Raw genomic sequence first — 230,686 nt, forward strand, 5'->3', positions numbered from 1 at the left:
ACCATGAGAAGTTGGTAGGTTTTGTTAGCTTACAAAGTGGTGGATGAGCTTAAACTTATAAGAAACTGTGAAGTCCTAATAAGGCATAAGGTGATAATAATTTATTAAGTCATAAAAAGCTGTAAAATTATAAGAAGTTATGAAGTGATAAGAAATTATAAAGTAACAAGGACTTACGAGTTTATAAAAAATTATTAGCTCATAAAAATTACAAGCTTACAATTTTTACTAATTGACATAAAAAAATTTTGATGCTATTATAATAAAAAATAACTCAATAAGAGGAAGAGTATCCTTTTTGACTGATTAAAGAGAGCTTCGTTTGGTGAGAGAAGTAGAAGAAGATTAGGAGAACATGGTCCTTCTTGAGGGTCTGTCGATATTTAGATAGGCACGGGAGCGCCCGTTATAGCGATAGAGTATGATAGTACTTGAAGAGTCTTTCAGCGCGAGTTGGGAGAGAATTAAGGTGGTAACACGAAATAGCTTTCGTCCTTTATGGATGGAAGCTTTTTTATTGTCTTCCTTCCTCAAGTACAAATAAAAAAAGAGGAGAATAGAAATGCCGTTAATAATACCAAGAGATTTAATCGTTGAAGAAGTTTTACAAAGAGAGAATATTTTTACAATGAGGGATTCCTCTGCCATTAAGCAGGACATAAGGCCCCTTAGCATAGCCATTGTAAACTTGATGCCCAAGAAGGAAGAAACTGAGCTACAACTCTTGAGGATGCTTTCAAACACAGCCCTTCAAATTAATATTGACCTTGTGAGGATGGAGTCCTACGACCCAAATAACTCCGACACTAAGAGGTTGAAGTCCTTTTACAAGACTTACGATGACATAAAAAACAACAAGTATGACGCCATGATAATTACTGGGGCGCCAATTGAGACCCTAGCCTATGAAAAAATAAAATACTGGGACGAGCTAAAGACAATTTTTGAATTCGCCAAGAAGAATGTCTACTCCACAATGTTTATCTGCTGGTCTGCCCAAGCTGCCCTCTACCACTACTACAAGATTGAGCACAAGCTTAGCAATGAAAAAATCTTTGGAGTATTTGAGTTTGACAAGCTAAAAGAAAATAAAATTGTAAAGGGCTTTGATGATAGCTTCTTGGTTCCAACATCAAGGCACACTTATGTTGACATCGAAGACTTTGAAGACTTTTCTGACTTGGAAGTCCTTGCGGCAAGACCTGACACTGGAGTATCCCTTGTGACAACTAAGGACAATAGGTTCGTCTTTAATTTTGGACACTGGGAATATGACAAGGACACCCTCCACAATGAGTACATCAGGGACCTTTCTCAAGGCAAAAAGATCAGCCCACCAATAAATTATTATGAAGACAACGACCCTAAGAAGGACATAAAAATTAGGTGGAGGTCTGCGGGCAACCTCTTCTTCTCCAACTGGCTCAACTATTGTGTCTACCAAGAAACTCCCTTTGCCATTGACAGCATAGAGGGCAAGTCAGTTTCAAAATTTGGGGGCAGCTCCCTAAAGGATGCAGGACAATTTGCCAAGGTGAAGAAAATTATCTTCTCCAAGGAGGACAGGGACGTAATTGTGGTTTCTGCTCCGGGAAGAAGATTTAAAAAGGATACAAAGATCACTGATGAATTGATTTCTCTTTCTGACAAAAACTTGAGGATTGAAGAAGTTAGGGAAATTATCAAGTCCCTTGAAGAAGAGTTGGAAGTACAGAACTTAACTCGTGACAAGCAAGTTGAAAAAATTAAAAACAGGTTTTTGTCCATAGCAGAAGACTTGGAACTTGAAGAATTTTGGGATGATGAATTGAAATTTGTCTTTGACGAGATAAAAGATTCTAGGGACAAGGACTTTATTGTGTCCAGGGGAGAATACTTAAATGCCAAGCTCCTTGCCAAATATTTGAACTACGACTTTATCGATGCCAAGGACCTAATAATCTTTGACGAGAGGGGACAAGTTGACATAGAAAAGTCCAAGAGGGCAATCCAAAGTCACATTGGAGAAAATAAAAAGGCAGTTGTCCCAGGCTTCTATGGCAGCGACAAAGAGGGCAAGATTGTAACATTTACAAGGGGAGGCAGCGACTACACAGGAAGCCTCATTGCCTATGCTCTTGACTCCAAGGTCTACGAAAACTGGACTGATGTAAATGGAATCATGACATCTGACCCCAACAGAGACCCAGATGCTAAGACTATTGACAAGCTTTCCTACACAGAACTCAAGGAAATAATCGGCGAGGGAGCCCAAGTCTATCAAGAAGATGCCATAAGCCCCGTTGCCAAGAAAAATATAACTATAAAAATATTAAACACCAACAACCCAGAAAATCACGGGACAATTATAAAGGATTAAGCTTAGACCCTCTCGTAGGGTCTTTTTGCTTGCAAATAAAAAAGGCCTGCCTCTGCAAGCCTCCTAATAAATTTAATTATAGAGATTCAACGATTTTTTCTGTTAGGTCAATAACTCTTTCTGTGTAACCCCATTCGTTGTCGTACCAAGAAATAAGTTTAACCATTTTGCCGTTAACAGTTGTAAGAAGTGAATCGAAAATAGATGAGTGAGTGTCGCCAATAATATCAGAAGAAACAAGTTCGTCTTCAGAGTAGGCAAGGATTCCCTTTAATTCATTTTCAGATGCTTTCTTAATAGCTGCATTGATTTCTTCAACTGTAGCTTCTTTTTCAAGTTCAAAAGTAACGTCAACTAGGGATCCAGTTGGAACAGGAACTCTTAGGGCAAAGCCAGTTAAGATTCCATCAACTTCTGGAATAACTTTTCCAACAGCCTTAGCTGCACCAGTTGAAGTTGGGATTATATTTTCTGCGCCCATTCTTGCACGTCTCATGTCCTTCTTGTGAACACCATCGTGGATGTTTTGGTCGTTAGTGTAAGCGTGAACAGTGGACATAAGTCCCCTCTTGATTCCAAAGTTTTCTAAGATAACCTTAGTCACTGGAGCAAGACAGTTTGTTGTACAAGATGCGTTAGAGATAATGTCGTCCTTTTCTGGGTCGTACTTGTCGTCGTTAACTCCCATTACAACTGTAAGCATCTTGCCCTTGCCTGGAGAAGTTAAGACAACTTTTTTTGCACCACTTTCAAGGTGGCCTCTTGCTTGTTCTTCGTCCTTAAAGGCACCAGATGAATCGATTACAACATCAACACCAAGTTCTTTCCAGTTCATCTTGTCTGGAGTTTTTGATTCAACGAAAGTAACTTTCTTTCCATTGATGATCATTCCGTCGTCAGTGAATTCAATTTCACCAGGGAATTTTCTATAGATTGTATCGTATTTAAATAGGTGAGTTCTTTCTTTTAAAGTTTTTTCTAAATTTCTTACAGCTACGTGAGTAACTTCAAAATTAACATCGTCTCTTAGGGCCCAGATTCTTAGTGCGTCTCTACCAATTCTACCAAAGCCCATTATGCCAACATTTTTTTTCATAAAAACCTCCATTGTTCATTGCATTCTTATCTTCATTATAACATAAGTAGATAAAAGTGAAATTCAAAAATTATTGTGATAGAATTAGGAAAAAGGGAGTGGGATTATGAAGATTGGAATAAGTAGAGAAAATGCCCTAAAGCTTTTAAAGGAATACAACAAGGAAGAATTTCACATAAGACATGCCTTGACTCTTGAAAGTGTTATGGGCTACTTTGCAGAAGAATACGACAAGGACAATGTAGACTTTTGGAAGATGGCAGGACTTCTTCACGATGTTGATTACGAAAGATACCCTGAAGACCATCTAAAGAATACGCCAGCGATTTTAAGTGGGGCAGGTGGAAGTGAGGAACTCATCCACGCAATAATGTCTCATGGGTCTGGAATATGTTCTGATGTTGAACCAGAACTCTTTATGGAGAAGGTCCTCTTCGCTGCAGATGAGCTTACAGGACTAATTTATGCAGCATCACTTATGAGGCCATCAAAGAGCACCAAGGACATGAACCTAAAGAGCGTAAAGAAAAAGTTTAAGGACAAGAAGTTCGCAGAAGGCTGCTCTCGAGATGTAATAAAAAGAGGGGCAGAAAAGCTTGGATGGGAACTTGATGACCTAATAGAAAAAACTCTACTTGCAATGCAAGATAGGGAGGACTTAATCGAAGAAGGCTTAAAAAAGGAAGTAACTTGTTAAAAAATGCCAAATTATCGTATAAATTCGTTGATTAGCAAGCCTTGCTGTGTTAGAATTTATATGTTATAGAAATTTAAGGGAGGTATAAGTTTGCAAACTTTATTATCTATTATAATTATTATTGCGAGCATAATTGTAATAACTGTAGTTGCACAAATGGAATCAGAACAAGCTGGTCTAGGAACTCTTCAAGGCGAAGAAACTAGCATGTGGGGATCTCATAAGGGTTCTAGTAAAAAAGATATCCAAAACAAAGTTGTTATTGGTTCAAGCATCGTTTTTGTACTTGCACTTATTGTATTAGCTGCAATTTAATTAAAATTTAAGGAGGATTAGAATGAATATGTTATATCTAGCTCCTATCGTCGGCGTTTTGGCACTACTATTTGCTGCATACAAGGCAAGTTTCGTGTCAAGACAAGATGCCGGAAATGAAAGAATGAAGGAAATTTCTTCTTACATTTCAGAAGGAGCTATGGCATTTTTAACAAGAGAATACAAGGCTCTTGTTGTATTTGTCGTTGTACTTGCAATTATCTTGGCAGTAGGACTTAAATCAATTCCAACTGCTATTTGTTTCGTAGTAGGAGCTATCTTTTCAGTAGCTGCTGGTTATGTTGGTATGAAGGTTGCTACAAAAGCAAACGTTAGAACAACAAACGCAGCATGGAAGGGTGGCCTAGGTAAAGCCCTTGACGTTGCCTTTTCAGGTGGAGTTGTAATGGGAATGTGCGTTGTTGGATTAGGAATTATTGGTATTTCTTGCGCATACTTCTTAACAGGTGGACAAACTGAAATCATTACAGGATTTTCACTTGGAGCATCATCTATTGCACTTTTTGCAAGAGTTGGTGGTGGTATCTACACTAAGGCTGCAGACGTTGGAGCTGACCTTGTAGGTAAAGTTGAAGCTGGTATCCCAGAAGACGACCCAAGAAACCCTGCAGTTATCGCTGATAACGTAGGAGATAACGTTGGGGACGTTGCTGGTATGGGAGCTGACTTATTTGAATCATACGTTGGAGCACTTCTTTCAGTTATTACTCTTGGAGTAGTAGCTTATGGAGAAGAAGGCGTTACATTTGGTATGCTTGTTGCAACAGTTGGTATTCTTGCATCAATTGTAGCTGCTTTCTTTGTAAAGGGAGACAAGAACCCACAAAAAGCTCTTAACGCAGGTGAATATGTAGCAGCTGCTGTTACAATGATCGCTTCAGCACTTTTATCAAACTACATCTTTGGAAGTTTTTCACCATTTGCACCAGTAATCATTGGTATTGCAGTTGGTCTAATAATTTCTAAATTCACAGAATATTACACAGCTGATGATTATGCACCAGTTAAGAGAATTGGAGCAGAATCAGAAACTGGTTCTTCAACAAATATTATTGCTGGACTTTCTGTTGGTATGATGTCAACAGTTGGACCAATCATCATTATCGCTGTTGGTATTATTGCATCTTACCTTGGAGCTGGCGGAAGCGCAGATCCAATCGTAGGACTTTACGGAATTTCTCTTGCAGCTGTTGGTATGCTTTCAACAACTGGTATGACAATTGCTGTAGACGCTTATGGACCAATCGCAGACAACGCTGGTGGTATTGCAGAAATGTGTGAACTACCAGAAGAAGTTCGTGATATTACAGACTCACTTGACTCTGTTGGTAATACAACAGCAGCTATAGGAAAGGGATTTGCAATTGGATCAGCAGCACTTACTGCCCTTGCACTTTTCGTTTCTTACATTAACGCTACTGGTCTTAGTGGAATTGATATTTCAAAACCAGAAGTTATAGCTGCAACATTCGTTGGTGGTATGCTTCCATTTGCCTTCTCTGCACTTACTATGTCAGCAGTAGGTAACGCAGCATCAGAAATGATTGACGAAGTAAGAAGACAATTTAGAGAAATCCCTGGAATCATGGAAGGTAAAGCAAGACCTGAATATGCAACTTGTGTTGACATCTCAACAGGTGCTGCTCTTAAGCAAATGATCGTACCAGGACTAATCGCTGTAATTGTTCCAGTACTAGTAGGTCTACTACTTGGTACAGAAGCCCTAGGCGGACTTCAAGCCGGAGCTCTTGTAACAGGCGTACTAATGGCAATCTTCATGTCAAACGCTGGTGGAGCTTGGGACAACGCTAAGAAATACATTGAAGGTGGAGCACACGGTGGTAAGGGTTCAGAAGCTCACAAGGCAGCTGTAACTGGAGACACAGTTGGTGACCCATTCAAAGATACATCAGGACCTTCTCTTAATATTCTAATTAAACTTATAACTGTTGTATCCCTTGTATTCGCACCACTATTTGTTGCACACGGTGGACTATTCCTATAAAAAAATAAATCTGTTAGAGAGAAATCTCTAGCAGATTTTTTATTGCAAACTATATTAACTTTTATGGACTCTGTCAGAATTTATCGGCAGAGTCTTTTATAATTTAAAGAAAACTAAATTAAATATAAAAGGCAGCATAAAGACCAGCAATAAAATTAGAAAATGCATGTATAATCCAACTAGGAATAATTGATCCATCTGATGATTTTTCATTTACATAGCCCATAGATAAGGCTATAAGGCTTGTTAATAAAATAATTAAAATAGATTTTAAATTACCAACAAGAGGAAAGAACATCACTCCATGCAATATACCAAATAGTAGTCCTTGTATAAAATTTGCCTTAGCAAATCCCAACTTATTGGCAAGTCTTTTTAAGATAAAGCCTCTGAATAAGATTTCTTCAGGAAAAGAAGTATTAAAGACTGCATAGATAAAAATTGCAGGAAGGGCAGCAAACCTAAGTCCTTGGAATTCTGTAGTTGCATTTTCTATATTTTTTAAGCTATTAAGAAGAATTAAGCTTATCAATAAATAAAAAGTTGTCACTATAATAATTGCAAGTGCTGTCTTCTTAGCTCCTTTTATTTTTTTCAGTCCTATCCAATCTGTAAACCTTTCTTGTTTTCTTGCTGAAAAGTACCAGAAAAGAAAGGGAAGGAGAGAAAATAATATGATTTCTAGTAAACTGTTGATGATTTTATTTATTGCTAAGGTCATTTTGTACTCCCAATTAAAATAATATTTGTAACCACTTAGGCATAAAATTTTAAGAATTTAACTCATGCTTAAAGTATAAAAACTTTAAAGGCTAATTAATATTTTTTATTGTAGCACAAGAAAATATTATTTTTTCTAGCTTCTTTTAAAATTTTTGTAAAATTTTTATAAAAGCTTCTTACAAAAAAACCACCAGCCTGTAAATTTAGCCAGTGGTTGTGATTTAAAATTTATTAGCAATCTGTTGGGTCTAGTAGGTTGTTTAATGTCTTTACGTGAATGCCAGTTGCATTCTTTGGAAGGTAGCCTGACTTCTTGTCCCTATAAGCTGTTGCTGCTATGTCTAGGTGAACCCAAGGTGTATTTTCTTTTACGAATTCGCCAACGAAAAGTCCTGCAGTAACAGACCCTGCTTGTCTACCAGATGTGTTCTTGATGTCGGCAACTTCTGACTTGTTTAATTTCTTGAAGTCTTCATCATAAGGGAAGGCCCACATTTTTTCTCCAGCTAGCTTACCAGCTTCAAGGACTTCATTGTAAAAGTCTTCGTTATTTGTAACTGCACCTGTGTAAACTTCTCCAAGGGCAATTGTAACTGCGCCAGTAAGTGTTGCAAGGTCAATAATTTTTTCTGCTCCAAGATTATTTGTTGCATAGTGAACTGCATCGGCAAGGGTGATTCTTCCTTCGGCATCTGTGTTTGCAACTTCGATAGTGAGTCCCTTCATGGAGTCGATTACGTCGCCAGACTTGTAAGCCTGACCTGAAATCATATTTTCACAAGCTGCTACTACGCCAACTATATTTGTCTTTGCCTTGTTCTTTGCAAGGGCATAGATTGTGCCAATAACTGTACCTGCTCCACCCATGTCGCAGTGCATGTAGTTCATGCCTGATGGAGACTTGATGTTGTAGCCACCTGAGTCGTAAGTTAGTCCCTTACCAACAAGGGCAACTTTTTCTGTGTCGGCGTTTTTGTATTCCATAACAATAAGTCTTGGACGATTTGTAGCACCTGCTGCAACTCTTAAAAAGGCCTTCATGCCAATTTTTTCGATTTCGTCTTCTTCATAAACTGTAACCTTAACGCCAGCTTCTTCTAATTTTTCCTTAGCAATCTTAGCAAGAGTCTCTGGATAAATTACATTGGCTCTTTCATTTACAAGGTCTCTTGCAAGGAAGACCCCGTCCATAATATTTTCTATCTTATCAAGACCCTCTCTTAATTTTGCCTCAGGTCCCCTAAAGGCAGTATAGTTTACTGTAAGTTCAAAGTCAGCCTTCTTTTCCTTTACATCAGTTTTCTTTGTGAATTCATATTCACCTTGGCGAAGTCCTTCATAAGCTGCCATAATAGTTTTCTTGTTGCAGATAGAAAGCTCTGGCATTTTTATTTCAACTTCGTGCTCTTGGTTATCTCTTAAAATATTTCCAAGCTCAAAGAAAAGATTTCTCACATCTTCAAGGTCAAGTTCATCATCGCCAAGTCCCATGAAGATTTCGGATTCTTCTTCAAAGCTAGGAAGGTATAAACTTTCCTTAAACTTATAAGCGAACTTTTTCTTTTCAAGATACTCCTTGATTTCACAAGGTAGCTCTTGATCTTTTTTTACGAAGTGGACCTTTAGTCCTCCTTCTTTATACAAATTAAACTTTATCATAATTCACCTCTTATCTTAATTATACATGAGATTTAAAAAAGGTCTAATTTAAAATTTTTATGGTAAGAAATATTGCATTACTATTTTTCTTAGATAAATTGTGATAATATTAAATTATAGAATTTTAACATCAATTTGGGCTTAAACTTCTGAATTGGTGTTTTTTGGGTGGTGTAAAAATGAAAAGAGAATTTAAAGCATCAATAATGTTATTTGCAACAGCAATAATCTGGGGACTTGCCTTTGTAGCACAAGCAGCAGGTATGGAACACTTAGGGCCCCTTTCTTTTACTGCCTCAAGATGTTTTGTAGCAGTTGTATTTTTATACCTAACCTATAAATTTTTTATGATGAAGTCAGCGTCATACAGAGAAGAAAAGTTTGACATGAAGAGGACCCTTGTGGGAGGAAGTATTTGTGGCCTGGTTTTTACAATAGCCATTAACCTCCAACAAGTTTCTCTTATTTATACAACAGCTGCCAAGGCAAGTTTTTTGACAGCCCTCTACATAGTTTTTATTCCAGTAATAGGACTGTTTTTTGGAAGAAGACCAAGTGTAAAAATTATGCTTTGTATCTTCCTAGCCATGGTGGGGACCTACCTCTTGTCTATCAAGGGTGGACTTAAGATAAATAGGGGAGACTTAATTGTAATTTTATCTGCCCTTGTCTTTGCCATTCACATTTTATTACTGACAAAGTACTCAACTAATACTAATGCAGTTTTAGTTTCCCTAGTTCAGTTTGCAGTTTGTGGAGTCATATCTTTAGTGGGAGCCCTTGTCCTTGAAGACATAAGTATGGAGGCAATTTTAAAATCTCAAGCTACAATTCTCTATGTAGGGATTTTGTCCTCAGGGGTTGGATTCACTATTCAACTAATGGCATTAAAGGACCTAGAACCAGTTGTTGCATCAATGATTTGCTCCCTTGAATCAGTTTTTGGAGCCCTCTTTGGTTGGCTTATCCTATCACAAGAGATGACGGAAAGAGAAATCTTTGGAGCTATAATAATTTTCCTGGCAACTATATTTGCCCAAGTCCCAATAGAAACTTATCTTGAGAAAAGACTAGAGAGAAAATTAAATAGGGGATAAAATTTCACAAGAATTTTAAATAGAATAAAAAAATTTTCACAAAGCTAGAGTATAATTAAAGAGAGGTGAAGATATGTCACTATTTAAAAAAATTTTCCAGAAAGCTGGAGAAAAACTAATAACAATTGATGGAGAATATGGATCTGGGGCAAATGAAATTGCCAAGAAAGTTGCAGATAAATTAAATTACGAATTTTATGACGAAAAACTTATAGAGCTTACCAGCCTTGAGAAAAAGGTAAAGCCTGAAGAAATAAAAAAAGATGACTCCTTCTTGCAGGGAACAATCTATGACCTATATAGACAAAACTATTCATACTCCCAAGAAGACATAGCAGTTGACGACGCAGCCTTCCTCTTAGACTCAAGGACAATTAGGGAGCTTGCAAAAAAGAAAAAAGTTGTGATCTTTGGCAAGTGCAGTGACTTTGTCTTGGAAGACTTTCCAAAGCTGTCAATATTTATCTACGCATCAAAGGACTTCAAAGAAGAAAGAATTCTAAACACTTACAAGGTTAAAAAGGACAAGCTTGAGATAAAAATGACTCGTGAGAACAACAGACGTGCCAACCACTATTCCAGGAACACTGGAAGAACTTGGGGCGAGTCAGCCAACTACGACATCTTGATAAACTCATCTTCCTTTGACTTTGAAAGTATTGCAGACCAAATAATAAACTTGGCACAAAATAAAAAATAAGAAATAAGAAACAAAAAGGACATTCAAACTCATGTGGTGAATGCCCTTTTTTTCATTTTAAATTTTCGTCTCTTATGATTTTTATGTCGTACTTGCTTAAAATTGTGTCTGCCCCAAGAATTTCTTGGATTGCTTTCTTTGATTCTTCATCGGCTTCCTTTAAGAGGCCTTTTTTTATTGCCCTCTTTTCCACTTCTGTCTTTTGATCCTTGGAGAAGTCGTTGTAGTCCTCGATGTCAATCCTGTTAAAAATAGATTCCCTCTCGTCATAAACCTTTAATGAGTCCTCATAAATTTCGTGGCTCAAAATTTCTGCTGGTGGAATTTTTATCTCAATAGATTTGTCGCCAACATCAACCTTAATCTTATCAAGATCTATGCCAGCATTGATAAGTCCCTCGTAGGAAACAATAAACTCCTTAGAAGTGAAGGGGACCTTGTAACCGTAAAAGGTATTTTGATTTTCAAAGTGGCCCATGTTTGTGTAGTGGTACTTTAAAGTAGTCAGCTCCTTGGCAGAAACCAACTTGTTGTAAATTAAGCTAGAAGTAATCTCTGGCTCCATCTCGCTTTTCATTTGCCTCTTGCCATAGAAGAAGGCAGCAAAGAGGGCGAGACCAATAAGTAAAATTATAAACAAGCTTTTTTTTAATTTTTTCATTCAAGACCTCCAATCTTAGTTTATAAATAATTCATACCACAGGAGGAAATTCTTAAACCTTAGAAATTAGCTAAAAAGCTTGATAAGATTAATTATTTTATTGTCACAAATATAAATTCTTTGATATAATTAATCAAAAAGATAATGGAGGAAGATTTTATGGACGATGGCGCCTTGTGGGCTAAGCTCATATTAATAGCAATACTTACAAGCATTAACGCATTTTTTGCGTCAGCTGAAATGGCAATGGTTTCAGTAAACAACAACAAGATAAAAGAAATGGCAGAAGATGGAGACAAGAGAGCAAAGACTCTTTTAGATATCTCAGAAGATCAAACGAGATTTTTATCCACAATCCAAGTTGCAATAACCTTGGCAGGATTTTTCTCATCTGGATCTGCAGCTACTTCTATCTCAAAAGTATTTGGAGAATTTTTAAGAGGATACGGGATACCTTATGGTGGGACAGTAGCCTTTATTTTGGTGACTCTTGCCCTATCCTATATAACACTTGTTTTTGGAGAGCTAGTGCCAAAGAGAATTGCCCTACAAAATTCAGAAAAAGTTGCCCTCAAATCATCAGGTGCAATTGCCTTTGCCTCAAAAATATTTTATCCCTTTGTAAAATTACTATCAGTTTCAACAGTAATAGTATTAAAGATTATGGGAAAATATTCAGAGGACGTAGAAGAAAAAATTTCAGAAGAAGAATTAAAATCCTATATAAAAGTTTCAACCCAACAAGGAGTAATCAACTCAGCTGGGGAAGAAATGATAGTTAACATAATGGACTTTGACGACAAGTTGGCATATGAAATCATGACACCAAGGACATCCATTTACATGTTAGACTACGACGAGTTCACAACAGAAACAATAACAGAAGTCTTGAAGATGGGTTACTCAAGGATGCCGGTCTATCGTGAGAACACAGACAACATCCTGGGAACAGTTTACATCAAGGACCTCTTTGTTGAATACGCAAAAAATGATTACGAGTCCATAAACTTGGACAACTGTATCAAGTCCCCTTACTATGTACCAGAAACCAAAAAAATTGACATGCTTCTAAAAGAACTTCAAGCATCCAAAAACTACGTAGCAATCCTAATAGACGAGTATGGAGGCTTCTCGGGCATGGTAACAGTAGAAGACATAGTAGAAGAAATAGTTGGAGAAATCGAAGACGAGTACGACAAGGAAGACCACAGCGTAGAAAAAATTGGCGAAAACGAATATATTGTAGACGGATCCATGGACATAGAAGACATAAACGATGCCCTTGGCCTATCCCTATATTCAGAAAACCACGAAACAATCTCTGGCTTGATAATAGAAAAGCTTGGCTTTATACCAGATGAAAAACAAAAGAAAAAACTTAGCGTCAAGGCAGGCGGCTGCATCTTGACAGAGCTAGCAGTAGCAGAAAAAAGAATAATAAAAGCCAGCATCAAAGTAATACCAGAGGAACAAGAAGAAGCAAAAAGAGAATACAAAGAATTCAATTCATAAAAAATAAAAAAAATGCCCCTAGGTCCAGAAGAACTAGGGGTATTTTAATATTAAAGAGTGAAAAGAGGAAGTAGATTATTTACTTCCTCTCTTTTTATCTTTATGCCCACTCATAAAACAATGTCGTCTCAAAACAAGTTTTGACTCATAAAAATCATATAGGCTTAGGAGATGAATAAAAAACTTTATTTAATGTTTAGAACCTCATCCTTGAACTCTTGTATTGTATATTTTCTAGAGTCTACGCACTTATGAGCGCAGGCAAGGTAGATTAGACCAAAGCGTTTAAGCTCTGTGTTGACAAGTATAAGGGGATAATCATTGTTCCAAGTGACACACTTAAAACCCTTAGATGTTAAGTAGCCATAAAATGAGTTCCTAGCCTTCCTATCCCTATCATAAACTCCATAGGGAATAGAAATGGGTTCTTCCCAATAAGCACCCTTACAATTTTCTCGATAATGTTCATAATAAACTTCCATTAACATATAAACTCCTCCTTTAAATTTAGAGAAGAAAAAAGCACCCATCGAAAGATGGATGCAAGATTAATATGTATCCATCATACAAGCATTAGCACCTTGCCTCATGGTAGGTTGCTGAAGGGTCGATGAGCTTGTCTCTCGCCTTCTCTTTATGGTAAGTTCATTTTATCATTTTTACAAATGATATACAAATGGAATTAATTTTAAATTGACTTAAAAAAGGGCAAAAAAATTGCCGAGACAATCTCGGCGAGTAAAAAGGAATTTAATTAAAAAAGTGTATTAAATAATCTGTTATCAGTTTAACATAGTAACACGAATAAGACAATAAAAATTTTAAAAATATTTTGTGAAATTAAAAAAATTTTATTTGATAAGCTTGTTAAGTTTTTCTTTCTTAATGAATATTCATGACTTTATAAGTATTTACGACTTCGTAAGCTTATATGACTCGATTTAAGTTTATGACTTAACAGATTTTTATGAGTTTATAGATTTTTATGACTTCGCATTATTCTATGGCTTCCTAGTTTATTACAACTTATTTGATATCTATAACTTTGTAGTTTCTCATGACTTTGCAATTTTTTACGAGTCCACAAGTTTTTACGACTTTGTAAATCCCCATAACTTCCTAGATTTTCGTAACTTTATAAAGGATAAAAAATTTTTAAAAATAAATTAGCAGACTACTTGCAAGAGTGCTAATGATGTTGTATAATTTAGATAGTCAAAGATAGTCAAACTAAATTTGACTATGATTTTTATTTTAATTTCACGGAAACGGAAATTAAATAAAAGTCTTAATTTTAAATCCATTTAATTAATTTCTATTATGTTGCAATATTTTTTATTGGGATATAATTAGAGAGAGATTAAATGTTTATATATATGGGGAGGTTACATTTTGAAATACAAAGATTATTATGAAATCCTTGGAGTTTCTAAAGATGCAGATGAAAAGGAGATAAAGAAGGCTTATAGGAAGCTTGCGAAGAAATATCATCCCGACGTCAATCAAGGCGACGAGGCAGCTGCAGAAAAATTTAAGGAAGTCTCTGAGGCCTACGAGGTCTTATCGGATCCCGACAAGAGAAAAAAATATGATACTTTTGGATCTAATTATGATTTTTCATCTGGTTATGATTTCGACCCTTCTCAATATGGTTACACTTATACCACAGGAGGAAGCGGTGCAGATTTCTCAGACTTCTTTGAAACAATTTTTGGTTCTTCTAAGTCTGGTGGCAATTTCTCCGGTGGCTTTAACATAAATGATATCTTCGGAGATTTCTCTTCTAAGGGAAGGGGAAGGTCTCAAAAGAAGGCTAGAAATAAGTTTGAATCTGAACTTTCTATTTCTATCAAAGAAGCCTTTGAAGGTGTGACAAAGAATGTTTCCCTAACTTACAAGCAAAAGGAATATGATGTTGCTGTCAAAGTCCCTGCTGGAATCACTAGGGGCAAGAAGGTCAAGGTCAGGGGAGAAAAGTTTGGTCTTCCCGGAGATATCTTGTTCAAGATCAACATCAAGGACGAAAAAAATCTTGTCCTAGATGGGCTTGATGTGACAAGGACTGTTAACATCTATCCATGGGAAGCTGCTCTTGGCTCTTCTAAGACTGTGGAAACTCTTAGTGGCAAGTTGAAGTTAAAGATTCCTCAAGGCTTTGTTGGTGGCAACAAGATGAGGATTTCTTCTAAGGGCTTTAAGGACCTTAGGGGAAACCTAGGAGACCTCTACGTGGTCTTTAATATTGTAAATCCTAAAGATTTAACTGAAGAACAAGAAAAATTATATAAGGAATTAGAAAAAATAAGTAAATAACAATTTTAATTGATTAAATATATTGAACAAATGAGGTGTTTATATGAATTTTGACAAATTTACTCAAAAATCCCTTGAAGCCGTTCAAGGTGCATATAATATTGCTAAGGAATACGGCAATCCAGAGGTAAAAGAAATTCACATCAACTACGCCCTCTTAAATGACAAGGAAGGCCTTATTCCTAGGGTCTTGACATATATGGACAAAAACCCTGATATGTTGAAAGGTGACGTCTTAAAGGTTATTGAAAGACTTCCAAAACAATCAGGTGCAGAAGTTTATGCCGACTCTTCTTATAGGGAACTTTTCCAAAAGGCAGAGGACTTTAAAAAGAAGATGGGTGATGATTACCTTTCTGTTGAACACATCTACCTTGCTCTATTGAATATGAAGGGAACTGATTCTTCTTCTGTCTTTAATAAGAACAAGATCGATGCTGATGGATTTTTAAATGCCCTTAAAAAAATTAGGGGCAACCAACACGTAACTACTGATAATCCAGAGGGAACTTACGACGCTCTTAAAAAGTACGGCCAAGATTTAACTGAACTTGCTCGTGAAGGTAAGCTTGACCCAGTTATTGGTCGTGACGAAGAAGTTCGTAATGTTATCAGGATTCTTTCTCGTAGGACTAAGAACAACCCAGTTTTAATTGGTCCTCCTGGAGTTGGTAAGACTGCCATTGCTGGTGGACTTGCCCAAAGAATTGTCTCTGAAGATGTGCCAGAAGGCTTAAAAAACAAAACTGTTTTTTCACTTGATATGGGTGCCCTAATTGCTGGTGCAAAATATCGTGGTGAATTTGAAGAAAGATTAAAGGCTGTTTTAAATGAAGTCTTAAAATCTAATGGAGATATAATTTTATTTATCGACGAAATCCACAACATTGTGGGAGCAGGCAAGACTGATGGTGCAATGGATGCATCCAACCTTTTAAAGCCAATGCTTGCTCGTGGTGAACTTCACGCTATTGGGGCAACAACTCTTGACGAGTACAGGAAGTACATCGAAAAGGATCCTGCCCTTGAAAGAAGATTCCAAAAGGTTATGGTAAAGGAACCAAGTGTTGAAGATACTATTGCAATCCTTCGTGGACTAAAAGATAAATATGAAATCTACCACGGAATTAGGATCTCTGACTCAGCAGTTATAGCTGCGGCAACTTTATCTGATAGGTATATCACTGACAGGTTCTTGCCAGATAAGGCAATCGACTTAATGGACGAAGCTTGTGCAATGCTTAGGACAGAAATCGACTCAATGCCAACAGAGATTGATGAAGTTAGAAGAAAAATCTTGCAACTTGAAATTGAAAACCAAGCCCTTAAAAAGGAAACTGATGAAGCAAGTGCTGAAAGACTTAAAAAACTTCAAGGAGAACTTTCTGAAGAAAAGGCAGAGTTTGACAGGTTAAAATCTAAGTGGGAAGCAGAAAAGAAGGAACTTGACTCCACAAAGGACATCAAGAAGAAAATCGAAGATACTAACCACGCCATTGAAGAAGCTGAAAGAAACTACGACCTTGAAAGACTTTCTGAATTAAAATACGGAACTCTTCCAAAGTTAAAAGATGAACTTGCAGCTAGAGAAAAAGCATCTACAAAAGATGAATCATCTATGGTGAAGGAAGAAGTCACAGAAGATGAAATCGCCTATGTAGTTAGCAGGTGGACAGGAATCCCTGTTGAAAAATTAAATAAGACTGAAAGAGATAAGTTGTTAGGTCTTGAAGACATCCTCCACAAGAGGGTAATAGGTCAAGACAAGGCTATTGAACTTGTGTCAGATGCAGTTTTAAGAGCAAGAGCTGGACTTAAAGATAAAAACAAACCAATAGGTTCTTTTATCTTCTTAGGACCAACTGGAGTTGGTAAAACTGAAACAGCCAAGGCACTCACTGAAACACTTTTCGATGACGAGAGAAACCTAATAAGGATTGACATGTCCGAGTACATGGAAAAACACTCTGTGTCAAGACTTGTTGGATCCCCTCCAGGATATGTAGGTTACGATGAAGGCGGACAACTTACTGAAGCAGTAAGAAGAAAACCATACTCAGTAATACTATTTGATGAAATCGAAAAGGCCCACCCAGATGTATTTAACATCTTGTTACAAGTTCTTGATGACGGTAGACTTACTGACAACCAAGGAAGGACTGTGGACTTTAAAAACACAGTTATTATAATGACATCAAACATTGGATCTCACTTCTTAATTGACGGCATTGATGAAGATGGCAAGATTAAAGAAGATGCGAGAGAAAATGTAATGGCTGACTTGAGGGCATCCTTTAGGCCAGAGTTCTTAAACAGGGTTGATGAAATTGTCCTATTCAAACCACTTCAAAAGAGTGAAATTTATGGCATCATCAAACAAAGTATTGCCGAAGTTGAAAAGAGACTTGCAGACAGAGACATCCACATCGAAGTTACAGATGGAGCTTTGGACTTTATCTTGAATGCATCCTTTAGTCCACAATATGGTGCAAGACCTGTTAAGAGATACATCTCTCACAAGCTTGAAACTATTATTTCTAAGATGATAATTAGGGGAGACGTAATGGACGGCGACACAATTGTAGTTGAAGTAGAAGCAGACGACTTGTCTGTCAAAGTAAAATAAATTTATGGACTTGCTTAGGCAGGTCCTTAATTTTTAAAATTTTTGTGATGAGCTAGGGAGTATTTTTTCAAGTTGATTAATGATTACAAATTTTTATTTTGAAGCGATGAGTTGAAACTTTTTGTTTTTTATTACTTTTGTTGATGGAAAAATTTATTTCTCTTTAATGACAAATTATTAAGAAAAAATTAAATACTTTAAAAACCTCTAAATTATCACTTTTTTATCACAAAATAGATTTAAACTCAGTAACATAGTATGAAATAAGAAGTATAAATATATTTTATATTTTGATTTAGGAGGAAATTTTATGAAACCATATAGCAAAAAATATTTAACACTTGCTCTAGCAGGAGTGCTAGCGGCATCAATCCCAGCAACTGCCTTCGCAAAAGGACCAGCTGATCCAAATGCAGGAAAAGATGCAAAAGTAACAGATACAAATCCAGAAAATAAAACAGGAAAAGGAGCTGCAGATCAAGGTTCAGGAAGTGATTCTGATAAGGTAAAAGAAGCTCAAAAGGAAACTGAAAAGGCAAAGAAAGAAGCTGAAAAAGCAAAAGAAGATGCTCAAAAGGCTAAAGAAGAAGCTGATAGATTAAGAAAAGAAAAAGAAGAAAAAGAAAAGGCTGAAGAAAGAAGACAAAGAGAAAGACTTTCTCTTTCAAATCTTAAATACGATGGAACTTATTTAACAGGATACACTTCATCAAAGGCTGATATTTATATTAAGCTTGCAAACTCAAGATATGGATACGGATCTTACTATAGCTATGAAAGAATAGGAAGAGCAGATGACAGAGGAGACTTCAAGATTAGTGTAAATCTTAAAGAAGGAGAAACTTACTCAGTAAAGGCAGTAGATGGTAGATATGAATCAGCAGAAAGAGAAATCAAAAATGACAACTACAAAAATATCAAGGGAACAAGAATTGACGCTAGTGAATTAAGTATTTTTGGAAGGGTTCTAACAGGAAAAGTTAAGGGTCATGCTTTTGACTTCATCACAGTTTACCTTGAAGGAGAAAAACTTGGCACAGTTAGAGCAGACAAGGATGGAAAATTCACACTTACTCTTAACAAGAGCATTGAAACAAGAGATCTTGACAACTTAAGATTCTACACAGATGCAAAAACTGTTGAAAACAAAAAATTCAAAGTTACAGAAGCTCTTGAAGGACAAAAAATTGTAAAGGGTACTGCAAACACTGATGATGAAATCACAGTTTACGATGCAAATGGAAAGAAAATCTCTAACACTTATGTAAACAACGCTGGCGTATTTACAGCTTTCTTAGACAGAGCCCTAATCAATGGCGAAACAATTAAAATTGAAGCAAGAGATAAGGACAAAAACATCACTAAGATTGAATACAAGGTAACAAAGAATGCAGTAGAAGAAGTTAAGGCAATTGCTTACATCAAGGGATATCCAGATGGAACATTTAAGCCACAAGCAAATGTAACAAGAGCAGAAGCAGCTCAAATGTTTGCTACACTTCTAAATGGTGGAACAAACTTTGGTACAAGCCAAGCTACAAAATTCTCCGATGCAAGCGATGATTGGTACTCAAAGGCAATCAATTATGTTGTTGGCAAGGGACTAATCTCTGGTTACCCTAATGGAACATTTAAACCAAATGAAAGCATTACAAGAGCAGAATTTGCACAAATGATTTCTGGCTACGTTAAAAATGAAAAAGCTAGCACATCAGACTTCAAAGATGTTAAAGACCACTGGGCAAAGGATGCAATTGACAAACTTTATGGCAACAAAAATGTTAATGGTTATCCAGATGGAAGCTTCAAACCAAATGCTAAGATTACAAGAGCAGAAGCTGTTACAATCCTAAACTCTGTATTTAACAGAAATACAAACAAGAGCTCACTTAACAATGTGAACACTTCATCACTTAACAAGTTCTCTGACGTTAATGAAGGATTCTGGGCTTACTACAACATTCTTGACGCAGCAAACACTCACAATAGAGAAAGACTAAACTCAACTTCTGAAGTTGACATGTGGAAATAAATAAAATTTTGAGGGCTCCCTGAGGGGAGCCTTTTTTTATTGCCTGTCGATTATTTTTTAGTTTATGAAAGTTTGTGAGCTTGTAAGACTTAATGACTTTATAAAATTTTGTGAACCCATAAGACTTAATGACTTTATAAGAAATTATTAACTCATAAGAAATTATTAACTCATAAGACTTGCTGACTTTATAAAAATTTTTGAGGTCGCAATACTTGCTGACTTTTTCATAAATTATTAAGTCTTAAAAGTTTATGACTTCATAAAATCCTATGGACTTAGAGAAAAATTTAAAAATTTTACAAATTATTTTTTAAAAATCTTAAGCCAGTTTAAGCTCGTACTTGATGGGGACAGGGGACTTTTTAAAATCATAAAAGACTTAAAGTTTTAAAATAATCTTTTAAGAAAATGAAAATTGTCCTTGACTTTTAAAAATCTCCCTTATATAATTGATGAAACAATTAAATAAAGTGTATTGAAAAATACGATAGAGGCGCGGGATTTATCAGTAATCTCTCAGAGCAAGACCATGCAGTGAAGGGAGATGAAAGGGAATTTCGCCGAAGTATATTATTGGTAACAGATAATATGCTGGGCATGCAAACAATATTTGCATGACTGTCACGATTTAGTGGGGAGCTATCTAAGGTTAAATACTTTGTCTTTACATATTTAGACATTTTAACAGTTTGGATTTCCCAAACTGTTTTTTTATTACTTTTTGATAGTTACCGAAGAATTTTACGGAGGTATATCATGAATTTAAGAAGAAACGCAAGAAGATTACTACTAGTAGGAGCAATAGCAGGTACAATGCTTTTAACAGCTTGTAACCCAAAGGGTGATGGGGGATCAGCTGCAGCACCGGCTGACTCAGACACACTAAGGGTTGGTATGGAATGTGACTACGCTCCATTTAACTGGACACAAACTGGTGAAGAACACGGCTACAAGATTGCAGCAGGTGGCTACGCTGGTGGATATGACGTTGAAATCGCAAAGAAAATTGCTGAATCAATGAACAAAAAACTTGAAATTGTAAAAACTGAATGGAATGGTCTTACTCCAGCTATTACATCTGGAAAAATTGATCTTATCATAGCAGGTATGAGCCCAACTGCAGAAAGAAAGGAAACTCTTGACTTCTCAGAAACTTACTACACATCAGACCTTGTAATTGTTGTTAAAAAAGATTCCCCTTATGTTAATGCAAAGAGCATAAATGATTTTAAGGGAGCAAATATCACTGGTCAACTTAACACTTTCCACTACGATGTCATTGATCAAATAGAAGGCGTAAATAAATCAACTGCTCTTGAAACTTTCCCAGCAATGATCGTTGCTCTTAGAAGTGGAAAGATTGACGGATATGTTTCTGAAAGACCAGGAGCCCTATCAGCAGTAGCAGCAAATGACGACTTAACATTTGTTGAATTCTCTGAAGGTAATGGATTCAAAACTTCTGTTGAAGATACATCAATTGCAGTAGGAGTTAAAAAAGGTAACACAGAACTTCTTGACCAAGTAAACGCTGCTCTTTCAAAAATCCCTGAAGATGAAAGACAAAAAATAATGGAAGAAGCTGTGGCTAACCAACCACTAGGTGAATAAGATATAGGAGATAAATATGCCAAGTAGTTTTTTTGGATGGATTGGATTTTTATTAAAAGAATATGGCCCCCTCTTTGTTGAGGGGACTATTAATACAATTATAATTGCCGTTGTGGGTACTTTAATTGGTTTTTTAATAGGTCTTTTAATCGCAATAGTAAGAACAACAAAAGTAAATAAAAAGTCATCTGCCTTTAAGAGGGTGGGCCTAAAGATTTTAAATGTAATTATTAGCATTTATATCCAAGTTATTAGGGGAACTCCAATGATGGTACAAGCCATGATGTTTTATTATGGATCCCTTCAATATTTTAATTTAAACATGGCGGCTATGCCTTCAGCCCTAATTATAGTTTCTGTTAACACAGGAGCTTATATGGCAGAGATAATAAGAGGTGGAATTATTTCTGTAGACAGGGGACAAACTGAAGGAGCCCTATCTATAGGAATGACTCATTGGCAAACAATGACAGAAGTTGTCCTTCCTCAAGCTGTGAGAAATATTATCCCATCAGTTGGCAATGAATTTATTGTAAACATCAAGGACTCTTCAGTTCTTAACGTAATTTCTGTTTCAGAATTATTTTTCATTTCAAAGTCAGCTGCAGGAACTTATTTAAGATATTTCGAAGTTTTCTTTATAACAGCTTTGATTTATCTATTCTTAACAATAAGCGTGAGTCAAGCAATGAAGCTTGTTGAAAAGAAATTAGACGGAGATGGAACTTACAAGATTTACGGATCTCAATCAACAGCAGAAGTTATAGAAGTAAAGGAAGAGGTGTGAGATGGCCAATATTTTTGAAATAGAGAACTTGGAAAAAAGTTTTGGAGAAAATGAAGTTTTAAAGGGAATAAATTTTACAGTCCAAAAGGGCGAAGTTGTTTCAATAATTGGTTCATCTGGATCAGGTAAGTCAACCCTACTTAGGTGTATCAACCTCTTAGAAGAGCCAGACTCTGGTGAAATAAGATACCATGGAGAGAACATGTTAGAAGAAAAATCTTCTATTAATAATTACAGGACTAAGGTGGGAATGGTTTTTCAATCCTTTAACCTCTTTAACAACATGACTGTTCTTGAAAACTGCGTCATAGGACAAGTTAAGGTCCTAAAGAGGTCTCGTGATGAGGCAGTTAAGATTGCAGACAAGTTCCTTGAAAAAGTTGGCATGTATCCCTTTAGGGACGCAAGGCCAACATCCCTATCTGGTGGACAAAAGCAAAGGGTGGCAATAGCAAGATCACTTGCTATGAGCCCAGAAGTTCTGCTTTTTGACGAGCCAACATCGGCTCTTGACCCAGAGATGGTTAAGGAAGTCCTAAATGTTATGAGGGACTTGGCAGAAGAAGGACTTACAATGCTTGTTGTAACTCACGAGATGGGCTTTGCAAGAGATGTATCCAACAGGGTCCTCTTTATGGACAAGGGAGTCATAGCAGAAGGCGAAGACTCAAAAGAATTTTTCACAAATCCAAAGACACAAAGGGCAAAGGAATTTTTGTCCATGGTTTTATAAAAAGAAGGCTCGAGAGGGCCTTTATTTTTTTGACTTTTTTGGTCTTGTCGCTTGCGTTAAAAGTGTAGCTTTAAGATTTTTTAAATTTTATAAGCACTTATCTCACAGAAAAAATTTACAAAAAAATAGCAGCCAATTAATGACTGCTAGCTTACATATTATTAATTTTAAAAATCTTACCAAATGTGAAGTAGGTGTTGCATCAACAAGCTGACAAAAATAATTCCTATCCAGCAAAGGGCTCCTTCAATAATTGCCTTGCCACCTTGAGAAATTAATTTTTTAATATCAGTGTTAAGACCAATTGCTGACATTGCCATGATGATAAAGAACTTTGACAAGAACTTCATTGTTGACAAGAAGGAGTCAGGAAGTGGAAGGAAAGTTGTAACAATTGATGCAAGAAGGAAGAACAAAATAAAAGTTGGGAAAGTTTTTAAAACACTAACCTTCTCAGTGTTTTCCTTTGACTTAATTATTCCAAGCACAAGAGTGATTGGGATAATTGCAAGAGTTCTTGTTAGCTTAACAATTGTTGCGTAGTTAAGAGCTGTGTCGTCGTTAAACATTGTAGACCAAGTTCCACTTGCAGCAACAACAGAAGATGTGTCGTTAATAGCAGTCCCTGCCCACATGCCAAAGCCTGTGTGAGTCATGCCAAGCTTAACCCCAAGAGTTGGGAAGATAAGAGCGGCGATGATGTTAAACAAAAATATAACAGAAATTGAAGTTGCAACGTCCTCATCCTTTGCATTAATAACAGGTGCAGTTGCAGCAATAGCAGAACCACCGCAAATTGATGATCCAACGCCAACAAGAGTTGCAATGTTGGTATCAATCTTAAGAATTTTTGCAACAACAAAAGAAATAATTAAGGCAGTAGAAATTGTTGAGAGAATAATTAAAAGTGATGACTGACCAACAACAATTATTTCACTAAGGTTTAATCCAAAACCCAAAAGAATTACAGCGTATTGCAAAACTTTTTTAGATGTAAATTTAATTCCAGCCTCAAAGGACTCCGGTCTTTTAAAATTATTCAAAATGATTCCAAGTAGGATACCAAAGACTGGTCCACCAACAACTGGAAAGTTCTTGCCCAAGAAGTAGGCAAAAACAGCAATAAGGCCAGAGAAAATTAGGCCCTTAAATATGTTTTTATTCATAATAACCCCCTGATAAAAATTTATGTTTAAAAATATCTTATGAAACAAGTATCTATTATACATCAAGATAAAAAATTTGGCAGAAAAAAATTATTTTTTATAGCTAAGTGGAAGTTGATAAATTAGACCATGAAATTGATTTTATGATCTTATTCAGTTATAATTATTCTAATAATATGTAGAAATTTATCGGAATATTGACAGATTATGCCAAGGCCTTATCCCAGTGGATTGGGTTTTTTTATGGAGGTTTTATGAGTAATAAAAAATTTTATGTTACAACGCCAATTTACTATCCAAGTGATAATCTTCACATTGGTCACACTTATTGTACTGTGGCAGTTGATTGCGTTAAGAGATTTAAGACAATGCAAGGCTATGATGTTTTCTTCACTACTGGTACTGATGAACACGGCCAAAAGATAGAAGATAAGGCTAAGGAATTTGGCATGGAGCCAAAGGCTTATGTTGATGGAATTGTTAAGAACATAAAGAAGCTTTGGGAAATCATGGATATTGATTACGATTACTTTGTTAGATCAACTGATGAAGACCACGAAAAGGACGTTCAAGAAATCTTCCAAAAACTTTACGACAAAGGCGACATCTACAAGGGTGAATATAAGGGTTACTACTGTAAGCCTTGTGAGTCTTTCTGGACTGAAGCCCAACTAGGCGAAGGTCACACTTGTCCTGACTGTGGCAGATCAACTGAACTTACTAATGAAGAGTCCTACTTCTTTAGACTTTCTAAATACAAGGACAGACTTTTAAAATATTATGAAGACCACCCTGAGTTTATTGAGCCAGCCTTTAGAAAAAATGAAATGGTTAAAAACTTCTTTGAAGGAGAAAGCGGACTTGAAGATCTTTCTGTTTCAAGATCAACTTTTGACTGGGGAGTTAAGGTTCCCTTTGATCCTAAGCACGTTGTCTACGTTTGGATTGATGCCCTAACTTGCTACTTGACTGCAATTGGATATGGAACCGATAAAGAAAAATTTAATGACTACTGGCCAGCAGGTGTCCACTTCGTTGGAAAGGAAATCATAAGATTCCACGTTATTATTTGGCCGGCAATCTTAATGGCTCTTGACCTACCTCTACCTGACAAGGTATTTGGTCACGGCTGGATTTTATTTGACAACGACAAGATGAGTAAGTCTAAGGGAAATGTTATTTACCCTGAACCAATTATCAAGCTTTACGGAGTTGATGCTCTTAAGTACTTCCTACTTCGTGAATTCTCCTTTGGTTCTGATGGATCCTTTAACATAGAAAAATTCATGCAAAGACTTAACTCTGACTTAGCAAACGACCTTGGCAACCTACTTTCAAGAACTGTTTCTATGATTGGCAAGTACAACGACGGAGTCATCAAAGACATGGGCGTTAGAGAAGACCTTGATGATGACTTAGAAAATCTTGCAGTGTCTGTTGTAGATAAGGTTGAAAAAGCAATGGAACACTATGAATTTTCTGTTGCCCTAGAAGCAATTTGGAAGCTAATTAGAAGGACTAACAAGTATGTTGACGAAACTGAACCTTGGAAGCTTGCAAAGGACGAAGACAAGAAGGACAGACTAAACACTGTTTTATATAACTTGGCAGAAAGTTTGAGAATTGTTTCTGTTTTAATTTATCCATTTATTAAGGAAACTTCTCTAAAGATTAGGGAACAACTTGGTCTTGATGAAAAAGTTTCTTGGGAAGACTCAAGAGTCTTTGGCCTACTTCCTGATGATACTAAGGTTAGAAAGGGAGAAGTCATCTTCCCAAGACTTGACATTGAAGCTGAAATCGAAAGATTTAATGAAGAAAACACAGCTCTATTAGAGTCAAGAATTATGAAGGAAAAGAAGGAAGAAAAAGAAGATATAAAAGAAGAAGTTACTATAGATGATTTTGACAAACTTGATATAAGGGTAGCTGAAGTTCTTGATGTAGAAGACCATCCAAAGGCTGATAAACTTTTTGTATTAAAATTAAAAGTTGGCGACATGGAAAGACAAGTTGTTTCTGGCATCAAAGACCACTACAAGAAAGAAGATTTAATTGGCAAGAAGGTCCTAATGATTGTAAACTTAAAGCCAATTAAGTTAAGAGGAATTGAATCCAAGGGAATGATTCTTGCAGCAGAAGACGATGAAAAGAACCTAAGCCTTGCATCAACTTTAGCCGACCTTAAATCAGGAGCAAAAATTAGTTAGGAGAAAAGATGATAGATTCACATGTCCACCTAGATGATCCTGCCTTCGATGAAGACAGAGACAGCCTAATAAAGAGCCTAGGTGATAATGGAATAGAACTTGTAATAAATAACTCTTCTGACCTCCCATCATCTGAGAGGTCAGTGGAGCTTGCAAATAAATACGAAAATATTTATGCAGCCATTGGAGTCCACCCTCATGAGGCAAAGACCTACAATGACAAGGTGGAAGAGAGATTAATTGAACTTTCTAAAAATGAAAAAGTCATGGCAATTGGAGAAATTGGACTAGACTATTACTACGACAACTCACCAAGAGAGGTCCAAAAGGAAGTCTTTAAAAGGCAAATCGAACTTGCAGCAAGACTTGGAAAAAATATTGTCATCCACTCTCGTGATGCAGTGAAGGATACCTTTGACATCTTAAAAGAGGCCCACGAAAAATATGAATTCACAGCCTTGATCCACTGTTTCTCTCAATCAGTAGAGATGATGGAAGAGTATGTGAAGATGGGGGACTACCTTGCACTTGGCGGTGCAGTTACCTTTAAAAATGCCAAGACTCCAAAGGAAGTTGCAAAGAAGGTTCCCCTTGATAGGCTCCTACTTGAGACAGACTGTCCTTACATGACGCCTGTCCCTTACAGAGGAAAGAGAAATGAGCCCAAGCTTGTTAGGTTTGTCTGCCAATACATTGCAGACCTAAGGCAAATTGATCCAGAAGAAGTGGAAAAGATAACGGCAGAAAATACAAAGAGGTTTTTTGGAATATGAAGATGACAATTAAAGAAGTAATTGTCGCAGAGGGTCGTGATGATGAAATTGCCATTAAAAAGGCAGTTGATGCAGAAATTATAACCACTCACGGCTTTGCTTTCGGAAGGAAATTAATAAATCTCTTAAAGGAAATGGACAAGAAGAAGGGAATAATAATTTTTACAGACTCTGACTACGTTGGATCACAAATAAGAAAGAGAATTGCAGATGAAATTCCCACTGCCAAGCATGCCTACCTTTCTCAAAGGGTTTCCACAAAACATGGGGACATTGGAGTAGAGAATGCTTCGCCAGAAGAAATCCTAAAGGCACTAAAGGCTGCTAGGGCAACAAAGACAGAAAAGTCCACAGAATTTACCATGGCTGACCTAATAAAAAATGACCTAGTAAACTCTGATGATGCAAGCAGAAGACGTGAGATGCTTTCTGAAATCCTAAAGATAGGATATGGAAATGGAAAAAAGACCCTAAGCAAATTAAATTCCTTTGGAATAACAAGGGAAGAATTTGAAGAGGCTATGAAGGAAGTGAACTCCCATAGATAGATTATATAAACCCAGCAAACTTTCAGAAATACTTTCCAAGTATGGCTTTAGATTTACAAAGTCTCTGGGACAAAACTTTTTAATAGATGGAAATATTGTTAGAAAAATTGCTGATGCAGCAGAAATAAGTGAAGATGACAACATACTAGAGATTGGTCCAGGTGTTGGTACCATGACAGAGGAGTTGGCACTAAGGGCAAAGAAGGTAGTAGCTGTCGAGATAGATGAAAAGCTAAGAGAACTTCACAAGGAAACTTTGGACATAGAAAATGTAAAAGTTATCTACGGTGACTTCCTTGAACTTGACCTTGAAAAAATCGCTGAAGAAGAGTTTGGTGACGAGGGCTTTAAGGTTGTTGCAAACCTACCCTACTATGTAACTACGCCAATTATAGAAAAGTTACTTTTATCTAAGGTAAATTTAATTTCTATAACAGTAATGGTACAAAAGGAAGTTGCAAAGAGACTAGCTGCTCAACCGGGCAACAAGGACTATGGATCTCTTTCAGTCTTTATAAATTATTACACAGACTGCAAGTACAAGTTCCAAGTTCCTAGCTCAGTATTTATGCCTAAGCCTAATGTTGATTCAGCAGTTGTAAATTTAAAAATGAAGGAAAGAGAAGACCTTGACACAGACTTCTTATTTAAAATAGTGAGGGCAGCCTTTACAACAAGGAGAAAGACCTTGTTAAATTCTTTTTCCAACTCAGGACTTTCCTATAGCAAGGACGATATCAAAAGAGCTCTTGAACTTAGTGGAATTGATGGAGGAAGAAGGGCAGAGACCCTCAGCCTTGAAGAGTTCATCATTTTAAGTGTAAACTTTAAAAGTGTGGGGTAAGGAAATTATGAAAACAAACTTAATCGACGATATACCTGAAAAAGTTCAGGAGGATATATCCAACTTTAATAGGAAAGAAAACTTAATAAACAACTTATCCCAAATATTTAAGACCCTATCGGACCCAACAAGGATAAAAATAATTTACGCCTTGATGAATGGTCCCCTATGCGTGTCTGATATTTCAGAATTACTGGGCATGAGTCAGTCCTCAATATCTCATCAACTTGCCCTACTTAGGACTCAAAACCTAATTAAGGTAAAAAGACGTGGTAGAAGAGCCTACTATTCACTTGATGATGAACACGTACTTTGTATTTTTAAAGACGGACTTGAACACGCTGAGCATAAGTTATAGATTTAAATAAAAATTTGTATATTTATGCATATTTAATAGAAGAAATTTTTATTCACATAGAAGAAAGCTCAAAAGGTTTGATTTTATAAAGGACCTTGGAGTATAATGAAAAAGTAACGAGGAGGAATGAATATGAGTAAAGTAACAGTATATACAAGTAACACTTGCCCTTATTGCACAATGGCAAAAGACTATCTTAAAGACAGGGAAGTTGCCTTTGAAGAAAAGAACGTGCAAACTGACAAAGAAGCAAGACAAGAATTAATGGCAATGGGTTACACAGGAGTTCCTGTAATTTGTGTTGACGACGAACAAATCGTCGGCTTCGACAAAGCGAGACTAGATGAATTGCTAAAATAAGATTTAAAAATAAGATAGAGATAGGTGTTTAATAACATCTATCTTTTTTTATGACGAGTGAATGATTGGTGAGTGAAGATGAATTTAATATGGGTATTCTTAGTTGGAGTGGGCCTTTCCATGGATGCCTTCGCAGCAGCCATCTGCAAGGGACTTGCAATTAAGAAAAATTTTTATGAGAAATCCTTTGTGATTGCTCTTTTTTTATTGGTCTTATAAGGACTTATTACTTTTAATTTTTTAAGGACTAGTGATTATCTATAAGCCTTCAAATTTTTACAAAGTCATATTTACTTATAAGTTTGTAGATTTTCATAAAGTTATATTTCCTGATGACTTTGTAGTTTTCAATGAAGTCATACTTAATTATAACTTTGTAGCTTTTTATGAAGTCGTATTTACTTATGACTTTGTAAATTTTTACGATGCAATAAAGTCCTAGGAGTTTGTAAATTTTTATAAGTTCACTGAAACTCAAAAAAAATTGTGAAAAAGTTTTTATAAAAAGTTCGTTTTAATTAATTGAATTTTTAAGACGGAGGCAGAGGTATGGGATTGATTTTATTAAAAAAATGAAATCTTTTCTTTTAAATGTATAGGAGGAAAAAAATAAAAAAATATTACAAAAAGATAGGATTACTTAAAATTTTTATAAAAAGGAAAGGATAAAATATTTGATTTTTCATTTAGTCAAAGATTTTGCCTATAAAATAAATTTTTAAGAAAAAATAATTCATAATTAAAACTTTTTTTAACAAATGTAATTAATAATTAAAAATATTTAAAATTTGTTTATCTCATGTTTTTTTCTAAAAAGGCTTTCCTTTATTTTAGTCCCTTTTTCATGTATAATTAACTTGCAAAAGATTTTGATTAATCGATGATACATAGGTTTTTTAATTGAATTAATTATAGGTCTTTGTTATAATATTCCTAAAAGCTGGAATGGATTCCGTAATATGAAACCACTTGGGGAGGTGTGATAATGTTAGGAGATGTTAGTCTTACCCTTGGGCAAGCCTTTGGCGTAGCGTTGACAGGTTTATCTGTTGTTTTCTTGGCCCTTATTTCTCTACTAATAGCAATTGTTGTTATTACTAAAATAGTTGGAGGTATTCAAGGTAAGGAAGACTCAGCGAAAGCAAATCAAGGAGCTCAAAAAGCTTCACCAAAAGCAGCAAAACCAGTTGATAATTCAATGGACCCTGCACTTTTAGCAGCTATAGTTGGAGCTATCAGCATGGAAGAAAGATCGAGAGTTGAAAGTTTTAGAATCGTATCTATAAACGAAAAGAAATAAATTATTTTAAATTATTCTATTATTTATGAAAAGGAGAAATTAATGAAATATCAAGTTAAAGTAGATGGAAAAGTTTTTGAAGTAGAAGTTGAAAAAGTTGGTGGAGGATATGCGTCACTTACACCAGGATCACTAACAGCAGCACCTGCAGCACCAGTAGCGCCAGCTCCTCAAGCAGCAGCACCTGCACCAGCACCAGCAGCACCTGCAGCACCAGCTCCTGCAGCAGCACCAGCAGCAGGCGGAGCAGGAGATGTAGTTGCACCAATGCCAGGAACTGTTCTTAAAGTTAATGTTAACAATGGAGACACAGTAGCATCAGGAGATGTAATCCTTATTCTTGAAGCTATGAAGATGGAAAACGAAATCGTAGCTCCTTGTGCAGGTACAGTAACACTTAATGTTAAAGCTGGAGAAACAGTAGATACTGACGCAGTACTAGCAAGTGTACAATAATAGGGAGGTCGGCATATGTTATTAGAAACATTACAGGGGATTCTTGGTGAATCGGGATTTGCAGCATTACAGTGGCAAAATGTGGTAATGTTTATCGTATCCTTCATTCTTATTTATCTAGCGATTAAAAAAGAATTTGAACCACTATTACTTCTACCAATTGCCTTTGGTATGCTCTTAAGAAACTTACCAATGACAGGCTTAATGGAAGTAGCAGATCCATGGCAAAGCTCTGGTGTTCTAGCAATTATGTATAATGGTGTTAAGTCTAACTTATTCCCATGTCTAATCTTCATGGGTGTAGGAGCAATGACTGACTTTGGACCACTTATTGCAAATCCTATTTCACTTATATTAGGATCAGCAGCGCAATTTGGTATTTATGTTGCCTTTATAGTAGCTGTTAAGCTTGGATTTACTGGACCAGAAGCAGCATCAATTGCTATTATCGGTGGAGCAGATGGACCAACAGCTATCTTTACAACATCACAACTAGCACCACACCTACTAGCACCAATTGCAGTAGCAGCTTATTCATACATGGCGCTTATCCCTATGATTCAACCGCCAATCATGAAGGCACTTACTACTGAAAAAGAAAGAAAAACAGTTATGACATCACTAAGAAAAGTAACTAAACTAGAAAAAATAATTTTCCCAGTTGTAGTAGTACTTTTCACATCACTACTTCTTCCAGACGTAGCACCACTTCTTGGTATGCTAATGCTTGGTAACTTATTTAAGGAATCAGGAGTAGTTGCAAGACTTTCCGACACTGTACAAAATGCTCTTATGAACATTGTTACTATCATGCTTGGTGTAACAGTTGGGGCAACAGCAGACGGAACGACTTTCCTACAACCAGCAACAATTAAGATTATTGCTCTAGGACTTATGGCATTTTGCTTTGCAACAGCAGGCGGTGTTGTATTTGGAAAAATTTTATATATTGTAACTGGTGGAAAAATCAATCCACTAATTGGATCAGCTGGTGTATCAGCAGTACCAATGGCAGCGCGTGTTTCACAAGTTGAAGGTAGAAAATACAATCCTACTAACTTCTTACTAATGCACGCAATGGGACCTAACGTTGCGGGAGTTATTGGCTCAGCCGTAGCAGCAGGTGTATTCTTAATTCTATTTAGTCATTAATTCATTCAGCTCCATAGTGAGCTGAATATTTATGCAATCAAGTTATATATGGAACAATAAGGAGGTTTTAACTTGAGTAAAGTAATGAATCTTAAAGACGCCATAGCAAAATATGTTGAAAATGGCGATGTAATATCTCTTGGGGGATTTACAACAAACAGAAAGCCTTACGCAGCAGTAAACGAAATCTTACGTCAAGGACAAAAAGATTTTATCGTTGAAGCAGGACCTGCAGGGGGAGACTGGGACACACTAATTGGAGCTGGCAGAGTAAAAGCATACATAAATTGCTACACTGCTAACTCAGGATATACAAACGTATCAAGAAGATTTAGAGCAGCAGTTGAAAAGGGAGAACTTCTAATGGAAGACTACTCTCAAGATGTTGAAATGCAAAGAATTCACGCAGCTGCACTTGGCCTTCCATACCTACCAGTTAGACTTATGATGGGTTCAAGTTTAGTTGACGAATGGGGAATTTCTAAAGAAGAAAGACAAAAAATCGACAAACTTCCAGATGACAAATTCATCTATGTTGAAAACCCATTCAAAAAAGGCGAAAAATTAGTTGCAGTACCAGTTCCGGAAATTGATACTGCAATCATTCACGTACAAATGGCTTCTCCAGATGGAACTACAAGAATTCTTGGAAACACATTCCACGATGTTGACATTGCTATTGCAGCAAGAAAAGTTATCGTAACTTGCGAAGAACTTGTAAGTGACGAATACATTAAGAATTTCGACGCTGACGAAAACAAGATTCCAGGATTCTGTGTTGACGCTGTAGTTCACGCACCATTTGGAGCTCACCCTTCACAATGTTACAAATACTACGACTACGATGCTGATTTCTACAAGATGTACAATGTTAAATCAAAGACAGAAGAAGATTTCAATGCATTCTTAGACGAATGGGTGTACGGAGTTGAAGATCACGATGCATACCTTAACAAACTAGGCGCTACTAGATTAATTGGACTTAAGGATGTTCCAGGATTTGGATACGCAACAGACGTACTAAAGAAGGGAGAAGAAAAATAATGGCTAGATACGATAACTATACTAATAAGGAAATGCAAGCAGTTACAATTGCAAGACAAATTAAAGATGGTCAAATCGCAATTGTAGGTACAGGACTACCACTAATTGGTGCTTCTCTTGCAAAGGCAGTTTACGCTCCTCACTGCTATCTAATTGTAGAATCAGGACTAATGGACTGTGACCCAATTGAAGTTCCAAGATCAGTTGGTGACAACAGATTTATGGCACACTGTGGTGTTCACTGGACAAACGCAACATACGTTGGATTCCAAGCTAACGAATGGAGACACGACAAGAAGAGAATGATCGCATTTATCGGTGGAGCTCAAATTGACCCATACGGAAATGTTAACTCTACAGTAATTGGTGACTACCACCACCCTAAGACAAGATTCACAGGATCTGGTGGAGCTAATGGTATTGCAACTTATGTAAATACAATTATCATGATGCAACACGAAAAGAGAAGATTTATAGAAAAAGTTGACTATATCACTTCTCCAGGTTGGATCGATGGCCCTGGTGGAAGAACTAGAGTAGGTATTCCTGAAAATGTTGGACCACAAATGGTTGTAACTGACAAGGGTATCTTAAAGTTCGATGAAGATACTAAGAGAATGTATCTTGCTGGATACTATCCATCTTCATCTCCAGAAGATGTAATCGAAAACACTGGATTTGACATTGACGTATCTCGTGCAGTTGAACTTGAAGCACCAGACGAAAATGTAATCAGACTTATTAGAGAAGAAATAGACCCAGGCGAAGCTTTCATAAAGAAGCCTGTTGAAGAATAATATAGGAGGACAAATGGCTCAATATTCACTTGCTTCATATTTCCAAAATATGAAGACAATTGGTAATCCTTTAAAAGCAGTAGATGAAGAAAACTTCAAACAACTTAGAGAAATTGAAGAAGAAATCCAAGAATTTGCTCAAAAGGCTCTTGCTGCTGGTAAACCAGATGAAAAAGTAAACGAACGTGGCGAAATGACAGCACTTCAAAGAATTGCTGAACTTATCGATGAAGGCACATGGTGCCCACTAAACACAATTTACAATCCTGGTGAGAATGATCACGGAACTACAGGTATCGTAAAGGGTCTTGCTAAAGTTGACGACAGATGGGTTTACATTGTTGCCAGCGATAACAAGAAACTTGCAGGTGCTTGGATTGCAGGACAAGCTGATGACCTTCTTAGAGCATCAGATACTGCTGAAAGACTTAGAATTCCACTAGTTTATATCCTAAACTGTTCTGGTGTTAAGCTTGACGAACAAGAAAAAGTTTATCCAAACAGACGTGGTGGCGGTACTCCATTCTACAGAAACTCTAGACTTAACCAATGTGGAGTTCCTGTAATTGTTGGTATCTATGGTACTAACCCAGCAGGTGGTGGATACCACTCAATTTCACCTACAATTATTATTGCTCACAAAGATGCAAACATGGCTGTTGGTGGAGCTGGAATCCTTGGCGGTATGAATCCAAAGGGATACATCGACGAAGAAGGAGCTAACCAAATTGCAGATCAAACTGCAAATGCTAAGAAAACAACTCCTCCAGGATCAGTTGGCGTTCACTTCGCTCAAACTGGTTTCATGAGAGAATGTTACGTTGAAGAAGAAGGTGTTCTTGAAGGAATTAGAAAGTATCTTTCAATGCTTCCAAAATTCCAAAGAGAATTCTTCAGAGTAGACGATCCGAAGAATCCTCTATACGATCCTAACGACATGTACTCAATAATTCCACAAAATGGTAAAAAAGCATATGACGTTTATGACGTAATTTCAAGACTATTTGATGGTTCTGAATTTATGGAATACAAAAAGGGATACGGAAGAGAAATGGTAACTGGACTTGCAAAAGTTAACGGACTTTTAGTTGGTGTTGTAGCTAACGTTCAAGGTCTATTAATGGGCTACCCAGAATACTACAATGATCCAAAACACATCTCTATCGGTGGAAAACTTTATAGACAAGGTCTAATAAAGATGAATGAATTCGTAACACTTTGTGCTAGAGACAGACTTCCTATCATCTGGCTACAAGATACTACTGGTATTGATGTAGGTGATGATGCAGAAAAGGCTGAATTACTAGGACTTGGTCAATCACTTATTTATTCAATTCAAAACTCTGACCTTCCACAAATGGAAATTACAATGAGAAAGGGTACTGCAGCAGCTCACTATGTACTTGGTGGACCTCAAGGAAATGACACTAACGCATTCTCACTTGGTTCTGCAGCAACTGAAATCAACGTAATGAATGGAGAAACAGCAGCAACAGCAATGTACTCTAGAAGACTTGCTAAGGATAAAAAAGCTGGAAAAGATCTTCAACCTACAATTGACAAGATGAACGATTTGATTCAAGACTATGCTGAAAAATCAAAACCATTCTCTTGTGCTAAGTATGGTCTAGTAGACGAAATAGTAAACATGAATCTATGGAGAAACTATATCATTGCTTTCACTGAAAGTGCTTACCAAGATCCAAAATCTATTTGTCCAGTTCACCAAATGCTTACTCCAAGAATCATTAGAGACTACGATAGACTAAATAACATTAAATAATAAAAAAATATGACAATTTATTGGATAATCTCAAAAGGATTATCCAATATTTTTGCATATGACCACATACCTTACTATAAGTAAATAATAATATTTTAAACTTATAAATAGTAAAGTCTCAAGTCCATGAAAGCCTGATATTTTCAACTTCTTAGCTACTGGGTTTTTTGACAAAGATACATAAGTATAGTAGAATTAAGAAGAGTAAGATATTAATGTTAAATAAAGAGGAGATTGTATGGCAGAAGCTATTTATACAATGGGCGTCGATATCGGTTCGACAGCCTCAAAGAGTATTATTTTAAAAGATGGCAAGGAGATTATTTCAAGCTCTTGTATAGATGTAGGAGCTGGAACTAGTGGTCCATCAAGAACTATAAAAGAAACTCTAGAAAATGCAAACCTGACAAGAGAAGATATTTCCTATATTTTAGCTACTGGATACGGAAGAACTTCACTAGAAGAAGCTGACTTCCAAATGTCTGAACTTTCTTGTCACGCTAAGGGCGCATACTTCTTATTCCCAAATGTTCGCACAATCATTGATATTGGTGGACAAGATGCCAAGGCTCTAAAAATTGGAGACAATGGTATGCTTGAAAACTTCGTTATGAATGACAAGTGTGCAGCTGGAACTGGAAGATTCCTAGATGTTATCGCAAAGGTTCTTGAAGTAGATGTTTCTAAACTAGAAGAGTTAGACAAACTGTCAACTAAAGACGTTAGTATTTCTTCTACTTGTACAGTTTTCGCCGAATCAGAAGTTATTTCGCAACTGGCAAGTGGAACGAAGATTGAAGATATAGTTAAGGGGATTCACAAATCAATCGCCGCAAGAGTTGGTTCTCTTGCAAAGAGGGTTGGTTTAAATGATGACATAATATTCACAGGTGGTGTTGCTCTAAACAAGGGTATGGTAAGAGCCCTTGAAGAAAACACAGGTCACAAGATCTACACTTCACCTTTATGTCAACTAAATGGTGCTCTTGGTGCAGCGCTATTTGGATATCAAAAATGTAAATTAGAAAAGTTAAAAGAAAAAAAGGCTAATGCATAATTTATTTTAGGAGGTAAACTATGGCTGAAAAAATTCAAAAAATACCTGGTAAAAAACCAAGACCAATCGAAGGAAACATTCCTGCAGCTCAAGCGCTAAGAAATGTAGTAGATAGAGTTTACGGAGCAGCATGGGATGCTAAAAAAAGAGGAGAACTAGTTGGATGGTCATCATCTAAATTCCCTATTGAGCTTGCAAAGGCATTTGGACTACACGCTGTATATCCAGAAAACCACGCAGCTACAACTGCAGCTAAAAAAGACGGTTTAAGACTTTGTCAAACAGCTGAAGATATGGGATACGACAACGACATTTGTGGTTACGCAAGAATTTCACTTGCTTACGCAGCTGGAGAACCAACTGACTCTAGAAAGATGCCACAACCAGACTTCGTACTTTGCTGTAACAACATCTGTAACATGATGACAAAATGGTATGAAAACATTGCAAGAATGCATGACATTCCAATGATTATGATTGACATTCCATTCCAAAACACAGTTGATGTACCTGAAGAAAAAGTTGATTACTTAATGGGCCAATTTGAATATGCTATTCACCAACTTGAAAAACTTACTGGTAAGAAGTTTGATGAAAAGAAATTCGAAGAAGCTTGTAAAATTGCAAACAGAACTGCTGCTGCATGGTTAAAGGCTTGTTCATACATGGCTTACGAACCATCTCCACTTTCTGGATTTGACCTATTTAACCACATGGCAGACATTGTTGCTGCAAGATGTGAAATTGATGCAGCTGAAGGCTTTGAACTTCTAGCAGCTGAATACGAACAATCAGTTAAGGAAGGAACTTCTACTTGGGAATACCCAGAAGAACACAGAATCCTATTTGAAGGTATTCCTTGCTGGCCAGGACTTAGACACTTATTTGAACCACTAAAACAAAATGGAGTTAACGTAACTGCAGTAGTATATGCACCTGCTTTCGGTTTCCAATACACAACTGTTAGAGAAATGGCTGCAGCTTACTGTAAGGCACCTTGTTCAGTATGTATCGAAGATGGTGTTGAATGGAGAGAAACAATGGCTAAAGAAAACGGAGTTTCTGGAGCACTTGTTAACTACAACAGATCATGTAAACCATGGTCAGGAGCAATGCCTGAAATCGAAAGAAGATGGAGAGAAGACCTTGACATTCCAGTAGTTCACTTTGACGGTGACCAAGCTGACGAAAGAAACTTCTCTGAAGAACAATACAAGACAAGAGTTCAAGGTTTAGTTGAAATTATGAACGAAAGAAAGGCAGATAGAATCGCTAAGGGCGAAGACATCTACACTAACTTCGAAAACACTAAAGAAACTGACTGGTCTAAGACTACAATTTAATAGGGGTGCAAAATGACTGATATTAAAGAATTATTAAAAGAATTTAAACATATAGCAGAAAACGGAAGAGAACAAATCGACAAGTACCTTGCAGAAGGTAAAAAAGTAGTTGGTGTTTTCCCTTACTACGCACCTGAAGAAATCATCTATGCAGGTGGACTTGTACCTTATGGAGTTTGGGGAGGACAAGGCCCAATTGATAAGGCTAAAGAATATTTCCCAACATTCTACTACTCACTAGCACTTAGATGTCTAGAAATGGGTCTTGACGGATCACTTGACGGACTTAGCGCATCAATGATAACAACACTTGATGATACACTAAGACCATTCTCTCAAAACTACAAAGTTTCTGTTGGTAGAAAGATTCCTATGGTATTCTTAAACCATGCACAACACAGAAAAGAAGAATTTGGTAAAAAATACAACGCTACAATCTTCAAACAAGCTGCTGAAAGACTTGAAGAAATTTGTGACGTTAAGATTACTGACGAAAACCTTAAGAAGGCTTGCGAAGTTTACAACGAAAACAGAGCTCTTAAGAGAGAATTTGTTAAACTATGTGGAGACTATTCACAAACAATTAAGGCATCAGACAGAAGTAACGTTCTTAAGGCATCACACCACATGCTAAAAGACGAACACAACAAGATGTTAAAAGAACTTATTGAAGCACTTAAGGCTATGCCAAAAGAAGAATGCAAGGGACCAAGAGTAGTAACTTCTGGTGTTATCACTGATAACCCTGCACTTCTTCAAGTACTTGATGACTTCAACATCTGTGTAGTTGCAGACGACGTTGCAAGTGAATCAAGAGGATTCAAGGTTGATGTTGATACTTCAATCGAAGATCCATACATGGCACTTGCTGACCAATTCGCAAGAATGGACGAAGATCCAATTCTTTACGACCCAGACATTTGGAAGAGACCAAAATATGTTGTTGATCTAGCAGTTGATAATGATGCTGATGGTTGTCTAGTATTCATGATGACATTCAACGACACAGAAGAAATGGAATATCCATCATTAAAACAAGCTTACGAAAAAGCTGGTATTCCACTAATCAAACTTGGTTATGACCAACAAATGACTGACTTTGGTCAAGCTAAGACACAACTTGAAACATTTGAAGAAATGGTTCAACTTAATAGAATGTAATAAAATAATATAAATTTTAAGGCGCCTGATGATGGGCGTCTTTTTTTGATTTCTTGTGTGAAAATATTTTTGAGTATGGAGACTTTAGGAGTTAATAATTATTGAAAATAATAAATTACTAATTCCAAAGCCACAAAAAGTTAATGATTAGTAAAGTCATAATTAGCTAGGTATTTGTAAAATATAAGAAGTCAAAAATTCGTAAAACTTTATGAAAAAATTTTTATAGGGAATAAATGAGTTGCAAAATTTTAAAAAGCTGTGGCAAGTATCAAAATAAAACTTTAAAGACAGTGGGACAAGTATTAAGGAAGAATGTTTAATGAGATAGGGAAAAATAATAAGATAAAGCTTTAAAGACACCGGTCGAAACATATTGATAAAAACTTTATAGTCCTTCATTGTAAAAGGCGGCCTATATGATAAAATTAAATTAAAATAATTTGAGGAGTTAGTATGAAGGAGTTCACCAGAGATTATAAGATAGATTTAATAAAATTCTTTGCTATAATAGCAACTATTGCCATCCACGTCCTTGCACCTGGATCAGCCTACGACATGGGGACTATGACCTGGAAATATTTTTTATTTGCGGGATCCTTCTTTAGGTTTTGCGTTCCAGCCTTCTGCATGGCAAGTGGTTATCTTCTCTACACAAGAGGCGAGATATCTTATGAGAAAGTTGTAAGACAGGTTATAAAATTTTTCATTTACTTTATTTTAGCAGAAATCTTTTACAGAACTTTGTCCTGCCTTTCTACAATTTTCCACTACCACAAGCATCTTGAACTTGGTGCCATGGTATCCGACATCTTAGATGGGAACTTTAAAAACCACCTCTACTATATTTTTATAATAATTTTTATCTATATTTTTGCTCCCCTTGGGAATTTTCTTGTGAAGAAGGAAGAGGGCCAATTAAAATATATCTTGGGAATTTGGATTATAATTTCGCTTACAATAAATTTTACAATAACAGTCTTTAACATAAGGATTATTAAAATCCTAAAGTTTTATGAACTTAGCGGGGCCTACAACTATGTGATGTTTGCCCTTTTGGGAGGATATTTTAAAAAGTATAAGTCCAAAATTCTTGACAGGAAAGCAGGTTTTTATATTTTTATTTTTCTCGCATCTTATATCCTCTTGGTCTTAAGTGTAATTAAAATGAGTGGACAAGGCTTAAATCTTTACGCCTGGGAAGGCAACAACATCTTGATCTTTGGTCTGGCCTATTCGCTTTTTGCCCTATGCATGAAGGCGAAAATCGAAAGTCAAAAGCTAAAGACTTTTCTAAGGATAGTTTCTGAAAATATTTTTGTGATTTTTATAATCCACTTGGTATTTCTGGACTTTTTGGGCAGCCGTGGGCTAACTTATGTAAACTTTGCTGGCTTAAGCAAGGTCCTAGTTAGCATCCTAGAAGTTATGGGGATTTTTATTATTTCTCTTTTAACTTCTATAATCTTGAGGTCAATAAAAAAGAAATTAAACTTGAGAATTTTATAAAAACTAAGGATAAAGAAAGTAGGTAATTATGGAAATATTAATTTTAAGGGAAGAAGATATTTTAAAGGCAGTTGCCATCAAAGATATAATTGAGGCAGACAAGGAAGCCCTAAAAAATTACAGCGACGGAGGGTCGGACATACCTCTAAGGACTGTAATTGATGTAGACAAAGACTCATCAAGCACTGCGATTTTTATGCCGGGCTACATCAAGGACAAGAATGCCCTTGGCATGAAGATAATCGACATCTATCCAGATAATATTGAGAAGGGACTTGTTACATCTCCATCAACAATGATCTTAATTGATAAGGACAATGGATTTGTAAAGGCAATCATCGATGGAACAATCCTTACAAGACTAAGGACGGGAGCAGTGTCAGGTGCAGCAACAGAGGTCTTAGCCAATAAGGATGCAAGATCCTTTCTCTTAATAGGTACTGGTGGCCAAGCTGGGACTCAGCTTGAGGCAGTCCTTGCAGTAAGAGATATAGAAGAGGCCTACGTTTTTGATGTTAACTACGAGAGAGCAGAGGCCTTCGCCAAAGAAATGAAAGAAAAATTAAAAAAATATGGGGCAAAGATACTTGCAATTAAAGAGCTTGATGAAGTCTTAGGAGATGTGGACATAATAACTACTGTTACCACTTCTAAGAAGCCTGTATTTGATGGCAATATGGTCAAGAAGGGTGTTCATGTAAATAGCGTCGGGTCTTACATTCCTGACATGCAGGAAACTCCTCCAGAGCTTTTGGTAAGGGCTGACAAGATTTTCACTGATACAAAGGAAGGTGTAATTGAAGAAGCAGGAGATGTTATCATCCCCATGAAGGAAGGGAAAATTTCTAAAGAGAAAGTTGCTCACGAACTTGGTGACCTCCTACTTGGAAGAGAAGTGGGAAGAGAGTCAAAGGAAGAGATAACTTGGTTCAAGACTGTGGGCTTCGCAGGTCTAGACCTTGTGGCAGGCGAAAAGATTTACCAACTTGCTAAGGATAAGGGAATAGGTACTAAAATTGAAATGTAAAATAAATTAGAAAACTGTCAGAAGTCTGACAGTTTTTTTGTTGTTTAATTTACAATTGTAAAAATGCAATAAAAAACTGTTGCCCAAAGCAACAGTTTATAATTAATATTAAGCTTCTTTAACAACAGTGTTTTCTTCGAAAGCTCTGTTGTCAAGTTTTTCCATACCAGCTGGAACTTGAACTTCATGAATGTTATTCTTTCTGAATGCATACATGTCGATTTCCTTAATGTTCTTAGGTAAGTTTACTTCTGTAAGGTTGTTCTTGTAGAAAGCACTTACACCAATGAATTCTACTGTATCAGGAAAATCAATTTCACCGATTTGGTTTAGTGAGAAAGCATTGTCACCGATAAATTCAACTTCTTCTGGTAACTTAACGTCAGTTAATTTGTTTCTGTAGAAAGCGTAAGCGTCAATCTTTTTAACTGAATCAGGAATTTCTACTTCAGTAAGGTTGTTAACACCAAAAGCTTCGTATTGGATTTCTTCTACAGTTTCAGGAATTACAACAGAGTTAAGTTTTCTTCTAAAGAAGCATTGTTCTCCAATTACTCTGATCTTAGTTCCGTCAGGTCCTTCAGTAGGCACTACCATATCAAATAATTCTTCATTTTTGATTTTGTCTTTGCCCTTTCTTGTCATTCCCTTTAAAACATCGCCGTCAAAAATAAAATCATCAAACTCCCAAGGTTTTTCCATATTATGTACGTCCTCCCCCTAATTAAAAATTTTTCTTATATATATTATAACATAAGGACCAAAAATTATAAAGGAAGCTTGTTAATTAGGCGAAGGATGAACACTTTTTATGATAAGAAAAATCTTTTTTACTAATAGTTTATTTAAAAAGATTTTTCTTACTATATATAAAAATTTATTGGCAAAAAATTATTTATCAAAAAGTCCTATAAAAAGGATTTCATAAATTTTTAAAATTTGTATTAATTAAGGGAAGTGACTAAGTTATGAAAATTTGTAGAGCTTATGGAAGTAGAAGAATAAATAATTTTAAATAGAAGAAATTAAAATTTAATGTAAAAGATAAATTATTTATTGATAAACAATAAATAATTATTGAAAAACATAAACTTAAATATTATAATAAAGAAAAAGAAAGGAGCTTATCATGAAATCTTTTAGAGTTAAATTTATTGGGGGACTTTTGATTCTTGCAATTTTTACCTTAACTTGTGGACTCTATGGAGTTTATAAATTTGCTAAGCTAGTGTCAGGAATCTACCCCATGTTTATGAATATGCAGTATCCCATGATGGTCTTGTGTCAAGCCATGGTCTTGGGACTTATACTTGCCCTAGTATTTGGACTCTTGGCATTAAAAAATTATGGGAAGGACAAAGTTTTTGAGAGGAAGACACTTTTTAACCTTCAAGTAGTGGCCCTTTCCTTTATAGGAATTTTTCTTTTATCTATCCTCGCAATAATTTACACCAACTTCAACCTCCAGGGTTCCATAACAAATCTTATTTTTATTGGGACAGGTCTTGTGTCCATGCTTGTGGGACAAATTTTTCTTCTCTTGTGCGATATGGTTAAAGAAGGCATAGACTTGAAAGAAGAAAATGATCTTACGATTTGAGGTGGACTATGGGAAAAATAATTGTTGATTTAGACGTTGAACTTGCAAAGAATAAGATGACTTTGACAGAATTGTCTGAGGAAGTTGGCATTAGTCTTTCAAACCTTTCTATCTTAAAGACAAATAAGGCTAGGGCCATAAGGTTTTCTACCCTTTCAGAAATTTGTAGGGTCTTAGACTGTCAAGTTGGAGATATTTTACGTTACGAGGGTGATGAAGATGACCGATAAAAAATTTAAAAATATTTTAATTACAATGTTCATAATTTTTCTTGCCGCTATACCACTTTTATATTTTTTGTCTGATCCAAGAGATCAGTCAGTGAAGAAAGTGGAAAATGAATTTGGCATAAGCCTTCCAAAGTCAGTGAAAAGGGAAAGAGAACTATATAAGGAGCCAAGCTTTCATGGAGACGGCGAAGCTGCAATTTTATTTTCTTTTGACAAGAAGGACCTTGGAAAAATAAAAGAAGAACTAGAGGATTATGAGATTACAGATGAAAATAGAAAATCCCAAATAGAAACTTGTTACTTACAAGTTAAAAAGAGAGGATTTGATCCTTCTCTTGATTTGAATAATAAAATTTATTTCAAAGCAACTTCCGAATATGTCTTTGAAGGAATGTATGGAAATTTTGTTGCCCTAATACTTGATGAAGACAAGGGAGAAATTTTATTTTTAGAATGGGACACTTAAAGTAAAACTGATAAAGAAAATCAATTGGATTTTTTAAAAAAGGGACTCGAAAAGAGTCTTTTTTTAATGAAAAGAATCGGAGAGCTTTCTCTAAGTAAAAAATTAAAAATATATACTTATAGGTTTTTAAACCAACTTTGAGGGGTATTTCTTATACGAAAGCTTTATATGACACATTAAAGTAAAGTAAGGAGTGTAATATGACTAAACCAAACATTAATTTAGATAAAAAGTATGGCCTATTTATTGGCGGAGAATTTGTTGAAAGTGAAAATGGAGAAACTTTAGATGTATTTTGTCCAGCTGATGGAGAAAAACTTGCATCAATTGCCCAAGCATCTGAAGCTGATGTAGACAAGGCTGTTAAGGCAGCTTGGGAAGGCTTCCACCAATTCAAAAAGACAAATAGATATGAAAGAGCAAAAATCTTAAACAAGATTGCTGATATTATTGATGAAAATGCTGACCATCTTGCCATGGTTGAAACTCTTGACAATGGTAAGCCAATTAGGGAAACAAGAAATGTTGATATTCCACTAGCATCTGAACACTTTAGATACTTTGCAGGAGCAATCCTAGCTGAAGAAGGAACTGCTAATGCTATTGACGAAAACACATTATCCATAGTTCTTCGTGAACCACTTGGAGTTGTTGGTCAAATTATCCCATGGAACTTCCCATTTTTAATGGCAGCATGGAAATTATCTCCAGCCTTAGCAGCAGGGGACGTAGTTGTAATTAAACCATCTTCAACAACTTCACTTTCCCTATTAGAACTTATGAAGTTGATAAAAGATGTAGTGCCAAAGGGAGTTATTAACGTTGTAACAGGATCTGGATCTAAGTCTGGTGAATACCTACAACACCATGAAGGACTTTCAAAACTTGCCTTCACTGGATCAACTGAAGTTGGCTACAAGATTGCAGGAGCTGCAGCAGAAAAATTAATTCCAGCTACCCTAGAGCTTGGTGGAAAGTCTGCTAACATCTTCTTTGATGACTGCGACATGGATCTTGCAATAGACGGTCTTGCTATGGGTATCCTATTTAACCAAGGTCAAGTATGCTGTGCAGGTTCAAGAGTTTTCGTTCACGAAAATATCTATGATGAATTTGTTGAAAAGGCAATTGAAAAATTCAAGAAGATCAAGGTTGGTCTACCTTGGGAAGAAGACACTCAAGTTGGAGCTCAAGTAAACAGATCACAAACTGAAAAAGTTCTTGGTTATGTAGAAGTTGCAAGAAAAGAAGGAGCAACAATTGCTGTTGGTGGCGAAAAGGCTACAAAGAATGGCACAGAAAATGGTTACTTCACAATGCCAACTCTTATCACAAATGCTGACAACAATATGCAAGTTGCAAGAGAAGAAATCTTTGGACCAGTTGCAGTTGTAATTAAGTTCAAAGATGAAGATGAAGTTATTAAGATGGCAAATGACTCAGACTATGGTCTAGCAGGAGCTGTTTGGACAAGAGACATCAACAAGGCAATTAGAGTTGCAAGGGCAATTGAAACTGGTAGAGTTTGGGTTAACACTTACAACCAACTTCCAGCAGGTGCACCTTTTGGTGGCTACAAAAAATCTGGTATTGGTAGAGAAAACCACAAGATGATGCTTGATGCTTACTCACAAGTTAAGAACATCTTCATTGATACTTCTGAAAAATCTTCAGGACTTTACTGAGAATAAATTTTATAAATAAATAGAATAATCAAAAAGAGGGCTTATAGTTTTCACTATAGCCCTTTTTTGTTGCTTAAAATTTTAAATTAAAATAATTTTAAAATTAAAAGATTTATAATTTTTCTTACATGCCTGCGCTCATCTTAATGGCAATGTCTAAGAACTTCGTAATAATTAGTGCATTTGAAATATTTGAAATAAATCCACCAATTACTGGAACAACGAAGAAGGCAAGCTTAGAGAACCTATACTTGTCACAAACTGTCTTCATAGTTGTCATTGAAACTGGAACAGCACCTGTTGAGAATCCAAGGTGACCTACTGCCATAACAGCTGAGTCATAGTTCTTGCCAAGTAGTCTAAATGTTAAGAAGTAAGTGAATACTAGAACAAGAACAACTTGTGCAAGAAGAAGAACGATTAGTTGAGGTCCTAGGTCTGCAAGTTGCCATAACTTCATACTTACAATTGACATTGAAACGAAAAGTGCAAGAGAAAAATCTCCAACAGTGTCAATTGCTTCAAGAAGTGAATCTTCAACTCTTCCTGTCTTATCAAGGAAGACTCTCACAAGAATACCACCAAGCATACAGCAAACGTGAATTGGAATGTTAGCACCAATTTTTTGTAGGCCCAAGAAAATTAATTGGCCAATACCACAAGCAAGAACCATCATGTTTACAGAAGAAATCATAGTCTTCTTGTTCATCAAAACAGTTTTAGCTGTATCAACAAGAGTGTTTTGTTGATTATCTAGTTCTGGATCTTCAAATCCAAATTTCTTAACGATAAAGTTACCGTAAGGTCCGCCAATAAGTGAACCTGCAATAAGTCCAAAAGTAGCAGATGCAATGGCAACTTCCATGGCAGCAGTTTGACCAGCTTCAACAGCTATTGGTGCAAAACTTGCAGCGTTACCGTGGCCACCTGTCATTGGGATTGAGCCAGTCATCATTGAGATAAGTGGGTTAACTCCCATTAGGCCACCAACTCCAAGTGCAACTGCATTTTGACAAGCTGCAAGTAGGGCAGCTAAAGCTGCAAAGATAACTACAAGCTTTCCACCTTGTTTTAAAAGTGAAAGGCTGGCTGCAGCTCCACTAGCCGCGAAGAATAGACAATAAAATAAAGTGTTAACTGTCTTAAAATCAAAGTTAGGTTCCATTATGCCTGCGTAGTATAAAATCATAGTAATAATAGATACAATAGTGCCACCAACTACGGCTGAAGGCAGACAGTACTTAACTAAAACTGGAAATTTCTTTCTCATGAAATCTCCCAGGTAAATGGCTAATACGCCAAGTAGTAGAGTTTCGAACATGCCGAACTCGATTACCATTCTTTCCATATTTTTTCCTCCTAAAAAATTTATTAATATATCAATATATTAACCATTTGATTATAAGGGATAAAGCTTATCAAGTCAAAGACTCTATCAAATTAATACACGAAAAATTTAAAAATTAAATAAAATTTTTATAAAGCTTTCAAAACTTTCTCATAATAGCATACAAAAGTACAAAAAGCGCTATAAATGTGATAAAATTATAATTATTAATAAGAAGAAAAAGCAAAATTTATAAACAGGAGTGATATTATGACAATTGTAAAACCATCAACCCTTCCAGGTTTTATGGAACTACTACCAAAGGATCAAATTCTCTTTAACGAGATGAAAGACATTATAAGAAAAAATTTTGAAAAGCACGGCTTTTTGCCCATAGATACTCCAGTTATAGAAAAATCTGAAGTCCTACTAGCAAAGGGCGGTGGAGAAACTGAAAAACAAATTTACAGGTTCTCAAAGGGAGACACTGACATGAGTCTTAGGTTTGACTTGACAGTTCCCCTAGCAAGATACACTGTAGAGCACATGAACGACTTATCCTTCCCATTTAAAAGATATCAAATAGGAAAAGTTTACAGGGGAGAGAAGGCTCAAAAGGGACGTTTTAGAGAGTTCTACCAATGTGATATTGACACAATTGGCATGGGAGAACTATCCCTTGTCAATGACGCAGAGTTCCCAGTTGTAATCTTCCACACTTTTAAGGACTTAGGCTTTACAGATTTCACAATCCACCTTAATAATAGAAAGATCTTAAAGGGCTTCTTCTCATCACTTGGCATCGAAGACTCCATGAATGTACTTAGGACAGTAGACAAGCTAGATAAGATTGGTGAAGAAAGTGTCCTTGAAGAACTAGGAGAAAATGGAATAGGAAGAGATTCTGGAGAAAAAATCCTAGAATTTATAAAAATCAAGGGAACGGTAGATGAAATTCTTGAACAACTAAGAGAATTAAAAATAGAAGATGAAATCTTCCAAGAAGGACTTGATGAACTTACACAAGTTGTTGGATACATGAGGGACTTTGGCATAGACGAGGACTGCTTTGACATTGACCTAAAGATTGCAAGAGGTCTTGACTACTACACAGGCACAGTTTATGAAACTACTCTTGATAACTATCCAAAGATTGGATCAGTTTGCTCAGGTGGAAGATACGAAGACCTTGCAAGCTATTACACAGACAAGGCATTGCCAGGAGTTGGGATTTCCATTGGACTTTCAAGACTTTTCTACCAATTAAATGAAGCAAAAATAATTTCTAGTGAAGAAAAATCTTTAGTTGACCTTTTAATTATTCCAATGGATGATTGCATCCACGACGGAATTAAACTCCTAAGTGAACTTAGAGAAAAGGGAGTAAGGGTTTCTGTTTACACAGAATTTGCAAAATTAAAGAAGAAATTCAAGTACGCAGACCAAACAAAGGTGGACTATGTAATAGTTCTTGGCGAAGAAGAAATAAAAACTAGAAAGTATAGTTTGAAGGATATGAAGACAGGAGATCAGGAAGAAGTTACATTTGATGAGTTAGTTGAAAGATTTAAGAAGTAAGTGCGAGTCACAAGTCTGATGCTCATTTTAGAGTCGCATCAGACTTGTTCCCTGCATAAGGTTCTTCATCAGCTCAGCCATCGATAGGATCGGCTTCACTGTGAAGACCACTCCAATCGTGACTCGTCACGATTGTCGTTACAATTAAAATTTGTTAGATGTCGACCTATAAACTGATAATTTCACAGTTTATAGGTCTTTTTTGTTGCACTTTTTTTTATTTAAGCTTAAAATAGGATAGAAACATGAAGAAATGAGATGAGAATTTTTGAAAAGACAAGATATAAGAAATATAGCTATTATTGCCCACGTTGACCACGGTAAGACTACCCTAGTTGATGCCCTATTAAGACAATCAGGTATCTTTAGGGAAAACCAACAAGTTAAGGACAGGGTAATGGATTCAAATGACATTGAAAAGGAAAGAGGTATCACTATCCTTTCCAAGAACACTGCTGTTAACCACAATGGAGTTAAGATTAATATCATTGACACTCCAGGACACGCTGACTTCGGTGGCGAAGTTGAACGTGTTTTAAAAATGGTAAATGGTGTTGTCCTACTAGTAGATGCCTTTGAAGGTCCAATGCCACAAACTAAGTTTGTGTTAAAGAAGTCCTTTGAACTTAACCTTCCAGTTATTGTCTGCATCAACAAGGTAGATAGACCTGAAGCAAGACCACTTGAAGTAGTTGACGAAGTTCTAGACTTATTTATTGAATTGGGTGCTGACGAATCTGTACTTGAATGTCCATTTGTATTTGCATCAGCTAAGCAAGGTATTGCAGCTCTTGATGTAGAGGACAAGATGGAAAACATGGACCCACTTTTTGAAACTATTATTAATTATATTCCAGGTCCAGAACAAAGAGATGATGAACCTTTTAAACTTCTAATTTCCACAATTGACTACAATGAATACATTGGAAGAATTGGTATTGGAAAAATCGAACAAGGTATTATTAACGAAAACGACAAACTTGTGAGAGTTAATAAACTTGACCCAGACTTTAAAGAAAATATTAAGATTGCACAAATCTATGAGTTTGAAGGTCTAGACAGGGTTGAGGTTGATTCATCACGTTCAGGTTCCATTGTTGCAGTAACAGGTATCGAAGACATCAACATTGGCGATACTATTACTTCAACAGAAGACACAGAAGCTCTTGAATTTGTAAAAATTTCTGAGCCAACAATTTCCATGAACTTCTCTGTAAATGATTCGCCTTTTGCAGGAAGGGTTGGAAAGTTCTTGACTTCAAGACAAATCAAGGCAAGACTTCACAGAGAACTACAAACTGACGTAGGACTAAGAGTTGAAGATACTGACTCCACTGATTCCTTTAAGGTTTCTGGTAGGGGAGAACTTCACCTTTCAGTTTTAATTGAAAACATGAGACGTGAAGGTTATGAGTTCCAAGTTTCCAAACCACAAGTTCTTTATAAATATGATGAAAATGGCAAAAAGTTAGAGCCAACAGAAAGAGTTACTATTGATGTTGACAATGTCTACGCCGGATCTGTTATAGAAAAACTTGGCAGGAGAAAGGGAGAGCTTGTTAACATTGTTGAACCTAATGGGGGCTACCAAAGGCTTGAATTTATTATTCCATCAAGGGGACTTATTGGTTATAGGACAGAATTTATGACTGACACTAAGGGTTCTGGAATCCTAAATTCTATTTTTGAATCCTATGTGCCTTTCAAGGGAGAAATCCCAAGAAGGGTAAATGCATCTATTGTTTCCTTTGACACAGGAACAGCTTCAGCTTATGGACTTAACAACGCCCAAGAACGTGGTACCCTATTTGTTGAGCCAGGTGAAGATGTTTATGAAGGTCAAGTTGTTGGTGAATCACCAAAGGGAATTGAAATTGAAGTTTCTGTTACTAAGTCAAAGAAACAAACTAACGTCAGAGCATCAGGTTCTGATGAAGCCCTTAGACTTTCTCCAGTTAGGAAGATGAGTCTTGAAGAAGCTTTAGAGTTTATTGAAGATGACGAGCTAATAGAAATTACACCTAATGAATTTAGACTTAGAAAGAAAATTCTAAACTCACAAACAAGATATAAATCAAAGAAAAATAAATAATTTTAGGAAAGGAGTAAAAGATGTTTAGTGCATATTTTGGGATGCTTAAAAACTTTGCCCAAGTTTATTCAGTACTATTTATTGTAAACTTACTAGTATCCACCTTTATAATTTTATTTGACAACAAGAAGCCAATATCCACATTATTGTGGGTAATGGCTATTAACTTCTTGCCCCTTCTTGGTTTTGTACTCTACCTTTTTATAGGACAGGACATTTCAAAATCCAAAATATTTAGTGGCAAACATAAAAAGGACGAGATCCTAAGCAAGGAATCAAAAGCTCAATTAAGAGAGATAAAGAACAAGGAATTTAGGTTTTCAAAAAAGAGAACTGCCAAACACATTGATATGGTTGAGATGTTCAACAAGGCAGAAAACGAAATGCTCTACACCGACAACAAGGTAAAGATTTTTAACGATGGAGTTGAAAAATTCGCTGCCCTCTTTGAAGACTTGAGAAAGGCTAAACATACAATTTACGTTCAATATTATATTTTTAAATCAGATGGACTTTCCACTGAATTTATGGATATACTAAAGTCAAAGGCCAAGGAAGGCCTTGACGTTTACTTATTAGTTGATGGCATGGGTGTTAGGAAGATGAAGTTAAGGGACAGGAAGTCTCTTGAAAAAGCTGGAGTTAAGTTTGCCATCTTCTTCCCAGGTTTTATTGACAAGATCAACACCCACATCAACTACAGAAACCACAGGAAGATTGCTGTAATCGACAAGAGAATTGCTTATGTGGGCGGCTTCAACGTTGGCGACGAATATGTATCCAAGGGTCCCATGGGCTATTGGAGAGACACCCACCTAAGGATAGAAGGTCCAGCAGTCAATGGACTTGCTTGGAGATTTTTCTTAGACTTCAAATTTGCATCAGAAGACCACACCAAGGGATTTACGACAGAAATTTTTCCAGAGATAGAAGATGGAGTGGACATAAATATTGTCACAAGTGGACCAGACACCAAGGCAGACTCCATAAGAAATGGCTACGAAAAATTAATAACTTCTGCAAGGAAGGAACTCTACATCCAAACTCCTTACTTTGTTCCTGATGAAGGACTCTTAAAGGCCATAAAGGTTGCAGCCCTAAGTGGAGTTGATGTCAACATAATGTTCCCAGCCAAGCGTGACCACCTCTTTGTTCACTGGGCATCCCTTTCCTTCTTGGGAGAACTTTTAAAGTGGGGAGCTCACGTCTACCAATATGAAGCTGGCTTCCTTCACACAAAGATTATGATATCAGATGACTACCTTTCAAGTGTTGGGACAGCAAACTTTGACATAAGATCCTTTGAACTAAATTTCGAAGTCAACGCCTTCTTATACGATGAAGAATTAAATAAAAAATTAAAGGAAGACTTTAAGAGGGATCTTGAAGAGTGCACAGAGATAACAAAGGAAATTTATGCCAAGAGGTCAAAGTTCACTAAGCTTCGTGAATCCTTTTCAAGACTTTTATCTCCCCTCTTATAGGATATAATGGATATAGAAATAAATAAAAAGAAGATAAGGTCCCTTAGACTTAGGGTCGAAGATGGGATAATAAAAGTTTCTGCTCCAAGGTCTATGACCGACAGAGCCATAAAAGAATTTATTAAAAACAATGAGGAAGCCATTGAGAGACTAAAGAGGGAAGATGAGAGAAGGGGACGCTATAAGAACCACTTGTTCGGTCAAAAGGTAAACTTCACTTCAGAGGAAGAACTTGAAAAAATTTATAGGAGAGAGCTACAGAAGGTCTTGGATGAAATTTTTCCAAGATACGAAGCCTTGACAGGACTCTCAGCCAAGTCCTATGAGATAAGGAAGATGAAGGTGAGATGGGGAACCTGCTATCCACAGAGGGGAGATATAAAAATAAATCTCTATCTGGCAGCAAGACCCTTAGAACAAATTGAGGCAGTTGTCCTTCACGAGTTAGTTCACTTAAAATTCTTTCACCACGACAAGAATTTTATAAATGAGTGCATGAAGTACATGGAAAACTATGAAGAAATTGAAAGAGAATTAAAGACCTAGGTGATAAAATGAAAAAAGCTTTAAAAATTTTGGGAATAATAGCAGGAATTCTTATCCTAATGAAACTTTTTAACATTTCCATCTTTATTGGAAATCAAAGAATTGATAAACACTTTATTGTCAGTGGAATTAGAAACTTTAACCTAGGAGATCTCTTTGACAAGGTCTCAAGATTTTTTGACGAATTAGCTGGTGGAATAAGAAGAGCAGTTAACAGTTTATAATCTTATAAAGATTTATGACTTTATAAGAAACTATGACCTTGTAAGGTATCAGGACTTTATAAAAAGATACAAGTTTATAAGAATCTATGACTTTATAAAAATCTACAACTTTATAAGAATTTAAATAGTAATAATAAAGCACGACCTTCGTGCTTTTATTTTTTGCGAAAAATTAAATTTATTATTGTGTTATAATTAATAAGTAAAATTTCGAATTAAGGTGATTAAATGAATTTAACTTTTCTTATACTAGGCTGTGTGGTGCCTGGACTTATGACAGGGGTTGGTGCAATCCCTATATTTTTTGCACAGGATGTGAGTCAGAAGGGACTGGACATTCTCCTTGCAGCTGCAGCAGGAGTTATGCTTGCAGCAACTTGCTTCTCCCTTGTTATACCAAGCCTTGAGATAGCTAATGGAACCATGGGCGTTGTCTCAACGGGACTTGGAATTTTTTTCGGGGCTCTCCTTCTTGATTTAATCGACAAGTTTGCGCCCCACGAGCACTTAATAGACAATAGACACGAGGGAGCAAATGTAAAGAACTTATCCAAGATGTGGCTCTTTGTAATTGCCATTGCCATCCACAACTTTCCAGAAGGACTTGCAACTGGTGTAAGTTTTGGTGGAGAAAATGTGGCAAATGGTCTTTCAGTTGCCCTTGGCATCTCCCTACAAAATATGCCAGAGGGACTTGCTGTTGCCCTTGCCCTTGTTCGTGAAGGCTACACTCGCAAGAAGGCCTTTGCCATAGCAAGCTTGACAGGACTTGTTGAACCTATTGGAGCCTTCCTTGGAGTTGGACTTGTTTCCATCTTCTCTGCAACTCTCGGCTTCATCCTTGCCCTTGCAGGAGGAGCCATGCTCTTCGTAATTAGCGACGAGATCATACCAGAAACCCACAATAACGGCTATGAGAGGGAGGCAACTTATGGGGTAGTTTTTGGATTTATCCTAATGATGTTTTTAGATACTCTTATATAGAAATAAAAAACCAGAGCTAGGAAGTAAGCTTCAAAATCCTAAAGGATAATGAAACTTTCTTCACATGCTCTGGTTTATTTTTTATAATTTTTAATTAGAAGACAAGGACTTGATAGCCCTGGCTTACATATTTTTCCATGCCAGCGTGGCCCTTCATGTCATCTAAAAATTTTAGTCCAAGCTTTTCGTTATCTTCATAGACACCGAGAACCTTGGAGCAAGCCTTGCATACGCCCACAATAACTCCTGAGTCCAAGAGTTTCTTATAAAGAGGATTTTTTTCATCTTCTAGAACTTTTGGAAGCTTAACAGACTTGCCTTCAAGAATTATTTTTACTTCCTTGCCAGCTTCTAGGAGGGAGTCTGCATTTAACATGACATGGTTAAAGCACATCTTCTCGCCTTCCATTACATAAAAAAGTATTTTTTCCAGAATATTCTCCTTATAATTTTTCTATTGAATCGTAGATGAGTTCTGCCTCATTGTTGTAAAAAATTTCTATTGAAGCATCTTGCCAGTCGTTTGCATCCTCAAAACCTGTGACTATTCCAGAAAATCTCATGTAGGCATAGCCAAAGGACTCATTTATTATTTCAAAATCAAGCCTTAAAAGTTCATTAATGGAAATTCTTTTGTAAGTTCCATCCTTATAGAGATTTATTTCCACTCCATTGTAAAAGTCATCATTAAGTTCTTCTAGTTCACCCTCTTTATAAAAGTCAGGGTCAAAGGAATGAATTAAATTTCCGGTAAATTCTCCAAGTTCTTCTTTGGTAAAGCTTATTTCATTTTTATAAAGTAGTAGCTTTGGATTTGTCATCATATAGTCAACTTGACCCTCAGGTGTATTTTCAAAATAAAGACCTTGGTCAAAAAATAAAAGAATCTTGTCGGAAAGATTTTCTATATTCACGAGTCTAAAGTCATGAAAGGAAAAAACTTGATTTAATAAATTTAATTTCATAAGACCTCACTTGTGGTAGGGGTGGTTGTTAATTATCCTAAAAGCCCTGTAGATTTGTTCCATTAAAATCACTCGCATAAGCTTGTGGGGGAAGGTCATCTTGGAGAAGCTGAGCTTGTAGTCAGCCCTAGATAAAACTTCTTGAGATAGTCCAAGACTTCCACCAATTACAAAAGTTATGTTGGAGTGGCCGTCGATCATAAGGTCATTGATTTTATCCGCAAAGGCCACTGAGTCTAGGCTCTTTCCACCAATCTCAAGGGCAATTACATAGGCACCATCCTTTATCTTGGAGAGGATTTTTTCGCCTTCCACATTTTTTACCTTCTCCATGTCCTTGTCTGACAAATTTTCGGGACAGGGTTCGTCCATAATTTCAAAAATGCTTAAATCTGCGTAAGACTTAAGCATTTTTTTGTACTCATTTATGGCATCCTTAAAATAATTTTCCTTGATCTTGCCAAGTACAATTAAATTAATGTTGATCATTTTAATTTTTTAACTTCTTCAAGAGCCTTGTCAAAGTTAACGTCGTGAGTTACTTCAGGAACATATTCAACGTAAGCAACTTTTCCGTCTCTATCAACAATTACAACTCCACGAGCAAGTAGTTGGAATTCTTCAATCATGAAGCCGAATTTTTTACCAAATTCCTTGTATTTATAGTCAGAAACAATGTCTGCGTTTTCGATTCCCTTAACTGAACAGAATCTTTCTTGTGCGAAAGGAAGGTCAACTGTTACAGTTACGATTTTTACATCGTCAGATAACTTTGTAGCTTCTTCGTTAAAAGTAGTTGCTTGAAGAGCACAAACTGGTGTGTCAATAGATGGTGCAACTGAATAAACTACGATTTTGCCCTTAAGGTCATCTGAGTTAAAGTCAGATAGGTCCCTCTTAACTGCCTTAAATGATGGCGCAAGGTCTCCAACTTTGATTTCTTTTCCTTCAAGATTTACTTTATTTCCGCCAAATGTTATATCCATTTCAATTCCTCCTAAAATTATTTTTGTTTTAATTTACACTATAATTATATCCAATTATCCCGATTATTAACAAGTGATTGCAATAAAATACCAATTTGCCTAAATATAAGTGAGAAAAATTTTGCGAATTAAAGTAATAAATTAGACTAACTATATGAAGTCAACAGTAAAATGAGTAAAAATCAAAAGACAATTAAATAAAAATAAGCATAACAAACAAGCCTAAATTAATTAGGAAAGAAAATAATAAAGTTTTAATTATGAGGAATAAATTTAGAATTAATTTAAAGTCGCGACCAATTGATAATTATTATCACGAAATCCAGTGTTTAAGCCATTTGTAAAGGGTTATATATATAATATATTGGAAGTATATCCAAAAAAAAGAAAGAGGTAAGTAAAATGAAAAAATTAAAAGGAACAAAAACAGCAAGTAACTTAATAACAGCCTTTGCAGGAGAATCTCAAGCAGTTCAAAGATACACTCTATCTCAAAAAATTGCTGACAAAGAAGGCTACAAGCACATAGCAAAAGTTTTTGAAGAAACAGCTTTAAACGAAAGAGCTCACGCAAACGCACTTTATAAGTACTTAAAAGACGAATTTGAAAATGAAGCTATTGAACTAAACCCTGACTATACAGCCTTTCCAGTAGTTTATAAGGACACAAAACTTGCCCTTAAAGGAGCTATTGATGGTGAAAATGGCGAAGCTGAATCTATGTATCCAGAATTTGCAAAAGTTGCAAAAGAAGAAGGCTTTGACGATATAGCAAAATCATTTACAGAAATAGGCGAAGTAGAAGAACACCACAGAGACAGATACAAAACCCTTCTAGACACTCTAGAAGCAGGAGAAATGTTTAAAAAAGATGAAGTAACAATTTGGAAATGCCTAAACTGCGGATATATCTTTGAAGGCGAAGAAGCTCCAAAAGCATGTCCAGCATGTAAACACCCACAAGGCTTCTTTATGGCAATAGGCCTAGTAAAATAAAACATTAGAAATAAAATATAAAAGTATAGAAACCTGACCTAGCATATAGGCCAGGTTTTTTTTACTAAATTGTAAACTTAAAAATCTTTAACTATACTATAGCTTACTAAAGAAAATGGAGGTTAATATGAAGAGACATCTTTAGCAACAAACTTACCAGATTGATGAGTAGCAGGATCTTAACCTGCAAAAGCTTGAAGCTGACCAGGAGTATCAAATTTATTGATGTCACCAATTTCAGCTCACAAGAAAATTGTTTAAGTTAAAACTATAGTGTCCAGTAGCTTCAAATCACACTTTTAAATTTTCAGAAGGATATGGTATAGTAGATAGTAGAAGATTAAACCAATCTAAATCCTTAGAAAAAGTGAAGTTATCCTTAAAAACTTCAACATCAGAATTAAAGACAAAACAATCATGCTTATCCTTAGCAAGGTCGATACCAACAAAAACATAAAAATCACATCCTTAATAAAAATTGGCTGTGGTATTCTCAAAAATTATGTATCCTATCCTTCTGTGAAATAAAAGGTCTAGTCTTATCTAACTCATAAACAAATAAACATAGAACTGTGGTTGGAACCTAAATAAAATAGTCAAAGCTATAGAGGACGAACCAACCCACAAGCCTATGCTTATCATATAGTAAAAAGAAAAAAGAACACTAATTACTATGTGTTTATTATACAAGGAGGTAGACATGAAAAAAATTTTAAAATTTTTATTTTTAATTTTTATGGCAGGAATAATTTTTACGGCCTGCACAGGAAAGGACCAAGATCTTCCAGATAAGAAAATTAGTAACATCAAGTGGACTCTAGAAAGTATGATAAATACAAATGACGGAGAAAAGTTAAGTAACGACGTGGCTATAAAATTTGACGATAAAAATTTTGTCATGACTGATAGGAATAATGCCATAGACTTTACTGGAACTTATGAATTAAAAAAGGTTGAAAGAGGTTACCAAGTTATAATGAAATTTGATGACTTTGAAGAAACTTCCATTGCTGGCTATGGTATGAAAACTGAGAAGGGCAAGGACCCTGTTCCAAACTTAGTTTTTGAAGAAAGGGGAAGGACCTATTCCTTTATTGGGGAAGAGAAAAAATAAGCAAACAAAAACTGTTGAGGAAAAATAATTTCTATGATAGCCTTTAAGTATGCAAAATTTTATTTAGTTACAAAATATTTTTTCTATTAATTGAAAAAGTTTATATTTTTGTGAGGTAGATATATGAAATATATATTAAAAACATGTTTATATGTGTTCTTAAACTTCATATTAGTACTTATAATAGGACAGAATTTTAGCGGAGGCAATTCTGATTTAATTATTTCTATGTACATTTTTATTGTAATTGTTTTTGTCATTCTTAATGAAAAGTTAAATACTATGTTGGAAAAACTTGATAATTTAGAAAAATCAAAAAATGATAAAAATGATGAAAGAATTGAAAAATAAATTTTAACAAAAAAAGTGATGTGTAGAATAGATTTACCTATCTTGCACATCACTTTTTTTAAAATCAAACTTATTTTTCCTTAAAAACTTTTAGCATAAGTTTAGTTGATAGGTAGAAGAGTATTAGGACAGCAAAAACACCAGCTAGTCCCCAAACTGCTACTTCTACACCTTGCATAAATACATTCATGTCCATCCTATCACCCCTACATAAACATTGGCACAAGAGCCAAAATCATTGAACCAGCAACCACTGAGCCAAGTTGTCCTGCAACGTTAGCAGACATGGCTTGCATAAGAATAAAGTTCGTTGGGTCTTCCTTAGCTGCCATAGTTTGTACAACTCTACCAGACATAGGGAAGGCTGAGATACCTGCTGCGCCAATCATTGGATTGACTTTGTTCTTTAAGAATAAGTTTAAGAACTTTGCAAATAGAACGCCACCTGCTGTGTCAAAGATAAAGGCAACAAGTCCCATGGCAAGAATCATAAGAGTGTTGACATTTAAAAAGGCATCGGCAGACATGGTTCCACCAATTGTTATCCCAAGCAAAATTGTAACTAGGTTTGAAAGTTCGTTTTGTGCAGAGATAGAAAGTCTTTCAAGAACGCCACAAACTCTTATTAAGTTACCAAACATCAAGGCTCCAATAAGGGACACAGACATAGGTGCTATTATTCCAGCAATAACTGTGATTACAATTGGGAATAATATTTCAACCTTTCTTGGAACGTGAACAGTAGTGTACTTCATTCTTATTTTTCTTTCCTTAGAAGTTGTTAAGAGTTTGATAACGGGTGGCTGAATAATTGGCACAAGAGACATATAAGAATAGGCAGCTACAGATATTGGTCCAAGATAATTTGGAGCAAAGACCTTTGCAACATAAATTGAAGTTGGGCCGTCGGCTGCACCAATTATACCAATTGACGCTGCTTCAGGAAGTGAGAACTTGCCAGTTGAAATAGCAAAGAGCATTGTGGCAAAAATTCCAAATTGAGCCGCTGCTCCAAAGAAGAGCATGAAAGGCGATGCAATAAGTGGTTTAAAGTCGATCATTGCACCAACTCCAATAAAGATTAAAACTGGGAAAAGCTCTGTGGCAATCCCTGCCTTATAGAGTATTGTCAAGAAGCCCCCATCTCCAACAGCTGATGATAGTGGAATATTAGAAATAATTGCACCAAAACCAATAGGCAGAAGAAGAGAAGGTTCGTATTCCTTATCAATGGCAAGATAAATTAAAACTCCGCCAATGATAAACATAATTAAGTGTTTAACTTCGAGATTTAAAATCCCTTCTAAAAGTATATCCATTTTACCTCCTAATTGTTTTTAACATGAAAAGTAATATAACACAAAGACTAAAAATATTCAATTTATGCAAAATAAAAAAGCCCACAAGTGTGAGCTTTCTTTTGCTACTTATAAAATTTTTGAAGCTTGTTAGTGAGATGCAAGCAGTTGAGTTTAAACAAAAGTTAAAACTACTTACTTGCTCCAATGCCTGCAAGAGCTCCATCATTTACAGCAGTGGCAACTTGTCTAACTGCCTTGACTCTTAAGTCACCTGCAAAAAATAAATTATCAATTTTGCTTACGACATCAGAATCAACAAAGCCAAGTTCATTCTTTGGTACATCTAAGTCAATAAAACGTGTATTTGGATGTTGACCAATCATAGCAAAAATTTCAAGTCCATCCTTGGAAGTAATCTCGCATCCATTGGAAAGCTTGGCAGATTCAATAAGACCATCCTTACAAGTTACAGCTTCCAAAGAGGAAGAAGTGTGGACTACAATATTATTAGATTCTTCGATTTGCTTTTTGAACTCGTGAATACATAAGAGCTTATCTTGGTTTTGCACGATGTGAACTTCCTTTGCGAACTTGGAAAGATAAATAGCTTCCTTAGCTGCACCATCAGAACCACCGTTGACTATTACAAGCTTGCCCTTAACCATTTCTTCAGAGCCCTTAGCCCAGTGAGAAATCTTATAATTTTCAATTTTTAAATCCAATTCCTTTGGACTAGAGCCAGAAGCTACAATAACTTTCTTAGCTTCGTAAGTGTCTTTATTTGTCTTGACGATAAAGACATCGCCATCTTTTTTCAAGTTAAGGACCTCTTCGTATTTTAAATCAAGCTTATAGGCCTTGATTTGATCCTCTAATCTCTTTCTAAAACTTTCTCCGTCTTCATCAACTATAACAGAAGTGTAGTGGCTAACTTTAGAAACATTTCCAATTAAACCACCAATCTTATCTTTTTCAAATATTGTCAAGTCGAGGCCCCTGGATTGTGCATAAAGAGCAGCAGAAACACCAGCAGGTCCAGCTCCAATTATAATTAAATCTTTAATATTAAAACCTCCCTTGTGTCAATATTACAATGGTGTTATAGCACTTAATAAATTCATTGTCAATAAGAGGGGGGAAGAAAAAGTGAAAGATAAATTTCACAAGATAGATCGATAGCTAATTTACTTCTATGAGTTATAAATTGCAACAATAAGTTAGACACTTTTGAATGATAAATCAAAAAGAAAGAAGTAAAAAATGATGGCGTTGCGCCTCATTATTATGTAGAAAATAGTCACGAAGCCATTATACCTAAAGAAATCTTCATGTGAGTTGGAGAAGAAATGTACAGACGAGCTAATATGGTAAGTGGCAAAGGGAAAAGAAGAATTTATTCGAGTAAATACGCCCTTTCAAGTATTGTCTATTGCTCTAAATGTGGAGATATTTACAGGAGAATAGCATGGAATAACAGAGGGAAAAAATATACAGTTTGGCGATGTTGTACAAGAGTAACCCATGGGCCAGATGCCTGCCGTGCTAGGACTATTAAAGAAGAAGACATACAAGAAGCAGTTGTGGAAGCCATCAATCAGCTTATTTCTGAAAGTAGTGAATTAAAAGAAATAATAAAAGAGAATATAGAAAAAGCCATCACAGGTGATGAAAGTAGTAGAATAGAGGAAATAGACAAAGAAATGATGAAGGTTCAAGAAGAGCTTTTAAAAGTAGCTAATGCCAAGAAAGACTACACAGACCTTGCAGATAAGGTGGAAGAGTTAAGGAATGAAAAAGAAAAGATACTCCTAACTATGGCGGAAGAAAAAAATGAACAAAGCAGGGTAAAGGAATTAGAAGAGTTTTTAGACAATCAAGAATTAGAAATAGAAAGCTATGATGAAGAATTGGTAAGGAAACTAGTGGATAAGATAGTGGTTTATGATGAAATGCTTAAAGTAATATTCAAGTCTGGAATTGAGATTCTTATTGACAAGTAGCGGATCCGTGAAGGATCTATTTTTACTTATATTGGTAATAGAGTTATAATAAAAATAGGTGTATTTGAGTACTTATGACGTATTAAATGAAATAAATCGAGTATTTTAGGAGATTTTATATGAGCAGGTTATTACTATTAGAAGATGATCATAGTCTTATTTATGGTTTGTCATTTTCTTTTAAGAAGCAAGGGTTTAATGCTGATATAGCTAGAACAATAAGTGAAGCTTTAGATTTATGGGCGAAAAATGAATATGAATTATTAATTTTAGATGTATCTCTTCCTGATGGCTCAGGATTTGAATTTTGTAGAAAAGTAAGAGAAAATTCCGATGTACCTATTATTTTTCTAACAGCTTCTGATGAAGAAACAAGTGTAATTATGGGTTTGGATATTGGTGGAGATGACTATATAACTAAGCCATTTAAATTGAGTATTTTAATTTCAAGAATAAATGCACTTCTTAGGAGAACAGAAAAATATAATAACCAAAATATCGAATCAAATGGTATAAAAATTCATTTATCAGAAAGTGTTGCTTATAAAAATGGTCACACTTTAGATCTAACGAGTGGTGAATATAAACTGCTTTGTTTATTCGTGAAAAATCCTGATATTGTCCTATCTAAAGATCGAATTTTAGAGAAATTATGGGATATTAATGATAATTATATAGACAATAATTCCGTAACTGTATATATTCGCAGACTTAGAGTGAAAATTGAAGACAATCCTAGCCATCCCAAAATGATACAAACTATTAGAGGTCTGGGATATAAGTGGAACGTTTCTTGTTGAGGTAAACAATGATGTCAGTATTTTCAGATGAAAACAATAAAAGATATTTCAAATATATATTTATTGTTAGTTTTTTATATGCTTTATTGGTGCAAATATTTATTTGGAGACAATTTAAAACTATTTCTGTTCCTTTAATTTTTATAAGTCTTATTTTTACTATGTTTACACTAGGTATATTTTATCTTTATTTAAAACGCCAAGAAGAAATTATAGAAAATGCAGAAGCACAAATCAATATGTATCTTGAAGGCAATCATAATGTTCAGATTGATTCTGACAAAGAAGGGACAATTTACAGGTTATTTAACTCCATAAATCAGATGGCTTCAATATTAAATGCCCGAGCTAAGAATGAAACGAAAGAGAAGAAATTTCTAAGAGATACTATATCTGATATATCTCATCAACTAAAGACACCATTAGCAGCTTTAAACATATATAATGAACTTATTTTTAATGAGGTTGATAAAGATTATCCAATTAAAGATTTATGTGAAGCGTCAGACCATGAGCTTAATCGAATGAATACATTAATACAAAACCTTTTGAAGTTAGCTAAGTTTGATGCAGGTGTGATTGTTCTTGAAAAATTGAATGAAAATGTGTATGCAATGATTAAAGATGTAGAACTCTACTTTACATACCGTGCAAAAAGTGAAAAAAAACATCTACAAGTTTCTGGAGATGAAAAAATAAATCTTATTTGTGATAGAGATTGGCTATTGGAAGCAATAAATAATATTGTCAAAAACGCTTTTGACCATACTAAAAGCGGTGATGTAATTAAAATTGAATGGGAGCAATTCTCGTCGATTTTACAGATAAAAATTACTGATAATGGCTTTGGTATACATGAGGATGATCTTTATCATATTTTCAAGCGTTTCTATAGAAGTAGACATTTAACGGATTCGCAGGGGATAGGCTTAGGACTACCCTTAGCAAAGTCTATCATCGAAGGACATGGAGGCACAATTGAAGTTTCTAGTGAATTAGGTTATGGGACTACTTTTATATTAACTTTTAGAAATCCTACAAAATTGTAGGATTTTAGTAATTTAATTGTAGGAATGGAGTGTTATTCTTTAATAAATAGAATAAGATCGAGGTGTTTTATGAGTTTATTAGAAGTTAAATCTGTTTCTAAAATATATGGAAAAGGCAACAATGCAGTGCATGCTTTAAAAGATATTAAATTTTCTGTAGATAAAGGAGAATATATAGCTATAGTAGGAGAGTCAGGTTCTGGGAAAAGTACCCTACTGAATATAATAGGTGCGCTAGATACTCCTACTGAAGGTAAGGTTATTATTAATAATAAAGATTTGTTTTCAATGAAAGATAGCGAGCTTACAGTATTTCGTCGCAGAAATATAGGTTTTGTTTTTCAGGGATTTAATTTGATTCCAGAGTTAACTGTGGAACAAAACATAATCTTTCCAGTTTTATTGGATTACAAGAAACCAGATAGAAAGTATCTTGAAGAACTATTAAATATATTAGGACTACAAGAGAGAAGAAATCACTTGCCAAGTGAACTTTCTGGTGGTCAGCAACAGAGGGTTGCTATAGGTAGAGCAATTATAACAAGACCTTCTCTAATTCTAGCGGATGAACCAACGGGAAACCTAGATTCTAAAAATAGTTCAGAGGTTATTAGTTTACTAAAAGAATCTTCAAAGAAATATGAACAAACTATAATTATGATTACACATAGCCGTTCGATAGCTCAAGCAGCAGATAGAGTTTTAAGAGTTTCAGATGGAATACTAGTTGATCAGGGAAGTGCTACAAATGAAAAGTTATCTTAGTTTAATTCCAATATCAGCTAAAATTCGTAAAAAACAGAATCATTTAACTATAATGTGCATAGCTATTTCAGTATTTTTGGTAACAGCAATTTTTAGTATGGCTGAAATTGGCTTACGAATGGAAATTGATAGATTGAAGTTAAAGCATACTGGTTTTAGTTTCAACGATGTATTAAAAAGTAACTTGGGGCAAACTTTAATTCCTGTAGCTATGTTATTATTTATTTTGATACTTGTAGCTGGTGCTTTAATGATTTCTGGAAGTATTAATAATAGTGTTGCTCAAAGAACTAAGTTTTTTGGGATGATGCGCTCTCTTGGGATGAGCAAAGGTCAGATTAAAAAGTTTGTAAGGTTAGAGTCACTAAATTGGTGTAAAATAGCTATTCCTATTGGTACGTTAATAGGTGTTGTTTCAACTTGGATTCTTTGTGGTGGACTAAGATATATAGTTGGGGAAGAATTTTCTAACATACCTATTTTTACAATAAGTGTAACTGGTATTCTAGCAGGTGTTCTGGTAGGACTTGCAAGTGTTTTAATTGCCGCACAAAAACCTGCGAAAGAAGCCTCTAAGATTTCTCCAATTGCGGCTCTTTCTGGAAATACAGAATCTAATATAGGAAATAAACAATTAGTAAATAATAGATTCTTTCATATTGAAAAATCACTAGGAATAAATCATGCTATAGAAAATAAAAAGAATTTATTTCTAATGTCAGCTTCCTTTGCATTAAGTATTATCTTGTTTCTAACATTTATAGTCTTCGGACAATTTGTAAATTATATAATGCCACAATCTTCTGCCAGGGCGGATATAGAAATTACAAGTAAGGATATTTCAAATAATATTGATCCAAATTTGTTGAATAAATTAAAAGAAGTAGATGGAGTAAAAAATGTATATGGTAGAAGAAGCGCTTTTGATGTAAATGCAATTTTAGAATCTGAATCTAACCGTAGAGAAAAAATAGATATTATCTCATATGATGATTTTGATTTGAAAAGTCTAAAAAAAGATAAAGCCCTAAAGAGAAAAAGTGATTTATCGAAGGTATTTGGCAATAGCCATTATGTTTTAGCTACTTGGGATAGAGATAGCAATAATAAAATTGGAGATAAAATAAAAATTAAAGGAGAAGATTTTGAAATAGCTGGATTATTGAAATACGATCCGTTTACTAGCGATGGTGAAACTGGAGGTAAAACTACAATAATAACTTCAAATGAAACATTCAAACAGATAACAAATGAAAATGGATATAACTTAGTCATGTTACAGACTGATGAGAATTTTTCGGATGAAAATATAAATGAAGTTCAAAAGATTATGGGGAACAAGAATACAATAAATGATCGTAGAGATCAAAAGACAACAGGAACCTACATGGCATTTATGTTTTTTGTATATGGTTTCATAGCAATTATCGGTCTTGTAAGTCTATTAAATAGTATCAATAGTATATCCATTAGCGTATCGTCAAAAATAAAACAATATGGAATGATGCGTGCAGTTGGTATGGATAAGCTTCAAATTAAGAGAATGATTAAAGTAGAATCAGCAACCTATGGTTTCTTTGGTTGTTTTATAGGGATATTAGTTGGTGTTTTACTGAATAAAATTATCTTCACAAAACTGATAGAAAATCACTTTTCCTATGCTGTTTGGCAGTTTCCAATTTTGCCGGTAATAATTTCGATAGGTTTTATATTGACTTCAGTAATCCTTTCAACATATAAACCTATTAAAAGAATTAATAAGATGTCCATAACTGACAATATAAATGAATTGTAAATTATTCTTTCTTATAGCTATATTTGCAGTTCATCTTGTAGTATTATAACTAGTTCAATTAGAGGATTTAAACAGCTCTTTTATGGGCTGTTTTTTCTTAACTCTAAAATGATATAATGAATTACAAGATGTTTATTGATTAACATATTCCCACAAACGAGGCTTTTGAAAAACTTGGAAATTTATCCACACTGACCACTCAAGCCACGCAGAATGTATTGCTTTAATTTCTAAAAAATAAATTAGAATATTATTAATGAATAAGATGAAGGTGTTTTATGACTTTATTAAAAATAATACTTATCCTAGTAGGACTAGCTTTTATTATTTTTGGTTATTTAATTTTTTTTAAAGAAAAATACAATTTGATTAATGGCTTTGAAGGGGATTTTAAATCTGGAAGAAAAATAGAGTCTTATGCCAAGAGGGTGGGGTTAATAGAGCTCATTATTGGAATTATTTTTGTTTTAATTGGGATTGTCGTGACTGTCATAAAATAATTACTACAAGTTTGCTCTTCTATGGACCTATGAATAGAAAAGTTTACTTGTTATACTTAGTGATAAGTAAAACTATGAAGAATGCATTATTCTTATAAACTGGATTTAATATTTTATCTTCATAGCAATTATATATTTAATAAGTTTCGCAAAGTTAATAAGTAGAAGGGATAAAAATTATATTTTCAATAAAAATTATAAATCCTATTTAAAAGATTTTGCATTATATAAGGGGGGAGAGAATGGATATATTTTTGGTGACAGTTAGAATTTTGTTAGCGGCCTTTTTGGGAGCTATTATTGGCATAGAAAGGGAAACTAAAAAGAGAGCGGCTGGTTTTAGAACCCATATAATTGTTAGTGTTGGCGCCTGCTTAATTATGCTTATAGGAATAGATGGATTTGGTAAAATATCTAATAATGTAGGACAAGATACTGCACGTCTTGCAGCTCAAGTTGTAAGTGGGATTGGTTTCTTAGGTGCAGGCACTATACTCCAAACCAAGAACAGGGTGTCAGGTCTTACCACAGCTGCAACCTTATGGTTATCTGCAGCTATTGGACTTGCAGTGGGAATTGGATTTTATGAAGGAGCAGTAATAGCAACTGTAATTTGTCTAGTGACCTTGGTATCCTTAAGGGGAGTCAGTGATTTTATAAATGATAGGACAACAAAGACTTACATAATGTTGTTTGATACCTATAATTTTAATGAGGACAGTTTTTTTGATTTTGCTTCAAGAGAAGGAGTGGAAGTCATGAAATTGGATATTATTGATGATGATATAGATAACAAATTAATGATTAAATCTACCTTATCCTTTCATAGGAATTATAGCATTGGTAAATTTTTTGAAAAACTAGAATCAGACTATCACTTGAAGTCGGTTAAGATGAGTAAGCAAAGAAGTTAAGATAAAATATATAGCAGTTGATTGAAGATATAAAATAATCAACAAATAGGAAGTAATCCTCAGCACCTACTTATGTGGGTGCTATTTTATTTTTAAAATTCATATTGAAAAGATTCAAGTTTTATTCTTACATGAAAATAAAACTTTAAAATTTCTTTAAGATCATTAAGCCCATTAAAATAAAAATTAAAAGCGTAAACTAAGTAGATTCTCGTAGTTTTCTAATAGATTTTGATTTTTTCAAGTTGTATAATTAAGGCGAAAATAAGTAGCATTTAAAGTTACAAAGGAGTTTTTTATGAACTTACATACCTGCATCTTAATTGGTCTTTTGGGATCTATCACAATGTTTATGGGGGATATGTTCCTCTACTACGACCGCAAAGATTACGATAACAAGAACAAGATAAATAGCATAATTGAAATAATGAAAAAGCTAAGCACAAAGAGATTATATCTGGGTGGAATTTTAGGACCTCTAGGATCATTTTTATATTTGCTTGGATCCTATCACATGGTCTTAGCCAGCCAAGAAAAATTTTTAAAGCTTGCTTGGATTTTATTTTTAATAAATTCTCTTGGAATAATTTTTGGAGGAGCCTATCATCTTCAATTTGCCTACTTAGGTCTCTTGTCAAGACACGAGGGCAAGGAAGCCTTTGATGAGTTTTTAAAATTTTTAAAATTCCAAGCCAAGTTAGTTTTTGGATTTATGGGCCTTGGCAACTTAGGTCTTGCAATAATGATTCTTTTTGGCTTGACAATCTTTCCAAGCTGGCAAGTCTTACTTAGTCCCCTAGTTCTTGTTACTCTAACTCCACTTCTTGGGAAATTGCCAAGAGGTCTACACATGATTATCTGCGGCGGCTGGTTCAATTTAATTTATTTTATTTACTACTTATCTTTATTTATAAACCATACTAATATGAATTTATAAGATTATAAAGTAAAGGGTTAGAATCATTATTTTAGTTGATAAAGGGGAATTTTATAAAATTTATTATTTAAAGGAGGAATGTTTATGAAACAATCAAATTTTATTGATAACAAGAAAACAAAGCCTGACTATAGAAACTGGGTTCCTGTAAGTTTACTTAGGAATTTCATCGGAGGGACTATAATTACTTTTATTCTCTTTATAATTTTCGCAGGGACAGACCTTGTTTTCAGTGGAAGTCTTAGGATTATCTGCGGAATTATTTTAGGAATTGGAGTCTTAATACTTCTATTTTCTTCAATTATGCTTTCCTTTATGTATCGAAGCTTTGACTATAGGGGTAAGAGGAAACTCGCCAAAACTATTATAGAAGGTGTGGCTCAATATGTTGAGATACCAGATGGTGGAGTTGGACTAGATGTAGGATGTGGCAGCGGTGCACTTACCATAGCTTGTGCAAAAAGAAATCCAAAAGCGACCATGGTGGGCTGCGATATTTGGAGCGGTTCATACAAAGTGGAGTTTTCTAAAAAGATTTGTGAAGACAATGCAAAGGCTGAAGGTGTTTCTAATGTGAGATTTGAAGAGGGCAATGCAGTGAAACTTCCCTTTGAAGATGAAAGCTTCGATGTGGTGACAAGCAACTACGTTTATCACAATATAATGGGACATAATAAGCAGAAACTACTATTGGAAACTTTGCGTGTTCTTAAAAAAGGTGGCGTTTTTGCCATACATGATTTGATTAAGAAATCAAATTACGGAGATATAGAAAAATTTATCGAAGAACTTAAAAAAGAAGGATACAAAGATATAAAACTAATAGATACAACAAGGGGAATATTTATTGACCCCAAGGAAGCTAAGTGGTTAGGCCTTTCTGGTTCAAAAATTTTTATTGGAAGGAAGTAGAAATATAAAAGTAATTATTATTAGGCTAGAAGACTTTTATAAGCTTAAAGCTTATGTGGAATAAGAAGCTTAAGGATAGCGGCAATTAACCATGGACTTGTTAAAACAAGAAGTCATATAAGGATAAGGCCTTTAAGATTTTAAATCTTAATGGCCTTGTTTTTGTACGCTTTAGCATGAATAAACCACCAGCTATGCTGGTGGTAGAAAAATAAAGCTTTAGCTTCAAGCAAAAAACCTCCCGTGATAAACTATTAATGTTACTGGCAGTAGCATAAATAGAAAAGGGAGGTATCCTAAAATGGATAAAAATAGTTTATCACATACATCCTGGAATTGTAAGTATCACGTAGTATTTGCTCCAAAATATAGAAGACAAGTAATTTATGGAAGGTTAAAACAAGATATAGGAAAAATATTAAGGGATTTATGTGACAGAAAAGGAATAAATATAATAGAAGCAGAATGCTGTCCAGACCATATTCATATGTTGTTGGAAATTCCACCGAAATACAGCATATCTCAAACAATGGGATATTTAAAAGGGAAAAGTAGTCTAATAATATTTGATAGGCATGCAAATTTAAAATACAAATATGGGAATAGACACTTTTGGTGTAGAGGATATTACGTAGATACAGCAGGAAAGAATGCGAAAAAGATACAAGAATATATAAAAAATCAATTAAAAGAAGATTACATGGCAGATCAAATAAGTATAAAGGAATTTGTAGACCCGTTTACGGGTGAGCAAGTGAACAAAAGCAAAAAATAAGGTGCTTTAGCACCAGCTGTGAAAATTGGTGCACGAGAAAGAAAGTTCAAAGCATGGAATGCTGCCGGTAACAGCCCCTTATAGGGGCAAAACAAACCACCGGCTTAGCCGGTGGTTATGATTTACAAAAACTATTTTTACAGAATTTTGATAAAGAGAAGGAAAAATCTCTAAAAAATTTTAAATTTATTGACATCTATCGAGACTCGATATATAATTCAATTATCGATAGTCGATACTAAAGGAGGTAAGATTATGTTAAAGGCAAGATACTTAACTTATACAAATTTTGGACTTTTTGAAAAATGGTATGAAGATATGGCAAAAGAGGGCTGGCAAATTGAAAAAATAATTTTTCCCTTTATCCACAAGTTTAAAAAAGCTGAACCAGAAGATGTCAGATATAAAGTTTCTCTTGCTCCTAATGAAGGATCTTTTTCTGCCTTCTCCAAGGATGAACTAAGGGACTTTGATGAGATGGCAGGAGATTTTGGTTGGCATCTTGTAGACAGGACCTTCAACATAAACATCTACAAGCTTGATGAAGGAAGCCGAGACTCCCTTTATAATGATGGAAAAGAAGAAATTGAAATCTTAAAGAAGGGCGTGAGGGACGAAATAATTTCTCTCAGCATATCCTTTATACTTTTTGTCTTTATAGCCTTCTTTACAACTTCTCAATTTTTGTCCAGTGACATATTTTACTCCAACGACACAATATTTATGGGTCCGGCTGTTATTTTATTCCTTCTTTTGGATGCCTTGGCTCTGGGAGATTATATATTTTTTAAAAAGAGAAATAGAGAAGCTAAAGATGTAAAGGAAATAAAGTTTTCAAGACTTACTTTTTCTAAGGCCTTTGTTTTATTATTTTTTATTCCACTTACTTTAATAATACTTGCATTTATATCAGGATTTTTGCTTCCTAGCGGAGATTCAAATTCTTTTGTAATGCTAATAAGTTTGCTGCCAACTCTTATTATGGTTTCTTTTATTTATTTCTATCGCAAAAAAATTAAAGCCATGAACATAAAAAGAAAGGAGAAAAAATTTATTTTAATCTCAATGGTAGTTTTAATTTCTTTAATTACCAATGTATTCATATTTACCTTAATCGACAAATTATCTAGGGCTAATGAGATTGAAAAAGAAGTGGTGGGAGATTTTGTTAAGACTAAGGAAAGGAAAAGTTTCTTAACAGAAAGCTGCGATTATTATTCATCAGAAAAAAACAATCTTGGCATAAGAAAGACTGTGGTAAAGTCACAGGACTTGGCAGAAAATTTATTTGAAAGAATTCTAAAATATTTTATGAGGGATCCTTATTGGGCTGATTATGTTAAGGATATCTCTGAAGCCTATCCCTATGATAAGACATATATCTTATTAGATGGAGAAAAATATTTGATTTTAAATAAAGATGTAGTCTTAGAAGTGAGTGGTAATCTAGAGGATGACAAAGTTCAAGAAGAGATTTCAAGGATCTTGGAGGTGTAAGCATGGCAAGAGATCAATTCCAAACCCTAACAGAGCCCATGTACTACATCCTCTTGGCTCTGGACCAAGTTAGAAACGGGGCAGAGATAACAGCCTGGGTAAGTGAAATCACAGGGGGGAGAATAAACTTAGGTCCAGGAACCCTCTATGCCCTCTTGGCACAATTTTTAGAAAATGATTTTATCACAAGAGTTGAAGTGGACAAGAAGGGAAAATATTACAAGATAACCGATGAGGGACGAGAACTTCTTGAAGAAGAAGTGAAGAGACTTAGGCTTTTAATAGATAACTACGAAAATTATTTTCATGTGTGATGCTTATAAATAGTTCGGGGAAGCCTACTAATTGATTGATGGAAATTATTTTGGATATGAGAGAAAAAGACTAGCCTTATTAAAAAAATATATGAAATAAATTAAGGCAGAATAAAAATTAAACTAAGGGAAAAAGCAAAGGCCCTCCTTATCTAGGAGGGAGTTTTAGGTGGATTCCACTTACAAGGGGGTGTAAAAATGTTTAATGGACAAGGCAGGAGAAAATATTTAATTTATTTTATAGTTATGTTTCTTCTTATGATTATTTTTTTAAGCTACGCCTTAAAACATCCAGAGGCAAGTATTAGGATGCCAGTTGCTGTTCTACACATTTTTTATATTATTTATGTAATAGCCATGCTTGCTTGTCTTGTAAAATTTTTTAAAAGTAAACAATAAATTGAATGGTATAACAAAGACAGGCTTAAAACAAAATTAAGGGGAATGTAATCTATAATTTATAGGTTACATTCCCCTTAATATAATATTGAATTTGTTCCGTGTTTACGGGTTCACTTTACTTTTACATGTTCCCATACTTTAGAACTTCCAAATACTCCAATTTTTACAACTTCATCTGTTGTAGTAGTTTCTGTGCTATTTTCTTTGTCTTCTACATTTGTAGTAGTTTCTTCTTGTTTATTAACTTCTGCCTCATTAGAGTTTCCATATCCAGTAAGGATTGTAACTAAGGCTAATAGTATAATACCTTTTAATTTTTTCAGTATTTTTCTCCAATGCCCCATGCTGGGAAGATTACAGGTGTTTCTTTTTTTTCAAGTTTGATTACTTCATCAGATTGGTATAACTCTACTATTCTTTTGTAAATTGGGTTATTTTCTTCACCTTCTCTAGCTACTATTACGTTAATGTATGGGTTATCTGGTTTAATATCCTTCGCGCTATTTAAGTCAAATGCTAATGAATCTTCAATTGGTCTTAGTCCTGCATCTGATGCTTGTCCTGAGTATAATGCTACTAGTTCTACTTCATCTAGAGCTGATTTAATATTAGCTGAGTTAAACTCTAGAATCTTAAAGTTTCTTGGATTTTCTATATCTTTTAGAGTAGGTGTGTATCCTGCATCTTCTGGAACTTTAATAAGTCCGATTTTATCTAAAAGGTTTAATGTTCTACCAGCGTTTGTAGCATCTTCAGGAATAACTATTGTATCTCCATCTTTTAGCTCTTCTATAGATTTTATTTTTTTAGAATATACTGCAATTGGTCCAATAAATGTGTTTCCGATAGGGGTTATTTTGTAACCAAGTTGTTCTTTTTCTCCATTTAGGTAAGCTACGTGTTGGAAAGAGTTTAGATCAATTTCTCCAAGATCTAAAGCAGCGTTTGGTAGAGTATAGGAATCAAACTGCACTAGTTCTATATCGATACCTTCTTTAGCAGCTTCTTTTTTAACATAATCCCATTCTTTACTTTCGCCAACAATACCAACTTTTACTTTTTTATCTTTTGTTTCTTTATTTTCTTTAGTTTCTGCAACTTTATTTGTTGCTCGTTCTTTATTTTCTGCATTTTGTTTTTGGTTATTATTTCCACATGCTGTAAATAATAAAAGCGATAATCCTATAATTAATATTGAATATAATTTTTTCATTTGTTTTTCTCCTTTAAATTAATGTGTAGTTTTCTTTATTACTCTATTTCCGGTAAACTGAATTATTGTTACAAATATTAAAATCAGTATTACTGAAACGTAAGTTATATCGGTAAAATGTCTATTGTGACCATATCTTATTACAAAAGCTCCTAGACCACCTCCGCCAACAGCTCCCCCCATTGCAGTAAGGCCTAAAAGACTTATAGCGGTAATTGTTGTGGCTCTGGCTATATCTGGGATACTTTCTCTTAGATATACTCTAAAAATAATTTCTAAAGGTGAAAGTCCCATTGATTGTGCGGCTTCTACAACACCTTTATCAACTGATGATAATGCTAAATCTACTTGTCTTGTAAAAAATGGGACACATCCCATTACAAGAGGGAAGATTGCACCTTTTACTCCAATGAATGTTCCCATTATAATTCTTGTAAGTGGTATCAATAAAGTTATTAAAATTACAAATGGGATAGATCTAAAAACATTTACTATTGTAGCTAATATGTTATTAATAAATTTATTTTCTAAGATATTTCCTTCCCTTGTTACTACTAAGATCGTACCTAATATAATTCCAAATATAAAAGATAATATTCCTGATGCAAATAGCATTATTAGTGTTTCTTTAATACTAACTACAAATTCATCTAAATAATAAAATAAATTTGGTGTGTACTGTTCCATTAACTGTTCCATTAGTTCACCTCCCTTTCTTTAATTATTTTAGTTGATATACCGTTACTGTTAAGATATTTAATAGCTTCAAGCTGATTTTTTTCTTCTCCCTTAAATAAAACTATAAGAGATCCTACAATTGTGTTTGTAATAACGTCTATATCACCAAAAAGTATACTTACATCTAAATCAAAATTTCTAGATATATATGAAACTGTGGCATCCTTAGTGTCTGAACCAGAGAAATCTATTCTAATAATTCTGTCGTTTTCAGTAGTCTCGACTAATTGAGATTTTTCTAAAATCAACTCATCAACTTTTGATAGGTTAGAGGTAGTAGCTATAAAATCTTTTGAGATTTCTGCTTTAGGTTTTCTAAACACTTCTAAAACATTATCACTTTCTACGACTTTACCACCTTCCATTATTGCTACTCTGTCACATATTGTTTTTATAACGTCCATTTCGTGAGTTATTATAACTATTGTGATTGCTAGAGTTTTATTTAAATTTTTTAAAAGCTCTAGTATTGATTTAGTAGTTTTTGGGTCTAATGCTGAGGTAGCCTCGTCACATAGTAGAATTTTTGGTTTTGATGCTAGTGCTCTAGCTATTGCTACTCTCTGTTTTTGACCACCTGAAAGTTCTGATGGATATTTATAAATCTCTCTTTCTATTCCTACAATCTCAGCTAGCTCTTTTACTCTGGTTTCAATTTCAGATTTTGATAATGATGTGTTTTTTAAAGAAAAAGCTATATTATCAAATACTGAAATCGAGTGAAGTAGGTTAAAGTGCTGAAATATCATACCAATATTTTTTCTCTCTTCTCTTAGCTCTTTTTCACTTAGAGTTGTTAGATCAATCCCATCAATTATGACATTTCCTGAATCAGGTTTTTCTAGTAGATTTATACATCTTACTAGAGTAGACTTACCAGCTCCTGAATACCCTATAAACCCGAATATTTCTGAATCATTTATTGTAAGCCTTACGTCATCGACAGCTTTAATAAAATAATCTCCACTTTTAAAAGTTTTAGTTACATTCTTAAGTTCAATCAAATTTTACGTCCTTTCATATTTATTTCTTCCCTAAAATAAAAAAAAGCTTCCGTCCCAAAAAGGACGAAAGCTATGCTTACGTGATACCACCTTAATTTATCTTTTTATTACTAAAAAGACCTCAATAGGATACTCTTAATATAGATCATATCCCTTCTTCTGTAACGGGAAGTCCCGTATAGTTCTAATATCGAACTATCTCATCAGAGACCATGTTCATCAACTCTTCTTTTAGTTTCTCTCACCATCTGAAACCTCTCTGTAAAAAGTCCTTTTGACTACTCTTCTCTTCGTATAATTTAGAATATGTTTTAAATAATACTAAGTTAAAATATGCTTGTCAACAATTTTTTTTAAAATTATTGTATAATTTTTTAGGGAAAGGAGAAGCTTCCTAACAGAAAGCTGCGATTATTATCCATCAGAAAAAAACAAACTTAGCATAAAAAAGGATGTTGTTAAGTCACAGGACCTTGCAGGCAATTTATGAGAAAGAAAAATAATAAAAAGAAAAGAAAAAAGCTTTTTTTTTGTTGATTATTTTATTCTTGTGCTTTCCCATAAGCTATCACTATAAGGATGGCGGGACTCTTTCTTATAAGGCAATACTTTATTCCTACACCATCTACCACAGGCTGGAAGCAGATGAGTCTTACTATACAGGACGAGAATTCTTAATATTTCCCTTTAATTTTTTAAGATGAAGAAAGACATAATGGGAAGCAAGTTTTGTAAAAATTTAAAATAAATCTTATAAAATAGTGGAGCAAGGTCTCCGCTGTTTTTTAATTTGAATTAGAATAGAACAATTTATATAATCTAGTTAGCAAATCTTACATGAAAATTTTTTTAGGATAGGAATCCTAATATAAAGAGGAAGGGAGGATTGACATGGGACAGATTATTGAGTTTCCAGATGATAAGAAGTGGAGAGAGAGGATAAAAGAACTTAAGAAGGACTTGGAAAGTCTTGTTTTTGAAAGGGACAATCTGGTGTTTGTAGTTTGTGAAAATATTAAAACTGAATATTTGCTAATTTTTGGAAGCATTGAGTACAGGATTTACAAGACTTATTGTACTTATCTTCGTTTGAAGAGAAAAAAAGACACGATTCAGGCAAAAAAGAATCGTCAAGATAAGATAAAGATTGAGGAAATTGAGGATAAGCTTGATGAAGAGTTTGCCGACTACAAGAAAAAGTTGGATGAAAAGATCGGCGAAATTAATGAAGCACTAAGCCGTGCAAAGTCTGAAGTCCTAAGTGAAGAAGAGACAAAGGTCCTTAAAAAACTTTATAAAAATATTGTCAAAAGGCTACATCCAGACCTCAATCCTTCAGTAACTGATGTAGAAAAGGAATTGTTTTACAATGCTACAGAATCCTATAAGAATGGTGACCTCCCAAGTTTACAAATTATTTATGACATAGTTTGCAGTGGCGATGACATAAAAGACGAGGACTTAGATGGTAGGTCCTTAGCTGATGAGGTGAAAAGACTAGAAGGCCTAGTAGGGCAAATTCAAGAGGACATTAATTTCATCAAGTCCACACCACCCTATACTTGGAGTACTTACCTGGAAGATGAGGAGATAAAAAGTGAGAGGTTGAGTTCTTTAGAGGAGGATTTAAAAAGCTTTGAGGAAGCAGTTCTAACTCAAGAAGAGGCAATCAAGGATTTAATGAGGGATGAAACATGAATTATATAGCAAAAAAAGATAATAATGATTTAATTGAATACCTACTTAATTCTGGAACAGGCATTGATCTACCAAAACCCTTTGAGCGTGATATTTATCTCTTCGATACCTATGTTGCTGGAACAAGTCATGTTAAAGGTATTAAAGAGATTGGAGATAAGTTAAAGGAAGAGGAAAAGCTAGTTTTTTATAGGGAGCCTGAGAATGAACATGACCCCCAAGCCATTCGCATAGAGACTTTGGACAAGGAAAAAATTGGTTATGTACCTCGACAAGATAATCTCATTTTTCCACGACTAATGGATGCTGGCAAGGTACTATTTGCCAAATTAATAGAAAGAGAGATGCGAGGAGATTGGCTCAGGCTAAAAATAAGAATTTATCTTCATGAAAGTTAGGAGAAAGTATGTACAATGATAACAAGTGGATTTGGAAAAATATATATGTAAGAGATAGTCGTGATATGAGCTTTGATGCTTTCCCAGGGGAGCATTGTTTTATTATAGGTCATCATGTAAAGTCAAAATCTGTGATAAAAGAAGCAACTGATAATCTTGTAAATGCAGGCTTTTCTTATTTTAATATTTTTGGGCAACAGGCAAATTTATGGGCAGAAGCTATTCTTATTAAAGCTAAAGAAAAAAGACAAAGTATTCATTTAGAACAAAGTAAAGTTGACATGATTAGAATGACTTATAATCTTGCAATGCTGGCAACTTTGAAGGAAGAGTCTATCAACCTTATAATTTCAGATGATGAATATTTCACAAGCTATCTTTTAGAAGATTTGTATGATATTTTTTCTGGCAAGTCTGAATTTACGCCACTTAATTGGCAAAAATTTAGGGCTGGATATGAATTCAATTATTGTGGCAAAGACGCTATAATTAGTATTTCTAAAGATATACTAATTGGATTTTTAGGCGAAGAAAAAATTTTTGAAAATATAAACGAAGCATTTAGGGAAAAGCTATTTGAAGGCAAAAACTTTTATGAGATTTGGAATGATATTCTCCAATTTTAACAATAAAGAAAAATAATAAAAAGTAAATTAATATAAAAAATCAACTTATAATTTGTTACAATGGTATTATAATAAAGCAAATAAAGGAGGATATTATGAGATTTGAAAGTAAAGTTCTTGTTATTACAGGAGCATCATCTGGTGTAGGTAGGTCTGCAAGTCTTATGGCAGCAAGTGAAGGGGCAAAAGTTTATTCTTTTGCAAGAAGAAAGGAAAAGTTGGAAGCTCTAGCTGAAGAAGCAAAGTCTTTGGGCTACAAGGGAGAAATAATTCCTGTTCCAGGTGACGTGTCTAAGCAAGAAGATGTGGATAGACTTTTTGAAAAGGTTAAGAATGAAAATGAAAAACTAGATGTCCTCATTGCCAACGCTGGTATAATGGATAAGTTTGAACCTGTAACTCACTGCCAAGAGGAAACTTTTGACAGAATTTTTGAAGTTAATGTAAAGGGATCTTTTAGACTCTTTAAGGCTGCTATCCCTCTAATGAAAGATGGAGGTTCAATTGTTGCAACAACATCAATAGCAGGAGTAAGAGGTGGCAAGGCAGGAGTTGCTTACACAATGTCCAAGAGTGCCATCCATGGTCTAGTGAGAAACACTGCTGCCATGTATGCCAATGACAAAATTCGCTGCAACGCTGTAGCACCTGGTGGCATCGCAACAGAAATATTAGAAAACTTAAATGATGTCGACGAAAAGGGAATTGAAGTTGTGATGAGGGGACCAAAGCTTGACAAGATGGTGGCAAGCGCAGAAGAAATTGCTGCTAACCTTCTCTTCCTTGCATCAGACCAAGCATCTAACATCAACGGACAAATTTTGATTTCAGACGGCGGACTTACTAACATGTAATTTTATTTTAAATTTTAAGGGTTCATGCAAGATTTTTGCATGGATCTTTTTTTATTTAAAGACAAGCTTAGGAGGCTTTTAATTATCTAACTACAGATAGGAAAAGGGGCAAGTATAAATTAAGAGTCAAAGAACTAAGCTACTTTGATAAGCCTAATATTTTGCTAGCAAGCTAGAGGCTCCAAGCATATGTACTAGATTGAAAATATTTTTTATTTAACATATAATTCCCTTAGAAATTAGCAATGATTTAAAGCAAGTCTATCTAGTTAAGAGGAGACATAAAAAATTTTAGCAAGGGTTAGGTAAATGGATTTTATAGAAGTAAACAAAGAAAATAAAAAGACAATACTACTTATACATCCTCTGGGATTCACTGCAGAGGCCATGAAAAATTTAATAGCTGATAAGTTGCCAAGTGATTATAGATATATAATTCCAGAACTCGCAGGTCATGGCAAGTCAAAGGAAGTATTTAAGTCGACTGAGATTGAAGCGAAAAAAATTGAAAACCACCTATTAGAAAAGAGCATAAGAGAAATAGACTTAGCCTTTGGGGCATCCTTGGGCGGAGTGGTTCTGTTGAACTTATTAAATTCAAAAAAAATAAAATTTAATAAGTGTATATTTGAAGCTTGTTCCCTATCAGAAGGATCCAAAATAAAGGAAATTTTGGCTAGAAAGTTTGTAATGGATAAGCAAAAGAAGGCTCTTAAGGATAGGAAGTTCGCCCTAGATGAAATTGAAAAATTTTATGGCAAGCAGTGGAGCAATATTATTGCAGACACTCTTATTGGCATGGATAAAAAAAGCGTGACCAACCTTGTCAAGACTTTTGTTTATGTAAAAGTCCCTAAGCTATCCAAGGCAGACCAAGAAAAATGTATTTTTTGTTACGGGTCAGAAGAATTTAATTTAAAGGATTCAAGGAAAATCCTTGAGAAAAAACTTCCCAATGTAAAAGTAAAAATTTGGAAGGGCTTTAATCACTGCGAAATCCTAGCAAGGAATAACTCATACTATTGCAGATTTTTAGAGGGCGAGTTAGGCTAAAAAAACAAAAGGAAATACGTAGAAAATTATATAGTAGAAGAAATTGCTGCAAATCTTCTCTTTCTTGCATCAGACTGAGCATATAACATCAAGGGACAAATTTTGCTTTCAGACAGCTGACTTACTAATATGTAAATTAATAGTCTGATAGATTTAATTCTTAAACAAAAATAAAATTTTAAAAATTCGCAAGTCTTACATGAAAGAGATTTGTGAATTTTTTTTGTTTTCTAGTAAGTTATTATTTAATGAACAAAGGAAAATTGGGTGGCAAGATAGGGGATGCTTCTTTGCCACAGAATAGAGAGGAAGAGATTAATAATAAGGAAATTGCAAAGAGAGTTGACGACCTATTTTTCCGTTTGAAAGTTTTACTTGATGGCTTGATTAATTTTTTTACAAAATAAAAAAGGCAAGACACTAAAATTTTAATTAATATCTTGTCTTATTTTTAAAAATTATTATTTATTATTGATTGAATGAGTTGTTGGTAAATCCATTCATTGTATTTTCAGCGGATTGAGTTTTGATTTTCATTTTATCTAAAATGATTTTTGCCTTTTCTTCGTAGACATTCCTATGCGCCATATCGTATTGAACATCCCTTGCGTCAAAAGTTTGAACTATCATGTTTCCGTTTTTAGTTATTTTACTATTTTCTTCGAGTAACTCTTTAGCTTGTGAAATACTTCTAATGAAGCCACCATATTGTTTATAGTTATCTATATCATAAAAAGAAATTCCAGAATCGAAGAATTCAAGTTGAAATTTATTAAGATCTTTTTCAGGTATTTTTATAGATAGTTTTGGGTTTCCAAAGCTATAGACAAATTCGCCGTCAATAATATCAGCTTTTACAGAAGAAAATTCAGGTATTTTGTTTCCACAAGGAGCAACTATAATCCTATCCATTAAATCATAAGATTTCATCATTTCGTCATATAGCTTTCCAGATGATTGAATAAAATCCTCAACTAAAATTTTTCCAATGAAATACTTTGAACCAGAAAAAAGAGTTGTCAAAGTATAATCATCTTCATTTATTTCGCTTCTCAAGATATATGTTCCAAGGTATCCTAAATCTGTATATCCAAGTTTTTTTCCAGCTTTATTTACTTCTTTTGAGTAAACAGCTATTCCCTTTTCAAATTGGCTAGGCCTAAATTCAATTTTATCTTCAGAATTTTTGGGAAGGAATAATTTGAAGCCAAACTCTGGGTATTCTTTTACCTCGTAATTAGACTTTTCAACTTTAGGAAATACGGCTGGCTTTTTGCCAATGTAAACAGACCTAGAATCATTGTCCCAGCCAACTTCCTTGCCAAAGTTTTCGGAAATAAATCTAAGAGGGACAAAAGTCCTGTCATTATTTATAAAAGTTTTAACATCCATTTGACTTGCTATGCCATCTTTTTCGTACTCGCTTGAGTCAACTTTTAAGTTAAGCTCATGAGAATCATTGGAGATTTTAATTCCCTTGCTTTCTTTAAAATAATCTACTTTGTAGCCAAGATTTTCAGAAATAAATCTAAGAGGAACAAAAGTCCTAGAGTCTTTTATTATTACATCAGCCTTTTGAATTTGTCCGTCGATAAATAAATTGGGACTAGATGTAGCAAAGACACTGCTTGGAAGTAGACTAAGAGCCAACATGCCGACAAATAATTTTTTGTTCATAACAATCCTCCTTTTTATTAGATTATAGCATAAAAGAAGGAAAGTATTCTTTTGGAAAATTTGAAACGCAACAAATAAATTATGAAAAGAGAAAAGTAATCATAAGTGTGATAAAATATTCTTATAAATGAGATTATGAGGGGGATATTATGTCAGATAATAAAAAAATTGCCATTCAAGAAACTTACGGCGAAAGATTTCAATACTGTTGGGGTTGTGGACCTAAAAACCACGAGGGTATGCACCTAAGATCTTATCCATCTGAAGATGGAAGTGAGTGCATCGCTAAGGTTACTCCTGATTCCGTTTACACTGGGGGAGTTCCTGCCAATTTATTTGGTGGAATGATTGCCATGATCTTCGACTGCCACGGCACTGCTTCTGCTGCTTGGTTTAAGCACAGAGACCTTGGCCTTGAACTTAATGAGAACACAGTTATTGGAAGATTTATAACTGCAAGACTTGAAGTGGACTTCAAAAAGCCAACTCCAATGGATAAGGAAGTTACAGTTACTGCCACTGCTGAAGAAATTGGCGAGAGAAAGGTAATTGTAAACATGGTTATGGAAGCTAATGGCGAAGTTCGTGCTAAGGCAAGGATGGTTGCTGTTGGTGTAAAAGATAATATGTAAATTATTAGGAGACAAGTTCTCCTAATTTTTTTGCAAATTTTTTTGAATTACTTATAATGTAAGAAAAGATTATTAGGAGGCAGGCTATGACCTTAAAAAATAAAAAATTTTTATATATTTTTCTTTACTTACTTTCCTTTGGTCAAGTGCTTGGGGTCTTAATTTTCGTGAATAAAATTGAATTTATTCCAATTATTAACAACGTCCTACTTGGTCTTAGCTTTTTAGTTTTCTTTGGCCTACAAATTTTTTCCATTTATAAGATTTTAAATTTCAAGTTTAACAAGTACTTAAAGGTCCTTGTGGGTATAATCTTAATAGGACTTTGTATCATCTCAATGGCTTATATACTTATGGCATTTGCCTTTGCTGGAAAAGAAAACCGACAAGTTGCCTATAATGATGAAAATTTTTACATCTTAAATGTTGGCTGGTTTGACCCAGTTTATGAAGTCTACAGAAAAAAGATTATCACCATGGATAAGCTAAGTGAAGATGAAATTAAAAATACCTTTGCTGATTTAAATAAGATTGAGGACGATGATGCAAGGGATATTTTAAAAATTTTGATTTATGGAAGGGAAGGCCTTGATGGTGAGAGACCAGAGGAAGAAAATAAAAATCAAGATTTAAAGGAAGTAAAAGATAATAAGGAAGAAGTTTTAAAAAACTTTGAAGCCTCTGACGCCATAAAGATAGAAAATTCTGACTACGGCCTACTTGAAGTTGATAGGGCAGGGGCAAGGTCACGCTGGTTTCTCGTAAAAATTTCTGGCGACAAGATGAAATTTTTATCTGAACTTGAAGAAACAAGTCCAAAAGCTTCTGGAAGGATGGATAAGGATGGCGTCATCCATTTGGAATTCAATGACATAAATAATAATAAGACCACTTACATTTCAAAAGATGGTGGAAGGACCTTTGAAAAAATAAAGAGTCAGTGATGGAAATCACTGATTTTTTAATGGAAAATTTATCCTAAGAAGAGCAACACAAGAGGAATTCATCTAAAATAAAAGTTAGTAGAGGAAGTTATACTAAATAATTCCCAATAAAGAAATATAGACGAGGCAAGAGTTAGGTCACTGTGAGGCAGATGTAGTAGAGTCAGGCAGACTAGATCATAAAGGGGAAAGCGGATATTGTTTCGGAACTTTACAGCATGCCTTCAAATAATCAATTACAAGAGAGCATAAGCTCTCTTTTTTATTTTACCTACATATATAAATTATAGTTGACAATTTTACTAGGTATTTCTATAATCTTAGTTAGGAACGCCTAATTAATGTGAGTTTATCAATTTTAAATTTAAAGGAGAAATTTATGAAAAAAATATTTTTAGCACTGGCACTTATGCTTTGTCTGACGGCTTGTACGCCAAAGGCTAATGATGCTAATGCTAATTCAAAAAGTAATATTCAAAGACAGACACAAGATACAGGAAAGAAAAAAGTTACTGTTACTACTTCTTTTTTATACGACATGACAAAGACTCTTGCTGGAGATTTTGTTGATGTTGATTTAATCATTCCAGCAGGGGAAGACCCGCACCTTTATATTCCAAAGACTAATGATGCTAAGAAAATTGAAAAAGCTGACCTGGTTTTATTCCACGGTCTTCACTTTGAAGGAAAGATGGTAGATATTCTAGAAAAATCTGGTGTAAATCTTTCTAAAAACTTCCCAAAAGAAAAGCTTGGAGAAATGGACCAAGATGGAGAAATTATTGTTGACCCTCACTTCTGGTTCGATATTTCCCTCTACAAGATGGCTACAGAAAATGCTGCCAAGGCTCTTTCTGACTTAGTACCTGACCACAAGGCTGAAATTGAAGAAAATTTAAAAAATTACTTAGCAAAGCTTGATGAACTTGATGAATACAACAAGAAAAAGCTTGATGAAATTCCAGATGCAAATAGGTATCTAATAACTCCTCATGACGCTTTTAATTATTTCTCAAGAGCTTATAATATTAAAGTTGTTGCTCCTCAAGGTGTTTCAACTGACTCTGAAGTTGCGAATAAAGATATTGAAAAAACTGCTAACTTTATAGTTGAGAAAAAAGTTCCTGCAATTTTTGCTGAATCAACTACTGACCCTGCAAGAATGGAAAAGTTAAAGGAACTATGTGCTGCTAAGGGCTTTGATGTAAAAGTTATTAGTGGAGAAGGCCACGAACTTTTCTCCGACTCCCTAGCACCAGAAGGACAAGCTGGAGATAATTTTATTGATATGTATAAGCACAACATTGATTTAATAGTGGATAATTTAAAATAGGTGATTAAATTGAAAAATGATGTGATTATAAAGGTTGAAGACTTGACTATAGCCTATGACGATAAGCCAGTAATCTGGGATAATGATGTGGATTTTATAAATAATTCCATCACTGCAATTATTGGTCCCAATGGAGCAGGTAAATCAACTCTTCTAAAGGGAATCTTGGGACTTAAAAATATTTTATCTGGCAAGGTTGAAATTATGGGCAAATCTTTAAAAGAAGTTCAAAAAGAAATTGCCTATATCCCCCAATCGTCTTCAGTCAACTGGGACTTTCCTACAACTGTTTTTGACGTTGTCTTAATGGGAAGGTATATTCACTGTGGCTGGATTAAAAGGCCTAGCAAGAAGGACAAGGAAATTGCCAGAGCAGCTATAGAAAAAATTGGCCTTTCGGAATTTGAAAATAGGCAAATTTCTCAATTGTCAGGAGGGCAAAAGCAAAGAGTTTTTATAGCCCGCGCTATTGCATCTGATGCCAGCATATTTTTCATGGATGAACCTCTTGCTGGTGTTGACAAAAAAACCGAAGGCATAATAATGGGTTTTTTAAAGGAATCACAGAGAAATAAAAAAACTTCTATTGTGGTCCACCACGATTTAAATACAGTGGATAAATATTTTGACCATTTGGTTATTTTAAATAAAAAGATTCTTGCCCAAGGCAAGGTCTCAGAAGTCTTTACCAAGGAAAATATTGAAAGGGCCTTTGGAGGCGAGATAAATGTTTAAAATTGACGTTTTAACTTCCTATAGCTTTTTAGTTGTAGCTATTGGGACCCTACTTCTGGCAATTTCTTCTGCTGCCTTAGGGACTATTACAGTTTTAAAGGGGCAGTCCCTAATAGGAGATGCCATAGGGCACTCAGCCTTTCCAGGTCTTGTCCTTGCTTTTATGGTTTTTTCTTCGAGAAATCCTGTTATCCTTTTATTTGGAGCAATTTTCTCAGGATCCATTGCCTTTATCTTAATTCAAGTCATAAATAAGAATTCAAAGATTGGTCTTGATACAATTTTGGCTATTGTCCTATCCTCTTTCTTTGGCCTTGGTATGGCACTTAAGTCCCATATCCAAGGAAATCCAAACTACAGGGGTGCATCTCAATCAGGCCTATCTAACTATATATTTGGTCAAGCTGCCTACATGATGGAGACTGACGTAAAAATTATTCTTGTAATTTCTATTGCAGTTTTACTACTCATAACTTTGTTTTATAAGGAGATCAAGGTCTTTATCTTTGATGAAGTCTATGCCAAGACCATTGGCATAAACGAAAAATTTATCTATGCAGTTATTATGATTTCTGCCATGAGTTTAATTGGGACAGGACTTAAAATAGTTGGAGCAATTTTAATTTCATCACTCTTAATAGTCCCTGCCATTGCAGCCTTACAGTGGTCTAACGACTTCTTTAGGGTAATGGCTATTGCAAGTTCTCTTGGAGGATTTTCTGCAGTCCTTGGAACCTATATATCAACAGTTTATGACGGCATGAGTACAGGGGCGACTATTATTGTAATAATGACAAGTCTTGCCTTTTTATCTCTTCTATTTGGACCTAGGGGTCTTATAGCAAAGTACAGAAGAAGGATGACCTACAAATGAATATAATGATTTTTATTATTTTATTTATGACAGCCTTAAGCTGCGCTGGAATTGGGTCTTTCCTAATGCTTAGATCTCTTTCCATGCTAACAGATGCCATAAGTCACTCTGTCCTTTTAGGTATAGTTCTTGCATATTTTATAACGAAGGACATTGAATCGCCTATACTAATACTTGGAGCCGCAGTCTTTGGGCTTATCACTGTATACGCAATAGAAAGCTTATCCAACACTGGACTTGTAAAAAACGACGATGCAGTTGGAATAGTCTTTCCACTTTTCTTTGCCCTTGCAGTAATTTTAATTACAAAATTTGCAAGAAATGTCCACCTAGATACTGACGTTGTCCTAATGGGTGAAGTAATACTTGCACCACTTAATACAATAACTATTCTGGGCTTTGAACTTCCAAAGGCCCTAGTCCTATCAAGTGGAATGTTTATTGTAAATACTTTATTTATAGTGGTCTTTTTTAAGGAGTTAAAAGTTACAAGCTTTGATCCAGACTTTGCAAGTATAAGTGGTTTTTCATCGAAGTTATTATTTTATGCCCTTATGAGTCTTGCATCATTAAGTGCTGTAATTTCCTTTGACAGTGTAGGCGCCATACTTGTAATATCCTTCTTTATTACACCTAGTGCAACTGCCTATATTATAAGTAAAGACTTAAAAAAGATGCTTTTCTTATCAGCAATATTTGCCTTTATAAACTGTATGTTGGGCTTCTTAGTGGCGACTTATTTAAACCTTTCTATGTCAGGAACAACTGCCGCTATGGCAGGTCTAGTGTTTTTACTAGTCTTAATCTTTAACAAGAATGGAATGATTGGACAAATTTATGTAAGACATCAAAATAGGATGCTTATAAAGGCCTATTCTATTTTAATCCACATAGGTTCTCACCAAGGAAGAGAAGAAGAGAAAGCAGAACTTGGTGCAGACTCTATAGCCAAGCACTTAAATTGGGACAAGGCAACAACTGATAAAAATATTTTCTATTTAACTAAGAAAAAACTCATAAATTTAAATTCTGACAAAATGATTTATGAGCTGACTTCTTTGGGGTATAATAAATATACATCACTTTTAGAGGAGTTTAATATCAAATGAGCCCAAGCAAGGAAGATTATATAAAAAATATTTTTAAAGATATAGAAGAAAGAGGCTACTCTCTAAATAAAGATCTTAGTTTTTATTTAAAAGTCTCCAAGCCTTCTGTCACAGAAATGATAAAAAAATTATCAGAAGAAGGCCTAGTCTATGTGGAAAATCAAAAAATTTATCTCACAAGGGATGGGGAAAAAATCGCCAAAAAATTAATTTCCATCCACAGGTTATGGGAGCAGTTCTTAGAAAAAGTCCTAGACTTTGACGAAGATGAAATCCACGACCAGGCTGACCTCTTAGAGCATGCAACAGGAGATAAGCTAATGGAAAGCTTAAATAAACATTTGGACTATCCAAAAATATGTCCCCATGGGCAAAAAGTGTATATAAATCTAGAAGATTAAAAAGGTGCTTAGATTTTTCTAGGCACCTTTAATTATTTTTGTTTTACCATAAGGGGCAGGGCCTAGAAGAAAACTTTTTGGTTTCTTAGCATAGGTCTTGCATTTGATTTGACAATTGGTCTTTGGAAAAATTATTGAAGTTGCGAACAAATTTTGGTACTATAAATGTAACCAAACACACCAGGTGATTTAATGGAAATAGAAAATGTAGTAATAGAAAATAAAATTGCCCAGTACAGAAAAGAGCTAGGACTCTCTCAACACAAGCTAGCCAAGGCGGTGGGACTCAAGAGGAGGTCAATCATGGCCTACGAGAACAACACCATTAGTCCAACTCTTGAAACAGCCTACAAGATCTGCAAGGTCTTGGGCAAGGACATCAAGGAAGTTTTTATATTTAAGTGAGGTTTTTATGGGATTATTATTTAATGACAAGAAGGAATTTAGTGAAAAAGTTGAAAAAATATTTGGAGATAGGGACAACTACCTAGCAGCCTTTAAGGCCAATGACCTAAAGACAGGACTGGCTAAGCTTATGATAATAGGTGGGCTCTTCTACACTATGGATTCGTCAAGGACCTTTATCCTCTACTTTAGCCCCAAGGGTCTTTATGAAAGTGAGATTTCAAATTCAACAAAGAGGGACTTCTTATTAATGCCCTGGAATGAAATCGAAGACTTTGAAGTTGATGAGAAAAACAATAAGGCCATTATAAGTCTAAGGCACTTGGGCAAGAAGGTAATGTATGAAGTTGACTTCAAGGGCAAAATTTTTGAGGGCAATGAAGAGAGATTTATGGAATTAAAATCAAAGGATTGGAATAGGATTTAAAAATATGGAGACAGAAAGACTTATTATTAGAAGATGGACACTTGATGATGCGGAGTCCTTGTTTGACTATGCCAAGGACCCTGAGGTTGGACCAGTTGCAGGTTGGCCTGCCCACAAGACTATTGAAGATAGCCTTAGGACAATAAAAAATGTTTTTAATGGAAAAGAAGCCTATGCACTTGCCCTCAAAGAAGATAACAATGCAATAGGAGCAATTGAATTGAAGTTAAGGGGTAATACAAAGCTCACAGATAGGGATGATGAGTGCGAGCTTGGTTATTGGCTGGGCAAAAAATTTTGGGGAAGAGGACTTATGCCTGAAGCTGCAAGAGAAATCTTGAGACATGCTTTTTGCGACTTGGGCATGACCAAGGTTTGGTGTGGCTACTACACAGGAAATGAAAAATCTAAGAGAGTCCAAGAAAAGTGTGGCTTTATTCCTCAAAAAGTAATAAGAGACGAATACCTTCCTCTCATGGATGAGAAGCGAGATGTAAATGTCAACTTGCTTACGAGAGAAGAATTTTTAAAGAAAGAAGGATAAGATGGGAATTATTTTTGGACTTATTGCCATATTTTTTGCAACAAAAAATGTCTTGGCTTGGTCAAGGGGCATGGACTCCTCTAAGGATTGCTTCCTCAGCATGGCCTTTACCTGCCTTGCTATTTTTGGATTTTACAATATGGGGGCAAATTTCTTGGAAAAAGGAGATATTGCTGGTGCCCTTGATGTCATCCCAACAATAAGAGAGACCTTATTTGTTTGTACTCTTGCTTCCATAATAATCAACGGCATTACAGTTTTTGTTAAGAAGAAATAAATTTATAATGAAGAAAAGTTTTGGGAGTAAATAAGATGAAAGAAAAAAGATTTTCAAGGGCCATGACCTTTATAATTTTATTTGGAATTGTCAGCCTCTTTTCAGATATGACTCACGAGGGAGCATCAAGCATCAGGGGAGCCTACCTTGCCCTACTTGGTGCCTCGGCAGGAACTATTGGATTTATCTCTGGTCTGGGAGAACTCATTGGTTACTCCATGAGATATGTTTTTGGAAAAATAACTGACAGGACGAAGAAGTATTGGCCCATGGTAATCTTTGGTTACATACTAGACATCTTGGCAGTGCCGGCCCTTGCACTTGTTGGCAAAAAGGGTTGGATTGCAGCTGCTCTCTTACTTGTCATTCAAAGGATGGGCAAGGCAATAAAAAAACCTGCAAAGGATACAATTATGTCCTTTGCTGCCAGTCAAGAAGGAGTCGGTAAGTCTTTTGGGATCCAAGAGATGCTAGACCAAATTGGGGCCTTCTTGGGACCAGTCTTTTTATATCTAGTCATGCTATTTAAAACAGATGGCACAACTTTTGAAATTTATAGGACTGCCTTTGCCTTCTTGGCAATCCCAGGTTTTATTACGATCCTCCTTTTATTTATAACTAAGAGGGAGTTTCCAAACCCAGAGGCCTTTGAACCTGAAGCAAAGAAAGAAGAAGCCTTTGTCATGAAGAAGTCCTTTATTTACTATATTGTTGGAATTTCATTCTTTGCCTTTGGCTTTATGGACTACGCCTTGGTCATAATGCACATATCCAAAAACTTTACAGGCCTTGGAGGATCTTATGAAACTTTTAGGCTAATAAGTGAAGAGACTCTACCACTTTTATACGCAGGAGCCATGTTAGTGGATGCTGTGGCTGCCCTTATTTTTGGTCATATCTATGACAAAAAAGGAGTAAGGGCCCTTGTTATATCTACAATAATTTCTGCCCCCTTCTCCTTCTTTATCTTTGGATTTAAAAGTGAACTTGCAATTTTATTTGGCCTAGTCCTTTGGGGCATAGGGATGGGGGCCCAAGAGTCAATCTTAAAGGCTGCTGTCACTTCCATGGTTCCAAAGAAGAACAGGGCCACAGGCTATGGGATCTTTGAATGCTCCTTTGGAATTTTTTGGTTCTTGGGGTCCTGGCTCCTTGGTCTAATCTATTCAGCCTCACTTCCACTTATGATTGGCCTTTCAATCCTTGCCCAATTAATGGCAATACCCTTTTACCTAAGGGCCTCAAGGGCAAATTAAAAATTGAGAATTATAAAAACAATTAAAGAAGAAAATAATTTTTGACGGCTTAGCCGTCTTTTTTCTTTTAGCAATTTCTTTACAAAATCTTTACTTTGTCTTTAAAAATTGGGAATTATATTGTAAGATGAAATTGAAAAAAGATTTGGGAGGACTTATGTCAATTAATTATTTTATTGAACTATTAGGAGGACTTGCTCTTTTCCTCTATGGAATGGAAATGATGAGCTCGGGTCTCGAATTAGTCGCAGGTGATAAGCTCCGAGTTGTCATTGAAAAGATGACTTCGAACTTTTTTAAATCCATACTTGTTGGTGCTCTTGTCACTGCAGTAATTCAATCATCTTCTGCGACTACAGTAATGGTTGTGGGTTTTGTAAACGCAGGCCTCATGACTATCTATCAGTCTGTCGGAATTATTATGGGGGCCAATATTGGTACAACAATCACTGGTCAATTAGTAGCCCTAAATATTTCAACCCTAGCACCTATAATTGCCTTTGTAGGTTTCTTATTGAACACCTTCTCCAAGAGTAAGAAGAAAAAATATATAGGCCAATCAATTATCGGTCTTGGATTCTTATTCATGGGTATGCAATTTATGAGTGACTCCATGGCACCACTAAGGGACTATCCTGGATTTACAACTTTGATGACGAAGTTTGACAATCCAATCTTGGGAGTCTTGGCAGGTACAGGTATAACAGCCTTACTCCAATCATCATCAGCATCCCTTGGTATCTTGCAAGCCGTTGCCAACCAAGGTGTAATATCCCTTCACTCTGCCATGTATATAATCCTAGGATTTAACATTGGTACTTGTGTGACTTCTGTTTTATCTTCAGTTGGATCTTCTAAGAATGCAAGAAGGACTGCCCTAGTCCACGTTCTATTTAACATTATTGGTACAATAATTTTCGTATGCGCATCTTTTGTCATTCCAATAGACAAGATAGTAATAAGATTCTCAAGGAACTTGCCGGCAGCAGAAATTGCCAACCTTCACACATTATTTAACATTGTAACAACAATTTTATTAATTCCTTTCTCCAAGAAACTTGCAGACCTATCCTTTAAGATTATTCCTGGTATTGACAAGGAACAAGAAGAGATGTCTTTAAAGTACATCAACTTAAATGTTGTAAAGGATGCACCAGCAACCTTTACTGACGTCAAGGCAGAGGTGAGAAGGCTACTTGATGTAGTTACTATGAACTACGAACACTCAGTGGAACTTTTAAAAGAATTTGACGAAGAAAAATACGAAGAAGTTTTTAGGAGAGAGAAAGTTATCAACTACCTCAACAAACAAATTTCAGCCTTTATAATTGATTCCTTGGGGCTATCTATGAACGAGCAGACTTCTGCTAACTTCGCAAACTACCTTAGAATATCAAGGGACATGGAAAGAATTGGGGACCACTCCAAGAACATTGCCGAAGTTGCCAAGTTAAAAAATGACGAAGGTCTTTTGTTCACAGATGTAACCTTTGACGAATTGAGAGAAATAAACGCAATTATTGACAAGATGTTCCACTCCTATGACGGAGACATGGAAAAAGACGAGAGAGTTCTCTTCATGCGTCAATCTAACGAGCTTGTTCAAAAAGAGGCATCAGCCTTTAGAAACAACCACATGATTAGGATGAGGGAAAAAATTTGTAATCCTGAATCAGGACTTCTTTATGAAAAGACTCTTGCAGCAATGGAAAGAATTTCATCTTATATATCCAACGCTGGCAAGCTTTCAATGTGATAATTTAATTGTAAATAAGAAATATTAATCTGCCTTAGGGCAGATTTTTTTGTGGAATTAATTAGCTTATGGGGAGTCATTAGGTCATAAAAACTTGTGAAGTCATGGACTCTTATGGGTTTGTAAAAAATTATAAAGTCGTGAATACTTATTAACTTGCAGAAGTTTATAAAGTCATAAAGGGCTACAAGAACATAAAAAACCATCAAAAACCTAGTAAAAGAAAATTTGTTTACAAACGGAAGTTTCAATGTTAGAATGACCTTGTAGAAAGATATAAGCTTTTATTTTAGATAAGTCTTATTTTAATTTATAAAGAGAGGAGAGAAGGACTTAGTATGATTTACTTATACGACGGGACAATTGAGGGACTCTTCACAGTGATCTTTAATGCCTACAAGGTCTTAGAAGAAGTGGACTCAATTTCAAAAAGAGTAAGCCAGGTTAATTCCAAAGAAGAAAGGATCAAGTGCCCCACAGAAGAGGACAAGGCCCTTAGGGTTAGGAAGTCTATAATAAAAAACTTCTCCTATTCCTTTTACGACTCAATCTTAAAGGTCTTCGCTGTGCCCAGTGAGAAGAAGGAGCTTGCCATAGCCAGAACTCTGAAGAAGCTCTACCTCCATGGCTTTTATTATCTTGAAAGTGATGATAAGGATGTAAAAGACTTTAAGAATTTATTAGATAGGGTCTCAGGAGAAATTAACTCCTACAAGAACCTCCCTTTTGAAGAAAAGAAGGGCCTCCTCTTTGCCAAGTTCCAACCGCAAAATGACATCCTATATTTTGTTTATAGACACTTCAAGAGTAAGCTTGCCAACAAAAGTTTTGTCATTGCAGATTTTAGGAGGAATAAGGCAGTGATCTATAATGGAGAAGAGGGCAAGTTTTTTGAATTTGAAATGTCAGAGGACATGAAGTCTACTGATGCCTTCTTTGACCTTTGGCTTTCCTTTTATGATGAAGTTGCTCCTGACAAACGAAAAAGAGATATAGACAGGATGGGAGATATGCAAAGAAGTTATTGGAGTCACATGGCTAATATGCCTGGACCAAGGAGAAGCCAAGGCAAATAAAAATTTCTTTCAAGGGTATAAATAGGCTGGGAGGAAAAAATGGAAAAAAATAGAATTGCAAACTTAGATACTTATGTAGAAAGGACTTATCCTGGGGCAAGATTTATTGAGTCCAGTGACTTGGACCTGCCAGACTTCTTGCAAAGGGATTTTCAGGACAGCCACAACAACTGCACCATAGCAAGCCTCACTAGGATTATAAATTATTACTTCAAGGACAAGAATAAATTTGAAATTTACGATGAAGTCTTTGGTATTGCCAAGAAAAATGGTTACTTCAAAAGCATTGGCACCCTTCCTCTTTTGATCTCCCACATTGCCAACTCCTACTTCAAGAAAAATAAAATTGGCATAAGGGCAAGGGGAATTTATCTCGGCAACTTTTACTCCCACGTAAGGGGAGAGATTGATAATTACAAGCCTATACTTATGAACTTGGGGTCAGGCTATTATAAGAACCACTCCTTGGTTGTTTCAGGCTACTCAATTTACAAGTTTAGGGGAATGAAGTTAAAGTTCTTGCATGTTTACGATGGATGGAACAAGGACAAGTCCTACATTGACTACAACGACTTAAGGGGATTTATGAAGTTGCCAGTTTTTTCTTACAATGTCTTTAGCGTTGACATATTAGAAGACTTGTAATAAAGTTTAAGACCAGACAGGTGATTAAATGGAAAGAAGCTATTTGAAATTTTTGGTGTCGGAACTTATCTTTGTAAGGGAGGACACACTTATAAACTTGATCCCCAAAACTGAAGACAAGTACAGGGAAATCTTTGGTGAACTAGAAAATTATGTAGATACCCTAAATTTAAATATTAGAAAGCTTAGAAGAAACATAAAACTCTTGGATAAACTTTCTCCAGACCTTGCCAAGAAGAAGGTAGATGAAGAATTCGAGAGAGACTTTGAAGAGCTTAGAGAAGAGGAGAACTTTGTAGGCAAGACTAGACTCCTAGATGATGACAAGCTGAGGGAAGTTGAAGACCTCTTTAGGCAGGTAATCTTTTATTACAGCCCCAAGCTCTATGACTTTTCTCTTGAAGACTTTGACCAGGCGAGAAATGACTTTAAAAATGCTGACAAGGAAGGGCTTGAAGAATTTTTAAAGAAGGACAAGCCAAGGGAACTTGAGATGACAAACGAAGATCTTGAGAAGATGAGGGAGGATCTTGAGATAGAAATTTCTATTTTGTTTGAAAGATTTCCCCTCAACCAGTTGGACATGCTTGAGGACAAGGAAGCCATTGACTTCAACTTAAATAGACTTAAAAATGTCTACGAAGAATATCAAGAAATTTATGGAAGTCTTGGCGAAGAATTAAATATTAAAATCGCAAAAAAAGAAACTACCTCTTAAAAAATTTTTATGAGGTAGTTTTTTTATACTTCTTGTTTATTATTTTTGTAGCCACTAGACTTGATAGACCTCCCAGGACAAGGCCTGCTAGGACATCTGTGGGATAGTGGACTGATAAATACATACGTGAAAATCCTATTAAGGCAGCCAAGATGAGGGCAAGTATGCCTTCTTTTTTATTGTAATAATAAAGAGCAAAGGCTGAGGCAAAGGATGATCCTGTGTGACCTGACGGGAAGGAATAACCCATAGGGGGCTTAATCAAAAGATTAAAAGACTCAATCATAAAGGGTCTTGGTCTTCCGATGAGGGGTTTCAAAATCAAAAGTCCCACAATAGAAAAAATAATTAAACTAAGGAATAGACCAAGGGCCTTCTTTTTTGAGGTCCTATTATTTTGTAATAAGAAAAAAAGACCAAGGCCAATCCAAAAGATTCCCCCATTGCCAAGACTTGTTATAAAAACCATAAGCTTGTCTAGGATGGGGGAGTGGATTGATTCTAAAAATTTTAAGAATTGTAATTCCATCTTAATTTTTTTCTTTGAACTTATTCTTGATAAATTGAACAAAGTCCTTTAGGTTTTTCTTTAGGTAAGTTTCCTTGTGGTAAACCAAGTTGTAGTCTCTAGAAATGTCTAAATCCTTAACCCTGTGCATGATGATATCGTCATCGTTAAAGGAAGACTTGGCACCAAAAGATATTGCGTCAGAAGACTTAACAATATTTAGGACCATGTCCTTGTTCTTGCAGATATACTTAATATCAATTGGGATGTTAGTATCTCTCAAGTAAGAATGAAGATTTTTCATTGATTGCTCACCAAGATAACCTAAAACAAACTTCTTGCCCTTTAGGTCGTCATGATCTAGGACAGGCTTGTCTTTTAAATCAGAATGATTAGATGAAATAACATAAATTTCATCCTTGTAGAAAGGAACAGAAACAATTTTATCAAGGTCTGCTTCTCCGTCTATAATTGCTATGTTAATTATACCGGCATCTAATTTTTTAAGTAATTCTTCACGTAAGTCAACATAAACTCTAATCTTTACATCTTCGTGTAATTTTTCATATTCATTAATAATTTCTAATAGAAATTGTGAGCTAAAGTATGAACTAACTCCAAGGTTGATACTGTGTCCAGCTGATGAACCTTGTAGGTAAATAACAGTATTTTGAAATTGTTCCAAAATATTTTTGGCATAATCAAATAATCTTAAGCCAACGTCTGTTATGTATAATTTTTTTGAAATCCTATCGAATAGTTGGACATTGTATTCATTTTCAATTTGTGAAATTGCATGAGAAACGGTTGGCTGAGAAATTTTTAAATTTTCGGCAGCCTTGGACATATTTTTTGTCTTACATACTTCGATAAATATTTCCAAATCTCTAATTGTCATAAAAACCTCCTTTAAACATATTCTATTATCATATTTAATAAAAATCAAGAAATTATAGAGGAAAGCTTATAATTTTATTTTCGTATTTATTTTAAAAAGCTTCAACTTATGAATATTATCCCATTAAAGTGTAATAAATAAAAAAATAGACTAAGTCTAATTGACTTAGTCTATCAAGATTTATTTATATTGTAAGTTCTCAAGTCTTCAAGCCATGACTTGTCCTTGGCAAGATTTTCTTGGAAGACTCCTTCCTTCTTCATGTAGTCGATAAAGAAGTCATTAAATTTTTCAGCACCAGAGACGTTAAGGTGATGGGGGTCGTAGAAGTTATCTTTAGAGAGTCCAATCTCGTGATAAAATTCGTTAAAGTCAATAAACTTTGCCCCACGCTCTTCTAGGTATTTCTTAAAAACTTTTATGTTGTCTGCATAGTAAGAGTAAGAATAAATTGGTGTCTTCACAAAGTAGACTTGGGCTCCATTTTTTTGACAAGTTTCTATTATTTCGTCAATGGCCTTTAAGTTTTCTTTTAAATAGGCTTTCTCGTCAAAGGATGCTACAGACTTTAAAAAGTCTTCTTTATCCTTGATTATATCTTTTTTAAAGTCTTGGCTTTGGTCCTTTAAGAGGACATAGCCCTTGAGGTAGTCCTTATAAGTTTTCTTGTCAAAGTGGTAGTCCTCATCCTTTAGATCATCCCACCTTGAATGGTAGGCGACGAGGGGGAAGAGGGCAGTGGCCTTAAAGCCTCTTGGGACTTTAGTTCCTACCATCTTGAGCTTGTTGATTGACATGGGAAGGTAGTCGGAATAAGAATTTACAACTCCCAAGTCTTCTGTAATTTTGAAAATCCCTCCGTAGATGTCGACGAAGATGACTTCGGGATTCTTTCTCTTAAGGGCCTCCTTTACATAAGTTGCTGTAATCTTTAGGGGCTGCTTTTGAGAACTCAAGACATAGGACTTTATGCCAGTTTTTTCGTAAATATAAAGTGGCTCAAAGGAACAGTAGGCATGACTTGTGCCAAAGAACATTGCCTTGTAGTCTTCACTTTCGTTGAAGAATCCACCAATTTTATTTCCCATGTCCCAAGGTTTCGAAAGGGACTTTCTTATAAATAAATTATTAAGTTGTAGGCAGGCAAAAATTAAGATGCCAAGAAAAATTATGGATTTTAAAATTCTTAAAAATTTTTTCATTAAACCACCTAAAACTGAAAATAAATAAAGGCTGACTCAGAAAACTCTGGGCCATAAATGCCAAAAATTATTATGGCAAGGAGGAAGACAAGGTAAACTATCCACCTTATTGGCAAGAAGAGTTTGAATATCTTTTCTGAAAGGTCTATCTTATTGTATTTTATGATGTCAAAGATAAGTAAGATAAAAATTCCAATGCCAAGGGGATAGAGGTTTGCGATACCGAATTTTGAATTTGCAATTTCTTCTAAGAGATTGTTACTTGATGGGTTCTTAAGAATTCCCAAGATGTAAGCATTGCCTTGGTGGATGTTCTCTGCCCTAAAGTAGATAAAGGCAAAAACAACAATTACTAGGGTCAAGACCCTCCTAAAGAAGTCCAATAAAAAATTTGATTTCTTACTTTTGTTTATCCCTAGCAGGCTTTCCAGGATGTTAAAGACTCCGTGGATAAGTCCCCAGAGGACAAAGGAAAGTTCTGCCCCATGCCAAAGTCCAGAAACTAAAAAGACAATGAGAAGGTTGATGCACTTTCTCAACTCGCCATGTCTGTTGCCACCAAGTGGGATATATAGGTAGTCCTTAAACCAAGTGGAAAGAGAAATGTGCCAGCGTCGCCAAAATTCTGTGATGGATTTTGAAAGAAGGGGTTCCTTAAAGTTATCCATTAGGTAGATGCCGAGAATTTTTGCAGACCCCTTTGCCATAATTGAATAGGAATAAAAGTCGCAATAAATTTGTAGGGTAAACAAGAAGCCACCAATTAATAAGAATTCTTTAGAATAAGTTTGGTAATTACTAAAGGCATCGTTGACAAAAATTGCAGCCCTGTCGGCAAGGATTAACTTCAAAAACATTCCATAAAAAAATAGCTGCAAGCCTCTCACAAGATTTTCATAAGAAAACTTCTTGGGGTTTTTTATTTGTGGAAGAAGATTCCTACTTCTCTCAATGGGACCTGCTACAAGTTGAGGGAAGAAACAAACGAAGAGGGCGTAATCAATAAGTGACCTTTCAGCTTCAAGGTCCTTCCTGTAGACGTCAATGGTATAACCAAGAGCCTGGAAGGTATAAAAGGAAATCCCAACGGGAAGGAGAAGGTCAAGGGCTATGTTAAAGTTGCCACCAGAGATCTTACTTGCCAAGTCCATAAAAAAGTTAAAATACTTGAAGATAAATAGGATGCCTAAATTTATAAAAAAGCACAAAAAGACAGCAAGCTTCATCCTAGCCTTGGAGTCACGATTGTTTTCAATAAAGATCCCCGTCATGTAGGTGATGAGAATTGAAAGAATCATGAGGAAGGTGTACTTCACATTCCAAAAGCTATAAAATGTAAGGCTTGCTAAGAGCAAAAATATATTTTTAAATTTTCCCCTGAGCAAGTTGTAAAAAATTACAACTATAGGGAGAAAGATTAGGTATTCAAAAGAATTAAAAAGCATAAAATCCTCCAATTACTACATAATATAGTAAAAATTGGAGGATTTCAATAAATTATTATCCAGCTAGTAGGCTCATCTTGTACTCCTTAGGAGTCTTGCCTGTGTACTTTTTAAAAGTCATTGTGAAATGAGGTTGTGAAGAAAATCCACACTCATAAGAAATGTATTCAAGAGTCTTCTTGTCTTCTAAGAGAAGCTTCTTTGCCTTGTTTGTCTTTAAAGTGTTTAGGTACTGGCAGAAAGTAAAACCAGTTTCTTCTTTAAAAAGTGAACAAAGATAATTTTTTGAAAGATGAAGTTTGTTTGCAAGGTCTTCAAGTCCAAGCCCCTTGCTAAACTCTTCGTTGATAATTTTTAAAGCCTTGTCGATGATTTCGTTCTTAGAAAAACTTAGGGCATCAAGAAGAGAGTTTGAATAAGCTTCGATTAAGTCGTGTCCAATGATTTTAACATCTGCCTCTGTAAGCGAACCTTCAAGTCTGTTTGAAAACTCTGTATGTAGGTAAGTAAGGTCCTTATTGTATGTAATTAAAAAGTATGTATAGAGAAAGGTGTTCAAGTTTTCTACTTGTCTTTTAATCTCATCAAGAGAAGAAGTTTTACCACAACATGAAATTTTTTCAAAGATTTCTGTAGCGCAACCAAGTAACTCGGGTCTTGTCATTTGTGCAAGATCAAGATAATTTGTCATAATATCCTCCTATGTAAATTCGTAAATTTTATTTATTTAATTTTTTTTAATTTCTTAACCTGAGTTAATTATAAGCCAAATGATACTTAATATCAATAGCTAAATACAATTATTTTTAAAAATTGTTAATTAAGAGTTAAGAACTTGGTCATCAAGCTATCAAAAATTTAAATTTTAAGGGCCACCAAATACATTAAGGAATTAAAAAATTGATTTACTTAGAAGAAATAAAGCCTATAAGGTTTTAATTTTTAGTAAATAGCATATAATAGGATAGAGGAGGAATTACTGTGACAATTTCAAAAAATAAAATGATAGAACTAGAAAAGAGAACCATAGATGAATACAAAATTGATTCTCTTATTTTAATGGAAAACGCGGGAATGGGAATTTATCGCGAAATTAATCAGTATAATTCCTACACAATAATTTGCGGTAAGGGAAACAACGGAGGCGATGGACTTGTCATCGCAAGGCACTTGATTTTAAATGGCAAGCTCGTTGAAGTCTTTGTTCTTGGAGACAAGATGACAAAAGAATTTGCTAAGAACCTTGAGATCTTAGAAAAACTTACTGAAATAAATTATATTGAAGATGAAAATGATTTTGATGACCTAGTTGAATCCATGGAAGTCAATGAAGTTACTCTTGACGCAATCTTTGGCATTGGACTAAATAGGCCCCTCAATGATTTTTATAAGAAACTAATTAATCTTATTAATGCCCACGGCAACTATATTATTGCAGTTGACATCCCATCAGGTATGGATGCAGATACAGGTGACGAGTATGGAGCTTGCCTTGGTGCTAACATTACTTATGCTATATCTGATATAAAAGATGGTCAGCTACTAAACAGCAAGGTTGGAGAACTTAAGAAAATTTATATAGGGATTGTGAGGTATCTGGATGAGTAGAAAAAGAAGACCAAATAGAAATATAAACTTAACAGAGGGATCAATTGTCCAAGGGATAATTATGTTTGCCATCCCTCTACTTCTCACAAACTTTTTGCAACAGCTTTACAACACAGCGGACCTTATGATAGTGGGAAGATTCGCTGGCAAGAACCCCATGGCAGCAGTTGGTGCAACAGGACCAGTTTCCAACTTATTAATTGGACTCTTCTTGGGACTAACAACTGGTGCCTCTGTAATAATTTCACTTTATTACGGGTCCAATGACAGAGAAGCCTTAAAGAGGTCTGTAGGTTGTTCCTACTTCCTTGGACTTATCTCAGGACTTTTAATAACAGCCTTTGGATATTTTACAACGCCCTTCTTCTTGAGGATAATGGACACGCCTCCAGAAATTTTGCAAGATGCAACAACTTACATGAGAGTTTTCTTCTTGGGTACAGTTCCCATACTTATTTACAACATGGGAGCCTCAATCTTGAGGGCAACTGGTGACTCCAAGAGACCTTTTAACTTCTTATGTGTTTCTGCTCTAGTAAATATTATCTTGGACTTAATCTTAGTTGGATACTTACAAATGTCAGTTCTAGGTGCAGGGTTAGCAACTCTTGCCTCCCAAGTTACCTCAGCAATACTTGTAACTTATTCACTTTTAAAGACTGACTCATCCTATAAACTTAGGAAGAGTGAAATCAAACTTCACAAGCATGAAGCTAAGAGGATTTTTGAAGTTGGAATACCAACAGGAGTTCAAACAGCGCTTCTTTCTCTAACCAACGTAATCTTCCAAGCAAAGATAAACTCCTTTGGGCCCGATGCCATAGCCGGTGTTGCTGCTGAAGGAAGGATTGACGGTTTCCTCTTTATGGCCCTACAAGCCATTGCCCTTGCGGCAACAACTTTCTCGGGACAAAACTTTGGAGCTAAGAAGTTTGACAGACTTCGTGAAGGCATGAAGGTATCCTTAATAATAGTATTTGGAATTTCCTTTGTCCTATCACTTATCGCCTACTTCCTAGCAAGTCCACTAATAGCAATCTTCAATCCAGACCCAGATGTTGTTGCTTATGGTGCCGACTTCCTAAAGATTTTAAGTCTTGGCATTTGGTCCTTTGGACTTTCGGAAACAATCTCTGGCTTCATAAGAGGAAGTGGACACGCAATGGGACCAATGATTATTTCCCTTTTAACAATTTGTATCTTGAGGCTCGTGGTAGTTTACTTCGCAATGCCAATATTCAATTCAATAAGAGTAATCTCTGTCATCTATCCAGTTTCATATTTTGCAAACTTTATGATTATGGCACTCTACTTTAAATTTGGAAGCTGGCGAAAAGATTTTGAGATGTAAATAAAAATTTATAAATCACGACAAATTGGCACCTAATTGGTGCCTTTTTTAATTGCAATGAAGTCAAGCTTTATTGTAAACTATAATTAATAAATAAGAAGCAGTGATACTATGAAGAAAAAAACTTTAATCTTAATAAGTCTCCTTGGCTTGGGAATTTTTTTTGCCCTCTACAACTTTAATCGTTATCCAAAAAAAGTTGTTGCAGAAATTCTCTACACCGTTGACGACAGAATCTTTGCCTATGTAGATAAAAACATCCAAGACTTTGGCTTCTCTGATATCTTTAGGAAGGTCAAAGACAGTGGCGACTACGGAATAAGGTTGAGCCTTGAAGATAATAAAAATGATAAATTAAATATAATAAGCTACCAATGTCCCAACAAGAAGGAAAGATATTACCACGAGAGAAGAGAAGTGGACCATGAGATAAAAACCCATGGAGAAAAAATTGTAAATAGCGACGTCTATCTCTACAGAGACGACATATCAGACTTGCCACTTTACATTGACAGGAACACCATGGTCAACCTATCACGTGACTCCAAGGTCATGTACGACCTTGGCTACGACATATCCAACAAAAAATTATTTCTCCCACCAGTTTCACTTTCTGAGAAAAACACAGAACTTAAAAAGTACGTGAAGAAGGAATGGGCAGAGACAATAAGAAGGACCAAGGTAAAAAAACTTTCGGGCAGGTCCTACGAGGTGAAGGTCAGGTCTAAAGATTTAAAAGACCTTTTTGCGAAGATAGAGGATTTTTATTATGAAGAAAACTACTTTCCTTACTCCTACTTTGCAGACCTATTGAGGAAGGAATTTGCAAAAATTTCAAGGGACTTAGACAAGAGAGACCAAATAATTTTCTACATCTACACAGATGAAGACCTAAACCTCTTGAAACTAAAGTCCGACGACAATAAGTATGCCCTAGCTATAAAAGACTACATGGAGTTAAAACTTCCAGACACAAGAATCTACATCGAGCCAGAGGAAAATGGAAATTTAAGAACCCTAAGGGGAAAGATAAACGAGAGGTCCTTTAGGATGTCCTACTATCCCGACTCCAAGAAACTCATATACCACGATGGGAAGGTATTAGTAAATGCCAGATTTTATAATTTTGTAAGATCCAAGAAGTTTAAACTTATTGCAGATATAGAAGGAGCAAAAATAAAAAAATTAAATTTAAACTTCTATACAATCCCAGAGAAAATTGAAAGAGAGAAAAATTATATAGAAATTTTGAAATTAAAAAAAGAAGATTGGCAAAAGCTAATGTGGGGTGAAAAAGATGAAAAATGATATAAGTAACAAGGACAAGTTGATATTTAGTATGCTAATAGACTCCCTGATGGTGGGAGCTCTGGCAGGATTATTCTCTGTCCTCTACAGGTTTGTGATAATGAAGATGGACCTCTACAGGTCCTTCCTCTACAAGGAATTTAATATAAGGTCTCTAATAGTTTTAATAGTCTTGGGAGCAATCATTTCCTTTATAATTTATAAATTATTAAAGTGGGCGCCCCTATCAGGAGGCAGTGGAATACCACAAATTCGTGGCGAAATCCTGGGTAAGTTTAGGATGGAAGAAGTTCCAACCCTAGTTTCCAAAATCCTTGGAGGAGGCTTGGGAAACCTAATGGGATTTTCTCTAGGAAGAGAGGGTCCATCAATCCAAATGGGTGGAGCAGCAGCCAAGTCACTTGGCAAAATTTTAAAGAGGCCACCAGATGAACTCAAGTACATGATAACAGCAGGGGCAGCAGCAGGACTTGCAGCGGCCTTTAACGCACCTTTAGCTGGTTGCATCTTTGCAATAGAGGAACTCCACAAGTCCTACTCAAAATTTGTCCTCTTGCCAGCCCTAATTGCATCAATAACTGCAAACTACATTTCCTTTATCATAATGGGACAAGAAACATCCTTCTCCTTCTTTGTCACAGAGTCCCTACCTATGAAACTCATTTGGGTTGCCATCCTAATAGGAATCTTGACAGGCCTAGTGGGAGGAGTTTACAACTACTTAATAACAAAATTTCAAGACCTATTCAAAAAAATAAATTCAAAAATTTTAAAATACGCCCTACTAATGGGAGTTACAATTCTTGTTGGCTTTATGTTTTTTGAAGGAACAGGTGGAGGACACGGCCTCTTAGAAAATATGGCAAGACATAGATTTGCAGTAAAATATATACTTGCAATCCTCTTAGTAAAATTATTTTACACAAGCTTTTGCTACGGGTCAGGAGTCCAAGGCGGGATCTTTTTGCCAGTACTTGTAATAGGAGGATCATGTGGAGCCCTAGTCTTTGCCTTCCTAGACAAGAGCTTTGGAGTAGATGCCTTCTACATCAACTTTATAATCTTGGGCATGAGCGGAATCCTTGCATCAGTTGTGAGAAGTCCAATCCTATCAATAATATTGGTATCAGAAATGACATCAACCTTTGAGCACTTGATAGCCCTATCCATTGTAGTCATGGTTTCATACTACGTGGCAGAAGCTCTAAGAGTTGCACCAATTTACGACACTCTCTTTGAAAGACAACTAAAGGACAAAAATTTACTAAGTCCAAAAGAAAGAGAACTTGGTGACTACTCAGTCTTTGAATACACAATCACAGACGACTTCAAAAACATGGGCAAGGACCTAAGAGAAATAAACTTTCCAAAACATCTAATAATAATGTCCATCGAAAGAGATGGCAGCGAATTTGTCCCAACAGCCGACGACTTGATTCTGCTTGGCGACAAAGTCACAGTCCTAATAAGCGCAGAAGACGCATTAGCTATAGACGAATTTTTTAAGGGCGAATAAAAATTTTTGCCAGGGTTTAATAGACCCTGGTTTTTTATTAGCAAATTTAAAATTTATAAAAACAAAAAGTGCAAGATTATTTTTCTTGCACTTCTTTTGCTTTTAAATTTAATTTTACAGACTTTCTAAATATTTTTTAACTTGTGGGCCTACGTAAGCCTTGCCGTCTTTTAAGAGGATTGGTCTCTTAACTAGCATGCCGTCAGTGGATAGGAGCTCGAAGATTTCTTCTTCTGTCATGTCCTTCTTCTTGTCCTTTAGGTTTAGCTCCCTATACCTAACTCCTGATGTGTTAAAGAGTTTGAAGATGTCAACTCCTGCTTGGTCTTTAATTTTTTTAAGTTCATCAACACTTAAGAGGTCCTTGTCGATCTCTCTGTAGTCGTAGGAAATATTTTTTTCTTGCAAAAGTTTTTCTACGTTTTTGCAAGTGCTGCATTTTTTGTATCCGATTAATGTGTTCATAATAACCTCCTTCTATGTCAAATTATACTATAAAAAATTATAAAAAAATTTTAAAAATTTTTGCAAAAAGTGTTTACATTTTTCTTTTGGGTGGTATAATAATAGTACCAAATAAGATTAACGTGATAAAGCAATAAAAAGCTTGAAGATTTTTCTTATTTGTGAACAATGACAATTCCATCCAATAAAAAAGTAAAACGTATTTGATTTTATTTAAATTTATTAGCCTCTTATAAAAAGGCTTTTATATAAATTGAAATTGAAGATGTAATTAAAGTACGATGGTAAATAGTTTAGTTAGTAATTGTTATTTACTCTTAGTTTTTATATAAATGGCAGAAAGTCCTAGAGTAGGGAACTTTCAAAAATGTTAATTTATATAGGGCTTTGGTAAAATGAAGAATATAGGTGATAGATGTGATTGAACCAAAAAGTTTAAATTGGATGGAATTAAATATCTGAAAAGAATGTCTTTTAATTAATTGATTAAGGACATTCTTTTTTTATGTAATTTTTTAAGAGGGCCTAGGAAATTTAAAAACTTTATGAAGTATTAGCGAGATTATTTTTTCTTAACAGAAAAATTTGATAATTTAATAGTTTGCTTATTTATAAGAACTAAGAAGAGAGAAGGAAGTTAACAAATAATTGAGAGGAAAGAGCCTTAAAGAATTATAAGAGATTCAAAAATTATAAGTTAACAAAATTAAAATATCCAAAAAATAAAAATCCCAACTAATTTAAAAATAAAAATCTACATAAAAAATCTCCACCTATTTCACATAAGTGGAGATTTATTTTATTTATTTAATTTTTATTAATCTTCTTTTGCTAGGATCTTTGCAGCCATTTCCTTACCGAAGTCGATAAGTTGTTGTAACTCTTCATGTGTTGCTGCACCTTGGATTTCAAGTTGAGTGTCAAGCACATCGTACTTGCCATCTTCCATGTATTTCTTTAGAGTTTTTAGAGCTCCACCTGACCAAGAGTAGGAACCGAAGATTCCCCAGTAGTTGTTTTTCATTCTTTGGTGAGAAACTTCTGTCAATAGGTAGTTCATTGGAGGGAAGAGGTTGTTGTCGTAAGAACATGAACCCAAGATAACTCCCTTGTATCTCCAGATGTCAGAAAGTAGGTAAGAGTAAGAAGTCTTTGTGATGTCACGAACTTTTACATTCTTAAGTCCGCCTTCAGAAAGTCCTCTTGCAACTGCTTCTGCCATTGTTTCTGTGTTACCATACATTGAACCGAAGATTACTACACAGCCGTCGATTGTTTCTTGCTTAGCAAGTGATGTGTAGATGTCGATAATCTTTTGTGGATTTTTTCTCCAGATTGGTCCGTGGTCTGGGCAAATAAGTTCAATATCAAGACCTTCTAGCTTCTTAAGAGCTTTTAGGGCTTGTGTTGCATACTTACCAACTATGTTGATGAAGTATCTTGTTGTTTCTTCTAGGTAGTTTGAATCATATTCGATTTGGTCGTCAAAGATTCCACCATCAAGTGTACCAAAGCCACCGAAGATGTCTTGTGAGAATAGAGTCTTAGTTGCTTCTTCGTAGGCAACCATAGATTCTGGCCAGTGAACCATTGGAGTCATGTAGAAAGTTAACTTTCTATTTCCAAGTTCTACAGTTTCTCCTTCTTTAACTTCGATGATGTTGTCTGTAACTTCGTAGAAGTTCTTTAACATGGCAACAGCCTTCTTGTTTGTAACAAGTTTTGCATCTGGATAGATGTCCAAGATTGTCTTAATTGAAGATGTGTGGTCTGGTTCCATGTGATTGATTACTATGTAATCAATTTTTTCATTTTCTCCAATAATTTCATTGATCTTTTGAATGTAATCGTCAATAGTGTTAACTCTTACTAGGTCAAAAAGTATATTTTTTTCTCCCTTTAACACATAAGAGTTGTAAGCAACACCCTTTGGTAGTGGCCACATTCCTTCAAATAGTTCAGTCTTTCTATCATTTGTACCTATAAAATATATATCGTCTTTAATAGGTACTGACAATAAGTTTTCCATAAATCCTCCTTATATTTTATAAAGTAAAGACTTAATTAAGTCCTTCCCTTCAATACATTTAACAAAGTTAAATTACCTTAACTTACATACCCCATAATCCCGATAAAAAACAGGATTTTATTTTTTTAGTAAAATTCTAAAAAGTTGTGTCTTTCGCCCTTTTCCTTGTAGCCAAGAATTTGATCCATGTTGACATTTTCTGTTGCACGCAAGATATTTATGTCAACATTTTTGTTTTCCTTCTTGAGCTCTTCGATGAGGTCCTTGATAAAAAACCTCTTGTTGCCGGACTGCTTTTGGGTAACAGTGCAGGCACAGTCAAGAGCAGAAAGGCCAGTGGATTTCATAAACCTAATAATAGCTTCTTCTCTTACAAGATACATGGGCCTAATGAGTTCTAAGCCTTCAAAGTTTTTGGATTTCAACTTTGGCATCATTGTCTTGAAGTCGCCAGCGTAGATTATATTTAAAAGAACAGTCTCGATGACATCATCAAAGTGGTGACCAAGGGCAAGCTTATTGCAGCCAAGCTCTTGGGCCCTGTTGTATAAATTGCCTCGACGCATCCTGGCACACATGTAACAAGTTGAGCCACCTTCTGATAATTTTTCAGCAACTGAAAAGACATCAGAGTCGTGAACCTTGACAGGGATTCCAAGTTTCTCGCAGTTGTACTCAAGTCTCTCTCTGTTCTCAGGAAGGTAGCCTGGGTCCATGGCAATGAATTCTAATTCAAAGGGAACCTTGTTGTGCTTCTTGAGTTCTTGCAAGAGCTTGGCAAGAGTTAGCGAGTCCTTGCCACCTGATATTGCAACTGCAATCTTGTCGCCAGGGCTAATCATTTCATAATTGTTAATCCCCTTGACGAATTTTTTATAAATGTCTCTCCTGTAAGTTTTTATTAGGGACCTCTCTATGTCCACAATGCTTTTAACTTTTTCCAAAAAATTTCACCTTTACCAATCTATTGTTATTATAGCATAGTTATTTACTAATTAATAAGAATTTGAAAATCTTTAAGAGTCTCTTCATAGAAAAGAAGCTCGCAAGAATTTTTTCTTAAAAATTATAACACAAGTAGACTTTTATAAAAATATTTTTGGGCATATATAAGGGTGAGAGCCATTAAATTATTAAAAAAATCTCCTTTGTGATATAATTTAGGTAATTAACTAAAGGAGACCTAGCTAGGCTAGATAAAAGAAAAGGAAGTATAAAATGGTAAATTATAATGTAAAGAAAAATTACACCTTGCTTGTGGATTTCTATGAACTCACAATGGCCAATGGTTTTTTTAAGGAAGGACTAAGAGACAAGACTGTCATCTTTGATATGTTCTTCAGAGAAGTGCCTGACAACGGAGAGTACACAATTGTTGCTGGCCTTGAACAACTTATTGAGTACATGGAGAACCTCCACTTCTCAGAAGAAGACATAGACTTCTTAAGAGAAAAGGGAATTTTTGACGAAGAGTTTTTATCTTATTTAAAAGATTTTGAATTTAAATGTGACGTTTGGGCAATGCCAGAAGGAACTCTTGCCTTCCCTGGTGAGCCACTTTTAATAGTAAGAGGCCCAGCTATTCAAGCTCAAATGCTTGAGACTATGGTTCTACTTACAATAAATCACCAATCTATGATTGCAACTAAGGCATCAAGAATTGTTAAGCAAGCTAAGGGCAGACCAGTTGTTGAATTTGGATCAAGAAGAGCCCAAGGATATTCTGCAGCAAATCTTGGAGCAAGGGCAGCCTACATAGGTGGTTGTGCAGGAACAGCTAACACTTTGACAGACAAGATGTTTGGAGTACCAGCTCTTGGAACCATGGCTCACTCTTGGGTTCAAATGTTTGACACAGAGCTAGAAGCCTTTAGGGCCTTTGCAAGAGTTTATCCAGACAACTGTCTACTTCTTGTTGACACTTACGACACTCTTAAGGAAGGTGTCCCTAATGCCATCAAGGTATTTGACGAAGAAGTTGTGCCTCGTGGATTTAGACCTAAGGGCATAAGAATTGACTCTGGGGATATAACTTACATTTCCAACAAGGCGAGAAAGATGCTAGATGATGCAGGCTATGAAGATGTTAAGATTATGGCATCCAACTCCCTAGATGAGTACACAATTAGGACAATCCTCCATCAAGGTGCAAAGCTTGACTCCTTTGGAGTTGGGGAAAGACTTATTACATCAAAGTCATCTCCAGTTTTTGGTGGAGTTTATAAACTTGTTGCCACAGAAGATGAAGAGGGAAAGATCACTCCAAAGATTAAAATTTCTGAAAACGTGGCAAAAATTACTACACCAGGCTTTAAGGAACTTTACAGATTTTATGAAAATGAAACTGGCAAGGCCATGGGTGATGTCATAGCCCTAAGAGATGAAGAAATCCCTAAGGATAATTACGAAGTCTTCCACCCAATCTACACTTGGAAGAGAAAGACACTTACAGACTACACAGCTAAGAAGGTCCTTGTTCAAATTTATGATAAGGGTGAACTTGTTTACAAGATGCCAAGCCTTGATGAAATAAGAGCAAGGGCTGATGCAGAACTTGATACTCTTTGGGAAGAAACTAAGAGACTTGACAATCCAAACGAGTACATCGTCGACTTGTCAGAAAAACTTTGGAAGCTAAAGGACGACTTATTAAAGAAGCACGGAAAAAATTAAAATAAAAAGAGAATAAAAAAGAGAGGGAAGTTATATGCAGTATTATGGAAATGTTTTTAGACCGCCAAGTGAGGCTAGGTCACTAATAATTCAAGCTACAGTGGGTTGTTCCCACAACAACTGTACTTTTTGCTACATGTACAAGGATGATGATTTTAGGATAAGACCCCTTGAAGATATAAAGAAGGACCTAATAGAAATGAGCTCCTATGGAGATTATTTTGAAAGGATCTTCTTGGCAGATGGAGACGCTCTAGTATTAAAGACAAAGGACCTTGTGGAAATCCTAAGGACCATAAAAAAATACTATCCCAATGTCAAAAGAGTTTCATCCTATGCAACTGCCCAAGATATAAATAGAAAGTCCCTTGAAGAACTAAAGGAGCTTAGGGATGAAGGGCTTGAGATGCTCTACATTGGTTTCGAAACGGGGGACGAAGAACTCCTAAAGGAAATCCAAAAGGGCGTAACCTATGAAGAATATGTGACTGCCATGAAGAAGGCAAAGGAAGCTGGATTTACAACTTCCATCACAATCATAGCAGGCCTTGGTGGAGTAGAGGGCATGGAGAGAAATGCAATAGGAACTGCAAAATTAATTTCAGAAACCAAGCCAGACTTCTTGGGTTATCTTACAATGAGAATTTACAAGAACACACCTCTTTATGAAGACTATGTAAGTGGCAAGTTTAAGATGCCCGATGCGGGTCAAATCCTTGAAGAGATGAAAATATTCTTGGAGCACGTGGACTCTGAAGGCACAGTATTTAGGTCCAACCACGCATCCAACTACGTTCTACTTGCCGGAACTTTAAATGAAGACAAGGAAGGCCTAATAAGTGCAATAGAAAAAACTTTAAAGAAAAAGTCTTTTAGACCTGATGTATTGAGAGGATTTTAAAATTGAGAGACAAAAATTTTGAAAGTATGGATGAAAGGCAAAAATTAAAAAATTTAAAGAGAGAATTGGACTCTGGAGTTGTTTCCTTTGAAGAAAAAACCGAGGAGACATCCCTTGCCCTAAATCCTGTTAGGTATCTCATACCTCTTGAGTCAAAACCTAATAAGAAGGAAAAACTTGACATTGACTACAAGAAGAAGGACCAACCTAGTGACAAAAATTTCGAAATTATTATAGAAGTAAATCCCAAGGGTTATGAAGAAAATAAAAAGAGAAGGAGGGAGTCAAAGCTCCCTGCCCCTCACAGGTCTTACCCTCTTGAAAGGGTGAAGAGAGATCAACAAAAGATAAACAAGGGGTCCCTCTTCTACGACTACCTAGAGATTTACTTAAACAGGACAAAGAACATAGAGAGACAGTTCTTTGAAGACTACTTTGGTTTGTAGTCTCAAGAAAAGAGGAAAAAATGGAAGATAAAAGAGAAAGAGAAGAAAAGAAAATCCCGTCAAGCTTATCCTTTAAGACCGACGTCTACAAAAAGATATTTTTGACAGGGCTTGCCCTCTTATTTGTGGCATACTTATTTGTAAATTCCAAGACAATATTTTCAGGTCTTGGAGTCTTACTTGGCGTTATTGCTCCCTTTATCCTAGGAGGAGTCATCGCCTTTATAATGAAAATACCCCTAAACTTTTTCGAGAGAAAAGTTTTAGACAAGATAAAAAATGAAAAATTTCAAAAGCACAAGAGGACAATTTCCATTGCTATATCCTTTATAGTGATAATCCTCGCCATATTTATAATTACGGCGATAATTGTCCCACAACTTATCAATTCCTTTAACGAACTTAGGAAGTCCCTCCCAAGTTTCTTGCAAATGGCAATTGATAAGACAAGAGAGATACCTTATTTAAGTAATTACTCTGACAAGCTCCAAGCTGAGTACGACAACTTGTCTTGGAATGAAATTTTTAATAGGGTAAGGAGCTTTGTGAAGTCTGACGAACAGTCATCCTATATACTAAACTCTGCCCTATCGACAGCGTCCAGTATCTTAGGTGGCTTGGTCTCCTTCTTCCTTGCCCTTATCACATCAATCTACATCCTTGCAGACAAGGAAAGGCTTGGCTATCAAGCAACAAGAATTTGCTACTCATGTTTTAACAAGAAGGTCGCAAATAAAATCTTGCACGTAGCCCACCTCTTACATGAAAACTTCTTTGGTTTCATAAGGGGACAGCTAACAGTGTCATCCTTTATAGGTATCGCGACTTTTGTCTGCTGTCTTATCTTAAGGATTCCCAACGCAGCCACTATTGGTGTAATAGTTGGCGTGACAGACCTTGTGCCAATCATCGGACCCTTCCTTGGTGGTGCCATGGCCTTTGTCATGATTGTAATTGAAGACCCAACTAAGGGACTTATGTTTATAGTATTGATTTTGATCTTGCAACAAATTGAATCAAACCTAGTTTATCCAAAACTTGTGGGTAACGAAGTTGGACTTCCATCCTTATGGACTCTTGTGGCAATCACAATAGGTGGCTCTCTTTTTGGAGTAGTGGGCATGTGGGCCTTTATACCACTTGCATCAACTCTCTACGCTCTTATGAAAGAGTACACAGAGTACAAGATCAATGAAAAGAACCTAGACCTTAGAATGAAGAAAATTTAAAATGTAAAAATTTAAAATTTTAAGAAAGACTCCTCATGTAATAGTGGGAAGTCTTTTTTTATGCAAGTTGAGGTGACTTGCAAGTTAATAAAAAATTATAAGTTAATAAGAGCTTGCGACTTCATAAAAAATTATAAGTTAATAAATTACGGCTAAGTCATAAGAAGATATAAAGCCATAAAGATTTACAAAGTCACAAACAATTATAAAGTCTCAAATAATAAAAATTTATATAAAACCCACAAGATTAATCTGACCATTTTGCAAATTATTGAAAGTTCCCTATTATGGGTATAATAGAAAAGAACAAAAAATGCTTAAAGATATTAAAATATTTAAGAATGGAAGCTAAGGTCTTCGAAATAATGAAGACCAATTGATTTAAGGAGAGATTATAATGATTGAATTTAAAAAAGTCAGCAAGATCTATCCCGGTAATCAGGTTGCAGCGGAAAATATAAATTTAAAATTTAAAGATGGCGAATTTATATGTTTTATTGGAGCCAGTGGATCGGGCAAGACTACCTGCATGAGGATGATAAACAGGATGAACGAAATCACATCAGGGGATATCCTCATTAACGGAGTCAGCATCAAGGACATGGATCCAGTTGATCTCAGGAGACAAATTGGATATGTAATCCAACAAATTGGACTCTTGCCACATATGACAGTTTATGACAACATAGTTCTAGTCCCAAGACTTTTGAAATGGGACGAAGAAAAGTTAAGGCCCATTGCCGAGAACCTAATCGAAAAAGTGGACCTACCTCTTTCCTACTTAGACAAATACCCATCAGAATTATCTGGTGGTCAACAACAGAGAATTGGAGTTATAAGGGCTCTGGCAGCAGACCAAGACATAATCCTAATGGACGAACCCTTTGGTGCCCTTGACCCCATAACGAGAGATGCCCTTCAAAAACTCGTGAAGAGACTTCAAAGAGAAATGGGAAAGACAATAGTCTTTGTATCTCACGACATGGACGAGGCCCTTTCACTTGCAGACAGGATTGTTATCATGAAGAAGGGTCACGTTGAACAATTTGATACGCCAGAAAATATACTTAAAAATCCAAAGTCAAAATACGTAGAAGAAATGCTGGGCCAAGAAAAGATGAACGAGGCCAAGACTTCTTACAGGACTGTGGAAACAATTATGCTTAAGAATCCAGTTTCATTAACAAGTGATAGGTCAACCTACGATGCCCTTGCCCTTATGAGAAACAAGAGAGTCGATACTATTTTCGTAACCGACGAGGAAGGTCACCTACTTGGAGCTGTGGGCATGTTTGACATAGGAAGATATGGTAAGCACATAAAAGCTCTCTACGAAGTAATGGATAAGGTCTATGCCATAGGAGAGGACACAGTAATTATGAATGCCATTCGTGACATTTACAACCTAGACATAAAGAACCTGCCAGTTGTAGATGAGGAAAACAAACTTGTTGGCCTTGTTACCAGGGCTTCAGTAGTAGATACAATTTACACCAACCTCTGGGGAAATGAAGAAGAGGAAGAGGCTGAAGAAGTCTATGAAGAGGACAACTTGTCTGAACTTATGAAGGATGCATCAGGTGAGGCACCTAAGAAAATAGGTGATGATAATGATTAATTTTTTACTAGAAAATAGTGGAGAAATATTGTCAAAGTCCATGGAACACCTTTTGATTGCTACGATTTCTCTCGCCCTTGGAATACTTGTGGCAGTTCCTCTTGGGATCTTACTTAATAGGTTCAAGCAGGCAGCAAAAATTGTCATGGCAATAGCATCAGTCCTTCAAACAGTTCCATCCTTTGCCCTCTTGGCACTTATGATTCCACTTTTTGGAGTTGGAAAAAAGCCAGCCATAGTTGCACTTTTTATCTACTCCTTGCTTCCAATTATGAGGAACACCTATCTCGGGATTGCAGAAGTAAATGAAAACCTAATAGATGCAGCTAAGGGAATGGGGATGACAAGGTCCCAAATACTTTTCAAGGTCCAAATCCCCATGGCTATGCCAGTTATTATGGGTGGCATAAGACTTTCAGGAGTTTACGTCCTTGCTTGGACAACTCTTGCAGCCTATGTAGGAGCAGGTGGACTTGGGGACTTTATCTTCAACGGACTTACTAATGCCATAATGCCAATGGTAGTTTGGGGGACAATCCCAGTTACCCTTATGGCGATAATAGTGGACTTCCTTTTTGGAATTCTAGAAGAAAAACTATCACCTAACAAGAAGAGTGAGGTGGCATAATGAAAAAAATTAAAAAAATACTTTTAATCTTTCTTATCCTACCCATCTTTTTAACATCATGTAGCCTGCCAGGTCTTGGCGGCAACACCAAGACTAGCGTAGTTGTGGCAACGGGATCCAACACAGAAAGGCAGATCCTTGGGGAGATTGTTAAGCAAATGATAGAACACCATAGCGACATAGATGTTTCACTCATCACCAATTTGTCCTCATCTGTCCTAAACCACATAGCCATGTTAAAGGGAGATGTAAACATAGTTGGAGCCATGTACACAGGTACAGCCCTAAGTGGAGAACTTGGCATGGACCCAATTAAGGACCCAAAAGAGGCAGAGAAAGTTGTAATGCAAGAATACTACAAGAGATGGGAGAGATACTGGTACCCATCCTTTGGATTTGACAACACCTATGCCTTTATGGTTACAAAAAAATTTGCAGAAGAAAATAAACTAAAAAAAGTTTCTGACCTTGAGAAAATAAAAGACAAACTTGAAGTTGGAGTAGACACAGCTTGGATAAAGAGAGAGGGCGACGGTTACAAGGCCTTCAAAGAAATCTACGGCTTTGACTTTAAGACAATTTATCCCATGGACATTGGTCTAGTTTATACAGCCCTTGCCAGTGGAGAGATGGACCTAGTCCTTGGATATTCCACAGATGGAAAGATTTCATCCTATGACTTAGTTGTCTTAGAAGATGACAAGAGACTTTTCCCACCTTACGACTGCTCACCAGTTTTGTCAAAGGCAATCGTGGAAAAATATCCAGAGCTTGAGACAATAATGATGAAGCTTGTGGGACAAATCTCATCAAAAGACATGCAAGAGCTAAACCGTCAAGCAGACGAAGACCTTGAGATGCCAAAAATAGTTGCAGAAAACTTTTTGAAGAAGCACAAGTATTTTGAAGACGTAAAAGTTGACGAAAACAAGATAAAAGAATACAAGGAACTTGTGGAAGGAGGAAAAAATGTCTGATGTAATAATTTACTATATGGAGAACGCATCCTATGTCTTTGAACAATTTATTAGACACTTTTTAATTTCCATCTACGGAGTTCTATTTGCCGCAATAGTGGCAATACCACTGGGCTTTGCAGTAGCGAGAAAGAGAAAATTATCAAGACTAACAATAAGTATCGCCAATGTAATGCAGACCATACCATCCCTTGCCATGTTGGCTATCCTCATGTTTTTAATAGGAACGGGACCAAACACAGTTGTCTTTGCAGTATTTTTATACGCAATACTTCCAATATTAAAAAACACAGTGGGAGGAATAAACTCAGTAACACCAGAGCTTGTTGATGCAGCTAAGGGAATGGGGATGACAAAATATCAAATAATGAGGAAGGTAGAACTTCCCCTTGCCATTTCAATAATCATGGGTGGCATAAGAAATGCCCTAGTTCTCGCCATAGGAGTAACAGCAGTGGGCACCTTCATTGGAGCAGGAGGCCTTGGAGATATAATCACAAGGGGAATCACAGTAGCCAATGGAAGCCCCATAATAATAGCGGGAGCAATCCCAACAGCCTTGATGGCAGTCTTGGCAGACTTCGCACTTGGCGCCATAGAAAATAAATTAAAGCCAAGAACCTTTACAAAGATATAAAAAAATAAAGAATCAAGCTGACCTTTAATTATAAAACAAGATTAAGGGTCAGTTTTTTATTTAGAAATTAAGTTAAGCAAATTTAAAAAAATAATAAAACTTCATAAGTTCGCTTTAATAATAAAAATTTAAAGTGAAGATGTAATCTAAAATAAAAAGATTTTGGAAAAGTAATAGTAAGTAAAAGTAGGAGTAATTAAATAAGTTGTAAAACAAAAATACTCAGGTTGAAAAAACCTGAGTTTTTTGTGTGCAAAGATTTTTATAAAGTTTTTAAAATTTATTTTCAAAAGTTCTTAAGTTCTGCTACTTCTTAGTCTTATAGAAGTCTACTACAGAGAAGATTGTGTTGACTAAGATGATGTAGTGGTGGTAGAAGGAGAAGTAAAGGGACATTACAGGTGCGCCCACCATCTCTAGCGGCGTCCTTCCTGCTATGTTCCAAGGGATGTAGGATGGAGTCATGACTGCCGAATTCTCCATATCAAGGGCTAGGTCGTATTGGTCCTTATAATTTTCCCTTGCCATCTCATAGGTTAGCATTATTGTAAGAGTTTGGTTGGAAGAAAAAACTGAAATCATTGCAGACATTAGGGACATGACCAGCATCTTAGGAAGTTTTGCAAACATCTTATTTACAAATTTCTTCACGCCAATTAAGAGGTCAGTCTCCTTGAAGAAACCAAAGTAACCAGAAGAAGTTCCAACTATTAAGAGCATCTTAAACATGGAGAAAAATCCTCCGCCATTAATCAACTTGCCTGCAGGGGAATCCAAGTGAAAACCAAAAATCAAGGCATGAAAAACTTCTGCCAAAGACCTGTCTTGTAAGACCATGGCAAAGACTATAGATATCCCAATGGAAATAAGCATGTTGATCTTTAAATCAATTTTTAAAATTGCAAGGATGATAATAGAAAGAGTTGGAATGATGAGGAGAAGATTGAAATTAAAAATCTCCCTAATCATCTCGATGCTTTCCTTGTCGACTCTTGCGTCGATCCCCAAATTAAAAATTTGATAAGTTGCAATAGTTAGTATAAGAGGAAGGATGCAAGTCCTAAACATATTCCTGAGGTTTACATAGAGGTCTGTCTTGGTAAGAGTTGCCACCAAGAGGGCCGATGTGGACATTGGCGATGACCTATCTCCAAAGAAACAGCCAGATAAAATCGCCCCACCACAAACCATTGGGTTAAAATTCATGGCGTTGGAAATTGACATGGAGATAATCCCTGCCGTAGATGCAGTCCCAAAGCTCGTCCCAGTTAAGAAGGAGATGGCTGAGTTAAAGATAAAGACTCCCACATAGAAAAATTTAGGAGAGATTAAAGAAGTTCCGTGATAAATTATGTAGGCAATTGTGCCTGAAAGTCTCCAAATTCCTGTTATCATTCCAATGAGGGAAAATACGGTTAAGATAGTCTTGGTGTCCTTTATGCCTGTGTATGCCATAGACCAAATTTCCCTTGGATTAAACTTTCTTATGTAAGCGTAAAGAGACAAGAGAATTAAATTCAAAAAGAGGGCAAGGACAATAGAAATGTCAAAAATTATTGCCACAAAAAGATTTACCATAAATAAAATTAAAATTAAAATTTCTAGCATACTTTACTCCATCTACTTTCTTAACTCTAGCTTTACTCCCTTTATTTTATAATTAAGCTAAGTCTTCTTTCAAGGAAATTTAGATAATTCTTAATAATTTTGAAAGATTTTGCAGTTCTTTACTATTGTAATTCTAGAAAAGCTTACTATATAATTAAGCTTGGAGGTAGAAATGAAAAAATTTTACACAAAAGCGAAAAATACCATACTTAAAAATAGAAGAAATAAAATAATAGCGGGAGGAGGACTTGCCCTCATCCTGGCACTTACCCTAGTGCCCAAAATTGCTGGACTTGGTGGAGGAAAGGCAGAAACAATTTCTGAAAACCAAATTGTCACATTGAGGAAGGGCAGCCTCACAAACTCCGTCAGCGAAAAGGGAAAGGTAGTTCCATCAAACTCCGTGGAAGTCTTTTCTGAAAAGGCCCTGCCAGTCACTCAAATAAATGTAAAAGTTGGCGATCAGGTGAAAAAAGGCGACATAATTGCCAAGCTTGACTCATCCAGCATAGAGCAACAGTTGAGGTCAAGGAAGGCACAAAAAGCAGCCACAGACAAAAACCTTTCGGCACAAATTTCTGCTGCCAAGAAGAGACTTTCTGAAGCTGTGACTGGTCAAAAGTCCGGCAAGAGTCCTGCTCTTGTTGCAGCTGAAACTTCCCTAACCCAAGCCATGGACCAATACCTTGCTGCAGAGAAGTCCTACAACGACTTCAAGAGGAGCATCGACGAGAGATACAACCAAGGTCTTGTGGCAGAAAAGGGGTCAAGGGAAAGTCTTGCCTACCAAGAAGAAGCAACTGACCTAAGATACAAGCAATTGGTGGATGACATAAACAAGAATAGGGACAAGATTTCTGAAAACAAGTCCCTTGCCTCAGGAGCGTCAAGGTCCAAGGACTATCTCCAAGCTGACTTAGACAATGCCAAGAGGAGACTTACAGAAATTGGAATTGAAATCTCTGAAAAGCAGGCAGAAATGACTGAAAAACAAGGTCAACTTCTTGGCGGTGGAAAGCAAAATGTCCAAAGCCTGCCTAAAAATAACAATTCAAATTCAGAAAAAAAGAGCATAAACGCAGGCACACTTGAAAGTAAAATTGTAGAAAACACTACAGTGGGAGAAAACCCAGATACTAAAAAGATCCAAAGAGAAATTGACGACTTAAAAAATAAAATCAAATCTCTAACAAGAGAACAAGCCGAAACAGAAATCCTAATAGGAAAAATTTCCGAAGACCTTGCCACTGCCAAGGCTGATGAACAAAAATACCAAGCTGAAGCCGAAGCCCTTGAAAAGGAAGTGGAAGGCCAAGCAAAGCAAGTTGAATCCACAAGCCTTGAAGTGAAAAAGGCAAAGGAAGACCTTTACGCTGATGCCGATAAGGCATTAAAGGCGAGAAAGTCTCGTGATGACGAATTAAAAACTCTGGCACAAAATCTTGAAACGGCAAAGAACAACTACGAAAGTGCCAAGAAAAATCTTGAATCAACAAAAATCCAAGTTGCCAACGAAATCTCTGGTCTAAGGGACAACCTAAAGACAAGTCAGGCAGGAGCCAACAATCTTGACAATGTAGAAATCGAAAACCTATCAGAAGAACTTGAAAAAGTTATGATAAAGGCACCAGCAGATGGAACTGTGACGGAAGTCCCAGCCAAGGAAGGTCAAGTGCCAACAGGCTACCTTGCCAAGATTGAAACCATTGACAAGCTTAGGATAGAATCCCAAATCAAGGAATACGATAAGAACTCCATCAAGGTGGGAACAGAAGTTGAAATCACGTCAGACTCCATCATGGGAGAGGTCTACAAGGGCAAGGTCATCTCCATTGACCCAGCTCCAATGCCAGTATCTGAAGACAACAAGTCTGGCGAAGTATTATACAAGACTGTAATAGAAATAGATGAAGGTCAAGAAGAAAAATTTGCACCAGGCATGACCCTTAGGGTTAAGTACATCATTAGCCAGGAAGAAAACACCTTCAAGGTGCCAAGTGATGCCATCTTCGAAAGAGACAACAAGTCCTATGTCCTTGCACTAAAAGACCTAGGCAAAGACAAGTACCAAATCGAAAAAGTTGAAGTGACAAGGGGACTTGAAAATGATGCAGAAACTGCCGTCAAGTCCAAAGACCTCAAGGAAGGCGACAAGGTCCTTGCCACATCAGGAGGCTATGGAGAAGGCAGCCAAGTTAAACTTATGAGAGATCCAAACTCCAAAGAAAGTGATGGAGATGAAAAAAGTGTAGATGCCAGCACTGCAGAAGCCGGAGGAGTTATCATAAAATGACAGGCAAGCTTATAAAAATGGAGAACATAAAAAAGTCCTTTAACATTGGTAAAGAAAATGAACTGGAAATCCTCCACGGTATAAACTTTGAAGTAAATGATGGCGACTTCGTGTCCGTTGTGGGCCAGTCAGGTTCAGGCAAGTCTACCCTCATGAACATCATTGGACTCCTAGACAGGCAGACATCAGGCTACTACGAACTCAATGGAGTTGACATCTCCACCTTAAAGGACAGCGACTTATCAGCCTACAGGTCCAAAAAAATTGGTTTCGTCTTCCAAAATTTCAACTTGATTCCCAGGTCCAACGCCTTAAAAAATGTGGAACTCCCAATGACCTACGCAGGTCTAGGCAAAAAGGAAAGAGCTGAAAGGGCAGAAAGACTACTTGAAATAGTTGAGATGAAGGACAGGATGGACCATCTCCCCAACGAGCTATCAGGTGGGCAAAAGCAAAGAGTTGCCATAGCCAGGTCAATGGCAAATAACCCCGACATCATCCTGGCAGACGAGCCAACGGGAGCCTTGGACTCCAAGACTGGTAGGAATGTAATGGACCTCTTCCACAAACTCAATAAGGAAGATAAGAGGACCATAATCATCATCACCCACAACATGGAACTCGCCAAGGAAGCTGGCAGGATTTACAAGATGACTGACGGACTTTTGGAGGAGATTTAATGGATATACTAGAAACAATAAAACTCTCCCTTGAAGGACTGAGGTCCAACAAGCTCAGGTCCTTCCTCACCATGCTGGGGATAATAATTGGCATCGGATCAGTAATCGGCATCACAACCATAGGAGATGCCCTCACCAAGTCAGTCAACAAGGCCTTTGACTCCATAGCCAACACAGCAGTCCAAGTTTATGTAAAGCCAAAAAATTCCGACTACGACGGGGGAGAACTCACCGACTCTGACTACTTCTCAGAAAATATAATAAACTATTTAGAAGCTAAAAAGGGCAGGACCATTGAAGACCTAGTCTACCATGGAGCTAGCGGCCAAGGCTATGTCAAAGAAGGAAGAAACAAGGAAGCAGTATCCATAGTTTCCACATCAGAGGGCGAAAAAAATATTTTCAAACTCAAGATGGTTGCCGGCAGGTTTTTAAATGACGAAGACGTGGCAAGGGGCAAGTCTGTTGCAGTTATATCAGACAAGGTCCTTGAAAAAATCTACAAGGTCCCAGCACCAGAAGCCTTGGGTCAAGAAGTGAAAATTGACGTCAATGGCAAACTCCTAGTTGCCACAATAATTGGAGTCTACCAGTACGAAGAGATGAAGGTTATGGGCCAATCCCTTAATGGAGGGAGCTCATCAATATACATTCCAAGGACAACGGGGGACAGAGAACTTTTGACAGAACCAAGGACATCTTACTATGACATCTCCATGACTTTAAAAAATCCCGACACTATAGAAGAAGATTCCAAGGCTCTAGTAGATGACCTAAACGCTAAGTTCTACAAGGACAACTCACGAGCAGAAGTTGCCCACTACTCAGCCAAGAGCGAAATATCACAAATGAACTCAGCCATGGGGTCCATCCAAGTTGCCATAGGAGCCATTGCAGCCATCTCCCTTTTAGTAGGAGGCATCGGCGTAATGAATATCCTCCTTGTGTCAGTAACAGAGAGGACCAGAGAAATTGGAATTAGAAAGGCCTTAGGAGCAACTAGGGGCGACATAAGAAAGCAATTTATCATCGAGTCCGTCATCATTTGCATCATTGGAGGATTCTTCGGCATCATCCTGGGAACTATAATAGGACTAATTGGGTCCAAACTTTTGGAATTCCAAACACTTCCATCCCTGGGATCAATAACAGTTGCAGTTGGATTCTCTATGCTAATAGGAGTTTTCTTCGGCTACTACCCAGCCAACAAGGCAGCCAAACTAGACCCAATCGAAGCCTTGAGGTACGAGTAAAAATTTATAGAAAAATAAGGACGAATAATAACCTATATAATAGAAGAAAAATAAAAAATTAATAAAAGATGGAAAGCACTGTCGAAAGGCAGTGCTTTTTGCTTGACCTAACCCAATTTGCGAGCTAAATTGCCCCTGGCTTAGTCCTGACTGACTTGCAAATAAGACCTAAGTCGTAAATTTTATGAAGTTATGAAGTCTTACGGCTTTATAAAGTCTTATGGCCTTGTAAAGACTTATGACTTGATAAAAAACTCTGGATTCGTGAATGCCTATAAGCTTGAAGAAAAATATAAAGTCCTAAAGTCCCATGAAGTTAGACCTGCTTGTGACTCCATAAGAAATCAAAAAGTCCTGACCAAAGAATGTACAAGAAAAACCTGTATAATAGAAGAAAAATTACAAGAGCTTTTTAATTTATACTTGATTTACTAAGGAGTGAGGAAAAGGATTGGTAAAAAAGTAAGATCTAAAGACATAGAACTTATAAGAATTAAAACAATAATACAAATATTACAGGTCGTGTAATTTAAAAATATTACTGTCAAAGTGATGGATAGAAAATTAAAATGGATGAATTTATATAAAATAAATTTTTGTATATTACTAGGAAAAAAGATAAGCAAGAAAATAGAAAGAAATTATAAAAATAAAAAAAGAAGCCCCATAGATATAGGCTAAGAAATTATAAAATCCACTAGATAGAGGAAAAAAATCGAAAAAATTTAAAATTTTACCCCTGGTTAAAATTGTATAAAATAAATACAATAATTCATACCAAGATGACACATATATTAATATTTAAATATATTTAAAATACAGGGAAAGGCTATAAATAGAGGTTATTACAAATTTATTACAAGTTATTCATAGTGTTTATACTATGGAAGTGAGGGGGGAGTATTAGTGTAAAAGCTCAACAAATGACAGAAATAAGCCTTTGTAAGAAAAGTTTTTTTATGAAATTCTATTGATATGTAATAAGCCTTGTATTACAATATATATATTATTACTAGAGAATTACATTTTTCCTAGTATAGACTTAAAATGATTGGAGAATAGGAGAAAGAAAATGGACAATATTTTTAAAAGATTTACATGCCTCTTACTGGCATTCTTAATGGTTATGGAGGTCTTTAGCCCAGTAGCAGCTTTAGCGGCAAGCTTAATAGATGAACCTGAAAGCCAGAATTCAACTAGAATAGAGGAAAACATTTCTGGAGAACTATTTAACAAACCAGCCGCAAAAGCAGAAAAGACCGATACTAGGAATAAAGAAGAAGTACATAAAAAAACTTCTAATAAAGCTAAGGAGACTGGCAAGGCTCCTGACCTAATACCAGCTAAGAAAACAAAGAATGACCACGAATCAATGAATCCGGCTAAGCAAACTAAAAATGATTATGAAATTTTAGTTCCTGCTAAAGAAAAAGCTAAGCCAGAAGCAAAAGCTGCAGAAGAAGCTAAGGCTAAAGAAGAACAAGCTGCAAAAGAAAAGGCAGAACTTGATAAGATAGAAAAAGAAAAGCAAGAAGCCCTAAGAATCGAAGCAGAAAGACAAGCACAAGCAGCAAGAGCAAACGATGCAGAAGCCGCAGCAGCCGAAGCCGAATACAGAGATGCTCATCAAAAGAGGCTAGAGCTTGAACAACTACTAGAAGAAAAATTAAAAGAAAAAGGTCTAAGAGACCAAAAGAAACAATCAGAAAAAAGTCTAAACGCGGAAGAATCAAATAAATTAAAAAATACAAACGAAGAAGAAAACACAGAAGAACAAGAAAAAGGTCTACTAGAAAAAATCAAAGAAGGCCTTGGACTTACAGACCTACAAAGAGCAGACAAAGAACTTAAAAAAGCACTTAAAAATAAGAAGAACGGCTTAGAAGAAATTCAAGCATTACTTAACACTTTCGAAGACAAGTACGACTTGTCAAGAGAAGACCAAGCCAAACTAATGGCAGACAACGAAGAAGCCTTCCAAGAACTAATTGATAGAGATAGGGAAGAAAACTTCAGACCACAGGTTTTTGCAACAAGACCTTTAACTGCAGATGAAAAGACAAACCTAGCAGGAAAAAAGTTTAATATAAAGACAATCTTCCAAACATCTAATGCAGGAGGACCAATTCAAGATTACCAATATTTCAAAATTCATTTAGATGATGAACTTACAGTTAATGACCCAAATACATTGAAGCCAATTATCTACAATGGCAGGGTTATTGCAAAACCAACTTACAATAAAGATGATAATATCATTACCTATAACATTGAAGGAACAATTCCAGAAAATATAAATATTCCACTTGATATACCAGTAGACTACAATACAAATAACATTAAACTTAATGAAGATGAAACTTTTGTAGTAATTAATAAAGTTTCAGGTCTTGGTGTTAAAGCTCCAAAAAATCTTTTACCACAAAGGGTTAATAAAAAAGGTGAAATAGTAGGAACTATTATAGAACCAGGTAGACACGATGTTACACAAATCATCGAAGCTGATGATCAAAACTACAAAGTAGACATGGATGCAGTAGCAAATCCTGTACTAAAAGATGGTGAACTACAAGGTTACAACTGGACAATTAAAGTATCTTCAGATACAAACCTAGATGAGCTTGGTTTTAAGGCAAACTTCACAACTGTGAAAGGATCAGGTCTAGGAGATATTTCAAGTAATGTTCAATTAACAGACAACCCAATAAAAGGCGGATTTGGTATTCACGACTCCAAACACCACGCTCCAGGAGCTGTAAGAGAAATAACTTATAATCTCTATACACCAGTTAAAGGTATGCAAGAAAAGTACATGATGGATATTTCTGTTATCCTTACTGCAAAAGGTAAAGTTGGTGCAAAGAGAATTGTCATGGATGGCTGGCCAATAGATAAGGTCAAAGAAACTACACCTATCAGAGCAGGCATGAACAATAGAACAACAATCCTTGGAGAATTTACTTCAGAAAATTCTGCTAAGTGGACAGTAACGGATGGGGTATCTACAGGGGATGGAACAACAAGCTTACCATTAGAAAACAGACAACTTGAAGGCAATCAAACTGGCTCTATAGGACAAACTGTAGTTTATAAAATTGATCCACAATCAGGTCAAATGGTTGTTGATGTCGAAGGTACTAATGGAGAAAAAACAGTAGGTACTATCGCTGCATACGAGTACAACTCTACAATAGATGGAAAGTCAAAAGAAGCACAAAAACTCAGTGGTGTGGAAATTTCCAAATACCAAGATGTAAATGTAGAGCAAAATTGGAATCTTGATAAAGGTTTAAAAATGCCTGAAATGACATTAAAGGCAGTGAACGGATCAGGCGATGAAATCGGAATAACTAAAGTTGGAGAATCAGAAGAAGCTAATCCAGCCCCAGCTACTAGAGACATCACAATTCCAAATGTAAAAGTATGGAATATTCAAGGTGAACGTAAATTTTCTAAAAATGATGTAAAAATCAAACAAGAATTTCCAACAGGAAACACTTATAATGGCGAACCGATTAACTATTATGAAAATAACAACTGGTATGACCTTAACAAAAAGGGATACTACATCCACAATAGGGCAACAGTACAAAAAATACCAAAATTTGGAAACTTCACCCTTATCAAAAAAGGTGAAGATAACAAGCCTCTTGAAGGAGCAACATTTAAACTCCTAGGATCAGGTGAAGCAGAAGTAACCACAAATAAATATGGCGAGATTCAATTTTCCAATATAAGCCCAGGAACCTACACACTTTTGGAAACCAAGGCTCCAAAAGACTACAAGTTAAATCAAGAAAGAACAACTGTAGATGTAGATGATGAAGGAAGAATATCTATAAACGGTAGCAACGCCAAATTGTCAGTTGGAACCAACCCAACAGTAACAGTAGCAGACCCAACTTATCCTGACTACATGAATGCAATGCAATATGCTACAAAGGATGACCAGGGCAATGTTACAACTTACATCTTCCTAAAAGCTAATTCAGCAAGACAAGGTGGATCTACAAATAGAAACACCAGAATTAGTCTAAGGGTAAATGGTGGTGTAATAGAAAACCTAGATGACGTAAAGGTCTATGACGTAAATCCGGATACTCAAAGAGGTATTGTAAAAAACGCCATGACCCAACAGACTGTTGATCAAAAGCTTATAGATCAGCTAGGAGACAGCGTCGTAAATAAACCTAATAATAATAATTGGGTAATCAGGGGAACCCCAAACCATACAGATCCTTATACCAATAAACTTGGTTACGAAATCACCTTCCCTAAGGAAAGATTTGGAAGAGATTGGGGATTCTTGGTAGTTGCAAAATCAAAACCTTTAAATGGCGGCACAAATACCCTAACCTATGACTGGTTAACTAGCCAAGATACTGGAAGCAACGCTAAGTTACAAAACCAAACGGTACAACCAACATCAACATCAGAAGCATCAAAGGGAACAACAATTACAGTAACCAACGAAAAATTTGAAACACGTCCTGTAGAAATCACAAAGATTGACAAGAAAGAAAATCCAATAGTTGGAGCGACATTTGAAATAAGAGATGCAAACGACAAGGTAATTTCTACAGTAACATCACAAGCTGCCGACGAGAAAGGAAAAAAATGCAGGACTTGCATCCTTTGGAAACCTACCAGAAGGTAAGTATACAATAGAAGAAATTGCTGCCCCAGAAGGATATGTAAAATCAGATGTAATCTTCGAAGTTACAGTAGATGATTCAAAGCAAGTAACCTACAAACCAAAATACAAGAACGGATCAGGTAGCCCAATAAATGGTGAAGACTACTTGATAACAGATGAAGAGCAAGCACAAGAAGAAGCTACTGCTAAGATAAGTGTTGTAAGTCAATCTTTAGTTATCAACGAAGGGGACTCAGGAGATATTGGTACAAGACCACAAGTTTGGGAAGCATACAGACTTGAATCTTTGAAGTACAATGCTACTATTGACCTTGAACAATCTTCTCCAGGTCAAAGATTCTCCATCCAATTTGATAAAAACTTAGACTTCACACAATACTTTGGAGAATTCCCTAAGCTAAACATCGCTGGAGTAGACGTAGCAGACCCATATTTTGACTATACAACTAACAAATTGACTTATGTATTTAACGATAATTCAATAGGTGGAAAAACACAGGCCAAGATAGAACTTAAGGGTATTATCCCATCCAAGTATTTTGCCAAAAATGATGGAACTTATTCATTCACAATAACAGTAGCACCAGGTCAAAAAGGTGTCACAGGTCAACAAACTATTAAAACGGATGTACAGGCAGACTACGGTCAATACGACTACGATGGTAAAAATGTCCAAGTACCACAGTCCTACTATTTTAGGGACGTCTACCAAGATGATAAGGGAGACTGGTATGTAGCAGCTATTGCCTACTACAACCCAGTTCACCTCAGAGCAACAGGCCAAAAAGAGCTTAAATTTAACTGGCTATCAACTAATTATCAAGGGGCTAACAAAAACTTCTTCACTTGGGAAGGTAATGGAAACAAACCAGCCTTCTCCCTAAGAGATGTTAAGATTTATCGTACATCACCCAAAATGGGTACGATAAAAGCAGGAAACTTTGAGAAAAAAGTCAACTACAACATGCCCCAATCCTACGGTGTAAGACCGGAACAAGATCCTGCAACCTACAACTTGGTATATTCAAGAGCTATTAATCCAAATTCTCCTGTTAACAATGACAGACAAGGTTCAATTACTCTTAATTACGACCCTGGTCAAATCCAAGAATTTGGAGTAATCACAAAAAATTCTCCACTAAAAATCAAGATGCCAGCAATTGACGATAGGAGCAAGGATGGCTATATCATAGAGCAAACCTTCAAGATTGATGACCTTTATAAGTTCAACAACCTATGGAGAGTCTTCTGTATGACAAACAATGACTTCAAATCATCATTTATCACAAGAGCCAACTACAACAAGGCTACAGGTGACCAAGCAGGTGGAGAGATTCCAAAATTCTACAGCCAAAAAGTTGCGTTAATTAACAAAAAATATGAACCAGGTAATTTTAAAATCAAAAAACTTGATGAATCTGACAGAAGTAAAACTCTTGACGGAGCAACTTTTAGCCTAGAAGATGAAAACAAAAATGTGATCTACAGATCATCAGGTCAAGGTGGTATAGTACAATTCTCTAAACTAAAACCAGGCATCTATACCCTAAGAGAAGAAAAAGCTCCAGCAGAGCATATAAAATCAGACAAGACTTGGAGAGTAAACGTCGGTATCGATGGTGTTGTAACAATCATAGAAATAGGTCTTGGATCAACAGGAGAAGCCCTAGTTGGAAAAGATACTATAGAATTAGAAGTTACAAACAAACCAGTAGCAACTGAATTTAAGGTTTACAAGAAAGACAATGAAAATGTCCCACTACAAGGAGCAAAGTTCAAGATTACCACAACCGATGGCAAACAGGTTGTTACAACAGGTGAATCTGATAAAAACGGTCTAGTTTCATTTGATAAAAAACTTGAAAATGGAACTTATCTATTAGAAGAAGAAGCTGCACCATCAGGTTTCAAGAAACTTGATAAAAAATGGGTAATAGAAATAAATAACAATAAGGCCAAAGTCTACAACTATATAGAGGGTCCTTCAACAGGAACTGATGCAAATGTAAACAAGTCCATCCTAGGAGTAGAAGGAACTAAATGGGTAGAAGTAGCAAAAAGACCACTTACAGGTTGGGTACTAGGAGATAACAGACAAACAGGTTACTACAACAACTGGCCACAACCATTCAAACTTGGTACAAGAATTGTTGGTAAAAATACCAAAGATAAATATGTTATCCAAAGATATGTAATAAACCCAGAAGCTGATACAGTAACTTTAAATAACGCATCCATCCACAGAGAAAAACCATGGTTTAATAACATGAGTTGGTATGCAGGAACTGAAGCTTACAAGATTTTCGAACTTGATAAGGCAGTTGATGGAAATGTAGAAGATATCAGACTTGAAAACTACAATTTGACAGATATTACAAAGGATACAAGTAAAGTCAGTGTAAAAAGCCAAGTTATTACTGGTCAACCAAGACTCTACTTGGACTTTAAGGGCAGACAAATTACAAATCCTATAGTAATAGATGTAAAAATACCTTATACATCAGAAGACGGTGGAGTAGGTACAGGAATGGACCTATACACAAATAAGGGTTCTTTCTGGAAATCTGACTACTACGATATGGCAAACCAAATCGTAGAAGGAGATCCTGTAGTAACTAAGAGTGAAGCAGGAAATATCAAGGGAGCCTATATATCAGAAGGTTCACTTGACGTTACTAACGATAGAGTAGTACAAGAATTCTCCTTCAAGAAGGTAGACGATGGTGGCAACCAAACAGATGCAATAACTGGAGCAACATTCAAACTTCAGGGACCAAAGAAGTCAGATACAGACCTAGGCAAAGAAGTTTGGAAGAAATCTGGCACAGACGGAACAGTTAAATTCGACAACCTAGTACCTGGTATTTACAAACTAACTGAGTCAGGAGCCCCACAAGGTTACGAAAAATCTAATACAGACTGGACAGTAACAGTTACTAAGGATGGAAAGATTTATATAAGAGATAACAAGCCTGGAGATCAAGTTCCAGATCAAGGAGCCCAATGGCAAAAGGTAGATACAAGTCAGCCTAATCCTAATAAACACACACAAAGCTACACTAGCAATGGAAGTAAAGGTAGAATTGCAACAAAGATTACTGAAGTAAACACAAAGGAAAATAAATTCAGACAAGTTTACATTATAAATGGAAGCCCTGATGATTTATTAAACCCATATTTCGAAATTCATGCACAAAAAGAAACCAGAGGATTAACTTTAAATAACACATCTATAGTTTCAATGAATCTAGTTGATAGAACATCAACTCCTGAAAAACTTGTAAATGTAGGAGAAAAAGTTGATTACACTACAGATGTATATGTTAAGAATAATGGCCAAAATAGGATAAAGATAACACCAAAGAATCTTGCAGGTACTAAGACTATAGCCTTAACTATAGAATCTGAAATACCAAATTCGGGTACTATTGGAACAGGGCTTGACTTTATAAACCCTGGCTACAGAAACAATTACTGGTTTGCAGAATGGTATGATAGCTTCAATGACATAAGATTAGAACCAGCTCAAAATGCAACAGGAGATAGAAGTGCAAATACTGACAATTCTAATACAACAATAGAGCCAAACTCAAAACTAATAATTACTAATCTTCCAAAGTCTCAATTATTTAGGGCAGCATCTTCTTCTGAAGAAGCATTAGAAATTAGTCCTGCAGAAGAGGCAAAAAAAGTACTAGCTTATAACAAGGACAGCAACAATGACTTCTATACAAAAAATGTGTTACAAGATATAAAACCTCTAGCACTAAATAGTGACTTTAAAGTTGGAGATAACCTTGTTGGACAACCAGTCGGTACAGGAAATGGTTGGGAAGCTGTTGATCCAAGTAAGTCTGAGGGAAGAACTACAAAAGCTCATAGTGATGATTATATGGAAACAAAAGTCACAGAGATAAACAAGCAAGAAGACAAGTTCAAACAAACATTCTTGTTTAAGCCGGCAAGTTCTAATTTTACTGGAAAGATTGAAATTCATAGAGAACCAGAGACAAATGATGGCCAATTAAATGATCTTTATATAAAAGATGGTAATAGGATAATATCTACAGTTAAATTCTATGAGGTTGATGCAAATTCAACAATAGATAATGTTACTGGTAGAAAAGAAATTACAATAAATGCCAATAATAATAGAAACAACAGCCCATCTATGAGGATTAAGGCAGACCTTCCAAAAGGTAAGACAATATTGGTAGAAGTTGAAACTCCTTATGCGAAGGATAAGACTAAGACTCTAGGTCTAGGAGCAGATTATCAATATGCTAAAAAACCAGGCTTATACGATGATACGAAGTATAAATCATGGGCATGTGACTCTTATTCAAACGAAGCAGGAGTAAATAAAAACACAAGCCAAGAACCAGTAATCACTTATCAAAATAGGACAGAAGAAACAACATTACCATTCAGCAAACAAACAGTCTACTCTGACCAATACCCAGAAGGTTCAAGTCAAGTTACTCAACAAGGTGTAAATGGGAAGGAAATAAAAACCTATAAGCAAAAATTTGTGAATGGCCAGTTTGATAGTGAAGAGCTAATCGACACTCAAAGAACTGAACCTATTCCAGAAATAACAACTATAGGTACAAAGAAACCACAACCAACTTATTCAGTATCTGTTAATAGTACAAAGATAAGTGCAAGTCCAAGCCAAGGTGTAGCAGAAGGTAAAGAAGTCACAGTTACTGTAAGACCAGGAGCAAATGAAGAGCTAGATACCCTAACTTACACTTATGGAACAACCACTGTTAATATTGATAAAAATACAAAGAAATTCAATATGCCAGCAGCAAATGTAACCGTAAATGCTACATTTAAACCTATAGTAAAAACTTACACTGTAAACAGGGAGACAGAGTCCTACGGTTATGTCAAACTTGGACCAGAAAATCCTTTCAGTGTAAATGCAAAAGCAGGCGAGACATTTAACTTTGAAGTAATTGCCTACCAAGGTAACAGAGTTTTAAATGCAACGGTTACAAAAGCCCCTTATGGAGGATCTGTTGAAAACTTTGTTTTCGATCCAACTACAGGCAAGGGTTCATTCACTATGCCAGAGTCAAACGTAACTGTTCGTGGTGTATATGAAAAAATTCCGGAAGGCGAAAGAACTGCCTTCGAAGAAAGAACCGAAGTCTTAAAACACGAAACTAAAGTAACTGTTGATGAAAGTCTAAATCCAGGCGACAGAGTTGTAGACACACCAGGTGCAGATGGAGAAGTAAAAACAAAATACACTGCAACTTATAATATTAAAAAAGCTGGTCTACAAGAAGCAGCAGCTCCAGCAGATTGGCCAACAGAAGTAGTTCAAGCTTTACAAAATGGCAAGAAAGATAATGAAATAATTACTGCTTACAATAAAGTAGAATTATCAAAAAAAGACCCAGTTGCAGAAGAGGTTCGTGTAGGTAAGTCTGACGACCCAATTGATACTTGGACACCAGGAGCTGATGACAAACTAATCAAAGACACCGATAAACCTCAAGAACTTGTTAAGATTACCAACAAAAAAGCTGGTATTACTCCTAAGATTCTAAAGAGATCTCCAGGTGGTGAAATTCTTCCAGGTGCGACATTCACACTTAACAAGATGACTGACAACACTTACTCAAATATCGACACGGAATTTGGAACCCTAACAGCAACTTCTGATGAAAAGGGTGATGTAATCTTTAAGAATGGAGCAGGAAATGTTGTTAAACTTCAAAAAGGTTACTATGTCCTAAGAGAAACAAAAGCCCCAACAGGTTACAAGAAAAGTACAGCTGATTGGAAGATTGAGGTCAAGGATGATGGCGGTAGAATGTATGCCGAATATCAAGGACCAGAATCAACACCTTCAAGCTTTATAAATGATAACACGAAATCCAACGCAGGATTTTCACCTGACAATGCTGGAATAAAATATAAGTCAAGACTCACTTATATTGACACAGAATCAAAGACTTATATCCAAAGGATCTATATAGATACCAGAGCTTACTCTGGAACGACTCCTCTAAACCTTCAAATCACACCGAAGTATAAGAGAGAAGAAAGAGATGCTGCAGGACAACACCCAGAAACTATAAAAGATGGTGTAAAGACAGCTTATTTCACAGCATATAAATTATCAAATCCAAGTGATTTCAGTAACATGAATGACCCTAAACTTGATAAGATTTTAAGAACTTACGACTTGTCAAATGATAACCTATCTATGATAAAAACAGCTAGATGGAGACCTTTCGACTGGGGCTTTGACGAAGACCAACTAAACCTTGAAAAAGGTGTCTATATAGTAGACGTGGAAGGCTTCTATGATGATGTTATAATAACAGGCAAATCTGACAAGGATGATAAGTATAATATTCCACAAGAAGACTTAGGAAAGATTGACCTTCACGTAGACTTCTACAGTGGAGAAAGACAATTCAAGCAATTAGTATTTGATAAAGATCAAAACAAATTTGTTTACAAAGCATTTAAAGGCGCATCTTACCAAGGTGGTGCTGCTGCCCTAAGACAAAGATATGAAGATAAACTTGTCGCAGCTGGTTACTCAAAAGAAGAGGCTAAGAAAAAAGCAGACGAGTGGGCTGGAACAAAAGACGAGGGAGCAAAGTATGCTAATTTCGTTGGCAAAGAAGTTGAATTAAATGGTACTAAGTACAAGACTGGTATTATCGATCCAGAACTCGGCACTCCAGCAGTTCATGCCGACACAAGTGTTGACTTGAATCCACTTTATAACTCAAAGGGACATCAAGAAATACCAAAAGAAGGTCTTGAGTTTATAAACGAGGAAGAAACCTTTAACATTACCTTCTCTAAACACGGTCGTAAAAATCCAAAAGACGACATCAACAGTTCAACGGTAACAAACAACAGACTAGAAGGTGCAGTCTTTAAGCTCCAAGTTCGTGGACCAGGTGGTGAATACGAAGACATACCAGGTACAACTGTAGCTTCTGCCTTCAACGGATACTTCGGATTTAGGGGACTAAAGCCAGGTCGTTACAGACTTATGGAAATCAAAGCTCCAAAAGGATACAAGCCAATCAAAGACCCTGTACTTCACTTCACAATCGCCTACCAAGGAAAAATCGTAGATGGTGAAACTGGTAACATAACACCAGGTAGAGGTGTTGTAACACTCGAGTACAACGAAGGTAATGGTATCTTCCAATACGCTCCTGATAAGAAAGGCCCAGATGGTAAACCAATCACCCCAGAAGATGGTAAGCTAGTCGACTATGTAACAAGCGCTACTGCCAAGAACATGGGTAAAATTATAAATGAAGTCCCAGGTAAAGGTAGTGTAACCCTTACTAAGTATGATGATAGTAAAAACCTACTTCCAGGAGCAGAGTTTAGGCTAACTAGAATTAGTAGACAAGTAAAAGGCGATGAAGATGCTAATAAGAATGACGGAAGTTATACTAAGACAGTTGGTCAAGATGGAAAAATCGTCTTTGATGAACTTCCAATCGGTCAATACGAATTAGAAGAAACCAAAGCTCCAAAGGGCTACCAAAACAAGGGTAAAAAATGGAGATTCACAGTTGGTGGTGTGGGACTAGACCCATACATCAATGACAGTGATGTCGGAGATAGAGATATTTCTAAGAGTATAGAAATGACATCAGTAATGTCAGTCCTAAGACCAGATGGAAAAGATGGAACAGAAACTGAAGGCAATTCAAAGATTCACCCACACAAGGGTCATGCACTATCCTTCAAGAATACTTTCAATATAAAAGATGACACAGCAATAAAAGCTGGCGACTACTTCACAATTAAGTTAACAGACAACATCGACCTTGAAGGTATATTGAAAGAAAAATCTCAAAACCTTGACTTGTTCGCCGATGGAGTGGGAACAATAGCCAAGGCCAAGTATGATAAAGAAGCAGGAACACTAACCTATGTATTCACATCCTACGCCGACCAATACAACAAGACAGATTTTGCAAATACTATCACAGCTCATATCAACCGTTATAAGGTACAAAACTCAACTCAAAACGAAGAAGTTGGAATGGGAATATATGATGAAGCAACTAAAAAATATATTGGCCAAGCTACGAAAAATAATATTGCTGTAGAATATGACCTTGATATGGCGAAAAACGAGTATAACAAGGCGAATATGACATCTAAGATAGTAAGCTTTGATAATGAAAGTGGAGAATTTGTCCAATACTTCTATATCAATAGAGATAGGCTAGCAAATCAAGGAGCGCTAACATTCAAGTACAAGCCAAACGAGGCTGTAAGCAACTTGAGATTTGACTTTATAAGGCTCGATCAAAATGGCGCATATGTTTACGATTATAATACAGGCCGATATTACAACACTGATTATTATGTAAATAGAGATATGCCAGAATCCTTTGGTGTAAACGAAAACTCTGACAATCTAACTAATTATGGTCAGCTTGGTCCTTATGATCTAAAAGCTAATGAAAATGCAAATATTTCAATGGGTACTATAGGAGCCCACAACTCCATAATCCTAAAGGTTACAGGTAAGGTTAAAGGAGATAACATTTCATCTTTCGACACCTATGCACAACTATATAATAAAATTCCAGTTAAAGACTATTATGGCAACACTATAGGTTATAACGTGGGATATTATGTAGAAAGAACAAATGGCATTCGCATGTTTGAAAACAAAACAACAGCAAGTGCTAAGCTTGAAATAGATGCCATTAACCCTAAGAATGAAATCATCTTCAAGAAGATTGATCAGGAAGGTAAGATTTTACCAGGAGCTGAGTTTAAACTTGAAAAGTACTACAAAGACCAAAATAAATGGATTCAAGTTACAGGCTCCGAAAAAAAAGCTGGCGATGATGGCCTAGTTACGTATGAAAAACTAGAATCAGGTAGATATGCCCTAATAGAAACGAAAGCCCCAGATGGCTACGCTAAGATAGAAGGACATATACAAGAATTTACTGTAGGCGAAGATGGTGTAATCACAAGACAAGTTGTCAAGGAAAAGCCAGCAGAAAAGCCACAATCATTAGTAGCATCAATGAGAGTAATGCTAGGCTCGGTAGCAAGTGCTATAACAGGAGATGCCAATACTGAAACAGTGACAGAGCCTGTAAGTAAAGAGCCAATAAATGTAATCAACTATAAGGAAGTTGAATTCGAAAAAGTTGATGCTAATGATAAGTCTAAGAAGCTTGAAGGTGCTGAATTTGAAGTTCATTACAAGGAAAAGGATACTGATAAAGATTACTCACCTCTTAAAGTTAAGAAGACTGTAGAAGGTGTGGAAAAAGAAGTAACCATGACAGCAACTTCAGGAAAAGATGGGAAGTTCAAGTTGCCAATCACAAAAGATGGCTACTATGCTCTAGTGGAAACTAAAGCACCAGATAATTATTCTAAGATTCCTGGTAACATTAGAGAATTCAAACTAGAAAATGGTAAGGTCCAAACTCTTGAAAAAGATCCATTGAAGGCAAGTCACAAGACATCTGCTAAGGGAAAAATAACAAGTGAAATCTTATCAGCAGACAAGGATAATAAAACATTCAGACAAAGGATTATTATTAACCCTAACCATGACAAGATGACAATTCCATCTTACCAATCATATATCCGTATCAAGGAAAATAACTGGAAGATAACACCTAAGTTTAAGAACACTGATCCTAACAAATTAAATGTAGGTGGAGAAGTAAATGTGGCTATTCTTAAGAAAGATGGCGAAAAGACACTTGATAAATTAACGAAAGATGACTACAAGAAAGTTGATGCAATTTCCTTTACAACTGCTGGCAACATCACAGGTTCAAGATACGGACTAAAGGATATGCTTGGTTCGACAGATACGACAGATGAATCAATCACAACAACAGATTCAATAGTAATGGAATTTACTGGTAAGCTTGATGACAATAACACAAGTGGCAAAGCAGACCAACTATTTGAACTTGTATTTGATTCATCCATAGATGATGATGTTAGAGACAAGCTTGATGTACAAACTATAGCAGAAGGAAAGCCTGCCTATGCAGACCATGACCAAAAGCATCCTATCCAAGTGGAAAACCGTAAGGCGGAATATCCGCACACTGGTGGTATGGGTACTTTGATCTTTACTCTTGCGGGGCTTGTGCTTATGAGTGCGGCGGCTTATGTTTACAGCAGGAAGAGGGGTGTGTCTTATGATGATTAAGATCACAGACAAGAAGAGGCACCCTCCGTAAAGTGCTTGTTGTGCAAGTCAAAATCAATTTTAAATGAATAGGGAGTGTGGAGGGAAGCCGAGTTGGCTCGCCCTTGGGGATGAGCCACTCACAACACTCTCTCATTCTTACATTTAGTCTGGCGATGCCAGAGACCTAGTTGATTCTCATTGAATGACTAATGAGACTTGACGAGTAAGGAGCCTAGGGCCAAGCTTCTATAAGGAAGCAAGTGCCAAAGGCGAGTCTTCCAAGAGGAAGGCGACAGTTAATAAGTAAGAAGCGTAGACATGACACAGGCCCAAGGGGCAGGTGGAAGGAAGGCTTCAAGACTTATTAGGATGACCTGAAAGGGTTTATGTTTTAGGGGTTTGGTCCACATGGACTGGGCTAGACTAAGACGAAAAATAATTGCCCGAGGGCAAGTAAGTTATGGTAATAATTTACTGTTGAACTATGCAGTAAGTAATTATAAAAAATTTATAATAAGGAGTTATATTATGAACAAGAAAAAAATTATGTCACTAATCATGGCATTAGTGATGCTAGTGGGAGTATTTTCTCCACTATCAGCTTTTGCTGATGGAGATGGAACTACAGGTGATCAAAAACCAGCTGAAACAAACGGACCTGCAACTATTGAGGTTAATGTTCACAAGATTTTAATGACAAAAGAGCAGTTAAAAAAGCACGATACTAAGAAAAAGTATGACCCTACAAAAGGAATTCAAAACATTACAGATTTCTTTGGAGAAGGAGCTTCTCAAATTAAAGGAGTTTACTTTGTAGCTATTAGTGAAGATGAAACAGCATTATATGCGATGGATAAAGATACTTTTGATCCAAGCAAAATAACTGATTGGGATACTAGAGAAGCCAACAAGACTGCTGGATTAACAGGAGATGATGGTGTACTAAAACTAACATTAGCTAATAATAAAAAGTATAAAATCTTTGAAGTTAAATCAAAGTCAACTTATGTAGGAGATTCTGAAAACGAAAAGAAAATTTTAGCTGAACAATTAGCTATACCAGTAGAAATCGAATTACCAAAGCACGCAGAAACTCCAACAGGTACTGCAACATCAATTCACGTTTATCCAAAGAATACTGAAGATGGACCTAAGGTAACAAAGAAAGTTATTAAGAATGATCAAGATAAAGATTTAGCATCTTTTGACATGAAAAAAGAATTTAAATGGGCAATCGAAGCTGATATCCCAACTGGATTTAAAGACTATAAGGTATTTGAACTTTCAGATACACTACAAGCTACTTTATCTTATGTAAAGAATCAAACAGTTACTGTTAAAGTTAAAGATAAAGATAATATTAGTTTAGAAAAAGGAACAGATTATACACTAACAGAACCTACAGAAGAAAAAGGTGGAACTTTAAAGGTAGCTCTTACAGAAACTGGAATTAAGAGATTAGCACAAAGTGGTGCTGAAGGAAGCAAGCTTAGAGTTGAATTTGCAACAATAATTAACGAAGATGCTGTTATGTCTACAGACATCCCAAATAAAGTAACTTTAAAATATGGACATGATCCTAAGAACACACATGAAAAAGAATCTAATGAACCAAAAGTTTATACTGGTGGTAAGAAATTTAAGAAGATTGACTCTTCCCAAAATGATAAAGCTTTAAAAGATGCTAAGTTCGTTGTAAAGAATGCGGAAGGTAAATATCTTTTTGAAAAAAATGGAAGATATGTATGGGAAACTTCAACTGAAACTGATGTTACAAAACTAGCTAAGTTAGAAGGAATTAAAATTTTAACTTCTGGTGCAGATGGTACTTTTGTAATCAAGGGACTTGAATATGATGAAAATGACCGTACAACAGGAACAAAATATTTCTTAAAGGAAATTGAAGCACCAAAGGACTATGCATTATTGAAGACAGATATAGAATTTTTTGTAAATGATAATTCTTTCAAAGATACTGCTACAGCAGTTCCACAAAAATTAGATGCTCAAAACAACCAACTTGTAGACAATAAACCTATTACTATCCCACAAACTGGTGGTATGGGTACTGTTCTATTCACTGTTGTTGGTATTTCTCTAATGGCTGGCGCTGTTATTGCTATGAAGAGAAACAGAGAAGAAGCTTAATCTAATTAAGTAAGATATTTTGAGATTCCAATCTCAATTAAGGTTTAATTATTTAAATCTAATGGGAGGGGGCAACCCCTTCCTCTACATATTATGATAGAGGGGTAGAGATGAAGAAGAGAATTAAAGATTTAATAATTTTATACATGATGGTAACTATGGTCTTCCTACCTCTTAATGTTTTGGGAGCATCATCTGTTACCATCGAAATTCACACCAGAGAGGACCTGACTCGTGAAGACTTGGAGGGTAGGACTCTGGGTATATGGAAGATTAATGAGAATTTTATTGACACTAAGATGGATAAGACCACTCTTGTGGCAATCTTAGATAAGCTTAGTGAGGAAGATCTGGACAGGCAACTTGCTAATAAGGGAGACAAGTGGATCTTGAATCCTAAGGAAGAGACTGATTATAAGTCTGTCTTGAGTCTTGAGCCTGGAACTTATTATTTAAGGGAGCTTGGGGGCAAGGACAGGAAGAAGTTCATTGAGTCTGCTGTTTTTAATCCAGCTGAAACTAATATTATTAAGTTGAAGTGGGGCGAGAGAAAGACTCCGCCACCTCCTCCAGAGTTTCCACCTCCAGAAAAGCCACCTCATGAGCCACCAACTCCACCTAATTCTGTTCGCCTCTTTAAGTTCAGTGACGAGGGAAGGGGGCTTGTTGGTGCTAAGTTCCAACTTCTTGATGAGGATGGGAATGTGGTGAAGACAAGGGCCTTTGCTATGGACCCTAAGGGGACTGAGGAGGTCTTTGAGACTGACAAGAATGGTTTTATTGTCATAAGGGATCTTGAGCCTGGTGTCTACTTCTTCAAGGAAGTGGAAGCGCCTAAGGGTTATGAGATTGTTAATGAGAAGAGTCAGTTTGTTATTTTTGAGGGCCAAGCTGCTAAGCTAAGTGTCCTTAACAAGAAGAAGCTTGGGTCTTATAATTTCTACAAGACTAATGAAAAGAGAGATGTGGGCCTTGCTGGTGCTGAATTTGTCATCACGCAAAGAGTGGATGGTAAGGACCAAAGGGTGCAAAGGGATGGCAAGGATCTTGTTTTGAAGTCTGGTCCTGATGGCAAGTTCTTTGTGAGAGACCTTCCTTATGGGACTTATGAAATTTGGGAGACTAAGGCTCCTGAAGGCTACACTCTATTGCAAGGTTCTTTAAAATTTGAAATTAATGACAATTCTTTTGAAAAAGTCCTAATTATTGAAAATACTACTAAGCCACCTATTCCAAAGACTGGGGATATTACCCTTATTGTGCTTGTTGTTGCAGGGGCAATTATGATTGGGTTAGGTAGGTTTATGATCAAGGACAAGAATTAAGAGGGGCTCCTTGGGAGCCTCTTTTTTATGGGTGAATAGATGAGTAAGAAAAAGAAAAAATCTAATAAGTTATTTATTTTTATTTTTATTTTGGGGCTGGGGATCCTTTCTTATCCCCTGATATCTAATTGGTATTATAGGATTGAGGCCAACAACCAAGTTGCCGACTATAAGGAAGCAAGAGACCTCTTGAGTGAAGAGGAAATCCAAAGAAGGTTAAGGCTGGCTCAGATTTATAATGACAATCTGGGGAATGTAGTTCCTAAGGACCCCTACACTGAAGAGGAAAAGAAGAAGGCTTTTGACAATTATGCTCAGATGCTGGAGCTTAGGACTAAGATTGGTACTATTGAGATTCCTTCTATTGATGTGGACCTGCCTATTTATGCTGGGACTAATGAGGAGATTTTGCAAAAGGGTTGCGGCCACTTGGAGGGGACTTCGTTACCTATTGGGGGTGAGTCATCTCACACTGTTATCACTGCTCACTCAGGTCTACCTTCTGCAAGGCTCTTTACAGATTTGCAAAAGGTGGAGATGGGGGACAAGTTTTACATCAACTACATTGGTGGTGTCTTGGCTTATCAAGTGGACCACATTGATGTCATTGATCCTTCTGACTTTTCACAACTTCTTGTGGTGCCAGGCAAGGACTATGCAACTCTTCTTACTTGTACGCCAATTATGATCAACACACACAGGCTTATTGTCCGTGGCCACAGGGTTCCTTATGTGCCTGAAGAGGACGACAAGGTAAGGGAAGATGTTGGCAAGAACTTGGATATTGATAAAAGACTTATCATTCTTCTTATTTTTGCTATAATTATCTTATTGAGGTTTATTCTTGATAGGAGAAGGAAGAAGAAGGCTGCCAAGAGGGAAGCCGACAGGTTAAAAAATATTGAGCTGGCAAAGATGAAGGCTCAAGAGAATGTGAATGAGAATTTGATTAATAATTCTAGTGATAAGGCAAGTGACAAGGAGAGGGGCAAGGGCCATGATGAAGAAGTTTAAAAGGAATTGGAAGATTATTCTTCTATTTATTGCTGGCTTTTTGATTGCAACTTATCCTATTTTCTCCAACTGGTATTACACTGTGGAGAATAACAACCAAATCGTGGACTTCAAGGAAGCTGTTGATGAGATGAGTCAGGCTGAGATTGACGAGAGGATTGACCTGGCTCGTGCTTACAATGAAACTCTTGACCCTTCAAAGCTTGCTGACCCCTACACTGAAAGGGAGAAGAAGGGTGTGGAAAACTATGCCCGTATGCTGGAGGCAAGGGAAAAGATTGGTTACATTGATATTCCAAAGATTAACCAACAGATTCCAGTTTATGCTGGTACTTCTGAAGATGTTTTGCAACATGCTTGTGGTCACTTGGAGGGGACTTCACTTCCTATTGGGGGCAAGTCTACCCACTCTGTTATCACTGCCCACAGGGGTCTTCCACAAGTCAAGCTCTTCAGGGACCTTGACAAGATGGAAGTGGGAGATGTTTTCTACTACACTAACGTTAAGGAAACTCTTGCCTATCAGGTGGACCAAATTCTCGTTATTGAGCCATGGAATTTTGATCCTGTCCTAGTTGTTGAGGGGAAGGATTATATGACTCTGCTAACTTGTACGCCTTACATGATTAATTCTCACAGGCTGCTGGTGCGTGGTCACAGGATTCCTTATGTGCCAGAGGACAAGGAAGAGGCTGAAAAGAAGGCTAAGTTTAACTACAAGGACTTTATTGTGCCTGGTTTTGTTTTACTTCTTCTTATTCTTATTTTGTTAATTTACCTAAGAAGACGCAGGAGGAGACGTTATGAAGGCTAAGACAAGAGTCATAATTGGTTATTTATTTATCTTGTTGGGGATTTTTATGCCCCTACTTGCCTTTACTTCTATGTCTTATAGGGAGTTAATGGCAAATAAGAATTATGCTTCCTTTAAGGCGAGGGACAGTCAAGTTACTGATGACTTGATTGATTACAACAAGAAGGTTATCAAGGGTGATAGCAATATTATCGACCCCTTTGACAATGAGGACTATGTCGGTGATTATGACATAAAGGGGATTGACAAGGACGAGGTCTTTGCCTATCTCATTATCCCCAAGCTTGATATGAAGAAGCCGATTTATCTTGATGCAACTTTTGACCATCTTGACTGGGGAGTCGCCCAAGTTGAGGGGACAAGTCTTCCCCTTGGTGGGATGTCAACTAGGTCTGTCATAGCCGGCCACAGGGGCTGGTGGGGGGACCTCATGTTTTACAATGTTGACAAGCTAGAGGTTGGCGATGAGATCTTCATTGACGGTCGCACAGGTCTTCTTGAGTACAGGGTTACTGGGACAGATATAATTTCTCCTTCTGATTGGGAGTCCATCCTTCCAGTGGCAGGCAAGGACATGGTAACACTTCTTACATGTCATCCAAAGAGGCCGCCAAGACCTAAGAGGCTACTTATTAATGCCGAGAGGGTTGAGGAAAAGAAGGCTGATGTCAAGCCTGTGGTGGAAGAAAAGACAGAAGTTTCTTATTTAAAATATGTGATTTATATAGTTACAATTATTGGTTGGATTGCCATGGTCCTAGTTTTTATTAGGATGATGGGATATATTAGGTCTTCTAAGAGAAGGTCTAGGAGAAGATAATTGTGGTTTGATTTAGATTTTTGTTTATGAATTGTAAGAGTCTGGTTATGCCAGGCTCTTTTTAATGATAAGAAAAACAGAGATGAGTCTCTGTTTTTCTGATTTTGTGGTAAGAATAAAGGAAGGCAGATTTTTGACAAGCAAAAATCTGCGGGCAGACTTATCAAAATTTCTTGCAGAAATTTGATCAAGTCTTAGCCAATGCGAGCGTAAGCGATACATGAGCTGATGAAAAATCTTATCCCGCGAAGGAAGACGGTGCGACCGAATAGGGAGCATTGTCGAGTGAGTCGGATATCTTGAAATAAAAAAACGTGCAAGCTTAATGTGGTGAACACATTAGCTGCACGTTTTATTTTTAAATATTTTCAAAGGTTCCTAGGACTTCTGGTTTTTTGTTTCTTACCATGACCTTGCCCAGGGCGATGACTGTTTCTATTTCTAGGCTTTTTTCATCTAATAGGTTGATGTCTGCGTCGTAGCCAACTTTGATAGAGCCCTTGGTCTTTAGGGACAATATCTTGGCTGGATTTGTTGTCAGACCTCTTAGGGCAATCTCCAATGGAATTTCTTCTTTAAAGACACATTCTCTTATGGCTTCTATTAGGCAAGATGATTTGCCAATGCCTAGTCCCACGTATTCGTTCTTTTCGTTGAACATTGGGAAGCTGCCTTGTCCGTCTGATGTGAAGGTAAAGTTGTCTAGGCAGATTTTTTCATCTATGATGCGTTTTAGGGCCTTGGAGATTCTCACTTCGCCATATTCTTTTTCCCAGAGGTCGGGGTCGTCGGCACCTGTGAAGTCACAGTAGCCACCACGTTTTAAATATTTGAGGCTTTCTTCAAAGAGTTCTGGGTTTCTGCCGCAGTGGGTTGGCAAAAATTGTGAAATTGGTATTTCTGTTTCGTCTACTGCTCGGTTGAGGTAGGCTAGGTTGGACTTGCCGTCGCCCATGTGGATATTTATTATGCCAGCCTTGCCAGATAGCATGCCGGCAACTCTTACGTTGGCAGCGAGTCTTATAAACTCTTCGAAGGTAGGTTGTGAAGACCTGTGGTCGGAGAGGGCAATTTCTCCTGCGCCAATAATCTTATCTATTGACATGATGTCCTTCATTACGTCGCCTGTTAGGGTTGGGGTTGGAACTTGATAGGCACCTGTGTAGATGTAGGATGTTATTCCTTCTTCTTCAAGGCCTCTTGCCTTGGCAAGGAGGGCTGAAGTATCTCTTGCCAGTCCATCTGTACCAAGGGTTCCAACTACTGTTGTTACACCAGCCTTTGTTAAGGTTGTAAGGGTAATCTCAGGTGTTCTTGTCTTGAAGCCACCTTCTCCGCCGCCACCAAGTATGTGGACGTGGGAGTCTATGAAGCCAGGTGTTAAAATTTTTCCACTTCCGTCAATTTCTTCTACTTCCATGCAGGACACGTTTAATTTGATCTCATCTTCTATGCCTGCAATTTTGTCGCCAAGTATTAGGACGTCCTTTGTCCCTAAAAAGTCGGGGCTATAAACTTTTACATTTTTTATAAGTTTTATCATCTTTATCACTTCCTATTGGAAATTAATCATTACTGCAATAATTAGGATTATTGACCCAAGTAGGAAGAAGAAGGCTTGCATTTTGATTTGGAATTTTGCCCACTTGGACCAGTCGATACCAGCAACACCAAGGACACCAATTAAACTTGCTGAAACTGGTGTGAAGGCATCCATGAAGCCTGCGCCCATTTGGTAGGCAAGGACTGCGATTTGTCTTGAAAGACCAACGAGGTCAGCAAGAGGTGCCATGATAGGCATTGTCAAGGCAGCTTGTCCTGAGTTGGATGTAACTACTAGGTTGAAGAGTGATTGGAAGAGGTACATACCAATTGCTGCTAGAGCCTTTGGAACGCCGGCGAAGGCATTGCCCATGGAGTAAAGGATTGTGTTTAAGGCAGAGAAGGAATTTGCATCACTGCCGCCAAGTACAATTAGAATACCTTTTGCCATACCTACAACAACTGCTGTGCCTGCTAGGTCTGCTGCACCTGATTGGAAGCAGGAAGCCATGTCGTTAATTGTCATGTTATTAAGTTTAAATATTACAGCTGTAAGGCCTGCCACTAGACCCATTACAAAGAATTGGGAAGCGATTTCTGGGATGTAGTAACCTTGCTTCATAACTCCCCAAACAATCCAAACTAAGACTGCTAGCATTTCAAGTAGGATGATCTTGTGGCCAAGTTTAAATTCTTGGGCTGAGTCGTCTTCTGCCAATTTTTCTCTAAATTTGTTATCTGTTTCATATACTACTGAGTGACTTGGGTTCTTGCGTATTCTCTCTGCATAGACCATTGTGTAGGCTGCACCAAGTCCTGTTACGATTACCCAGCAGGCAAGTCTAAAGCCTGCACCAGATAAAACTGGTATGCCAGCTATACCTTGAGCTATGGCAACTGAGAAGGGACTCATCCATGAAACTGCGTTGCCTAGTTGTGATGCAACGAAGGTAACTGTAACTGCAACAATGGAGTCGTAGCCAAGGGCAATTACAAAGGGAACCATGACCATGGAGAAGGGGATGACTTCCTCACTCATACCAAAGGTAGCTCCACCAAGGGAGAAGAGATAGAATAAAATTGGAATTGCAAATTTTTCTAGGCCCTTTGTCTTGTTGATTACGGCGTAGATGCCTGCATCAATGGCACCAGTTGACATGATGATACCAAAGGCTCCACCAACAACTAAAAGAAGGGCAACAATACCAACTGCTGATCCATATTTATCTCCTGATACAAGACCTTCGAAGAGGTAGTTGAGGAAACCAAAGCCATTAAAGTCATCTGTTCCCCAAATTTTTGCAGTCTTGTTGAGGTTTACAGAATTATCATAAAATTTGTCTCCATAAAGTCCGTAGAGAACATCATCTGTCAAGCCAACCTTGTCGAGGGCAGCTTGGTCCCAAGTATCTGCTGGAGTCTTTAAAAGTTCTCCAAAGGCTTCTTGGTCGATGCCATTTTCTTCCATAAGAGGTTTCTCTTGATATAATTTGTCAAGATTTCCTGCTAAGAAGTCTTTGTTGAGAGGATGCATATACCTAAAGGTATCAGTTTGCAAAACTGTTCTCTTGTCAATTTCTCCAGAGGCATTTTCGAATTCAACTTCGTGAGTTGAGAATTTACCGGCTGGGATTAAGAAGGTTAGGCCCCAACAGATAAGAACTACAACAAAAATAATTGCATAAGTGTGTGGCGTTTTGAATTTTGTTAAATCTTTTTTGCTCATAATTTTCTCCTTTCGAGTTTAAATTTTATAATGATAAGTTAAAGATATAATTTTGCTTTACTAAGCTAGCCAGAAAAGTTTATATCTTTGTTAAATATAGTATATCAAAAGGTTTTCACTTTGTATAAGAAATCTTGGTAGAAGAGAATTTTTTTATTATGTTTTTATTTTGTTTTTAAATAGAGTCTAGTTTTATATAAATTACGATAAAATCCAAAAAAAGAATAATAAATTTAAAAGGAATTAGATTGCCCTATTTAAGCCATTTACTTAAGAAAAAAGCCAGTAATATTTTTAATTTTTCTGATCGTGATATCAATTGATAAATTATTGTATTTTGGTATATAAATTCAAAAGATAATTTGTTAAAATATAAAAGCTTGTCACTAATGATAAGTATTATTGTTAAAATATTTGGAGGTAATATGAATAAAAATTTAAAAAGATACTCCTCGTTAGGTTTATCTTTAATTTTTGTAATGAGTTCTTTTAATGGCGTTTTTGCTGAAGGCAATAAGATTAATAAGCCTTTAAGCGGGACTGAAAGAATTGTAAGAAGTCAAAAGGAAATGAATTTCAAGAAAAGTAAAATTCTTGAAGAATTTGAAAATGATGAAGCTTGCCTAAAGGTTAAGAGGGAAAAGGTAGTTTACTTTGTAGAATTTGATGATAAAGCAAATAAGGATCAAGTTATAAAGAGTTTAAAAGAAATTAAGGATGTAAAAGTTCTTTATGAATATAATATTTTGTTCCAGGCTGTTTCTGTTGAAGCTTATCCTGAAGTGCTTGACAGGTTAAAAAGTATAAAGGGTGTAAAGGATGTTGAGAGGGCTGGCAAGTTAGTTCCTCTTATGGAAAATGCAAGAAAACTTGTTGGTATCGACAAGGCTAGCGATTATCTAAAAAGTTTAAATGCCATTAATGCAAATCTTGGCAAGAACTATGATGGTAGAGGGATGATTATTGCCAACATTGATACTGGTATGGATGCAAGTCATAAGGCTATGCGTATTGATGATGATGCTAAAAATTCTCTAAAGTTAAAAAAGAATGATCTAAAGGGTTCTGATAAGGAGTTTTGGCTTTCTGATAAGGTACCACATTCTTTTAATTACTTAAATGGTGGCAAGATAACAACAGAGAAGTATGATGATGGTTCAGATTATCATGACCCACATGGCATGCACATTGCTGGGATTTTGGCGGCTAATGACACAGAGGAAGATATTAAGGCCCATAAGGGAATAAGGGGTATTGCTCCTAATGCTCAACTTTTTTCTTACAAGATGTATTCAGATGCAAGCGATGGATTTGCTGGTGATGAAACTATGTTTCACGCCTTTGAAGACTGTATAAAACATGATGTTGATGTTATTTCTGTTTCTTCTGGATTCACAGGAACTGGCTTGGCTGGAGAAAAGTACTGGCAAGCTATTAGGTCTTTGAGAAAGGCTGGAATTCCTATTTGTGTAGCGACAGGTAATTACGCAACTTCATCTTCTAGTTCATCTTGGGACAGGTATGCGAATAATGCTTTAAAGATGACTGATACAGGCAATGTAACAAGAACTGCTGCCCATGAAGATGCTATTGCTGTTGCTTCTTCTAGAAATACAAAAATCGAATATGAAGGCGTAAATATTGGAGGCAAGGATTTTAGGTATTCACAAATTGGCGCCTTCTTCGATAGGGGAAATTTCAAACAAGATAAGTACAAGTTCATATATTTGGGACAATGCCAGGATGAAGATATTGCTGGTAAGGATTTAAAAGATAAGATTGTTGTAATGGATAGGATCTATACCAAGGACTTAAAATACTCTTTTAAAAAGGTATTTGATAAGGGAGCAAGGGGCGTAGTTGTAGTTAATACAGTTTCCTATTACAACAGAGATGATTGGGAAAATATTCCTGCAATGGGATATGAAGAAGATGAAAATACAAGAGTTCCTGTTTTTTCTGTATCAGGTATGGATGGAAAGTTAATCTGGGATATGATTTGTAGCAGAATACCTGATGAAAAAGAAGATTTCAAGGGGAAAGATTCTGACTATAGAATTGATATGGAGAAGTATAATTCTAAAAAACCTAAGGTTGGAGAGGAAAAAGAGCTTAGTATAAAATTCTTGGATCATAAGATTGCATGGGAAGATACTAATGTGCCAGCTGGTTCTACTTCTTGGGGTCCTAGAATTGACTTGATGCTAAAGCCAGATGTATCTGCTCCAGGTAAGAATATTTATTCAACTTTAAATAAGATAAATGGTGTTGATACTTATCAATATATGTCGGGAACATCAATGGCGACTCCTGTTGTTTCTGCTTCTACTGTCTTAATTAGGCCAAGGGTGAAGGAGCTTGTCAAGGAACCAGTTATTAAGGCAAGGGGAATTGATGTAACTTCTCTTACTAAAATAATGCTTCAGAATACTTCTAGGCCAATGATTGATCCAACAACAGATGACGGCAAGGGCAATTATCTATTTGCATCTCCAAGACAACAGGGATCGGGTCTTATTAATGTTGAGAGGGCATTGAAGAATAATTTAATTGTGTCATACAAGGTGGAAGATTCAGTTGGAGAAATGAACTCCTATGGAGCTGTTTCTCTCAAAGAAATAAAGTCTGACAAAAAAGACTTTACTATAAATATAGACAATCCTTCTGACAGGGATATAACTGTTAAGGTTTCTTCATCAAAGGTAACTACTGATGGAGAAGTTAATAAGAAAAAATTAGATGAACAATATAAGGATGAAAGTAGTAAGGATGGTATCCAAAATATTGCAGAGATTCATCCTAAAGAGGTCAAGGGAGCAAGTATAAGTTTTGCACAAGACGAAATTACAATTCCTGCAAGGGGTTCTTTTAACTTAGGTGCTACACTTAATGTTGGAGAAGCAAAAGACAAGGATAAGTTTGTTGAGGCTTTTATTAATTTTGAATCTAAGGAAGAGAAGGAGAATGTAAAAGATCCACAACCTTCACTTTCAATGCCAGTGATGGGTTTTGCTGGAGATTGGAATAAGGAGCCTATTGTAGACAAGTGGGCATGGGAAGATGGTTCTAGATCTAAGGGGATTGTAGGTTATGATGATGAGGGCAATCCAAAAATTCCTGGCACTTTAAACAAGGGTCGTGGTGGCGAGCATGGAATAGATTTATTTAAACCAGCTGGTGTAATTCAAAATAGAGAAAATGAAAATAAGACTCTAGACCAAGACCCTGAATTATTTGCTTTTAACAATTCTCAAGATTTTACAATGAGTTCCACAGGTGATAGTAAAATTATTTCTAAAAATGAAATTGACAGGGGACTTACTCCTAGTCCTTTGATATTAAGATCAGCTTCTGATTGCAAAATTTCCATTGTAAATACTATGGATGAAAAGAATCAAAAAGATCTTAAGGTAATTACAGTGGATCATTTTATAAAGGGAATTTTAAATTCTAAGAGAAGTGATGCTAAGGGTATTAAGTCTTCAAAATTAAAAGTCTATGGAGATTTGAGATGGGACGGATTGATTTATAATCCTCATGCAGAAGATGATAAGGGTGCTACAAAATATGTGGAAGGAAAATTTGATCCTATTGCAGAGGGCCAATACTATTACAAATTCCAATACAGGCTTTCTCCAAAGTACCCTTATCAAGTTTCTTATATTCCTGTAAAAATTGATAGGACTCCACCTCAAATTATTAGCTTAAATGCAGAAAATCCTGATGAAATGATCTTAAAGGTTAAGGATACCTACCATGTTCAAAATGATCACAGTAAGACTTTATTCCAAAGGGATCAAGAAAAGAATTCAGGTGATTTTAAAGAAACAAATAACAAGGTTTGGTTTGCTGGTGCTGCTTTTGTAAATGAAGATGGAGAAATCGAAGAGAATTTAAAGGTAGTAAATACTGGAAAAGTTGACAAGTATGGAAGCTTTGAGATGGACGAGGAAGGAAACTCTGTTTATAAGATTCTTGGAGCAAATAAAAATCTTCTTGGAAAGACTTTGGAGGTAGCGGCACTTGATGGGGCATCAAACTTCACTAATCTTTATAGGGTTAAGTTCGACGATAAAGTTAAGGATGGAAAGCTTGCTTATTACTTGGAAGGCGATGAAAATACTAAGCTTGGAGAAATTGAGGCATCTAAACTTAAAAATGTAGATATTAAAGATGAGAAGACAGATAAGAATGAAAATAAGCTAGAAAAGAATAATAGAGAAAATATTAGTGAAAAGCCTCTAGTAGGTCTTGACGATAACTCTTATGTAAAGCCACTTTCTAAAGAGGATACAAAGAGAATTATAAAACCTAGGGAAGAGAAGGTTGTTAATGAATTTACTGGTCTCGAAAGCACTGACTATGATTATGGTGATATAAATTCAGTAGATGACTATGGTATTCCTCGTAAATATTCTAATGGCGATCCAATGGAATTTAAGGATAAGGATCTTGCAGCATTAAAGGCTATGGGTTATGTTGGAAAGATTGTACCTGACGAAAGGGGAGGCTTTGACTTAAGTGGATATGTAAAAAATGTATCTCCTGATGCAAAAATTTATTTTAGATCTACAAGAATGAAAAAGACTAATAAGAGAGAAGAACTAAAGAAGGTTCCTGGTTCTTATGATGAAAAAACTCACTCTTTCAAGTTCAATCTATGGGGCAATAAGGATGATGTTGACAACAATAAGGGAACTGACTACAAGGGTGACATTGAATTATATGTAAAAGATGGAAATGAGATAAGCGAGAGCATTTTCCTCAGGATGCCAAAGGAAATAAATGATAGTGTAGAGAAAAAGCAAAAGGCGAAACTTTTAACTTCACAAAAAAGTATTATTGAACTTGGAAAAGCTGAACTAGGTGGCGAGCTTAAAGAGAAAAAGGATGAAAATGGAAAAATTTATTATCTGGTAAAAGATGAGCTTAGGATAAGCAAGGGTTATGGAGTAAGGATTATCTCTAGAAATCCAGGTAAGACAGGCTTAGACGCTAACTATAGGAAAGATTTCATAAATAATGATGAAGATGTAAAGATTGTTGATGCAAATATCAGGGGTCTTGATGGCTTTAATGTAGTTAGATATGAAATTTACAAGTTAGATGACAGTGGAAAGCTTAAAGAAGAAAATTTAGTTGAAGAAATGGGCAAGTGTCTTTACATCGATAGGGATGGAGTTCAATTAGACATGGACCAAGATACATTTAATCCTTACAGTGATGGAGAAAAAGGGGAACTCTATGTTAGGAAGAGTCCACATACCCTAAGAGGAAGGATTGGAGATAAGGGTGGCTTCAACTGGCATCTTAGAATAAATGAATCAATGGTAGACCAATATTTAATTTATGGTGATTTGAAATCTGATAACTCAAAGGATTTTGAAGTTACATTTGATGTAAAAGACAATGATGTAATGGATTGGTCTGCTAAGGACTATAAATTAAATGGTCCACAAAAAGGAATATTATCACAATATAGAATTTATTTAGACAGCGTTAAACCAGACATAAAATTGTCTAACGATGGAATTAGTGGAAATGACCTTTTATTAAAATATAATAAGGGGAATATTCATTTAAATATCTCTGACAAGAGAGATGGCGACAAAGCAGGACGTATAGAAAGCAGTAAAATTTATGTAAATGGAAGGGAATTTAATCCTAATGAGTCACTTGAAGCTTATGCTAAAGATGGAAAAGTTGAAATAAAAGTAGTAGCCTCAGACTATGCAAAGAATACAAGTGTAAAAATTTATTCTATTGACCTAGATTCAGATGAAATTAAGGAAGTAGGAAATAAGGATATAAAAGTAAAGATTAATGGAGAAGATCAACTTGTAAAAGAAGGGGAAGATTTTGTACTTCCAGAATTTAATGTACATGGAGAAAAGGGTAAAAAATTCATTGGTTGGAATGTTGGAGGGGTAACTCAAAAACCGGGACATATATTCTTAACTAAAGGAGATATTGAAATTGAACCGGTATTTGAAGAAGTTATCCAAAAGCAATATAGTGTAACTTTTGAGGCAAATGGAGGAAGTGGAAGAATTCCAAATCAAAGGGTTACAGAGAAGGAAAAAGTTGAATTACCTAAAAACACCTTCACTTCACCAAGTGGTAAAGTTTTTGATGGTTGGATAGTATCTGGAAATAAGGATAAGAAGAAGCCAGGAGATATAATTGAAGTTACTTCAGATATAACTATTACAGCTTCTTGGAAAGATATGGATAAGGAAATATCACAAGAAGACAATAAGCCATCTGATGAAACTAGACCATCAGATAATAAACCATCTAATGAAACTAGACCATCAGATAATAAACCATCTAATGAAACTAGACCATCAGATAATAAACCATCTAATGAAACTAGACCATCAGATAATAAACCATCTAATGAAACTAGACCGTCAGATAATAAACCATCTGATAGTTCTTCTGAAAGTGGAAACAACTGGAATACTGGTATTCTTAGAAGAAGAAGTCATGAAAACACAAGTAAGGTTGTTACAGGATCTAATGACAAAAACAAAAGTAGAAGTATTTTAGCATCTTATAATTCAAATCCAAGTTCTATTGAAAATCACTGGGCAAAGAAGGCTATTATGTATGCAGTGGATAAAAATTATTTCAAAGATATAGCTGACTTAAATAACTTTATGCCAGATAAGAGTCTAACAAGAGCTGAATTTGTAACTATACTTGGTAGACTTGCAAATATAGATGAAAGTAAGTATAAGGACAAGGTCTTTAATGATATTAATGCAAACAAGTATTATTCACCATATATTGATTGGGCTTATAAAAATAAAATAGCAAGTGGATTTGGCGACGGTAGATTTATGCCGGATAAAGAACTATCAAGAGAAGAAATGTGTGCCTTTTTATCAAGATTTAACAAGGTTCATAAGATGAATAATGAAGAAGAAAATATTAATATTAGCTTCAAAGATGAAAAGAATATTTCAAATTGGTCTAAGGAATCTGTAAAAGAAATGGTTAGACTAGGTCTAATCAAGGGAATGGATGATGGAAACTTCATGCCAAAAGAAAAATTAACAAGGGCACAAATTGCTCAAGTAGTATTTGGGATTAAGTAAAAGGTCAAAATAAAAAACTATGAGGCTCGAGAAATCGAGTCTCTTATTTTATTTCTTAGGGGAAAAATAAGCTTGAAAAAAGATATGATTATTTCGGAAAGATAAGATTTAAAATAGGATATTATTGAAAAAGGTAGTTTTTTATAAAAAAAGGATGCTTTTGTTTTCTTGAATAAGAATTTTTGGCAAGTCTCTTGAAGGTCTTATAAAAATTTCTTACAGAAATTTGATCAAGTCTAGGCAAAGGAACACAGATTTTTGACAAGCAAAAATCTGCGGGCAGACTTATCAAAATTTTCTTGCAGAATTTTGATCAAGTCTAAGCCAAGAAAAAAAGCTATGAGTTTTCATAGCTTTTCTTAGTATGTTTTCGATTTTGGTTAGTTAATTTTGGTAAATTTTATAGAGTGTTTTTAAAATTTTTAATAATTACTTTTTAATTAATTCCTGCCTGCTTATTCTAAATAAATAATTGATAAATTCTTCCCACTGGCCTAGTCCTTGTGGGACATTTTTTTGAATACGTGAACGTATTTATGGAAGAGCTTCTCTAGGTCGTCAACTTGGTACTTCTGACTGAAGTCTGAGCTCATGATTTCTTCCAAGCTGCGGTGAATCTTGTTGTGGATCTTGACGTCGGTCACTATAGATGTGGAAGTGAGGTCGCCATCGCCATTGATCTTCTTGAAGAACATGTTGTTTTCGTTGATGAAGAAGTTGAACTTGTCGAGGCCCATAGCTTGGAGAGGCCTGTTGTCTTTTATAATATAAAAGTTTATGTTTTTGTTTTTCTTCATAACTGAAATGATGTTGTTCAAGTGGGCTTGGATCTCCTCAGTGGAAAGCTTGGCTCTTAGGGAGCAGTAGAAGATTTCTCCTGTCTCAAAGTATTTTAAGAGGCCAGTCCTTGTTGCCAAGAAGTTGATCTCTGCATCTGCAAAGAGTTCTTCCCAAAGGAGTTTGATGCCCTGGACTTCCTTCTTCTTGAAGTCCTTGTCCTTGTCGATTTCGTTTATTATCCTGTCGATTATGGGGTTAGGTAGAAGAAATTCAAAGCCGTAGTTAGATAGGAAGAGGAAGTCGCTATCTGAGTAGAAGTACTTCCTGTAGTTGGATTTTGCCAATTCTTCTGACTGGGAAAGAGCTATTACCTTGTTGAGTCCCTTGAAAAGTCCCATGATATAGGAGGAGATTTCAAAGAGGGTGTCAAGTTCTTCTCCATGGGTTAGGAGGGAGAAGTCTTCTTCTTGCCTAAGGATAAGGTAGGCAGTTTCTCTTATTAAGATAATGTCGTAGCCAATGCCTGGGTCCTCGTAGAGCTCAATGTTGATGCCTGAGTTGTCGGTTATTTTCTTTAGAATGTCCAACTTGTCTAGGTTCTTTTTCTTGCAAAGGAGGTGGAGGTTAAATTCCACGTCCTTATTTAAATTTTTACCTATTTGCATGAGGACTTGGGCGAAGTGACTATTGATGTCAAAAGTTGCCCAGATGTCAACTTTTTTCTTTTTCCCAATTATTTTCTCCAAGGCCTCTCTTAGGTCCTTGTCTATGGAAGAGTTCTTGAAGATGAAATTTGTATTTGAGACTGTCTCCATGGGGAGGTCTTGGTTGGAGTCCATGTAGGCTTCGTTTAAGAGTTTATAGATCAAGACTTCTAGACCCTTTCTTGAATCACTTTTCAAGACGTCCTTGTTGTTCATCTTGAAGGCAGTGAAGAAGTCGTCCACCTTGTCTTCTTCAATGATGACCTTGGCAAATAGGGAGGAGAGTTTTCTATTTATGGTGTAGATGTTCTTAGATGAGGGTAACTTTCTCCCGCTATTCCACTTGCTTATGTAGGATATGTCATAACCCAAGCTAAAGGCGATGGTGGATAGTTTTGTATTTGTTAGGTCTATTAAAGTTTTAAAAGCTTGCCTGTATTGCCACATAATATCTCCTCAATCTCTTATAAATACAAGATAATTATATTAGTAACTTGAATAAAAGACAAATAATTGAGGAATAATTCAAGATTTTTCAAGAGGGAAAACAATTTTTTTTATCTGGTCCATTATATAATAAAGACAATAATATTTTTAATGAATTATTGGAGGGAAAAATGGTAAATTATAACACTGTTACAGACAATGTGATAGAAGAAATTAAAAATGCTGTCTCAGGCAAAGTTTATGTTGGCGAAGAGATTAACATCGACTTCTTCCACGATGAAATGCCTATTTACGGTGAAGGACAACCTGAATTAGTTGTTGATGCAACTAACGCTGAAGAAATTGCTAAGGTTGTAAAAATTTGTAACGACAACAAGATTCCTGTAGTGCCAAGAGGTGCAGGTACTGGTCTTACTGGTGCTGGTGTTTCTAGACACGGTGGAGTTATGATTAACATGCAATCAATGAACAAGATTCTTGATTATGATGAAGAAAATATGGTTGTTAAAGTTCAACCTGGCGTTCTATTAAACGACCTTGCTGAAGATTGCCTATCTAAAGGCTACATGTACCCACCTGATCCAGGTGAAAAGTTCGCTACTTTAGGAGGAAACGTAGCAACTAACGCTGGTGGTATGAGAGCTGTTAAGTACGGTACTACTAGAAACTATGTACGTTCTATGGAAGTTGTTACTCCAACTGGTGAAATCACTACTTTTGGTGCAACTGTTTCTAAGACTTCAACTGGTTACTCTCTAAAGGACCTTATGATTGGTTCTGAAGGTACTCTTGGTATTATCACTGAGCTTACTCTTAAGATTATCCCAGCTCCAAAGGAAACTATGTCTTTAATCGTTCCTTACGAAGATCTTGACACTTGTATTTCTACTGTTCCACAATTATTTAAGGCTAACTTAAATCCTCAAGCTATTGAGTTCATGGAAAAAGAAATTGTTAATATGTCAGAAATCTACATTGGAAAGTCAACTTTCCCTAAGGAATTAGAAGGAATTGATATTGGTGCTTACCTTCTTATCACTTTTGATGATGAAGATGAAGATGCACTTAATGATATTGTTGAACAAGCTGCTGAAGTTCTTATGGAAGCTGGAGCAATTGACATCCTAGTTGCTGACACTCCAAACAAGATGAAGGAAGCTTGGGCTGCTAGATCTTCATTCCTAGAAGCTATTGAATCTCAAACTAAGCTTCTTGACGAATGTGACGTTGTAGTTCCAATTAACATGATTGCTAAGTATGTACACTATGTTAACGAAAGAGCTAAGGACTTCCCATTTGAAGTTAAGTCTTTCGGTCACGCTGGTGATGGTAACCTACACATTTACACTTGCTCAAACGATATGGAAAAAGAAGAATTCATTAAGCAAGTTGATGTATTCATGAATGACATCTACAAGAAGGCTTATGAATTTGGTGGACAAATTTCTGGTGAACACGGAATCGGATTTGGTAAAAAGACATTCCTACACGAATTTGAAGGCGAAGTTAACACTGAGCTAATGAGAGGAATCAAGAAAGTATTCGATCCAAACTTAATTCTTAACCCAGATAAAGTTGTTTAATAGAAGGAGATTTTAATTAATGTCATATTTAATTTCAGAAGAAGCACAGGACTTACTTTTAGATATTAGAAATTTTTGTGAAAAAGAAGTTGTAGAAGTTTGTAAAGAAGCAGATAGAACTGGCGAATTCCCAGAAGAACTTTATGAAAAGGCAAAGGAACAAGGTTACTTTGCCCTTGAAGTTCCTGAAGAATTAGGTGGACCTGGTCTTTCTAGGGTTGATGTTGCTGCATTATTCGAAGAAATGGCTAAGGCTGATGCTGGTTTCGCAACTACTATCTCTGCTTCAGGTCTTGGTATGAAACCAGTTCTTATTGCTGGAAACCAAGAACAAAAAGAATATATTGCTGACGTAACACTTGAAGGCGGACTTGGTGCTTTCTGTCTAACTGAACCAGGTGCTGGTTCTGATGCTAGTGCAGGAACTACTACTGCTGTTAAGGACGGCGACGAATACGTATTAAACGGAAGAAAATGCTTCATCACTAATGGTGCAGTTGCTTCTTACTACTGTATTACTGCAGCTACAGACAAGTCTCAAGGTGTTAGAGGACTTTCAATGTTCCTAGTACCTGCTGGAACTCCAGGCCTAAGTGCTGGTAAGGAAGAAGACAAGATGGGAATTAGAACTTCAAACACAACTGACGTTGTTCTTGAAGATTGTAGAATTCCTGCTAAGAACCTTATTGGCCAAGAAGGACAAGGCTTCTCTATAGCAATGAAGACTCTTGACCAAGCTAGAGCTTGGATGGGTTGTATTGCTGTTGGTATTGCTCAAAGAGGAATCAACGAAGCTAAAAGATATACAACTGAAAGAATCCAATTTGGTAAACAAATTAACAAGAACCAAGCTATCCAATTTAAATTAGCTGACATGGACATTCAAACAGAAGTTGCAAGACAAATGGTTGCTAACGCTCTTACTAGAATGGACATGGGACTAACTTACAATAGAGAATCTGCAATTGCTAAGTGCTTTGCTTCTGATATAGCTATGAAAGTTGCTGAAGATGCTATCCAATTATTTGGTGGATATGGATACTCAAGAGAATATCCTGTTGAAAAGCTTCTAAGAGATGCTAAGATCTTCCAAATCTTTGAAGGTACTAACGAAGTTTTAAGAATAGTTGTTGCTAATAATTTATTGAGAGGTTAAGGATTAAATAATGAACATTCTAGTATTTATAAAAGAAGTGCCTGATGATTCAGTAGCAGTTTCTGTCCAAGGGGACAGAGCTGCTATCTCTGATATCACGCCTGTTGTTAATGCTTTTGACACTTACTCCCTTGAAATGGCTGTAAGACTTAAGGAAGCTAATGAAGAAAGTCAAGTAGTTGTAGTTTCTATAGGAAATGAAGAGGTTAAGAACTCTCTTAAAAACTGTCTAGCAGTTGGTGCTGACAAGGCTTACTTAGTTAAGAATGATGATTATAGAAAGCTTGATGCTAAAGCTATAACAGAAATTCTTATGGGAGCAAAGGAAAAATTAGAAGCAGAACTTGGTGCTTTTGATGTAATTTGCTTCGGTAAAGAAACTACAGATGCAGAAGCTTCACAAGTTGGAGTTTACTTTGCAAACAAGTCTGATCTTGGTGTTGTTACATCTGTTATCGCAATGGAAAAAGATGGCGACAAGCTTGTTACTAAGCAAGAAATCGACGGTGGTTATAGATTAGTTGAAACTATTCTTCCATCTGTTGTAACTATTGCTAAACCAGACTATGAGCCAAGATACCCTACTATAAAATCTAAGATGGCTGCAAGAAGACAAAAGATTGATGACTTTGAAGTAGAAGCAACTTCTAGCCCGATCCTTGAAGAAGTTAAGGACTTCGAACCTAAGAAGAGGGAAGCTGGAGTTAAGATCCAAGAAGAAGAAGTTGAAGATACTGTAGCTAAGGCTATTAGCCTAATGTTAGAACAAAAGGTTTTATAATAGGAGGAAAAGATGAAAAATATATTAACATATATAGAAATTAAAGATGCTGCTCCTATTAAACTTTCTCTAGAATCTCTTTCTAAGGCAAGTGAACTTGCTAAGGAAAAGGGCGGCAAGTCTCTTGCTCTTATTGCTTTTGAACTTGCTGATGAAGAATTAGCTAAAATAAAGGCTGCTGGAGCAGAAGAAATTGTACTTGTAAAAAGAGAAGCCTACAACATGGAAGACTTTGCAAATATTATTGTTGAAGTTTCTAAAAAATATGACTGTGAAGACATATTTATCCCAGGAACTCTTGATGGCAAGGACCTAGCTCCATATGCTGCTGCAAGTCTTGATACAGTTTCTATTACTAACGTAATGGACATCAAATTCGAAGGTGAAGATGTTATTTATGTAAGTCCTTCTTACGGTGCAACTGTTTTAACTGAATCAAAAATTGAAAAGGCTCCAAGAATTGCTGTTGTAAGAGCAGGATCCTTTGACAAGAAAGATGACCTTAATGGTGCAGGCAATCTTGTAGAAGAAAACATTGATGAAGTTAAGGACCTTAAGGCTGTTATCAAGGATATTGTTACTTCAAACGAAGGACTAATTAACCTTGAAGATGCTCCAATTATTGTAACTTGTGGTAGAGGTGCATCATCTGATGAAATATTCCCACTTGTTAAAGAACTAGCTGACGTTTTTGGCGCACCAATTTCAGGAACAAGACCTGTTATTGATGATGGTGTACTTCCAAAAGCTTCACAAATTGGTCAATCAGGTAAGATTGTTGCTCCAGCTCTATACATCGGTTGTGGTGTAAGTGGTGCTGTTCAACACGTTTCTGGTATTGAAAACTCAAACTTTATCGTAGCTATTAACAAGGACGAAGATGCTCCTATCTTTAACATAGCTGATATTGGAATTGTTGGAGATTGTAAGCAAGTTCTTCCATTATTAATTGAAGAAGTTAAAAAAATAAAAGCTAACGCTTAATAGGTGGTGGCCTATGAATTATTTAAAGGAATTTGTCATACTCTGTGTGTGTTTAATGCTTGGGGTTGTGACAAGACACTTGATAAACTTCCCAATACCTGAGGCAGTTTATGGGATGATCTATCTCTTTATTGCTTTCTCAGTGGGAATTATAAAGCCAGACGATGTTAAAAAGACATCCAATGGTATCCTTCATAATCTAGCTATTCTTTTCGTACCAGCTGGTGTTGGTATCATCAATAGCTATGATGAGATCAGAGGCAAGGCAGGCCTACTTGTGGTACTTGTTATTATTGGTACTGCAGTGACTATGGGCCTAACTGGCAAGATTATTGAATTGCTTCAAAGGAGGAAAGATGTTTAGTAATAAATATTTTGGTATCATCCTTACTTTTGCAACTTTTGAAATTGGTAAGATGATCAGTAATAAATTAAAGACTCCTTTGGCAAACCCTCTTTTAATATCCATTGCCCTATGTATATTATTTTTAAAGGTAACTGGTATTCCTTATGAGGATTACAAGCAAGGCGGGGACTTTATTATGTTCTTTATCGCACCTGCTACAGTTGCCATGGTAGTTGATTTGTACGAAAACCTTCCAGAACTTAAGAAAAACTTAATCCCAATCTTATCTGGAACAATTTTAGGTTCTGCTATTGCTGTCTTCTTTGTTATTTTCGCTTCAAGCTTCCTAGGCATTGACGAAAATCTTGTGGTTTCTTCAACTCCACAATCAATTACAACAGCAATTGCAATTTCTCTTTCTGAAGAGTATGGTGGAGCCTCAGCTATAACTGCAGTACTTGTAGTTATTAGAGGAGTTACTGGCGCAGTAATCGCTCCCCTTGTTATGAAACTCTTTAGGATAAAGGACCCAACTGCACAAGGAGTTGCCATTGGTACTTCTTCCCACGCTGTTGGTACTTCTGAAGCGAGAAAGCTTGGAGAAATCCAAGGAGCTATGAGTGGACTTTCTATTGCAGTGGCAGGTCTTGTGACTGTAATCCTAATGCCTGTTGCAATGAAAGTTATAGAGATGTTATTTTGATTTATATAAATATAAGTAAAGAATACGTATATAAAGACCTATTGTCTCCCTCAATAGGTCCTTTTTAATGATAAGAAAAACAGAGACTCGTCTCTGTTTTTCTGGTTTTCACAGCAAATGCGAGCGTTAGCGAAGCATGAGCTGATGAAAAATCTTATCCAGCGATAATAGAGGAACACAGATTTTTGCTTATCAAAAATCTGCGGGCAGACTTATCAAAATTTCTTACAGAAATTTGATTAAGTCTCAGCCATGTGATCGAATAGGGAGCATTGTCGAGTGAGTCGGATATCTTGATATAGACAAAAAAATAAATTTAAGTTTTATGGATTTATAGACGGGTAAAATACATATAAAAGATACTAATGTAAATCACAAGAGTTATATGAGGTGAGATTATGGACAATATGTCGGCAATAATAATTGCAATTTCAATAATAATTTCGAGCATTATTATAGGGCTATGCATATTTAAAGGGTTAGGTTTGGTATCTGGAGCTATTATGGTGTCACAATATTAAGTAATCTTAAAATTAGTCATTAAAAAAGCTTGGTGAGAGTAAAATTTCACCAAGCTTTTTAAGTTAAATTATTTTATCTGTAGTTTTATCTTCTGTTTTTTATTGCTTCGATTAGTCCAGGAACTACGTTAAATAGGTCGTCAACAATTCCATAGTGAGCTGTCTTGAAGATGGCAGCGTCTGGGTCGTTGTTGATGGCTATTATTGTTGTGGAATCTTCCATTCCCTTAGTGTGTTGGATTGCTCCAGAAAGTCCAAGGGCAATGTAAAGGTCTGGTCTTACTTGAACTCCAGTTACACCAACTTGTAGGTCCTTGTCACACCAACCAAGGTCTGTTACAGCCTTAGTTGCTCCAACTGCACCGCCAAGTGCTTCTGCAAGTTCTTCTACTAGGTGCCAGTTTTCTGGTCCGCCAAGTCCTCTACCACCAGATACAACAACTTTTGCATTCATTAGCTTATCAAGAAGTGGATTGATTTCTTCTTCTTCAAAGCTTATGAATTTTGTCTTTACATCATCAGCTGTGATATTGGCATCTTCTTTTATTACTTCAGCTTCTCTTCCTTCATCGAAAGGAGCTTCGACGAAGGCGCCTCTACCAATTGTAGCCATCATAGCTTCAGAAAGGATTCTTATGTCACACAATAATTTTCCATCGAAGGATGGTCTGATCCACTTGATGTCTTCCTTGTTTTCAGTTAGTTCAAGGTTAGAACAGTCGGCAACAAGTCCAAGACCTCTATTTGCTGAAACCCTACCTGCAAGGTCACGTCCATCGTGTGATGCTGGAAGCATAACTATTGCTGGATCATATTTATCCATTAGACCTTCTAGGACTTTGGCATAGGCCATTGTGTTATAATTTTCTAGAAGTTCATCAGAAACTTGGATTACCTTGTCTGCTCCAAGGTTTCCTGATAATTTTACCTTGTCGTCGTTCTTGTAGCCAATTTCTACTGCTACAAGTTCTCTATCTAATTCATCAGAAAGTTCTCTTGCTATAGACATCATTTCTTTAGTTATAAGTGAAAGTGAGCCTTCTGAAGTTTCATTTATTACCCAAATATTTCCTTTTTTCATATTATCACCTACACTAAAACTTTTGAATCTTCGATTATCTTAACAATTGCTTCTATATTCTTGTCAGCAGAACCTTCGTCAATTATCCTGCCTGTTTCATTCTTGTCTGGAGCAGAAAGGTCTTTTACCACTGTAAGGGAACCCTTTTGTCCAATCTTATCAAGGTCAAGGCCAAGTTTTTCTGCGGTTAGGTCGTGAATTTCTTTTTCTTTTGCAATACTAGATCTCTTTAGGGCAAACTTTGAAGGTTTGTTAACTGAACCCTTAAGGGCAGATGCCACGAAAGGTGTCTTTAAGGAAACTGTTTCAGTTCCATCAGCAGTCTTTCTTTTAACTTCAAATTCGCCATCCTTGTAATTGATGTCGGAGATGTAAGTCACTTGGTTCATGCCAAGTCTTTCTGCAATTTGAGGACCAACTTGTCCAGTGTCTCCGTCCATTGTTTGGTCGCCAGTGAAGATGATGTCATAGTCGCCAATGTGTTTAATAGCTTCTGCTAGGGCATAAGATGTTGCAAAAGTATCGGAACCTTTGAACTCTAGGCCTTCTAATAAGTAGGCTTCTTCTGCTCCCATTTGAATACACTCACGTAGATATTTGTCTGAATCTGGTGGTCCCATAGTTAGGACGTCAATTTGTACATCTTCTTCCACTTGTTCTGTGACATTAAGTGCAAATTTTAAACCGCAAAGATCTGATGGGTTAATAACTGTTTTGATTCCATCTCTCTTTAGGTTTTTTGTTTCTGGATCGATTTTTGCATTTGTAGTGTCAGGAACAATTTTCATTAGTAATAATATTTTCATAGTTCCTCCTAAAATTTTATTCCATATATCTATATCATACCCCAAAAGGGCGAAAGTATTAATAAAAATTTTAATAATTGATAGAAATAATCAAAAATTTTTAAGACTTATATTTATGGAATTTTGTAGTTTCTAATGGTCTGATATTTTTGTATAAGCTTATTAACTTGCAGGGGATAATAATTTATTTAAACTTAATCAAAGTCTTTAAACTTATAATTTATTATGAGTTTATAAGTATTTATTAACCCACAAATTTTTATAACTTGATTAACTTTTGTTTCTTTATAAATTTTTATGACTTCATTAACTTTTGCATCTTTATAAATTTTATGACTAAATTAAGTTTTACAAGCTCATAAATTTTTACAAGGTAATTATAATCTACAGGCTAATAAAATTTTATGATTTCATTAAACTAATTATCTTAATAAACTTAAAAGAGGATAATTTTTCGGGGTATATTAAATATTGAAAGTTGTTATCAAATAAAAATTTAAATATAAGGAGGACAATATGTCACAAATAGGAAAGAAAATACCTGAGTTTAAAACTATGGGCTATGCGCCTAGTAAGGAAAAGTTTGTAGAAGTTTCTAATAAGGACTTTGAAGGCAAGTGGACAGTTCTAATGTTCTACCCTGCTGACTTCACTTTCGTATGTCCAACTGAGCTTGAAGATATGCAAGAGCAATATGGAAAGCTAAAGGAACTTGGAGCAGAAGTTTACTCAATGTCAACTGACACTCACTTCGTTCACAAGGCTTGGCACGATCACTCTGAAGCTATTAGCAAGCTTGAGTTCACAATGTTAGCTGACCCTCACAAGTCTATTGCAAGAGATTTTGACGTACTAGATGAAGAAGCTGGTCTTGCACAAAGGGCAACTTTTATCATTGACCCAGATGGAGTTATCCAAACTCTAGAAATCAATGCTGATGGAATTGGCCGTGACGCAAGTCAAGTTTACGACAAGATTCGTGCAGGTCAATTTGTAAGAAACAATCCTGGTCAAGTTTGTCCAGCAAAATGGAAACAATCAGGAGAAACTTTAACTCCAGGCCTAGACCTAGTTGGTAAGATTTAATGTTAGACCAAAATTTAAAAGATCAGGTTAAGGGATATTTACAACTTCTCGAGAGAGAGCTTGTAATTTCTCTTAGCCTTGATGATTCAGAAAATTCTAAAAAGTTAAGGGACTTTGTAGATGAAGTAATAAGCCTTACAGATAAGATAAAAGTTGAAGAAGCTGACTTAAAGTTTAAGCCAAGCTTTAGCCTTTCATCTGGGTCTGTAAGTGGAGTTACTTTTGCTGGCCTTCCTCTAGGTCATGAGTTCGAGTCCTTTATCCTTGCTCTCTTACAAGTTGGAGGTCGTCCTCCAAAGATTGATGACAAGACTAGGGAGAGGATAGAAGCCCTTGATGAGGAAATGGAATTTGAAACTATGGTGAGCCTATCCTGTCACAATTGCCCTGAAGTTGTACAGGCTCTAAATATTATGGCAGTCTTAAATCCAAAGATTAGGCACACAATGGTTGATGGGTCTGTATTCACAGACTATGTTGAGGACCTTGGGGTCTTGGCAGTTCCAACAACTTATCTAAACTCTGAAGTCTTTAACAATGGCAAGTCTTCTTTAGATGAAATCTTAAACAAGATTAGTCATGAGGAAGTGGACTTAAAGTTAGAAGAAAAACCTGTCTTTGACAGTCTTGTTATTGGCGGCGGTCCTGGTGGGGCAACAGCTGCAATCTATGGAGCGAGAAAGGGAATAAAGGTTGGACTTGTAGCTAAAGAATTTGGCGGTCAAGTTAAGGAAACTCTTTCAATAGAAAACATCACTGGGATTGAGTACACAGAGGGGCCAAAGTACATGGATGATGTGAAGGCTCATCTGGATAAGTACAAGGTTGATATTATTGAAGGCGCATCTGTAAGTGGTATTGAAGAAGGCAATCCTTTAAAAGTTATTACTAATAAGGGAGAGCTCTTTGCCAAAACTGTAATAATTGCCACTGGTGCCAAGTGGAGGTTAATTGGAATTCCTGGAGAGATAGAATTTAGGAACAAGGGCGTTGCCTACTGCACTCACTGTGACGGACCACTCTTTAAGGGTAAGAAGGTAACAGTAATCGGTGGAGGTAACTCTGGTATAGAAGCTGCAATTGATCTTGCCAGCCTTGCCAAGGAAGTCCTAGTCTTAGAATTCTTGCCAGAACTAAAGGCAGACAAGGTTCTTCAAGATAAGCTAAGGGAATTTAAAAATGTAAGAATAGTTACTAATGCAGAGACCCAAGCCTTGACTGGAGAAAAAGTTTTGGAAAAAATTTCTTACAAGGACAGGATAAGTGGCGAAGTCATAGAAGAAAAGACTGAAGGTTGCTTTATCCAAGTTGGACTTGTGCCAATTACTGAGTGGGCAGACATGGTGGAAAAAAATCCTCGTGGAGAAATTATTGTAGATGAGTTTGGGGCTACAAGCCTTGAGGGAGTTTACGGAGCAGGGGACTGCACTAACTCAGCCTTTAAGCAAATTGTCATAGCAGAAGGATCTGGTGCAACAGCTGCCCTAGGTGCTTATAATTATTTAATGACTAAGTCAAAGTGATCTTATTAAAATAGTAAAGATTATAAAAAATTAGTAATAAAAAGTGTATGAAAAGTATGGTGGCCTGCCATACTTTTTTTAATTCTTTCTATAATATGGGATCCTGCATAAGCTTGTCTAATAAAAAAATTTTTGCGGTTTGAAAAAATTTAAAAACTTGTGGGAATTTTTTATATCTACTCAGAAAAAAATATTTTACTAATTTAGGTTAAAAAAATAAAAAAATAAAATCGAATAAAATAGGAAAAAATTTTTAAAAGTTAGTAAGTCTTAGAAAAAAATAAGTAAAAAAATAATTTTTTTATAAATAGGAAGAAAATTAAAAATATTTTTATAAATATAGATAAAGCCTTGCAAATATAAGACTTTTAGACTATATTAAAGGGAGTGTCTATAAATTTAGACACAAAAATTTATAGCAAAAATATTCTTAATAAAAAATCTGAAGAAATTCAAAAAAACCTGTAAATATCCTTTACAAGTGGGATTTTTTATTATATAATATTTGAGCGTTTAAAAAGAATGTTGCGATGAAGTCATAAGTTGCTTGAGATTTTGTTGAAAAAAAGGAGTTTCAAGGTAATTATGACAGAGAAGTCCAAGCTGGACTTGGGCGTGGGTTATTTTTTTTCAAATGTGCCCTGTTTACACACCAGGGTGCGTGTATCGATAACCCCATTCGCAAGTAAGGCTTTAGCGAATAGGAGGTAAATATGTCTAACAAAGGCAAACAAAAAATCAGAATTAAACTTAAAGCTTATGATCACGAACTACTTGACAATTCAGCACTAAGAATTGTTGATGCTGCTAAGAAGAGCGGTGCAGAAGTATCTGGACCAATTCCTCTTCCAACTGAAAAGGAAATCATCACAATTATAAGAGCTGTACACAAGTACAAGGATTCAAGAGAACAATTTGAGCAAAGAACTCACAAGCGTCTAATTGATATATTAAACCCTACACAAAAAACTGTAGATTCACTTATGAAGTTAAATCTACCAGCTGGTGTAGATATTGAAATTAAACTTTAAAACTTTGCTTTATATGACTTCTAAATAGAAGTCCGCTGTAAATATTAGGAGGTGCAACATGAAATATTTAGTAGGTAAAAAAATTGGCATGACCCAAATTTTTGATGAAGAGGGTATTGTCACTCCTGTCTCAGTTATTGAAGTAGAACCAAATGTTGTTGTGCAAAAGAAAACAATTGAAAGTGATGGATATAACGCTATCCAAGTTGCAACACAAGAGGTTAAAGAAAGAAGATTAAACAAACCTGAGAAGGGACATTTAGACAAAGCTGGTGTAGGATACAGAAAACATCTTTCAGAATTCAGAACTGATGATGTAGAATCTTACAACCTAGGCGATGAAATAAAAGTAGATTTATTTGAAGTTGGAGAACACGTTGATGTTGTTGGAACTTCAAAGGGTAAAGGAACTGCTGGTATTATCAAACGCCACAACTTCGGTCGTGGTAGAGAAACTCACGGTTCTAAATTCCACAGAATGCCAGGTGGTATGGGAGCTGCTTCTTATCCAGGAAAAGTTTGGAAAAACCACAGAATGGCTGGAAAAATGGGTAACGAAAGAGTTACTGTACAAAACTTAGAAATCGTAAGAATAGATACAGATAAAAATTTAATTTTAGTTAAGGGTGCTATTCCAGGACCTAAGAAGGGAACTGTTAGAATTAAAAGCACTGTTAAAATGACTAAATAAGATAGGGAGGTTAAGAAATGCCTAAAATTCAAATGATTGACATTAAGGGAAATCCTGTTGAAGAAGTCGAACTAAGTGAAGGGCTATTTGCTGCTCCTGTTAGCACTCATGCTGTTTATTTAGTTGTTAAAAATATTTTAGCTAACAAAAGACAAGGTACTCACTCTGCTAAGACACGTGCTGAAGTTCGTGGAGGCGGAAGAAAACCTTGGAGACAAAAGGGAACTGGTCGTGCAAGACAAGGTTCTATTAGATCACCTCAATGGAGAGGCGGTGGAGTTGTTTTCGCTAAGAAACCAAGAGATTACTCTTACACAACTCCTAAGAAGGCTAGAAGAGTTGCTCTTAAGTCAGTTCTTACAAGCAAGTTACAAGATGGCGAAATGATTCTTGTAGATTCTATCCAAATGGAAGAAGCTAAGACAAAAGTTTTTGCTAACATCTTAAAGAATATCGGTGCTGGAAAGAAAGCACTTGTAGTTGTTAATGACGACGAAAAAGATGTTCAAAGAGCAGCAAGAAACATCGCTGGTGTTAAGACATCAAGAGCTACAGACATTAACGTATACGACTTATTAAAGTACGATAACCTTGTTATCACAAAGTCTGCACTTGATGTTGTTGAGGAGGTTTTTAACTGATGAATAAATTTGACGTTATAAAAAGACCTTTAGTCACTGAACAAAGTATGGACATGATGGCAGAAAACAAATACACTTTTGAAGTTGTTAAAACTGCTACAAAACCTGAAATCAGAGAAGCTGTTGAAGAAATCTTCGGCGTTAAGGTTGAAAAAGTATATACAATGAATATGCGTGGTAAACTTAAAAGACAAGGAGTTCATCAAGGAAGACGTCCTTCATGGAAAAAGGCTATAGTTAAGCTTACTGATGACTCAGAGCCGATAGAATTTTTTGATTCTATCTGATAGTAGGAGGTATTAATAATGGCGATTAGAGGATTTAAACCTACAACTCCTTCCCGTAGAAAAATGACAGTTGCTACATTTGAAGAGATTACTAAGACAACACCTGAAAGATCTCTTGTAACAACTATCAACAAGACTGCCGGTAGAAATGCTCACGGTAGAATTACTAGTAGACATAGAGGCGGCGGAGTTAAAAGAAAATACAGAATTATAGATTTAAAGAGAGATAAAGACAATATTCCTGCAAGAGTAGCAGCTATTGAATACGATCCATACAGAACAGCTTACATTGCTCTTCTAAACTATGCTGATGGTGAAAAAAGATACATCATCCAACCAAATGGTTTAAAGGTAGGAGACGTAGTTGAATCTGGATCAGATGCAGATATTAAAGTTGGTAATACACTAAGACTTGCTGACATTCCAGTTGGTACAACAGTACACAACATCGAAATGACTCCAGGTAAGGGTGGACAAATTGCAAGATCTGCTGGATCATCTGCACAACTTATGGCAAAAGAAGGAAAGTTCGCTCAACTTAGACTTCCTTCAGGTGAATTTAGATTAATCGATCTAAGATGTAAGGCAACTATTGGACAAGTTGGAAATATTTCTCACGAACTTATCACTTTAGGTAAGGCAGGTAAGAGCAGATATCTTGGAAAGAGACCTCACGTAAGAGGATCTGCAATGAACCCTGTTGATCACCCTCATGGTGGTGGGGAAGGTAGAACTCCAATTGGTAGACCTTCACCAATGACTCCTTGGGGCAAGAAAGCTCTAGGACTTAAGACTAGAAAGAAATCTAAAAAATCTGACATGTATATTGTAAGAAGAAGAACTAAGTAATCGGAGGGTATTAATGAGTAGATCAATAAAAAAAGGACCATTTGCTGATGAACACCTTCTAAAGAAGGTTGACGAGCTTAATGATAAGAACGAACACAAAGTAATAAAAACTTGGTCTCGTCGCTCAACTATTTTCCCTGAATTTGTTTCTCACACAATTGCTGTTCACGACGGCAGAAAACATGTGCCAGTATATATTACTGAAGACATGGTAGGACATAAATTAGGTGAATTTGTTCCAACAAGAACATATAGAGGCCACGGCGGCAAGAGCGAAAAGAGTACAACACTTAAGTAAGGAGGGTTATAATGCAAGCACAAGCAATTGCTAAATATGTTAGAATATCACCTCTTAAGGTGAACTATATTTGCGCAGAAATACGCGGAAAAAGCGTTGATGAAGCCCTCTCTATTTTAAAGTTTACTAATAAAAGAGGAGCTCATGAACTATATAAGGTACTACATTCAGCTGTAGCTAACGCTGAAAACAACCTTAACCTAGACAGAGGAGATCTTTATGTTAAAAAGGCTTACGCAAACGAAGGTCCAACAATGAAGAGATTCCGTCCTAAGGCTAAAGGTATGGCTTATCCAATTTTAAAGAGATCAAGTCACATTGGCGTTGTAGTAGCAGAAAGAGAGTAAGGAGGTAGAGAATGGGTCAAAAAGTAAACCCACATGGACTTCGTGTTGGAGTAATCAAAGATTGGGATTCAAAATGGTACGCAGATAAGAAAAATTTTGCCGATCTTTTAGTTGAAGACAACAATATTAGAAATTACGTTAAGAAAAAACTTTATGCTGCAGGTATCTCTAAAATCGAAATCGAAAGAGCTGCTAATAGAGTTAAAGTTTCTATTCATACAGCAAAACCAGGCATGGTAATTGGCCGTGGCGGTGCTGGTGTCGAAGAACTAAGAACTGAAATTGAAAAACTTACAGATAAATCTGTTGTAATAAATGTAGAAGAAATTAAAAACCCAGACCTAGATGCACAAATCGTTGCTGAAGGTATTGCTGAAGCTCTTGAAAGAAGAGTTGCATTTAGACGTGCTATGAAACAAGCAATCCAAAGAACTATGCGTCAAGGAGCACTTGGTATTAAAACTTCTGTTGCAGGTCGTCTTGGCGGTGCTGACATGGCAAGAACTGAAGGATATTCTGAAGGAACTATTCCTCTACAAACTTTAAGAGCTGACATTGACTACGGTTTTGCTGAAGCTGATACAACTTACGGAAAACTAGGCGTTAAAGTTTGGTTATACAAGGGTGAAGTTCTTCCTGAAATCGAAGATGAAAGAGGAAGAAAACCTAGAGATAATAGAGATAACAGAAATCGCAAGAGACGCGATAACAGAAACAATAATTTCAATAGAAATAATAGAAGAGACAATAAAAATAAAGAGTCTTAAAGAAGGGGGGAATAGTCATGTTGATGCCTAAGAGAGTAAAATATCGTAAAGTTCACAGAGGCAGAATGAAGGGCAAGGCTATGCGTGGTAATGAGCTTGCATACGGCGAATATGGTATAAAAGCTTTAGAACCTTGTTGGATAACTTCAAATCAAATAGAAGCGGCACGTCGTGCTATGACAAGATATATTCGTAGAGGTGGAAATATCTGGATTAAGATTTTCCCAGACAAACCTGTTACAGAAAAGCCTGCTGAAACTCGTATGGGTTCCGGTAAAGGTGCGCCAGAATACTGGGTAGCAGTTGTTAAACCAGGTAGAGTTTTATTTGAAATGGGTGGTGTTTCAGAAGAAGTTGCAAGAGAAGCTATGAGACTTGCATCCATGAAACTCCCTATTAAAACGAAATTCGTTATGAAAGATAAGGATGGTGACTCAAATGAAGGCTAATGAAATCCGCAAGATGTCTAGCGAAGATTTAAATAACAAAGTTAATGAACTTAAAAATGAACTTTTTAATTTGAGATTCAGATTGGCAACTGGCCAACTTGACAATCCATCAAGTATTAAAAGTGTTAAAAGAGATATAGCAAGAGTAAAAACGATCATTAGAGAACGTGAACTTGAAGTTGGAAAGGAGGCTTAATCTCATGGAAAGAAATTCAAGAAAAACTATAACAGGAATTGTTGTAAGCGATAAGATGGATAAGACTATTGTAGTTCAAACTGAGACTTTAAAGACTCATCCAATCTATAAGAAGAGATTTAAGAAGTCTACTAATTTCAAGGCTCATGATGAAAATAATGAATGTGGTATTGGTGATCGCGTAAGAGTTATGGAAACTAGACCACTAAGTAAAGATAAAAGATGGAGACTTGTAGAAATTATTGAAAAGGCTCAATAATTTTAGCTTGAAAGGAGAATAACATGATTCAACAAGAAACAAGATTGCGTGTTGCTGACAATTCAGGTGCAAGAGAACTATCTGTTGTTAAAGTCCTTGGTGGTACTAATAGAAGAACAGCTAACATTGGTGATATTGTAGTATGTTCTGTTAAACATGCAACACCCGGTGGCGTTGTCAAAAAAGGTTCTGTTGTAAAGGCAGTTATTGTTAGAACAAACAAGGGAATCAGCAGAAAAGACGGATCTTACATCAAATTTGACGATAACGCAGCTGTTGTAATAAAAGATGATAGAAGCCCTGTTGGGACTCGTATTTTTGGACCTGTAACTAGAGAACTTAGAGCTGGAAACTTTATGAAGATTATATCTCTAGCTCCGGAAGTACTATAATTTGGAGGTGTAATATGAGAATTAAAAAAGATGACATCGTAAAAGTTATAGCCGGAAAAGATAAAGGCAAGACTGGTAAAGTCCTAAGAACAATTCCTAAGAAAGACTTAGTTGTTGTAGAAAAGGTTAATGTTGTAACTAAACACATGAAACCAAAGGGACCTCAAGCACCAGGTGGAATTGAAAAAATGGAAGCGCCAATTCACGTATCTAACGTAATGTACTTTGACAGTGCATCAGGCAAGGCTACTAGAGTTGGTTATAAATTTGAAGACGGAAAAAAAGTTAGATTTGCAAAATCTAGCGGAAAGACAATTAAGTAGGGGGTAGAATAATGACTTCAAGATTACAAGAAAAATATAAGACAGAAGTTGTGGGCCACCTAATGGAACGCTTCAATTATAAAAGCGTTATGGAAGTACCGAAACTTGAAAAGATCACTATTAACATTGGTCTTGGCGAAGCTAAAGATAACCACAAGGCTCTAGAAGCAGCTGTTGAAGACCTAACTATTATTTCAGGTCAAAAGGCGCTTGTTACTAAGGCAAGAAAATCTATAGCTAACTTTAAACTTCGTGAAGGTCAAAATGTTGGTGTTAAGGTAACTCTAAGAGGCGAAAGAATGTACGATTTCTTAGATAAGCTTATGAACGTTGCTCTTCCAAGAGTAAGAGACTTTAGAGGTGTTAAGCCAACTGCATTTGACGGCAGAGGTAACTATGCACTAGGTCTTAAAGAACAACTTATCTTCCCAGAAATCGAATACGATAAAGTAGACACTATTAGAGGTATGGACATCAATATAGTAACTACAGCTAAAACTGATGAAGAAGCTAAAGAATTCCTAGACAAAATGGGAATGCCTTTTGCTAAGGCTTAAGGAGGTACAAAGTGGCTAAAAAATCAATGATTGCTAAACAAAAGAGGAAACAAAAGTATTCTTCTCGTGAGTATACAAGATGTAAAATTTGTGGAAGACCACATTCAGTTTTACAAAAATATGGAATATGTAGAATTTGCTTTAGAGAACTTGCGTATAAAGGACAAATCCCTGGCGTAAGAAAAGCTAGCTGGTAATAAGCCTTAGATGAAAGGAGGCAAACTGATATGATGACAGACCCAATTGCAGATATGCTATCAAGAATTAGAAATGCAAATAATGCAAGACACAAATCTGTTGATGTTCCTTGCTCAAACATCAAAAAAGAAATCGCTAAGATTCTTCTTGATGAAGGTTATATTAAAGGATATGACGTTGTTGAAGACGACAAACAAGGAATGATTAAAATAGATCTTAAATATTCTCAAGACGGTGAAAGAGTTATCTCTGGATTAAAGAGAATATCAAAACCGGGACTTAGAGTTTATGTTAAGTGCGACGATGTTCCTAAAGTTCTTGGAGGACTAGGAATTGCAATTATCTCTACATCTAAGGGAATAATTTCAGATAAAATGGCAAGACAAGAAAAAGTTGGCGGAGAGGTAATCTGCTACGTTTGGTAATTTGGAGGTGAAAAATGTCAAGAATTGGCAAAAAACCTATTGAAATCCCAAAGGGCGTTGAAGTTAAAGTTGACGGCCAAACAGTTACTGTTAAGGGACCAAAGGGTGAACTAACACAATCTTTCGATAAAGATTTAAGAATAGAATTAAATGACGGAGTTCTCACTGTAGAAAGACCAAATGATATTAAAAGAATTAAGGCACTTCACGGTTTAACTAGAACTCTAATTTACAATATGATAATTGGCGTTACAGAAGGTTATACAAAATCTCTAGAAATAATTGGAACAGGATATAGAGCTGCTAAGAAGGGAAAAGTTCTTTCTCTAAACTTAGGATTCTCTCACCCTCTTGATATAGAAGATCCAGAAGGTATTGAAGTAGAAGTTCCATCTCCTAACTCAATTATTGTTAAAGGTAACGATAAACAACAAGTTGGCGCTTATGCTGCTTACATTAGACGCTTCAGAGAACCTGAACCATATAAGGGTAAGGGTATTAGATATACTGATGAACATGTAAGACGTAAAGTTGGTAAGACTGGTAAGTAAGAAAGGAGAATTTAAGTGTTAAATAAAATTAATAGAAACGAAAACAGAATTAAAAGACACAAAAGAATTAGAAATCACATCTCCGGAACTTCAATGAAGCCTAGACTTTCAGTTTACAGATCATCTAAACATATTTATGCTCAATTAATTGATGATGAAGCTGGCAATACTTTATTAAGTGCATCTACACTTGACAAGGGATTGAACTTAGAAAACACTGGAAATATTGAAGCAGCTAAATCTGTTGGAGAATCTATTGCTAAAAAGGCATTAGAAAAAGGAATTGAAGAAGTTGTCTTTGATAGAAGTGGATATATTTTCCACGGTAAAATCAAAGCACTTGCTGATGCAGCTAGAGAAGCTGGTCTAAAATTCTAAGAAGGAGGAAGTAATGGAGCGTTCATTAATAAATGCGGCAGAACTTGATCTTGAAGAAAGAGTTGTATCTATAAACAGAGTTGCCAAAGTAGTTAAGGGTGGTAGAAACTTTAGATTCTCAGCTCTTGTAGTAGTTGGTGACAAAAACGGACACGTTGGTGTAGGTACTGGTAAAGCTCTTGAAGTTCCTGAAGCAATAAGAAAAGCAACACAAGATGCTAGAAAGAATATTGTAAGAATTAACTTACTAAACACTTCTATTCCTCATCAAGTAACTGGAATTTATGGTGCAGGTAGAGTTTTCTTAAAGCCAGCAAGAGAAGGTACAGGAGTTATTGCCGGTGGTGCAGTACGTGCTGTATGCGAACTTGCAGGTATTACTGATATTCGTACTAAAAACATTGGTACAAACAACCCAAGAAACGTTGTTAATGCAACTATGGAAGGTCTAAAGTCTCTTAAGACTGCAGAATCTGTTGCAAGACTTAGAAATAAATCTGTTGAAGAAATTTTAGGATAGGAGGAAAATCATGAGTACAATTAAAATTAAACTTGTTAAAAGTCCTATCGGTAAAGTACCTAAACACAGAAAAACAATCAAAGCTCTTGGTTTTAAAAAGTTAAACCAAGTTATCGAAAAAAATGACACTCCTCAAATCAGAGGAATGTTAAAACAAGTCGATTATATGATCGAAGTAGTAGAATAAGGAGGTGTACCTAATGAAGTTACATGACTTAAGACCTAACGAAGGCGGCGGAGTTAAAGCTAGAAAAAGAGTAGGTCGTGGAATTGGTTCCGGTACTGGTAAGACTTCCGGCAAGGGTCACAAAGGCCAAAATGCTAGAAGTGGCGGCGGAGTAAGACCTGGATTTGAAGGTGGACAAATGCCACTATTCAGACGTCTTCCTAAGAGAGGATTTACAAATATCTTTAAGAAAGAATACGCTGTATTAAACGTAGCTGATCTTAATGTATTTGAAGAAGGAACTGAAATCACTCCTGAATTCTTAATCGAAAATAAATTTATAAAGGCTGGTAAGGCTAAAGACGGACTTAGAATCTTGGGAGATGGTGAATTAAATGTTAAATTAACTGTTAAAGCTCAGCATTTCTCAAAATCTGCTATAGAAAAAATTGAGGCTTGCGGAGGAAAGGCCGAGGTGATTTAATGCTGTCCACTTTTAGGGATGCGTGGAAGATTGAATCTCTTCGTAAGAAGATGCTTTTCACTCTTTTCATGCTTCTATTATATAGACTTGGATCACACATCGCTGTTCCTTATATGAATTCACAAGTGATTTCACAAATTTTTTCTGGATCAGGTGGATCAATTTTCTCCTTCCTTGACTTAATGGCAGGGGGAAACTTTAGAAGATTTACTATATTTGCTGCTAACATTTATCCTTATGTTACAGCATCAATCATTCTTCAACTTTTGACAATTGCTATTCCTTCATTGGAATCTCTTGCAAAAGAAGGAGAAACTGGTAGAAAGGCTATTGCAAAATACACTAGATACCTTTCTATTGCTATCGCTCTTATTCAAGCAGTTGGTTATACTTTTGGTCTATTTAGAAAAGCAGTTAACGCAACAAGTGCTATTGAATACACAACTATTATCCTATCAATAGTTGCTGGTACAGCGGTACTAATTTGGATAGGAGAACAAATAACTGAACACGGAATCGGAAATGGTATTTCAATCTTAATTTTTGCAGGTATTGTTTCAAGATTCCCACTTGATATAGCTCAATCTGTTGCTCTTGTTAAGGCAGGAAAGTCTAGCCCAATTTTCTTAGTGCTATTCATAATAATTGCTATTGCAATTGTTGTTTTTGTAGTAACACTAACTGAAGGTGAAAGAAGAATTCCTGTACAATATGCAAAGAGAGTTGTTGGTAGAAAGATGTACGGTGGACAATCAACTCATATTCCTATTAAGGTTTTAATGACTGGTGTTATGCCAATTATCTTCGCTAACTCACTACTTGCTATTCCAGCAACTATTGCTATGTTTACAAGTGAATCAACTAGAAATTGGATTCAAAAATGGTTAACTCCAGCTGGAGGACCAGGAGCTGTGCTTTATATAATATTTACTGTTATTCTTATTGTATTTTTCACATTCTTCTATACTACAATCCAATTCAACACTGTTGAATACTCTAAAAACCTTCAAGCTAATGGTGGTTTTATTAGTGGTATTAGAGCAGGAAAACCTACAAGTGATTATTTAGGTAGAACTTTAAATAGATTGGTTATGCCGGGAGCAATTGCACTTTCTATACTTGCAGTTCTTCCAACTATCCTAACACTTATTTCAGGCCTACAATTCAACTATGGTGGTACATCAATTATCATCGTTGTTGGTGTTGTACTTGAAATCCACAGAGTGTTAGAACAACAATTAATCATGAGAAATTATCGTGGATTCTTAAAGAATAAGTAGGAGGTAATTATGAAATTAGTTATATTGGGACCTCCAGGGGCCGGCAAAGGTACACAAGCTGAATATATTGTAAAGAGATACAATATCCCACATATTTCAACTGGAGATATCTTTAGAGAAAATATTAAGAACAACACTGAACTTGGAAAGAAAGCTAAGTCTTATATGGACAAGGGTCTTTTAGTTCCTGATGATCTTGTTATTGCACTTGTTGAAGATAGACTTAACAAGGACGATGCTAAAGAAGGATTTCTACTAGACGGTTTCCCAAGAACTGTAGCTCAAGCTGTTAGCCTTGACTCAATCTTAGATAAGAATGACGACAAGCTAACTAAGGTAATTAACATTTCAGTTGATCCTGAAATCTTAATTGAAAGAGCTGTTGGAAGACGTGTTTGTAAAACTTGTGGTATGACTTATCACGTTAAATTCAATCCTCCAAAGGAAGAAGGAGTTTGTGATAAGGACGGCACTAAGCTTATTCAAAGAGATGACGACACTGAAGAAACTGTAAAGACTAGAATTTCTGTTTACTTTGATCAAACAGCACCTCTTATTGACTACTATAGAGCACAAAATCTATTAATAGACATTGACGGTGCAAAGGATATTGACAAGGTATTTGACGATATAGTTATTGGTCTCGAATAGTTCATGGATAAAACATTTAGTCTTTTGAAGGGACAAGTGGTAAGATCCAAAAAGGGTAGAGATGAGGGCAAGGTTTATATCATAATGGAAATTATTGATGATGACCTTCTCTTGCTCGTTGATGGAAAACTAAGAAAGCTAGATCGACCAAAGAAAAAAAAGGTAAAACATCTTTATATATATAAGGATGTCATAGATACTGAGGTAAGTGACTTTAGTGACATCTATATTAGAAAGAAACTATTACCTTATAGCTAAAGGAGGATCCTTAATAATATGGCTAAAGAAGATGTAATTGAAGTAGAAGGCGTTGTTGTTGACGCTCTTCCAAATACTCATTTCAAGGTTGAACTTGAAAATGGACATATCATACTTGCTCATATTTCAGGTAAATTGAGAATGAATTATATTAGAATTCTTCCTGGTGATAAGGTGACAGTTGAGCTTTCACCTTATGATCTTACACGAGGTAGAATAACTTGGAGAAAGAAATAATCCAGAGTCAGGAGGCATTTAAATGAAAGTAAGACCATCTGTAAAAAAGATGTGCGAAAAGTGCAAAATTATTAAAAGAAACGGAAGAGTAATGGTAATCTGTGAAAATCCGAAACATAAACAAAGACAGGGATAAGGGAGGTAATTATGGCTAGAATTTCCGGTGTTGATTTACCTAGAGAAAAAAGAGTTGAAATTGGACTCACTTACATCTATGGTATTGGAAAACCCAGATCTCAAGAAATATTAACTGCAGCTGGCGTAGACTTTGACACTCGTGTTAAAGACCTAACAGAAGCAGAACTTGCTAAAATTAGAGAAGAAATTGATAAGTACCACGTAGAAGGTGATTTACGTCGTGATGTTGCTATGAACATCAAGAGACTTCGTGAAATCAACTGCTACCGTGGAAGAAGACATAAAATGGGTCTTCCTGTAAGAGGACAAAAGACTAAGACAAATGCTAGGACAAGAAAAGGTCCTAAGAAACTTGTTTCTAAGGGTAAGTAAGGGGGGACTTAAATGGCAAAAAAACAAAAAGCTACACGTGCTAGAAGACGTGTACGTAAAAATATTGAAAAAGGTGAAGCACATATAGCTTCAACATTTAACAACACTATGGTTACTCTTACTGATATTAACGGTAATGTTATATCTTGGGCTAGTGCTGGACAACTTGGATTTAGAGGTTCAAGAAAGTCTACTCCTTTTGCAGCACAAGAGGCAGCACAAGAAGCAGCTGAAAAAGCTAAAGAACACGGACTAAAAAGCGTTGACGTATATGTTAAGGGTCCAGGCTCAGGAAGAGAAGCTGCTATTAGATCTCTTCAAGCATCAGGTCTTGAAGTAACAATGATTAAAGATGTTACTCCAATTCCTCACAATGGATGTAGACCACCAAAACGTAGAAGAGTCTAAACTATTTACCGAGAAGGAGGGTACCCATGATTGAAATTGAAAAACCTAGGATTAGTATTGAAGAATTAGATGAATCAGGTTTATATGGCAAGTTTGTCGTTGAACCTCTAGAAGCTGGATTTGGTATCACTATTGGAAATTCCTTAAGAAGAGTGTTACTTTCCTCTCTACCGGGCGCAGCTGTATCTTTTATCAATATACGTGGCGTTGAACATGAATTTGATACAATTCCAGGAGTATTGGAAGATGTACCTGAAATAGTTTTAAATATTAAATCTATAGTTTTAAAGATGACTGAAGATGAGCCTGTAAAACTAGTAATAGAAAAAAAGGGCAAGGGTGAAATAAAAGCCTCTGATATTGAACTTGTTCCACATGTAAGTATTATTAATCCAGATCAACATATAGCAACCCTAAATGATGATGCTGATTTCTATCTTGAAATGATGGTGGAAAAGGGAAGAGGCTATGAACCTTCTGAACTTAAAAAGGAAGAAATATCTGAAATAGGAATTATTCCTATGGATTCTAACTTCACTCCTGTGGAAAAAGTAAACTGGAAGGTCGAAAACACAAGAGTTGGACAAAGAACAGACTTCGATAGATTAATCCTCGAAGTTACAACAGATGGTTCAATGAAGGCTGACGAAGCAACATCTCTTGCAGCAAAAATCTTGACAGAACATCTTGAACTCTTCATTGGCCTAAAAGAACATGTCAGTGAAATAAATTTGATGGTTGAAAAAGAAGAGGATCAAAAGGAAAAAGTTCTCGAAATGACAGTTGAAGAATTAGACTTATCTGTAAGATCATTCAATTGCCTAAAGAGAGCAGGCATAAATAGTGTTGAGGAACTAACTAATAAAACTGAAAGTGAAATGATGAAGGTTAGAAATCTAGGTAGAAAATCTCTACTAGAAGTAACTGAAAAACTTGACGAGTTAGGCTTAAGCCTCAAACCTGAAGAAGAATAAGGAGGATATTATGGCAAAAAATAGAAAACTTGGCCGTAATTCAAGTCATAGACGTGCAATGCTAAGAAACCTTGTTACTTCTCTCTTAGCTGAAGGTAGAATTCAAACTACTCACACAAGAGCAAAAGAAGTTCAAAGAATTGCTGATCGTATGATTACACTTGGAAAAAGAGGCGATCTTCACGCAAGAAGACAAGCTTTAGCATATATTTATTCAGAAGATGTTGTAACAAAACTATTTACTGAGTATGCAGAAAAATATGCTGACAGAAACGGTGGATACACTAGAGTTTTAAAGATGGGTCCAAGACGTGGAGACGGCGCAGAAATTTCAATTATAGAATTAGTATAAGGAAATCCAATGGGGTTTCCTTTTTTTTATAAACTTTTGGAGGCCATATGCTCTATAAAAAAATTTACAAGTCCTTGCTGGGGGACATATTAATAGTTTTTGATGAAGAAGCCTTGCTTGGACTCTACCTATACAGTCATAAAGAGTTTGCAGAGAAACTAAGAGATAGTGATGTAGTTTTAATTAATGATGAGGTCTTATTTTCTTCTAAAGAAGAGGACTGTAAAATTTTAAGACTCACAGAAACTTGGTTAGATAAATATTTCTTAGGAGAAGATCCAAGCTTTATTCCTCCAATAAATGTAAGTGGAAGTGAATTTAGAAAAGACGTCTGGGATATTTTACTTAAGATTCCCTATGGAAAGACAAGGACCTATAAGGAAGTTGGAGAAGCCTTACTTGCAAGTGGGAAGTATGAAAGAGTATCCAACCAGGCAGTTGGAGGAGCAGTAGGTCACAACCCAATTTCCTTGATAATACCCTGCCACAGGGTAATAGGAAGTGATGGGAGTTTAAGAGGCTATGCTGGGGGAGTAGATGTTAAGAAGAAGCTTTTGGAGCTTGAGAGGAAAGAGAAAAAAGTAAAAAAAAGGACTTTTTAAAAATACTTAATAAAGAAGTTTTCGTTAAAAAGTTTTATTAAAAGCTTATGCTTTTATATTTACAATTGGAGGGGACTTAGGGCGTTTCGATTCGCCCTTGTCCCCTCCAAACCTCCCCTTACCACCCCCAACGACCTGGCAGGGGCCCGACCCATTAATACGCAAAAAGCTCTCCGACTAAAAATTTCAAACTCGCTTCGCTCAAACAGTGAAATTTTTTTAACGTCTCCGAACTTTTTGCTTACTGCCTTACTAGCTTGCGACTTATTGGTAAAATTTAAAAACTCATAAGACTTCAACAAGCTGGGGCATTATTGCTAACTTAACAATTTAAGACAAAGTTATAAATAGATAGAGCTTAATCTAGTATTTATTAAGCTTTTTTTATTTGATAATTATTCGTGTAGTTATAATTTTTTATAACTCCTCAAAAAAATGTAACTTAAAAATTAATAGTTAAGTCATAATTTTTTATAGCATTCTAACAAACTATAACTTAATAATTAGTTGTGAGGTGACAATCTCTTATGACATTATTATTAAAATCATCTTTTGGTTTGAGCTGTAAACTAATCGAGTGTATATAATGAGCAAAAAAATTGGTTATGCGTTAAAAATTTTCAACTGTTTGAATTCGCGAAGCGAATGAGTTTTGAAAATTTAGCATGACCGATTTTTTTGGACTCAACGTACGTGGGGTGAAGGGGGTGGTTTGGAGGGGCAAGGGGCCTCACGATGCCCCTAAGCCCCTCCAAGAGCAATTATAAAAGCGTAGCTTTTAAAATAATTTTCTCCCCCAACTACTTGAAAAAAGTTTTTATTTGAGTTATCATATACATATTAGCAGAAGAGACTAGCGAGTGCTAAAAATAAATTATAAATTTTAGGAGGCTTATATATATGAAATTGAGACCACTTGATGACAAGATTGTCATTAAAAAGATTGAAAAAGAAGAAACTACTGCTTCTGGTATTGTCCTTCCTTCTTCAGCAAAGGAAGAATCAAACATCGCAGAAGTTATTGCGACTGGCAACAAATTAGATACAGACGAAGATATGAAGGGACTTGTTAAGGTTGGAGACAAGGTTATTTTCTCTAAATACGCAGGAAATGACATTGAACTTGACCACGAAAAATACACTATAATCAAGTTCCAAGACATCTTGGCAGTTATTGAATAAGGCTTATTGAATAAGGAGAGATGATAAAAATGGCAAAGGAAATTAAATTTTCAGAAGATGCTAGAAAAGGCTTAATAAAGGGAATTAACACCCTTGCAGATACAGTAAAGGTAACTCTTGGACCTAAGGGAAGAAATGTTATCTTAGACAAGGAATATGGCACACCACTTATCACAAACGATGGTGTTACTATTGCAAGAGAAATTGAATGTGAAGATAAATTTGAAAATATGGGAGCACAACTTTTAAAGGAAGTTGCTACTAAGACTAATGACGTTGCAGGGGACGGTACTACAACAGCTACTCTACTTGCTCAAGCTATAATTAGAGAAGGCATGAGAAACCTTGCAGCAGGTGCAAACCCAATGGTTCTTCAAAAGGGTATTGCTAAGGCAGTTGAAGCTGCAGTTGAAGAAATCAAACACTTTTCAACAGAAGTTTCTTCAAAGGAAGCTATTGAACAAGTTGCTTCAATTTCTGCTGCTAACGAACAAGTTGGAAAACTTATTTCTGAAGCAATGGAAAAGGTTGGAAACGACGGAGTTATCACAGTTGAAGAATCAAAATCTATGGGAACAAGCTTAGACGTTGTTGAAGGTATGCAATTTGACAGGGGCTACCTATCTCCATACATGGTGACAGATTCTGACAAGATGGTTGCAGAATTAGAGGATCCATACATCCTAATTACAGACAAGAAGATTTCAAATATCCAAGAAATCCTTCCACTATTAGAACAAGTTCTTCAACAATCAAAACCACTTCTTATTATTGCAGATGATATTGACGGCGAAGCCCTTGCAACTTTAGTTGTTAACTCACTTAGGGGAACACTTAACGTAGTTGGAGTAAAGGCTCCAGGCTATGGCGACAGAAGAAAAGACATGCTTCAAGACATTGCAATCCTAACAGGTGGACAAGTTGTATCATCTGACCTAGGTCAAGATCTAAAGGATGCAACAATTGAAATGCTTGGATCAGCTTCAAAGGTTAGGGTTGAAAAAGAACTTACAGTAATTGTAAATGGAGCAGGCGAAAAATCTGAACTTGAAAACAGAATTAGCCACATTAAAAACCAAATCGAAGAAACAGACTCAGAATTTGATAAAGAAAAATTACAAGAAAGACTTGCAAAACTTTCTGGCGGAGTTGCAGTTATCCAAGTTGGAGCAGCAACAGAAGTTGAATTAAAGGAAAGAAAGTTAAGAATCGAAGATGCTCTAGCAGCAACAAGAGCAGCAGTAGAAGAAGGAATCGTTGCAGGTGGTGGAACTGTACTAATCGACTCAATCGACGCAGTTGCAAAAGTAGTTGACCAACTAGAAGGCGACGAAAAAACAGGAGCTAACATTATCCTAAGAGCCCTAGAAGAACCACTAAAACAAATAGCAGAAAACGCAGGGCTAGAAGGCTCAGTAATCGTAGAACACGTAAAGACAAAAGAAGCAGGAATCGGCTTCGATGCATACAAGTCAGAATACGTAGATATGAAAAAAGCCGGAATAGTAGACCCAACAAAAGTAACAAGATCAGCACTACAAAACGCATCAAGTGTAGCATCAATGATCTTGACAACAGAAGCAGCAGTAGCAAACATAAAAGAAGATGCACCAGCAATGCCTCCAATGAATCCAGGCATGGGTATGATGTAATGATAAGAAAAACCGAGACGAGTCTCGGTTTTTCTGGTTTTCACAGCGAATGCAAGCGTAAGCGAAGCATGAGCTGATGAAAAATCTTATCCAGCGACTGCAGAAAAAACGACCGAGTAGGGAGTTTTTTCAAAGGAGTCGGACTTGGATATATAGAAAAAACCTTAAACAAAGGCAGTCACAAAGTTGACTGTCTTTTTTAATTTCAGTAAAGCTGATGAAAAATCTTATCCAGCGGAAAATAAAGGAACACAGATTTTTGACAAGCAAAAATCTGCGGGCAGACTTATCAAAATTTCTTACAGAAATTTGATCAAGTCTCAGCCAATGCGACCGAATAATGAGCATTTTCAAGCGAGTCGGATTAAGTAAGTACAGAAAAAGCATAATTAAAGGCAGTCACAAAGAGGCTGTCTTTTTTATGCTTTAATTTAGAACACAAGCGTAAGCGAAGCATGAGCTGATGAAAAATCTTATCCAGCGGAAAATAAAGGAATACAGATTTTTGACAAGCAAAAATCTGCGGGCAGACTTATCAAAATTTCTTACAGAAATTTGATCAAGTCTCAGCCAATGCGACCGAATAAGGAGAATTTTCAAGCGAGTCGGATTAAGTAAGTACAGAAAAAGCATAATTAAAGGCAGTCACAAAGTTGACTGTCTTTTTTAATTTCAAGCAAAGTTTATGAAGAACCCTATCCAGCGAAAAATAAGGGAACACAGATTGTTTGCAAGCAAAAATCTGCGGGCAGACTTATCAAAATTTCTTACAGAAATTTGATCAAGTCTCAGCCAATGCGAATGAATAATGAGCATTTTCAAGTGAGTCGAATTAAGTAAGTACAGAAAAAGCATAATTAAAGGCAGTCATTAAGTTGACTGTTTTTTTTTCTATGGCAAAGGTAAAATATAATAGATTATGAGTAGATAAGGAAATATAACTTCAATCAATCTAGTTAATACAAAAAACCATCTTGCTCGAATATCTCATTACAAAAATTGCTATTTTCTAAATCTCGAACTTCTAAAATCGCAAACTCGCTTCGCTCAAACAGTGCGATTTTAGCCGAAGTTCTTCGATTTGAAAATAAGACAATTTTTGACCTAGGATATTCTTAGCAAGATGCTTTCAAATTTTAATCATTCTGTTTTTTGTACTCATTAAGAAGTCACAAAATAGAAAATAAGGACTTAATAAAATTCTTATCAACTAACAAAAAATTTAAATTATAACTTAATAAGCATAACAAAACCCTCCCATGTTTAAATCCCACCAATAAGAGTATGAATATTATGAGGTGTTTTATGGATATTAAATATATTAAAGCTTTTAATGACAATTACATTTGGACTATTGAGAAGGGCGGCAAGGTTCTCCTTGTTGATCCTGGCGATGCAGGTCCTGTTATAGATTATTTGAAGGGCAGAAAACTTGATTATATTCTTTTAACCCACAAGCACATGGACCACGTAGGTGGCCTTGACGAACTTAAGATTAAATACGACCCAAAGGTTTATGGACCTAGGGAAACTAGTGAATACAACGACGTGAATTTAAAGGACGGAGATGAATTTGATCTTCTTGGAGAAAATTTCAAGGTTATTTCAACGGGAGGTCACACTGAAGACCACATTTCTTATCTCATTGATGGTAACTTATTCTGTGGAGATGCCCTCTTCCTTGCAGGTTGCGGCAGGGTCTTCACTAAGGACTACAAAAAATCCTATGAGGGTCTCAACAAGTTAAAAAACTTAGCTGATGACACTGTGGTTTATCCTGCTCACGAGTATTCTCTTGCCAACTTAGAATTTGCCAAGTCTGTAATTTCTAATGAGGACTTGGATAGGGAGTATGAAAGAGTAAAGAAGCTTAGAGAAGATGACGAGATCACTCTTCCTACAACAATTGGAAAAGAGAAAAAAATAAATCCTTTTTTCTTGGCAAAGGACTTAGATGAATTTATAGACCTTAGAAACAAAAAGGATAATTTTTGAGAAAAGGTAAGCAAAAGAAAAGTGCTGGCTATTACAAAAGCCAACACTTTTTTGTTTACTAAATTATATCAACCAATGCCACCAAGTATTGCGCCTGCTATTAGGGCTACTATGGCAGCTGTTACATATACATATTTTGCTAATGGATAGTACCAGGATCCAATTCCCTTAGGTGATCCTTCATTTACTGCTGCAAGGACATAGTCTTTGCCTGCGACCCAAAGGAACATTATGCCTGCAAGGGCTGCTCCAAGTGGGCAAATGTAAATTGATACTACATCCATCCAACCACTTACTATTCCTTGGATTAGAATTGCAACGACACAACCAATGATGTGGATGATAGTAGTTGCAAGAAATCTTGATGCATTGAATTTTTCTTGTAGGTAGGCAACTGGTGTTTCGTAAAGGTTTATTATTGAAGATACGCCTGCAAATAGAACGCAGATGTAGAAAATCATTCCAATAATTCTTCCAATAGGCATACCGTTAAATACATTTACAAGGAAGATAAACATAAGGCCAGGGCCACCTGTATCAAGTGGTGCATCAGCTGCTGCCATTGCAGGGATGATTACAAAGGCTGCCAAGAGGGCTGCTATTGTGTCAAAGACTGCAACATTCCTTGCTGATGATGGAATACATTCATTTTTAGGAAGGTAAGATCCATAAATTACAGTTCCTGATCCTGCTACTGATAAGGAGAAGAAGGCTTGCCCAAAGGCAAATATCCAAACCTTAGGATCCTTTAATCCATCAGGATTTACTGTGAAAATATATTTATAGCCATTTGAAGCACCTGGAAGAGTGCAGATGTAGAATGCAAGTCCTACAAATAAAATAAATAGGGCTGGCATCATAATTTTGTTTGCCTTTTCAATTCCACCAGATACACCCATTACCATTATGGCAAAGCTTGCAAGAATTGCTATTACTACCCAGGTGTTTGCACCAAAGGCTCTCGCTGTTAGGCCAAAGGTACCACCAATTACATCCATATCTTGTCCCATTTCATAAAGGTGACCTGATAGAGAAAGGAAGGTATATTTAAAAATCCAAGCCATTACACAAGTGTAGCCTATAGCTAGTGCCAAAGATCCGAGAACTGGGATAAGACCAATTAATTCGCCAGGCTTTTTATTGCCAGTTCTTAATTCTGTACATTTTCCAAAGGCGCCAACTGGTCCAGCTTCGGCTGACCTGCCTAGTGCCATTTCGGAAATTACTCCTGTAGATCCTATTAAGGTTACAAAGATAAAATAAGGAATGAGAAAAGTCATCCCACCATAAGTTGAAACCATTATAGGGAATCTCCAAATATTACCCATACCAACTGCAGAGCCAATACAAGCTAGTATAAAGCCCCATTTGCTTTTAAAACCATCACGAGTTTTTAAGTTGTTATCCATAATTTTTCTCCTTAAAGGGTAATTTGCCCCTCAATTAAGAGGGGCTTATTTAATTTTTTGTATTTATAAAAAAGTTTAGAGAAATTTATTTTTCATCTTCAGAAGGTTCATAAGTTTCAAGGAAAGCGTGGAAGTGACGCATTGGAAGGTTCTTTCCCTTTACTATTCTAATATTAGGAATAGTAGCACGATCTTCATAAAGAGCCTTAACTGCTGCTATAACATAATCCATGTGTTCCTTAGAAAGTTGACTTCGATTTATTGCGAAACGAACTACGTTTGCTACTTCAGCTTGTTGTTCTGGAGTCTTTAGATCATATTCCATTGAGTAGTTACCAAGTTCTGCAGTTCTAATTCCATATCTTCTTATTAATTCCACAGAGAAGCCTTGACCTGCAAAAGTTTCTGGTCCCCTCTTGTTGTCGAAGAATTCGTCCATGTTGATATAAACACCGTGTCCACCTGCAGGAAGTACAACTCCTTTAACGCCAGCCTTGTAGAAACCTTGAGCAAGGTATTCACATTGCTTAACACGAGCATCAAGATAATCAAACTTAGCTGCTTCATAAAGACCTGCAGCAAGAGCCATAATATCTCTACCACTCATTCCACCATAGGAGTCGTTGCCGTAAGAAGAAATTTGTTTAACTTTTAGGAGGATACCTACGTCAGTTTTAACAGTGCCGTCTTCGTTAAAGTCAGAGAACTTCTTCCAGAATAGGCCCTTATCTCTAAAGGCAAGTACGCCACCCATATTTGCGTGTCCGTCTTTTTTAAGTGATGCAGTAAAACCATCGCAGTAAGAGAACATTTCTTTTGCGATTTCTGGAATTGACTTGTAAGCGTAACCTTCTTCATTAACCTTGATGAAGTAAGCATTTTCTGCCCATCTAGCAGCATCAAACATATAAGGTATATCATACTTATGAGCAATTCTTGAACATTCTCTCAAGTTTGCCATAGAAACTGGTTGACCACAAACTGTGTTGTTAGTGATAGTAGTGTAAATTAGTGGCACATTTTCAGGTCCTAACTTAGTGATAAGTTCTTCTAGTTTTTCAGTGTCCATGTTGCCCTTAAATGGATTCTTTTCATAATGACCATTTTCAGGAACTTCCCAAAGTAATTTTTTATTGTATAGGTTTCTTGGGATTGAACCCATTTGTTTAATATTACCTTCAGTAGTGTCAAAGTGACCGTTTGAAGGAATAGTATAAATCTTTCCTGGTTCTCTTGCGTTTAATATTTTTTTGACAAGTTCGAATAAAACGGATTCAGCTGCACGACCTTGTTGAATGATAAAGGTATTTGGTCTTTCCATTTGGGCAGAACCACCATTAAATAGGCCGCCTTCATATTCGCAAAGGTAAACTTCGTCCATCATTTTTTCAACATCTTCGCAGTCAGTTCTTACAAGGTCGATGATTCTTTTTTGATCGTCGCCTCTTTCGAATACATCCCTAAAGGCATCAAGAAGGACATAGTAGCCCTTGTTTCTACCATAAGATTCATCTCCTAAGAACATTGCAGACCATTGAACATCTGTCATGGCTGTAGTTCCTGAGTCTGAAAGCATGTCAATAGTTAACATTCCTGCAGGGAAGGCAAATTCATTGTAGTGAGTAGCCTTAAGAGCTCTTTCCCTTTGTTCAACTGTAACATTTGGAATATTTTTTGTTACATAAGTGTAGGAATGTGGTGTAGGTACGTCTAATTGATACTTCTTCATAAAAAACCTCCATATAATAATAAAAAAGTTATAGAGGAACCCCGGTCATTAATATTAAATTAACTAGCGGACAGTATCCCATAGAGAACCCCGGTCATTAAAAATTTAACTAGCGGACAGCACTCCAGATAATGTTTATTATCTATGCAATAGTTTACATTATGAAAAAATAATTGTCAACAATAAACTGCATCAATACAAGCTTTAGCTAGGGTTACAAAATAAGAAAAAACATTTGCAAATCAAGAAACAAAATAAAAAAAAGACCTCCAAAATTGGAGATCTTAAAAATCTTACACTTTATTTTTCAACTGAAGCTGAGTAGTTCTTTTCGATAGAGTCATCAAGCATTTTTGTAAATTCTTCTGCAGTTTGATTTACATTAAGTCCTTCAGTAAGGGCTCTTGAGTAGGAAGCAATTACGCCCCTGTTTTTTCTAAGCTTTTCGTTGGCGTCATCTCTTGAGTAGCCACCAGATAGGGCAACAATTCTAACAGTTTGATCAAAGTCGTAAAGGTCTTCGTAAAGATTTTCCTTTTCTGGAAGAGTTAACTTAAACATTACATAAGTATCCTTGTCTAATTTTTTTAGTTCTTCCACAAGATATTTTTTAAGGACTTCTTCGATTTCAGCCTTGTCCTTAGCGTGTATGTCAACTTCTGGCTCGATAATAGGAACAAATCCTGCTGCAGAAATTTTCTTTGCGTAGTTAAATTGTTGTTCAACAACTTTCTTAATGGATTCTTCGTTGAGTTCCTTTACAACAGAACGCATCTTAGTTCCAAAGATATTTCTTTCCTTTGCATTTGCAAGAAGCTCGTCAATGTGCTTGAAAGGTTTCATAAGTTGTGCGCCGTCTTTTTCTACATCAAGTCCTTCGTCAACCTTAAGGATTGGAACTATGCCCTTTTCTTCCCAAAGATAGTCGCCAGTGAACTTGCCATCGATTTTAGAATTCATAGTAACCTTAAATAGGATTGCAGCTAAAATTCTATCAGATGTAAAGGCCTTATCCTTTATAATTCTCTTTCTCATTTCGTGAACTTGTTCAAACATTTCTTCTTCGTTTGAATAAGCATCTTCAGTCACACCATAATTTAATAGGGCCTTAGGTGTTGATCCACCAGATTGGTCAAGAGCAGCAATGAAGCCCTTGCCATTTTTCATTCTTTCAAATTGTTCTTTGTTCATTTTTACCTCCAAAAGTCTAGACTTCTAATTACTTCTAATTATATAATAAGTAGACATAGTTGACAAATGACAAAATTTTGAGGTGAACATGAAGTATTACGCAGTTAGAATAGGAAGAAATCCTGGCATCTATCACACTTGGGATGAGTGCAAGCGAGAAACCATGGGCTTTAAGGGAGCAAGTTTCAAAAAGTTTTCCACTCGTGAAGATGCTGAGGCCTTTATAAATGAAATAGAAGAAGACAAGAAGGAGTCAGCGGAAAAGGATGAGCTTGTAGTTTACGTCGACGGATCCTACAGGAACAGCGACAAGTCCCACTCCTATGGAGTCTACATGTTTAATGGTGAAGAAGAGTACACTTACTCAAAGAGATTTTTCAAGGACTCAGACATGAGAAATGTGTCGGGAGAAATCAAGGGAGCTATGCGTGCCATGGAAGAAGCAGCAAAGCTTGGCAAGAAAAAAATCTACCTTCACTACGACTACGAAGGCATAAGGTCATGGGCTCTTGGTTTTTGGAAGACAAATAAGGAAGGGACGATTTACTACAAGAACTTTTATGATTCCATAAAGGACAAGTTGGAAGTGAAATTTATAAAAGTTGAGGCCCACACTGGGGTCAAGTACAATGAGTTAGTTGATAAACTTGCAAAGGAGGCAAAATGAGAAAATCTTGGGATGAATATTTTATGGAGATAACAGAAATGGTTGCAACAAGGTCCACTTGCGACAGGGCCTTCGTGGGATGCGTCCTTGTGAACTCTGACAACAGGATAATTTCAACAGGCTACAATGGATCAGTAACAGGCAACCCCCACTGCGACGAAGTGGGACACACAATGCGTGACGGCCACTGCATAGCCACAATCCACGCAGAGATGAATGCCCTCTTGTACTGCGCCAAGGAAGGAATATCAGTCAGAGGAGCCAAGGCTTACGTGACCCACTTTCCTTGCCTTAACTGCACAAAGGCCCTGATCCAAGCAGGCATAAGAGAAATAATCTACCACGAAGCTTACAGGGTGGACGACTACGCCATGGAACTTTTGGAAAAGAATAAGGTAACCTTAAAACAAATTTAAAATTTAGAAGATTATGAGAGATCTGGGAATAATTCCCAGGTCTTTTTTGTTTTAAATTTTCTGTAAATTATTTGTAAGTAAATCGATAAAGAGATGCTTTAAAATAAGGACTAATATAATCTTATCAACTAAGATAAATATTAGTTAGTTTTATTCAAAAAAACTATTATGATTTTTTACTAAATAGTTAAATAATAAAATAAATTGATTATAAATTTACAAAGTTATACATTTAAAAATTTATTTTAATAAAGCATTGACAAAGTGAAAATTCAATAATATAATCATGATTGAAAAAAGATTAATCGCGATTAAAATTTTTTATGGTTGGAGTTGATAAGGTTTATGGGGGTTAACGAAAAAAAGAAAAAAGTAATGACATGTTTTATTGAGGCCACAGAAGACCTCATGAAGGAAGATGATATAGACAAGATTTCAATAAGAAAAATAGCTAAGAGGGCAGGCTACAACTCGGCAACTATTTACTACTACTTTGAAGATCTAGAACATCTAATTTTATTTGCATCAATTAGATACTTGAGAGAATACACTTCGGCCTTGGCAAAGAATATTAAAAAGGAAATGACAACTTTAGAAAAGTATAGGACAGTTTATGAAACTTTTAACTACTATGCCTTTAGGTCGCCAATAATTTTCCATAATATGTTTTTTGGAAAATACAGTCCTATGTTATTAGAGGTTATAAAAGAATACTATGATATATTTCCTGATGATCTTGAAGGTCACGATGAGCTCCTAAGAGGTCTCTTGACTCAGGGGAATATGTATTCTAGAGATAAGCAAATAGTAGACCAGCTAGTTAGTGAAGGGATAATAGATGAAGAAAAATCTGACATAACCCTAAAAATAATAATCAGCGTACACGAATCTTATGTATACGAGGCCATGATTCAGTTAGACAAGTTAGATTTGGAAGCCCATGAAAAAGCATTTTTAGAAATTTTTGATTATGTCCTAGATAATGCAAAATAGAAATAGTAAAAAATATTTACATAAAAAAGATCTATAAAATGTATCTGATTTATGGGAAAAGGTTATATTAAAACTTTCTATTATAAAGTAATTATGTATGAATTGAATTTTTTATAAAAAAGCAATTTATAAAAAATAAGTCTATAATAAGTTGTTAAAATTTAAATATATCGAAGTATATTATATGAATTTTAATATCAGAATTAATTTTCAATTTTAGATGGAGATTTTTATTTATTATAAAATGACAACTCTAAGATTTGGTGATTAGTAGGGGGAATTAAGTTAAATATAAGAGAATAAGTTAATTGAAGGTAAATAGGATAATTATCTTATTATTAATATGATGAGTATAAAAACTTATAAAGTATTAATTAAAAAAAGGAATAATTAAATTGGTTTTGTTAGATATTGTCCTGAAAGTTGTTTTAGTAAAATATAATCAATATAGTTAGTCAAAAATATAATGGATTTAATAAAAGATAAAAAATATTAAGAGAATAGTAAGCTTGTGGTATATTGATTATATTATATTCACTATTATTATAATTGTGTTTCGAAGGGTGTTATATTTTATTTAGGAGGTATTAAAATGAGTAAATTAAAAGAAAAATTAAAAAAATTTAAATCACCCGATGCACTACTATTAATATGTATTTTAATGGTAGTTGTATCAATCTTAACTTATTTAGTTCCAGCTGGCGAATATACAAGGATATTAGATCCTGAAACTGGTAGAGAAATGGTTGATCCAAGTTCATTCCACTATATTGAAAATACACCAGTTGGTCTTTGGAAAGTGTTATCTTCTGTCCATCAAGGACTTGTTGATTCTTCTGAAATAACTTCATTCCTATTAATTATAGGTGGAGCTTTTGGAGTATTAAATTTAACAGGCGCTTTGGAAGCATTGCTTTCAAAAACAGCATCTAAGTTAAAGGGCAAAGAAAAACTCGTTGTAGTATTTTTCGTAACTTTATGGGCTTTGGGAGGAGCTTTCTTAGGAAACTTTGAAGAATGTCTGGCTTTTTTACCAATGCAAATAACCTTATGTTTAGCCTTAGGATTTGACTCTATAACAGGTGTTGTAATAGGTATATGTGGCGTTGCTGTTGGTTATGTAGGTGGAGTTATGAACCCTTTCACATTAGGCATTTCACAACAAATAGCAGAATTACCACCATATTCAGGAATTGGATTTAGACTAGTTTTGTGGGCAATAACACTTATTGTAACAATTGCATACATATATAGATATGCAGATAAAATTCACAAAAATCCTAAGTTATCATTATCATATGAAGAAGATAAGACAAGCAAATATAGAGAAGAGATCTCAACAAATATTGAATTTACTATAAGACATAAATTGGTATTATTAGCTTTTGTATTAGCTGTTATAGGAATTGTATATGGCGTAATTGTATATCATTTTTACTTAGGAGAAATGGCAGCAGTTTTTATTCTATTAACTATAGTTATAACAATTATTTCAGGTAAACCAATAAACGAAGTAGTGAATGCTTTTGTAAAAGGAGCTTCAGATTTACTATATCCTTGTTTATGTGTTGGATTAGCAAGAGGTTTGACAATAGTAATGATGGATGGTCATATACTTGATGTTATCGTACATGCTTTGACTGGATTTTTAGCAAATATTCCTTCAATAGTATCTGCTCCATTATCATTTATCGTAATATCAATAATAAATTTATTTGTGCCATCTGGTTCAGGAAAAGCAGTACTAGTTATGCCTATTTTAGTACCAATGGCAGACGTTCTTGGTATAACAAGACAAACTGTTGCACTAGCTTTTCACATGGGTGATGGAATAACAAACTTGCTTTCACCAGCAGAAGCTACAATAATGGTTGCACTTGGAATGATGAACATATCTTATGGAAAGTGGATTAAATGGTTCTGGAAATTAGTTTTATTATGGTACCTAATAGGAATTGTAGCATGTATTGTTGCTGTTAATATTGGCCTTGGACCATTCTAGGAGGTAATAATGAAAAAATATAAATCAATTAATGATCTTAGAGAGATTCAAGTTTTTAATAATTTTTTAAAACTTACAGAAATTCCTAGACCATCATTTAAAGAAAAAAAAGTGTCAAATTATTTAAAAAATTGGGCAGAAAAACTTAATCTTAATGTTAAACAAGACGATAAATTTAATCTACTAATTTTAAAAGATGGTCAAAATGGTGGAGAAAATAAAGAAGCATTAATTTTGCAAGCTCATTTGGATATGGTTTGTCAAAAAAAAGATGGCTTTGATTTTGACTTTGATAATGATCCTATTCCTGTTCAAATTGACGGAGATGAACTTAATACAGGTGGGAAGACGACTCTTGGTGCTGATAATGGAATTGGCGTAGCAGTAATAATGTCAATCCTAGAAGATAAGGAAATGTCACACCCTCCAATTACAGCAATATTTACGACTGTAGAGGAGGATGATTTTAGCGGTGTAAATAATCTATCAAAGGATTGGATAATAGGGAATAGAGCTATTAACATTGACAATAGTAAAGATGATGAAATCATAGCAGGTAGTAATGGTGGAGCTGGAGTAACCTTCTCGTTAAAAATCAATAGGCAAAACAGAAAATTTAAAAATATTTTTAAAATAAAAGTTAGTGGATTTTTAGGAGGACATTCTGGAGAAGATATAGAAAAAGGTAGAGGTAATGCCATTATAACTTTATCTCGACTATTAGAAAAACTTGAACATAGTATAGAAATTTTGGATATCAATGGTGGTACTTTTAGACTTGCTATTCCTAGAGAATGTTACGCCATTATTAGTACAGATTTGGATAAAAATGAAATAGACAATATCCTTGGTGACTTTGAAAAAGAGCTTCATTATGAATATAATTCTTTTTCAGATACTATTTGCGTTAAATCTGAAGAGTCAAATTCTGAACAAGAAGCAATAAAATCTGAAGATTTTAATAAAATAATAAATATTATAAAATTATATCCTAATGGAATTTTTGAAGTAGATCCTAAAAACCATGTAGTTATTTCATCTAATAATTTAGGTGAAATAAAAATTGAAGATGATTGTGTTAAATTTATTAATGAGATAAGGGCTATGGAAAGATCTCAAGTTGAATACACTTATAACAAAATTTCTACGATTGCAGGTATATATGATGGAAATGTAGAGATTTATGCAGAATATCCAGGATGGAGATTTAATCCTAATAGCAAATTAAGAAATATATATAAGGAAATTTTTGAAAAAGAACTGAATAAAAAATTAGAAATAAAAGTCTCACCTGCCGGTTTAGAAGCGGGATATCTAATAAACAAGAATCCTAGTCTTGATATTATTAGTGTTGGACCAAATCATACAGGTCTTCACAGTCCTTCTGAATCAGCAAACATTCCATCTGTGATAAATTTCTATGAAACTTTTAAAGTGTTTCTAAGAGAAATAGATTAAGTAAGAAGATATTTTGATAATCTTATTAAAATACAAGTATGTTGAAGAAAAAAATAAAATTGAAAGGGACGAGGCTGCTTATAGGCTCGTCTCATTATTATATTTTATATTAGTAATTAATAATTAATAATATATTTATTATCAATATTTTTAAAACTAAGGAACTAGAATCAATTAATTAGAAAAGTCTGATAATTATCAAGTTGTTTTTATTTGAACGGATAAAACACCTAATTATTAATAATTTAGGAGGTGGGATCTCTTTAGTAGAGGAAAAATATGAGCTACGAAAAGAAAGGTTATTTTGCAATTTTTGCTGCAGTAGTCCTTTGGAGTTTGTCAGGCTTTATTGTTAAGACAGTGGATGCAAGTGCAATTTGGATAACACTAATAAGGAGTGCTGTTGGAGGAATCTTCCTAGCTGGCTTTATTAGGTCCAAGCCCATTAGACCAAGAAAATATGTAATCTTAGCGGCAATTGCTATGGCACTATTTTTGTTAACACTGACAATTACAACACAAATATCCACTTCAGCCATGGCAATATCTCTACAATACACAGCACCAATGTATCTTATTGTCTATAACTTTATTAAGGACAAAAAAATAGAAAAGAAGAACCTGCTAGTCTTTGCTTTTATTTTTATTGGAGTTATAGTAAATATTTTGGGAATATTTAAAGAGAAAAACTACTTTGCCATCTTCACAGGACTTGCCATAGGACTGTCCTTTGTATTTTATTCGCAATTCTTACAAAAGGTAAGAGAAGGCAATCCTCTGGGTATTGTTTCAATTATTAATTTAATTTGCTGCGGGCTCTATGCCCTAGCCTTACCCTTTAACTTTGGAAGTCCACCAAGAAAAATTTCTGACATAGTTTTAATAGTCTTGGCAGGAATTTTAATCTCAGGACTTTCTTATGCCCTCTACTCTTGGGGCCTAAGAAGAGTCAAGTTAGAGAGAGCAGTTATAATTGGACTTTCTGAGCCAATCCTTAATCCAATTTGGGTTCTACTCTTTAATGGAGAAGTCCCTCCCAAAAATGTAATTATTGGAATGATATTTATACTTGGAGGTGCCCTGGTGGACATATTTTTAAACAAGGGTAAAGAAGAGACAAAAGAAATTCAGGCTTAGTTTTAATAGTGAGAACTTTAAAGATGAAGTAATAAAATACAAAAATTTATTTAATTGAATATACTATAGAAGAAAATCTCAAGTCACGGTATTGGCTTGGGATTTTTTGTTTACAGTTTTTTTATTATCTATATGGGTAATTAATATTAGTAAGGAATTATATTTAAATTATTACTTTGATATAAAGGAGGAAAAATGAAAAAGTTTGCTGATGAATTTAGAGAATTTATTGCGAAAGGTAATGTTATGGACATGGCTGTAGGTGTTATCATAGGTGGAGCCTTTGGCAAGATCGTTTCAAGCCTTGTTGAAAACATCCTAATGCCACTCATTGGTATCTTGCTTGGTGGCGTTAGCTTCGAAAATCTTGCTGTCACAGTGGGTACTGCTGAAGTTAAGTATGGAATATTTTTACAATCAGTTTTTGATTTCTTGATTATCGCTTTTGTTATTTTCGTTATGATCAAACAAATTGCAAAAGTTACTGATAAATTCAAGAAGGAAGAAGAAGCTCCAGTGCCAACAGAAAAGGAATGTCCTTTCTGTAAGTCTAAGATTGATATCAATGCTACAAGATGTCCACATTGTACATCTGAATTAGGAAGTGCAGAATGAAAAAATGGGCATTAGTTCTTGAAGGCGGAGGAGCTAAGGGTGCCTACCAAGTAGGTGCCTACTTCGCCCTCATGGAAATGGGATTTGATTTTTCAAAAATTGTTGGAACTTCTATAGGCGCCTTTAATGGGGCAATGTTTGCTCAAGGAGATGCCTATGAATGTTTTAAGGCCTGGAAGTCTTTGGACTTTTCTGCCTTTGAAACTGAGTTACAAGAAATAGAAAAAGATGAAAATTTATTTTCGAAAATTGTAGATAAACTTAGGGAACACGATATAAAGATTCCAGAACTTACAAGGTCTCCCTATCCTCTTTACAGGTTAGTGGACCAGTTCATTGATGAAGATAAACTCAGGTCCTCTGATGTGGATTTTGGAATGTGTACAGTGAATGTATCTGACCTCAAAGTTGAAAGATTATTTAAGGATGATATTGAAGAGGGCCTTTTAAAGGATTATATTATTGCCTCTTGTTATCTTCCCTTTTTTAAATTGCAACGTCTTCACGGCAAGTATTTTATTGACGGAGGCTTTGCATCGCCTGCTCCTATGGAGATGATTGATGAAGACACAGATATTGTCTTAGTGAGACTTTCAAGGCAACCACTTAAAAATATTGAAAGGGCAAGTTATATTATCAAGCCAAATAAAAATCTTGGATCATCTCTTGGCTTTGACAAGGAAAAGGCTGACGACTTAATAAAACTTGGCTACTTCGATGCCTTTAGGGCTATTAAGGGTCTTAGGGGAGAGGACTACTATATTATGCCTCTTGATGAAGAGGAGAGCCTAAAATATATTTACAGACTCCTAAGGGACAAGGTTAAGGAAAGTGAAAGTAAGATTGCAAGGATAATCTTTGAAGACTATGCTCCAAAGCTTGCAGAAGAATTGGAAATGCCAGAAAACTTTAGGTATGATGAGCTTCTATACATGCTTCTTGAAAGAGAAGGTAACAAAAGACAGATTGATAGGTTTAGGATTTACACAGTAGAAGAATTAATGAGGGAGATAGAAAATGTCAACTGACCAAGACTTAAATTTAGAAAAAATTAAAGCCAAGGTCCAAGAAATAAAACCTATGCCCGTTGACGTGAAAAATAGGTTTTCCGTCATGATTCCTCTTATAAAAAGAGATGGGGAAATTCATCTAATCTTTGAGGAGAGGGCTTTTACTCTTAGAAATCAACCTGGAGAAATTTCCTTCCCAGGAGGTAGAATTGAAGAGGGAGAAAGTCCAAGGGACGCAGCTCTTAGGGAGACTTCAGAAGAGCTTTTAATTTCAGAAGATGAGATTGAAATTTTTTCTGAGGGAGACTTTGTAGTAAATCCATATGCAGCAATTATTTACAGCTTCATTGGAGAAATCAAAAGAGACTTTGACAAAATCTCTCCATCATTAGATGAGGTTGAGAAGGTATTCACAGTTCCACTTTCCTATTTTTTAGAGACCAAACCCAAGTCCTATAAGATCGACTTAAGGGTTGAGAGGAACGAAGACTTTCCCTACCACTTGATTCCCAATGGTATCAATTATAAGTTTAGAAGGGGAAGAGAAGAAGTCCTCTTTTATGAATATGATGGACATATTATTTGGGGCTTTACTGCCAAGCTGGCTAGGCGTTTTGTAGAAAAACTAATGTCTTAATTTTAAAAATTAAAAAGATAAAGCTTAGAAAATTATTTTGTTTTTAATTTTTTAAGCTTTTTTTTTTTTTAAGGAGGGCAAGTCCCTTATTAGAAATAATTTAAAATTCACTTACTAAATGTTATTTTTATCAAAAAATTAGCAAAATAAGGAAAACTTCATAAGATTTTGTAACACAAACGTAATATTCCATAAAGAATCCCTAATTTTCAGGCTTTGAGAGAGAATTTATTTTTATTTTAAAATAGATTTAATTTATATAAATTCTAAGATGGCTTAACTAAGCCCTTTATCGAGAAATTTACAAAAAAGTTACAAAAAAATTGACAAATCTTATTTTTTTTAATATACTCTTAAAAGATTAGAAGAGGTTACAAAGTAGTAACAAAAGCTACAAATTTGTAACTGAATTTATGGAGGTAATATTTTTGAATAAAAAGAACATTTTTAGAAATGCGAAATTTATATTGATTGCCTTAGCTCTTGTGTCAATCCTGACAATGGGTTTTAGCACGGCTCTAGGTAAAGATGTTGAACTAAATATCAATGGAAAGACTAAGACAGTTTTTACATATGAAAAAACAGTAGGAGACTTCTTGGAAAAAGAAGGCATTGTTCTTAAGAACAAGGACCTTGTAAGTCCAGGTCTTGATGAAGAAATTACTAAGGACACTAAGATCCTTATAACTTCACCAAAGTCCTACCACATCAAAGATGGAAACAAGACATTAATTGCAGAAGCAAATGGATACACAGTTGCTGATGTACTTGAAAATCTTGACATAAAACTAAACAAGCTTGACAGAGTTTCCCTTCCTCTTGATGAAATTGCTAAGCAAGGAATGGAAATTAAAATTGATAGAGTTGTTGAAGAAAACTTAGTTAACAAGGTTGAAATTCCTTTTGAAACAGAAACTCGTGAAAACAATGAAATGTTTAAGGATGAAAAGAAAGTAATAACTAAGGGACAAGTTGGAGAAAAGCTAGAGAACCTAAAGAACACTTATGTAAATGGAAATTTAGAATCTACTGAAGTCCTAAAAAGTGAAATTACAAAGGAGCCTGTAAAGGAAGTTGTAGAAGTTGGAACTAAACAAGGATCTGCTGCTCCTAATGGAAAGTCAGCTAAGAGAGTAATTGTTATGCAAGCTACTGCTTATGACCCAACCGCAGGTTCAAAGACTGCTATGGGAACAAGAGCAAGAGTTGGCGCAGTTGCAGTTGACCCTAGGGTTATCCCGCTAGGTTCAAAGCTTTACATTGAAAGTATGGATGGATTTGCATCTTATGGCTATGCTACAGCAGAAGATACTGGTGGAGCAATTAAGGGAAATAGAATCGACTTATTCTACAGCACAAGTTCCCAAGCTAGAAATTTTGGAAGAAGAAATGTAAAAGTTTATGTACTTGATTAAGAGAGTCCTGGTAACAGGACTTTTTTTTATTGGTTTTTTTGTTTGAGAGACTAAGTCTTTAAAAGTTATGAAGTAAGAAATAATTTATAAAAAATTTAAACTTGTAAGCTTTTTAAAACTTAAAAAAAAATTCAAAAACTATAAAGAAATTCAAAAACTACAAAGAAATCAAAAATTTATAGGCTGTAAAAATAAAGTAAAAATAATTTTTAAATTTGTGATTAGTCGTTTAAAAGAACCAATATTTAACTTATAATGTATATGAGGATGATTTTATGAAATTAATTGAACATGAACTCGTCGATAGATATATTTATTATTTGCAAAGATACATCCCCTATGACAAGCAAGAGGCTGCCAAAGAGGATTTTTTAGATATACTGAGAGATAGACTTCCAGAGATTTACACAGAAGAAGACATAAAAAAAGAATTAAATAGGATGGGGAACCCCTACGAGTTTGCAGGAGCCTATAGTGACCCAGGTAACTTCCTCTTAAGTGGAAAGAATTATGAAATCTTTAAGGCCTTTTTAAAGATACTTTCAATATCTGCCCTTCTTGGCCTTGTAATATTTACCTTTAACTACTTTAGACGCTTCCAAGGGACAAGTTTGTTTGACATCTTAAAGAGCCTTGTAGTTAGCATTTTCATCTTGAGCCTTTTGCCATCATGGATTTGCGAAAAGATTAAGACTACTAAGATCTTAAGAGCCCTTATGGACGAATGGGACATAGACAACCTCTACGAGTCCAAAAAGTTAAAGCTAGAGGTCTATGAGATAGGCCTACTCATGGTGAAGTTTTCCATGTACTTTATGCTACAAGTCTACATTTTGACTGCCAGCATAAATATTTCCATAGCTACTTATTCCTTTGTCATGATTTTATTTTTTATAAATGTATTATCTGTGAATTTTAAATTTTCAGAGAACACATTTTTTTCAAAGACTATGTATGTGGAATATTTCGTTGACATCTTTAGCATCATTAGTTTGATTTTTTTAACAAGCTATCACATGCCAAGGGTCTTCGCCATAAAGATAATAATCCTATGCAATGTTGTTAATTTAATTTTGAACTCTTACACTATTTCCAAGTCTAAAAATATATTGCTATCGCGAAAAAAGAGAAAGAAAAACAGAAGAAGAAACAAAAAAGACAGAGATTAAACTCATTGAGTAATCCCTGTCTTTTTTCTTATAAAAATTTAAGCTACATTTTCTTTTAGGTATTTAATAATGTCAAGTGATTCATAAAGAGGCTTGTCTCCAATGAAGAGGCAAGGCACTTGCTTTTTGCCGCCTTTTTCAATTAAATATTCACGAGCTTCTTTATCTTGGTCAATGTTTTTTATTTCTACAGAGTCAATGCCTGCATCTTCCATGAAGGCTTCTACCTTTTTACAGAAAGGGCAAACTGTTCCTACATAAAGTGTTAATTTTTCCATAATATCCCTCCAAATCTTTTTTACCCAATTAAAAATAAAGAAAACAAGGGCAGTATTTAAAAGATATGAGATTTTTGGTATAATAACATAGATTCGAGGTGATATTGTGGGATTTTTTGACAGTCTTGATGGCAATTTAGATGACCTAGTTGGTAATCTAAATTATCTAAAGAAGAAACTTGTGAGTGAGTCGCAAGAAATTAAAAAGGCAGCAAGGTTGAGATACGAACTTTTAAATGAAGAGAGAAAGCTAAGTGAGGCCTTTGAAAAGCTTGGCAAGCACCAATACCATGCCCTTAAGGGTGAGGGATCTAATCTCGATGTGAGTGAGACCTTGCAAGAAATAGAGAGGTTAGAGTCAAGAATTTCTTCACTAAAGATGGGCCTTGACTTAAGTGAAAAGACATCTGGTATAAATTTTACAGAAGAAAATTCTAGCCAAGATGTTTATGAGTCCTCTTCGATTTTTGTAAGAGATGAAGAAGACCAGGGCTCAATTATTTTTATAGAAGAAGATGAAGATGAAAATAAATAAAGAATTTGTTGAAATAGACGGTATAAAAACTGCATATATTAAGAGGGAGGGTGGTGAGAAAGTCCTTGTCATTCTCCACGGTTGGGGTGCATATATTGAGTCAATTATGCCGATTTTTAATGCTATCCCAGAGGGTTACACAGTTTATGCCTATGATGCACCAGGCTTTGGCGACAGCGAAAACCCAAAGGAAGTCATGGGGACCTATGACTATTATGAATTTCTCTTAAAGTTTTTGGACCACTTTAATATTAAGAAGGCGACTTTTGTGGGTCACTCCTTTGGTGGCAAGACTCTTACGATTTTGGGGTCAAGAAATAAGGACAGGGTTGAAAAGCTTATAATAATTGACGCATCGGGAGTCCTTCCCAAGAGAAAGCTTTCCTATTATGCCAAGGTATATTCCTTTAAGGCAGCAAAAAAATTCTATATGCTAACTCATGGCAATAATGAAGAGGCCATGGCAAAGTTTTATAAAAAACATGGGTCTGATGACTACCAAGCAGCAGATGGAATTATGCGCAAGTGCTTTGTAAAGGTGGTAAATGAGTCCACAAGAGAGGAATTCAAGAATATTGATGCAGAATCCCTCCTGATTTGGGGAGACAAGGATGAGGCAACTCCTCTTTATATGGGTAAGATATTTGAAGAAGAGATAAAAAATTCTGGCCTAGTTGTCCTAGAAGGAGCGGGACACTATTCCTACCTTGACAAGTTTGGTCAGTTTAATGCAGTTATTAATTCGTTTTTAGATTAGGAGATTTTCATGGAATATTTTTTACAGAGACTGCCAATTTACTTAATAGATTTTGTAATCATATGCCTGGCCCTTTATTATTCCCTAATTAGGAGCAACTTTCCCATCCACATGCTCCAATTAGAGGGCTATGACAATGATGAATACAAGACTTTTTTAAAGAACAACAAGGAAAAGATGAACAAGTTAGTCTATAAGCTAGAGAAAAATCAAAAGACTCCCATAGTTTGGACCGATAGGGCAAAGAGGCTTTTAAAGAAGCACAAGCTTGTAAATTTTATTGCCTATGTCCTTGTAGTTGTTTTTTCATTGGGACTTTTTGATGGGTCAGGATCCTATGTCATTTCAATTTTAGCTACACTAATCCTGTCATTTTTAATTTACTTTTACCAATACAGGCTACTTATCTTGACAAACAAGTGGGCAAAGCCTACTGAAGACAAGATAAACATGGGATTTTACAAGTCAGCTCAGGCAAAAATAAAAAAATACAAGGAAGAAGAAGGCTTAAAGGTCCTTGGAATTACAGGATCCTTTGGAAAGACTTCAGTTAAGTTTATTTCGGACACAATCCTATCTGAAGGTCTAAGGGTTAAAAACACACCTTCATCCTTTAACACTCCTATGGGGCTTTCAAAGATCATCAACAACGAACTAGAAAGGGACAGGGAAGTTTTCATAGCAGAGTTGGGAGCAAAAGTTCCTGGAGAAATCCACGAAGTTGCAGAGCTTGTTCAACCAGATATTGGGATAATAACTGCTATAGGACCAACTCACATGCATCTTTTTAAGACAATTGAAAATATACAAAAAACAAAGTACGAGTTAATTGAAGACCTACCAGAAGATGGTATTGCAATTTTTAACTACGACAATGACTATGTTAAACCCCTTGCAGACAAGACTAAGAAAAAGACTTACAGGTATGGAACAAAGGACTTTGACAAGCTAGATGTCTACGCAGACGAAATAAAAGTCAATGAGACTGGGTCAGAATTTGTCCTCAACATCAAGGGAGTAGGAGAAATCAAGTGCTCAACAAGACTTCTTGGAGTTCACAACATTTCAAACCTTCTTGCAGCGGCGACTGCTGCTCATGTCTTGGGACTTAGCCTAGAAGAAATCCAAAGGGGGATTTCCAAGGTTGAGCCAGTGGAACACAGACTTTCACTTATTCCATCATCAAACAATACCATAGTTATTGACGATGCCTTTAACTCAAACCCAGTGGGCTTTAGGGCTGCTCTGGATGTTTTAAGAGAGTTTAAAGACCACAGGAAGATAATTATAACTCCAGGCATGGTTGAGCTTGGAGATATGGAAGAAGAAGAAAACAGAAAAATAGGTCAAGTTATGGCAGATGTCCTCGACTTTGCAATTTTAGTTGGCAAAAAGAGAACTCTTCCAATTTATGAAGGCCTTAAGGATAAAAACTTTGATGAAGAAAAAATTTATAGGGTTTCTTCACTAGACGAGGCAACTAAGGTTCTCGCAAAGATTTCAATGGCGGGAGATGTCGTTCTCTTTGAAAATGACCTTCCTGACAATTACAATGAGGAGTGAAAAAATGGAAAATATAGGTGTAATCTTCGGAGGAAGATCCGTTGAACACGAAGTTTCTGTTATTACAGGAATGCAAATTATTGAAAACATGGATAAGTCTAAGTACAATCCAATTCCAATTTATATTACAAAAGATGGCAAGTTTTTGTCAGGAGAAAGCTTAAAGAACTTCAAGGCCTACAAGGATCAAGACTTCCACGATGGAGTAGAAGTTTTCTTCAAGCCAGAATATGGCAACAAAAACTTATATTATGTAAAGCACAATCCAAAAAAACTTTTTAAGGCAGAATATGATTCAATAGAAGTTTACCAAAAAATTGACGCAATCTTCTTTGCCCTTCACGGAACCTTTGGAGAAGATGGATGTACCCAAGGACTTTTTGAACTTATGGGCATGCCTTACACTGGCTGCGGAGTTATGTCTGCTGCTGTTGGCATGGACAAGGTAATCATGAGAAAGGTCTTTGAATCAGAAGGCATCCCAATGACAAAGTACAAGTACTTCTACAGGGAAGAACTTAAGAACCTAAAGGGTCTTATAGAAAAGTGCAAGGACTTAAACTTCCCACTTTTTGTTAAGCCAGCCAACCTTGGCTCATCAATAGGGATTTCAAGAGTAGAAAATGCCCTTGATCTTTCAAAGGCTCTTGAAGTTGCAGCCCACTACGACAGAAAAATTATTGTAGAAGAAGCTGTTGTAAATCCAAGAGAAATTAACGTGGCAGTCCTTGGTTACGAAAATGACCTAAGGGTTTCTGCAGCAGAAGAACCTCTTGGATTTAAGGACCTTTTAAAGTATGAAGACAAGTATGTTTCTGGATCTAAGGGAGCTAAGTCATCTCAAAAGCACCAAAACAAAAAACTTCCAGCAGAACTTAAGCCAGAACTTGAAAAAGAAATTAAAGAACTTGCAAAAAAAGCCTTCTCAGCAATTGATGGTGCAGGTGTGGCAAGGATTGACTTCCTAGTTGATGGCGACAAGGCCTATGTAAATGAAATCAACACCCTTCCAGGTTCCATTGCATTCTACCTTTACGAGGTTGATGGACTTATGATTAAAGATTTAATCACAAGACTAATTGAACTTGGCAAGGAAAGACACAGTGAGAGAGCTGCAAATAACTATTCAATTGATTCAAATTTATTTAATATGACAAGTTATGGAGCAAAGATTTAATGATTAAAGAAAAGATTTTAGAACTCATTAAGAATTCGAAGCCAAGGACAAAAGATGAACTTGCTAGATTATTTAAAATTAAGAGCAAGGAGAAAAAAGAATTTAATAGGATCCTTGAGGAACTCGAAAAAGAGGGCCTAATTTTCATGGACCACAGGAAAAAGTACAGACTCGTGGACAATGATAAATTCTTTTTTGGAAAACTTCAAACAAATGCCAAGGGTTTTGGATTTTTAATAAGCGAAAATCTTGACGAAGATATTTATATATCAAGAAACAACCTTATGGATGCTTTAAATGGCGACGAAGTTATCGTCAGGAGATACAGGGACTCCTTTGGCGACAAGCCAGAGGGCAAGGTCCTATCCATTGTGAGAAGGGTTAACAGCAAATTCGTTGGAGTCTTTCAAAACAAAAAGGACTTTGGATTCGTTGTATCAGATGAGAGCAAGATGGCTATGGATATTTACGTTCCTAAGAAAAAATTCAAGGGAGCAAAAAATGGTCAAAAGGTTGTTGTAAAAATAGAAAAATGGCCAGAGGCAAACAAAAAACCTGAAGGAAGAATAGTAGAAGTCTTGGGTTACCCAGAAGACCCTGACGTTGATATTCTTTCTGTAGCTGCAGGCCTAGACCTTCCCATGGAGTTTTCCAAGGCTGCCCTATCTGAAGCCAAGTCTCTTCCACAAGAAGTTAGGGAAGAAGACCTAAAGGGTAGGAGAGACTTAAGAGATCTTATGACTTTTACAATTGATGGAGCAGACTCCAAGGATTTTGACGACGCAGTTTCTCTTGAAGTTGCAAAGAATGGCAACTACCTCTTAGGAGTTCACATTGCAGATGTTGCCCACTATGTTGAAGAGTACTCTGCCATAGATGAAGAGGCCTTCAAGAGGGGGAACTCAGTTTACCTTTTAAACAAGGTTATACCAATGTTGCCCTTTGAACTTTCCAATGGAATTTGTTCCCTTAATGAGGGTGTGGACAGGTTAACTTTATCTGTTCTTGCAGAAATTGACAAGAAGGGCGAAGTAGTAAAATATGAAATTCTTGAGTCTGTAATTAATTCTAAGAGAAGGCTAGTTTATGAAAATGTCTCTGACTACTTAGAAAAAAATATTACACATGAATCCCTAAAGGGACTTGAGAAAACCCTAGACAAGATGTATGAACTTGCAAAAATTTTAGAAGACAAGAGGGAAAAGGGTGGCGCCATAGACTTTGACATACCAGAAGTTATCATTGAAGTTGACGAGAGAGGTTGGCCACAAAATATCCACAAGAGGGACAGGAGATCTGCCAACAAGCTCATAGAAGACTTCATGTTAATGGCAAATGTCTGCGTGGCAAAGGAATATTATTTTAAGAAAATTCCATTTTTATACAGGATTCACGAGAGACCAAAGGATGAAAAAATTTCAGAGCTCAACTCTTACTTGAGACCACTTGGCTACATGATTAACTTTGATGAAAAAGTTGAGCCAAGAGATGTGCAGAAGGTCCTTGAGAAGGCAAAGGGGACTAAGGAAGAGATGTTTATCTCAACTATGACCCTAAGGTCCATGGCAAAGGCAAGATATTCTGAAGTAAACGACATCCACTTTGGCTTGGCCTTTGACCACTACTCCCATTTCACTTCGCCAATAAGAAGGTACGCGGACCTCGCAATCCACAGAATTATAAAAAAGAATATCCAAGGCAAATTATCTAAGGGAGATCTTACAAACTTAAAGGCAATCTTGCCAGATATAGCAGAGCAAGTTTCTAAGACAGAAAAAGTTGCCCAAGATGCTGAAAGGCAAGTTGAAGACATCAAGATGGCTGAATACATGTCTGAGAGAATTGGAGAAGTCTACAAGGGTAGGATTTCATCTATCACAAACTTTGGAATGTTTGTTGAACTAGACAACCTAATCGAAGGACTTGTGGGCTACAGGACCATGGATGGCTACTACGAATTTGACCAAGACAACTACAGGGCAATTGACTACAGGACTAAAAAAGAATTTCACATTGGCGACGATGTTACTATAAAAGTTGTAAATGTTGACCTCAACATGGGCAACATTGATTTTAATATGGTAGGTGATGAAGATGAGTAAGGAAAAAAACGATGCAATAGCAAACAATAAAAAAGCCAGCCATCTTTATTTTATCGAGGACACTTATGAAGCAGGGATTGAACTTGTTGGAACTGAGGTCAAGTCCATAAGGGCAGGTCATGTCAACATCAAGGATGCCTACTGCGACATCAACAAGGGAGAAATTTTTGTATCAGGCATGCACATTTCGCCCTATGAGCAGGGAAACATTTATAATGTTGACCCCATGAGGAAGAGAAAACTCCTCATGCACAAGGCAGAAATCCTTCGTCTTGAAAAAGTTAAAACTCAAGAGGGCTACACAATTATTCCCCTAAAGGTTTATCTAAAGAGGGGAAGAGTCAAAGTCCTAATAGCCAAGGCAAAGGGTAAGAAGCTTTGGGACAAGAGAGAGACAATGAAGAAGAGAGAAGTAGACAAGAGACTTCGCCAAGCAACAATGTATTAATTCTTCATAACTTGCGATTTGATAAAAATTACTTGCGAGGAACTTCATTAACTTTGAAAATTAAAAATTGAAAACAAATTATTAATTAACGCTCACTTTGTGGGCGTTTTTTTATTTTTAATTATCTTATTAGCTTTTAATGATATAATAAGCCCAGGTGATATTATGGCTTTTATCGAAGTTAAGGACCTCTCAAAAGTTTACACAATTGGGGAAAGGTCTGTCATGGCAAATGATAAATTAAATTTTGAAATAGAAAAAAATGAATTTGCAATTATTCTTGGTGCATCAGGTGCCGGCAAGTCAACTTTTCTAAATATCTTAGGAGGTCTCGACACGACCTCTTCTGGTGACCTCTTAGTTGATGGAAAAAATATTGCAAAATATAGTGAAAGAGAACTGACTACTTATAGACGTTATGACATGGGCTTCGTCTTTCAATTTTATAATTTGATTCCCAACTTAACAGCTCTTGAAAATGTTGAGCTTGCCAGTCAAATTGTAAAACACGCCAAGGACCCAGTTGAAGTTTTAAGGTCTGTGGGTTTAGGCGATAGGATGGATAACTTTCCATCACAATTATCTGGTGGAGAGCAACAAAGGGTTTCAATAGCTCGTGCTATTGCAAAAAATCCAAAACTTTTATTGTGTGATGAGCCAACAGGAGCTCTTGACTACAAGACAGGCAAGCAAATTTTAAAACTTTTGCAGGACCTTACGAGGACAACAGACACTACTGTGGTCCTCATAACCCACAATTCTGCAATTAAAAATTCTGCAGACAGGCTAATTGAAATTTCTGACGCCAAGGTCAAGGATGTTTTTGTAAACGACAATCCGAGGGATATTATGGATATAGAATGGTAGGTGGAGGGTGAAAGCTCGCGACAAGGATAATCTTAGAGAGATAAAAAATTCTCTTCCAAGATTTATCTCAATAATGATAATTGTCTTTCTTGGCGTCTTTGTCTTGATTGGACTTATTTCCACAGGCAAGATTATGAGAAATACAATTGATGATAAAATTGAAAAATTAAATCAAGAGGACATAAAGATTTCCGTTCCCATTGGACTTGAAGCTAAGGACCGACAAATTATTGAGGACCAAGAGGACATCAAGGAGCTGGAGTATGGCTATGACAAGGATGTCTTTCTTGCAGGAGACCCAACTGTTATAAAAGTTTTAAACATGCCCTACGAAATTTCTAAGCCTGAAATAATTGAGGGAAGAGAGCTTAGGGGTCCCGATGAAATTATTTTGGACGCCAGGATAAAAAAGGCTGGTAGCAAAATTGGGGACACAATAAGATTTAAGGAAGACAATGACGATGATGAGGACAACGACCTAAAGAGGCTTTCCTTCAAGGTGGTTGGTTTTGCAAATTCTCTGGACTTTCTTCAAGAAAATAACGCAGCCCACTCTGAAAGAGGCTACGGACAAATTTCTTACTTTGCCTACATTGACGATGGAAACTTTTCTGGCGACCCAACTCTTGCCAAGATAAAATTCTTGGGGACTGAAGGCTTAAAGACTTCAGACAAGGAATATGTTGACTACATGGATAAGAAGAAGAGGGCCCTTAAAATTGACTTGAAGTCTAGGCCAAAGGAAAGACTTGCCTCCATTCAGGGAGAAATTTCTGGTAAGATCACTGATGCAGAGGACAAGATTAGTGATGCCGAAACAAAATTGTCTGATGCAAGGGACAAGCTAGTTAAGGGTCGAGAAGACCTTAACAAGGGTAAGTCCGACTACAAGAAGGGCCTGGATAAGTACAATAGTGAGAAGGACAAGGCAGAGTCAGAAATTTCCAAAAACAGAAATAAACTTTACAAGGCATCTGTGGAAATAGATGATGGCGAGAGAAAGTTAATCGATGGATACGAAAAATTATCTGATGGTAAGAAGAAACTTGACCATGCCAAGTCTGAATTAAATTCTGGAAGAAAGAAGCTGACAGAGGGTAAGGAAAAGTACCAAAAGGGACTTGGAGAAGTTGAAGCTTCAGAAAAAGCCCTAAGGCAAGGAGAAGACCAGCTAGCCGATGGCAGAAAAAAACTTGATGATGGCTGGGACAAGATTGAAGAATCAAGAAAAAAACTTGCTGAGGGCATGAAAAAGTATGAAGAGGGAGAAAGAGACTACCAAGCTGGTATGACTCAACTTGAGGCTGGCAAAAACAAATTGGTTTCCCAGATGGGGGCTTCTTCCTATGAAGATGCTGTAGAAAAAATCTACGCCCTAGACAAGGCCTTGGAAACTGGAGGAGATCTTCTTAAAAAACTTCCGACTATAGAAGATGAAATTGCAAAAACTTCTTCCCAAATAAGCCAAGTGGATAGGGGTCTTTCACAAATTGATGGTCAGCTTTCCGCTTTGAAAAATTCTTTAAATAATCCTAACCTTACTGACGAAGAGAGAAAAAATATAGAGGGACAAATTGCTGGACTTGAAGGGAAAAAATCAGAACTTGAAAAAAATAAGTCTGACTTAAATAGAAAATTAGACTTCCTAAAGACATCAAAAGAAGAAGTTGACAAGGCTTTGGAAGAAATTAAGAAGGAAGTCCCAGGTGGAATCACTGGCAACTTGTCTGACTTAAAAGCAAAATTAAAAGAAGGCAAGGTTGGGATTGCTGCTATCCAAGAAAATGAAAAGAAACTTGCAGCAGGCAGGGCCACTCTTGATGCCAGCAAGAAGCAAATTGAAGATGGAAAGAGGCAACTTGAAGAAGGAATTGCCGAGGCAGAAAAGGGAGAAGCTGACTATGCCAAGAGCAAGGATGAAATCGAGAAGAACAAGAGAAAACTTCAAGAAGCCAGAGAAGAATTAGCAAAAGCAAAAAATAAAATCAATGAATCTGAAGAAAAATTAAATAAGGGGACTGCTGACTACGAGTCTGGCAAAAAAGAATACGAAGGAAAGTATGATGACTACGTGGAAGGCAGGGAAAAACTTTCAAGGGCCAAGGAAAAATACTTATTAGGGAGAAATGAACTAGATAGGGGCCAAGAAAGACTTGATAAGGAATTAAAAACTGGCAAGAGCAAGTTAAATGATGCCAAGTCAAAACTCTACAAGGCAGAAAAAGATTTGAATAAGGGCGAAAATGAATACAAAGATAAGTCCCAAGAAGCTGAAGAAAAAATTGCTGATGCAAGAGAAAAGATTGCTGATGGGAGAAGGTACCTCAGCCTAGTCAAGCAACCTCGTTACACAATCACACCAAGGCACCTAGAAACAGGCATCAACACCTATCTTGATTACGCAAAGAGAGTTGACGGCCTTTCACTTATCTTCCCAATATTTTTCTTTGCCATTGCCCTTTTAGTTTGCTTCACAACAATGACTAGGATGGTGGATGAAAACAGGCTTGTCATTGGGGCCTACAAGGCTTTGGGCTACACCAATAGAGAAATCGGCAAGAAGTTCTTCCTCTATGGGTCCCTAGCATCCTTAATTGGTGGTACCTTGGGAGCAATTACTGGGTCCTATCTCTTGACCTATATAATTGGGAACGCCTACTCGACAAAAACGATTTTTGAAAATAAATTGCTGATAAGCATCTTTCCTCTAAGAATGATCTTCGCCATTGCTATTGGATTTTTATTTACCAGCGTGGCTGCCATGATAACAGTTAATAAAAACTTGGAAGAAAAAACAGCCAGCCTCTTGAGGGCAAAGGCACCAGCCAAGGGCAACAGAATTCTCTTGGAAAAAATTCCCTTTATATGGAACAGGATGAGCTTCCTATCAAAGGTAACTGCAAGAAACCTATTCTTGTCAAAGAAGAGGATGTTTATGACTCTTGTTGGGGTTATGGGTTGTGCAGCCCTCTTAGTCCTTGGATTTGGAATTGCTGAATCGGTAAAGGACGTAGAGACCCTACAATTTAAAAACATTTTGAAGTACGACATATCTGTCCTTTATGACAGGGACCTTGACCAAGATTCCTTTGAAGAATATAAGAAGTCCTTGGCAGAAAAAAATTTAGATTACACAGAAGTCTACGAAGAATTTTTCACTGTAGACTACGATGAAATCGACCAATCGGTGAATGTAATAGTCCCAAGTGACAAGGAAGACTTCAAAAATTATGTGTCACTTTTTGACAAGGACACAAAGGAAGAATTAGAACTTCCAAAGAGGGGAGTCATAATAACAGAAAAGTTGTCCAAACTTAAAAAGTTAAAAGTTGGCGACCCACTAGAGATGAGAGACGTCTATGGAAATGAATTCGAAGTAGAAGTCGCTGGCATCAGCGAATTTTATATAGGTCATAATGTCTACATGGATAGAGACTACTTTGAAAAAGTAACAGGATCAAATTTCAAGGCCAACACCGACCTCATAAAAGTTCCTAAAGACTTTGACAAAGATGCTTTTATAAAATCCACAATAGAAAAGAAGTCCGTCTTTAACATTGGAAATGTTGACGACATGAAGGACATCTTAAATCAATTTTTGTTTTCAATAACTAAGGTTGAGATAATAATTCTAATAGTGACAACAATTTTGGAAGTTGTAGTCCTCTACAACCTCACAAACATAAATATCGAAGAGAGGATAAGAGAAGTCTCAACAATAAAAGTCCTTGGCTTTTATCCAAGAGAGACAACCTCATACATTTACAAGGAAACCTATATCTTGGCAATAATTGGAATACTCATAGGACTCTTCGTGGGGAAAATCCTCCACTACTCAGTCCTTCAAATAGTAGTTCCCTTTATGGCCATGCTGCCAGAAGACTTGAGCCCAAGACCCTTCATCTTGGCAGGAATAATAACAGCCCTTGTAAATACACTAATAATGATAATCTTCCACTACAGGATAAAGAAGATAAAGGCCATAGATGCATTAAAGTCAAACGAGTAAAATTTAAGATTTACGATTAGAGAGATAAAATCTGAGAAACTAAAAAAGCAAGTGTAAAATAGCACTTGCCAGATTGTAGACAAACCCAGGAATATTTCCTGGGTTTGTTGTATTTTTAATGTATTTATAAAAAAACCTTTAATTTATTCAACATTAAATCTTTGTTAGGATCCAATTTATATAGTAATATTGCTAATATTTTCATATTTATGCATGCAATTGTAAGTGCAGCTTTCATTTCCATCTTTGCTAGTCCAATCATATTTGTGTATCTAAATCCATGGAATTCTTTTGCACTTCCAAATTGCCTTTCTACTGTTTCTTTTCTTCTTTTGTATTCTTCTTTTCATTTTTTTGGTGTATCTGTACCCCTCTGTTTCGTATAAGCATTCTTGTTCTATTTCTTTGTCTAACTCTTCTTGGTATGTTTTTGTTGCTTACTTGATTTCTTCTTTTTTGTTTTTATGTCTATTGGCATGGGCTTTTACATGTGTGGAGTCTACGAATTGTATTTTCTCAACTACAAATCCTTTGTTCACTGCTTGGCTTAAGATGTTTTGAAATATTTCTTCAAATATATTTGTGTCCTTAAAGCTTCTCCTGTAGTTTTGACTAAAGGTTGTGAAATGTGGAACTTTATCGTAAAAGTCTAGTCCTAAAAACCATCTATATGCTATGTTTACTTCTATTTCTTTTATTGTTTGTCTCATACTTTTTATGTTGATAGGTATTATATGAACAGTATTTTTATTAATACTACTGGATCGATACTTGGTCTTCCATTATCTAGTGAGTATTTATCTTCCACTAATTCATAGATGAAGTCAAAGTCTACGTATTTGTCTATTTTTCTAAATATGTGATTTTTTGGTACAAGTTGTTCTACTAATATGATCTGTACTTGATCTGTTTTTCTTTTATTGTTTTTTAATAGCACGTTACACCTACTTTCTTAGTTTATTTTTACTCCTTTTTTCTATAAATTCAGATGATTTCATAAAAAAAAAGCAGGCTTTTTTGCCTGCTTTGTCATCAGTCTGCGGCAGTCTTCGGACTGCCTTTATTTTTTTTGCTATATTTTAATAGATTGTATGATTACGTTATATCATACTTATAATTATTAATACACAAAAGTTAGCTGAAATTAAATCTTAATATGTCTACAATATTATTGAATACTGTAGTTAAAATACAAACACAAAAAAATTACAATACATTAAAATTTGTAATTAGCAATAGAATTTAATGTATAATTTTAGTGGATAGTCTTTATCTAATTAAGAAAATCATATTCCATATAATAAATAGTATCGGATTTTAAATTTCAAAAGGAGCTTAGGATGAGAAAACAAAATTTTATTTTAATTACACATATATTATTGCAACTTATTTTGTTTATGCCAATAGCACCATTTATAAAATATCAACAGACATTAGATATGGGGATTATAATAGTATTTTTACTGAGTATTATGAATTTTATAGCTTATGTTGTATGTGTATTAAATTCTGAAAAAGATTATATAGTGATTCATAGCTTAATAGTTGAGTTATTTATTATTTTCACTTTTTTAGAAGACTTAATATTAAGAGAATTGTTAATAGGAAAATATATCGAATTATTAATCTATAGTTTAATAATTTTTGCAACTTTTAATCTAACAAGGCCATCAAATAAAATTAAATATATTCTGTCAATTACTACATTAGGATTGTTTATGTCAATAATTTTGATGAAATTGAATGTATCTTTATCATCTTTACTATTTAATTGGGTGGTTATTATTCTAATGTTGACTCCAAGCATTTTATTTATATTGGATAGACAGATTCGAAAATATGAAAGTAGTTTAGTTATAGTATTACAAATTTTATATATTACAAGTTTTATCATATATAAAAAAGTATGAAAACATAGATCTAGTGTCTATCAGCGAGTATCAATTATTTACATGCATCTTTATTGAATCGGCATTGCTATATAGAATAAGTAAGTCAAAAATAAAAAATGGTTTAATATATTTTTCCAATTCTTTGAGAAAAATATTTCCTGAATTTATTATTTTATTTACTATGTTGTATTTAACAACATTTTCTTTTTTAGGAGTTATATTATTTTCTTTAAGCTTTTTCATGTTTTTGGTAGAATTTAGCTTGTTCGAAAGACATAAAAAATCCAATTATATAACTTTTGAGGAGATGTTGAATAACTATTATGTTGAAAAACATAGAAATTTAGAAATTGAAAAATTGAATACTCTAAGGATACAGACCTTTTTACATGATGACATTCTACAAATTATAATAGCTATAAGAAGGTGGATAGAGGATAATCTTTCAGGATCTGGCAAAAAATACATTATAGAAAATCTAGATAAGTTAAACGATTTGATTCGACATGAAATAAATTCATTCAATCCAATGCTAAATGATTATAGCTCTCTATATGACGCATATAGCAGACTTATAGTTGATATAGAAAATATGTATTTAGATAATGAAATGCTTATAGAATTTGAATGTGATAGAAATATAGATTTGCCCAGTCCGTATGCTGAATTGATTTACAAATGTATCAATGAATTATTAATAAATGCATTAAAACATTCAAAAGGATATAGTACAGACATTGTTCTTATAAATTCAGAAGATAAGATTCATCTTACCTAAAAAATTATGGAGACTATTTAGAAGAGGAAGAAAAAAATAGTAGAGGGAAATATAGGATTAAATATTTTAAGATTAAACTTAAGAGAATACGGCGGAAAATTTGATTTTGATTTTTCTAATAATCAAAATGAATTAGATGAATCATTTGTAAAATTTATAATAGAAGTTCCAGTAGAAAGGAGTGTAGTAAATGAAAATCTTATTAATAGAAGATCATAAAATGGTTGCAACTTCTTTAAAAATGAGCTTAGAGACGGACGACTCTATTTCTGTAGATATAGTAAATAATGTTAGAGACCTAAGTATAAATGAATCTTTCCTTAACTATGACTTGTTACTAATAGATATTAATTTAACAGGAATAGAAGGAACGATAAATGGTTTAGATGTGGCTGAAGAATTGATTAATAAGTATGAAGATCTTAAACTAGTAATATTAACAGCGTATAAATTAGACTTTTATATTAAAAGAGCAAAAAGAATTGGATGTAAAGGATTTATTTCCAAAGAAGAAGATACATCTAAACTAATAGAAGATATAAAATCTATCGCATTTAAAGGCAAAGCGATCTTTCCAGAAGATAATCATATGTTAGAGCCATTAACAAAGAGTGAAATTCATATAGTTAAACTATATTCAAACGGACTATCAAGGAAAGAGTTAGCTAAAGAACTAAATACGAATGTAAGAAGCCTGGCAGTATCCTTATCACGAATATATCAAAAGTTAGGTGTTAGAAATTACCAAGAAATGATCGATAAAGTGCGTGAATTGGGATATGTTGATTCATTTTAGAGACAAGCATTAGAATTTTGTTAGCAGGTTTTTATTCACAAAAGTTAGCTGAAATAGGAATTGAAAATATATAAAATTGAAGAAGAAGTAGAAAGTTAATAATATTTAAAGGAGATAATTAAAGATGACTAAAAAAAATGTGTTTTCTATTATAATTGTATGTGTATTGATTTTTGGTGTTATTTTTATATTTATTAATAAAAAAGCACATGAAAATAATAATCCAGCAAATGTTGAACAATATTTTTCTGAGGTTAATATTCCAAATCTTAAATATTCAAATGATAAATTAACATATAATGGCAATCTAGTAAAAGGTTTTTTTGATCCTATAGAAGTTGCAAAAAAGAATGGTAGATATGTTGGTTTTGTTTATTCAAATAATGATTATGGTGATGGAATACTTTTGATTGTCCGTAGAGATGAAAAAAATAAAATTATAGGGGTTGAGGAAATTACTCAAGAGCGTTTAAATAAAGAAGTTTTAGGAAATTAAAACTTAATAATTATTTTTTTATAGTGCTGAATCTATCCCATAATATTTTTTATAATTTTTCTCATACTGAACAAGATAAGGAAATTGTTTTTTATTCAAAGAATACTCTTGCATAAGGGTGTTTTTTTTTCTTGCAATTTATCGAGGTTTGATAGTGTTTCTTTTGTATTGGGTAGTTTTTTATAGTTTTCTAAAATTTCTTTAGCGGCTATTTTATAGACAGAAAGTTCACTATAATATTCTTTGGCAAATTGTTTATCTTCAGGATTTTTCTTATGGTATTTATAAATCTCATGATATTTATTTATAATTTTTACATTTTTTCATATCTTGTGACAGATTTTTCTATTTCGGTTTATACATCAAAAGAAGAACAAAAATATCAGGCTAACTAAGATAAAGACATGCTTGACATGAGATTGAAGTAAAGAGCAATTTCTAAAATAAAAGGGAAAATTTAAAATAGTATTATAGTAATATTTTTTATGAACAAGGAATTCAAAGAATAAGCGATGGAGTATTTTCAATGACTAAAAATTATATAGCAAAGATATAAATAATATTCACAAAAGTTAGCTGAAACATCTTATAAAAGATCTTATAATTATGTTAAAAGTAGGATATATAATATCATTATTTAAAATTCCTCATAAAATTATAGAAAGGAATAATCAAATGAGCGAATATATATTAGAAACTAAAAATTTAGTAAAAAATTACGGGAATTTTACAGCAATAGATAATGTTAATTTAAAAGTAAAAAAACAATCTATTTATGGCTTAATAGGAGATAATGGAGCCGGAAAATCAACTATTATGAGAATGATATCTGGATTATCTAATAAGAGTAGTGGGAATATAGAGCTATTTGGTAAAAATGTTAAAAAAAATTCTAGTTATTTTAGTAAAGTAGGCAATTTAATAGAAACACCAGCATTATATATGCAACTAACAGCTTATGACAATTTGAAATTAAAATGCTTATCTTATGATGTAGAAAATGAAATGTATATAAAAGAAATACTTAAAATAGTTGGGTTGGAAAATTGCTATAATAAACAAGTTAAGAGTTTTTCCTTAGGAATGAAACAAAGACTTGGTATTGCAATGGCTCTTATAGGATCTCCTGAAATTATTATTTTAGACGAGCCAATTAATGGACTTGATCCTCAAGGAATAGTCGATATTAGAAATATGTTAAAAGAAATTAATAAAAAATACGGCATTACCATAATTATATCAAGCCATATATTAGAAGAGTTATCTAAAATCGCAACAGATTTTGGAGTAATTTCAAAAGGAAAGTTACTAGCTGAGTTTACAATAGAAGATTTGCATAAAAAATGTAGATCAAGAATAGAGATAATAACCAGCAAAACGAATGAAGTATCAAAAATTTTAAATAAACATGGATATAAAAATGAGATTATAAATAGTAAAAAAGTTATATTAAACGATTACTTTGAAAAAATAAGTCTAATAAACTCTTTGTTAGTAAAATGTGGTATAGAAATAAGTTCAATTTCTGTAAAAGAAATGAGCTTTGAAGATTATTATATGGAGATATTAAGATGAGTAGAGCAATAAAATTAGAGTTATATAGACTACGAAGAAACAAATATCCATGGATAATTTTAATTCTTAGTAGCCTTATGATAATTGGATCTGTATATATGACAAAAGTTGATTATCATTACTATATTAATGATAAAGCAGCACTAGAAAACTTGAAAATAAATTTCACACAGATAAATTGGGGGATTTATGTTGGAAGTGTGATTCCAGATTGGTTAGATTTAGGCTATATACCTATAACTGAATTATTTATGAGAAATATTCAAAGTAAAATTTTATTGATGTTTCAAACAGTTTTTATTGTGATGTATATAGGAGATGAAATTAAATCTAGTTTTCTAAAAAATATTAATCAAGTTTTTCCAAAAAAAATAGAGCTAACTTTAGGAAAAGTAGCAATAATATGTGTATACACATTAGCTATATTTATTACTAGTTTTATTATTATGTCATTATCATTTTACTTTATGGAAGGATATTTGAAATTCACAGAAATAGGAATATTCATAAAATATATACTCACAGAATACTTATTATATATAACCTATAGTATTATAATAATGTTTTTAGCGTATTTGATAAGAAATTCTGCCGTTACACTTATTATTGGTCTCCTTGAGTCAGCTGGAATATTACAAATAATTGATACAATATTCCATCAAATATCTGGAAATTTATCATTTTCAATTATGAATTATCTTATATCAGGAAACATAGTATTATTATCAATTGATAGCAGTAATTCTATTTATTTAAGAGTGACATTATTATCGATTATTTATTTGATTATTATGATAATATTGAATACCATGATTCTTAGCAAAAGAGATATTTATTAAAATAATTACTATTTTGGAAAATAAATTAGCTTATGAAACTAGGTATACTTTGATAAAGGAGATTTTGTTAAAATATTTGGTCAAGTAAAAACAAGAATTGATAACAACGGAAAGGAACATAAGAGTGTCCGTATTCTGTCTTCTAAGCTCTTAAAAGCAAAAGAACAAGTAAAAGGAGTCAAGATAAAGATAAAAAGTCCATATTAGGACAAATAAAAAGCTTTAAACAGATGATAGAACTAAATCTAACAAGAAAGACCATAGCAAAGGTGCAGAGAGGTAAATATCGGTAGTCTTCGGACTGCCTTTATTTTTTCGCTCAATTTAACGTGGTAAATCATATAATTGAAAGGAATCTGTGTTATATGTTATAACTAGGTAGTTAATCTATACCTTTAGAAAGGTAAAATATAGAATTGGAGAATGATATGGGATTTTCATATAATAAATTATGGAAGTTATTAATAGATAAAAATATGAAAAAAACAGACTTACAATGTGCAATAGCAACAACACCCAAGACAATAGCAAAAATGGGAAGAGATGAAAATGTAAGTTTGGAAACATTAGGAAAGATTTGTGAGTTTTTTCAATGTGATATTGGTGATATTATTGAATATAAAAAATAGAGTTGAGGTAAATGGTAAATAAGATTCTTAATTATATTTGTTATTTTCATCAACGGTACTTGGAAGATCTATTGATTTTAAAATGGTGGCGGAAGATCAGAGAGATTATTCTATATAAGAATTATTGTTAAGCCTTAGGGATTGTTAAGGAGGAGTATGGCTGAAGATACAAGAACTTATAGTGAGGTTATAAAAGCATATAAGCATATAAAAAACACTAGAGATAATTTTGGATTTCCTAGGAAGTCGATATTTCATATTCACACACCAGCTTCTCATGATTATAAATTAATGGAGAATTTAGGCACGAATGGATATAAAAAAATAAGTGAAAAAGAATTAGAAGATATAATTTATGAAAGAAGTATTATTCCTCTCATAAATGGGAAAAGAGATGTAAAGTTTGGTGGAGATTTTGACATTTTTGAAAGTAAAAAAGAAATATATGCTTTTTTATTGTTAGCTAATGAATTACTAATAAATCAATATGAGATAGCTGTTGTTACAGATCATAATACATTTGAGGGAATAGACAAATTAAAAATATGTATACATCATCTAAAAAAGTTAAAAGCTAAATATAATGTTGAAACAATATTATTTCGAGGAATAGAAATATCATGTGCTGACAAGCTTCATGTAGTAGCAATATTAGATGACGATAAGAATAATGAAGAGGAAGTAATTAAGTGGCTAGATGAAAAATTGATTTCTGAAAAAGACGGTGTGTATGTTACTAGTTTAGAAGTTATGGATTTTTTTTCGAGTTTAGGAGCGATAACTTATATAGCTCATATATACTCATCAAATATAAATAAAGATAAGTTTTTAAGCGGGGCGTATAAAAAGAAATTATTTTCCAGTGAAAACACTAGAATTGTTGGTTTAAAAAACAAGAATCAAATCAAAGGTGCAAAAAATTTCATGAAAAATTATAGAGAGGATGTAAATTTTTTAATTGACAATGACTCACATTCAATTGATACATTAGCAAATAATTTTTTTGGATTAAAGGAAGTGATATTAACTTTCAAATGTTAAAAGAAGCTTTAATTGATTTTGATATTTCTGTAAGTTATGAGAACATGAATAAAAATAAAGTTTATATAGAAGGCTTATATGTAATGTTTGAAGAATCTGGTTTTCTATCTAATAAAAAGAAAGATGGAGATTTTACTGTAAAATTTTCAGATTCTTTAAATTGCTTGATAGGGGGAAGAGGAACTGGCAAGAGTACTGTTCTTGAAACAATTGATTTTGTAATGACACAAAGTGTTCATGATGAGAATCTTTTAGATTTTATTTGTAAGCATGGGAATGTATATTTATTATTTCAATGTGATAGAGATGAGTATATTGTTGAGTTTACAAGTCCTTATAAAGAAGATAATGATAATATTTTAAGCCGATTTGAAGAGGAACGACCTTATCAATATGGAAGAAGATATTATTTTAATAGAGACAGAATTAAAAAATATATGCTTAAAAAGTATTTGAACGTATATAAGATAACTTGTAGTAATGTTAAAGAGATGGATATTAGCAATATCGAAAAAGTACGTAATAAAACAAAAGTCCTATCAGAACTTTATGATAATAGGTATTCTGTTAATGATCTTGTTAGATATGCAAGTGGAGATGAAATTAACAGGTTTATTTATGATTTGATGTTTAAAAATAAAGAGTTAGAACCATTTGAAAATAAAATAAAAATTAAAGCTAAATCAGGTTTATCTAAATTTCTAAAGAGATATAGAAAGTATTTTAAAAAATAGAAGAGAAGATGTAAAAAAGGTACTAGATCCTTTTAATGAAACTCAAAAAGGAACATTAAAAATCGATTATATTCAAAAGGATTTAGTGCTTGAGTACCCCATAGAAGAAATTTATAAAAGTAAATTTTCAAGTATTATTAATAGATATAATATTAAGAGAGAAAATTTAGGGGTTTATATTTTATATAATAGATAAAAAAGGATTGATTAATTTTTTGAAATCATCAATAAATAAAGATTCTTCTTGGATAAATCCTAAAGAGTTTTTAGAATTTACAGAAGAAAGTAGTTTTAAAGTAATAGATTCCAATAAAACAATTATTAATGCTGATATTGCTAAGACATTAACATCGGATTTATTAATATATGCAACTGACGATAAAAATATAGATACATGGATTGGATATTTTAAAAACTACTTTAGAAAACTTGAAGAATACACTATCCTATTTAATATTAATAGTAGGGAAGACAATAAAAATCTTCAAGAGATTTATAAAGATATAAAAAACTTATCATTAGGTCAAAAAGTCGTAGCAATGTTAGACTTTATATTAGGATATGGGAAATATAACGATGATTTCAGACCGATTGTTATTGACCAACCAGAGGATAATTTGGATAGTAGATATATTTATAAAAATCTTGTTCAGCAGCTAAGGAAAACTAAAAATGATAGACAAGTTATAATTGCAACTCATAGTGCAACAATTGTAACTAATGCAATGTCAGATTGTGTGTTAGTAATGGATTCTGATGGAGTACATGGATGGGTGAAAAATCAAGGCTATCCTGGTGAAGTAGCTATAAAAAAAGAAATAATAAATCACATGGAAGGTGGAATAGACTCATTTAAACATAAAATTTTAATCTATAAGGAAGCTTTGGAAAAATAAAGTTAAGAAGATTTTTAACATAAATAAGAATATTGTAATGTATCTAAAGCTTTATACAAGGGAGAGCATTTCATTGAAAAAGATATTAATAATTGAAGATGATAAAAATTTAAATAAGGGGCTTTCCATAGCCTTAAATAAAGACTATGAAGTTTTTTCCGTAAGCACAATTATTGAAGCTAAAAATTTTATTGATGATGCGGATTTGATTTTACTTGATATGAACTTACCAGATGGAGATGGACTTGAAATAATAAAATATACGAGACAAACTTCGTCAATTCCTATTATAGTTTTATCAGCAATTGATTTAGAATCATATATAATTTCAGCCATAAATTTAGGGGCAGACGACTATCTAACAAAACCTTTTTCTTTGGGAATATTAGAAGCAAAAATAAAGAGAGCTTTTGAAAAAATAGTTTCTAGTGATTTAAATATTTACAAGAAAGATGGTCTAGACTTTAATTTCAATGAAAATATTTTTTATGTAGATAATAAAAACATAGATCTTACAAGGACAGAGACAAAAATTTTGTACTACCTAATAACAAACAAGTCTCAAGTTATTACTAAGGAATTATTATTTGATTTTGTTTGGGGAATAGATGATGAATTTATTGATCAAAATACACTGAGCGTCAACATTTCTAGGATAAGAAATAAATTAAAACCCTATGACCCAATAGAAACAGTCTTTGGAGTTGGTTATAAATGGAATTTTTAATATGTCTTTTAGCTCTTATAATTGGAATTATTTTATATAAATATATTGTCTTGAGAAGTGAAATGCGTGAACTCTCAGACTATATTGATAAGGCTTTGGATGGAAATTTAGAAATTACAGAATTTGATGAAAAGGAATTATCTAAAATAAAATCAAAGCTCATTAAGTTTTTGTATGCCAGCCAAGTAAAAGAAGCGAAAATAAATACAGAAAAAAATAAAACAAAAGATTTAATTGCAGATATATCACATCAAACCAAGACACCCATTACCAACCTTTCTTTATACATTAGTCTTTTAGAAGATGATCCGAAAGATGAGTATATTGAAATTATAAAGTATGAGCTTAATAAACTAGAATTTTTAATTCAAAACCTAGTAAAATCTTCTAGACTTGAATCAGATATTATTTCCTTACAAAAACATCAATCAAATTTAAAAGACATAGTAGAAGATGTTTTGAAAGAATTTAAAGTTACATTAGATGAAAAAAACATAAGCATAAATTTAAAAGACGAAGACTTAATTTTCAATTTGGACGAAAGATGGCTTAAAGAAGCCATTCACAATCTAGTAGATAATGCTATAAAATACTCGCCAAATGGTTCTACAATTAATATTTCAGTTTATAAATCTTACCTAAACTATAATCTAGACATAGAAAATGAGTGCGAAGACATATCAGAAGAAACTTTGCCAAAGATATTTGAAAGATTTTATAGAGGTGCAAATTCCGTTTCAAAGGATGGTTTGGGTTTAGGTCTTTTTATAGCCAGAGAAATTATAGAAAAGCATGGCGGAAATATAAGAGCGTCTTTGGACGAAAATAGAATAAAATTTTCAGTAGACTTCCCTTTGTGAGAAGTCTTTTTTCTTACAAAACTGTAAGAAGTCTTGTAAGTACTTTGTAAGATATGAATGTTATATTAAATGTAAAGAGGTGATAGATATGTTAAAAGTAGAAAATTTAAAAAGATATTATAAATCAAATGACGTGGAAGTAAGAGCTCTTGATGGAGTATCTTTCGATGTGGAAAAAGGAGAATTTATTTCTATAATAGGAGCATCTGGATCTGGGAAATCAACCCTATTACATTTATTAGGAGGACTTGATTATCCTACAAGCGGAAAAGTTTTAATTGATGATACCGACGTTTATGCATTGAAAGATGATGAGAGAACAATTTTTAGAAGAAGAAATATTGGTTTTGTCTTTCAAGCATATAATCTCTTGCCCATGCTAAATGTATATGAGAATATAATTATTCCCTTTGGTCTTGATGGGGATAAAGTAGATAAGAAATATGTTGATTCCGTAATAGACATTCTTGAAATAAGTGATCAAAAATATAAAATGCCTAATGAATTATCTGGCGGACAGCAACAAAGGGTTGCCATAGCAAGAGCCTTGGTTACCAAACCATCTTTAATTCTAGCTGACGAACCTACAGGAAATTTGGATTCAAAATCATCTTCCCAAGTTGTTTACTTACTAAAAAAGATTAATAAAGAGCTTGGAAATACTATTCTTATGATTACTCACGATGATGCCGTAGCTCAAGCTGCAGTAAAAACTCTAAGGATAGAAGATGGAAGGTTGGTGGAAAATAATGAAAGTCAAAAATAAAGCTTATATAAGGCGTCTTGCAAAAAGTATTTTAAATGCGAATAAAAGTAGGAGAAATATTCTCTTATTAGCAATTGCTTTGACTTCTATACTATTTACAAGTCTGTTTTCCGTAGCCTTAGGTTTAGAAAAAGCATGGAAACCCAAACGATGAAAACTGTTGGAACAATCAGCCATGGTTCTTTTAAAGATATTTGTGATGAAGATGTAGAAATATTAACCCATGATAAGGATATAAAGGATTTTTCAGTTAGAGAGAAAGTTGGGATTCTTGATGATGAAAAAGTTATGGCAGAACTATCTTATATGAATAAGAAAGGATTTGAATGGTCTCTAATAGAAAAAGTTAAGGGGGAGTTTCCAGAAAAAGATAACCAAGTATTTATAGATATAGCTACTGCTAAAAAATTAGGTTATAAGGGTGAAATCGGAGAAGAGATAGAAGTCCCTTTCACAATAGAAAAACCTTACACAGGAGAAATTATCAAAAAAAGAAGTGATAAATTTATTATATCGGGGACTTTTCAAAATCCTATTGATTCCAATGTTGGTGTAGGACAAATCTATTTATCAAAAGCTTATGTAGATAAATTATCCCTTCCAGAAAATAATAAAGATTTGGAAGTAATGCTAAAGAATTCCTTTATGATAAGGGATAAACTTATAAAAATTGCAGAGAGAAATGGTTATAAAGTGGTAGATGACCCTGGAAATCTATCCGACAAAGAAATAAGAATTGGTGTTAACTTTGCATATCTTTTATCTGGTGATTCTAGTTTTGATTTTAAAATATTTCTACCCTTCTTAGCTTTTTTGATTTTAGTAATTGTAGCGGGATACTTAATAATAAATAATATTTTTAAGATATCCGTAAATGAAGATATTAAACTTCTGGGACTTTTAAAAACAATTGGAATGACAAAACCGCAAATCAAAAAACTCGTTCATCTAGAGTCTTTAGCAGTCTCCCTTCCAGCAATAATAGTTGGAGATATAGTAGGAATTTCTATCGGAAAAATCATTTTAAATAAAATATTTGCAAATAATGATATGTTAACGGATGTAAAATTATCTCTAGCGGTAATAATCATAATTATCTTATTTTCGACAGCCTTTACGTTGCTTACAGTATTTATATCAGTGATGAGACCTGCAAGGTATGCAGCAAAAGTTTCTCCAATAGATGCCAGCAGATACAATGAAATCGAGATAAAAAGTAAATATAAAAGCGAGGATATATCTTTAGGCAAGCTTGCAAGAAGACAGGTGTTCTCAAATAAGTTTAGATTTATCTCCATAGTTCTTTCCATTAGCCTTTCTGCTGTTATTTTAAATAGTGTCTTAACTTATACTGGCAATATTGATTTAGAAAAGGGAATTTCTGATGTAATTGCAACGGACTATAATATAGCAAGCCCAAAATATTTTAGGTATATGTACTCAGGAAGTGAGGACGGTATCAAGGATAATTTCATTGATGAAATAGAGAATCAAAAGGGATTTAAAGCTGGAGGAGCTTTATATTCCTATGGTTATGAGTACGATTATCCAGATATTAAAATAGAAGACAAAAAAGCTGCACCAATTTTATTTGGTATAGATGACTATCTAATAAACAAACAAAAATTTATAGATGGAGTGTTTGATAAAGAAAAATGGCAAACAGGAAATTATATTATCATTGGAGAATTTGGTAATAAAAAATCTTCATTTAAAGCTGGTGATAAAATAAAGATTAATCTTAAAAACAAGGTAAAAGAAGTCCAAGTGATGGGAAAGATTGAATATAATTTTTCAAATGGTCTTAGATATTTTCCTGTAATTAAGGAAGATATAAACGACGAATCTAGTCCTACTTTAGGCCTGGAATACATTTATATGAAGCCGAATGAGTATAAAGAGCTCACAGGAGATAAAAGTATAATGTCCTATGGATTTGATGCAGAAGATAGTGAAAAGGAAAATTTTGATAAGTTATTAAAATCTTTTGAAAATGAGCCAGACTTTTCCTATGACTCAAGAGATCTTCAAATAAAGTCTTTTAAAGATTTCAAAAATCTTATAGAATTTGTGGGTTATAGTTTATCTATAGTATTGTTTTTAATTTCTGTACTGAATTTTATAAATGTTATTGCTACTGAAATTTTGAGAAATATGGTTAACTTATCAATCCTTGAAGCAATTGGAATGACAAAGAAAAATATTAAAAAATATTTGGTGAAAAAGAATTTGATTTATTCTTTATGTGGCTTAGTATTTTCTTTCATCATTATGCTTCTTGTAGATAAATTTATCTTGATGGATTTTATGGAACAGACTCAGTGGACTTCCTATAAATTTGTAATCATGCCACTTATACTTGTCAACTTTGTAAATATAATCATTGGGATAATATTTACAGGTAGGTTCTATGAAAAGCACAGTCAAAACAGTCTTGTAGATAGGATAAGAAGTTTAGAATAACATTTTTTATATTAACCAAAAATAAAAAAGGCTGTGAGTATTAAAACTCATAGCCTTTTATCTTGCCGCCCAAAGACTCTATAAATTAGTTTTTCTAAATTCACTAATTCCATGATTTCTTATAACTTTTGAATTTTTTTATTTTATCCTCTTACTCTCTCGTTGTCTTTATCATAAAATACCCTGTCGCAGAGTTTTGCTTCGAGGCTGCCTGCCTTTGTTTTTATTTCTACTTTTTTGCCTTCTACTGCTTTATCTTTTTCTATCATGCAGTAGCCAATGAATTTTTCTACTGTGTAGCCGTAAGTGAATTTTGTTACTCTGCCAATTTTTTTGCCATCGAGTAGGACTTCGTCACCTGCTTCAACTTGACCATCTTCTAATAATTCAAAGCCAAAGAGGTCGCGAGTAACATTTTCTTTTGCCTTTAGGAGGGCTTCCTTGCCAATAAAGTCGCTGTCCCAAGCTACTGTCCAGCCGTAACCTACTTCAAGTGGGTTTGCGCCCTCAAGGTCACTCATAAGAACGTAGCCCTTTTCGCCTGGTAGACTGCCAATGATTACATCACTTGTGATGTTCACTAAATCAAATTCTTTGCCAGCTTCTTTAATTTTTTCTTCTAAGATGTCTTTCTTGTCTGACTCCACGTAAAGTTCGTAGCCAAGTTCACCTGTGAAGCCTGCTCTCGCTACCATTAGGTCCAAATCACCAAGAGAGTTGTCTTCAATTGTGAAGAATTTTAAATCTGAAATGTCCTTGTCTACTATTTTATTTACAAGTTCCCTGGACTTTGGTCCTTGTATAGCAAACATTGTTAGCTTGTCTGTGATGTTTTTGTATTCAACTTCAAAGCCATTTTTAAATTTGTCAAACCACTGGATCATCTTGTCAATGTAGAGGGTAGAGATCAAAAATTTATCCGCTTCTAGTCTAAAGACTATTACGTCGTCGATGATTTTGCCTTCTTCATTTAACATTGTTGTATATAGTGCGTGGGTATCTTTCATATTTTTTATGTCATTTACAAAAACTTTGTCCAAGAAGTCGGCAGCGTCCTTGCCCTTTACATCTAGTACTTGGTGAGTAAAGTCATAATAACCAACGCCTGATCTAACGGCTTCATGTTCTCTTCTTCTTAAAGCATCATTTTTCATAAAATCACTTTCCTTTATCGCTTTAAAACAATATCCTATACTACTATGATACCCAAGTAAGTTTTTAAATAACAAAGGGTGGAAGTCCAGTGACTTTTAATTTTTATTTTCCTAGTAAAAAATTAATGACTAATAAAAACTTAGTCATTTAAGATAAATAATTATAGAAATAAAACTTATTCAAAAAATATAAATTTTCAAGTTAAGCTGAGCTAGTGTATATACACTTGACTTGTCCTGTCTACTTCTTTGTAATATAATTTTAAGCAAAATTTATTAGGAGATTGGTGAGATTGAAAAATTTAGAAAATTTAACTTTAGAAGAAAAAATTGAAATATTACAAAAATTAAAGGAAGAGAGGGATGCAGTTATACTTGCACACTTTTATGTTGATGAAGAGATCCAAGCTGTGGCTGACTACATAGGTGATTCTTTTTTCTTGGCTCAAAAGGCTACTGAACTAAAAGAAGGAACCATAGTCATGGCAGGAGTCTACTTCATGGGAGAAAGTGTTAAGATTTTAAATCCAAGCAAGAATGTTTTGATGCCTGACCTTGAAGCAGACTGTCCCATGGCCCACATGGTGAGCATTGAAAAAATTAAGGAGATGAGAGAAGCCTACGATGACCTAGCAGTTGTGACTTACATAAATTCTACTGCAGAGATCAAGGCCTACTCGGATATTTGTGTGACATCTTCCAACGCTGCAAAGATTGTAAATAAATTAGAAGAAAAGAATATATTTTTTGTGCCAGATAAAAATCTTGGGGCGTATATTAAAAAGTCCTTGCCAGATAAAAATGTCATTTTAAACGACGGCTACTGTCCTGTTCACGACGAGATAGACCTTGAAGATGTGAAGGCCTACAAGGGCAGGGTAAAAATTTTGGCTCATCCAGAATGTAGGAAAGAAGTCTTAGACCTTGCTGACTTCATAGGGTCTACAAAGGCAATTATTAATGAAGCAGGCAAGTATGATGATGTGCTAGTTGTAACTGAAGAAGGAATTTTTACTGAGTTAAAGAAAAAATATCCAGAGGTCAAGTTTAGGAAGCTTGCCAAGGGACCAATTTGCGATGACATGAAAAAATTAAGTGTAGATAAAATTATTGAAGTCTTAGAAGAAAATAAAAATCAAGTGGAAGTACCAAGAGAAATTAGGGAAAGAGCTTTGAAGCCACTAGAAAAAATGTTGGAGTTAGGTGCATAGGATGAAAAAATTTGATGTTTTAATTGTTGGGTCAGGTCTTGCTGGAGTCAGCACTGCCCTAGAACTAAGTGAAGATTATAAAATTGGTCTTGTAACTAAGAAAAAGTTAGAAGATTCAAATTCTTATCTTGCCCAAGGAGGGATAAATGTATTAAGAGATGATGACGACAGAAAAGTTTTTATCGAAGACACCATGAAGGCTGGTCACTACAAAAATAATTTAAAATCAGTTGAGACCATGGTGGACAAGTCCCAAGAGGCAATTAAGTTTTTAATGGATCTTGGAGTTGAGTTCACAAAGAAAGATGGTCAGCTTGATTATGCAAGAGAGGGTGGTCACTCTGCATCAAGGGGACTTCACATTGACGACGAGATTGGCAAGGGAATCTTGGATGTCCTCTAT

218 protein-coding genes, 3 pseudogenes, 2 riboswitches and 2 other annotated features (1 of these 225 only partly in view) are annotated in these 230,686 nt (G+C 35.3%); of the genes and pseudogenes, 177 read left to right on the plus strand and 44 right to left on the minus strand.

All coding sequences use genetic code 11. The features are described from left to right. The first annotated feature begins 268 nt into the window (after nucleotides 1–268). Nucleotides 269–500: a binding site (T-box leader), on the plus strand. Between the two features lie 62 nt (nucleotides 501–562). Then, entirely contained in the window at nucleotides 563–2,359 is a 1,797-nt protein-coding gene (locus tag ACWPVO_RS00600) for a homoserine O-acetyltransferase/O-succinyltransferase family protein (protein ID WP_454205858.1), read from the plus strand. 76 nt (nucleotides 2,360–2,435) lie between these two features. Here the strand turns inward: ACWPVO_RS00600 and gap are convergent, their stop codons facing one another. After that, nucleotides 2,436–3,455 carry a type I glyceraldehyde-3-phosphate dehydrogenase gene (gene gap / locus ACWPVO_RS00605; RefSeq protein ID WP_195444765.1) on the minus strand — a complete coding sequence of 340 codons (1,020 nt, stop codon included), beginning with the start codon at nucleotides 3,453–3,455 and terminating at the stop codon, nucleotides 2,436–2,438. Between the two features lie 106 nt (nucleotides 3,456–3,561). Here gap and ACWPVO_RS00610 point away from each other — a divergent pair, with 106 nt between their 5' ends. From ACWPVO_RS00610 to ACWPVO_RS00620, 3 genes are all read left to right on the plus strand, one after another. After that, nucleotides 3,562–4,152 (plus strand): HD domain-containing protein, encoded by a 591-nt coding sequence (locus ACWPVO_RS00610; protein ID WP_270674248.1) that lies wholly within the window; start codon nucleotides 3,562–3,564, stop codon nucleotides 4,150–4,152. 90 nt (nucleotides 4,153–4,242) lie between these two features. Next, on the plus strand, nucleotides 4,243–4,467 hold the full coding sequence (locus tag ACWPVO_RS00615) for a preprotein translocase subunit SecG (protein WP_148464788.1): 225 nt from the start codon (nucleotides 4,243–4,245) through the stop codon (nucleotides 4,465–4,467). A gap of 22 nt (nucleotides 4,468–4,489) precedes the next feature. Continuing rightward, the gene (locus ACWPVO_RS00620; RefSeq protein WP_270674249.1) at nucleotides 4,490–6,493 is read left to right on the plus strand and encodes a sodium-translocating pyrophosphatase; all 2,004 of its coding nucleotides are present in this window, start codon (nucleotides 4,490–4,492) and stop codon (nucleotides 6,491–6,493) included. A gap of 118 nt (nucleotides 6,494–6,611) precedes the next feature. Here ACWPVO_RS00620 and ACWPVO_RS00625 read toward each other — a convergent pair whose 3' ends face one another. Beyond that, the gene (locus tag ACWPVO_RS00625; protein WP_250342527.1) at nucleotides 6,612–7,214 is read right to left on the minus strand and encodes a CPBP family intramembrane glutamic endopeptidase; all 603 of its coding nucleotides are present in this window, start codon (nucleotides 7,212–7,214) and stop codon (nucleotides 6,612–6,614) included. 233 nt (nucleotides 7,215–7,447) lie between these two features. Continuing rightward, nucleotides 7,448–8,875: a leucyl aminopeptidase gene (locus ACWPVO_RS00630; RefSeq protein WP_270674250.1), complete on the minus strand. Its 1,428-nt coding sequence runs from the start codon at nucleotides 8,873–8,875 to the stop codon at nucleotides 7,448–7,450. A 179-nt stretch (nucleotides 8,876–9,054) separates the two neighbouring features. Between ACWPVO_RS00630 and ACWPVO_RS00635 the strand changes: the two genes are divergently transcribed. Continuing rightward, nucleotides 9,055–9,972, plus strand: coding sequence for a DMT family transporter (locus tag ACWPVO_RS00635; RefSeq protein WP_454205862.1), 918 nt, complete (start codon nucleotides 9,055–9,057; stop codon nucleotides 9,970–9,972). 73 nt (nucleotides 9,973–10,045) lie between these two features. Further along, a complete protein-coding gene (locus ACWPVO_RS00640; protein ID WP_454205864.1) occupies nucleotides 10,046–10,672 on the plus strand; it encodes a cytidylate kinase-like family protein in 627 nt (208 codons plus the stop codon). Nucleotides 10,673–10,724: 52 nt separating this feature from the next. Here ACWPVO_RS00640 and ACWPVO_RS00645 read toward each other — a convergent pair whose 3' ends face one another. Beyond that, complete coding sequence (locus tag ACWPVO_RS00645; protein WP_454205866.1) at nucleotides 10,725–11,333, minus strand: DUF4230 domain-containing protein; 609 nt, start codon at nucleotides 11,331–11,333, stop codon at nucleotides 10,725–10,727. Nucleotides 11,334–11,492: 159 nt separating this feature from the next. Here ACWPVO_RS00645 and ACWPVO_RS00650 point away from each other — a divergent pair, with 159 nt between their 5' ends. Continuing rightward, nucleotides 11,493–12,845: a hemolysin family protein gene (locus ACWPVO_RS00650; protein WP_195444777.1), complete on the plus strand. Its 1,353-nt coding sequence runs from the start codon at nucleotides 11,493–11,495 to the stop codon at nucleotides 12,843–12,845. A gap of 185 nt (nucleotides 12,846–13,030) precedes the next feature. Here the strand turns inward: ACWPVO_RS00650 and ACWPVO_RS00655 are convergent, their stop codons facing one another. Continuing rightward, a complete protein-coding gene (locus tag ACWPVO_RS00655) occupies nucleotides 13,031–13,333 on the minus strand; it encodes a hypothetical protein (protein ID WP_454205869.1) in 303 nt (100 codons plus the stop codon). Between the two features lie 68 nt (nucleotides 13,334–13,401). Next, nucleotides 13,402–13,488: riboswitch (SAM riboswitch) on the minus strand. Between the two features lie 749 nt (nucleotides 13,489–14,237). On the opposite strand from ACWPVO_RS00655, the gene ACWPVO_RS00660 reads away from it, so the two are divergent. The 6 genes from ACWPVO_RS00660 (at nucleotide 14,238) to ACWPVO_RS00685 (ending at nucleotide 22,950) form a co-directional block, all read left to right on the plus strand. Next, the gene (locus tag ACWPVO_RS00660; RefSeq protein WP_454205871.1) at nucleotides 14,238–15,158 is read left to right on the plus strand and encodes a DnaJ domain-containing protein; all 921 of its coding nucleotides are present in this window, start codon (nucleotides 14,238–14,240) and stop codon (nucleotides 15,156–15,158) included. Nucleotides 15,159–15,201: 43 nt separating this feature from the next. Then, nucleotides 15,202–17,784 (plus strand): ATP-dependent chaperone ClpB, encoded by a 2,583-nt coding sequence (clpB, locus tag ACWPVO_RS00665; RefSeq protein WP_454205873.1) that lies wholly within the window; start codon nucleotides 15,202–15,204, stop codon nucleotides 17,782–17,784. Between the two features lie 310 nt (nucleotides 17,785–18,094). Further along, a complete protein-coding gene (locus tag ACWPVO_RS00670; RefSeq protein ID WP_454205875.1) occupies nucleotides 18,095–19,816 on the plus strand; it encodes an S-layer homology domain-containing protein in 1,722 nt (573 codons plus the stop codon). Nucleotides 19,817–20,299: 483 nt separating this feature from the next. Continuing rightward, a riboswitch (Lysine riboswitch) is annotated at nucleotides 20,300–20,469 on the plus strand. A 106-nt stretch (nucleotides 20,470–20,575) separates the two neighbouring features. After that, nucleotides 20,576–21,430, plus strand: coding sequence for a transporter substrate-binding domain-containing protein (locus ACWPVO_RS00675; protein WP_454205877.1), 855 nt, complete (start codon nucleotides 20,576–20,578; stop codon nucleotides 21,428–21,430). A gap of 16 nt (nucleotides 21,431–21,446) precedes the next feature. Continuing rightward, nucleotides 21,447–22,217 (plus strand): amino acid ABC transporter permease, encoded by a 771-nt coding sequence (locus tag ACWPVO_RS00680; protein ID WP_005957129.1) that lies wholly within the window; start codon nucleotides 21,447–21,449, stop codon nucleotides 22,215–22,217. A gap of 1 nt (nucleotide 22,218) precedes the next feature. Further along, nucleotides 22,219–22,950, plus strand: coding sequence for an amino acid ABC transporter ATP-binding protein (locus ACWPVO_RS00685; protein ID WP_454205879.1), 732 nt, complete (start codon nucleotides 22,219–22,221; stop codon nucleotides 22,948–22,950). Nucleotides 22,951–23,126: 176 nt separating this feature from the next. Here ACWPVO_RS00685 and ACWPVO_RS00690 read toward each other — a convergent pair whose 3' ends face one another. Continuing rightward, nucleotides 23,127–24,116 (minus strand): YeiH family protein, encoded by a 990-nt coding sequence (locus ACWPVO_RS00690; protein ID WP_270674653.1) that lies wholly within the window; start codon nucleotides 24,114–24,116, stop codon nucleotides 23,127–23,129. Between the two features lie 254 nt (nucleotides 24,117–24,370). Here ACWPVO_RS00690 and metG point away from each other — a divergent pair, with 254 nt between their 5' ends. The 18 genes from metG (at nucleotide 24,371) to ACWPVO_RS00780 (ending at nucleotide 41,838) form a co-directional block, all read left to right on the plus strand. Next, nucleotides 24,371–26,326, plus strand: a complete 1,956-nt coding sequence (gene metG / locus ACWPVO_RS00695) for a methionine--tRNA ligase (RefSeq protein ID WP_454205882.1) — start codon at nucleotides 24,371–24,373, stop codon at nucleotides 26,324–26,326. Nucleotides 26,327–26,334: 8 nt separating this feature from the next. Beyond that, nucleotides 26,335–27,099 (plus strand): TatD family hydrolase, encoded by a 765-nt coding sequence (locus tag ACWPVO_RS00700; RefSeq protein WP_454205884.1) that lies wholly within the window; start codon nucleotides 26,335–26,337, stop codon nucleotides 27,097–27,099. Continuing rightward, nucleotides 27,096–27,647 carry a ribonuclease M5 gene (gene rnmV, locus ACWPVO_RS00705; RefSeq protein WP_005956969.1) on the plus strand — a complete coding sequence of 184 codons (552 nt, stop codon included), beginning with the start codon at nucleotides 27,096–27,098 and terminating at the stop codon, nucleotides 27,645–27,647. Before ACWPVO_RS00700 ends, rnmV begins: the two co-directional genes overlap by 4 nt. Nucleotides 27,648–27,675: 28 nt before the next feature. Further along, complete coding sequence (rsmA, locus tag ACWPVO_RS00710; protein WP_454207167.1) at nucleotides 27,676–28,491, plus strand: 16S rRNA (adenine(1518)-N(6)/adenine(1519)-N(6))-dimethyltransferase RsmA; 816 nt, start codon at nucleotides 27,676–27,678, stop codon at nucleotides 28,489–28,491. A gap of 7 nt (nucleotides 28,492–28,498) precedes the next feature. Continuing rightward, nucleotides 28,499–28,849, plus strand: coding sequence for an ArsR/SmtB family transcription factor (locus ACWPVO_RS00715; RefSeq protein ID WP_454205886.1), 351 nt, complete (start codon nucleotides 28,499–28,501; stop codon nucleotides 28,847–28,849). A 132-nt stretch (nucleotides 28,850–28,981) separates the two neighbouring features. Next, the gene (locus ACWPVO_RS00720; RefSeq protein ID WP_005957143.1) at nucleotides 28,982–29,209 is read left to right on the plus strand and encodes a glutaredoxin family protein; all 228 of its coding nucleotides are present in this window, start codon (nucleotides 28,982–28,984) and stop codon (nucleotides 29,207–29,209) included. Nucleotides 29,210–29,287: 78 nt separating this feature from the next. Next, the gene (locus tag ACWPVO_RS00725; protein ID WP_454205889.1) at nucleotides 29,288–29,428 is read left to right on the plus strand and encodes a hypothetical protein; all 141 of its coding nucleotides are present in this window, start codon (nucleotides 29,288–29,290) and stop codon (nucleotides 29,426–29,428) included. A gap of 766 nt (nucleotides 29,429–30,194) precedes the next feature. Continuing rightward, nucleotides 30,195–30,509 carry an OadG family protein gene (locus tag ACWPVO_RS00730; RefSeq protein ID WP_005957031.1) on the plus strand — a complete coding sequence of 105 codons (315 nt, stop codon included), beginning with the start codon at nucleotides 30,195–30,197 and terminating at the stop codon, nucleotides 30,507–30,509. 42 nt (nucleotides 30,510–30,551) lie between these two features. Continuing rightward, on the plus strand, nucleotides 30,552–30,965 hold the full coding sequence (locus ACWPVO_RS00735) for a biotin/lipoyl-containing protein (RefSeq protein WP_454205891.1): 414 nt from the start codon (nucleotides 30,552–30,554) through the stop codon (nucleotides 30,963–30,965). Between the two features lie 15 nt (nucleotides 30,966–30,980). Further along, a complete protein-coding gene (locus ACWPVO_RS00740; RefSeq protein WP_148464766.1) occupies nucleotides 30,981–32,117 on the plus strand; it encodes a sodium ion-translocating decarboxylase subunit beta in 1,137 nt (378 codons plus the stop codon). A gap of 72 nt (nucleotides 32,118–32,189) precedes the next feature. Continuing rightward, nucleotides 32,190–33,161, plus strand: coding sequence for a glutaconate CoA-transferase subunit A (gene gctA / locus ACWPVO_RS00745; protein ID WP_454205894.1), 972 nt, complete (start codon nucleotides 32,190–32,192; stop codon nucleotides 33,159–33,161). Then, complete coding sequence (gene gctB / locus ACWPVO_RS00750; protein WP_005957178.1) at nucleotides 33,161–33,958, plus strand: glutaconate CoA-transferase subunit B; 798 nt, start codon at nucleotides 33,161–33,163, stop codon at nucleotides 33,956–33,958. The genes gctA and gctB overlap by 1 nt, the downstream gene beginning before the upstream one ends. A 13-nt stretch (nucleotides 33,959–33,971) precedes the next feature. Next, a complete protein-coding gene (locus ACWPVO_RS00755; protein ID WP_005956976.1) occupies nucleotides 33,972–35,741 on the plus strand; it encodes an acyl-CoA carboxylase subunit beta in 1,770 nt (589 codons plus the stop codon). Nucleotides 35,742–35,979: 238 nt separating this feature from the next. Continuing rightward, a complete protein-coding gene (locus ACWPVO_RS00760) occupies nucleotides 35,980–36,798 on the plus strand; it encodes an acyl-CoA dehydratase activase (protein ID WP_250342506.1) in 819 nt (272 codons plus the stop codon). 20 nt (nucleotides 36,799–36,818) lie between these two features. Then, a complete protein-coding gene (locus tag ACWPVO_RS00765; RefSeq protein ID WP_148464763.1) occupies nucleotides 36,819–38,141 on the plus strand; it encodes a 2-hydroxyacyl-CoA dehydratase subunit D in 1,323 nt (440 codons plus the stop codon). A gap of 12 nt (nucleotides 38,142–38,153) precedes the next feature. Further along, nucleotides 38,154–39,302 (plus strand): 2-hydroxyacyl-CoA dehydratase subunit D, encoded by a 1,149-nt coding sequence (locus tag ACWPVO_RS00770; RefSeq protein ID WP_250342505.1) that lies wholly within the window; start codon nucleotides 38,154–38,156, stop codon nucleotides 39,300–39,302. A gap of 456 nt (nucleotides 39,303–39,758) precedes the next feature. Beyond that, nucleotides 39,759–40,811 carry an acyltransferase gene (locus tag ACWPVO_RS00775; protein WP_454205897.1) on the plus strand — a complete coding sequence of 351 codons (1,053 nt, stop codon included), beginning with the start codon at nucleotides 39,759–39,761 and terminating at the stop codon, nucleotides 40,809–40,811. Nucleotides 40,812–40,839: 28 nt separating this feature from the next. Then, a complete protein-coding gene (locus tag ACWPVO_RS00780; protein WP_454205899.1) occupies nucleotides 40,840–41,838 on the plus strand; it encodes an ornithine cyclodeaminase family protein in 999 nt (332 codons plus the stop codon). A 108-nt stretch (nucleotides 41,839–41,946) separates the two neighbouring features. Here ACWPVO_RS00780 and ACWPVO_RS00785 read toward each other — a convergent pair whose 3' ends face one another. Further along, the gene (locus ACWPVO_RS00785) at nucleotides 41,947–42,540 is read right to left on the minus strand and encodes a leucine-rich repeat domain-containing protein (RefSeq protein WP_250342502.1); all 594 of its coding nucleotides are present in this window, start codon (nucleotides 42,538–42,540) and stop codon (nucleotides 41,947–41,949) included. A gap of 427 nt (nucleotides 42,541–42,967) precedes the next feature. Here ACWPVO_RS00785 and ACWPVO_RS00790 point away from each other — a divergent pair, with 427 nt between their 5' ends. The 4 genes from ACWPVO_RS00790 (at nucleotide 42,968) to ACWPVO_RS00805 (ending at nucleotide 45,819) form a co-directional block, all read left to right on the plus strand. Further along, nucleotides 42,968–43,438: a DUF2975 domain-containing protein gene (locus tag ACWPVO_RS00790; RefSeq protein WP_250342501.1), complete on the plus strand. Its 471-nt coding sequence runs from the start codon at nucleotides 42,968–42,970 to the stop codon at nucleotides 43,436–43,438. Between the two features lie 8 nt (nucleotides 43,439–43,446). Beyond that, the gene (locus ACWPVO_RS00795; RefSeq protein ID WP_060799809.1) at nucleotides 43,447–43,668 is read left to right on the plus strand and encodes a helix-turn-helix domain-containing protein; all 222 of its coding nucleotides are present in this window, start codon (nucleotides 43,447–43,449) and stop codon (nucleotides 43,666–43,668) included. Further along, nucleotides 43,658–44,134: a hypothetical protein gene (locus ACWPVO_RS00800; protein ID WP_454205902.1), complete on the plus strand. Its 477-nt coding sequence runs from the start codon at nucleotides 43,658–43,660 to the stop codon at nucleotides 44,132–44,134. The genes ACWPVO_RS00795 and ACWPVO_RS00800 overlap by 11 nt, the downstream gene beginning before the upstream one ends. 200 nt (nucleotides 44,135–44,334) lie before the next feature. Continuing rightward, nucleotides 44,335–45,819, plus strand: a complete 1,485-nt coding sequence (locus tag ACWPVO_RS00805; RefSeq protein WP_454205904.1) for an aldehyde dehydrogenase family protein — start codon at nucleotides 44,335–44,337, stop codon at nucleotides 45,817–45,819. Nucleotides 45,820–45,943: 124 nt separating this feature from the next. On the opposite strand, the gene ACWPVO_RS00810 is transcribed toward ACWPVO_RS00805, so the two are convergent. Further along, nucleotides 45,944–47,167 (minus strand): sodium/glutamate symporter, encoded by a 1,224-nt coding sequence (locus tag ACWPVO_RS00810; RefSeq protein WP_454205905.1) that lies wholly within the window; start codon nucleotides 47,165–47,167, stop codon nucleotides 45,944–45,946. Between the two features lie 249 nt (nucleotides 47,168–47,416). Between ACWPVO_RS00810 and hisS the strand changes: the two genes are divergently transcribed. The 6 genes from hisS (at nucleotide 47,417) to ACWPVO_RS00840 (ending at nucleotide 54,054) form a co-directional block, all read left to right on the plus strand. Beyond that, on the plus strand, nucleotides 47,417–48,724 hold the full coding sequence (gene hisS, locus ACWPVO_RS00815) for a histidine--tRNA ligase (RefSeq protein ID WP_454205907.1): 1,308 nt from the start codon (nucleotides 47,417–47,419) through the stop codon (nucleotides 48,722–48,724). A 268-nt stretch (nucleotides 48,725–48,992) separates the two neighbouring features. Next, nucleotides 48,993–50,816 (plus strand): translational GTPase TypA, encoded by a 1,824-nt coding sequence (typA, locus tag ACWPVO_RS00820; protein ID WP_005957240.1) that lies wholly within the window; start codon nucleotides 48,993–48,995, stop codon nucleotides 50,814–50,816. 20 nt (nucleotides 50,817–50,836) lie between these two features. Then, nucleotides 50,837–52,300 carry a cardiolipin synthase gene (gene cls / locus ACWPVO_RS00825; protein ID WP_454205909.1) on the plus strand — a complete coding sequence of 488 codons (1,464 nt, stop codon included), beginning with the start codon at nucleotides 50,837–50,839 and terminating at the stop codon, nucleotides 52,298–52,300. A gap of 6 nt (nucleotides 52,301–52,306) precedes the next feature. Beyond that, a complete protein-coding gene (locus ACWPVO_RS00830) occupies nucleotides 52,307–52,846 on the plus strand; it encodes a M48 family metallopeptidase (protein ID WP_454205911.1) in 540 nt (179 codons plus the stop codon). An 8-nt stretch (nucleotides 52,847–52,854) separates the two neighbouring features. Further along, nucleotides 52,855–53,070, plus strand: coding sequence for a hypothetical protein (locus ACWPVO_RS00835; RefSeq protein ID WP_005957198.1), 216 nt, complete (start codon nucleotides 52,855–52,857; stop codon nucleotides 53,068–53,070). A 228-nt stretch (nucleotides 53,071–53,298) separates the two neighbouring features. Next, nucleotides 53,299–54,054, plus strand: a complete 756-nt coding sequence (locus ACWPVO_RS00840) for a ZIP family metal transporter (RefSeq protein WP_454205913.1) — start codon at nucleotides 53,299–53,301, stop codon at nucleotides 54,052–54,054. Between the two features lie 94 nt (nucleotides 54,055–54,148). Here the strand turns inward: ACWPVO_RS00840 and ACWPVO_RS00845 are convergent, their stop codons facing one another. From ACWPVO_RS00845 to tpx, 4 genes are all read right to left on the minus strand, one after another. Then, on the minus strand, nucleotides 54,149–54,430 hold the full coding sequence (locus tag ACWPVO_RS00845) for a DsrE family protein (protein ID WP_454205915.1): 282 nt from the start codon (nucleotides 54,428–54,430) through the stop codon (nucleotides 54,149–54,151). A 67-nt stretch (nucleotides 54,431–54,497) separates the two neighbouring features. Next, nucleotides 54,498–55,019: a hypothetical protein gene (locus ACWPVO_RS00850; RefSeq protein WP_412277250.1), complete on the minus strand. Its 522-nt coding sequence runs from the start codon at nucleotides 55,017–55,019 to the stop codon at nucleotides 54,498–54,500. A 6-nt stretch (nucleotides 55,020–55,025) separates the two neighbouring features. Further along, complete coding sequence (gene rlmH, locus ACWPVO_RS00855; protein WP_454207169.1) at nucleotides 55,026–55,505, minus strand: 23S rRNA (pseudouridine(1915)-N(3))-methyltransferase RlmH; 480 nt, start codon at nucleotides 55,503–55,505, stop codon at nucleotides 55,026–55,028. After that, nucleotides 55,505–56,005, minus strand: coding sequence for a thiol peroxidase (gene tpx, locus ACWPVO_RS00860; RefSeq protein WP_454205918.1), 501 nt, complete (start codon nucleotides 56,003–56,005; stop codon nucleotides 55,505–55,507). The genes rlmH and tpx overlap by 1 nt, the downstream gene beginning before the upstream one ends. 402 nt (nucleotides 56,006–56,407) lie before the next feature. Here tpx and rbr point away from each other — a divergent pair, with 402 nt between their 5' ends. The 3 genes from rbr (at nucleotide 56,408) to ACWPVO_RS00875 (ending at nucleotide 58,466) form a co-directional block, all read left to right on the plus strand. Next, on the plus strand, nucleotides 56,408–57,001 hold the full coding sequence (gene rbr / locus ACWPVO_RS00865) for a rubrerythrin (RefSeq protein ID WP_250342493.1): 594 nt from the start codon (nucleotides 56,408–56,410) through the stop codon (nucleotides 56,999–57,001). Nucleotides 57,002–57,701: 700 nt separating this feature from the next. Continuing rightward, the gene (locus ACWPVO_RS00870) at nucleotides 57,702–58,115 is read left to right on the plus strand and encodes a hypothetical protein (protein ID WP_454205921.1); all 414 of its coding nucleotides are present in this window, start codon (nucleotides 57,702–57,704) and stop codon (nucleotides 58,113–58,115) included. A 228-nt stretch (nucleotides 58,116–58,343) separates the two neighbouring features. Continuing rightward, nucleotides 58,344–58,466, plus strand: a complete 123-nt coding sequence (locus ACWPVO_RS00875; RefSeq protein WP_454205922.1) for a hypothetical protein — start codon at nucleotides 58,344–58,346, stop codon at nucleotides 58,464–58,466. A gap of 70 nt (nucleotides 58,467–58,536) precedes the next feature. Here ACWPVO_RS00875 and ACWPVO_RS00880 read toward each other — a convergent pair whose 3' ends face one another. The 3 genes from ACWPVO_RS00880 to ACWPVO_RS00890 all read right to left on the minus strand — a co-directional run bounded on the left by ACWPVO_RS00880 (nucleotide 58,537) and on the right by ACWPVO_RS00890 (nucleotide 60,831). Further along, a complete protein-coding gene (locus ACWPVO_RS00880) occupies nucleotides 58,537–58,662 on the minus strand; it encodes an OadG-related small transporter subunit (protein ID WP_005957244.1) in 126 nt (41 codons plus the stop codon). A gap of 10 nt (nucleotides 58,663–58,672) precedes the next feature. Beyond that, nucleotides 58,673–59,785 carry a sodium ion-translocating decarboxylase subunit beta gene (locus ACWPVO_RS00885; RefSeq protein WP_454205924.1) on the minus strand — a complete coding sequence of 371 codons (1,113 nt, stop codon included), beginning with the start codon at nucleotides 59,783–59,785 and terminating at the stop codon, nucleotides 58,673–58,675. Nucleotides 59,786–59,955: 170 nt separating this feature from the next. Further along, a complete protein-coding gene (locus ACWPVO_RS00890) occupies nucleotides 59,956–60,831 on the minus strand; it encodes an NAD(P)/FAD-dependent oxidoreductase (RefSeq protein WP_454207171.1) in 876 nt (291 codons plus the stop codon). A gap of 282 nt (nucleotides 60,832–61,113) precedes the next feature. Between ACWPVO_RS00890 and ACWPVO_RS00895 the strand changes: the two genes are divergently transcribed. The 13 genes from ACWPVO_RS00895 (at nucleotide 61,114) to ACWPVO_RS00955 (ending at nucleotide 72,424) form a co-directional block, all read left to right on the plus strand. Further along, a complete protein-coding gene (locus tag ACWPVO_RS00895; RefSeq protein ID WP_454205926.1) occupies nucleotides 61,114–61,767 on the plus strand; it encodes a recombinase zinc beta ribbon domain-containing protein in 654 nt (217 codons plus the stop codon). Between the two features lie 119 nt (nucleotides 61,768–61,886). Continuing rightward, complete coding sequence (locus tag ACWPVO_RS00900; protein ID WP_454205928.1) at nucleotides 61,887–62,567, plus strand: response regulator transcription factor; 681 nt, start codon at nucleotides 61,887–61,889, stop codon at nucleotides 62,565–62,567. 8 nt (nucleotides 62,568–62,575) lie between these two features. Next, nucleotides 62,576–63,616, plus strand: coding sequence for a sensor histidine kinase (locus tag ACWPVO_RS00905; protein WP_454205930.1), 1,041 nt, complete (start codon nucleotides 62,576–62,578; stop codon nucleotides 63,614–63,616). 69 nt (nucleotides 63,617–63,685) lie between these two features. After that, nucleotides 63,686–64,381 carry an ABC transporter ATP-binding protein gene (locus ACWPVO_RS00910; protein WP_454205932.1) on the plus strand — a complete coding sequence of 232 codons (696 nt, stop codon included), beginning with the start codon at nucleotides 63,686–63,688 and terminating at the stop codon, nucleotides 64,379–64,381. Further along, nucleotides 64,365–66,176: an ABC transporter permease gene (locus tag ACWPVO_RS00915; RefSeq protein ID WP_454205934.1), complete on the plus strand. Its 1,812-nt coding sequence runs from the start codon at nucleotides 64,365–64,367 to the stop codon at nucleotides 66,174–66,176. Before ACWPVO_RS00910 ends, ACWPVO_RS00915 begins: the two co-directional genes overlap by 17 nt. A gap of 278 nt (nucleotides 66,177–66,454) precedes the next feature. Further along, entirely contained in the window at nucleotides 66,455–66,676 is a 222-nt protein-coding gene (locus ACWPVO_RS00920; RefSeq protein ID WP_454205936.1) for a DUF3784 domain-containing protein, read from the plus strand. Nucleotides 66,677–66,918: 242 nt separating this feature from the next. Then, nucleotides 66,919–67,590, plus strand: coding sequence for an MgtC/SapB family protein (locus ACWPVO_RS00925; protein WP_454205938.1), 672 nt, complete (start codon nucleotides 66,919–66,921; stop codon nucleotides 67,588–67,590). A 298-nt stretch (nucleotides 67,591–67,888) separates the two neighbouring features. Then, the gene (locus tag ACWPVO_RS00930) at nucleotides 67,889–68,527 is read left to right on the plus strand and encodes a DUF6796 family protein (RefSeq protein ID WP_454205940.1); all 639 of its coding nucleotides are present in this window, start codon (nucleotides 67,889–67,891) and stop codon (nucleotides 68,525–68,527) included. 84 nt (nucleotides 68,528–68,611) lie between these two features. Next, complete coding sequence (locus ACWPVO_RS00935) at nucleotides 68,612–69,439, plus strand: class I SAM-dependent methyltransferase (RefSeq protein ID WP_454205942.1); 828 nt, start codon at nucleotides 68,612–68,614, stop codon at nucleotides 69,437–69,439. A 301-nt stretch (nucleotides 69,440–69,740) separates the two neighbouring features. Further along, nucleotides 69,741–70,214 carry an IS200/IS605 family transposase gene (gene tnpA, locus ACWPVO_RS00940; RefSeq protein WP_005955379.1) on the plus strand — a complete coding sequence of 158 codons (474 nt, stop codon included), beginning with the start codon at nucleotides 69,741–69,743 and terminating at the stop codon, nucleotides 70,212–70,214. Between the two features lie 255 nt (nucleotides 70,215–70,469). Beyond that, a complete protein-coding gene (locus ACWPVO_RS00945; RefSeq protein ID WP_454205944.1) occupies nucleotides 70,470–71,711 on the plus strand; it encodes a DUF2812 domain-containing protein in 1,242 nt (413 codons plus the stop codon). A gap of 2 nt (nucleotides 71,712–71,713) precedes the next feature. Beyond that, nucleotides 71,714–72,025 carry a PadR family transcriptional regulator gene (locus ACWPVO_RS00950; RefSeq protein ID WP_454205946.1) on the plus strand — a complete coding sequence of 104 codons (312 nt, stop codon included), beginning with the start codon at nucleotides 71,714–71,716 and terminating at the stop codon, nucleotides 72,023–72,025. Between the two features lie 198 nt (nucleotides 72,026–72,223). After that, entirely contained in the window at nucleotides 72,224–72,424 is a 201-nt protein-coding gene (locus ACWPVO_RS00955; protein ID WP_454205948.1) for a hypothetical protein, read from the plus strand. Between the two features lie 113 nt (nucleotides 72,425–72,537). Here the strand turns inward: ACWPVO_RS00955 and ACWPVO_RS00960 are convergent, their stop codons facing one another. From ACWPVO_RS00960 to ACWPVO_RS00975, 4 genes are read right to left on the minus strand one after another with little or no spacing between them, the layout of a single operon-like run. Further along, complete coding sequence (locus ACWPVO_RS00960; RefSeq protein WP_454205950.1) at nucleotides 72,538–72,771, minus strand: hypothetical protein; 234 nt, start codon at nucleotides 72,769–72,771, stop codon at nucleotides 72,538–72,540. Then, the gene (locus ACWPVO_RS00965) at nucleotides 72,747–73,640 is read right to left on the minus strand and encodes a MetQ/NlpA family ABC transporter substrate-binding protein (protein WP_454205952.1); all 894 of its coding nucleotides are present in this window, start codon (nucleotides 73,638–73,640) and stop codon (nucleotides 72,747–72,749) included. Before ACWPVO_RS00965 ends, ACWPVO_RS00960 begins: the two co-directional genes overlap by 25 nt. An 18-nt stretch (nucleotides 73,641–73,658) precedes the next feature. Then, nucleotides 73,659–74,339 carry a methionine ABC transporter permease gene (locus ACWPVO_RS00970; protein WP_250341572.1) on the minus strand — a complete coding sequence of 227 codons (681 nt, stop codon included), beginning with the start codon at nucleotides 74,337–74,339 and terminating at the stop codon, nucleotides 73,659–73,661. Beyond that, a complete protein-coding gene (locus ACWPVO_RS00975) occupies nucleotides 74,339–75,382 on the minus strand; it encodes a methionine ABC transporter ATP-binding protein (RefSeq protein WP_454205954.1) in 1,044 nt (347 codons plus the stop codon). The genes ACWPVO_RS00970 and ACWPVO_RS00975 overlap by 1 nt, the downstream gene beginning before the upstream one ends. A gap of 56 nt (nucleotides 75,383–75,438) precedes the next feature. Then, nucleotides 75,439–75,685 (minus strand) — a binding site (T-box leader). A 588-nt stretch (nucleotides 75,686–76,273) separates the two neighbouring features. Between ACWPVO_RS00975 and ACWPVO_RS00980 the strand changes: the two genes are divergently transcribed. The 5 genes from ACWPVO_RS00980 (at nucleotide 76,274) to ACWPVO_RS01000 (ending at nucleotide 80,011) form a co-directional block, all read left to right on the plus strand. Further along, nucleotides 76,274–77,080 (plus strand): molecular chaperone DnaJ, encoded by an 807-nt coding sequence (locus tag ACWPVO_RS00980; protein ID WP_454205956.1) that lies wholly within the window; start codon nucleotides 76,274–76,276, stop codon nucleotides 77,078–77,080. Further along, nucleotides 77,077–77,478, plus strand: coding sequence for an HIRAN domain-containing protein (locus ACWPVO_RS00985; protein ID WP_454205958.1), 402 nt, complete (start codon nucleotides 77,077–77,079; stop codon nucleotides 77,476–77,478). Before ACWPVO_RS00980 ends, ACWPVO_RS00985 begins: the two co-directional genes overlap by 4 nt. Nucleotides 77,479–77,486: 8 nt before the next feature. Further along, a complete protein-coding gene (locus ACWPVO_RS00990; RefSeq protein WP_454205960.1) occupies nucleotides 77,487–78,104 on the plus strand; it encodes a hypothetical protein in 618 nt (205 codons plus the stop codon). A 95-nt stretch (nucleotides 78,105–78,199) separates the two neighbouring features. After that, nucleotides 78,200–78,958 carry an SDR family NAD(P)-dependent oxidoreductase gene (locus ACWPVO_RS00995; RefSeq protein WP_454205962.1) on the plus strand — a complete coding sequence of 253 codons (759 nt, stop codon included), beginning with the start codon at nucleotides 78,200–78,202 and terminating at the stop codon, nucleotides 78,956–78,958. A gap of 309 nt (nucleotides 78,959–79,267) precedes the next feature. Further along, the gene (locus ACWPVO_RS01000; RefSeq protein ID WP_060800626.1) at nucleotides 79,268–80,011 is read left to right on the plus strand and encodes an alpha/beta fold hydrolase; all 744 of its coding nucleotides are present in this window, start codon (nucleotides 79,268–79,270) and stop codon (nucleotides 80,009–80,011) included. A 468-nt stretch (nucleotides 80,012–80,479) separates the two neighbouring features. Here ACWPVO_RS01000 and ACWPVO_RS01005 read toward each other — a convergent pair whose 3' ends face one another. Further along, a complete protein-coding gene (locus ACWPVO_RS01005; protein ID WP_454205964.1) occupies nucleotides 80,480–81,688 on the minus strand; it encodes a copper amine oxidase N-terminal domain-containing protein in 1,209 nt (402 codons plus the stop codon). Nucleotides 81,689–81,837: 149 nt separating this feature from the next. On the opposite strand from ACWPVO_RS01005, the gene ACWPVO_RS01010 reads away from it, so the two are divergent. From ACWPVO_RS01010 to ACWPVO_RS01070, 13 genes are all read left to right on the plus strand, one after another. After that, nucleotides 81,838–82,320 (plus strand): acyl-CoA thioesterase, encoded by a 483-nt coding sequence (locus ACWPVO_RS01010; RefSeq protein ID WP_454205966.1) that lies wholly within the window; start codon nucleotides 81,838–81,840, stop codon nucleotides 82,318–82,320. An 86-nt stretch (nucleotides 82,321–82,406) separates the two neighbouring features. Next, on the plus strand, nucleotides 82,407–83,264 hold the full coding sequence (locus ACWPVO_RS01015) for a hypothetical protein (RefSeq protein WP_454205968.1): 858 nt from the start codon (nucleotides 82,407–82,409) through the stop codon (nucleotides 83,262–83,264). Nucleotides 83,265–83,643: 379 nt separating this feature from the next. Next, entirely contained in the window at nucleotides 83,644–84,597 is a 954-nt protein-coding gene (locus ACWPVO_RS01020; protein ID WP_454205970.1) for a metal ABC transporter solute-binding protein, Zn/Mn family, read from the plus strand. 9 nt (nucleotides 84,598–84,606) lie between these two features. Beyond that, nucleotides 84,607–85,332, plus strand: coding sequence for a metal ABC transporter ATP-binding protein (locus ACWPVO_RS01025; protein ID WP_005955545.1), 726 nt, complete (start codon nucleotides 84,607–84,609; stop codon nucleotides 85,330–85,332). Further along, nucleotides 85,325–86,206: a metal ABC transporter permease gene (locus ACWPVO_RS01030; RefSeq protein WP_454205972.1), complete on the plus strand. Its 882-nt coding sequence runs from the start codon at nucleotides 85,325–85,327 to the stop codon at nucleotides 86,204–86,206. The genes ACWPVO_RS01025 and ACWPVO_RS01030 overlap by 8 nt, the downstream gene beginning before the upstream one ends. Then, complete coding sequence (locus ACWPVO_RS01035; RefSeq protein WP_454205974.1) at nucleotides 86,203–87,315, plus strand: metal ABC transporter permease; 1,113 nt, start codon at nucleotides 86,203–86,205, stop codon at nucleotides 87,313–87,315. Before ACWPVO_RS01030 ends, ACWPVO_RS01035 begins: the two co-directional genes overlap by 4 nt. After that, nucleotides 87,312–87,716 (plus strand): metal-dependent transcriptional regulator, encoded by a 405-nt coding sequence (locus ACWPVO_RS01040; RefSeq protein ID WP_005955481.1) that lies wholly within the window; start codon nucleotides 87,312–87,314, stop codon nucleotides 87,714–87,716. The genes ACWPVO_RS01035 and ACWPVO_RS01040 overlap by 4 nt, the downstream gene beginning before the upstream one ends. Nucleotides 87,717–87,908: 192 nt before the next feature. After that, nucleotides 87,909–88,121, plus strand: coding sequence for a helix-turn-helix transcriptional regulator (locus ACWPVO_RS01045; RefSeq protein ID WP_085875570.1), 213 nt, complete (start codon nucleotides 87,909–87,911; stop codon nucleotides 88,119–88,121). A 7-nt stretch (nucleotides 88,122–88,128) separates the two neighbouring features. Then, nucleotides 88,129–88,548 carry a histidine kinase gene (locus ACWPVO_RS01050; RefSeq protein WP_454205977.1) on the plus strand — a complete coding sequence of 140 codons (420 nt, stop codon included), beginning with the start codon at nucleotides 88,129–88,131 and terminating at the stop codon, nucleotides 88,546–88,548. A gap of 4 nt (nucleotides 88,549–88,552) precedes the next feature. Then, nucleotides 88,553–89,092 carry a GNAT family N-acetyltransferase gene (locus tag ACWPVO_RS01055; RefSeq protein ID WP_454205979.1) on the plus strand — a complete coding sequence of 180 codons (540 nt, stop codon included), beginning with the start codon at nucleotides 88,553–88,555 and terminating at the stop codon, nucleotides 89,090–89,092. Nucleotide 89,093: 1 nt separating this feature from the next. Continuing rightward, nucleotides 89,094–89,369 (plus strand): hypothetical protein, encoded by a 276-nt coding sequence (locus tag ACWPVO_RS01060; protein ID WP_454205981.1) that lies wholly within the window; start codon nucleotides 89,094–89,096, stop codon nucleotides 89,367–89,369. Between the two features lie 35 nt (nucleotides 89,370–89,404). Beyond that, nucleotides 89,405–90,625, plus strand: coding sequence for an MFS transporter (locus tag ACWPVO_RS01065; RefSeq protein WP_454205983.1), 1,221 nt, complete (start codon nucleotides 89,405–89,407; stop codon nucleotides 90,623–90,625). A gap of 157 nt (nucleotides 90,626–90,782) precedes the next feature. Beyond that, the gene (locus ACWPVO_RS01070; RefSeq protein ID WP_454205985.1) at nucleotides 90,783–92,381 is read left to right on the plus strand and encodes a Na/Pi cotransporter family protein; all 1,599 of its coding nucleotides are present in this window, start codon (nucleotides 90,783–90,785) and stop codon (nucleotides 92,379–92,381) included. On the opposite strand, the gene ACWPVO_RS01075 is transcribed toward ACWPVO_RS01070, so the two are convergent. After that, the gene (locus tag ACWPVO_RS01075) at nucleotides 92,348–92,632 is read right to left on the minus strand and encodes a hypothetical protein (protein WP_454205987.1); all 285 of its coding nucleotides are present in this window, start codon (nucleotides 92,630–92,632) and stop codon (nucleotides 92,348–92,350) included. The genes ACWPVO_RS01070 and ACWPVO_RS01075 overlap by 34 nt on opposite strands. An 87-nt stretch (nucleotides 92,633–92,719) precedes the next feature. Here ACWPVO_RS01075 and ACWPVO_RS01080 point away from each other — a divergent pair, with 87 nt between their 5' ends. The 3 genes from ACWPVO_RS01080 to ACWPVO_RS01090 are packed head-to-tail and all read left to right on the plus strand — an operon-like array spanning nucleotide 92,720 to nucleotide 94,820. Beyond that, nucleotides 92,720–93,457 (plus strand): TIGR03915 family putative DNA repair protein, encoded by a 738-nt coding sequence (locus tag ACWPVO_RS01080; RefSeq protein WP_454205989.1) that lies wholly within the window; start codon nucleotides 92,720–92,722, stop codon nucleotides 93,455–93,457. 39 nt (nucleotides 93,458–93,496) lie between these two features. Beyond that, entirely contained in the window at nucleotides 93,497–94,102 is a 606-nt protein-coding gene (locus ACWPVO_RS01085) for a C39 family peptidase (RefSeq protein WP_454205991.1), read from the plus strand. A 28-nt stretch (nucleotides 94,103–94,130) separates the two neighbouring features. Next, complete coding sequence (locus ACWPVO_RS01090) at nucleotides 94,131–94,820, plus strand: hypothetical protein (protein ID WP_454205993.1); 690 nt, start codon at nucleotides 94,131–94,133, stop codon at nucleotides 94,818–94,820. Between the two features lie 7 nt (nucleotides 94,821–94,827). Here the strand turns inward: ACWPVO_RS01090 and ACWPVO_RS01095 are convergent, their stop codons facing one another. From ACWPVO_RS01095 to ACWPVO_RS01115, 5 genes are all read right to left on the minus strand, one after another. After that, on the minus strand, nucleotides 94,828–95,349 hold the full coding sequence (locus tag ACWPVO_RS01095) for a phosphatase PAP2 family protein (RefSeq protein ID WP_454205995.1): 522 nt from the start codon (nucleotides 95,347–95,349) through the stop codon (nucleotides 94,828–94,830). A 1-nt stretch (nucleotide 95,350) separates the two neighbouring features. Further along, a complete protein-coding gene (locus ACWPVO_RS01100; protein WP_005955449.1) occupies nucleotides 95,351–96,226 on the minus strand; it encodes a LysR family transcriptional regulator in 876 nt (291 codons plus the stop codon). Nucleotides 96,227–96,399: 173 nt separating this feature from the next. Continuing rightward, the gene (locus ACWPVO_RS01105; protein ID WP_454205997.1) at nucleotides 96,400–97,428 is read right to left on the minus strand and encodes a hypothetical protein; all 1,029 of its coding nucleotides are present in this window, start codon (nucleotides 97,426–97,428) and stop codon (nucleotides 96,400–96,402) included. Nucleotides 97,429–97,436: 8 nt separating this feature from the next. Next, nucleotides 97,437–98,873, minus strand: a complete 1,437-nt coding sequence (locus ACWPVO_RS01110) for an MBOAT family O-acyltransferase (protein WP_454205999.1) — start codon at nucleotides 98,871–98,873, stop codon at nucleotides 97,437–97,439. A 55-nt stretch (nucleotides 98,874–98,928) separates the two neighbouring features. Beyond that, complete coding sequence (locus tag ACWPVO_RS01115; RefSeq protein ID WP_005955550.1) at nucleotides 98,929–99,564, minus strand: helix-turn-helix domain-containing protein; 636 nt, start codon at nucleotides 99,562–99,564, stop codon at nucleotides 98,929–98,931. Nucleotides 99,565–99,854: 290 nt separating this feature from the next. Here ACWPVO_RS01115 and ACWPVO_RS01120 point away from each other — a divergent pair, with 290 nt between their 5' ends. The 4 genes from ACWPVO_RS01120 to ACWPVO_RS01135 all read left to right on the plus strand — a co-directional run bounded on the left by ACWPVO_RS01120 (nucleotide 99,855) and on the right by ACWPVO_RS01135 (nucleotide 104,656). Continuing rightward, entirely contained in the window at nucleotides 99,855–100,481 is a 627-nt protein-coding gene (locus tag ACWPVO_RS01120) for an NAD(P)H-hydrate epimerase (protein ID WP_412446262.1), read from the plus strand. After that, nucleotides 100,474–101,832, plus strand: a complete 1,359-nt coding sequence (locus ACWPVO_RS01125) for an MATE family efflux transporter (RefSeq protein ID WP_454206001.1) — start codon at nucleotides 100,474–100,476, stop codon at nucleotides 101,830–101,832. Before ACWPVO_RS01120 ends, ACWPVO_RS01125 begins: the two co-directional genes overlap by 8 nt. A 111-nt stretch (nucleotides 101,833–101,943) precedes the next feature. After that, on the plus strand, nucleotides 101,944–103,140 hold the full coding sequence (locus ACWPVO_RS01130) for a hypothetical protein (RefSeq protein ID WP_454206003.1): 1,197 nt from the start codon (nucleotides 101,944–101,946) through the stop codon (nucleotides 103,138–103,140). Continuing rightward, nucleotides 103,130–104,656 carry a ClC family H(+)/Cl(-) exchange transporter gene (locus tag ACWPVO_RS01135; protein ID WP_454206005.1) on the plus strand — a complete coding sequence of 509 codons (1,527 nt, stop codon included), beginning with the start codon at nucleotides 103,130–103,132 and terminating at the stop codon, nucleotides 104,654–104,656. Before ACWPVO_RS01130 ends, ACWPVO_RS01135 begins: the two co-directional genes overlap by 11 nt. A gap of 114 nt (nucleotides 104,657–104,770) precedes the next feature. Here ACWPVO_RS01135 and ACWPVO_RS01140 read toward each other — a convergent pair whose 3' ends face one another. From ACWPVO_RS01140 to ACWPVO_RS01150, 3 genes are all read right to left on the minus strand, one after another. Next, entirely contained in the window at nucleotides 104,771–105,121 is a 351-nt protein-coding gene (locus tag ACWPVO_RS01140) for a Spx/MgsR family RNA polymerase-binding regulatory protein (RefSeq protein WP_060800647.1), read from the minus strand. Between the two features lie 817 nt (nucleotides 105,122–105,938). Beyond that, nucleotides 105,939–107,150, minus strand: a complete 1,212-nt coding sequence (locus ACWPVO_RS01145; protein ID WP_454206007.1) for an FprA family A-type flavoprotein — start codon at nucleotides 107,148–107,150, stop codon at nucleotides 105,939–105,941. A gap of 125 nt (nucleotides 107,151–107,275) precedes the next feature. Continuing rightward, the gene (locus tag ACWPVO_RS01150) at nucleotides 107,276–108,094 is read right to left on the minus strand and encodes a tRNA lysidine(34) synthetase (protein WP_454206009.1); all 819 of its coding nucleotides are present in this window, start codon (nucleotides 108,092–108,094) and stop codon (nucleotides 107,276–107,278) included. A 274-nt stretch (nucleotides 108,095–108,368) separates the two neighbouring features. On the opposite strand from ACWPVO_RS01150, the gene ACWPVO_RS01155 reads away from it, so the two are divergent. From ACWPVO_RS01155 to ACWPVO_RS01190, 8 genes are all read left to right on the plus strand, one after another. Further along, nucleotides 108,369–109,823, plus strand: a complete 1,455-nt coding sequence (locus tag ACWPVO_RS01155) for a nicotinate phosphoribosyltransferase (protein ID WP_454206011.1) — start codon at nucleotides 108,369–108,371, stop codon at nucleotides 109,821–109,823. A gap of 34 nt (nucleotides 109,824–109,857) precedes the next feature. Beyond that, nucleotides 109,858–110,724 carry a radical SAM protein gene (locus ACWPVO_RS01160; RefSeq protein WP_454206013.1) on the plus strand — a complete coding sequence of 289 codons (867 nt, stop codon included), beginning with the start codon at nucleotides 109,858–109,860 and terminating at the stop codon, nucleotides 110,722–110,724. Between the two features lie 2 nt (nucleotides 110,725–110,726). Continuing rightward, on the plus strand, nucleotides 110,727–111,170 hold the full coding sequence (locus tag ACWPVO_RS01165) for a hypothetical protein (RefSeq protein WP_454206015.1): 444 nt from the start codon (nucleotides 110,727–110,729) through the stop codon (nucleotides 111,168–111,170). Between the two features lie 20 nt (nucleotides 111,171–111,190). Then, the gene (locus tag ACWPVO_RS01170; protein ID WP_454206017.1) at nucleotides 111,191–112,399 is read left to right on the plus strand and encodes an AI-2E family transporter; all 1,209 of its coding nucleotides are present in this window, start codon (nucleotides 111,191–111,193) and stop codon (nucleotides 112,397–112,399) included. A 397-nt stretch (nucleotides 112,400–112,796) separates the two neighbouring features. Continuing rightward, nucleotides 112,797–114,017, plus strand: a complete 1,221-nt coding sequence (locus ACWPVO_RS01175) for an ABC transporter ATP-binding protein (protein ID WP_148465090.1) — start codon at nucleotides 112,797–112,799, stop codon at nucleotides 114,015–114,017. Then, entirely contained in the window at nucleotides 114,010–114,645 is a 636-nt protein-coding gene (locus tag ACWPVO_RS01180) for an ABC transporter permease (RefSeq protein ID WP_454206019.1), read from the plus strand. Before ACWPVO_RS01175 ends, ACWPVO_RS01180 begins: the two co-directional genes overlap by 8 nt. Then, nucleotides 114,645–115,622 carry an osmoprotectant ABC transporter substrate-binding protein gene (locus ACWPVO_RS01185; protein WP_454206021.1) on the plus strand — a complete coding sequence of 326 codons (978 nt, stop codon included), beginning with the start codon at nucleotides 114,645–114,647 and terminating at the stop codon, nucleotides 115,620–115,622. Before ACWPVO_RS01180 ends, ACWPVO_RS01185 begins: the two co-directional genes overlap by 1 nt. Further along, on the plus strand, nucleotides 115,615–116,259 hold the full coding sequence (locus ACWPVO_RS01190; protein ID WP_270674625.1) for an ABC transporter permease: 645 nt from the start codon (nucleotides 115,615–115,617) through the stop codon (nucleotides 116,257–116,259). Before ACWPVO_RS01185 ends, ACWPVO_RS01190 begins: the two co-directional genes overlap by 8 nt. Before the next feature lie 306 nt (nucleotides 116,260–116,565). Here ACWPVO_RS01190 and ACWPVO_RS01195 read toward each other — a convergent pair whose 3' ends face one another. Beyond that, nucleotides 116,566–117,867, minus strand: coding sequence for a Na+/H+ antiporter NhaC family protein (locus ACWPVO_RS01195; RefSeq protein WP_454206023.1), 1,302 nt, complete (start codon nucleotides 117,865–117,867; stop codon nucleotides 116,566–116,568). 172 nt (nucleotides 117,868–118,039) lie between these two features. On the opposite strand from ACWPVO_RS01195, the gene ACWPVO_RS01200 reads away from it, so the two are divergent. From ACWPVO_RS01200 to ACWPVO_RS01250, 11 genes are all read left to right on the plus strand, one after another. Beyond that, nucleotides 118,040–120,160 (plus strand): efflux RND transporter periplasmic adaptor subunit, encoded by a 2,121-nt coding sequence (locus ACWPVO_RS01200; protein ID WP_454206025.1) that lies wholly within the window; start codon nucleotides 118,040–118,042, stop codon nucleotides 120,158–120,160. Next, nucleotides 120,157–120,840: an ABC transporter ATP-binding protein gene (locus tag ACWPVO_RS01205; RefSeq protein WP_148465096.1), complete on the plus strand. Its 684-nt coding sequence runs from the start codon at nucleotides 120,157–120,159 to the stop codon at nucleotides 120,838–120,840. Before ACWPVO_RS01200 ends, ACWPVO_RS01205 begins: the two co-directional genes overlap by 4 nt. Then, nucleotides 120,840–122,093: an ABC transporter permease gene (locus tag ACWPVO_RS01210; protein ID WP_454206028.1), complete on the plus strand. Its 1,254-nt coding sequence runs from the start codon at nucleotides 120,840–120,842 to the stop codon at nucleotides 122,091–122,093. The genes ACWPVO_RS01205 and ACWPVO_RS01210 overlap by 1 nt, the downstream gene beginning before the upstream one ends. Nucleotides 122,094–122,285: 192 nt before the next feature. Further along, nucleotides 122,286–122,528, plus strand: a complete 243-nt coding sequence (locus ACWPVO_RS01215) for a hypothetical protein (RefSeq protein WP_040541269.1) — start codon at nucleotides 122,286–122,288, stop codon at nucleotides 122,526–122,528. A 637-nt stretch (nucleotides 122,529–123,165) separates the two neighbouring features. Beyond that, nucleotides 123,166–126,750 carry a SpaA isopeptide-forming pilin-related protein gene (locus ACWPVO_RS01220; protein WP_454206030.1) on the plus strand — a complete coding sequence of 1,195 codons (3,585 nt, stop codon included), beginning with the start codon at nucleotides 123,166–123,168 and terminating at the stop codon, nucleotides 126,748–126,750. A gap of 145 nt (nucleotides 126,751–126,895) precedes the next feature. Beyond that, nucleotides 126,896–136,957 (plus strand): SpaA isopeptide-forming pilin-related protein, encoded by a 10,062-nt coding sequence (locus tag ACWPVO_RS01225; protein ID WP_454206032.1) that lies wholly within the window; start codon nucleotides 126,896–126,898, stop codon nucleotides 136,955–136,957. A 510-nt stretch (nucleotides 136,958–137,467) separates the two neighbouring features. Beyond that, nucleotides 137,468–139,087, plus strand: a complete 1,620-nt coding sequence (locus tag ACWPVO_RS01230) for a SpaH/EbpB family LPXTG-anchored major pilin (RefSeq protein WP_454206034.1) — start codon at nucleotides 137,468–137,470, stop codon at nucleotides 139,085–139,087. Nucleotides 139,088–139,197: 110 nt separating this feature from the next. Next, on the plus strand, nucleotides 139,198–140,412 hold the full coding sequence (locus ACWPVO_RS01235; protein ID WP_454206036.1) for an MSCRAMM family protein: 1,215 nt from the start codon (nucleotides 139,198–139,200) through the stop codon (nucleotides 140,410–140,412). A 39-nt stretch (nucleotides 140,413–140,451) separates the two neighbouring features. Further along, nucleotides 140,452–141,426 (plus strand): class C sortase, encoded by a 975-nt coding sequence (locus ACWPVO_RS01240; RefSeq protein WP_454206037.1) that lies wholly within the window; start codon nucleotides 140,452–140,454, stop codon nucleotides 141,424–141,426. After that, nucleotides 141,410–142,240 (plus strand): class C sortase, encoded by an 831-nt coding sequence (locus ACWPVO_RS01245; RefSeq protein ID WP_005957379.1) that lies wholly within the window; start codon nucleotides 141,410–141,412, stop codon nucleotides 142,238–142,240. Before ACWPVO_RS01240 ends, ACWPVO_RS01245 begins: the two co-directional genes overlap by 17 nt. Next, on the plus strand, nucleotides 142,230–143,060 hold the full coding sequence (locus ACWPVO_RS01250) for a class C sortase (protein WP_454206039.1): 831 nt from the start codon (nucleotides 142,230–142,232) through the stop codon (nucleotides 143,058–143,060). Before ACWPVO_RS01245 ends, ACWPVO_RS01250 begins: the two co-directional genes overlap by 11 nt. A 358-nt stretch (nucleotides 143,061–143,418) precedes the next feature. Here the strand turns inward: ACWPVO_RS01250 and iadA are convergent, their stop codons facing one another. Then, nucleotides 143,419–144,603, minus strand: a complete 1,185-nt coding sequence (iadA, locus tag ACWPVO_RS01255; RefSeq protein WP_454206041.1) for a beta-aspartyl-peptidase — start codon at nucleotides 144,601–144,603, stop codon at nucleotides 143,419–143,421. 12 nt (nucleotides 144,604–144,615) lie between these two features. Further along, nucleotides 144,616–146,328 (minus strand): putative basic amino acid antiporter YfcC, encoded by a 1,713-nt coding sequence (gene yfcC, locus ACWPVO_RS01260; protein ID WP_454206043.1) that lies wholly within the window; start codon nucleotides 146,326–146,328, stop codon nucleotides 144,616–144,618. Nucleotides 146,329–146,753: 425 nt separating this feature from the next. Between yfcC and ACWPVO_RS01265 the strand changes: the two genes are divergently transcribed. Then, entirely contained in the window at nucleotides 146,754–153,431 is a 6,678-nt protein-coding gene (locus ACWPVO_RS01265; protein ID WP_454206045.1) for a S8 family serine peptidase, read from the plus strand. Between the two features lie 494 nt (nucleotides 153,432–153,925). Here the strand turns inward: ACWPVO_RS01265 and ACWPVO_RS01270 are convergent, their stop codons facing one another. Then, nucleotides 153,926–155,362: a hypothetical protein gene (locus ACWPVO_RS01270; RefSeq protein ID WP_454206047.1), complete on the minus strand. Its 1,437-nt coding sequence runs from the start codon at nucleotides 155,360–155,362 to the stop codon at nucleotides 153,926–153,928. A 170-nt stretch (nucleotides 155,363–155,532) separates the two neighbouring features. Here ACWPVO_RS01270 and ACWPVO_RS01275 point away from each other — a divergent pair, with 170 nt between their 5' ends. From ACWPVO_RS01275 to ACWPVO_RS01300, 6 genes are read left to right on the plus strand one after another with little or no spacing between them, the layout of a single operon-like run. Then, complete coding sequence (locus ACWPVO_RS01275) at nucleotides 155,533–156,945, plus strand: FAD-binding oxidoreductase (RefSeq protein ID WP_454206049.1); 1,413 nt, start codon at nucleotides 155,533–155,535, stop codon at nucleotides 156,943–156,945. 19 nt (nucleotides 156,946–156,964) lie between these two features. Then, on the plus strand, nucleotides 156,965–158,101 hold the full coding sequence (locus tag ACWPVO_RS01280) for an acyl-CoA dehydrogenase family protein (protein WP_148465112.1): 1,137 nt from the start codon (nucleotides 156,965–156,967) through the stop codon (nucleotides 158,099–158,101). Between the two features lie 10 nt (nucleotides 158,102–158,111). Next, the gene (locus ACWPVO_RS01285) at nucleotides 158,112–158,882 is read left to right on the plus strand and encodes an electron transfer flavoprotein subunit beta/FixA family protein (RefSeq protein WP_005957506.1); all 771 of its coding nucleotides are present in this window, start codon (nucleotides 158,112–158,114) and stop codon (nucleotides 158,880–158,882) included. A gap of 12 nt (nucleotides 158,883–158,894) precedes the next feature. After that, a complete protein-coding gene (locus ACWPVO_RS01290; RefSeq protein WP_454206052.1) occupies nucleotides 158,895–159,866 on the plus strand; it encodes an electron transfer flavoprotein subunit alpha/FixB family protein in 972 nt (323 codons plus the stop codon). 13 nt (nucleotides 159,867–159,879) lie between these two features. Beyond that, entirely contained in the window at nucleotides 159,880–160,230 is a 351-nt protein-coding gene (locus ACWPVO_RS01295) for a CidA/LrgA family protein (protein WP_148465114.1), read from the plus strand. After that, nucleotides 160,223–160,915, plus strand: coding sequence for an LrgB family protein (locus tag ACWPVO_RS01300; protein ID WP_060800683.1), 693 nt, complete (start codon nucleotides 160,223–160,225; stop codon nucleotides 160,913–160,915). The genes ACWPVO_RS01295 and ACWPVO_RS01300 overlap by 8 nt, the downstream gene beginning before the upstream one ends. A 606-nt stretch (nucleotides 160,916–161,521) precedes the next feature. On the opposite strand, the gene ACWPVO_RS01305 is transcribed toward ACWPVO_RS01300, so the two are convergent. Both ACWPVO_RS01305 and ACWPVO_RS01310 read right to left on the minus strand, forming a co-directional pair. Then, a complete protein-coding gene (locus ACWPVO_RS01305) occupies nucleotides 161,522–162,517 on the minus strand; it encodes an electron transfer flavoprotein subunit alpha/FixB family protein (protein WP_282924740.1) in 996 nt (331 codons plus the stop codon). 8 nt (nucleotides 162,518–162,525) lie between these two features. Then, nucleotides 162,526–163,323, minus strand: coding sequence for an electron transfer flavoprotein subunit beta/FixA family protein (locus ACWPVO_RS01310; RefSeq protein ID WP_454206054.1), 798 nt, complete (start codon nucleotides 163,321–163,323; stop codon nucleotides 162,526–162,528). 516 nt (nucleotides 163,324–163,839) lie between these two features. On the opposite strand from ACWPVO_RS01310, the gene ahpC reads away from it, so the two are divergent. The 36 genes from ahpC (at nucleotide 163,840) to gloB (ending at nucleotide 185,842) form a co-directional block, all read left to right on the plus strand. Beyond that, nucleotides 163,840–164,409: an alkyl hydroperoxide reductase subunit C gene (gene ahpC / locus ACWPVO_RS01315; protein ID WP_454206056.1), complete on the plus strand. Its 570-nt coding sequence runs from the start codon at nucleotides 163,840–163,842 to the stop codon at nucleotides 164,407–164,409. Further along, on the plus strand, nucleotides 164,409–165,932 hold the full coding sequence (gene ahpF, locus ACWPVO_RS01320; protein WP_454206058.1) for an alkyl hydroperoxide reductase subunit F: 1,524 nt from the start codon (nucleotides 164,409–164,411) through the stop codon (nucleotides 165,930–165,932). Before ahpC ends, ahpF begins: the two co-directional genes overlap by 1 nt. Nucleotides 165,933–166,645: 713 nt before the next feature. Then, entirely contained in the window at nucleotides 166,646–166,963 is a 318-nt protein-coding gene (rpsJ, locus tag ACWPVO_RS01325) for a 30S ribosomal protein S10 (protein ID WP_005957385.1), read from the plus strand. A gap of 58 nt (nucleotides 166,964–167,021) precedes the next feature. Continuing rightward, complete coding sequence (rplC, locus tag ACWPVO_RS01330; protein ID WP_005957434.1) at nucleotides 167,022–167,654, plus strand: 50S ribosomal protein L3; 633 nt, start codon at nucleotides 167,022–167,024, stop codon at nucleotides 167,652–167,654. A gap of 17 nt (nucleotides 167,655–167,671) precedes the next feature. Further along, complete coding sequence (gene rplD, locus ACWPVO_RS01335) at nucleotides 167,672–168,295, plus strand: 50S ribosomal protein L4 (RefSeq protein ID WP_062571962.1); 624 nt, start codon at nucleotides 167,672–167,674, stop codon at nucleotides 168,293–168,295. Continuing rightward, nucleotides 168,295–168,582, plus strand: a complete 288-nt coding sequence (gene rplW / locus ACWPVO_RS01340) for a 50S ribosomal protein L23 (RefSeq protein ID WP_005957514.1) — start codon at nucleotides 168,295–168,297, stop codon at nucleotides 168,580–168,582. The genes rplD and rplW overlap by 1 nt, the downstream gene beginning before the upstream one ends. Before the next feature lie 18 nt (nucleotides 168,583–168,600). After that, a complete protein-coding gene (rplB, locus tag ACWPVO_RS01345; protein WP_454206061.1) occupies nucleotides 168,601–169,431 on the plus strand; it encodes a 50S ribosomal protein L2 in 831 nt (276 codons plus the stop codon). A gap of 13 nt (nucleotides 169,432–169,444) precedes the next feature. Further along, nucleotides 169,445–169,729 (plus strand): 30S ribosomal protein S19, encoded by a 285-nt coding sequence (rpsS, locus tag ACWPVO_RS01350; protein ID WP_005957452.1) that lies wholly within the window; start codon nucleotides 169,445–169,447, stop codon nucleotides 169,727–169,729. A gap of 11 nt (nucleotides 169,730–169,740) precedes the next feature. After that, on the plus strand, nucleotides 169,741–170,076 hold the full coding sequence (gene rplV, locus ACWPVO_RS01355; protein WP_005957388.1) for a 50S ribosomal protein L22: 336 nt from the start codon (nucleotides 169,741–169,743) through the stop codon (nucleotides 170,074–170,076). Between the two features lie 11 nt (nucleotides 170,077–170,087). Next, nucleotides 170,088–170,843, plus strand: a complete 756-nt coding sequence (gene rpsC, locus ACWPVO_RS01360; RefSeq protein WP_060800688.1) for a 30S ribosomal protein S3 — start codon at nucleotides 170,088–170,090, stop codon at nucleotides 170,841–170,843. Nucleotides 170,844–170,860: 17 nt separating this feature from the next. Continuing rightward, the gene (gene rplP / locus ACWPVO_RS01365; RefSeq protein ID WP_005957418.1) at nucleotides 170,861–171,292 is read left to right on the plus strand and encodes a 50S ribosomal protein L16; all 432 of its coding nucleotides are present in this window, start codon (nucleotides 170,861–170,863) and stop codon (nucleotides 171,290–171,292) included. After that, nucleotides 171,282–171,488 (plus strand): 50S ribosomal protein L29, encoded by a 207-nt coding sequence (gene rpmC / locus ACWPVO_RS01370; RefSeq protein ID WP_060800689.1) that lies wholly within the window; start codon nucleotides 171,282–171,284, stop codon nucleotides 171,486–171,488. The genes rplP and rpmC overlap by 11 nt, the downstream gene beginning before the upstream one ends. 4 nt (nucleotides 171,489–171,492) lie before the next feature. After that, entirely contained in the window at nucleotides 171,493–171,747 is a 255-nt protein-coding gene (rpsQ, locus tag ACWPVO_RS01375; protein ID WP_005957504.1) for a 30S ribosomal protein S17, read from the plus strand. A 23-nt stretch (nucleotides 171,748–171,770) separates the two neighbouring features. Beyond that, on the plus strand, nucleotides 171,771–172,139 hold the full coding sequence (gene rplN, locus ACWPVO_RS01380) for a 50S ribosomal protein L14 (protein WP_005957365.1): 369 nt from the start codon (nucleotides 171,771–171,773) through the stop codon (nucleotides 172,137–172,139). Between the two features lie 14 nt (nucleotides 172,140–172,153). Further along, entirely contained in the window at nucleotides 172,154–172,462 is a 309-nt protein-coding gene (rplX, locus tag ACWPVO_RS01385) for a 50S ribosomal protein L24 (protein ID WP_005957468.1), read from the plus strand. An 11-nt stretch (nucleotides 172,463–172,473) separates the two neighbouring features. Beyond that, on the plus strand, nucleotides 172,474–173,019 hold the full coding sequence (rplE, locus tag ACWPVO_RS01390) for a 50S ribosomal protein L5 (RefSeq protein ID WP_060800690.1): 546 nt from the start codon (nucleotides 172,474–172,476) through the stop codon (nucleotides 173,017–173,019). An 11-nt stretch (nucleotides 173,020–173,030) separates the two neighbouring features. After that, nucleotides 173,031–173,216, plus strand: coding sequence for a type Z 30S ribosomal protein S14 (locus ACWPVO_RS01395; protein WP_005957510.1), 186 nt, complete (start codon nucleotides 173,031–173,033; stop codon nucleotides 173,214–173,216). Between the two features lie 30 nt (nucleotides 173,217–173,246). Further along, nucleotides 173,247–173,642: a 30S ribosomal protein S8 gene (gene rpsH / locus ACWPVO_RS01400; protein ID WP_454206066.1), complete on the plus strand. Its 396-nt coding sequence runs from the start codon at nucleotides 173,247–173,249 to the stop codon at nucleotides 173,640–173,642. Nucleotides 173,643–173,656: 14 nt separating this feature from the next. Then, on the plus strand, nucleotides 173,657–174,193 hold the full coding sequence (gene rplF / locus ACWPVO_RS01405; protein ID WP_005957448.1) for a 50S ribosomal protein L6: 537 nt from the start codon (nucleotides 173,657–173,659) through the stop codon (nucleotides 174,191–174,193). A 15-nt stretch (nucleotides 174,194–174,208) separates the two neighbouring features. Continuing rightward, nucleotides 174,209–174,571 carry a 50S ribosomal protein L18 gene (gene rplR, locus ACWPVO_RS01410; protein ID WP_005957497.1) on the plus strand — a complete coding sequence of 121 codons (363 nt, stop codon included), beginning with the start codon at nucleotides 174,209–174,211 and terminating at the stop codon, nucleotides 174,569–174,571. A 13-nt stretch (nucleotides 174,572–174,584) separates the two neighbouring features. Next, nucleotides 174,585–175,091 (plus strand): 30S ribosomal protein S5, encoded by a 507-nt coding sequence (gene rpsE / locus ACWPVO_RS01415; protein WP_005957480.1) that lies wholly within the window; start codon nucleotides 174,585–174,587, stop codon nucleotides 175,089–175,091. A 10-nt stretch (nucleotides 175,092–175,101) separates the two neighbouring features. Beyond that, complete coding sequence (gene rpmD, locus ACWPVO_RS01420; RefSeq protein ID WP_005957502.1) at nucleotides 175,102–175,278, plus strand: 50S ribosomal protein L30; 177 nt, start codon at nucleotides 175,102–175,104, stop codon at nucleotides 175,276–175,278. A 13-nt stretch (nucleotides 175,279–175,291) separates the two neighbouring features. Beyond that, a complete protein-coding gene (gene rplO, locus ACWPVO_RS01425) occupies nucleotides 175,292–175,741 on the plus strand; it encodes a 50S ribosomal protein L15 (RefSeq protein ID WP_005957515.1) in 450 nt (149 codons plus the stop codon). Beyond that, a complete protein-coding gene (gene secY, locus ACWPVO_RS01430; protein WP_454206069.1) occupies nucleotides 175,741–177,021 on the plus strand; it encodes a preprotein translocase subunit SecY in 1,281 nt (426 codons plus the stop codon). Before rplO ends, secY begins: the two co-directional genes overlap by 1 nt. 9 nt (nucleotides 177,022–177,030) lie before the next feature. Further along, complete coding sequence (locus ACWPVO_RS01435; protein WP_005957369.1) at nucleotides 177,031–177,672, plus strand: adenylate kinase; 642 nt, start codon at nucleotides 177,031–177,033, stop codon at nucleotides 177,670–177,672. A 3-nt stretch (nucleotides 177,673–177,675) separates the two neighbouring features. Further along, the gene (locus ACWPVO_RS01440; RefSeq protein ID WP_040541713.1) at nucleotides 177,676–177,930 is read left to right on the plus strand and encodes a KOW domain-containing RNA-binding protein; all 255 of its coding nucleotides are present in this window, start codon (nucleotides 177,676–177,678) and stop codon (nucleotides 177,928–177,930) included. Between the two features lie 18 nt (nucleotides 177,931–177,948). Continuing rightward, nucleotides 177,949–178,167: a translation initiation factor IF-1 gene (gene infA / locus ACWPVO_RS01445; RefSeq protein ID WP_005957367.1), complete on the plus strand. Its 219-nt coding sequence runs from the start codon at nucleotides 177,949–177,951 to the stop codon at nucleotides 178,165–178,167. A gap of 22 nt (nucleotides 178,168–178,189) precedes the next feature. Next, nucleotides 178,190–178,303, plus strand: a complete 114-nt coding sequence (gene rpmJ, locus ACWPVO_RS01450; protein ID WP_005957387.1) for a 50S ribosomal protein L36 — start codon at nucleotides 178,190–178,192, stop codon at nucleotides 178,301–178,303. An 11-nt stretch (nucleotides 178,304–178,314) separates the two neighbouring features. Further along, nucleotides 178,315–178,677, plus strand: coding sequence for a 30S ribosomal protein S13 (gene rpsM, locus ACWPVO_RS01455; protein ID WP_005957375.1), 363 nt, complete (start codon nucleotides 178,315–178,317; stop codon nucleotides 178,675–178,677). Between the two features lie 12 nt (nucleotides 178,678–178,689). Beyond that, nucleotides 178,690–179,085 carry a 30S ribosomal protein S11 gene (gene rpsK, locus ACWPVO_RS01460; protein WP_005957371.1) on the plus strand — a complete coding sequence of 132 codons (396 nt, stop codon included), beginning with the start codon at nucleotides 178,690–178,692 and terminating at the stop codon, nucleotides 179,083–179,085. Between the two features lie 26 nt (nucleotides 179,086–179,111). Next, nucleotides 179,112–180,059, plus strand: a complete 948-nt coding sequence (locus ACWPVO_RS01465) for a DNA-directed RNA polymerase subunit alpha (RefSeq protein ID WP_250341623.1) — start codon at nucleotides 179,112–179,114, stop codon at nucleotides 180,057–180,059. 10 nt (nucleotides 180,060–180,069) lie between these two features. After that, a complete protein-coding gene (gene rplQ, locus ACWPVO_RS01470; protein WP_005957415.1) occupies nucleotides 180,070–180,411 on the plus strand; it encodes a 50S ribosomal protein L17 in 342 nt (113 codons plus the stop codon). A gap of 47 nt (nucleotides 180,412–180,458) precedes the next feature. Beyond that, the gene (locus ACWPVO_RS01475) at nucleotides 180,459–181,013 is read left to right on the plus strand and encodes a methylated-DNA--[protein]-cysteine S-methyltransferase (protein WP_454206074.1); all 555 of its coding nucleotides are present in this window, start codon (nucleotides 180,459–180,461) and stop codon (nucleotides 181,011–181,013) included. 900 nt (nucleotides 181,014–181,913) lie between these two features. Continuing rightward, on the plus strand, nucleotides 181,914–182,195 hold the full coding sequence (locus tag ACWPVO_RS01480; protein WP_005957508.1) for a co-chaperone GroES: 282 nt from the start codon (nucleotides 181,914–181,916) through the stop codon (nucleotides 182,193–182,195). 29 nt (nucleotides 182,196–182,224) lie between these two features. Further along, complete coding sequence (groL, locus tag ACWPVO_RS01485; RefSeq protein WP_005957466.1) at nucleotides 182,225–183,847, plus strand: chaperonin GroEL; 1,623 nt, start codon at nucleotides 182,225–182,227, stop codon at nucleotides 183,845–183,847. A 1,305-nt stretch (nucleotides 183,848–185,152) separates the two neighbouring features. Beyond that, nucleotides 185,153–185,842 carry a hydroxyacylglutathione hydrolase gene (gloB, locus tag ACWPVO_RS01490; protein WP_454206077.1) on the plus strand — a complete coding sequence of 230 codons (690 nt, stop codon included), beginning with the start codon at nucleotides 185,153–185,155 and terminating at the stop codon, nucleotides 185,840–185,842. A 68-nt stretch (nucleotides 185,843–185,910) separates the two neighbouring features. Here gloB and ACWPVO_RS01495 read toward each other — a convergent pair whose 3' ends face one another. From ACWPVO_RS01495 to ACWPVO_RS01505, 3 genes are all read right to left on the minus strand, one after another. Next, nucleotides 185,911–187,251, minus strand: a complete 1,341-nt coding sequence (locus ACWPVO_RS01495; RefSeq protein WP_285072662.1) for a sodium-dependent transporter — start codon at nucleotides 187,249–187,251, stop codon at nucleotides 185,911–185,913. Nucleotides 187,252–187,336: 85 nt separating this feature from the next. Next, nucleotides 187,337–188,980 carry a tryptophanase gene (locus tag ACWPVO_RS01500; RefSeq protein ID WP_454206079.1) on the minus strand — a complete coding sequence of 548 codons (1,644 nt, stop codon included), beginning with the start codon at nucleotides 188,978–188,980 and terminating at the stop codon, nucleotides 187,337–187,339. Nucleotides 188,981–189,280: 300 nt separating this feature from the next. Beyond that, nucleotides 189,281–190,171 carry a fructose bisphosphate aldolase gene (locus ACWPVO_RS01505; protein ID WP_454206081.1) on the minus strand — a complete coding sequence of 297 codons (891 nt, stop codon included), beginning with the start codon at nucleotides 190,169–190,171 and terminating at the stop codon, nucleotides 189,281–189,283. A gap of 88 nt (nucleotides 190,172–190,259) precedes the next feature. Here ACWPVO_RS01505 and ACWPVO_RS01510 point away from each other — a divergent pair, with 88 nt between their 5' ends. The 11 genes from ACWPVO_RS01510 (at nucleotide 190,260) to ACWPVO_RS01560 (ending at nucleotide 201,690) form a co-directional block, all read left to right on the plus strand. After that, a complete protein-coding gene (locus tag ACWPVO_RS01510; RefSeq protein ID WP_454206083.1) occupies nucleotides 190,260–190,838 on the plus strand; it encodes a ribonuclease H1 domain-containing protein in 579 nt (192 codons plus the stop codon). After that, a complete protein-coding gene (locus tag ACWPVO_RS01515; RefSeq protein WP_282925456.1) occupies nucleotides 190,835–191,254 on the plus strand; it encodes a deoxycytidylate deaminase in 420 nt (139 codons plus the stop codon). The genes ACWPVO_RS01510 and ACWPVO_RS01515 overlap by 4 nt, the downstream gene beginning before the upstream one ends. Nucleotides 191,255–191,599: 345 nt before the next feature. Next, a complete protein-coding gene (locus ACWPVO_RS01520) occupies nucleotides 191,600–192,247 on the plus strand; it encodes a TetR/AcrR family transcriptional regulator (RefSeq protein ID WP_270675905.1) in 648 nt (215 codons plus the stop codon). Nucleotides 192,248–192,839: 592 nt separating this feature from the next. Beyond that, nucleotides 192,840–194,249 carry a YfcC family protein gene (locus ACWPVO_RS01525; RefSeq protein WP_005957463.1) on the plus strand — a complete coding sequence of 470 codons (1,410 nt, stop codon included), beginning with the start codon at nucleotides 192,840–192,842 and terminating at the stop codon, nucleotides 194,247–194,249. Nucleotides 194,250–194,258: 9 nt separating this feature from the next. Next, a complete protein-coding gene (gene pepD / locus ACWPVO_RS01530; RefSeq protein WP_454206086.1) occupies nucleotides 194,259–195,707 on the plus strand; it encodes a beta-Ala-His dipeptidase in 1,449 nt (482 codons plus the stop codon). Nucleotides 195,708–195,986: 279 nt separating this feature from the next. Further along, nucleotides 195,987–196,844 (plus strand): DMT family transporter, encoded by an 858-nt coding sequence (locus ACWPVO_RS01535; RefSeq protein WP_005957512.1) that lies wholly within the window; start codon nucleotides 195,987–195,989, stop codon nucleotides 196,842–196,844. Between the two features lie 195 nt (nucleotides 196,845–197,039). Beyond that, nucleotides 197,040–197,459 (plus strand): large conductance mechanosensitive channel protein MscL, encoded by a 420-nt coding sequence (gene mscL, locus ACWPVO_RS01540; protein WP_454206089.1) that lies wholly within the window; start codon nucleotides 197,040–197,042, stop codon nucleotides 197,457–197,459. Next, nucleotides 197,456–198,487, plus strand: a complete 1,032-nt coding sequence (locus ACWPVO_RS01545) for a patatin-like phospholipase family protein (protein ID WP_454206091.1) — start codon at nucleotides 197,456–197,458, stop codon at nucleotides 198,485–198,487. The genes mscL and ACWPVO_RS01545 overlap by 4 nt, the downstream gene beginning before the upstream one ends. Then, nucleotides 198,477–199,106, plus strand: a complete 630-nt coding sequence (locus ACWPVO_RS01550) for an NUDIX hydrolase (protein ID WP_060799597.1) — start codon at nucleotides 198,477–198,479, stop codon at nucleotides 199,104–199,106. The genes ACWPVO_RS01545 and ACWPVO_RS01550 overlap by 11 nt, the downstream gene beginning before the upstream one ends. Before the next feature lie 428 nt (nucleotides 199,107–199,534). After that, entirely contained in the window at nucleotides 199,535–200,521 is a 987-nt protein-coding gene (locus ACWPVO_RS01555; protein ID WP_148465130.1) for a 3D domain-containing protein, read from the plus strand. Between the two features lie 275 nt (nucleotides 200,522–200,796). Next, a complete protein-coding gene (locus tag ACWPVO_RS01560; protein ID WP_454206093.1) occupies nucleotides 200,797–201,690 on the plus strand; it encodes a hypothetical protein in 894 nt (297 codons plus the stop codon). A gap of 38 nt (nucleotides 201,691–201,728) precedes the next feature. Here ACWPVO_RS01560 and ACWPVO_RS01565 read toward each other — a convergent pair whose 3' ends face one another. After that, entirely contained in the window at nucleotides 201,729–201,968 is a 240-nt protein-coding gene (locus ACWPVO_RS01565) for a glutaredoxin family protein (RefSeq protein ID WP_195443667.1), read from the minus strand. A gap of 106 nt (nucleotides 201,969–202,074) precedes the next feature. On the opposite strand from ACWPVO_RS01565, the gene ACWPVO_RS01570 reads away from it, so the two are divergent. From ACWPVO_RS01570 to ACWPVO_RS01605, 8 genes are all read left to right on the plus strand, one after another. Further along, complete coding sequence (locus tag ACWPVO_RS01570; RefSeq protein ID WP_454206095.1) at nucleotides 202,075–202,503, plus strand: hypothetical protein; 429 nt, start codon at nucleotides 202,075–202,077, stop codon at nucleotides 202,501–202,503. Then, entirely contained in the window at nucleotides 202,490–203,260 is a 771-nt protein-coding gene (locus tag ACWPVO_RS01575; protein ID WP_454206097.1) for an alpha/beta fold hydrolase, read from the plus strand. The genes ACWPVO_RS01570 and ACWPVO_RS01575 overlap by 14 nt, the downstream gene beginning before the upstream one ends. A 9-nt stretch (nucleotides 203,261–203,269) precedes the next feature. Further along, nucleotides 203,270–204,823 carry a UDP-N-acetylmuramoyl-tripeptide--D-alanyl-D-alanine ligase gene (locus tag ACWPVO_RS01580; RefSeq protein WP_454206099.1) on the plus strand — a complete coding sequence of 518 codons (1,554 nt, stop codon included), beginning with the start codon at nucleotides 203,270–203,272 and terminating at the stop codon, nucleotides 204,821–204,823. 4 nt (nucleotides 204,824–204,827) lie between these two features. Then, entirely contained in the window at nucleotides 204,828–206,000 is a 1,173-nt protein-coding gene (locus ACWPVO_RS01585; protein ID WP_454206101.1) for a D-alanine--D-alanine ligase family protein, read from the plus strand. Then, nucleotides 206,000–208,102 carry a ribonuclease R gene (gene rnr, locus ACWPVO_RS01590; protein ID WP_454206103.1) on the plus strand — a complete coding sequence of 701 codons (2,103 nt, stop codon included), beginning with the start codon at nucleotides 206,000–206,002 and terminating at the stop codon, nucleotides 208,100–208,102. The genes ACWPVO_RS01585 and rnr overlap by 1 nt, the downstream gene beginning before the upstream one ends. Further along, nucleotides 208,095–208,550, plus strand: coding sequence for an SsrA-binding protein SmpB (gene smpB, locus ACWPVO_RS01595; RefSeq protein WP_060799588.1), 456 nt, complete (start codon nucleotides 208,095–208,097; stop codon nucleotides 208,548–208,550). Before rnr ends, smpB begins: the two co-directional genes overlap by 8 nt. Nucleotides 208,551–208,715: 165 nt before the next feature. Continuing rightward, a complete protein-coding gene (locus tag ACWPVO_RS01600) occupies nucleotides 208,716–209,417 on the plus strand; it encodes an ABC transporter ATP-binding protein (protein ID WP_005957422.1) in 702 nt (233 codons plus the stop codon). A 7-nt stretch (nucleotides 209,418–209,424) separates the two neighbouring features. Continuing rightward, the gene (locus tag ACWPVO_RS01605; protein WP_454206106.1) at nucleotides 209,425–213,426 is read left to right on the plus strand and encodes an FtsX-like permease family protein; all 4,002 of its coding nucleotides are present in this window, start codon (nucleotides 209,425–209,427) and stop codon (nucleotides 213,424–213,426) included. A gap of 124 nt (nucleotides 213,427–213,550) precedes the next feature. Here the strand turns inward: ACWPVO_RS01605 and ACWPVO_RS01610 are convergent. Together ACWPVO_RS01610 and ACWPVO_RS01615 are read right to left on the minus strand one after the other, a co-directional pair. Next, nucleotides 213,551–213,760, minus strand: a pseudogene (locus tag ACWPVO_RS01610) (transposase); the annotation flags it as partial. 103 nt (nucleotides 213,761–213,863) lie between these two features. Then, nucleotides 213,864–214,136 carry a transposase gene (locus tag ACWPVO_RS01615; RefSeq protein WP_412621745.1) on the minus strand — a complete coding sequence of 91 codons (273 nt, stop codon included), beginning with the start codon at nucleotides 214,134–214,136 and terminating at the stop codon, nucleotides 213,864–213,866. Between the two features lie 630 nt (nucleotides 214,137–214,766). Here ACWPVO_RS01615 and ACWPVO_RS01620 point away from each other — a divergent pair. Beyond that, complete coding sequence (locus tag ACWPVO_RS01620) at nucleotides 214,767–215,336, plus strand: hypothetical protein (RefSeq protein WP_454206108.1); 570 nt, start codon at nucleotides 214,767–214,769, stop codon at nucleotides 215,334–215,336. Nucleotides 215,337–215,366: 30 nt separating this feature from the next. Here the strand turns inward: ACWPVO_RS01620 and ACWPVO_RS01625 are convergent, their stop codons facing one another. Further along, the gene (locus ACWPVO_RS01625) at nucleotides 215,367–215,561 is read right to left on the minus strand and encodes a hypothetical protein (protein ID WP_238402355.1); all 195 of its coding nucleotides are present in this window, start codon (nucleotides 215,559–215,561) and stop codon (nucleotides 215,367–215,369) included. Between the two features lie 64 nt (nucleotides 215,562–215,625). Here ACWPVO_RS01625 and ACWPVO_RS01630 point away from each other — a divergent pair, with 64 nt between their 5' ends. The 3 genes from ACWPVO_RS01630 to ACWPVO_RS01640 all read left to right on the plus strand — a co-directional run bounded on the left by ACWPVO_RS01630 (nucleotide 215,626) and on the right by ACWPVO_RS01640 (nucleotide 217,388). Beyond that, entirely contained in the window at nucleotides 215,626–216,096 is a 471-nt protein-coding gene (locus ACWPVO_RS01630; protein ID WP_454206110.1) for a hypothetical protein, read from the plus strand. A 190-nt stretch (nucleotides 216,097–216,286) separates the two neighbouring features. Further along, nucleotides 216,287–216,892, plus strand: coding sequence for a response regulator (locus ACWPVO_RS01635; protein ID WP_412621741.1), 606 nt, complete (start codon nucleotides 216,287–216,289; stop codon nucleotides 216,890–216,892). 124 nt (nucleotides 216,893–217,016) lie between these two features. Beyond that, nucleotides 217,017–217,388, plus strand: coding sequence for a hypothetical protein (locus tag ACWPVO_RS01640; RefSeq protein ID WP_412621740.1), 372 nt, complete (start codon nucleotides 217,017–217,019; stop codon nucleotides 217,386–217,388). Nucleotides 217,389–217,406: 18 nt separating this feature from the next. Here ACWPVO_RS01640 and ACWPVO_RS01645 read toward each other — a convergent pair. Further along, nucleotides 217,407–217,733: pseudogene (locus ACWPVO_RS01645) on the minus strand (relaxase); the annotation flags it as partial. A gap of 261 nt (nucleotides 217,734–217,994) precedes the next feature. Between ACWPVO_RS01645 and ACWPVO_RS01650 the strand changes: the two are divergent. The 8 genes and pseudogenes from ACWPVO_RS01650 to ACWPVO_RS01685 all read left to right on the plus strand — a co-directional run bounded on the left by ACWPVO_RS01650 (nucleotide 217,995) and on the right by ACWPVO_RS01685 (nucleotide 227,918). After that, nucleotides 217,995–218,963, plus strand: a complete 969-nt coding sequence (locus tag ACWPVO_RS01650) for an ABC transporter ATP-binding protein (RefSeq protein ID WP_454206113.1) — start codon at nucleotides 217,995–217,997, stop codon at nucleotides 218,961–218,963. Continuing rightward, a complete protein-coding gene (locus ACWPVO_RS01655; RefSeq protein ID WP_412621736.1) occupies nucleotides 218,960–219,802 on the plus strand; it encodes an ABC transporter permease in 843 nt (280 codons plus the stop codon). Before ACWPVO_RS01650 ends, ACWPVO_RS01655 begins: the two co-directional genes overlap by 4 nt. A 428-nt stretch (nucleotides 219,803–220,230) precedes the next feature. Beyond that, a complete protein-coding gene (locus tag ACWPVO_RS01660) occupies nucleotides 220,231–220,431 on the plus strand; it encodes a helix-turn-helix domain-containing protein (protein ID WP_094208085.1) in 201 nt (66 codons plus the stop codon). Nucleotides 220,432–220,587: 156 nt separating this feature from the next. Next, nucleotides 220,588–223,102 (plus strand): annotated as a pseudogene (locus ACWPVO_RS01665) (Spaf_1101 family AAA-like ATPase). A 73-nt stretch (nucleotides 223,103–223,175) separates the two neighbouring features. Beyond that, the gene (locus tag ACWPVO_RS01670) at nucleotides 223,176–223,829 is read left to right on the plus strand and encodes a response regulator transcription factor (protein ID WP_412621735.1); all 654 of its coding nucleotides are present in this window, start codon (nucleotides 223,176–223,178) and stop codon (nucleotides 223,827–223,829) included. Then, entirely contained in the window at nucleotides 223,817–224,689 is an 873-nt protein-coding gene (locus ACWPVO_RS01675; protein WP_412621734.1) for a sensor histidine kinase, read from the plus strand. The genes ACWPVO_RS01670 and ACWPVO_RS01675 overlap by 13 nt, the downstream gene beginning before the upstream one ends. 88 nt (nucleotides 224,690–224,777) lie before the next feature. Then, nucleotides 224,778–225,455 carry an ABC transporter ATP-binding protein gene (locus ACWPVO_RS01680; RefSeq protein ID WP_412621733.1) on the plus strand — a complete coding sequence of 226 codons (678 nt, stop codon included), beginning with the start codon at nucleotides 224,778–224,780 and terminating at the stop codon, nucleotides 225,453–225,455. 150 nt (nucleotides 225,456–225,605) lie between these two features. Further along, a complete protein-coding gene (locus ACWPVO_RS01685; RefSeq protein ID WP_454206117.1) occupies nucleotides 225,606–227,918 on the plus strand; it encodes an FtsX-like permease family protein in 2,313 nt (770 codons plus the stop codon). Between the two features lie 143 nt (nucleotides 227,919–228,061). Here the strand turns inward: ACWPVO_RS01685 and ACWPVO_RS01690 are convergent, their stop codons facing one another. Next, nucleotides 228,062–229,072 carry an aminomethyltransferase family protein gene (locus ACWPVO_RS01690; RefSeq protein WP_454206119.1) on the minus strand — a complete coding sequence of 337 codons (1,011 nt, stop codon included), beginning with the start codon at nucleotides 229,070–229,072 and terminating at the stop codon, nucleotides 228,062–228,064. Between the two features lie 287 nt (nucleotides 229,073–229,359). Between ACWPVO_RS01690 and nadA the strand changes: the two genes are divergently transcribed. Beyond that, entirely contained in the window at nucleotides 229,360–230,283 is a 924-nt protein-coding gene (nadA, locus tag ACWPVO_RS01695; protein WP_454206121.1) for a quinolinate synthase NadA, read from the plus strand. A 1-nt stretch (nucleotide 230,284) separates the two neighbouring features. Next, nucleotides 230,285–230,686, plus strand: partial view of an L-aspartate oxidase gene (locus tag ACWPVO_RS01700; RefSeq protein ID WP_454206123.1) — the 5' end (the start) only. Its footprint extends 861 nt past the window's final position; 402 of the gene's 1,263 nt are visible here — the first part of the coding sequence; its start codon is at nucleotides 230,285–230,287; the stop codon falls past the right edge of the window.

Source organism: Peptoniphilus sp. Marseille-Q6390 (genome assembly GCF_965119475.1).

Bases quoted from the DNA above. Each gene is read 5' to 3' on its own strand.
- ACWPVO_RS00760 (WP_250342506.1), top strand. From the start codon at position 35,980: ATGGCAGAAGCTATTTATACAATGGGCGTCGATATCGGTTCGACAGCC.
- ACWPVO_RS01565 (WP_195443667.1), bottom strand. From the start codon at position 201,968: ATGGAAAAATTAACACTTTATGTAGGAACAGTTTGCCCTTTCTGTAAA.
- ACWPVO_RS00625 (WP_250342527.1), bottom strand. From the start codon at position 7,214: ATGACCTTAGCAATAAATAAAATCATCAACAGTTTACTAGAAATCATA.
- ACWPVO_RS01295 (WP_148465114.1), top strand. From the start codon at position 159,880: ATGAATTATTTAAAGGAATTTGTCATACTCTGTGTGTGTTTAATGCTT.
- ACWPVO_RS01085 (WP_454205991.1), top strand. From the start codon at position 93,497: ATGGAAAAAAATAGAATTGCAAACTTAGATACTTATGTAGAAAGGACT.
- rnr (WP_454206103.1), top strand. From the start codon at position 206,000: ATGATTAAAGAAAAGATTTTAGAACTCATTAAGAATTCGAAGCCAAGG.
- ACWPVO_RS00675 (WP_454205877.1), top strand. From the start codon at position 20,576: ATGAATTTAAGAAGAAACGCAAGAAGATTACTACTAGTAGGAGCAATA.
- ACWPVO_RS00790 (WP_250342501.1), top strand. From the start codon at position 42,968: ATGAAATCTTTTAGAGTTAAATTTATTGGGGGACTTTTGATTCTTGCA.
- ACWPVO_RS00725 (WP_454205889.1), top strand. From the start codon at position 29,288: ATGAATTTAATATGGGTATTCTTAGTTGGAGTGGGCCTTTCCATGGAT.
- ACWPVO_RS00995 (WP_454205962.1), top strand. From the start codon at position 78,200: ATGAGATTTGAAAGTAAAGTTCTTGTTATTACAGGAGCATCATCTGGT.
- ACWPVO_RS01550 (WP_060799597.1), top strand. From the start codon at position 198,477: ATGTCAACTGACCAAGACTTAAATTTAGAAAAAATTAAAGCCAAGGTC.
- ACWPVO_RS01600 (WP_005957422.1), top strand. From the start codon at position 208,716: ATGGCTTTTATCGAAGTTAAGGACCTCTCAAAAGTTTACACAATTGGG.
- infA (WP_005957367.1), top strand. From the start codon at position 177,949: ATGGCTAAAGAAGATGTAATTGAAGTAGAAGGCGTTGTTGTTGACGCT.
- ACWPVO_RS01560 (WP_454206093.1), top strand. From the start codon at position 200,797: ATGAAATTAATTGAACATGAACTCGTCGATAGATATATTTATTATTTG.
- ACWPVO_RS01145 (WP_454206007.1), bottom strand. From the start codon at position 107,150: ATGGAAAACTTATTGTCAGTACCTATTAAAGACGATATATATTTTATA.
- ACWPVO_RS01620 (WP_454206108.1), top strand. From the start codon at position 214,767: ATGAGAAAACAAAATTTTATTTTAATTACACATATATTATTGCAACTT.
- ACWPVO_RS01265 (WP_454206045.1), top strand. From the start codon at position 146,754: ATGAATAAAAATTTAAAAAGATACTCCTCGTTAGGTTTATCTTTAATT.
- groL (WP_005957466.1), top strand. From the start codon at position 182,225: ATGGCAAAGGAAATTAAATTTTCAGAAGATGCTAGAAAAGGCTTAATA.
- rplN (WP_005957365.1), top strand. From the start codon at position 171,771: ATGATTCAACAAGAAACAAGATTGCGTGTTGCTGACAATTCAGGTGCA.
- ACWPVO_RS01090 (WP_454205993.1), top strand. From the start codon at position 94,131: ATGGAAAGAAGCTATTTGAAATTTTTGGTGTCGGAACTTATCTTTGTA.
- ACWPVO_RS00965 (WP_454205952.1), bottom strand. From the start codon at position 73,640: ATGAAAAAATTATATTCAATATTAATTATAGGATTATCGCTTTTATTA.
- ACWPVO_RS01080 (WP_454205989.1), top strand. From the start codon at position 92,720: ATGATTTACTTATACGACGGGACAATTGAGGGACTCTTCACAGTGATC.
- rpsE (WP_005957480.1), top strand. From the start codon at position 174,585: ATGGAGCGTTCATTAATAAATGCGGCAGAACTTGATCTTGAAGAAAGA.
- mscL (WP_454206089.1), top strand. From the start codon at position 197,040: ATGAAAAAGTTTGCTGATGAATTTAGAGAATTTATTGCGAAAGGTAAT.
- ACWPVO_RS00935 (WP_454205942.1), top strand. From the start codon at position 68,612: ATGAAACAATCAAATTTTATTGATAACAAGAAAACAAAGCCTGACTAT.
- ACWPVO_RS00610 (WP_270674248.1), top strand. From the start codon at position 3,562: ATGAAGATTGGAATAAGTAGAGAAAATGCCCTAAAGCTTTTAAAGGAA.
- ACWPVO_RS01040 (WP_005955481.1), top strand. From the start codon at position 87,312: ATGAGCCCAAGCAAGGAAGATTATATAAAAAATATTTTTAAAGATATA.
- ACWPVO_RS00895 (WP_454205926.1), top strand. From the start codon at position 61,114: ATGTACAGACGAGCTAATATGGTAAGTGGCAAAGGGAAAAGAAGAATT.
- ACWPVO_RS00620 (WP_270674249.1), top strand. From the start codon at position 4,490: ATGAATATGTTATATCTAGCTCCTATCGTCGGCGTTTTGGCACTACTA.
- ACWPVO_RS00795 (WP_060799809.1), top strand. From the start codon at position 43,447: ATGGGAAAAATAATTGTTGATTTAGACGTTGAACTTGCAAAGAATAAG.
- ACWPVO_RS00900 (WP_454205928.1), top strand. From the start codon at position 61,887: ATGAGCAGGTTATTACTATTAGAAGATGATCATAGTCTTATTTATGGT.
- clpB (WP_454205873.1), top strand. From the start codon at position 15,202: ATGAATTTTGACAAATTTACTCAAAAATCCCTTGAAGCCGTTCAAGGT.
- rpsC (WP_060800688.1), top strand. From the start codon at position 170,088: ATGGGTCAAAAAGTAAACCCACATGGACTTCGTGTTGGAGTAATCAAA.
- ACWPVO_RS01505 (WP_454206081.1), bottom strand. From the start codon at position 190,171: ATGAACAAAGAACAATTTGAAAGAATGAAAAATGGCAAGGGCTTCATT.
- ACWPVO_RS01140 (WP_060800647.1), bottom strand. From the start codon at position 105,121: ATGAACACATTAATCGGATACAAAAAATGCAGCACTTGCAAAAACGTA.
- yfcC (WP_454206043.1), bottom strand. From the start codon at position 146,328: ATGAGCAAAAAAGATTTAACAAAATTCAAAACGCCACACACTTATGCA.
- ACWPVO_RS01465 (WP_250341623.1), top strand. From the start codon at position 179,112: ATGATTGAAATTGAAAAACCTAGGATTAGTATTGAAGAATTAGATGAA.
- smpB (WP_060799588.1), top strand. From the start codon at position 208,095: ATGAGTAAGGAAAAAAACGATGCAATAGCAAACAATAAAAAAGCCAGC.
- tpx (WP_454205918.1), bottom strand. From the start codon at position 56,005: ATGGATATAACATTTGGCGGAAATAAAGTAAATCTTGAAGGAAAAGAA.
- ACWPVO_RS00600 (WP_454205858.1), top strand. From the start codon at position 563: ATGCCGTTAATAATACCAAGAGATTTAATCGTTGAAGAAGTTTTACAA.
- ACWPVO_RS01535 (WP_005957512.1), top strand. From the start codon at position 195,987: ATGAGCTACGAAAAGAAAGGTTATTTTGCAATTTTTGCTGCAGTAGTC.
- ACWPVO_RS01110 (WP_454205999.1), bottom strand. From the start codon at position 98,873: ATGCTTTTTAATTCTTTTGAATACCTAATCTTTCTCCCTATAGTTGTA.
- metG (WP_454205882.1), top strand. From the start codon at position 24,371: ATGAGTAATAAAAAATTTTATGTTACAACGCCAATTTACTATCCAAGT.
- ACWPVO_RS01020 (WP_454205970.1), top strand. From the start codon at position 83,644: ATGAAAAAAATATTTTTAGCACTGGCACTTATGCTTTGTCTGACGGCT.
- ACWPVO_RS00915 (WP_454205934.1), top strand. From the start codon at position 64,365: ATGAAAAGTTATCTTAGTTTAATTCCAATATCAGCTAAAATTCGTAAA.
- ACWPVO_RS01245 (WP_005957379.1), top strand. From the start codon at position 141,410: ATGATGAAGAAGTTTAAAAGGAATTGGAAGATTATTCTTCTATTTATT.
- ACWPVO_RS00650 (WP_195444777.1), top strand. From the start codon at position 11,493: ATGGACGATGGCGCCTTGTGGGCTAAGCTCATATTAATAGCAATACTT.
- ACWPVO_RS00950 (WP_454205946.1), top strand. From the start codon at position 71,714: ATGGCAAGAGATCAATTCCAAACCCTAACAGAGCCCATGTACTACATC.
- ACWPVO_RS00875 (WP_454205922.1), top strand. From the start codon at position 58,344: ATGTACATTTTTATTGTAATTGTTTTTGTCATTCTTAATGAAAAGTTA.
- rnmV (WP_005956969.1), top strand. From the start codon at position 27,096: ATGAAGATGACAATTAAAGAAGTAATTGTCGCAGAGGGTCGTGATGAT.
- ACWPVO_RS01655 (WP_412621736.1), top strand. From the start codon at position 218,960: ATGAGTAGAGCAATAAAATTAGAGTTATATAGACTACGAAGAAACAAA.
- ACWPVO_RS01545 (WP_454206091.1), top strand. From the start codon at position 197,456: ATGAAAAAATGGGCATTAGTTCTTGAAGGCGGAGGAGCTAAGGGTGCC.
- ACWPVO_RS01045 (WP_085875570.1), top strand. From the start codon at position 87,909: ATGGAAATAGAAAATGTAGTAATAGAAAATAAAATTGCCCAGTACAGA.
- ACWPVO_RS00690 (WP_270674653.1), bottom strand. From the start codon at position 24,116: ATGAATAAAAACATATTTAAGGGCCTAATTTTCTCTGGCCTTATTGCT.
- rplD (WP_062571962.1), top strand. From the start codon at position 167,672: ATGCCTAAAATTCAAATGATTGACATTAAGGGAAATCCTGTTGAAGAA.
- ACWPVO_RS01235 (WP_454206036.1), top strand. From the start codon at position 139,198: ATGAAGAAGAGAATTAAAGATTTAATAATTTTATACATGATGGTAACT.
- hisS (WP_454205907.1), top strand. From the start codon at position 47,417: ATGACAATTGTAAAACCATCAACCCTTCCAGGTTTTATGGAACTACTA.
- ACWPVO_RS01690 (WP_454206119.1), bottom strand. From the start codon at position 229,072: ATGAAAAATGATGCTTTAAGAAGAAGAGAACATGAAGCCGTTAGATCA.
- ACWPVO_RS01580 (WP_454206099.1), top strand. From the start codon at position 203,270: ATGGAATATTTTTTACAGAGACTGCCAATTTACTTAATAGATTTTGTA.
- ACWPVO_RS01310 (WP_454206054.1), bottom strand. From the start codon at position 163,323: ATGAAAATATTATTACTAATGAAAATTGTTCCTGACACTACAAATGCA.
- ACWPVO_RS00780 (WP_454205899.1), top strand. From the start codon at position 40,840: ATGGAAATATTAATTTTAAGGGAAGAAGATATTTTAAAGGCAGTTGCC.
- ACWPVO_RS01495 (WP_285072662.1), bottom strand. From the start codon at position 187,251: ATGGATAACAACTTAAAAACTCGTGATGGTTTTAAAAGCAAATGGGGC.
- ACWPVO_RS00630 (WP_270674250.1), bottom strand. From the start codon at position 8,875: ATGATAAAGTTTAATTTGTATAAAGAAGGAGGACTAAAGGTCCACTTC.
- ACWPVO_RS01525 (WP_005957463.1), top strand. From the start codon at position 192,840: ATGAGTAAATTAAAAGAAAAATTAAAAAAATTTAAATCACCCGATGCA.
- ACWPVO_RS01435 (WP_005957369.1), top strand. From the start codon at position 177,031: ATGAAATTAGTTATATTGGGACCTCCAGGGGCCGGCAAAGGTACACAA.
- rpmC (WP_060800689.1), top strand. From the start codon at position 171,282: ATGAAGGCTAATGAAATCCGCAAGATGTCTAGCGAAGATTTAAATAAC.
- ACWPVO_RS01185 (WP_454206021.1), top strand. From the start codon at position 114,645: ATGAAAAAAATTAAAAAAATACTTTTAATCTTTCTTATCCTACCCATC.
- gctB (WP_005957178.1), top strand. From the start codon at position 33,161: ATGGCTAGATACGATAACTATACTAATAAGGAAATGCAAGCAGTTACA.
- ACWPVO_RS00785 (WP_250342502.1), bottom strand. From the start codon at position 42,540: ATGGAAAAACCTTGGGAGTTTGATGATTTTATTTTTGACGGCGATGTT.
- ACWPVO_RS01030 (WP_454205972.1), top strand. From the start codon at position 85,325: ATGTTTAAAATTGACGTTTTAACTTCCTATAGCTTTTTAGTTGTAGCT.
- ACWPVO_RS01685 (WP_454206117.1), top strand. From the start codon at position 225,606: ATGAAAACTGTTGGAACAATCAGCCATGGTTCTTTTAAAGATATTTGT.
- ACWPVO_RS00880 (WP_005957244.1), bottom strand. From the start codon at position 58,662: ATGGACATGAATGTATTTATGCAAGGTGTAGAAGTAGCAGTTTGGGGA.
- ACWPVO_RS00885 (WP_454205924.1), bottom strand. From the start codon at position 59,785: ATGGATATACTTTTAGAAGGGATTTTAAATCTCGAAGTTAAACACTTA.
- ACWPVO_RS01250 (WP_454206039.1), top strand. From the start codon at position 142,230: ATGAAGGCTAAGACAAGAGTCATAATTGGTTATTTATTTATCTTGTTG.
- ACWPVO_RS01635 (WP_412621741.1), top strand. From the start codon at position 216,287: ATGAAAATCTTATTAATAGAAGATCATAAAATGGTTGCAACTTCTTTA.
- ACWPVO_RS00700 (WP_454205884.1), top strand. From the start codon at position 26,335: ATGATAGATTCACATGTCCACCTAGATGATCCTGCCTTCGATGAAGAC.
- ACWPVO_RS01215 (WP_040541269.1), top strand. From the start codon at position 122,286: ATGAAGTCTTACGGCTTTATAAAGTCTTATGGCCTTGTAAAGACTTAT.
- ACWPVO_RS01510 (WP_454206083.1), top strand. From the start codon at position 190,260: ATGAAGTATTACGCAGTTAGAATAGGAAGAAATCCTGGCATCTATCAC.
- ACWPVO_RS00960 (WP_454205950.1), bottom strand. From the start codon at position 72,771: ATGGGGCATTGGAGAAAAATACTGAAAAAATTAAAAGGTATTATACTA.
- rplE (WP_060800690.1), top strand. From the start codon at position 172,474: ATGACTTCAAGATTACAAGAAAAATATAAGACAGAAGTTGTGGGCCAC.
- rplW (WP_005957514.1), top strand. From the start codon at position 168,295: ATGAATAAATTTGACGTTATAAAAAGACCTTTAGTCACTGAACAAAGT.
- ACWPVO_RS01675 (WP_412621734.1), top strand. From the start codon at position 223,817: ATGGAATTTTTAATATGTCTTTTAGCTCTTATAATTGGAATTATTTTA.
- rpsM (WP_005957375.1), top strand. From the start codon at position 178,315: ATGGCTAGAATTTCCGGTGTTGATTTACCTAGAGAAAAAAGAGTTGAA.
- ACWPVO_RS00945 (WP_454205944.1), top strand. From the start codon at position 70,470: ATGTTAAAGGCAAGATACTTAACTTATACAAATTTTGGACTTTTTGAA.
- ACWPVO_RS01015 (WP_454205968.1), top strand. From the start codon at position 82,407: ATGACCTTAAAAAATAAAAAATTTTTATATATTTTTCTTTACTTACTT.
- ACWPVO_RS00845 (WP_454205915.1), bottom strand. From the start codon at position 54,430: ATGTTAAATGCAGACTCCCTCCTAGAAGCTGGCAAGGAAGTAAAAATA.
- ACWPVO_RS01585 (WP_454206101.1), top strand. From the start codon at position 204,828: ATGGAAAATATAGGTGTAATCTTCGGAGGAAGATCCGTTGAACACGAA.
- rplB (WP_454206061.1), top strand. From the start codon at position 168,601: ATGGCGATTAGAGGATTTAAACCTACAACTCCTTCCCGTAGAAAAATG.
- ACWPVO_RS00765 (WP_148464763.1), top strand. From the start codon at position 36,819: ATGGCTGAAAAAATTCAAAAAATACCTGGTAAAAAACCAAGACCAATC.
- ACWPVO_RS01300 (WP_060800683.1), top strand. From the start codon at position 160,223: ATGTTTAGTAATAAATATTTTGGTATCATCCTTACTTTTGCAACTTTT.
- ACWPVO_RS00755 (WP_005956976.1), top strand. From the start codon at position 33,972: ATGGCTCAATATTCACTTGCTTCATATTTCCAAAATATGAAGACAATT.
- rplQ (WP_005957415.1), top strand. From the start codon at position 180,070: ATGGCAAAAAATAGAAAACTTGGCCGTAATTCAAGTCATAGACGTGCA.
- ACWPVO_RS01660 (WP_094208085.1), top strand. From the start codon at position 220,231: ATGGGATTTTCATATAATAAATTATGGAAGTTATTAATAGATAAAAAT.
- ACWPVO_RS01480 (WP_005957508.1), top strand. From the start codon at position 181,914: ATGAAATTGAGACCACTTGATGACAAGATTGTCATTAAAAAGATTGAA.
- ACWPVO_RS00990 (WP_454205960.1), top strand. From the start codon at position 77,487: ATGTACAATGATAACAAGTGGATTTGGAAAAATATATATGTAAGAGAT.
- ACWPVO_RS01070 (WP_454205985.1), top strand. From the start codon at position 90,783: ATGTCAATTAATTATTTTATTGAACTATTAGGAGGACTTGCTCTTTTC.
- ACWPVO_RS01520 (WP_270675905.1), top strand. From the start codon at position 191,600: ATGGGGGTTAACGAAAAAAAGAAAAAAGTAATGACATGTTTTATTGAG.
- ACWPVO_RS01180 (WP_454206019.1), top strand. From the start codon at position 114,010: ATGATTAATTTTTTACTAGAAAATAGTGGAGAAATATTGTCAAAGTCC.
- ACWPVO_RS01115 (WP_005955550.1), bottom strand. From the start codon at position 99,564: ATGACAAATTATCTTGATCTTGCACAAATGACAAGACCCGAGTTACTT.
- ACWPVO_RS01280 (WP_148465112.1), top strand. From the start codon at position 156,965: ATGTCATATTTAATTTCAGAAGAAGCACAGGACTTACTTTTAGATATT.
- ACWPVO_RS01630 (WP_454206110.1), top strand. From the start codon at position 215,626: ATGTTGAATAACTATTATGTTGAAAAACATAGAAATTTAGAAATTGAA.
- rpsS (WP_005957452.1), top strand. From the start codon at position 169,445: ATGAGTAGATCAATAAAAAAAGGACCATTTGCTGATGAACACCTTCTA.
- ACWPVO_RS01275 (WP_454206049.1), top strand. From the start codon at position 155,533: ATGGTAAATTATAACACTGTTACAGACAATGTGATAGAAGAAATTAAA.
- ACWPVO_RS01200 (WP_454206025.1), top strand. From the start codon at position 118,040: ATGAAAAAATTTTACACAAAAGCGAAAAATACCATACTTAAAAATAGA.
- gap (WP_195444765.1), bottom strand. From the start codon at position 3,455: ATGAAAAAAAATGTTGGCATAATGGGCTTTGGTAGAATTGGTAGAGAC.
- ACWPVO_RS01130 (WP_454206003.1), top strand. From the start codon at position 101,944: ATGAAGAAAAAAACTTTAATCTTAATAAGTCTCCTTGGCTTGGGAATT.
- rpsJ (WP_005957385.1), top strand. From the start codon at position 166,646: ATGTCTAACAAAGGCAAACAAAAAATCAGAATTAAACTTAAAGCTTAT.
- ACWPVO_RS01680 (WP_412621733.1), top strand. From the start codon at position 224,778: ATGTTAAAAGTAGAAAATTTAAAAAGATATTATAAATCAAATGACGTG.
- ACWPVO_RS01050 (WP_454205977.1), top strand. From the start codon at position 88,129: ATGGGATTATTATTTAATGACAAGAAGGAATTTAGTGAAAAAGTTGAA.
- rplC (WP_005957434.1), top strand. From the start codon at position 167,022: ATGAAATATTTAGTAGGTAAAAAAATTGGCATGACCCAAATTTTTGAT.
- ACWPVO_RS00920 (WP_454205936.1), top strand. From the start codon at position 66,455: ATGACTTTATTAAAAATAATACTTATCCTAGTAGGACTAGCTTTTATT.
- ACWPVO_RS01230 (WP_454206034.1), top strand. From the start codon at position 137,468: ATGAACAAGAAAAAAATTATGTCACTAATCATGGCATTAGTGATGCTA.
- ACWPVO_RS01475 (WP_454206074.1), top strand. From the start codon at position 180,459: ATGCTCTATAAAAAAATTTACAAGTCCTTGCTGGGGGACATATTAATA.
- ACWPVO_RS00740 (WP_148464766.1), top strand. From the start codon at position 30,981: ATGTTATTAGAAACATTACAGGGGATTCTTGGTGAATCGGGATTTGCA.
- ACWPVO_RS00805 (WP_454205904.1), top strand. From the start codon at position 44,335: ATGACTAAACCAAACATTAATTTAGATAAAAAGTATGGCCTATTTATT.
- ACWPVO_RS00870 (WP_454205921.1), top strand. From the start codon at position 57,702: ATGAAAAAAATTTTAAAATTTTTATTTTTAATTTTTATGGCAGGAATA.
- ACWPVO_RS01135 (WP_454206005.1), top strand. From the start codon at position 103,130: ATGAAAAATGATATAAGTAACAAGGACAAGTTGATATTTAGTATGCTA.
- rpsH (WP_454206066.1), top strand. From the start codon at position 173,247: ATGATGACAGACCCAATTGCAGATATGCTATCAAGAATTAGAAATGCA.
- ACWPVO_RS01515 (WP_282925456.1), top strand. From the start codon at position 190,835: ATGAGAAAATCTTGGGATGAATATTTTATGGAGATAACAGAAATGGTT.
- ACWPVO_RS01065 (WP_454205983.1), top strand. From the start codon at position 89,405: ATGAAAGAAAAAAGATTTTCAAGGGCCATGACCTTTATAATTTTATTT.
- ACWPVO_RS00800 (WP_454205902.1), top strand. From the start codon at position 43,658: ATGACCGATAAAAAATTTAAAAATATTTTAATTACAATGTTCATAATT.
- ACWPVO_RS00955 (WP_454205948.1), top strand. From the start codon at position 72,224: ATGTTTAATGGACAAGGCAGGAGAAAATATTTAATTTATTTTATAGTT.
- ACWPVO_RS00730 (WP_005957031.1), top strand. From the start codon at position 30,195: ATGTTAGGAGATGTTAGTCTTACCCTTGGGCAAGCCTTTGGCGTAGCG.
- ACWPVO_RS00830 (WP_454205911.1), top strand. From the start codon at position 52,307: ATGGATATAGAAATAAATAAAAAGAAGATAAGGTCCCTTAGACTTAGG.
- ACWPVO_RS00905 (WP_454205930.1), top strand. From the start codon at position 62,576: ATGATGTCAGTATTTTCAGATGAAAACAATAAAAGATATTTCAAATAT.
- ACWPVO_RS00910 (WP_454205932.1), top strand. From the start codon at position 63,686: ATGAGTTTATTAGAAGTTAAATCTGTTTCTAAAATATATGGAAAAGGC.
- ACWPVO_RS01305 (WP_282924740.1), bottom strand. From the start codon at position 162,517: ATGAAAAAAGGAAATATTTGGGTAATAAATGAAACTTCAGAAGGCTCA.
- ACWPVO_RS01190 (WP_270674625.1), top strand. From the start codon at position 115,615: ATGTCTGATGTAATAATTTACTATATGGAGAACGCATCCTATGTCTTT.
- rbr (WP_250342493.1), top strand. From the start codon at position 56,408: ATGAAAAAATTAAAAGGAACAAAAACAGCAAGTAACTTAATAACAGCC.
- ACWPVO_RS01270 (WP_454206047.1), bottom strand. From the start codon at position 155,362: ATGTGGCAATACAGGCAAGCTTTTAAAACTTTAATAGACCTAACAAAT.
- rplF (WP_005957448.1), top strand. From the start codon at position 173,657: ATGTCAAGAATTGGCAAAAAACCTATTGAAATCCCAAAGGGCGTTGAA.
- rpmJ (WP_005957387.1), top strand. From the start codon at position 178,190: ATGAAAGTAAGACCATCTGTAAAAAAGATGTGCGAAAAGTGCAAAATT.
- rplV (WP_005957388.1), top strand. From the start codon at position 169,741: ATGCAAGCACAAGCAATTGCTAAATATGTTAGAATATCACCTCTTAAG.
- ACWPVO_RS01500 (WP_454206079.1), bottom strand. From the start codon at position 188,980: ATGAAGAAGTATCAATTAGACGTACCTACACCACATTCCTACACTTAT.
- ACWPVO_RS01060 (WP_454205981.1), top strand. From the start codon at position 89,094: ATGGGAATTATTTTTGGACTTATTGCCATATTTTTTGCAACAAAAAAT.
- ACWPVO_RS01440 (WP_040541713.1), top strand. From the start codon at position 177,676: ATGGATAAAACATTTAGTCTTTTGAAGGGACAAGTGGTAAGATCCAAA.
- ACWPVO_RS01155 (WP_454206011.1), top strand. From the start codon at position 108,369: ATGGTAAATTATAATGTAAAGAAAAATTACACCTTGCTTGTGGATTTC.
- ACWPVO_RS00715 (WP_454205886.1), top strand. From the start codon at position 28,499: ATGAAAACAAACTTAATCGACGATATACCTGAAAAAGTTCAGGAGGAT.
- ACWPVO_RS00810 (WP_454205905.1), bottom strand. From the start codon at position 47,167: ATGGAAAGAATGGTAATCGAGTTCGGCATGTTCGAAACTCTACTACTT.
- ACWPVO_RS00685 (WP_454205879.1), top strand. From the start codon at position 22,219: ATGGCCAATATTTTTGAAATAGAGAACTTGGAAAAAAGTTTTGGAGAA.
- ACWPVO_RS00970 (WP_250341572.1), bottom strand. From the start codon at position 74,339: ATGGAACAGTTAATGGAACAGTACACACCAAATTTATTTTATTATTTA.
- ACWPVO_RS01105 (WP_454205997.1), bottom strand. From the start codon at position 97,428: ATGAAAAAATTTTTAAGAATTTTAAAATCCATAATTTTTCTTGGCATC.
- ACWPVO_RS01650 (WP_454206113.1), top strand. From the start codon at position 217,995: ATGTTAAAAGTAGGATATATAATATCATTATTTAAAATTCCTCATAAA.
- ahpC (WP_454206056.1), top strand. From the start codon at position 163,840: ATGTCACAAATAGGAAAGAAAATACCTGAGTTTAAAACTATGGGCTAT.
- ACWPVO_RS00850 (WP_412277250.1), bottom strand. From the start codon at position 55,019: ATGAAATTAAATTTATTAAATCAAGTTTTTTCCTTTCATGACTTTAGA.
- ACWPVO_RS01290 (WP_454206052.1), top strand. From the start codon at position 158,895: ATGAAAAATATATTAACATATATAGAAATTAAAGATGCTGCTCCTATT.
- rplP (WP_005957418.1), top strand. From the start codon at position 170,861: ATGTTGATGCCTAAGAGAGTAAAATATCGTAAAGTTCACAGAGGCAGA.
- ACWPVO_RS01035 (WP_454205974.1), top strand. From the start codon at position 86,203: ATGAATATAATGATTTTTATTATTTTATTTATGACAGCCTTAAGCTGC.
- gloB (WP_454206077.1), top strand. From the start codon at position 185,153: ATGGATATTAAATATATTAAAGCTTTTAATGACAATTACATTTGGACT.
- ACWPVO_RS00735 (WP_454205891.1), top strand. From the start codon at position 30,552: ATGAAATATCAAGTTAAAGTAGATGGAAAAGTTTTTGAAGTAGAAGTT.
- ACWPVO_RS00640 (WP_454205864.1), top strand. From the start codon at position 10,046: ATGTCACTATTTAAAAAAATTTTCCAGAAAGCTGGAGAAAAACTAATA.
- ACWPVO_RS01100 (WP_005955449.1), bottom strand. From the start codon at position 96,226: ATGACAATTAGAGATTTGGAAATATTTATCGAAGTATGTAAGACAAAA.
- ACWPVO_RS00645 (WP_454205866.1), bottom strand. From the start codon at position 11,333: ATGAAAAAATTAAAAAAAAGCTTGTTTATAATTTTACTTATTGGTCTC.
- ACWPVO_RS00930 (WP_454205940.1), top strand. From the start codon at position 67,889: ATGAACTTACATACCTGCATCTTAATTGGTCTTTTGGGATCTATCACA.
- ACWPVO_RS01210 (WP_454206028.1), top strand. From the start codon at position 120,840: ATGGATATACTAGAAACAATAAAACTCTCCCTTGAAGGACTGAGGTCC.
- ACWPVO_RS00980 (WP_454205956.1), top strand. From the start codon at position 76,274: ATGGGACAGATTATTGAGTTTCCAGATGATAAGAAGTGGAGAGAGAGG.
- ACWPVO_RS00720 (WP_005957143.1), top strand. From the start codon at position 28,982: ATGAGTAAAGTAACAGTATATACAAGTAACACTTGCCCTTATTGCACA.
- ACWPVO_RS01625 (WP_238402355.1), bottom strand. From the start codon at position 215,561: ATGAAAAAGCTTAAAGAAAATAATATAACTCCTAAAAAAGAAAATGTT.
- tnpA (WP_005955379.1), top strand. From the start codon at position 69,741: ATGGATAAAAATAGTTTATCACATACATCCTGGAATTGTAAGTATCAC.
- ACWPVO_RS01005 (WP_454205964.1), bottom strand. From the start codon at position 81,688: ATGAACAAAAAATTATTTGTCGGCATGTTGGCTCTTAGTCTACTTCCA.
- ACWPVO_RS00985 (WP_454205958.1), top strand. From the start codon at position 77,077: ATGAATTATATAGCAAAAAAAGATAATAATGATTTAATTGAATACCTA.
- cls (WP_454205909.1), top strand. From the start codon at position 50,837: ATGTTTAGTGCATATTTTGGGATGCTTAAAAACTTTGCCCAAGTTTAT.
- ACWPVO_RS00840 (WP_454205913.1), top strand. From the start codon at position 53,299: ATGAATTTAACTTTTCTTATACTAGGCTGTGTGGTGCCTGGACTTATG.
- ACWPVO_RS01220 (WP_454206030.1), top strand. From the start codon at position 123,166: ATGGACAATATTTTTAAAAGATTTACATGCCTCTTACTGGCATTCTTA.
- ACWPVO_RS01170 (WP_454206017.1), top strand. From the start codon at position 111,191: ATGGAAGATAAAAGAGAAAGAGAAGAAAAGAAAATCCCGTCAAGCTTA.
- secY (WP_454206069.1), top strand. From the start codon at position 175,741: ATGCTGTCCACTTTTAGGGATGCGTGGAAGATTGAATCTCTTCGTAAG.
- rpsQ (WP_005957504.1), top strand. From the start codon at position 171,493: ATGGAAAGAAATTCAAGAAAAACTATAACAGGAATTGTTGTAAGCGAT.
- rpsK (WP_005957371.1), top strand. From the start codon at position 178,690: ATGGCAAAAAAACAAAAAGCTACACGTGCTAGAAGACGTGTACGTAAA.
- ACWPVO_RS00925 (WP_454205938.1), top strand. From the start codon at position 66,919: ATGGATATATTTTTGGTGACAGTTAGAATTTTGTTAGCGGCCTTTTTG.
- ACWPVO_RS01205 (WP_148465096.1), top strand. From the start codon at position 120,157: ATGACAGGCAAGCTTATAAAAATGGAGAACATAAAAAAGTCCTTTAAC.
- iadA (WP_454206041.1), bottom strand. From the start codon at position 144,603: ATGATAAAACTTATAAAAAATGTAAAAGTTTATAGCCCCGACTTTTTA.
- ACWPVO_RS01125 (WP_454206001.1), top strand. From the start codon at position 100,474: ATGAGTAGAAAAAGAAGACCAAATAGAAATATAAACTTAACAGAGGGA.
- ACWPVO_RS00775 (WP_454205897.1), top strand. From the start codon at position 39,759: ATGAAGGAGTTCACCAGAGATTATAAGATAGATTTAATAAAATTCTTT.
- ACWPVO_RS00635 (WP_454205862.1), top strand. From the start codon at position 9,055: ATGAAAAGAGAATTTAAAGCATCAATAATGTTATTTGCAACAGCAATA.
- ACWPVO_RS01615 (WP_412621745.1), bottom strand. From the start codon at position 214,136: ATGAGACAAACAATAAAAGAAATAGAAGTAAACATAGCATATAGATGG.
- ACWPVO_RS01575 (WP_454206097.1), top strand. From the start codon at position 202,490: ATGAAAATAAATAAAGAATTTGTTGAAATAGACGGTATAAAAACTGCA.
- ACWPVO_RS00670 (WP_454205875.1), top strand. From the start codon at position 18,095: ATGAAACCATATAGCAAAAAATATTTAACACTTGCTCTAGCAGGAGTG.
- ACWPVO_RS01160 (WP_454206013.1), top strand. From the start codon at position 109,858: ATGCAGTATTATGGAAATGTTTTTAGACCGCCAAGTGAGGCTAGGTCA.
- rpmD (WP_005957502.1), top strand. From the start codon at position 175,102: ATGAGTACAATTAAAATTAAACTTGTTAAAAGTCCTATCGGTAAAGTA.
- ahpF (WP_454206058.1), top strand. From the start codon at position 164,409: ATGTTAGACCAAAATTTAAAAGATCAGGTTAAGGGATATTTACAACTT.
- ACWPVO_RS01640 (WP_412621740.1), top strand. From the start codon at position 217,017: ATGACTAAAAAAAATGTGTTTTCTATTATAATTGTATGTGTATTGATT.
- ACWPVO_RS01095 (WP_454205995.1), bottom strand. From the start codon at position 95,349: ATGGAATTACAATTCTTAAAATTTTTAGAATCAATCCACTCCCCCATC.
- ACWPVO_RS00835 (WP_005957198.1), top strand. From the start codon at position 52,855: ATGAAAAAAGCTTTAAAAATTTTGGGAATAATAGCAGGAATTCTTATC.
- ACWPVO_RS01175 (WP_148465090.1), top strand. From the start codon at position 112,797: ATGATTGAATTTAAAAAAGTCAGCAAGATCTATCCCGGTAATCAGGTT.
- ACWPVO_RS01240 (WP_454206037.1), top strand. From the start codon at position 140,452: ATGAGTAAGAAAAAGAAAAAATCTAATAAGTTATTTATTTTTATTTTT.
- ACWPVO_RS00655 (WP_454205869.1), bottom strand. From the start codon at position 13,333: ATGTTAATGGAAGTTTATTATGAACATTATCGAGAAAATTGTAAGGGT.
- ACWPVO_RS01010 (WP_454205966.1), top strand. From the start codon at position 81,838: ATGTCAGATAATAAAAAAATTGCCATTCAAGAAACTTACGGCGAAAGA.
- rplX (WP_005957468.1), top strand. From the start codon at position 172,154: ATGAGAATTAAAAAAGATGACATCGTAAAAGTTATAGCCGGAAAAGAT.
- rplO (WP_005957515.1), top strand. From the start codon at position 175,292: ATGAAGTTACATGACTTAAGACCTAACGAAGGCGGCGGAGTTAAAGCT.
- ACWPVO_RS01055 (WP_454205979.1), top strand. From the start codon at position 88,553: ATGGAGACAGAAAGACTTATTATTAGAAGATGGACACTTGATGATGCG.
- ACWPVO_RS00680 (WP_005957129.1), top strand. From the start codon at position 21,447: ATGCCAAGTAGTTTTTTTGGATGGATTGGATTTTTATTAAAAGAATAT.
- ACWPVO_RS01000 (WP_060800626.1), top strand. From the start codon at position 79,268: ATGGATTTTATAGAAGTAAACAAAGAAAATAAAAAGACAATACTACTT.
- ACWPVO_RS01285 (WP_005957506.1), top strand. From the start codon at position 158,112: ATGAACATTCTAGTATTTATAAAAGAAGTGCCTGATGATTCAGTAGCA.
- ACWPVO_RS01195 (WP_454206023.1), bottom strand. From the start codon at position 117,867: ATGCTAGAAATTTTAATTTTAATTTTATTTATGGTAAATCTTTTTGTG.
- ACWPVO_RS00770 (WP_250342505.1), top strand. From the start codon at position 38,154: ATGACTGATATTAAAGAATTATTAAAAGAATTTAAACATATAGCAGAA.
- pepD (WP_454206086.1), top strand. From the start codon at position 194,259: ATGAAAAAATATAAATCAATTAATGATCTTAGAGAGATTCAAGTTTTT.